Source organism: Arthrobacter sp. OV608 (assembly GCA_900110595.1).
GTDB lineage: Bacteria > Actinomycetota > Actinomycetes > Actinomycetales > Micrococcaceae > Arthrobacter.
Genome location: FOEZ01000001.1, coordinates 112220 through 342905 on the forward strand (window position 1 = coordinate 112220; position 230686 = coordinate 342905).

Genomic DNA, 230686 nt, shown 5'->3' on the forward strand with positions numbered 1-230686 from the left:
CCGGCGGTTGCGGCGCTCGATCATGTGGTTCATGGGCAGAACCACCACGAAGTAGATGGCGGCGGCGATCAGCACGAACGAAATGACCGCGGAAATGACCCTCCCATAGAGGAAGCCCTCCCACTGCATTTCCTCGATGCCCTTCGCCTGGAACAGGAGCCCGATCAGCGGGGTGAGCAGGCCTTCGACGATTGATGTGACAACGGCGCCGAACGCGGCGCCCATCACTACAGCGACGGCAAGGTCAACAACGTTGCCCTTCATAATGAAGTTCTTGAATCCAGTCAGCATAGGAACCAAGCTAGCCCAGCAACCGTAACCGCCGGTGAAGGAGGGGTGACTTTTCCGCGCGTGTTGGGAACTAAGTACACGTACTGGTCGTTCACGGATACCCGGGCGCAGCCTCCACGCCGAAGTACTCCTCCAGCGTGTTGATGCCGCGGTTCAACATGTCCATGGCCGCTTCCGCCCCGACATACCGCAGGTGCCACGGTTCGTAGTAGTACCCCGTGATCGGGTGGAACATCCACGGATACCGCACCACAAACCCGAACCGGTGGCCGTTGGCCTTCGCCCACACAGCCGCGGGCTGGTCCGCGAAGCACGGCTGGAAGCTGCATGCGCCCCCACCGTCACCGATGTCGAACGCCCAGCCGGTCTGGTGTTCCGAGTAGCCGGGCCGGGCGCTGGCCGTGTCGGCGTCGGCCTGGCCGCGCGAGGCGACATACCCGTTGTAAGTCGCCACCTGCGTCGTATAGGAGCGGTAGCCGCTCGCGAGGACCATCGCCATGCCATCCTGCGCCGCTGCCGCGAACATCGCTTCGGCGGCCGCCGCCGTCGTGCTGTTCAGCAGCGCCGCCTCACCGGACGCTGTGGTCGCGACGGCGGGCTGCACCAGGTCAGCCGGCACATAGTCGGGCGGAACCAGCGGCCGGTGCTTGTTGACCACCAGCCACGGACTCGCGGGGTCGGTGAGTGAGAACTGCCGCGGCAACGCAGAGGAGGGTGACGGCGTGGGGGACGCCTCCGAAGGCGGGGGAGCGGCTGTGGTGCCCTCCGCCGTCGTCATCGCGGCTGCCACGGAAGGCGACGGTGACGCAGTAGGGGAGGCCGACGACGGCGCCGCCGCCTCAGGTGCAGCCGGCGCGCAGGCTGCCAGGACAGTGAGCCCTGCGCCCGCCGCGAGGAAGCGGGCGAAGCTGCGCCGGCTGGTCGCCGTCCCGGCAGGTCCGGCAGTGGTAGCGCAGTCGTAGCACACCTGTGCTAGACCTTCCGGAGCAGCATACGGCGGATCGAGTGGTCCGCATCCTTGGTGAGCACCAGCTGGGCCCGGCCACGCGTGGGGAGGACGTTCTCCTCCAGGTTGGGCTCATTGATGCGCTTCCAGATGTCCCGCGCGGTGCTCTCGGCCTCGTCATCGGACAGGCTCGCATACCGGTGGAAGTAGGACTCCGGCTGGGCGAAGGCCGTGGTGCGGAGCTTGCGGAACCTGTCCACGTACCACTCTTCAATGTAGGAGGTCTTGGCGTCCACATAGATGGAGAAGTCGAAGAAATCGCTCAGCGCCAGCCCCTGCTTGCCGTCATGCCGCGGCCGGGCCGGCGCCAGGACGTTAAGCCCCTCCACGATCAGCACGTCCGGACGGCGGACCACCACTTCCTTGCCCGGAACAATGTCGTACGTGACGTGGGAGTACCAGGGCGCCCGCACTTCCTCGGCGCCGCTCTTGATTTCGCTCACAAAACGCAGCAGCGCCCGGCGGTCGTAGGACTCCGGAAAGCCCTTGCGCTCGAGCAGCTGCCGGCGTTTCAGCTCTGCCAGCGGGTACAGGAAACCGTCCGTGGTGATCAGTTCCACGTTCGGGGTGCCGGGCCAGCGCCGCAGCATTTCGCGCAGCACACGGGCAATGGTGGACTTTCCAACGGCCACCGAGCCCGCCACACCGATCACAAACGGCGTGCGCTGGGTCTGCTCGCCCAGGAAGGTGGTGGTTGCCGCGTGCAGTTGACCGGCGGCCTCAACATACAGGTGCAGGAGCCTGGAGAGCGGCAGGTAGACCTCCCGGACTTCCTTCAAATCCAGGGGGTCGCCAAGGCCGCGGAGACGGAAGATATCCTCCTCGTTAAGAGGCTGTTCCATCTCGTCTGCGAGCCGGGACCAAGTCTGCCGGTCCAGCTCGACGAACGGGGAGACACCCTCTCCGTTCGCTTCGTTGCGTTGCACAGTCACTTTAGAGATTCTGCCCCCAGCCCGGCTGAGAGCGAAATGCGTGTGCGCTGGAGCACAGTCTCCCGCGCAACAGAAGCGGCCGGTGCGCCGCGTCCCGGTTTAAGTCCCGGGCGCCCCTGCCGATAGTCTTGAGCCTATGTGTGGAATCGTAGGATACGTGGGCCGTTCTGGTAACGGCGGAAGTCACAGTGCGCTGGATGTGGTCCTTGAAGGACTGCGCCGCCTGGAGTACCGGGGCTACGACTCCGCAGGGGTCGCTGTTGTGTCCCAGGGTTTGATTGAGTCCCGGAAAAAGTCGGGCAAACTGAGCAACCTGATTGCCGAGCTGGAAGCCCGTCCGCTGCCGGAGACGGTCACCGGGATCGGCCACACCCGCTGGGCCACGCACGGCGGTCCCACCGACCGCAATGCACACCCGCACCTGGCCGATGACGGCAAGCTCGCCGTGATCCACAACGGCATCATCGAAAACTTTGCCGAGCTCAAGCTTGAGCTGCTGGACAAGGGCGTGACCTTCCTCTCCGAGACGGACACCGAGGTGGCCGCGGCCCTGCTGGGCGACATCTTCCGGAACAAGCTCGGCGGCGACGCTTCCGACGGCGGCCTGACCCGGGCCATGGAGCTGGCCTGCCAGCGCCTGGAGGGCGCCTTCACCCTGCTCGCCGTCCACGCCGACCAGCCCGACGTGGTGGTGGCAGCCCGCCGCAACTCCCCCCTGGTGGTGGGCCTGGGCGAGGGCGAGAACTTCCTCGGCTCGGACGTGTCCGGCTTCATCGATTACACCCGCCGCGCAGTGGAGCTGGGCCAGGACCAGATCGTCACCATCACCGCGGACACCGTGCAGATCACCGACTTCTATGGCAAGCCGGCCGAGGGCAAGGAATACCACGTGGACTGGGACCCGGCCTCCGCGGAAAAGGGCGGGTTCAGCTCGTTCATGGAGAAGGAAATCCATGACCAGCCTGACGCCGTGGCGCAGACCCTGCTGGGCCGCTCGGACATCAACGGCAAACTGACGCTGGATGAGCTGCGGATCGATGTTGAACGGCTGAAACAGGTCAACAAGATCATCGTGCTGGCCTGCGGCACCGCCGCCTACGCCGGCACCGTGGCCAAGTACGCCATCGAGAACTGGTGCCGCATCCCCACCGAGGTGGAGCTCGCGCACGAGTTCCGCTACCGGGACCCCATCCTGGACGAGAACACCCTGGTGGTGTCCATCAGCCAGTCCGGCGAGACCATGGACACCCTGATGGCCGTCCGCTACGCCCGCGAACAGGGCGCCAAGACCATCTCCATCTGCAACACCAACGGCTCCACCATCCCGCGTGAGTCCGACGCCGTGCTGTACACCCACGCAGGTCCGGAAATCGCTGTGGCCTCCACCAAGGCGTTCCTGGCCCAGATCACCGCCGCATACCTGCTGGGCCTGTACCTGGCGCAGCTGCGCGGGAACATCTTCTCCGGCCAGATCAAGGACGTCCTCGCGGACCTGAACAAGATCCCCGCGAAAATCCAGAAGATCCTGGACAACGCCGGCCCGCTGCGCGAGCTCGCCCGGAGCATGGCCAACGAGAAGTCGGTACTGTTCCTGGGCCGCCACGTCGGCTACCCGGTGGCGCTCGAGGGTGCTTTGAAGCTCAAGGAAATCGCGTACATCCACGCCGAAGGCTTCGCCGCCGGTGAGCTCAAGCACGGCCCCATTGCCCTTATCGACGAAGGCCAGCCGGTGTTCGTGGTGGTCCCGTCCCCCCGCGGCCGCGAATCGCTGCACGCCAAGGTGATCAGCAACATCCAGGAAGTCCGGGCCCGCGGCGCCCGCACCCTGGTGATCGCCGAGGAAGGCGACGAAGCCGTGAAGGCCTACGCCGAGCACGTCTTCTACGTCCCGGAAACGCCCACCCTCCTGATGCCCCTGCTGACCACCGTCCCACTGCAGATCTTCGCCGCGGAACTCGCCGCAGCCAAGGGCTACGACGTGGACCAGCCCCGCAACCTCGCCAAGAGCGTCACGGTGGAGTAGTTCGTCCGCGGACAGCGAAACCCCGGGTTCACCAACCCGGGGTTTCCGCTTTTAACCCCTCCTGCCGCAGCGCCGTGGTCCGGCCAGTAACATGCGTCACCGTAGAATAAGCCGCATGATTGTTGGCATTGGCGTAGACGTTGTAGACATCGAGCGGTTCGGCCGCCAGCTTGAGCGCACCCCGGGCCTCCGGGACCGTTTGTTCGTTCCCGCCGAGCGCGAGCTGAACACCAGGTCCCTCGCCGCACGGTTCGCCGCCAAGGAAGCTGTGGCCAAGGTCCTCGGCGCGCCCGCTGGCATGAACTGGCAGGACTGCTGGATCGGCCTGGACCACAACGGCCCCACCGTCCAGGTCAAGGGCACCGTGCTGGCCGTCGCCGAGGCCAAAGGCGTCAAGCGCTGGCACCTCTCCATCAGCCACGACGGCGGCATCGCCACCGCCACGGTCCTGGCCGAAGGCTGAACCGGCGGGCCACCGCCACTGACACCGTGATCAGCGCCTACACAGGAAAACAGGTCCGGCAGGCCGAGGAACCACTCCTCGCTGCCGGACTCGGTGATGTCCTGATGCAGCGCGCCGCGCACGGGTTGGCGAACGCCATCATCCGGGAGCTCAAAGTCCGCGGCCTCCGGACGTACGGTGCGCGCGTAGTAGTCCTCGCCGGAAAAGGAAACAACGGCGGCGACGGCCTGTATGCTGCAGCGTTCCTCGCCGCCCGCGGCATGCGTACGACGGCGATACTCACCGCAGATTCCGCCCATCCCCAGGCGTCGGCTGCTTTTGAGCGCGCAGGCGGGCGGGCCCGTCACCTTACTGATGAGGCACTCGGCGAGCTGGCAGCAGAAACGGCACGCGCCGACGTCGTCATTGATGCGGTGCTGGGAACCGGTGCCAAGGGTGGGCTGCGGGGGAGTGCCGCCAGCCTGGTCGACGCCATCAACGAGGCCCGCTCCCGACCTGGCACCGCGGGCTTTGTGGTCGCGTGCGACCTGCCCAGCGGCGTGGACGCGGATAGCGGCGGGGTCTCCGAGCCGGTTCTTTCAGCTGACCTCACGGTCACCTTCGGAGCAGCCAAAGTAGGCCTGCTGGCCGACCCCGGCGCTGACCATGCCGGGAGGGTGGAAGTGGTGGCCATTGGCATCGAGGAGCAGCTCGACAGGCCGGAGTTGCGCAGGCTCGAGGAGGCTGACATCGCCCGCCTCCTGCCGCATCCCGCGCGGCGGGCCCATAAATATTCACGCGGAGTGCTGGGCGTGGTGGCCGGCTCGGCAGACTATCCCGGCGCAGCAGTCCTCGCCTGCCGTGGCGCCCTGGCCGCTGGAGTGGGGATGGTCCGGTACCTGGGGCCGCCCGAGGTGGCTGATCTGGTGCGCCAGTCCTGCCCCGAGGTGGTCTGCAGTACCGGCGCTGTGGCGGAGAACCGGGTCCAGGCCTGGCTGGTGGGCTCCGGAATGGGGCCGGACGACCATGACCAGCTGCAGCGCGCCAGGGACGCCATCGCGTCAGGCCTGCCTGTGGTGGCCGATGCCGGCGCGCTGCCCGCCCTTCCCGAAGTCCTGGCGCCACATGTGGTCCTGACCCCGCACGCCGGGGAGCTCGCCGCACTGCTGAAGAGGCTGGGCGGCGACGAGGACCGTGCGGCCGTGGAAGCCGGAACCCTTGCTGCTGTCCGCCGGGCGGCTGCCCTGACCCGCGCCACGGTCCTGCTTAAGGGGGCCACCACGCTGGTGGCGGCCCCAAGCGGGGACGTTTTCAGCCAGGCCGACGGCACTCCGTGGCTCGCCACTGCAGGCAGCGGCGACGTCCTGGCCGGTGTTATCGGTGCACTGCTCGCCCAGTCGGGTGCCGACGTCGGACGCTACAGTGAGGTGGGCGTGGAACCGGACGTGCGCTGGGCTGCGGTGGCCGCGCTGGGAGCGGCGCTGCACGGTAAAGCCGGGAGGGCGGCGTCGGACGCTGTCAGCGGCGGCCCGATCGCTGCTGGCGGAATCGCGGCGGCCTTGCCTGGCGTATGGGGTAAAGTAAGCACGCTTAGTAACTCTGGGGTCCGGAAACGTAATAGTCACACCTTGCCGTTACGGTAGGCAATAGTTCGCACCTGCAGTAGGGGCCCTTGGTTTTTGCTGTGGAATCACAAAGAGGAGCATTATGGAAGTCTGGCCTGGATCGGCTTATCCCCTTGGCGCCACGTACAACGGAACCGGCACCAACTTTGCCCTGTTCAGCGAACGAGCAGAAAAAGTCGAGCTCTGCCTCTTCGACGACGACGGCAAGGAAACCCGCATTCCCCTGGACGAGGTGGACGGGTACGTCTGGCACTGCTACATCCCGCAGATCCAGCCGGGCCAGAAGTACGGCTACCGCGTCCACGGACCCTACGACCCCGCGTCCGGCAACCGTTTCAACCCCAACAAGCTCCTGTTGGACCCGTACGCCAAGGCCGTCCACGGCCAGGTGGACTGGGACCCGTCGCTGTTCACCTACAACCTGGGCGAGCCGGACTCCATCAACAACGAGGACTCCGCCAGCCACATGATGATGGGCGTGGTGATCAACCCGTTCTTCGACTGGGACGGTGACCAGAACCTCCGGATTCCCTACCACCAGTCGGTCATCTACGAAGCCCACGTCAAGGGCCTCACCCAGCTCCACCCGGAAATTCCCGAAGAGCAGCGCGGCACGTACGCCGGCGTGGCCCACCCGGCCGTCATCTCACACCTCCAGAAGCTCGGCGTCACTGCCATCGAGCTCATGCCGGTGCACCAGTTCGTCAATGACGGCACCCTGCAGGACAAGGGCCTGAACAACTACTGGGGCTACAACACCATCGGCTTCTTCGCACCGCAGAACACCTACAGCTCCACCGGCGATACCGGCCAGCAGGTCCAGGACTTCAAAGCGATGGTCCGTTCGCTGCACAAAGCCGGTATCGAGGTCATCCTGGACGTGGTGTACAACCACACTGCCGAAGGCAACCACCTAGGCCCCACGCTGTCCTTCAAGGGCATCGACAACGCCGCCTACTACCGGTTGATGGAGGGCGACGAAAAGCACTACATGGACTACACCGGCACCGGCAACTCCCTGAACGTCCGCCAGCCGCACTCCCTGCAGCTGCTGATGGACTCGCTGCGCTACTGGGTTTCCGAAATGCACGTGGACGGTTTCCGCTTCGACCTCGCCTCCACCCTGGCCCGCGAGTTCTACGATGTGGACAAGCTCTCCACCTTCTTCGAACTCATCCAGCAGGACCCGGTTGTCTCCCAGGTCAAGCTCATCGCCGAGCCCTGGGACGTGGGTCCCGGCGGTTACCAGGTGGGCAACTTCCCGCCGCAGTGGACAGAGTGGAACGGCAAGTACCGCGACACCGTGCGCGACTTCTGGCGTGGCGAGCCTGCAACCCTGGGCGAGTTTGCCTCCCGCATCACCGGTTCGGCGGACCTGTACGAGCACTCCGGCCGCCGCCCCGTGGCGTCTATCAACTTCGTCACCGCGCACGACGGCTTCACCCTTTCAGACCTGGTGTCCTACAACGAGAAGCACAACGACGCCAACGGCGAGGGCAACAACGACGGCGAATCCCACAACCGTTCGTGGAACTGCGGCGTGGAAGGCCCCACGGACGATCCCGAGGTCCTGTCGCTGCGGGCCCGCCAGCAGCGGAACTTCATCGCCTCGCTGCTGCTGTCCCAGGGCGTGCCCATGCTCCTGCACGGCGACGAGCTGGGACGCACCCAGCAGGGGAACAACAACGGCTACTGCCAGGACTCCGAGCTGACCTGGGTCAACTGGGAATCCATTGACCAGCCGCTGGTGGAGTTCACAGCCGCCGTGAACGCCTTGCGCGCCAAGCACCCCACGTTCCGCCGCAGCCGCTTCTTCGATGGCCGGCCGGTGCTGCGCGGCCAAGGCGAACGGCTGCCGGACATTGTATGGCTCGATCCCGACGGCGAAACCATGAAGCCCGAGGCCTGGGACAGCGGCTTTGGCCGCTCGGTGGGCGTCTTCCTGAACGGAGACGGCATCCAGGGCAAGGACGCGCGCGGGCGCAGGATTACCGACGTCAACTTCCTGCTGTACTTCAACGCCCACGACGACACCGTCAAGTTCACCCTGCCTTCGGACGAGTACGCGCCGGCCTGGGACATCATCATCGACACCGCCGGGCAAAACGCTGATACCGAACCCGTCAACGCCGGACAGCCGCTGCCCGTGGAGGCCAAGTCCCTGGTGGTCCTGCGCGCCCACACCATCGAGGAAGTTGAGCCGGACCACTCGGTGGCGGCGTCCTTGGCTGCCCTGACCCAGACCTCCACCAGCGAGACTGAATCCCTCAGCACCCCCATGGTGGCAGAGCCGGGGAAGACCACGAAGGTGGGCTCGCGAAAGGCTTCGAAGAAATGAGGGTCCCCGCCTCCACCTACCGGCTGCAGATCCGCCGCAGCTTCACCCTGTTCGATGCTGCGGAGCAGGTTCCGTACCTGAAATCGCTGGGCGTGGACTGGGTGTACCTTTCGCCGATCCTCACCGCGGAGCAGGGCTCGGACCACGGCTATGACGTGACCGACCCCTCCGCAGTGGATCCGGAACGCGGCGGCCCGGAAGGGCTGCTGGCCCTGTCCAAAGCTGCGCGCGAGCACGGCATGGGTGTCCTGGTGGACATCGTGCCCAACCACGTGGGCGTCGCGACTCCGGCGCAGAACCCCTGGTGGTGGTCCCTGCTCAAGGAAGGGCAGGGTTCGCCGTACGCCGAGGCGTTCGACGTCGAGTGGGAGCTGGCCGGTGGGAAGCTTCGGCTGCCCATGTTGGGTTCGGACGAGGACCTGGACAAGCTGGAGATCAAGGACGGCGAGCTCCGCTACTACGACCACCGCTTCCCGATCGCCGACGGCACGTACTCCGACGGCGATTCGCCGCAGGAGGTGCACAGCCGCCAGCACTATGAGCTGATCGGCTGGCGCCGAGCGGATGCCGAGCTGAACTATCGGCGTTTCTTCGCCGTCACCACGCTGGCCGGTATCCGGGTGGAAACCCCGCGCGTGTTCCAGGAAGCCCATGCCGAAGTGGGCCGCTGGTGCAAAGAGGGGCTGGTGGACGGGCTGCGGGTGGACCACCCGGACGGCCTGGCCGACCCCGCCGGCTACCTGCGCTGGCTGAAGGACCTCAGCGGCGGGGCCTACATCCTCGTGGAGAAGATCCTGGAGCCGGGCGAAACCCTGCCGCAGGACTTCGCCACCGAAGGAACCACCGGGTACGACGCCCTGGCTGACGTGGACCGGGTATTTGTTGACCCCGCAGGCGAGCAGCCCCTCAACGAGCTTGACGCCAAGCTCCGGGAGTCTGCCGCACCCGCGGACTACGCCGAAATGGTCCGTGGCACCAAGCGGATGATCGCTGACGGCATCCTCCGGTCCGAGGTGCTGCGCCTGGCCCGCCTGGTTCCCGAGTCCCACGGGCTTCCGGTGGAACAGGCCGCTGACGCCCTGGCGGAAATCATCGCCGCCTTCCCGGTGTACCGGACCTACCTGCCCACGGGGGCGGAGATCCTCAAGGAGGCCTGCGAGTCCGCCGCGGCCTACCGGCCAGAGTTGGAGGTTGCGGTGGGAACGCTGCTGCCGCTGCTCCTGGACCCGGCCAACCCCATCGCGGTCCGGTTCCAGCAGACCTCCGGGATGGTCATGGCCAAGGGCGTGGAGGACACCGCCTTCTACCGCTACACCCGGTTGGGCACGTTGACGGAGGTGGGCGCTGAACCTACCGAGTTCTCCGTGTCCACGGATGAGTTCCACCAGCGGATGCTGCGCCGGCAGGAACAGCTTCCGCTCTCCATGACCACGTTGTCCACGCACGATACCAAGCGCAGCGAGGACGCCCGGGCCCGGATCTCCGTCATCGCCGAACTGCCCCAGGAGTGGGCGGCCACCCTGAACACGCTCCGCGAACTGGCGCCGATTCCGGACGGCCCGTACGAGAACCTGCTGTGGCAGGCCATTATCGGAGCCTGGCCGGCAAGCAGGGAACGGCTCCAGGGCTATGCCGAAAAGGCTGCCCGGGAAGCCGGCAACTCCACCATGTGGACGGACCCCAACGAGGAGTTTGAGTCCAGCGTCAAGGCGGCTGTTGATGCCGTGTTCGACGAGCCTCGGGTCACCCAAGTGGTGGAGGACTTCGTTGCACGCATTGATTCTTACGCCGCGTCCAACTCCGTTTCCGCCAAACTGGTCCAGCTGACCATGCCCGGCGTCCCGGACGTGTACCAGGGCAGCGAGTTCTGGGAACGTTCGTTGACTGACCCGGACAACCGGCGGCCGGTGGACTTTACAGTCCGGCAGCAGGAGTTGGCAAAGCTCGACGGCGGTACGTTGCCTGAGGCGGGAACGGAAACCAGCAAGCTCCTGGTCACCTCCCGCGCACTCCGGCTGCGCCGCGATAGGCCCGAACTGTTCCAGGGCTACACCCCGGTGAACGCGTCCGGTGCTGCTGCCGGGCACCTGCTCGCGTTCCACCGCGGGGCATCGGATGCTCCGGGTGCGCTGACGCTGGCCACCCGGCTGCCTGCAGGACTCGGGACGGCCGGCGGCTGGCGGGACACCGTCGTCGAACTTCCGTCTGCCATGCGGGACGAGCTGACGGGGGCCGCTTACGGTCCCGGCAGCGTTTCGGTTGCGGATGTGCTGGGTACCTACCCGGTGGCTTTGCTGGCACCGGTGGATGGAGAACAGGCATGACCCTCGTCAACAGCGGCCCCGGACGTTTCGACGTCTGGGCGCCGGACGCGCATTCGGTGATCCTGCAGGCGGACGGCCGGCAGTATCCGATGCTGAAGAAGGAGACGGCGCCCGGGCACGACGGGTGGTGGACCGCACCGGACGCACCCGGTGAGGGCGAAGTGGATTATGGCTACCTGCTGGACGGCGACGGACACCCGCTGCCCGATCCGCGCTCGCGCCGGCTGCCCGCTGGAGTCCACGAGCTCTCCCGCACCTTTGACCCCGCCGCGCACAACTGGCAGGACGGCGGCTGGAAAGGCAAGGACCTGCAGGGCTCGGTCATCTACGAACTGCACGTGGGCACGTTCACTCCCGAGGGCACGCTGGACGCCGCCGCCGGAAAGCTTGGCTACCTGGCGGACCTCGGCGTCGACTTCGTGGAACTGCTCCCGGTCAACGGCTTCAACGGCACCCACAACTGGGGTTACGACGGCGTGCAGTGGTACGCGGTCCACGAGGGGTACGGCGGTCCGCAGGCCTACCAGCGGTTTGTGGACGCCGCCCATGCGGCCGGCATCGGCGTCATCCAGGACGTGGTGTACAACCACCTTGGCCCCAGCGGTAACTATTTGCCGAAGTTCGGACCCTATCTGAAGCAGGGGGACGCCAACACCTGGGGTGATTCGGTGAACCTGGATGGCCCCGGCTCGGACGTGGTGCGCGAGTACATCCTGGACAACCTCGCACTGTGGCTCCGGGACTACCACGTGGACGGGCTCCGGCTGGATGCCGTGCACGCCCTGCGCGATGAGCGGGCCGTGCACATCCTGGAGGAGTTCGGTGCCGTGGGCGATGCCATCTCGGCTGAAACCGGGCTGCCGAAAACCCTGATCGCTGAGTCGGACCTGAACAACCCGCGCCTGATCTACCCCCGCGACGCCAACGGCTACGGCCTGGACGGACAGTGGAGCGACGACTTCCACCACGCCGTGCACGTCAATGTCAGCGGCGAAACCACCGGGTACTACTCCGACTTTGCGTCCCTGGCGGTTCTGGCGAAGGTCCTGAAGGACGGGTTCCTGCATGACGGCAGTTACTCCAGCTTCCGCGGCCGGCACCACGGCCGTCCCATCAATGCGGCGCTGGCTCACCCTGCGGCACTGGTGGTGTGCAACCAGAACCACGACCAGATTGGCAACCGGGCCACCGGGGACCGGCTCTCACAGTCGCTGTCCTACGGGCAACTGGCCGTGGCCGCCGTGCTCACGCTCACGTCTCCTTTCACTCCGATGCTGTTTATGGGTGAAGAGTTCGCGGCGAGCACGCCCTGGCAGTTCTTCACCTCGCACCCGGAACCTGAGCTCGGCAAGGCTACGGCGGAAGGCCGGATCAAGGAGTTCGAGCGGATGGGGTGGGATCCCGCCGTCGTTCCCGATCCCCAGGATCCCGAGACCTTCCGCCGGTCCAAGCTCAACTGGGACGAAGCATCGGCCGGGGACCACGCGCGCCTCCTGGAGCTTTACCGCTCCCTCACGGCGCTGCGCCGCGAGTATTCCGAGCTTGCCGGCCTTGGCTTCGGCGAGACGGACGTCACGTTCGACGACGACGCCGGCTGGCTGCGGTTCCGCCGGGGAAGCGTCGAGGTGGTGCTGAACTTCTCCGACGCCAAGCTGCGGCTGGACGACGTTTCGGGGACAGCCCTGCTGACTACCGACGACGGAACAGGCCTTGACGGCGAAGCCCTCGCCCTGGCGCCGTGGAGCGCAGCAATCCTGAAATCCTGATTCCTGCTGGAAAGTTACGCCGCCGGCTGGGCTCTGTCAGCCCGCGGCGTAACTTTTCCCGCCACCCTCTGTAGCGCCGGTCACAACTGGCAGGATGGAACGTATGACTTATTCCGCGGCGGAAAACCGCTACGAGACCATGCCCTACCGCCGGGTGGGCCGCAGCGGCCTGAAGCTCCCGGCCATCTCGCTGGGCCTCTGGCACAACTTCGGCGACGACAAGCGCTTTGACGAACAGCGCGCCATCCTGCGGCGTGCCTTCGACCTGGGCGTCAACCACTTCGACCTCGCCAACAACTACGGCCCGCCGGACGGCTCAGCCGAAACCAACTTTGGCCGGCACCTCAAGGACGACTTCAAGCCGTACCGTGACGAGCTGGTCATCTCCACCAAGGCCGGCTACTACATGTGGCCCGGGCCTTATGGCGAGTGGGGCTCCCGCAAGTACCTGATCTCCAGCCTGGACCAGTCACTGCAGCGCATGGGCCTGGACTACGTGGACATTTTCTACAGCCACCGGCCGGATCCCGAAACACCGCTCGAAGAGACCATGGGTGCCCTGGATTACGCCGTGCGTTCGGGCAAGGCCCTGTACGCGGGGATCTCGTCCTACACCCCGGAACAGACCCTGGAGGCAGCCCGGATCCTGAAGGAACTCGGCACGCCGCTGCTGATCCACCAGCCCAGTTACTCCATGCTCAACAGGTGGACCGAGAACGGCAGCCCCAACCTGTACGAGGCATTGGACCAGGTGGGGGCCGGTTCCATCGCCTTTTCGCCGCTGGCCCAGGGCATGCTCACCAACCGCTACCTCAACGGCATCCCTGCTGACTCCCGGGCGGCCAAGGCCCGGTTCCTGTCCGAGGACGCCATCACGGACGAGAAGCTGGAGCGGATCCGAGGCCTGCATGCCATCGCCGAGGGCCGCGGCCAGACGCTGGCGCAGATGGCCATCGCCTGGATCCTGCGGGACCAGCCCAAGGGGTCGCCGGTAACTTCGGCACTGGTTGGCGCCTCCAGCGTTGCACAGCTGGAGGACACCCTGTCCGCCATCAACAACCTCGAATTCACCGCCGACGAGTTGACTGCCATCGACGAGTTTGCCGTGGAATCGGACATCAACCTCTGGAAACAGCCGGTCTGATTTCCGTCCTGCCATTCCAACAGGCGGGACGGGGGAACAAGCCTCCGTCCCGCTGTGTTGGGTAGTATGAAAAGGCGCCGCGCGGCGCCGAGCCTGCCGGCCGTCGTCGTACTTCCCTCGAAGCCGAACCGGCCGGCTGACGTTTGTCCTAAAGGAGTTCCGTGTCTTCACATCCGATTCGTGTTGCAATCGTCGGCGTAGGAAACTGCGCCGCTTCGCTGGTCCAGGGTGTCCACTACTACAAGGACGCCGACCCCAAGGCCACGATCCCGGGCCTGATGCACGTTGAGTTCGGCCAGTACCACGTGGGTGACGTTGAGTTCGTCGCCGCGTTTGATGTCGACGGCAAGAAGGTCGGCGTTGACCTGGCCGACGCCATCCTGGCGAGCGAAAACAACACCATCAAGATCGCCGACGTGCCGCCCACCGGTGTCACTGTCCAGCGCGGCCACACCCTCGACGGCCTCGGCAAGTACTACCTCGAGACCATCGAACAGTCCACCGAGGAGCCCGTGGACGTGGTCCAGGCCCTCAAGGACGCCGCCGTTGACGTTATGGTCTGCTACCTGCCCGTTGGCTCGCAGCAAGCTGCGGAGTTCTACGCCCAGGCAGCAATCGACGCCGGCGTGGCATTCGTCAACGCCCTGCCCGTCTTCATCGCGGGCACCAAGGAATGGGCTGACAAGTTCACCGCCGCCGGCGTGCCGATCGTCGGCGACGACATCAAGAGCCAGATCGGTGCCACCATCACGCACCGCGTGATGGCCAAGCTGTTCGAAGACCGTGGTGTCACCCTGGACCGGACGTACCAGCTGAACGTTGGCGGCAACATGGACTTCAAGAACATGCTCGAGCGCGACCGCCTCGAGTCCAAGAAGATCTCCAAGACCCAGGCCGTCACCTCCAACGTCGAAGCCGAACTGGCCGCGAAAGACGTCCACATCGGCCCGTCCGACTACGTCCAGTGGCTCGATGACCGCAAGTGGGCCTTCGTCCGCCTAGAGGGCCGCAACTTCGGTGACGCCCCTGTCTCGCTCGAGTACAAGCTGGAAGTCTGGGACTCACCCAACTCCGCCGGCGTGATCATCGACGCCATCCGCGCCGCCAAAATCGGCCTGGATCGCGGCATCGGCGGCCCGCTGCTCTCCGCATCGAGCTACTTCATGAAGTCCCCGCCGGAGCAGTTCAACGACGACCTCGCCCGCGAAAAGGTGGAAGCCTTCATCCGCGGCGACCTCGAGCGCTAACCCTTCGGACCCGCGCTCACTTGTGGCCGGGTTTCTTGGGACGCGCGCTCACTTGTGGCCGGGTTTCTTGGGACGCGCGCTCACTTGTGGCCGGGTTTCTTGGGACGCGCGCTCACTTGTGGCCGCGGGTTTCCGAACGCTTCTCCGTTTTGCACGGGGAGGCGTTCGGCGTTTAACCGTCAGTCCCCGGGGTGCAGTCGCCGGATGGCGTGGCTGGCTTGGGCCAAGGCGAGCAGCTTGAGCAATAGTTGGGAATGCATATGCATGCCGATGGCCGCTGTCAGAATGACGTCGTCCGTGTCGTTCCCGGCCGTCGTCAACTCAAGATCAAGTCCAGCGATGGCGTCAACGGCGCGACTGTATTGATCCAGAACTTCCAGTGGGAGAGTAATGCCCAGCCCTTCCATCATGGCAAGGTGCCGGTCCAGGGCGTCGCGTGCATCGCTTTGCGCGTCCGGCCAATCCCGCATCCTTACTACGGCGTCTGCGGCCTCGGTCCGGGCGACGTCGGCGGCGTCGGAGCCCAGGCCCAGCACCACGCGCTGGACGTGGGCCAGCAGCGTAAGGCGCGGAACGCCGTCGTCCGATAACCTCACAATGCTGCGCACCTGGTCGATGCTGAGGCCCACGATCCGGCGCAAAGCGTGGATGAGCTGCAGTCTCTTCATGTGTTTCCGCGAGTAGCTGGCACGCGTGGCGTGAACTGCCTCGCCGGGTGGTAGGAGGCCCTCACGAAGATAGAACTTGATGGTCGCCGGCGTGGTACCGGACGCCTCACTCAGTTCCTTGAGCTGCATCCCGGCCCTCCGGTGACGGGATAGCTGCTTGAGCGACAGCTATCTTGATGTACTTTGGTGGATAGTGGCTCTATCTTATTCGTATGGAGCACTGGACTGTACTGCTTGTCAGCCACGTAGTGGCCGCGCTTTTCGTACTGGCTGTTGGGCCTGTCCAGATTTTGCGACGGCGGCGCGATCGTATCCATCGCACTGTGGGATATCTGTGGGTGGCTGCCATGTACTACGTGTGCTTGAGCAGCTTTGGCATCGTCACCGAAGGGCACTTCACCTGGCTTCACGGACTGTCAGCGTTCACCATATTGACAGTGACACTCGGGCTCTTAAGTGCCGTCCGGCGCAATGTTCCTGCACATCGCGGAAACATGATCGGTAGTTATCTGGGCATTGCCATCGCTTTCGGTTTCGCCGTTGGCATCCCCGGCCGGAGCATTCCACGGCTCCTCGCGGCTGACCCTGCCACGGCACTGTATGTTGTCCTGCTCGTGGTGCTAAGCGTCGCGGTTGTCTACTTGTCCATGCTTCGTGGTGGCAAGGGGTTCGGCCCTGCGCATCTTGCCAGCAGTAAGCGCGACGAGGGACGGCGTGGTGCCGAGGTTCCGGAAATCACGTCGCAAGTGACTTAGGCCGTCGCGAACCCTGATGCAGCAGCAGGGTCCATCGCAGCGCTCCTTAGCGCTCGCTTGATTCTTCGGAGGGCAGTCGCGAAATCGTCGTCCAGGTCCAACCTGTCGAGGAGGATGACGGACCATCCCGCCGCTTCGAATGCTTTGTCCCTACGCCGATCGCTTAGCTGCTGGGGCTCCTGAAGGTGATGCCCGCCGTCGTACTGGATGGCGACCCGCCGCAGGCGGAAGCCGAGATCCGCCGACGGCGATCGAGTGTCCCCAGGGCGGAGACTCAGTTGAAGCTCCGGTTCTGGAAGGCCCGCATCGAGCATGGCCAGGCGCAGGAAGGTTTCGGGAGCGGAGTCCGCACCCACGCGCATCAGGTCCAGCGCTTGCCTGGCACGGACGACACCCTGGAGGTTTGGGTGCCGGGCGATCATGGCGCGCAGGCTGTCCACGCGCTCGTGCGGGTGCTCCCTGCCTTCGAGGCCGGGCCGGGGCAGCCTGATCAATTCGTCACCCATCGCCACCAAGTCGTTCAGGGGCAGGAGTCTTGCCATGTCCAGCCAGGTACGTGCCCCGGTGCTGAGCCAAATCCCGTCGACGAACTCCACCTCGCCGGGCCCAGCGAGGACCCTGTGCCCGCGGATGCCTTTCCTGCGTGGCCCGGGCAGAGCTTTAGGCTTGCTGAGATGGAGTTCTGTTGAGTCGGAGAGCCAGGCCGGCAGACACGAGTTTCGCAACCGTGCTGCCGTGACATGGGAAACCCAGGCCCCTGGCGTTGCCTCCGACAACGCGCGGGCGGCATCTTCAAGATCAAAATCCCACGTGGAGGGGCGGTAGAGGCCCCGGCCGATATGTTCCACGTCGGCGCGACGAAGACGGCCACGGGTCAGGCCTGCGCTCCGCGCTCTTTCGACGGTGAAGGGTTTGGTGGCCAGTTGGGTCGGCAGGGGATGGAGGGTTTGCATACTGCATTCTTATCCAAGCAGCCGACAAGGCGTCCGAGTTATCCACAGGCAGGCGTCCCGTCCTACAGAAGCGTTCCGGGAAAAAGAAAACAGGTGAGCGCGGGTTGGGGAAAAGGCGGCCGTTGGTGAGCGCGGGTTGGGGATCGGGCGGACGTAAGTGAGCGCGGGTGGGGGAAAAGGCGGCCGTAAGTGAGCGCGGGTAGGGGAAAAGGCGGCCGTAAGTGAGCGCGGGTTGGGATCAGGCGATGGTGTTAGGTGAGGCCGATGGGGTTGCCGGCGTCGTCCACGTCCATGCGCATCGCGGCCGGGGCGGGGGGCAGGCCGGGCATGGTCATGACCGCTCCGGTCAGCGCCACGATGAACCCTGCGCCGGTCTTGGGCAGCAGGTCCCGCACATGGATGGTGAAACCTTTGGGTGCGCCGAGGCGGGAAGCATCGTCGGTGAAGGAATACTGAGTCTTGGCCATGCATACCGGCAGGTGGGACCAGCCATTGCGTTCGATGTCGGCCAGCCGCTTCAGGGCCGGCACGGAAAACTCGACGCCGTCTGCGCCGTAAATCTCCTGTGCGATGGTCCGGATCTTCTCCTCCACAGGCATGTCCAGGGGGTAAAGGTGCCGGAATGAGTTGGGGCCCGCCACCACCTGCGCCACGAGCGCCGCGAGTTCGTCGCCGCCGTCGCCCCCGCCGCCGCGGCCCCACACATCGGCGACGGCGGCCCGGACGCCTTCAGCCGCGCACCAGGCCAGCAACCAGTCGAGCTCCTCCTGGGAGTCGGAGGCGAACTTGTTGATGGCCACCACCGGCGTCACCCCGAACTTCTCCACGTTCCGCACGTGCCGGCGCAGGTTCTCCACCCCGGCCTCCAAGGCTGCAAGGTCCGGGGCGGTGAGTTGGCCCTTGGCCACCCCGCCCTGCATCTTCAACGCGCGGACCGTCGCCACCACCACCACCGCTGACGGGGCCACCCCGGCGGACCGGGCCTTGATGTCCATAAACTTCTCCGCGCCGAGATCGGCCCCGAAACCGGCTTCCGTCACAACAATGTCCGCCAACCGTCTGGCCGTCTGCGTGGCAATCAGGGAGTTGCACCCATGGGCGATATTGGCGAACGGACCGCCGTGGACCAACGCCGGCGTGCCGGCGATGGTCTGGACCAGGTTGGGCTTGATGGCCTCCTTGAGGAGCAGGGTCAGCGCCCCCTGCACGCCGAGGTCGGCTACCGTCACGGGGGAGCGGTCATAGGTATAGCCGAACGTAATGCGGCCCAGGCGGTCGCGGAGGTCGGCCAGGTCCGTTGCCAGGCAGAAAACGGCCATGATCTCGGACGCCACCGTGATATCGAACCCGTCCTCGCGCGGGACCCCCTGGGACGGCCCGCCGAGGCCGATCACCACCTCACGCAAAGCCCTGTCATTCATGTCCAGAACCCGTTTGAAGGTCATCCGCCGGGGGTCGATGTTCAGCTCGTTGCCCTGGAAGATGTGGTTGTCCACCAGCGCCATCAGCGCGTTGTTGGCCGAGGTGATGGCATGGAAGTCGCCGGTGAAGTGCAGGTTGATCTCGTCCATCGGCAGCACCTGAGAGTACCCGCCGCCGGTGGCTCCGCCCTTCATCCCCAGGACCGGGCCCAGCGACGGCTCCCGCAGGGCGATCATCACCCGGTGCCCTGCCCGGGCGAGGGAATCGCCCAGCCCCACGGTGGTGGTGGACTTGCCTTCGCCGGCCGGCGTGGGGGACATGGCCGAGACCAGCACCACTTTCCCGTGCGGGGCCAGCGCGGCGAGGCCGGCCGGGTCGATCTTCGCCTTGTACCGCCCGTACCGCTCCAGCGCTTCCAGGTTGATCCCTGCAGCCGCGGCAATTTCGTCGATGGGCCGGATCCTGGCAGCCCTGGCTATTTCAAGATCAGTTGGAAGACGAGACATCATTGTCCTTTCCTGCACCGGCCCGCGCCGGACACCTGACCCTAAGCTAACAGCTGGAAGCCCCCAGGGCGGCAGGTTCAGGAAGCCGGAAGGGCAGTGGCCAGGTGGGGCCGCACAGAATTGTCGACGGCGGCATGGTAGCTTTCCAGCGTGATGGCCGCAGTGCGCTGCCATCCTGAGTTCTGCGCCCGGATTGCCGCGGCCCGGCCCATATCCTCCCGGGTCACGGGGTCGTCGTACAAAGCCTCCAGGGCATCGGCCCAGTCGGCCGCGTGGTGGCCGTCCACGAGCAGCCCGGTCCTGCCATGGAAGATGGCCCGCGACAGCCCGCCTACCCGGGTGGCCACAACAGGCGTACCGCAGGCCTGGGCCTCGAGCGCCACCAGCCCGAAGGACTCGCTGTAGGAGGGCATTACCACCACGTCGGCCGCGCGGAACCAGCCCGCAAGCTCAGGTGCCTTCACCGGCGGAAGCTGCGTGACGACGTCCTCCATTCCTGCCTCCGCCACCAGGCGCCGCAGGTTGAATTCCTTGTTGCCGCTCAGCGAGCCCAGGATGGTGAGCCGGAGGTCGATGTCCGGGCGCCGGCTGCGTAGCAGCGCGGCTGCCTTCACCAGCACCTGGGGCCCTTTCAGCCGCTGGATCCGCCCCGCGAAAACCAGGTGGAACGTGTCCGGGCTGATGCCGCGTTTAGTCCTTGACCGGGCGCGGAAGGCGGGCGTGAAGGTGCTCAGGTCCACCCCGGGTGGGGCAATGTCGATGCGGTCATATGAGGCCCCGTAATGCGACACCAGCTCGGCCGCCTCCGCACTCGTGTTGGCGATCAGCCGTGCGGCCCCGTCCACAATCCGGTGCTCACCCAGCTCGCGGCGGCGCGGCTCGGGCTGTTCCCCGGACTCGAGCAGGAGGTTCTTGACCTTGGCCATGGTGTGCATGGTGTGGACCAGCGGCACGCCCCACAGCCCGGACAGCTCCAGCCCCGCGATGCCGGACACCCAGTAGTGGGAGTGGATGACGTCGTAGTGCCCGTGCGGCTGCCGCTGCCGGATCTGCTCGATTTCCTCCACCATGTGGTGCAGCAGGCCGGGAAGCTCTTCTTTCGGGATCTTCGTGGGCGGACCGGCCAGGACATTGTGGACGCATACGCCGGGGTCCGGGTGCTCGACGGCGAGTTGGCCGGCGTACGTGGAACGCGTGAAGATCTCCACTTCCACGCCGGCTTCGGCCAGCGCGGAGGCCAGTTCACGGATGTAGACGTTCATGCCGCCAGCGTCGCCGGAACCGGGCTGTTCCATGGGGGAGGTGTGGAGGGACAGTAATGCCACCCTGCGGACAGGCGCCACGGGACCTCCTTCCGGCCGCCGGCGCGGATTAAGGGCCGGGTCAGTGCTGGGCATTCGATAAAACACTACTCCTGTGTCAACGCCAGCTGCTGCGCCACATCTTCCCCAAGTCAGGAAACGCCTTCTCGTACCCTGCCAGGAGGGCCGCGCCGAGCACGTCGGACCCCACCAGGGGGTGCCGGGCGAAGGCCTGGAGCGCCGCATCCCGGTCGCCGTCCACCACGGCCCGGACGGTCAGCCGCTCCACCTCCTTCACCCGCTGCAGCAGTCCGAGCTGATCCGCCGCGGGAGCCTGCTGGGGCACCGGCAGCGCGCCGTCGGCCGTTACCGTGCAGGGAAGTTCGACGACGGCGTCCGCCGGCAGTCCCGGAATGGCCGCTTCAGGGGTTGCGGCCGGAGCTGTGGCTTGCCGGGGAGCGGGCGTCGCCGCCGGCGAAGGCACGGTGTTGCGCATGTTGAGGATCAGTTGTGCCTCCCCGGAACCGGAGAGGGCCCGCATGGCTGCCAGTGCCACCCGCTCATAGCCTCCGCCGGCGAGGTCGTCCTCGTTCCGGTGCTCGTCCTTCCCCCGGGCTTCGGCCAGATACCCCTCCTCGCGCGAGCGGCGGGCAGCTTCCCACAACCCGAACGCCGCCGAACCCGCAGCGGCCAACCGGGGGTAGAGCTCCTGCTGCTGGCTGTGAATGGATTCGCCGCGGGTCTGGGCCATGGCCCGCATCGCCTCCCGGGCATGGTCCTGCTCGTAGTAGTAATACAGGTACTCGTTGGGGAGGGCGCCCAGGCGCTCAAGGAACGGTTGGGGGAACAGCCGGCCCTCTTCAAAGGACTGAAGGGCGCGCGGGTCAGACAGCAAGGCAGGCAGCATGTCACGCCCCCCGGACTCCAGCCGGTACAGCCAACCCAGGTGGTTCAGCCCGTAGTAGCCCACGCCGTCGAGCGTTCCCTCAGGCAGCCTCACGCCGGCTGCGCGTGCCGCGCGGTGCACCAGGCCGCCCGCTGAGTCGCAGATTCCAATGACGCGCCGGCCAAGCACGGGCAGGAGCGCCTCGGTGACCATTCCGGCGGGGTTGGTGAAGTTGATCAGCCATGCGTCCGGGCAGTGTTCCTTCATCAGGTGCGCGAGGTCCAGCATGTGCGGGATGGTCCGCAGGGCGTAGGAGATGCCGCCTGCCCCGGTGGTTTCCTGGCCCAGGACGCCCAGGTCCTGGGCAACCTTTTCGTCGGCCACCCGGCCGGCGGTGCCGCCGGGGCGGATGGCGGCAAACACCATCCGGGTACCCGTCAGCGCCTCGGCGAAATCAGTGGTGGGATGGATCTGCACGCGTGCGGCGGGGGCGGGCATGCTGCGCAGGACCGCCGTGACCGCGGCCAGCCGGGAGAGGTCCACGTCATACAGCACGAGTTCGCTGACCAGGCCGGAGAAGGGGCCGGAGGCCAGCGCACGGTAGATCAACGGAACCCGAAAACCCCCGCCGCCCACAATGAGAAGCCGCATAACCAGCAGTCTAGGTGCGGCTGTCCACAGCACCTACGGCCGCCCCTATCGCCTGTGCACGGCAGGGCGTAGTGTGCGGGCATGGACGCGATACCAGCACGCCCTTTTGATCCCCTGGCCGCCGTCCGGTCGCCCTCGGACCCGGGCTTTGACGTGCTGCTCGCCGGCACGGTGTTCCAGGACATTATCTTTACCGGCCTGCCCCACGGGCCGGAACCGGGTACGGAAATCTGGAGCGACGGCATGGGCAGCTGTCCCGGTGGCGTGGCCAACCAGGCGATTGCTGCGGCACGGCTTGGCTTGCGGACCGGCCTCGCGGCGGCGTTTGGCGACGACGGCTACGGGGACTTCAACTGGAAGATCCTTTCCGGCCAGGAGCACGTGGACCTCAGCCTGTCCAAGAAGGTCCCCGGCTGGCACTCGCCGGTCACGGTCTCGCTGTGCGTGGACAAGGACCGGTCGCTGGTGACTCACGGCCACGCCGCCCCCGTGACATCCTCGGAGCTCATTGGCGATCCGCCGCCTGCGCTCGCCGGGATCGCGGAAGTGGGACTGGAAGTGGAGCCGTGGGCCAAGGCGGCGCACCAGTCCGGGGTGAAGCTGTTCGGCGATGTTGGTTGGGATCCCAGCGGCGTCTGGGCGCCTGTCCGGCTGGAGAACCTGCAGTACTTCCACGCATTCCTGCCCAACCAGCGCGAGGCCATGGCCTTCACCGGCAAGGATGATCCCTGGACTGCCTTGTATGCGCTGGCCGACCGCGTTCCTGTGGCAGTCGTGACGCTGGGGCCGCAGGGTGCCATGGCCGTGGACTCGGAGACAGGGGAGGAAGAGTGGGTGCCCTCGCTGCCCGTGAAGGCTTTTGATCCCACCGGCGCCGGTGACTGTTTCGACGCCGCGTTCATCGTTGGGAGCCTGGCCGGCTGGCCGCTGGGGAACAGGCTGCGTTTCGCGAACCTTTGTGCCTCCCTGGCAGTGCAGGAAGTGGGCGGCTCTCTGGCCGCACCAGGGTGGGGTGACATCGCCGACTGGTGGAAGCGCGCCAACGCCCGGCCGGAACGGCAGACCAGCCAATGGCTGCGGCGGTTTTCGTTTTTGGCCGACATCGTTCACGACGTTCCCCTCGCCGCCCAGCGCAGGGCAGCAGCCACCATCGCACACCTCTCCGACGCGTGATTATTCGGCCCGAAGCGCCAGCACTAGAATCACTTAGGTGACTTACCCCGCTACAACCGGTGATTTCGACGCTGCGCCCGCACGGGACCACCGCCACGAAAGGTCCGCCGTGATCGACCTTGATGCCATCCGGCACAACGTCCGCCGGCTGGCCGCAGCAGCATCCCCGGCGAAGGTCATGGCCGTGGTGAAGGCTGACGCTTACGGCCACGGTGCAGTTCCGGTGGCCCGGGCGGCCCTCGAAGCCGGTGCATCGTGGCTGGGCGTCGCGCACATCTCCGAGGCACTGGCCCTGCGCGCCGCCGGTATCGACGCGCCGCTGCTCGCCTGGCTGCACACCACGGAAAGCAACTTCGGGGCGGCAGTGGCTGCCGGCGTCGACATCGGATGCTCAGGCTGGGAGCTGGACCGTATTGTGGCGGCGGCCCGCGAGCAGGAGCGCCCGGCCCGGATCCACCTCAAAGTCGATACCGGCCTGGGCCGTAACGGCGCCACCCTTGATACCTGGGACCACCTGGTGGGCGAAGCCATGGAATACCAGGACCAGGGGCTGCTGCGCGTGGTGGGGATCTTCTCGCACCTCGCCGTCGCTGACGAGCCGGAGCGGCCGGAGACCGACCAGCAGCTCGCCGCGTTCCGCGAAGTGCTGGCGGTTGCCGAGGACGCCGGAGTGGACCCGGAGGTACGGCACCTGGCCAATACCCCCGCCACGCTGTCCCGTCCCGACACCCACTTCGACCTGGTCCGCGTGGGACTGGGCATTTACGGGCTTTCGCCCTTTGACGGCCAGACCTCGGCCGAGCTGGGACTCCGCCCGGCCATGACGCTGCGGACCGTGGTGTCCCAGTGCAAGGAGGTGCCGGACGGTCAAGGCGTGTCCTACGGCCTCCGCTACCACACGAGCGGCCCCAGCACCCTGGGCCTGATCCCAATGGGCTACGCCGACGGGATTCCGCGTGTTGCCACCGGCGGCCCGGTCCGTGTGGCCGGCAGGACCTACCCCGTGGTGGGGCGGATCGCCATGGACCAGATGGTGATCGACCTCGGTGATGTTGGCCCCGGGGGTGCCGGCCTCCTGGGTGCCGAAGCCGAGCTTTTTGGCGACGGAGCCGACGGCGGCCCCACCGCTGACGATTGGGCCCGCGCCGCCGGAACCATCAACTACGAGATCGTGACCCGGATCAGCCCGCGGGTGCCTCGCCGTTTCGTCAACGAACAGTCCGCCGGCGCACATGTTGGGGAGGGGCCCGCGTGAGTGCAAGCCAGCCCGCAGAGGACAGCCCTGGCGTCGGGCCCAACTGGGAAAAAACGTTAACGGCGACGACGGCGGAACAGACCCACAACCTCGGCGTGCGCCTTGCGGGGGTCCTTGAAGCCGGGGACCTGCTGGTGCTTTCCGGCGAGCTGGGTGCCGGGAAAACCACCTTCACGCAGGGGCTGGGTGAGGGGCTGGGCGTCCGTTCCGGCGTCATTTCCCCCACGTTTGTCCTGGTTCGGATCCACCCCAACCTGCCGGACGGGCCGCGCCCCGGTGGACCGGACCTGGTGCACGTGGACGCATACCGCCTGGGTTCAGCAGCCGAAATTGACGACATCGATCTCGAGAACACGCTGGACTCGTCCGTAACAGTGGTCGAATGGGGACACGACCGGGTGGAGCACCTGAGCGAGAGCCGGCTTGAGATCGATCTTCACCGTGCAATCGGGCTGGCCGCCAGTGGGGGAGCCGCCTCGGCTGCCGGCCGCACCAGTGACGGCGAAACCCTCGACTTCGACAATGAGGACACCGACGAGCCCCGGATCATTGTGATGCGCGGCTATGGTCCGCGCTGGGCCTCCGTTCCGGAACCGGTGGCCGCCTTCGAAGGGACATCCTGATGCTGATCCTCGCCATCGACACCTCCGCCGTGGCCAGCGCTGCCCTGGTCTCGGACGACGCCCTTGAAGGCGTGGTGGCCAGCTTCTCCACGGAGGACACCCGGAGTCACGCGGAAGTCCTTGCACCGGAAATCCAGCAACTGCTGCTTGACGGCGGTATCAGCGGCAATGACATTGATGCCCTCGTGGTGGGCGTGGGGCCGGGCCCCTTCACCGGGCTGCGGTCCGGAATCGCCACCGCCCGTACCCTGTCGTTTGTCTGGGGCAAACCCTTGTACGGGATGATGAGCCTGGACGCCGTGGCCCTTGAAGTCGCGGAATCCACTACCGCCGCCCCGGAATTCCTGGTGGTCACGGACGCGCGGCGCAAGGAAGTCTACTGGGCGCGGTACGCCCTCACGGAAGGACAGCTTCCGGTGCTGGAAGACGGCCCGCACGTCAGTTTCGCCACAGACCTGCCGGATCTTCCCGCCTACGGTGCCGGCGCCGGGCTCTACGCCGACACTCTGAAGGCGAACGAAGAATTCGCCCATGAACAGCCGGACGCGCTTTACCTGGGCCAGTTCGCACTGGCCCGCCTCGCCGCCGGCGCTGACCTCCTCGATTCCACGCCCCTCTACCTGCGCGAATCCGACGCCCAGGTTCCCGGACCACGGAAGAGGGCCCTGTGAACCCCGCCCCGGACCCCAGCAACCATGGAATCTCCGTGCGGGAGATGACCACCCACGACGTGATCGCAGTCAGCGTTTTGGAGCAACGGCTTTTCCCGGTGGACGCCTGGCCGCTGCACATGTTTTACGACGAGCTGGCCCAGCCCGATACCCGCTGGTACCTGGCGGCCGAGGGCAGCGAAGGCATCGTGGGCTACGCCGGGCTGATGTGCATCGAACCCATCGCGGACGTGCAGACCATCGCCGTCGTGCCTGAATACGAAGGGCGGGGGATCGGCACCACGCTGCTGACGCGGCTCATCGAGGAGGCCCGACGCAGGTACGCAGCGGACCTCCTGCTGGAGGTCCGCGCCGACAATCCGCGCGCCCAGCAGCTCTACCTCCGTTTCGGCTTCGAGCAGATCCACGTGCGCCCCGGTTACTACCGCGATGGCGTGGACGCCCTCATCATGCGGCTCCAGCTCACCGGCGATGCCGCACAGGACAGCGGCAAGGAAACAAGCAAGGAAAAAGGGGACGAAGCATCAACGGAAGCAGGCCAGCCATGAACCGCTCGCAACCCTTGGTGCTCGGTATCGAATCCTCCTGCGACGAGACGGGAGTGGGCATTGTCCGGGGGACCACCCTCCTGACCAACACTGTCTCTTCCTCAATGGACGAGCATGTCCGGTTCGGCGGGGTCATCCCCGAAATCGCCTCGCGCGCCCACCTCGATGCCTTCGTCCCCACGCTCGAACAGGCGCTGTCCGAGGCTGGTGTCACCCTGGAGGAGGTGGACGCTATCGCCGTCACCTCAGGCCCGGGCCTGGCCGGCGCCCTCATGGTGGGGGTCTGCGCGGCCAAGGCCCTCGCTGTGGCCACGGGCAAACCGCTGTACGCCATCAACCATCTTGTGGCGCACGTCGGCGTCGGCCTGCTGGACGGCAAGGACGGACAAGCCCCGGAGCTGCCGGAAAACCTCGGCGCCCTGCTGGTCTCCGGCGGGCACACCGAAATCCTGAAAGTCAACAGCATCACCGAGGACGTTGTGCTCCTTGGGTTCACGATCGACGACGCCGCCGGCGAAGCCTACGACAAAGTGGCCCGCATCCTCGGCCTCGGCTACCCGGGCGGCCCTGCCATCGACAGGATGGCCCGCACCGGCAACGCGAAGGCCATCCGCTTCCCCCGCGGCCTCAGCCAGCCCAAGTACATGGGCACCGCCGAAGAACCCGGCCCGCACCGCTACGACTGGTCCTTCAGTGGACTCAAGACCGCGGTGGCCCGCTGCGTGGAGCAGTTCGAGGCGCGCGGCGAGGAAGTTCCGGTGGCGGACATTGCGGCGGCGTTCCAGGAAGCCGTGGTGGACATCATCTCGTCCAAGGCCGTGTTGGCATGCCGTGAGCACGGCATCAAGGATGTTCTGCTGGGCGGCGGCGTGGCGGCCAACTCACGGCTTCGGGAGCTGACCGGCCAGCGCTGCGCCTCGGCGGGGATCAGGCTGCACGTCCCACCGCTGGATCTGTGCACGGACAACGGTGCGATGGTGGCTGCACTGGGCGCGCAGCTGGTGATGGCAGGAGTGGCGCCGAGCGGAATCGGCTTCGCCCCGGACTCATCCATGCCGGTCACATCGGTATCGCTTCCTGCCTAAACCCCCAGCCTGGTCCATAAGGCCAACGCGAGCTCACTTATGGCCGCTTGCTGATCAACGCCCGCGCAGTTATGGCCGGTTCATGATCAACGCGGGCTCACTTGGGGCCGGTTCATGATCAACGCGCGCTCACCTGTGGCCGCTGCCCGCTCAGCATGGCTGCGCCAGTTTCCGAGGGAGGGCGGCCAAAGGTGAGCGCGCGTCGATGGGAGGGCGGCCAAAGGTGAGCGCGCGTCGGTGGGAGGGCGGGCACAAGTGAGCGCGCGTCGGTGGGAGGGCGGGCACAAGTGAGCGCGCGTCAGTGGGAGGGCGGGCACAAGTGAGCGCGCGTCGGTGGGAGGGCGGCCAAAGGTGAGCGCGCGTCGCAGAGAGATCAGGCGGTGGGGCCGTTCCGCATCTGCTTCACCAGGTCCAGGACCACGGCCTGGAGGTCCCCGCCGTGTTCTTCGGCCACCCGGCGCTGGCGCTGGTAGCCGGCGCCGCGGCGGATGATCTTTTCGACGTCGGCCAGCTCATCGGGGCAGCCCAGCTTGGCGGCCACCGGCTCAAGCCGGTTCAGGGTTTCCAACAGGTGGTCGGTGACCAGCTGTTCCTTGCCGGCTGCGTCCAGGATGATGATGGCGTCCATCCCATACCGTGCAGCCCGCCACTTGTTCTCCTGCACATGCCATGGCGGCATGGTGGGAATGGTCCCGCCGTTGTCCAGGGTGGTGGAGAACTCATCCACCAGGCACTGGGTGAGGGCGGCGATGGCGCCCACTTCCTCGAGCGTGGCCAGGCCGTCGCAGATGCGCATCTCGATGGTGCCCAGGTTCGGCACGGGCCGGATGTCCCAGCGGATTTCCGAAAGGGTATCGATCACCCCCGTGGTGAACATGTCCTGCACGTAGGACTCGTACTCTTCCCAGGAACCGAACTGGAAGGGCAGGCCGGCGGTGGGCAGCTGCTGGAACATCAGGGCCCGGTGCGACGCGTAACCGGTGTCCTCGCCGCCCCAGAACGGGCTCGACGCCGACAGCGCCTGGAAGTGCGGGAAGTAGTTGACCAGCCCGTCCAGCACGGGAAGTGCCTTCTCGCGGCGGTCCAGTCCCACATGCACGTGCACGCCGTAAATCACCATCTGGCGGCCCCACCACTGCGTGCGGTCGATGAGCTTGGCGTAACGCTCCTTGTCCGTCACCGGCTGCAGCTGCGGCGGGCTGAAGGGGTGGCTTCCGGCGCAAAACACTTCCACGCCCATGGGGTCGGTGATTTCCCGGACCGCAGCCAAGGACCGGCTGAGGTCCTCCTTGGCTTCGCCGGCGGTTTCGCAGATTCCAGTGACCAGCTCAACCGTATTCAGCAGCAGTTCCTGCTTGATGTGCGGGTGCTCGTCATCCTCGTTCAGCTCGGGGTGCCGGGAGGCCACGCCGCGCAGCACCTGGTTGGCAACGGAGGCGAGTTCGCCGGTCCGCCCGTCCACCAGCGCGAGCTCCCATTCCACACCGAGGGTCGATTGCCTCGATGAAGCGAAGTCAATCTTCACGCGTTTCCTCACTGTCCGGGTTGCCGCTGGGCACGCCGCTGACAGGCTGTTGCTGGCGGGCGCGCGGTGGTTCAAGTCTAGTGCAGGGGTAGCATCGTATTGATGGCCTCGTTCCAACACCTGCGTGACAGTTTTCACAAAACCTTCCCCATCCTGGCTGCAGCCTCCGCTGCGGTGGCACTCGCCTCCTGCTCTGCCGCCCCGCCGGCTGCCCCTTCACAGGCACCCTCCACGCCTGCCGCGCCTTCAGTAACACCGCGTACGACGCCGGCACCTGGCACTGCTTCCCCGTCACCTTCCGCGACGGCCGACCCTGCCCTGCGGCCACTGGGATGGGGACCCCAGCAACAGGACCAGGACGCCGCTGCCGCGGCGGTTGCCGCGATGTCGGCCGAACAGAAGGCGGGCCAGGTCCTCCTGCCCTTCTTTGCCGGCACGGACGCAGCCGCCCATGCCGCCGTCGTCGAACGCCTGCACCTGGCTGGTTCCATCATCATGGGTGACAACGTCCCGCTGGATCCTCAGGGAAGGGTGGACGTTGCCGCCATTGCCGCCATGAACCAGCGGCTCGCGCAGGCCTTCAGGGCTGACGGCAGGCCATGGCCGGGGATCATCGGTGTGGACCAGGAGGGCGGGATGGTGGCCCGGCTGGGGGCGCCGCTGACGGAGTGGCCGGTACCCATGAGCTACGGCGCCGCCGGCAGCGGCCCGCTGGCGCAAGAAGCCGGGCAGGGCCTGGCCGGCGAACTGGTGCCGCTGGGTTTCAACACGGATTTCGCCCCGGATACCGACGTGACCGTCGGGCCGAAGGATCCCACCATCGGTGCCCGTTCCATGTCCGGCGACCCGGACGCCGTGGGCAGTCTGGGTGCGGCGTTCTCCCAGGGCATGCTCGCCGCGGGCGTCCTCCCGGTCGTCAAGCATTTTCCCGGACATGGCTCCGTCACGGCTGATTCCCACCTGAATCTTCCCTCGCAGCCGGCCTCAGTGGCGGAACTACAGGCGCGCGACTGGAAGCCCTTCCAGGCTGCCATCGCCGCGGGTGCGCCCATGATCATGACGGGGCACATCGCCGTGCCTGCCCTGGAACCCGGCGTGCCGGCGTCGCTCTCCGCCCCTACCTATGCCGCGCTGCGGGGGCTCGGCTTCAAGGGTGTGGCCGTGACTGACGCCCTGAACATGGGGGCGGTGAGCAAGCAGTATCCGGCAGGCTCCGCCGCCGTGAAGGCGCTGGCCGCGGGCGCCGACCTGCTGCTGATGCCTGCGGATGTCCAGCAGGCCCACGCCGCCATTGTTCAGGCCGCAGCGTCCGGTGCCCTGCCTGCCGCCCGGCTCGACGAAGCCGCCCTACGGGTGGCCACCATGATGACCTGGCACGCCAGGACAGCAGCCGCGCCGGTAGGAACCCCTGCCGGCACCGGTGGCGCCCTGTCTGCCAAGGTTTCGGCTGCCGCGGTGACGGTTCTCACGGGCCAGTGTTCCGGCCCCCTCACGTCCGGCGGAGTCCAGGTGGCTGGCGGCAGCGCTGCGGACAGGGAACGGTTCGCGGCTGCTGCCGCCCGCGCCGGGATCACCGTCGGTTCCGGGCCTGTTGTCAGCCTCATCGGATACGGCGGCCGCCCCGCCGGAGGGGACATCGCCGTCGCCCTTGATGCCCCGTGGCCCCTGCAGGATGCCACCGCGCCCGTGAAGATGGCCGTGTATGGCCGCAGCCAGGGGGCGTTCGACGCGCTTGCTGCCGTCCTGGCCGGAAAGGCGACAGCCCCCGGGAAGCTGCCCGCCGCGGTCGGAAACTACCCGGCAGGCACCGGCTGCCCGTGAGAACGCGTTTAATGGTCTGGTGCCCATTCTGAATAAAGACATGACCCTCTGCATCTCGCTCTCGGCCCGGCCCAGCAACAACGGGACCCGGTTCCACAACCACCTCTACGAGCAGTTGGACCTGAATTGGATCTACAAGGCGTTCGCGCCCACCAATCTGGAACAGGCCATTGCCGGGGTTCGCGGGTTGGGCATCCGCGGCTGCGCCGTCTCCATGCCGTACAAAGAGGACGTGATCGCCCTCGTTGACGAGATGGACCCCTCTGCCCAGGCCATCGACTCCGTCAACACCATCGTGAACACGGACGGGCATCTCAAGGCTTACAACACCGACTACACCGCGATCGAACAGCTCCTCGCGTCCAACGAGGTCCCCGCGAGCTATTCCGTCCTGGTCCAGGGCGCCGGCGGCATGGCCAAAGCAACGGTGGCCGCGCTCCGGGACGCCGGGTTCACCGATGTCACCGTCCTCGCCCGGAACGAAACCACGGGCCACGCACTCGCCGACCAGTACGGGTTCCAGTGGCGTCCGGAGCTCGACGGCGGACCAGCAGACCTGATCATCAACGTGACACCACTGGGGATGGCCGGCGGACCCGACGTGGACACCCTGGCGTTCCCGCAGGAAACCATCGACGCCGCACGCGTGGTCTTCGACGTGGTGGCCCTGCCCGCCGAAACCCCGCTGATCAAGGCAGCCCGCGCTGCCGGAAAGCCGGTCATCACCGGCGCCGAAGTGGCCACCATCCAGGCGCTGGAGCAGTTTGTCCTCTACACCGGGGTGCGGCCCACCCCGGAACAGGTCCGTGCTGCCGAGGAGTTCATGCGCGCCCAGTAGGCAGCGCCGGGCAGAAAAGCTAGACCGGCTCCACCACGATGGCCACCCGGTCCTCCCCGATGCGGGTCAGGACCAGGGTGGCCGTTTTGTTGCCGGCCTTCTTCGCAGCGGCCTTCCCGCCGGGGAGCAACTGCTTGCGCAGTTCCTCGGGCGTCACGGCGGTGCCGCGCTTTTTGATGTCCAGCACGCCGATGCCCTCCGCCTTCACCCACGCCTTGAGCGCCTTGACGTTGTAGGGCATCACGTCAAGGATCTTGTAGGCCCGCGCGAAGGGAGTGTCCACCAACTGGGGTGCACAAATGTAGGCGATGTGCTCGTCCACCAGGTGCCCGCCCAGGTGAAGCGCGACGTCGGCCACCAGCCCTGCGCGGATCACCGCACCGTCGGGCTCATAGAGGTAGCCCTCCACCGGACCAACGGGAGCGGCGGGGCCGGCGCCGAAGTCCTCGGGGCTGGTCAGCTCGGCCGCGCCGGCCGCACCCAGGACCAGGGCAGCCCTGCGGATTCCGGGCCGCCGGACGGCGTTGAACCACAGCGCCACCTCGGTCACGTCCCCGGCCACGGAAACCCACTGGGCTTCACAGCCGGCCGGTACGGAGTCGTGCGGCATGCCCGGGCCCATCTTGACACCGACTGCCTTGCCGGCTGCTGCGAGGGACTCCACAAAGGACAGCGGCGGCGAAAAGGCCTCCGGGTCCCAGATGCGTTTGGTGCCGGACGTCGAGGTGACCCGGCGGGCAGGATCCAGCCAGACGCCGTCGATCCCGTCCAAGGGAACAGCTGTGGCATCGGCGTGGACCACCGTGGCATTGGGGAAGGGGATGAGGTTCACTGTGGCGCAGGCCGCCGTCGTCTCATCCATCTCCACCGCGGTGACGTTGATGTCCATGGATGCCAGTGCCATGGAGTCTGCGGCGAGGCCGCACCCCAGGTCGGCCACGTGACTGATGTTGGCCCCGGCGAACCTCTGGGCGTGGCGGGCGGCGACGTTAAACCGGGTGGCCTGCTCCAGGCCGGCCTGGGTGAACAGCATCTGGCGGGCGAACCCGCCGAACTTCGCCTCGGCCCTGGTGCGGAGCCGGGACTGGGTCAGGACGGCGGAAACCAGTTCGGGGGAGTGCCCGGCCTTGCGCAGCGCCGAGTTCAACTCAAAGGAAGTCTCCTCCTTGTAGGGGCCCAGGGACGCCAGCAGGTCCCAGCCTTCGGGAGTGAGCAGTGGCGCGATCTGGTCCTGGGGAGCGTGAGGCATGCGTTCCAGCCTAGTGGAGCAGGCCCGGGCGGGATGCGGGATAGTGTTGAAACCATGGAAGAGAGCGCAGGCCCCCCGCAGTCCGACGAACCAGCCAAGGACAAGGGGCCCGCCAGATATGCCCGGACAGCTCTGATTGCCGGCGCCCTCGTGGCTGTGGTGTGCATCGGGCTCCGGGTGGTGATCTTCTCCCTGGACACGTTCAATGCAACCGTCTATTCAGTGGGCGGCAACGACATCGCCGGTGACACGCAGGAAGCCCGGGACATCCGCGGGTTGTACGACGGCGCTCGCGCCGGAAGCATCGCCGTGCTGGTTGCCGCGCTGCTGGTGACTGCAGGGGCGGGGGCCCTTCTTTACCGCGAACGGAACTCCGGAGCGGGGGACGGCGAAGGCGGCGAAGACGTCGATTTCGAGGACCTCGGCCGCTGAGGCCCGCCGGCGCTGGTCAGCAGGACTCCGGAGATCACCAAAACGCCGCCCAGGATCTGCGGCAGTGTGATCGGCTGGCCCAGGGCGACGGTGATCAGGGCGGTGAAGACCGCAATGAGGTTCAGGTAGTTGCCCGCGTTCGCGGCCGTGGTGCGTTTCAGGGCAAGGTTCCAGAGCAGGTAGGAACCCAGTGACGGAAACAGGGCAATAAAGGCAAGGGACCAGCCCTCGGAGGGTGTCTGTGGCAGCCCGGCCCCCGTGATGAGGGCCAGCGGGCTGAGGACGACGGCGGCCATCGCCACCTGGAGCGCCGTGGACGTGATCGCCGGGATATCCACCCTCCGGGCAATGATGGTGTACAGGCCCCATACCGTGATGGCCGCGAGGATCAGCATTTCCCCTTTGTTGATGGAGAACGTCAGCAACCGGTTGATGTCGCCGCCGGTGAGGACCAGCAGGACACCTGCCAGGCCCAGGCCGATACCCGCCCAGCCCAGCGGACGCGGCCTGTCCCGGAGCAGGATCACGGCCAGCACCACGATCAGCGCAGGGTTGGCCGCCGTCACCAGCGAGGCATTCAGGGCGGAGGTGTGGCCGAGCGCGCTGTACAGCAGCAGGGTGTAGGCGCTCATGCCCAGGGAACTCAGGAGCAGCAGGATGGGCCAGCGGCGCAGGACGCCCCGCCAGTCCGGGCGCTCCACCAGCTGCGCGAGGACCAGCAGCGGCGCCGCTGCGAGGGTCCAGCGCCAGTAAGTGAGCTGCAGTGGCTGCATGGTCTCCATGGCGGCATGGCCCACGACGAAGTTTCCGGCCCAGAAGAGGGTGGCAAGGATCAGGTAGGCAGCGGCTCGCACCGGTCAAATGTACACATGGAGGGTTCGCAGATGACGAAACTCTGGCACTCGCCTTGACCGAGTGCTAACCCTTACATAGAGTCTTCATTAGCACTCTCCCTAGGAGGGTGCTAATACATGAAGAGCTGCCAGCCAGGCTGCTGCCGGCACCGCGACGACGGTTTGCCAGCCAGGGCGGGAAGCTTTCCAGTCCACGAATTTGCTGACGAAAAGGAGAGGTCCGAGTGTCGGTCTCTATTAAGCCTCTTGAGGATCGTATTGTTGTCCGCCCGCTCGAAGCCGAGCAGACCACGGCTTCCGGCCTGGTTATCCCGGACTCCGCGCAGGAGAAGCCCCAGGAAGGCGAAGTTGTTGCAGTAGGCCCCGGCCGCTTTGACGACAACGGCAACCGCGTCCCGCTGGACGTTGCCGAGGGCGACGTTGTTATCTACTCCAAGTACGGCGGAACCGAAGTCAAGCACAGCGGCACCGAGTACCTCGTGCTGTCCGCCCGCGACGTCCTGGCGATCGTCGTAAAGTAACTCTTTCGGATCCCCGTGCCGCTGGTCATGCCTACTGCTGGTCAGCTGCACGGGGTTCTGTCTTGAAAGGACTGAATCATGGCAAAGCAGCTTGCGTTTAACGACGCTGCACGCCGGTCTCTTGAAGCCGGCATCGACAAGCTCGCCAACACCGTCAAGGTGACGCTCGGCCCCCGCGGCCGCAACGTTGTCCTGGACAAGAAGTGGGGCGCGCCCACCATCACGAACGACGGCGTCACCATCGCCCGCGAAGTTGAGCTGGACGACCCGTACGAGAACCTTGGCGCCCAGCTGGCCAAGGAAGTTGCCACCAAGACCAACGATGTTGCCGGCGACGGCACCACCACCGCAACGGTCCTGGCCCAGGCACTGGTCAAGGAAGGCCTGCGCAACGTTGCAGCAGGTGCTGCCCCCGGCCAGATCAAGCGCGGCATCGAGGTTTCCGTTGAAGCCGTCGCCGCCCGCCTGCTGGAGAACGCCCGCCCCGTAGAAGGCACCCAGGTGGCCAGCGTTGCAGCCATCTCCGCCCAGAGCGATGAGGTTGGCGAGCTCCTGGCCGAGGCTTTCGGCAAGGTTGGCAAGGATGGTGTGATCACCATCGAGGAGTCCTCCACCACGCAGACCGAGCTGGTCCTCACCGAGGGCATGCAGTTCGACAAGGGCTACCTGTCCCCGTACTTCATCACGGATGCGGACCGCCAGGAGGCAGTCCTCGAAGACGCCCTCATCCTGATCAACCAGGGCAAGATCTCCTCGCTGCAGGACTTCCTGCCGCTGCTGGAGAAGGCACTTCAGGCCGGCAAGCCGCTGTTCATCATTGCTGAAGACGTCGACGGCGAGGCCCTGTCCACGCTGATCGTCAACCGCATCCGCGGCACCCTGAACGTGGTTGCCGTCAAGGCTCCTGGCTTCGGTGACCGCCGCAAGGCCATGCTGCAGGACATTGCCACCCTCACCGGTGCGCAGGTTGTGTCCCCGGAGCTGGGCCTGAGCCTGGACACCGTTGGCCTTGAGGTGCTGGGTACCGCCCGCCGCATCACGGTCACCAAGGACAACACGACCATCGTTGACGGCGCCGGAACGGCCGAGGACGTGGCAGCCCGCGTGGCACAGCTGCGTGCCGAGCTGACCCGCACCGACTCCGACTGGGACAAGGAGAAGCTCCAGGAGCGCCTGGCCAAGCTGGCCGGCGGCATCGGCGTGATCAAGGTCGGCGCAGCCACCGAGGTTGAGCTGAAGGAAAAGAAGCACCGCATCGAGGACGCCGTGTCCTCCACCCGCGCTGCCCTCGAAGAAGGCATCGTGGCCGGCGGCGGTTCGGCCCTGATCCACGCCCTCAAGGCACTGGATGAGGACCCCGCTGTCAAGGCCCTCGACGGCGATGCAGCAGCTGCTGTGGGCATCGTCCGCCGCGCCCTGGTCCAGCCGCTGCGCTGGATCGCCCAGAACGCCGGCTTCGACGGCTACGTCATCACGGCCAAGGTTGCCGAACTCGAAACCAACAACGGCTTCAACGCCAAGTCGGGCGAGTACGAGGACCTGATCGCCGCCGGTGTGATCGACCCCGTCAAGGTCACCCGCGCAGCCCTCCGCAACGCAGCCTCCATCGCTGCCCTGGTTCTCACCACCGAGACCCTTGTTGTAGAGAAGCCTGCCGACGAAGACGAGCACGCAGGCCACAGCCACAGCCACTAAGCCCCACCGTCGCAAAAAACCGGTCCAGCATCAGCTGGGCCGGTTTTTTGTACCCGGGAAACCCCGGGGGAGTTTACTTTTTCACGGCGTAGCGCACATGGGTGGCAAATGTGGAGCTGACGGTTTTGATGATTTCCAGGTCGATGTCCTGATCGAAGCTGTCGAACAGGCGCTTGCCCGCTCCCAGGATCACCGGTGCCGTGGACAGCACGAGCTCGTCCACCCGCCCGGCGGCCAGTGCCTGCCGGATCACGTCCGCACCGCCGCCGATCGACACGTCCTTGCCTCCGGCCTCCGCAACAGCCCGCGCCAGGGCTTCCTCAAGCCCGGACACAAACGTGAACCCGGACTCTGTCGCAGGCTGGTCCTGCACACGGTGGGTAAGCACCATCAGTGGGCCGGGGAACGGGTTGGTTCCTCCCCACGCTCCGGCAGCGTCGTACATCCCGCGGCCCACAATGCCGGCGCCCAGGCCGGCAACAAGTTCGTCGTAGAAGTCCTTGTCGGGGCCCTGCATCGCGAAGTCGTGTCCGCCGTCGTAGGTCCAGGGGCCGCCCATCACCCAGTGGTGCAGCCGTTCGCCGCCCTTGCCCAGGCCGTAGGCTGGCCCGTCGTCGGGGCCGGTAATAAAACCGTCAACCGAGGTGGTGATGGCCGCGATGACCCTGGCCAAGGTTGTCAGCCCATCTCACGGGTTTCGACGTCGCCTGCGCGCTCGTAGACCAGGGACACCGCCCCTTTCGGGAAGCTTCGTGCCGGCTCGGCGAGGCGGAAGGAAGCGGGGATGGTTCCGGCGTCGAAGAGGCGCTTGCCCTGCCCCAAGGTGACCGGGTAGAGCCAGATGTGGAGGCGGTCCAGCACGTTGGCCGCGAGCAGCGAGCGGATGAGGACGCCGCTGCCGAACATGTGCACCTCGCCGTACTCGCCGCGGAGCCTTCCCGCGGCGGTGGCATCCGGCAGCACCGTAGTGCCCTCCCAGCCTGGCGATGTAAGGCCCTTGGACACAACGAACTTGGGCACCCGGTTGAGCGTGCCCCCGATCTCGTCAGACTGGTGGGGCCAGTAGGCGGCAAAGATGTCATAGGTCTTCCGGCCCAGAAGCAGGGCGTCAATCTTGGCGATCTCCTCGCCGATGGCGGCCCCGGCCTCGTCATCGGACACCGGCGCCTGCCAGCCACCGAAGGCGAAATTGCCCTCGGTGTCCTCTTCGCGGCCGCCGGGCGCCTGGTACACGCCGTCAAGGGTAAGGAACAGGTTTGCAACGATGATTCCCACGCGTCCAGTGTGGAGCAGCCTCCGGGCGCTGTCCAGAGTCCGCGTGGAAGACTGATGCCATGCTGCTCGATGAGCTCGTGAAGACCACGGACGCCGTCGCGTCCACCCGCTCCAGGCTCGCGAAGGTGGACGCGCTGGCGGACCTGCTGCGCCGGCTGGACGCCGCGGAGATCACGACGGCGGTTGGCCTGCTCAGTGCCAGGCCGCGGCAAGGCAGGGTAGGGATCGGCTGGCGCGGCATGTCGGCGGCCATGGGGGAGCCCGCCGCTGCACCCAGCCTCACCGTGGCCGACCTCGACGCCGCATTGGACCGGCTGCTCGCCACTGCCGGTGCCGGATCAGCCGCGGAGCGCGCCGCCACCCTCCGGACACTGACCGCGGCAGCCACCGAACGCGAGCAGGCATTCATCGCCGGAGTGCTGCTAGGCGAGTTGCGGACCGGCGCGCTGGAGGGGGTACTGACTGATGCCGTGGCGCGTGCCGCCGACCGGCCGGTTGAGGCAGTTCGCCGCGCGGCCATGCTCTCCGGCAATCTCGGCGGTACGGCCCTGCTGGCGCTGACGGGCACGGCGGCCGAGCTGGATGAGGTGGGCCTCGTCGTCGGCCGTCCCGTGCAGCCCATGCTCGCCGCCACAGCGGCCAGCGTGGACGCGGCGCTTGAGGTCACGGGCGAGGCCTCCGTGGAATATAAGCTCGACGGCGCCCGCATCCAGGTGCACCGGGTTGGCGACGACGTGCGCATCTTTACCCGAACGCTCGCCGAGGTGACCCACCGCCTGCCCGAAGTGGTGGAGGTGGTGCGCGGTCTGCCGGTGCGCGACGTGATCCTCGATGGCGAGACCCTCGCCCTGGATGAGGACGGCGGGCCCCGGCCATTCCAGGAGACGATGTCGCGTTTCGGGGCGGAGGCGGCGCGGACCACCCTGCTGCACCCATGGTTTTTCGACGTGCTGCACCTTGACGGCCGCGACCTGTTGGACGAGCCGCTGGCCACGCGGCTCGCGGTGCTCGAACGCATCGCGCCCGGGCACAGAATCCCTGGAAAAATCACGGCTGATGCCGCTGTTGCCGGGCAAGTGTCCCGCGATGCGCTCGCCGCCGGCCACGAGGGCGTAATGGTGAAGGCCGTGGGATCGGCCTACGCGGCCGGCCGGCGTGGATCCAACTGGATCAAGGTGAAACCGGTGCTCACCTACGACCTGGTGGTGCTCGCCTGCGAGTGGGGGTCGGGGCGGCGCACCGGGCTGCTGTCCAACCTGCACCTGGGCGCGCTTGACCCCGATGGAGAGTTCGGCCCGCCGGGCGGGTACGTGATGGTGGGCAAAACCTTCAAAGGCCTCACCGACGCGTTGCTGCAATGGCAGACCGAAAGGTTCCAGGAGCTTGAGGTGCGCCGCACCGCCGGGACGGTGTGGGTGGAGCCCGTCACTGTCGTCGAGATCGCGATCGACGGCGTGCAGCAGTCCACGCGCTATCCGGGCGGGATTGCGCTCCGCTTCGCCCGGGTCAAGCGCTACCGCGACGACAAAACCGCGGCGGAGGCAGACACCATCCAAACGCTCCGCGGACTGCTCCGCTCCTAGCCGGTCAGGCTGTTGTCTCAGCTGCGCCGCGGGCGTACGGTGGCGCTTAAGTACGGCCGCCCGTGCATTGTAAAGAGGTCCTGAAAGCACCCGCATGGCGGGCCGGCAGGGTGGTATCCGAAAGGAGGCCAGGTGACAGCTGAGACAGGCCTGGACCAGGGCCGGTCAGCCTTTCGTGACCACCGGTGGACCGATGCGTTCGAAAACTTCCGCGATGCGGACCAGCGGGGTGGACTGCCGGCAGCGGACCTTGAACGGCTGGCCACGGCGGAGATCCTGACCGGCAACGCGGTGACCGGCCTGGAATCGCTCACCCGGGCCCACGAGGAGTACCTGGTCATGGGCGACATCGTGGGCGCCGCCAGGTGTGCTGGCTGGATGGCGATGCACTTAACGCATCTGGGGGAGGGGGCACGGGCCGGAGGTTGGCTGGCACGCGGCCGGAGGCTGGTGGATGAACTCGCCGAACCGGACGCGGTGCAGGGCTTCCTGCTCATCCCGCAGTGCCTGGGAATGCTGTACGGCGGCGACCCCGCAGGAGCCCTCAAGCTGTTTTCCCAGGCTGCGCAGATCGGCCAACGGTTCCAGGACAGGGACCTGTCCGCTCTCGCGCTGCTCGGTACGGGCCAGGCCACCCTGGAACTGGGCCGGCCCGAGGAGGGCCTGCGGATCTTCGATGAAGTGATGGTGGCAGTCACGGCGGGGGAACTCTCAGCAGTGCCGTCAGGGATTGCCTACTGCGCCGTGATCGGAAACTGCCACATTGCCTTCGACCTGGAACGGGCCTTGCAATGGACGGCCGCCCTCGACCGCTGGTGCCGGGACCGCCCCGACATGGTCGCCTTCAGCGGACAATGCCAGGCCCACAGGGCAGAACTGTTCCGGCTGCACGGAGCCTGGGCGGAAGCGCTCGAAGCAGCCACCGCGGCCCAGGATCGATCCGGCCGGGGTGATCCCCAGGCGATGTACGGGGGCCATTACCAGCAGGGCGAAGTAGAGCGGCTGACCGGGAAACTGGATCTGGCGGAAACTTCCTTCATGCAGGCGGCGCGCAGCGGTTATGAGCCGCAACCCGGACTGGCCCTGGTGTCCCTGGCGCGCGGCGAGGTGCAGCAGGCGCAGGCAATGATCCGGCGGGCCGCTGGCCTGGCTGACGCCGCTACGCGCCGGCATCTGTTGCCCGCGCTGGTGGACATCGAGCTGGCAGTGCCTGACCTGCCCGCAGCGGGCAAGGGTGCCGCGGAACTGGGCCGCTTCGCGCAGGAGTGCCCCCTGCCCATGGTGCGGGCGGTCGCGCGCCAGGCTGAAGGAGCGGTCCGGCTGGAGGAAGGTGATCCGGGCGGCGCGGCCCAATCCTTGCGCCAGGCCTGGCATCTCTGGCTTGAACTTGGCGTGCCGTACGAGGCTTCCCGCTGCCGGGTCCTGATCGGACGGGCCTGCCGGGATCTTGGCGATGAGGCGTCAGCACGGATGGAGTTCGAAGCGGCGCATGCGGAGTTCCTGGAGCTGGGAGCGGCGCCGGCGGCTGCCTGGGCGGCCTCGCTGATGCCAACGAACGACGGCGGGACTGCCGGGCCACTGACCCCCAGGGAAGCGGAGGTGCTGCGGCTCGTGGCCTCCGGCCAGGGCAACCGGGCCATTGCGGCGCTCCTTTTCCTCAGCGAAAAGACGGTGGCACGGCATATCAGCAACATCTTCCTGAAGCTGGGCCTGTCCTCGAGGGCCGCGGCCACCAGGTATGCCTTTGAACACGGGCTGGCCGGCTGAAGGGATCTGCACAGAATTACCCATCCAGTGCCCGCCGCGCATTTGCATAATTTCCCCGAAGCCGGGAAGAAGGCCCCGATCATAGCCTCGAAGCATGAACCTTCCAGTCCTTGCAGGCACCCTCTCGACGGTGCTCTTTGCCGTGGGAATGCTGCCAATGCTGGTGAAAGCCGCACGCACGCGGGACCTCGCTTCCTACAGCCTGGGGAACCTGGTCCTGAGCAATGTAGCCAACGCCGTGCACTGCGTTTACGTTTTCAACCTCCCGGCCGGGCCCATCTGGGTCCTCCACCTCGCCTACGTCCTCGCCTCCGCGCTGATGCTGGCGTGGTGGCTGCGCTACCGGGAAGCGGACAGCGACGGCCGGAGCACCCGGGCAGCAGGACACCAGGAACGTTCAACAGCAGGCATCCCCGTTAAAGAAGCAGGAGCACAGCCATGAACAACAACAACGTGACCGGCATGCTGGACACGATCATCATCGGCGGCGGCCAGGCAGGCCTCACGGTGGGCCATCACCTGAAGAAGCAGCAACAGAACTTCCTCATCCTGGACGCAAACCCGCGCACGGGAGACGCATGGCGCCAGCGCTGGGACTCGCTCCGGGTGTTCACCCCCGCCAAGTACGACGGCCTGCCGGGCGAGCCGTTCCCGGCAGACCCGCTGTCCTTCCCCACCAAGGATGAGGTGGCCGGATACCTGGAAGGATACGCCGAACGGAACGCCCTGCCCGTGCTGCACGGCACCCGGGTGGAACGCTTGTGGCGGGAAGGCGGGCACTTCATCGCAGCAGCAGCCGACGGACGCCGCTGGGAGGCGCGCAACGCCGTCGTCGCCACCGGAGTCAGCCAGACCCCCAAGGTTCCCGGCTTCGCCACGGATCTGGCACCTTCTACGGTCCAGCTCCATTCGGCCTCCTACCGGAATCCGGGGCAGCTGCAGGACGGCTCCGTCCTGGTGGTGGGGCTGGGAAACTCGGGCGCAGAGATCGCCTTCGAAGTGAGCAGGACGCATCCCACCACTGTCGCCGGAAAGCCCGGCGGCGAACTGCCGGTGAAGCACGGGCGGGCCGCCGCCCGCTATGTGCTGCCGGTGGTGCGCTTCCTCGGCCTGCACGTCCTGAACCTCAACACTCCGGTGGGACGCAAAGTGGCGCCCGCCTTCAAGGCACACGCCGCGCCCCTGATCCGGACTAAAACCAAGGACCTGGCCGCAGCAGGGGTGCGCTTGGTGCCACGGGTCACGGGTGTGGAGGACGGGAAGCCGGTCCTGGCGGACGGCACCCGGCTGGACGTTGCAAACGTGATCTGGTGCACCGGTTTCCGCGACGACTTCAGCTGGATCGATCCGGACCTGCTCGTGGACGGTGAGCTGCCGCGGCAGCACCGCGGCGTGGCGCTTGATACGCCGGGTTTGTTCTTCCTGGGGCAGGAATTTTTGTACGCTGCGGCATCGGCAACACTGCCGGGAGCGGGCCGCGACGCGCGGTACTTGGCCGGAAAAATACCCTCCCTGGGTAGAATCGATGTTTTGCCTATGCGCCAGTGAGGTCTATTAGTGTCCGTAGCGAGAACAGAGGCTGCAGCCAAACCGGTGCCCGGAGCCAGTACCAGAAGCCGGAAACCCACCTTCCGGCCCGAGGTCCAGGGGCTCCGGGCGCTCGCCGTGCTGATGGTAGTTGCCTACCATGTGTGGCTTGGCCGGGTGTCCGGCGGCGTGGATATTTTCCTGCTGATCTCGGCCTTCCTGCTCACACTGTCGTTCGTCCGGAAAGCCGAGGCCGGGCGTCCTTTCGGCCTCGTGGCGCACTGGCTGCACCTGTTCAAGCGGCTGTTGCCGGCCGCCGTCGTGGTGATCCTGGGCGTCCTTGCCGGAACCTGGCTGATCCTGCCGCAGAGCCGCTGGCCGCAGGTGCTGGACCAGGCCTGGGCCTCCCTCCTGTACAGCCAGAACTGGCTGCTCGCCGACACCGCCGTTGACTACTACGCCCAGGACCACGCCGGGGCCAGCCCCCTCCAGCACTTCTGGTCGCTCTCCATCCAGGGCCAGGTGTTCATCCTCTGGCCGCTGGTCTTCGCGGGAACTGCGGGGCTGCTGGTGCTCCTGCGCCGGGTTCCTGCCTGTGCCGGCATAACCTACCGCGGGCTGCTTGCGGTGGTCTTCGGCGCCGTCTTTGCCTGGTCGCTCGCCTACTCGGTGGAGCAGACCGCCACCAACCAGGCGTACGCCTACTTCGACACCCGCGCCCGCCTCTGGGAGTTCGCCCTCGGGTCCCTGCTGGCCCTCGCGCTGCCCTACCTCAAACCCGCACGGGGCCTGCGGGTAGTGCTGGGCTGGGCCGGGCTGGCTGCCATGGTCTCGTGCGGCCTGCTGCTGACCGTGGACCGTTCCTTCCCCGGATACGTCGCGCTGTGGCCCACGCTGGCCGGCGCCGCCATCATTACGGCCGGGCAGACCGGGAGCCGCTTCGGCGTGGACAGGTTCCTCAGCAGCAAGCCGCTGGTGGCACTGGGGGATAATTCCTACGCGCTGTACCTGTGGCACTGGCCGGTCCTTGTCCTTGCGCTCGCCGCCACCGGCGTGGAGGCACCCAACCTGGTCCAGGGCCTCGCCATCGTCGGGGCCTCCGTGGTCCTGGCCGTCCTCACCACCCGCTTCGTGGAGAAGCCGCTGCGGGACTGGCACTGGCCGAAACTGCGCGCGTGGCGCACCGCCGTCGTGATTGTTGCCTGCGGCGCCCTGCTGGCAGGTCCCGTGGCCGTTTGGCAGACCACGCTCACCGCTGAGGAAAGCGCGACGGCGGCACAGCCGCGGGAGCTCACGCCCGGGGCCGCGGCGCTAAGCCCCGGGAACGCCGCCGTACCCGCCCCTGACGCCAGGATCATTCCGGGCCCCGCCGCTCTGGACAACGACTGGGCCGGCATCCAGGACCCGTGCGTCGGTGCCAACGCCACCCTTGATCCCATCCTCGAAGGCTGCCGGCAGGCGGTTCCGGAGGGGGAGGTGACCAAGCGCATCGTGGTCCTGGGGGATTCGCACTCGCAGCAGTACCTGGGCGCCCTCGCGCCCATCGCGGCAGCACGCGGCTGGGAACTGGTAACGCTGCTGATGCCGGCATGCCGCTTCGGTGCAGAATCGGAGACCCGCAACGCTGAGTGCAACGCCTACAACCAGGCCAGCGCCGCCTACGTCCTGGAACACCGGCCGGACGCAGTGTTCACCGTGGCATCGCTGACCCATGAAGAAGCGCCGTTCGAGACCGAGGTGCCCGGCTACCTGGACGGCGTCCGGCAGTTCGCGGACGCGGGCATCGAGATCGTAGGGATCCGGGACAACCCGCGGTTCACTTTCAACATGCCCGAGTGCGTGCAGCGCAACGGCGCAGACGCCCACGAATGCAGCGTCCCTGTGGAGGAGTCCTTGGCGGACCCGTCCCCGCTGGAGGCCTACCGGGGCAAAGTCGAGGGGCTCCACCTGATGGACCTGAGCGACTTCATCTGCGCCCGCGGCATCTGCCCGGGCGTGGTGGGGAATGTGTATGTCTATAAGGATGACAACCACCTCACCCGGACTTATGTGGAGACCATGATCCCCATGTTCGATCAGCGCCTCCTCGCCGCCACAGGCTGGAGCTGAAGAGTTAGCCCGCGGCTGGGACGTTAGGGAGCGGGCGGGGCGTGCGGTTGCTCACATTGCCGGCTTGGAATAGGGGGATCGGCGCCAAGGTTCTAATATTTACTCAACACTTTCTGACCTCCGGACCGCCGCGCAGCGGTGATCTGCACAACTTCCTGCACAGGCCAGTCCCGTAATGACGGGCTGGTCATCGGCTGCAACCCCTACCCGCACGCAACCAAGGTAAGAGGCGCACTCATGACCGAGCCCGAACACAACCCCTTTGGCTTCATCGGCCTGACCTACGACGACGTCCTGCTCCTTCCGGGCCACACGGAGGTCATCCCCTCCGAAGCGGACACGTCCTCCCGGATTTCCAAGCGGATCACCGTGCAGACGCCGCTGCTGTCCGCGGCCATGGACACGGTGACAGAATCGCGGATGGCTATCGCCATGGCTCGCCAGGGCGGCCTGGGCGTGGTGCACCGCAACCTGTCCATCGCCGACCAGGCGGACCAGGTGGACCGCGTCAAGCGCAGCGAGTCGGGCATGATCACCAACCCGCTGACCATCCGGCCCGAGGCGACGCTGCGCGAACTCGATGACCTGTGCGCCCAGTACCGCGTGTCCGGCCTGCCGGTTGTTGACGAGGACAACCGCCTTTTGGGCATCGTCACCAACCGCGACACCCGCTTTGTGCCTGAGTCCGACTTCCCGCTGCGGCTCGTCAGCGACGTGATGACCAAGATGCCCCTGGTCACCGGGCATGTGGGCATCAGCCGCGAAGAGGCCTCGCACAAACTGGCCACCAACAAGATCGAAAAGCTGCCCCTGGTGGATGAGCAGGGCCGGCTGAAGGGCCTGATCACCACCAAGGACTTCACCAAGGCGGAGCAGTACCCGCTGGCCACGAAGGACGATGAAGGCCGCCTCCGCGTAGGCGCTGCCATCGGCTTCTTCGGGGACGGCTGGGAGCGCGCCATGGCACTGGTTGATGCCGGCGTCGACGCCCTGTTCGTGGACACGGCCAACGGCCACTCGCAGGGCGTGCTGGACATGATCCGCCGCCTGAAGTCCGATCCCGTGGCGGCGCATGTGGACGTCATCGGCGGCCAGGCGGCCACCCGTGAAGGCGCCCAGGCCCTGATCGACGCCGGTGCCGACGGCATCAAGGTGGGCGTGGGACCGGGCTCCATCTGCACTACCCGCGTGGTGGCCGGTGTGGGCGTTCCACAGATCACGGCCATCTACGAATCCGCCAAGGCAGCCATCCCCGCCGGCGTTCCCCTCATTGCCGACGGCGGCCTGCAGTACTCGGGCGACATCGGCAAGGCCCTGGTGGCCGGCGCCGACACCGTGATGCTCGGCTCCCTGCTGGCCGGCTGCGATGAATCACCGGGCGAACTGATCTTCGTCAACGGCAAGCAGTTCAAGTCCTACCGCGGCATGGGCTCCCTCGGCGCAATGCAGTCCCGGGGCAAGAACACGTCCTACTCCAAGGACCGCTACTTCCAGGCGGACGTTTCCGGTGATGACAAGCTCATTCCCGAAGGCATTGAAGGCCGTGTGGCGTACCGCGGGCCGCTGGCTTCCGTGGCCTACCAGCTGGTGGGCGGCCTGCGCCAGACCATGTTCTACACCGGCGCACCCACCGTCCCCGAGCTGAAGGCGCGCGGCAAGTTCGTCCGGATCACCCCGGCCGGGCTGAAGGAATCGCACCCGCATGACATCCAGATGACGGTCGAGGCGCCGAACTACGGCTCCCGCTAATCCCCGGCGCCTCCCTGACCTTGCTTCGCTGCGGCCAGGGAACCCTGGCGCCGTGGGCCCAACCGGCGCGTCCCTGACCTTGCTTCGCTGCGGCCAGGGAACCCTGGCGCCGTGGGCCCAACCGGCGCCTTCCGGGACCCGGTGGTTGGGGTTGTCGTAACCCGATTTCGGCACACTCAACCGCCGGGATCTGCCGCCACTAGGCTGATCTCATGCCCCCATCACGCCATCCGGCGGAACTGACCCCCAAGCGGGAACCCTCGCGGCGCCTGGCCCTTCGCCCTTACGCCCGGGCCGTAGCCCAGGTGTTGCGGGTCAGTTTCCGCGCCTCCCCGGGCGCCGTCATCATGAAGGTGCTCGGCTCTCTGATCTCGGCCGTGCTACCCCTGGTGACCACGTACTTCGCCGCGCTCACCACCACGGCCCTGGCAGCCGCTTACTCCGGTGACGCCGGGGCGGGCCAACTGGCAATTGTCTACGTCATCATCACCGCCGCGCTCGGCCTCTTCTGGGGCGCCTTCAACAGCGTGGACCGCTACATCCAGCAGCTGATGAGCTTCAAGGTGGGCGCCATCGTGGGCGACCAGATGTACGAGCGGTTCCTCGCGCTCGAGTTCTGGCGCTACGACGACAAAGAAACCGTTGACCTGTACGACCGCGCCAAACGCTTCTCCGACTCCTACGCCCGCGTGCTGGACCGGATTGCCGCCATCTTCACCCAGCTCGTTTCCGTGGTCCTCGCCGTGGGAGCCCTGCTGCTGGTCAGCTGGTGGATCGCGGTGATTGTCCTGGTGGCGATTGTGCCCAGCGTCTACCTGCAGTTCAAGCTGTCCCGGGAGCAGATCGCGCACTGGAACACGCAGGTGGACTCCCGGCGGCAGCGCCGGATGATCGAACAGAACCTGCTCCGGCCGCAGCACATCGCCGAGATGCGGCTGTACGGCATCGTGGGCTTCCTGATGGATCTCCGTTCCCGCCTGCGCGACGCCGACGAGCGCCGCCGTCTTGATTTCCAGCGCCGCTACATCCCCAAGCAGCTTGCCGCCGACGCCCTCCAGTACGGCGCAGAAGTGGTCTCGTTGATCTGGGTGGTGGGGCAAATCATCACCCGCGCACAGCCGGTGGGCCAGTTCCTGTACGTGCAGCAGATCGTCAGCCGAGCGCTGTCCACGGCCAACAACCTGGTCTCCTCCCTCAGCTCCATCGACGAGGACCTGGCAAACCTGAAGGATTATGAGCTGTTTATGGCATTGCCGGTGCACTCAGAGCACGCCCCGCCCCTGCTGGAGGCGCCGAAAACCGTTGAGCTCAAGGACATCCGGTTCACCTACACCGGCAGCGACATCGAGGTGATCCGCGGCATCAGCATGACCATCCGGGAAGGCCAGCACATCGCCATCGTGGGGGAGAACGGCGCCGGGAAGTCCACCCTGATCCGCATCCTCGCTGGCCTCTACCGGCCCGACTCCGGGCAGGTAATGCTCGACGGCGTGGACCTGGCCGCCGTCGACGTCACCTCCTGGCACCGCCACCTGGCCGTGCTGAGCCAGGAGTTCCTGAAATACGAGTTCGCCACGGCAGCGGAAAACATCTACTTCGGCGACGTCGACTCGCCCCGGGACGAGGTCCGCATCCGCAGGTCCGCCGCGGACGCCGAGGCACTGGACTTCATCAACAAGCTGCCGAACGGGCTGGACAACCACGTCAGCAACTGGATGGAGGACCCGCGCGGACGTAAGGGCAGCGGCCTTTCCGGCGGCCAGTGGCAGCGCCTGGCGATGGCCCGGAACTTCTACCGGGACGCCTCATTCATGGTGATGGACGAGCCGACGTCCGCCATCGACGCCCTGGCCGAGCATCGCATTTTCACCCGCCTTTTCGCGGACCGGAGCAGCACCATCATCGCCATCAGCCACCGCCTGGCCACCATCGAAAAAGCAGACATCGTGTACATGCTGGAGGACGGCAGGATCGTGGAGCAGGGCACGCACAAGGAACTGGTCTCCCTTCGGGGCCGCTACTTCAGGATGTTCGAATCCCAAATCCCCGTCGAGGAAGCCACCGGAACTTAAGTCTCCACAATGGTGGTGCGGACCTGGGCCAAGCTGGGACGGGGCGGGACGCTGCTGAAGCCAAAAGTCACGGCCGGTGCAATGGGCGCCAGCGGGCCGGCGTCGGCGCCCTTCCAGTGGACGACGGCGGACGCAACGGCATGGAGGTCGCTCACCCCGTAAAACTCCCGCCTGCCGCTACCCGCAGTACCGGCAGTCCGGGAGCCCCCGCTGAGCAAACCCGCTACCGGGCTGACAGCCCGCAGCCACCGGGGATGGACGGCGAGGGGGCGCGGGACTGCCCGCAATGTGCTGCCCAGGAGCGTCCGCCCGCCGAAGCGTGCGCTGATGGCCAGCGGGCCGGCGTCAACTGTCAAAGCCAGGTGCTCCAGCCGGGCTGAAACACCAACCACCCGGACTTCGTCAAAACTGTAGGTGCTTGAGATGAAGTCAGCCACGTCCTGCGTGGGCGCGAGCAGCAGCCTGTGCCCGGAGGGCTCCTGCACCATGACGTCGGCGAACGGACCAAACGGGGAGGAGTCCCAGATTCCCACCACTGCCCGCAGGCCCGATCCGGTGCCAATGCCGGCAATATGGCCGTCGAAGATCCAGCGGCTGCCCTCCCCACCGTCCCCCTAACCTCGCAAGCTCGGCCAGGGAACCCTGACGGCGTGGGCCCAGCCTTCAGACAGGGACAGCACTGCGGCTGGGATAACCTAGAGCAGTGACTTACGAGATCGAGATCGGCCGTGGCAAGCGTGGGCGTCGTGCCTACTCCCTGGATGACATTGCAATTGTCCCTAACCGTCGTACCCGCGACCCCAAGGACGTCTCCGTCTCGTGGCAGATCGACGCCTACCAGTTCGATATGCCCGTCATCGCGGCCCCGATGGACTCGGCCATGTCCCCGGCAACAGCCATTGCCCTGGGCAAGCTCGGCGGCCTGGGTGTGCTGGACCTTGAAGGGCTCTGGACCCGGTACGAGGACCCCGAGCCCGTCCTCGACGAGATCGGTGCGCTCGAAGACGAGGTCAACAGCCCCGCCGTGACCGGGCGGATGCAGGAGCTGTACAAGGCACCCATCCAGCCCGACCTGATTACATCCCGCCTGGCTGAAATGCGGGCCGCCGGCGTGACCGTGGCAGGCTCCCTCACCCCGCAGCGCACCCAGGAGCACTACAAGACCGTCCTGGCTGCCGGCGTCGACATCTTTGTGATACGCGGAACCACAGTGTCCGCCGAGCACGTGTCCAAGGACCACGAGCCGCTGAACCTCAAACAGTTCATCTACGAACTGGACGTCCCCGTCATCGTGGGCGGCGCGGCCGGGTACACCCCCGCCCTGCACCTCATGCGCACCGGCGCAGCCGGCGTCCTGGTGGGCTTCGGCGGCGGCGCCACTACCACCACCCGCCGCGCCCTGGGCATCCACTCGCCCATGGCATCAGCCATTTCCGACGTCGCCGCGGCCCGCCGCGACTACATGGACGAGTCCGGCGGCCGCTACGTCCACGTGATCGCCGACGGCGGCATGGGCACCTCCGGCGACATCGTCAAGGCGATCGCCATGGGAGCCGACGCCGTGATGCTCGGCAGCGCGCTGGCCCGTGCCGAAGAAGCACCCGGCAAGGGCTGGCACTGGGGCCAGGAGGCACACCACCTGGAACTGCCCCGAGGCGACCGCGTCAACGTCGGAACGGTCGGCCCCCTTGAAGAGGTCCTCTTCGGACCGGGCCACCACACCAACGGAACCGCAAACCTCATCGGTGCCCTCCGCCGCTCCATGGCCACCACCGGCTATTCGGACCTGAAGGAATTCCAGCGCGTCGACGTCGTGGTTTCCCCCTATTCCGGGAACTGACGCAGGGGGCAGGCCAATCCATGCCTGCCCTGCCCAAGCGTGCCGCGACAAAGTAGTGTGGTTCCACGACCGGGACTAGCGGCACTGGAGGCGTTCAATGAAGAGTTTTCCTGACAACGGCGGAGCCCTGGGGCCTGCGGCCAGGGAAGCTGCCATCGGGCGGCTGAGGGCGACGGCGGACCCTGGCCGGGAGCTGGACATCCTCATTGTTGGTGGCGGCATCGTGGGCACCGGAGCTGCCCTGGATGCCGTCACCCGGGGGCTGGACGTGGGCATCGTCGAGGCGAGCGACTGGGCGGCGGGAACCTCCTCCCGGTCCTCCAAGCTCATCCACGGTGGACTGCGCTACCTGGAAATGCTTGACTTCGCGCTCGTCAAGGAGGCGCTGCAGGAGCGCGGACTGCTGCTCTCCGAGCTCGCGCCACACCTGGCCCGGCCCGTGCCCTTCCTGTATCCGCTGACCAAACCCTTCCTCGAACGGCCCTACGTTGGCGCCGGCATTGCCCTGTACGACGCCATGTCCGTCTCCAGCGGCCACAGCAGGGGAGTACCGTTCCACAAGCACCTCACCAAACGGGGAACGCTGCGCGCGGCGCCAAGCCTGAAGGACGACGCTTTTGTGGGATCGATCCGGTACTACGACGGCCAGGTGGATGACGCCAAATACGTCGCCAACCTGGTGCGGACGGCCGCCTACTACGGCGCCCACGCCGTAAACCAGATGGCAGTGGTGGACTTCCTGCGCGAAGGCGAACGGGTGGTGGGCGCCAAGGTGGTCAACCATGAGGACGGGACGCAGTTCAACATCCGGGCCAAGCAGGTCATCAACGCCACCGGCGTCTGGACCGACGAAACCCAGGCCATGGTCACCGAACGCGGCCAGCTGAAGGTCCGCGCCTCCAAGGGAATCCACCTGGTGGTTCCCCGCGACCGTTTCCAGTCCACCGTGGGCCTGATCCTGCGCACCGAGAAGTCCGTGCTGTTCGTCATCCCCTGGGGCCGGCACTGGATCATCGGCACCACGGACACGGACTGGCACCTGGACAAAGCCCACCCCGCTGCGTCCAGCAAGGACATCGACTACATCCTGGAGCACGTCAACAAGGTCCTCAAGCGGCCCCTGACCCGCGAAGACGTGGAAGGGGTCTACGCCGGCCTGCGCCCGCTGCTGGCCGGGGAAAACGACTCCACTGCCAAGCTGTCCCGCGAGCATGTTGTGGCACACCCTGTTCCCGGCCTGGTGGTGGTGGCCGGCGGCAAATGGACCACGTACCGGGTGATGGCCAAGGACGCAGTGGACGAGGCAACCCGGACCATGGACGAACGGGTCCCGCCAAGCTGCACGGAAACCATCCCGCTGCTGGGCGCGAGCGGCTTCAAAGCGGCCTGGAACCGGCGGAACCGCACCGCTGAGGAATCCGGCGTGCATGTGGCCCGGATAGAGCACCTGCTCAACCGCTACGGGTCCATGACCCCCGAGGTGCTGGCCATCATCAAGGAAAACCCTGCCCTCGCCGAACCGATCCCCGGCGCGGATGACTACCTGCAGGCCGAGGCGGTCTACGCAGCCACGCATGAAGGCGCCCGCCACGTCCACGACGTCCTCACACGGCGGACCCGGATTTCGATCGAGGCGTGGGACCGCGGTGTGTCAGCCGTTCCCGTAGTCGCTAAACTGATGGGTGACGTCCTTGGCTGGAGCGAAGCCCAACGCGAAAACGAAATCAGGCACTACATCGCACGGGTGGAGGCGGAACGCCTGAGCCAGCAACAGCCGGACGACGAATCCGCAGACGCCGCCCGGCTGGGCGTGGAAGATATCGTGCCCTTGCGCTGAAGGGCCCGCGGCACCAGCTCCTCACTGAAGGGATACGCCTTGGCGGAACCACTTGACCGGTACGATGCCGATCTCACCACTCCCGACATGGTCATCCTGGAGCTTGAGGCAAAAGACAAGGCGGACGCCGCCACCCAGCTTGCGGAACGGCTCTTCGCCGCCGGCCGCGTGTCGGACCTGCCCGGATTCCTTGAACACGTGAACGCACGGGAGCACCAGCTGGCCACCGGTCTTCCCGGCGGCATCGGCCTGCCGCATGCCCGCAGCGAATACGTCTCGCGCACCTCGATCGCCGTCGGTATTGCCAAGTACGGCCATGCCCTGGACTTCGGCGCCGCGGACGGCCCGGCCACGGTGATCCTGCTGATCGCCACCCCAGCCAGTTCTTTCTCGGACCACCTCGAAGTCCTGGCCACACTGGCCCGTTCGCTGTCCAAGGAGTCCTTCCGCGAATCGCTCCGGCGTGCCTATGACCCCGAAGTTATTTCGGAGCTCATCAATTCCAGCCTGGTGTTTTTCGATCACTGACGCCCCGGCCAGGCCACCAGGCGTTTAGTTGTTCTACAGCGGGACGAAGTACGGTTAAGACGTGTGGAAAACTGCCCTCAAGCCCCGATGGATCGCAGGATTTGTCTTTGCGATCGTGATATCCGGGGTCTTCGTGCTGCTCAGCCAATGGCAGTTCGGACGCTCCACCCAGCCGGAAGCGCCCGTCAACCCGGCCACCGAGCAGGTGCAGCCCCTCACCCAGACGCTGGAGCCCGGCGACTTTTTCCACGGGACCGACGCCGACCAGATGGTCAGTGCGCAGGGCACCTACGATCCCGCCAAACAGGTCCTGGTGCCGGGCCGGCTGCACGACGGCAACACCGGCTACTGGGTAGTCTCCGCCTTCGCCGTCTCCGGCGCTCCCACCCTGAGCGGCGTGGGCGCCTCACCGCAGACGTGGATCCCGGTGGCCCGGGGATGGGTGGCCGATCCCGCTGATGCCGGCGACCCGCCGTCGGGCACTGTTGAACTCACCGGCCGGCTCCTGCCGTCCGAGGCGCCCTTGGCCGGCACGGCGGCCGCACCCGGGCAGGCCACCGCGGTGTCCGTGGCTGAACTGATCAACTACTGGGAAGTCAGCAGCTATCCCGGCTTCGTGGCCGCCACCGCCGAGGTGGCCAACGGTGCCGATGTCAGCGCCGCGGCGGTCCGGGGGGACCTCCTTCCCCTTGACATCGGGCCCCAGCCGCCCGCCCAGAAGATCAACTGGCTCAACCTTTTCTACTCCCTCGAGTGGGTTGTGTTCGCCGGCTTCGCACTCTTCATCTGGTGGCGGCTGGTCAAGGACGACTACCACCGGGACCTCGAAGAAGCCCTCGACGAAGCCGAGGACCACCATCCGCCAGCAGGGCAAAACCAGCACCAGCAACCAGACCAGAACCAGCAAAAGGTACAGCCATGATTGATCCGAAACCGGCCAACCCCGCCTCGGCCCCAAGCACCAACACCAGCGGCAAGCCATCGGGCAAGAAGCGCCGCTTCGGCGGCACCGAGGCGCAGATCCGGTCCGCCCTGAAGTTCTACAAGGTGCTGGCCTACCTGACCGGCACCATGCTCCTGCTGCTGTGCGCCGAGCTCATTGCGAGGTACGGGTTCGGGCAGTACCTGTTCGCCGGCGGCACGAACGCGGTCACGGGCCAGCCGTTCGGCTTCGGGTTCGCGGACGCGGAACCCCAGGGCGTGCTGGGCGGCGTCAACCTGTCCGTGACTGTCCTGATCGTGCATGGCTGGATGTACGTGGTGTACCTGATCTCCAACTTCCGGCTGTGGTCGCTGATGCGGTGGCCGTTCCTGAAGCTGGTCCTGCTGGCATTGGGCGGCGTTATCCCGTTCCTGTCCTTCATCGTGGAGAAGAAGTTCCATGCCGAGGTGGAGGCCGAACTCGCGGCCCACCCGCAGGCACCCCAGCGGTACTGATGTCCTGCAGCCGCGGCCGCCGGCTGCGGCTGTCGACGCAGGGGACGTTCGCTCCGTCACAGCAGGGCGTCCCAAGGTGCGCCGGTGCAACGGCGCAAAGTAGGCTATTACGGTGACTACTCCCACTGCATCCCAGACTTCCCAGAAGCCGGTGCTGGTTGTTGACTACGGTGCCCAGTACGCGCAGCTGATTGCCCGCCGCGTCCGGGAAGCAAATGTGTATTCGGAAGTGGTTCCGCATACCTACACAACCGAGCAGCTCCTGGCCAAGAACCCTGCCGCCATCATCCTTTCCGGCGGCCCGTCCAGCGTCTACGCTGATGGCGCCCCGAGTGTCGGAGCAGACCTGTTCGAAGCCGGGGTACCCGTCTTTGGCATCTGCTACGGCTTCCAGGCCATGGCCAACGCCCTGGGCGGCAAGGTGGACAAGACCGGGCTGCGGGAGTATGGCTCCACGGAGACAACCATCCTGGGCGAGGGACGCTCTGTCCTTGAGGGCATGCCGCAGCACCAGAAGACCTGGATGAGCCACGGCGACTCCGTCCATGAGGCGCCGGACGGCTTTGAAGTACTGGCGACGACGGCGGGAGCCGAAGTGGCTGCCTTCGCCAACGAGGAAAAGGGCCTCTTCGGTGTCCAGTGGCACCCCGAGGTCAAGCACTCCGCCTACGGCCAGCAGGTCCTGGAAAACTTCCTCTTCAAGGGCGCCAGGATCGAACCCAACTGGACCACGGGCAACATCCTTGAGGAGCAGGTGGAGCGGATCCGCAAGCAGATCGGCGATGCGCGGGTCATCTGCGGCCTCTCTGGCGGCGTGGACTCCGCGGTTGCCGCTGCCCTCGTCCAGCGCGCCGTTGGCGACCAGCTCACCTGTGTGTTCGTGGACCACGGCCTGTTGCGCGAAGGCGAAGCCGAGCAGGTGGAACGCGACTTTGTTGCTGCCACCGGCGTGAAGCTCTACGTTGCCAACGAGCAGGAACGCTTCCTGTCCGCACTGGCCGGGGTCAGCGATCCGGAAACCAAACGCAAGATCATCGGCCGGGAGTTCATCCGCGCCTTTGAGGAAGCGGAACTGGCCATCATCGCCGAGGCGGCCGCACACGGCGAGAAGATCAAATTCCTGGTCCAGGGCACCCTGTACCCGGACGTCGTCGAATCCGGCGGCGGCGAAGGTGCAGCGAACATCAAGAGCCACCACAACGTGGGCGGGCTCCCTGAGGACCTGCAGTTCGAGCTCGTGGAACCGTTGCGGGCCCTCTTCAAGGACGAGGTCCGCGCAGTCGGTGCCCAGTTGGGCCTGCCCCAGGAAATCGTTGGCCGCCAGCCCTTCCCGGGTCCCGGACTCGGTATCCGCATCGTTGGCGAAGTCAACAAAGAGCGGCTTGACCTGCTGCGCAAGGCCGATGCGATCGCCCGTGCCGAGCTCACCGCAGCCGGACTGGACAACGAAGTCTGGCAGATGCCGGTTGTGCTCCTGGCCGACGTCCGCAGCGTCGGCGTTATGGGCGACGGACGTACCTACGGACACCCCATCGTGCTCCGTCCGGTCTCCTCCGAGGACGCCATGACGGCGGACTGGTCACGGCTGCCGTACGAACTCCTCGCAAGGATCTCCAACCGCATCACCAATGAGGTGGAAGGCGTCAACCGCGTGGTGCTCGATGTCACCAGCAAGCCGCCGGGAACCATCGAGTGGGAGTAGCAGCATGAGTGGCCGGCCTCTGGTGAAGAGGCCGGCCACTGCTGTTTCTTCCCCGAAATCCTCGCCCAATTTAGCCCGCCCCAGTGTTGCGGTCGCTCAGTCCGGCGCCGGAGCGGCTACTCTCGAATCTATGCCGGTATGGTCCAGGGCGTCACGCGCAAGCGCAGAAAAGAAGGCAGTAGTGTCAGTTGGTCAAGGCCACCCGGAGGGCTCGGAGGAGCTCCGTAAATGGCTGTCCGGGCTTAAACCCGTCACCGGGGCGGACACCATGCTGCGCTTCACCAAGACGCCCGAAGGGTCCATCGATCTGACCCATGCACACCCGTCCGGCCTGGCCCAGCTCATGGCGGGGCGCCGGACCCGGCTCTCCACCCTCATCCGGGACCGCCAGCAGTACGTGGTGGCAGCCCGGGCGTCCCGGAACATCCGGTCCAAGATCTTTGAGCTTGCCAACGACCGCGGCATCGACGCCGGATACCTCTCGGCGGGCACGGTGGTGTGGACGTCCGCCGTGGGGGGCAAGCCGCAGCGCATTTCCGCGCCGGTGATGCTCACGGCGATTTCGCTCACCGTCCGTCCGGGCGAGGACGACTACGAACTGCAGCTCACCGAGCAGGCCCACATCAATCCCGCCCTGGTGCGGCATTTGAAGAACGTGCACGGCATCGTCTTTGACGTCAACGCGGTCACCCGGCTCGCCTACAGCACTGCCCGGTTTGATCCGCAGCCCGTCCTGGACCGCCTGGCAACGCTGATCAGGCCCATTCATGGCGCGGAAGCGCAGCACAACCTGCTGGTGTCCACCTTCGCGGACCTTTCCGGCAACCTGGACGATCCGTGGATCAACGACTCCAACCCCCTCGTCTCCGCCCTCGCCACTGCCGCCGGCGGCGAAGTAGTGGACGTCGAGGAGCCGGATCCATCCCGGTTCCCGCCGCTGGACAGCAGGCACCCGCGGGACGAGATGCTCCTGCTCGATGCCGACGTCGACCAGCAGTACGTCATCGACGCCGCCCGTGCCGGCGATTCGCTGGTGGTCAGCAGCCCTCCCGGAACAGGCCAGACACAAACTGCCATCAACACCATCGGTGCCCTCGTGGATGCCGGGAAGACCGTGCTGGTGGTGGGCGACCGGCGGGCCAGCCTCAACGAGGTGTCCGGCCAGCTGGAGGCCCTGGGGCTTGAATCCATCCTGTTCCAGCTGTCCGGGAACGTTACTCCGCAGCAGCTGAAGGGACAGCTGGTCCGGGCCATTGTCCGGAACGAGAAATCCCTCGAACCCCAGCTGGGGAACCTGCACAGCACACTGACCGAGCACCGCCATGCCTTGATGGACCATGTGGCGTCGCTGCACAACGTGCGCCAGCGGTGGGGCTGCTCGCCGTACCAGGCCATGCAGTCCCTGGCTGAGCTCACCTCGATCCACCCGTCACCGGCCACCACAGTCCGGTTGAAACGAAGCGTCCTGGACAGCATCCGGGACCGCAACGAGCTGGCGGAGCGGCTCCGCCGGGCGGCGGAGCTGGGAAGCTTCAGCAAGGCGTCCACCACCAGCCCCTGGCACGGTGCGCGGCTGCTTACCCGCAAGGAGACCGAAGAAGCGCAGGACCTGGTCCGGTCCGTTGAAAAAAGCCTTCCGGCGCTGCGTGAGCGAATGAACGCAGTGGCTGAGCACGCCGAGATCCGGCTGGGTGAGTCCTTTGCCGAATGGGGGGAGCAGCTCGAGCTCCTGATGGCTGTGCGCGGAAGCCTGGACAAGTTCACCCCGGACATTTTCGACCGGCCCGTCACGGACCTGATCTCCGCCACCGCGCCGTCAGCCTGGCGCCGCGAGCGGGGCATCGAAATGACCGCCATGCAGCGTTCGCGCCTGCGCAGGGTTGCCAAGGAATACGTCAGGCCGGGCGTGCATATCGCCGACCTGCACAGTTCGCTTGTCCTGGTGCAGGAACAGCGCGCGCTGTGGGCAGGCTATGCCACCACCCAGCGCCACCCCGCGGTTCCTTCCGGGCTCGCGGAAATCAGTGCCATGTACCGTGCCCTGGACCGCGAGCTGGCCCAGCTGGGCGAAGCGCTGCGGCACACCAGTGCCGGGGGAGACTTGTCCGCCGTCCGGTACGCGGAGCTTATGGAGCGGCTCGAGCGGCTCGTGGCGGACACCGATACGCTCAAGACCCTGCCCGAACGCACCCTCCTGGTAGAGAACATGCGCGAGCACGGGCTGGGGGAGCTCCTGGCTGACCTTGCCGAGCGCGAGGTGCCGGCCCACTCGGTGGCGGCAGAACTTGAACTGGCCTGGTGGCAGTCGGCGCTTGAGGCCATGATCAGCGGCGACGACTACCTGGCGATGTCCGACGGTGATGCCCTGCGGCAGCTTGAGGCCGAATACAGGCTGGCGGACAACGCCCATATTGCCAGCGGGGCGGCACGGCTTCGTTGGGACCTGGCCGAGAGGTGGCGGGCCGCTATTGCCGCCCATCCCCGCCAGGCCGATCTCCTGAAGAGCCTGCTCAAGGACGGCAGGGTGTCCCTGCCGGCACTGACTGCGCAGGCCCCGGACCTCATCGGCACCCTGGTACCGGTCTGGTCCGTCAGCCCCTACCTGATGACAGGCCTCCTGCCCGCCGAACAGCACTTCGACGCTGTGGTGATCCTCGATTCCGAGGCCACATCGCTCCAGGCCGTCCTTCCGTCCATCGCCCGCGCCCGCCAGGTCATCGCCTTCGGCGACGCCATGATCGCCAGCCCGCGGACCTTCACCGTGGGGGTGGAGCGGCTCGCGGCGGGGGAGACGGCCCACCAGAGGGTGGAGAGTGCTTTCAAGGCATTGTCCGCAGTGCTTCCTGTGTGGCGGCTCAACTTTGTGTACCGCGCGGTGGATGAGGACCTGGTCCTTCAGCTCAGCAAGAACTTTTACGACGGCGGCCTCCGCCGGCTGCCCGAAGGCCAGTCCGCGACGGGCCTGGACCGGGCCCTGCTGGTGGAGTACCTGCCGGATGGAACGGGACTGCCCAGTGCCGATCATGAGGGCGTGGAGTCTGTAGTGGCTGAGGTTAACCGCGTGGTGCAGCTGGTTTTCGAACACGCACGCACCCGTCCCCGTACGTCACTGGCAGTGGTCACCGCCAGCCTCCGCCATGCCGCGAGGATCGGCGAGTCCATCCGGCTGCAGCTGCCCAACCACCCCGGCCTGGCAAGTTTCTTCGGCGCCGGTCCTGAGTCCTTCCGCGTGGTGGACCTGGAACGCGCCCAGGGCCTGGTGCGCGACCACGTCATCTTCTCTCCCGGCTTCGGCCGCACCCCGCACGGGCGTGCGCTGCACAACTTCGGTCCGCTCTCCGCCGAGGGGGGCCGGGAGAAGTTCGCCCTGGCGATGACCCGTGCCCGCCGGTCCCTGCACGTGCTCACCTGTTTCCGGCCCGAGGACCTGGACCACACCCGGCTGACGCACGGTGCGGTGGACCTGTATTCGCTGCTGGACCGCGAAATTTCAGGCAATACGGACCTCGGAACTCCCGCGTCGCGCGCGGCCGCCAGCGAACAGGCCCTGGGGGCAGATCCTTTGGTGGCTGACCTCGGAGACAGGCTGCGGGCACGCGGAGCACGGGTCTGGCACCAGTACGACGGTGCCATCGACGTGGTGGCAGCTGCCGATCCTCTGGGCACCATGGGCCAGGAGGACGCTGACCTGCCATGGCCGGTGGCGATCGAATCCGACGGCACCGAACAATACCGGACCATGAGCGTGCGGGAGCGGAGCCGGCTGCGGCCGCAGCTGCTGGAGCGGCTGGGGTGGAGGTACATGCCGCTGTGGACCATCGAGGTGTTCACCGATCCGTCCACCTGTGCAGACCGTATCGCCGGCTACCTGGGCCTTGAGCGGGTGGTCCTGCCGGGCAGGGGAGATACGTCAGTTGGGTTCCTCGACGACGACGTGGACCAGGCGCTCAACGGCATCCAGGCCGGGGAGCAGCGGTCCCGACGCAGTGCCGGCGCGGAACAGAACGTGCCCGGCAGGGACCAGGGCCGCTTGCAGGTACAGCATCCGGACAGCAAGGAGGCGGTCCACGTGGCCACCGAAGACAAGAACAATCACCCTTCCCAGGAGCCATCCCTCGCGGCCGGTGCTGCGCCGGAGGACGGCGACGTCCAGGGCCGGGACCAAAACCAGGATCAAGGCCAGGACCAGGACCAAAGCCAGGATCAGGGCCAGGTACGGAGCCGGGGGAAGGGCAAAGACCAGGCCGGCGGCGGTGTCCTCCCCACCAAGGCCGCCGAGGATGACCCCCGGCGCTGGGGCGACGCGGACGAGGACCACGATGCCTGGCTGAAGGAACAGAAGCCCCCGCACTGGGGCTGAGAGCGGGGCGTCCGCGGCGGCCAGCTTTCCTTCGCAGCACCGCTTTACGTCGCGCTCCCGCTGCCTTTCGCGGCACTGGTTGAAACTCCCTTGGCCGGCGCAGCTTTCGTTACGGTCCCACCAGGACAAAGAAGAGTTTGCCCTGCGTTGAGGCGCCGGCCAGGCGCGCCGCCTGCTCGGCACTTGCTGCCACAACAATCAGGCCGTCCGTCTCGGACGTGCCCAGCCACTGCCCGCTCTGGCCACCCTTGCCGGACGTCCAAAGGACGGGTACTGCCGTTGCCAGGACTTCTGACGGCGCCTGCTGGTCGAAGCCGTTGGCAGCTGTCAGCACAACGTTGACCAGCTGCCCGGGCGAGACGAGCTGGATGGAGGACGGGTCCGCCATTCGAAGGGGCACGGCGGCTGATCCCGGGGGTGTTCCGGCGAGCAGCCCGGGACCGAGCAGCTGGGCGTCTGTCAGCAGCTGGCCTTTGCGGAGCGGAGCTGCCAGCTGTTTGCCGGCCAGTTCATTGTCCTGGTCCAGGAAACCCGCAGCCATCATGTCCGGCGGGACTTGCACGTGCGCCAGGTCGGCCGGCGCCAGTGCTGAACCGGCGGGGAGGTCCCTCGCGGCGGCAAGTCCTGTGACGGTGTGAACGGGTGCGGGGGTGAGTTGATGGACGCTGATCGCGGCAGCTGCGCACAACAGCAGGGCGATGGCCAGCCGGCGGTTCCGGCTCAGCCAGCCGCCGAGACGCAGAGCAGCGGGCCGCCGGCCGGAGCTGCGGGGATTGCGGGTGCCACGCTGATAGCGGGAAGCGGCCCCGCCGGAACGGAAAACGTTTGCAGGCATGCGCCAACGCTAAAGCCGGCCGGACTGCCCGCGACAGGCGCAAGGCGCCTTATGTGGACAAACCGGCCGGCCGGCGTCGAACGGTGCTGTTCAGGTGGCCTTAGCTGGCCGCGGCAGCCGGAGCGGACGCGGCGGGTGCCGCAGCCGGAGCCGGCGCTGAAGAGGCCGGAGCGGCGGCAGAGACCGTGCTGCCCTTGGCGTCGCGGGAGTCGGTGCGGTAGAAACCGGATCCCTTGAAGACAACACCGACGCTGTTGAACTTTTTGCGCAGCGTCCCCTGGCACTCGGGGCACGAGGTCAGAGTGCTGTCCGAAAACGACTGGACGATGTCGAAGGCATGGCCGCAATCCTTGCAGGCGTACGCATACGTTGGCACTGGTGCTCCTCCTCTTGGGCAAAACGAGAGGTCCCGTGCTGCCCGGCCGGATGGTCCGTCCGTTAGCAGTCGCAGGGCCTGAGTGCTAATTCTATCATCCCCGCAGAACCAGGGGAGTTGGATTCAGCCGTGGCCGTTGAGAACCCGGATTCCTGATGGCGACAGGATGGCCGGGACCGGACGGTCAAACTCCTCCTCCGGAATCTGCCCCGCGGGAAGCAGTTCCTCGTCGTACACAACGGCCGCCAGGGGAATATTCTTCCCGGCGGTGGCCAGATGGCCCAGGAACTTGTCGTAGTAGCCGCCGCCTTGTCCGATCCTGTTGCCGGCAGCGTCCACGGCCGTCGCCGGGATAAAGAGCGCGGCAGCCGTTCCCGCCACGTCCGGACCGTGCCGCTCACCTTTGGGCTCAAGGATCGGGGCGAACCGGCTCTGCTCCAAACCCGCGGCAGGGTCCCAGAAGACCCAGGCCAATTCCCGTCCCGGCTCGCAAACCGGGAGCAGGACGCTGTGACCGTTGTTGTAAAGCGCGGTGATCAGCGGAAGCGTTGGGGGCTCCATGCCCACCCCGAAGTAGACGCAGACCGTTGCCCGGGCTCCACCGGTCAATGTTTCGGCCCAGGCGGCGCCGTGGCGTGCCAGGGCAGCGCCTGCCGCCTCAATCTGCTGCGGGGTCAGCGTAGCCCGCCGTTGGCGGTGTGCCGTGCGGATTCTGTTCTTGACAGCCTTGGGGTCCTCCAACACTGCATTCCTCCATCACTCGCCGCTGCGGCGATTTCGCTGCGGCCGCACAACCGGCGGCCCTTCAACAATTATTGATTGCTTGACGCTGACGTTAGATTAGTCGGGTGAGTACCAGTAACCCCAGAGTTCGCAAAGCCGTTATACCCGCAGCCGGACTCGGCACAAGGTTCCTGCCTGCCACCAAGGCCATGCCCAAGGAAATGCTTCCTGTCGTGGACAAGCCGGCCATCCAGTATGTCGTTGAAGAAGCCGTTCACGTGGGCCTCAACGATGTCCTGATGATCACCGGACGGAACAAGCGTGCCCTGGAAGACCACTTTGATCGCGTTCCATCGCTGGAATCCACGCTCGAGGGCAAAGGCGACGCCGAAAAACTGGCCTCCGTACAGGCCGCGAGCAATCTCGGCGATATCCACTATGTCCGCCAGGGCGACCCCCACGGACTGGGCCATGCTGTCCTCCGCGCCAAGCAGCACGTGGGCAATGAAGCCTTCGCTGTCCTCCTGGGCGATGACCTCATTGACGCCCGTGACGAACTGCTCAGCACCATGATCGACGTGCAGGCCAAAACGGGCGGCTCCGTCGTGGCCCTCATTGAGGTGGAACCCTCACAGATCAGCGCCTACGGCTGCGCGGACATCGAGGAGATCGACGGCGAGGGCTATGTCCGCATCAACAGGCTGGTTGAAAAGCCTGCCGCCGGGGAAGCTCCGTCCAACCTGGCCATCATTGGCCGCTACGTGCTCCACCCTGCCGTCTTTGATGTGCTGGAACGTACCGGTCCTGGCCGCGGCGGCGAAATCCAGCTCACAGATGCCCTGCAGGAACTCGCGTCCGGAGAGGGCGACGGGCAGGGTGTCTACGGTGTTGTCTTCCGGGGACGCCGCTACGACACCGGTGACAAACTGAGCTACCTGAAGGCGTGCGTCCAGCTGGCCATAGACAGCGACGACCTTGGCCCCGGCCTGCGGGAATGGCTGCCGGGCTTCACCGCCGGCCTCTCCAAATAGCACAATGCGCGCCGGCCCCATCTGGCCCGTCACCCTGGAGTGCGGCGACCTGGTCCTGAGGCCCATCAGGTACCGGGACAAAAAAGAGTGGACAGAGGTCCGTGCCCGCAACAGCGAATGGCTGGCGCCGTGGGAGGCCTCGAACCCGGATCCGGCCGGAGGGCTGCCGGACTACCGGCAGATGGTGCGTTCCCTCAACGCCCAGGCCGCCCAGGCCACCGCGCTTCCCTTTGTGATTACCGAACGCGTTCCGACAGCCCGGAATCCTGTGATCGTGGGCCAGTTAACGGTCTCGTCGATCGTCTGGGGTTCAGCCATGATGGCCACCCTCGGCTACTGGGTGGACCGGGCCCGGGCGGGACACGGGATAGCGCCCACTGCCGTGGCGCTGGTGACAGACCACTGCTTCAGGAACCTGGGCCTGCACCGGATGGAGATCAACATCCGCCCGGAGAACGGGCCCAGCCTTCGGGTGGTGGAGAAGCTCGGATTCCGGGATGAGGGATACCGGCCCCGCTACCTGCACATCAACGGGGAATGGGCCGACCACCGCTCGTTTGCCCTGACCTCCGAAGAGGTCCCGGAAGGGCTGCTGAACCGCTGGCTGGGTTCCCGGGCCTCATAAATCCAATGATTTGCCAGCCGTGCCACGACACACCGTGGCCAATGCGGCTGCAGCCCCCGTATTGCTCATACGGTTTTGAGTGTGGACTTCCCCCTTAGCAGCTCCGTGATCCTTGTGGTTGCCGTTGTGCTCTGGATTGTATGGGTTGCCCCCTACGTCCTCCGGAACCGCCGGCACCAGTTCCAGCCCGCCGGCGATTTCCTGGCAGACACTCCTGCCGAGGACGTGCCGGACCCGCGAGCGGGTCTGGTTTTGAAGGTTGCCGCCCAGCAGGAGAAAGCCATGGACACCAGGAAGAGCACCGGATCCGCTACGGCAGCAGGCAGCACGGCCACAACAGGCCATTTCAAGATCCGGTACGGCCGCACGGCAATTGCCCTGGCAGGGCTGCTTTCCCTGCTGACCGCCTTCGTTTCCGCTGTCCTGCTGGCATTCGGGCTGGGAAGTCCCCTGCTTCCCTTGACCTGCGCCGCCCTGGCCGTGGCGTCCGTGGTCCTGCTCCGCAGGCTCGCGGTCCGTAACCGGAAAGCCAAGGTCAACGCTGCCTTTCGCTCAGCCATGGCGGCACCGGCCGTGAGGCCCGCGGCCGCCCAGCTCCCGCCGAAGCCCGAAGCCGCGCCGGTGCGCAGTGAAAGCCCCCTTTTTGACGCCGAGGCCCATCGGCCTGCGGTCAAGCCGCTGACTGCCATGGAACTTCGCGAGGCAGCACTGGCTGTCGCAGTGGCAGCCGGTGACACGAGTGCCGTGCAGGCGGCACCGAGCACCACCTGGGATCCGGTGGAGGTGCCCAAGCCGGTTTATGTCGAGGCGGCCAAGGCCGAACGCCCCGCTCCGGAACCCCTTGAACTGCCCGAGGCGCCCAAGGCCACCGGCAAGCCGTCCCTCAAGCAGGGCGCCGCCGGTGTGCCCGCTGCACCGGCCGCCGAGGCCCAGCAGCTCACCAAGGCGCAGAGCGCCCTCAGCAATCTCGACGACGTCCTGCAGCGCCGCCGCGCCTGACTCTTTGAAAAGGCGGCCGGGCATTCCGGCCGCCTTTTGCATGCCAGTTGGCATTGGCGGCGGAAAATTTGTAGCCTAGGGTCACCGGTGCCGCACAGCAGCTGCAGGGCGGCTCGTCCCGGGGTTATAGCTCAGTTGGTAGAGCGCTTCGTTCGCATCGAAGAGGTCAGGGGTTCGAATCCCCTTAGCTCCACAAAATCTCCCACGGCCAATCTCTGTTGGCCTGCGCCGTCAGCCGGTCACTGTGTCTCCGTGACGATGGGCGACCTTCCAGCCATCGTCTTCCCGGCGGTAAACCTGGGTAGCCCGGAGGACATAGCTGCGCGGCTCGCCGTCCACTGAAGCGGAGGTGTGTTCCAGGCCCGCCGTGTACGCCATGTCGCCCGCGACGTCGTATGAGACCAGCTCAAAACGGTAGGAAGTGCAGTTCGAGAACTGCTTGGCAAGGCTTGCGAACAATTCGTCCAGTTCCTGTTGGCCTGTGGCGTTGCGCCAGGCGCCCAGGACACTCACCGGTTCTTCGCGTGACCAGAGGGCCCGCCGTGGGCGGGCGTCGCCGTTGTGAATAGCCAGCTCCGCCTGGTACAGGGAGGTCCTCACCCAGTCCAGGAAATCACTGCGATCGCTCATGCCTCAGTATGCTCCCGGCGCCGCGGCTGTCGCGAGGGGCCCAGGGGCTCCGGCTAGTGGCCTGCCCAGGCTGTCCTGGATAAATGATGGGCTTTCCCGGCTGGCGACCTTCCTTCAGGCCTGCACCGGGCGTATCTTGATGCTCCAATGCGGCTCTTTCTTTAATTCGATGACAAGAGGCCATCATGGTCGTCAGGAAATTCAGTGCCCGGGAGCGGCGACGAGCCGCTTCGCACCGGCCGTACCGCCTTCGCCGTCCGCGACCTGTGGCATTACTCGTGGTGATCCTTCTGGCAGGAGTCCTCTCCGGTTGCACCTACGAGGATCCTGACGCGGCGCCTTCCTTTACCGCAACCTCCAGCCAACCTGAACCGACGTCGCTGACCTGTCCGGAAAGGGACAGAGGTGACTGCCTGGGCCCCCTCGATCCGGGCACCTACTCCACCACGTCCTTTGAACCGCCCTTGACCTACACAGTCCAGGAAGGCTGGGCCAACGGAGAGGACCTGCCAGGAAATATGCTGCTGAACCGGCTCGACGATCTCCAAGGGGGCGTATGGGGCGGCAGCTACATAGGTGTCTACCAGAATGTCCGGGCACCCGAGCTCTGCAGGGAATATCCAGAGCCAGGGATCGGCACCAGCTCGAAGGAACTTACAGAGTGGTACCGCACTGTACCGGGCCTCGAAATCCTGCGGGAGGCTCCGGCGTCGGTGGGCGGCTTGTCCGGGATCGCACTCGACTTCCGGGTGAGTGACGAGTGGAGAAGCGCATGCCCTATCGGTGGAGTCATCCATGCGGTCCCGGTGATCATCGGCGGCGGTGTTTCATACCTGCATCACGTGGTCGGTGCCCCGATCGAAATGCGCCTCTTCCTGCTCGACTGGAAGGGAGGAAATGTCGCGGTGGAGGTGACCGCCGTGAGCGGGCAGCACAGCCTCACCGACTACCTTGGGGAAGCCGGGGCGGAAGAAGTGATCGGATCCTTCAGGTTCAGGCCATAAGGGTCCGTCCCCGGGATCTCTGCGGGTTCCAGCAACACCTGGACGGGTAGTTGCAGTGGAACGCCGGTAGGCTTTGTGCAGCTGATCTTTTGGGGGAAAAGTGCGTCGTGGCGGCATCGTGGGCCTGGCAGGGCTGCTGATCCTGGCCATGTCCGTCGCCGCCTGCGTCAGGTTCGAGCTGGAGTCGGACTCGGTGATTGCGACACCTGTTGACTGCCCGGACGGACAGCCTTTCTCCGACTACACCGATGAGTGGGTGGTGGTGGCGTGACTGGACGCAGCCGGAAGGATGCCAGTCTGAACCCGTCAGCCTGCAGCAAACTACGCCCCTTCCGGCTGCTCGAAGACGGTCCCTAAAGCCAGCCCTTCTTCTTGAAGATGGCGTACATGACGGTTGCCGTTGCCGCCATCAAAACGATGGCCATCGGATAGCCCAGCGTCCAGTGCAGTTCGGGCATGTGGTCGAAGTTCATGCCGTAGACGCCGGCCACGAACGACGGCGCGAAGAAGATGGCGGCCCAGGACGAAATCTTCTTCACCTGTTCATTCTGTTCGGCGCTTGCCTCGTTCTGCCGGTTGGCCGTGAGCGTGCCGTCCAGGGTCAGTGCGTTCTGCAGCAGGTCCCGGAAGGAGTCCGCCCGGGAGATGACCCGCTCCACATGGTCCTCCACGTCCCGCAGGCTGTGCCGCAGGTCGCTCTCCACGTCGTATTTTTCGAAGCCGCGCTTGAGCTGGTGCATCATGTCGGGCAGCGGGTGGATGGCGCGCTGGAACTGGATAACCTCCCGCGCGAGTTCATAGATGCGCCGCGACACCGCAGTGTCCCCGCTGAAAAGCTGGTCCTCGATTTCGTCAATGTCGTTCTCCAGCCCGGCGACCACCGGGCCATAGTCATCCACCACCCGGTCCAGCAGTGCGTACAGTACGGCCTCGGGGCCATGCCGCAGCAGGTCCGGCCGGCCTTCCAGCCGCTGCCGCACCCGCGCCACACCTCCGGTCTCCGCGTGCCGGACCGTGACGACGAAGTTCTTCCCCGTGAAGACATGCAACTCGCCGAACTCCACCGTTTCGGTGGCGTCCAGATACCGGGCTGGCCGAAGCACGGTAAACAGATTGTCCTCGTACCGCTCAAGCTTTGGACGCTGGTGCGCCGAGATGGCATCCTCAACGGCAAGCGCGTGCAACCCGAACTCCGCAGCCACCGCCGCCATTTCTTCAGCGGTGGGCCGGTACAGGCCGATCCAGGCCATTCCGCCATGCTCCGCCAGCGTCTCGAAGGTCTGTTCCAAGTTCTCAGGCTCAGCGTGGCGGATGCCGTTGACGTACACGGCGTTGTCAATGATCGTCATTCCCAAAATCCTAGCCGTCCGCCCCTTCACCGCCTGTCCGCGGTGACTTGGCCTGGGCGTGTTGGCCGGCAGCCGACGCTTTGGCCAGGCCGCTGATCAACGGTTCGGTCCGGTAGGGGATATGGGTGTGCAGCGCCAGGACAGTTTCGGTCCGGATGACGCCTTTGATCCTGAGCACCTGCCGCAGGGCAGCCTGAAGGTTATGGGTATCGGTGGCCACCACACGGCACCACACATCGCCCCGTCCCGAAATTTCGTGCACTTCAAGGACTTGCGGAATCATCCGCAGGGCACCCACTACCCCGTCCAGCTCCCGGTGGGACACTTCGATGGTCACAAAGGCAACAACGTCGTAGCCCACCGCATCCAGGTCCACTTCCCGGCCGCCGGACCGGAGCACCCCTGCCCGGAGCAGCCGCCGGACGCGCGACTGGGCCGTGTTCCGGGCAACACCAAGGGAATCGCTGAGTTCCGCGATCTGGATCCTGGGATCCCTGATGAGCTCCAGGAGGATCTTCAGGTCGGTGGAGTCCAGGTTGTTCAAATGATCACTCTCCGTCATTCCGGCATGAATATTTTGACGCCAATGCTCAATTCTGACAGTCATCTCCGCCTAATAGAGCAATCCTGCCCCACTCTGGAGCTACCACTATCCATCCGCGCCGGGCTCCCACAAGGACCACCTGCCGCGGCAGCAGCAAAGGCGGCACCATGACGGTCTTCAGCGAGCTCCGGATGCGTCCGGCACCGGCCACCACCGCAGGCTGGGACGCGTCCACTACGGCGCGCCTGGTGCTGGCCGGCGCCGTCATCTTTACGCTCCTGGTGGGCGCCAACCTGGCCACGCCGCTGTATCCGCTGCTGCAGGTGCAGTTGGGGCTTTCCCCGCTCGATGTTTCGGCAGCATTCACAACCTACGTCCTGGCGCTGGTGGCCGTGCTTATGCTGGCAGGTCACTGGTCGGACCACATCGGCCGCAGGGCCGCCCTCATCCTGGCTGTTCTTGCCGGCCTTGCCGGCGGCTGGCTGTTCGCCGAAGCACACACCCTCGCTGCGCTGTGCGCTGCACGGGCGCTCCAGGGCACAGCGGTGGCCCTGGCCACCGGCGCCAGCGCCGCGGCCCTGCGTGAGCTGCTTCCCAGCCGGCCGGAATGGGCGTCCCGCTTCACCCTGCTGGCATCAGCCGGGGGAGTGGCCGCGGGCCCGGTCATCGGCGGACTGCTGTCGCTGCTTCCCGGGGCCACCTCGACCCCCTACTACATCCATTCCGCAGTCCTCGCCGTGCTCCTGGTCCCGCTCTACCTGCTTCGGGCCCGCCCCGCCATCGCACCTCCCGCAGGACCAAAACCGCTGCAGTTGCTGGCACCGCGGCGTCCGTCCGTCACGCGGGAGGCGCGGGGCGCATTCTGGCTTGCCTCCGGCGTCGGCTTCCTCAGCTTCGCTGTCTTTGGGTTCTGCCTCTCGCTGGCTCCGGGCTACTTCGCCCGGATCCTGGCGGTGGACAGCCGCCCGGTGATCGGTGTCCTCGCCTGCCTCACGCTGGCAGCATCGGCGCTGACGCAGCTGGTCAGCGTTCGCAGCCGCTTTGTGGTGCCCGGCGGGCTGGCGGTCCTGGGCGCTTCCGTCCTGCTGCTCGGCGCCGCAGGGGCCTGGAACAATGCGGCACTGCTGGTAGCGGCAAGCCTTGGCGCCGGCGTGGGACAAGGACTCGCTTTCCGCACCGTCTTCAACGATGTGGCCGGCCGTGTGGAGCCGGCCCGGCAGGCCCAGACCATCAGCTCGCTGTACGTCATCACCTACCTGGGCAGCGCCGTACCGGTACTGGGGCTCGGCTGGGCCTCGGGCGTCTTCGGCCTGGAGCAGTCCGTTGCGGGCTTTGTGGCGCTGTGCGGTTCGGCGGCCTTCATCATGGCAGCCCTCACGCTGCGCCAGGCTGTGCGGAGCGAGACGGCGCGAAGGTAGTGCGGCTTCGGGGCGGCCCTGACAAGGCTATTCCGGCAGCGGCCCGTGGTTGCCCTGGATATGTTCGAACACCAGCGTGGTTTCCGTGTGCCCCACCACGGGGTCGGTGGCCAGGTTGTCCAGCACCCAGTCCCGCAGGTCTTCAGTGGTGGCAACGGCGATGTGGAGCAGGTAATCCACCGAACCGGACGTGTGGAACGTGGACAGCACAGCCGGCAGTTGCGGGACACGGGCCGTGAAGCGGTCGATCTGGTCGCGGTCATGTGCCCGGAGCCGGACGGCAACCAGCGCCTGCACCGATCGGCCGATGGAGGAGAGGTTGAGCTTCGCCTCATAGCCCTGCACGATGCCCCGCTCCGAAAGGGCCCGGGTCCGCATCAGTGCAGTAGAAGGCGCTATGCCCACCAGTTCGGCGAGCTGTTTGTTGGAGATCCTTGCGTCCGCCACCAGGGCCGCCAGCAGGCGCTCGTCAATGGCATCCAGGGGCTCCAGGTGCACTCCCGGCCTGACATTCCTGGCATTCGTGCTCACGGCGGCTCCTCACAGTGTTCCTGCGTTTATCCTAGACGCCCGGCGGCGGCGTTCAGGCGGCGGCGCCTTTGCGGGGTACTGCTTCCCGGGGATGGACGACGGCGACAGTCACCGCGGTGAGGCAGGCAAGGACCATTACGGCGGCTGCCAGGGCGTTCCAGCCGTAGGACTGGAAGAGCAGGCCTCCAGCCCAGCCGATGATGCTGGACCCGAGGTAGTACGCAAGGTTGTAAAGCGATGCCGCCTGCGCGCGGCCGGTGCTGGCAATGGCGCCTGTCCAGCCGGCACCGATGCTGTGGGCCGCGAAAAAGCCGCCGGTGAATACCACCAGCCCGGCGAGGATCAGCACCAGTGCCGGGGCCAGGGTCAAGGCGAGGCCCGCCGTCGAAAGGCCAAGCCCGGTGAGCAGAACTGTGCGGCGTCCGAACCGCTGGGTCAGGCCTGCTGCCCAGCGCGACGTGAAGGTCCCGGAGAGATAGGCCAGGAACATGAGGCTGACCACGGTGGCGGGCAGCCCGAAGGGTGCGCCGGTCAGCCGGAACCCGAGGTAGTTGTACACCGCCACAAACCCGCCCATCATCAGGAAGGCCTGGATGTAAAGCGCGAGCAGGCGCACGTTTCGCACGTGCAGGCCGAGGGTGCGGGCAGCGCCGCGGAATCCTGCGGCCTGGGCGGCGGTAAACCCCCGGGCCCGCGGAACAAGCACCAGGAAAGCGACCGCCGCGAGCGTTGCGAGGACGGACACAGCCAGGGCCGCAGCGCGCCACCCCCACAGCTCACCGGTAGGGCCGGCCACCAGCCGCCCGGCGAGACCTCCGAGCGTGGTGCCGGCAACGTAGCTTCCCGCGGCGAGTGCCGCGTGCGCCTTGGTCACCTCTTCGTTGAGGTAGGCAATGGCGATGGCCGGGATGCCGCCCAAGGCCATGCCTTCGAGGAGCCGCAAGCCCAGGAGGAGGGGAAAGCTGGTGGCCAGGGGAACCAGCAGGCCCAGGACGGTGGCCACCGTGATACCCCAGGCCATCGCCTTGACCCTGCCGATCCGGTCCGCCAGGAAGGACCAGGGGATCACCGTGACCGCCAGCCCGACGGTCGCAAGCGAAATGGTCAGTGCTGCTTCGGCGGCGGTGACTTTCAGGTCCGAGGCCAGGATCGGCAGGACAGCCTGGGTGGAATACAGCTGGGCGAACGTTGCCACCCCGGCGAAGGCGAGGCCGAGGATGATCCGCCCATACGCCCGTGAACCCCTCGCATGCCCGTTCCAGCCCGGATCGGGAGCCTGGGAGCCGGGATGGGAGACACTGCGCTGCATCCGGCAAGCGTAGCTCTGGCCGGCCGGACCCTTCCAATGCATCTTTTATGCAAGACTCATAGCAATTCCGGAACGATAAGCCCTGCGAGGGCAGAGAGCCAGGAGGCCCCTTGGAGCCCGACCATAAGCAGTTGGTGCAGCTTCTTCCACTCCTGCCCCTGCTGGCGGAGCTGGGCCGGACGCAGCACATCACGGAAACGGCCGAACTCCTCGGAGTACCGCAGTCGACAGTGAGCAGGGCACTGTCGCGGGCCAGCGCCGTCGTCGGAACAGAGCTGCTGGTCAAAGACGGCAGGGGAGTCCGCCTTACACCCGCAGCCCGCTCCCTGTTGCCGTATATCGAGCGGGCGCTGGCGGAGTTCCAGGCCGGCCTGGACCTGGTCCGCAGCGAATCTGACGTTGTCCGCGGCAGGATCTCACTGTCCTTCCAGCACACCTTCGGCGAGTCCACCCTTCCACTCCTCATCAGCACCTTCCGCAGCCGCCACCCGGGCGCCGTCTTCACGCTGACCCAGGGAGCGCGGGATACCTGCCTGGCCGAGCTCGCCGCCGGTGAGTCGGACCTGGCACTGACTGCCCCCGTGGCCGCCGAAGGCCGCAACCTGTTGTCAGCCCTGCTGTACCGCGAGCCCCTGCGCCTGGTGGTCCATCACACCCACGCGCTCGCCGGGCGCACCATTGCCTCCGTCACCGACATCCGTTCGGACCCGTTCGTGGCGCTCGGTCCCGGCTACGGGATGCGCTCGCTGACTGATGCCTTGTTCCGGGAAGCCGGATTCAGGCCGCGCATAGCCTTTGAAAGCCAGGACACCCATACCGTCCGGGGCCTCGTTTCCGCCGGGCTCGGCGTCAGCATCCTGCCGCCGGGCGGGGATGCCCCCGGAAGGGACATGAGCGCAGAGACAGGCAACCTGGGCTGGGTTGAAGTGCCCCTCGACTCCGCCCTGGCCTTCCGCGACGTGGGCCTGAGCTGGCGGCAGCGCAACCGGGACATGGAACCGCTGGCAGCCCGGTTGTTCCGCGAAATGGTCATCACCGACGGGCCCGGGCTCCTGGCCGGGCTGGTCAAACGGCGCTCCCGCCTGCCTGGCGCCGGACCACGCGGCGGCGACCAGTAATCTTGTGACGTGACCAACACCGAAAACCCCAACGCCCTGCCCGCCCAACCGTCATCTCCTCCACTTAATGCGCCAGGTGGTGTGGTGATCGGCCTGGACATCGGCGGGACAAAGACCCGGGGTGTCCGGTTCGAGGACGGCGTCCCGGTAATGGACGAGTCCGCCGGCAGTTCGAACGTGCAGAACGTCACCCGTGATGAGGCGGCGCACAACCTTGCCAGCCTGTTCGCGCGGATCGGCAGCGGCGATGTCTCCCATGTGTACGCCGGGTCAGGCGGTATTGATACCGAGGAAGACGCCGCGGCCCTCGCAGCGCTCATTGAACCGCACGTGCCTGGAGCACAGATTACGGTGGTGCACGATTCCAGGCTGCTGCTCGCCGCCGGCCACGCCAGCACCGGAGTGGCCGTGATTGCCGGGACGGGCTCGGCGGCGTGGGGCCGGAATGCCGACGGCGGCGAGGCCAGGGCAGGCGGCTGGGGTTACCTTCTGGGGGATGAGGGCAGCGGTTACTGGCTGGGGCGCGAGGCGGTGCGGCACAGCCTGCGGCGGATGAACCAAGGCCTTCCGGTGGACCAGCTCACGGCCGCCCTGCTTCAGTCCTGCGGTATGGACCATCCCAACAAGCTGATTGCGCTGTTCCATTCCCCGGACACGGGCCGGCGGTTCTGGGCGCAGCAGGCCCGGTCCGTCGTTGAAGCGGCGGCCGCCGGCCACGCCGCAAGCCAGGAGATGCTGGACCAGGCGGGTAAGGACCTCGCTGCCCTGGCGCTGCAGGTGCTGCAGCAGCTGGGGATCCAGGGCCCGGTGATCCTGGGCAGCGGACTGGGGATGAACGTGGTGCCCCTGCAGGAGGCCTTCCGGCGGCACCTTGCCGAGGCCGGCGTGACCGATGTCCGGATCCTGGACCAGGACCCGGTGTTCGGCGTGCCGCAGCTGCTGGCGGAAATGGCCTGACGAACTACACCGCGCGCTTGCGGGGAGTGAGCCGGACGGCGGGCAGCGGCGGGGCGGGGATCCGGCCTGCCTCGGCGCCGGCATCGGGGCCGTGTCCAGGGACCAGCCCGTAGCGTGCTGCCGCTGCCTTGCCGTTGGACATGGCGGCCTGGGCTTCCCACTCATCCCGGGCCTGCTCCACTTCCTCGTGCGTGCGGCCCACAAAGTTCCACCACATGAGCAGCTCCTCCTGTAAGGGCTCGCCGCCGATCAGGAGGAAACGGGTGTCCGGTGCCGCCTCAATCCTGAGCTCCCGGCGCCCGATGCCCAGGTAGCCCAGCGGTCCCGGCGGGATGTCCTGCCCGTCCACCGCCAGGCCGCCGTCGAGCACCAGGATGCCGTGCTCAAAATGCTCATTCAGCGGAAGGACGCCGCTGCCCGCACAGGAAACCTCAGCTCCGACAATTGGCGAATACATGGTGGCAGGGGAAATCACCCCGCCCAGTTCCCCCGCCATCACGGTGGCGGTAAAACCCTCACCGGCCAGGGCAGGAAGGTCCCGGTGCTGCTCAAACGCCGGCTGCCGGTGCCGCTGCCCATCAGGAAGGGCCACCCACAGCTGGAGGCCGCGCTGCACCGGCAGTATGCCGTCGGTCGGAAGCACAGCGAATTCCGAATGCGACACCCCATGGCCGGCTGTCATGATGTTCAGCTCACCCGGACGGACCACCACGTCGCTGCCCACGCTGTCCCGGTGCCGGATGGTGCCGGCGAGCGGCCACGTCACCGTCTGCAGCCCTATGTGCGGGTGCGGGAGCACGGACATGGCGGTGCGGTCGGGGCCGAAACTGTCCAGGAAACACCATGCACCGATGGTGGGCAGGCCGCGCTGGGGAAGCGTCCGCTGCACATTCATGGCCCGCACGCCGCCCAGCGGCACTTCGCGCTCCGGCCATAGCTGCAGGCACGGGCCGGAACTCCCTTCCGGGCTCGCCGGCGGGCAGACTTCCTGCTGGGGGGATACTTCCAAATTGGTCACGTCCCCACTCTAAGCCGGGCGGCCATTCGGCGGTACGCCTGGCCCTCACCCGGCAGCGGCGCCATCCAAGGTGGCCGCCCATCCGCCGGTGCTGCGGCCCCGAATGATTACAGTAGGGATTCCTTTGCCGGAAATGGGGTGTGATGCAGGTGTTCACCGGTCCGGTTTGGGCTACCGTAACTATCAGTGTGCTGTGACAAATTTGCGTTGCTTTTTCGAAGCCGTCCAACAGAACAGGTAAGTCCGCACCATGGACCAGGCCATGATCGAGTTTAAGAGCGTCACCAAGCAGTACCAGGGCGGGCAGCCGGCCGTGGACCAGCTCACCATGTCCATCAGCCCGGGTTCCATCACCGTGTTTGTGGGGCCCTCCGGCTGCGGGAAAACCACCTCGCTGCGCATGATCAACCGCATGGTCGAACCCACCTCGGGTGTTATCACCGTTGGCGGCAAGGACGTCACCTCCGTTCCGGCGCCCGAGCTGCGCCGCTCCATGGGATACGTGATGCAGTCCTCTGGACTCCTGCCGCACCGCTCGGTGCTGGACAACATCGCCACGGTGCCCAGGCTCAACGGTGTCTCCAAGTCGGAGGCGCGCAAGCGCGCGGCAGAACTGCTCGACGTCGTTGGGCTGGCCAGCGCACTGGGCAAGCGCTACCCCTCGCAGCTTTCGGGCGGCCAGCAGCAGCGCGTGGGCGTGGCCCGCGCCCTGGCCGCCGATCCGCCGGTCCTGCTGATGGATGAACCCTTCAGCGCGGTGGACCCGGTGGTCCGGGACGAACTGCAGCAGGAACTCCTGCGGCTGCAAAAGGACCTGGCCAAAACCATCGTTTTTGTCACCCACGACATCGATGAGGCCACTGTCCTGGGCGACAAGGTGGCTGTCTTTGCCACCGGCGGAAAGCTGGCGCAATACGCCACGGCCGAGGAGATCCTGCGGGCTCCGGCGAACGATTTCGTGGCCTCCTTCGTGGGACGGGACCGGGGCTTCCGGCACCTTGGATTCACAGCGTCCGACGGCGTGGCGGTGCACCAGGTGCCCACGGTTGTCCGCTCGCCGGGTGGCGCATTTGAATCCGAGCCCGGCCGCGGCTGGCAGCTGGTGGTGGATGAGGCCGGGCGTCCGCTGGGGTGGACCGGCCCGGGTTCCGGAACGGGAATCATTCCCGGTGGGTCGCTTTTCAAGCCGGGCGAGAGCCTGCGCCGCGCACTGGATGCGGCCCTGTCCTCGCCGTCGGGCCTTGGTGTTGCTGTGGATTCCGAAGGCAGGGTGCTCGGCGTCGTCAGGGGCGGTGAAGTCCTGGCCCTCATCGAAGAGGCGCGCCAGGTCCGGCAGGCAGCGCTCTGATGGACTGGTTCCTGGCAAACAGCGGCATGGTCCTGGAACGGGCCGGCCAGCATATGGTGCTCGCCCTGGTGCCTATGGTCCTGGGGCTGGCGATTTCCATTCCGCTGGCGCAGCTGGCGCGCCGCCACCAGGTGCTCCGCTCGGTGGTGCTCACGGCCTCCTCGCTGCTCTACACCATTCCTTCGCTGGCCCTTTTCATCATCTTGCCCACCATCCTTGGCACCCGGATCCTTGATCCCCTCAATGTGGTGGTGGCCCTGACCATTTACGCCGTGGCACTTCTTGTCCGCGCAGCCCTGGACGCCTTCGACTCCGTGGATCAGGACGTCAGCCAGGCCGCCGTCGCCATGGGCTACAAACCCCTGGCCCGGTTCCTGCAGGTGGACCTGCCGCTGTCCCTCCCCGTCATGTTCGCCGGGCTCCGGGTGGTGTCGGTCAGCAACATCTCCCTGGTCAGCGTGGCGGCACTGCTGGGCGTGGGCAATCTGGGCATGCTCTTCACCGATGGCCTGCAGCGGGACTTTGTGACCGAGGTTGTGGTGGGCATTATTGCCATCCTGGTCCTGGCGCTGCTCATGGACGCCATCCTGGTCCTGCTCGAACGGATCCTCACCCCGTGGGAGCGGGCCGGGAAGCTGGGCGGCCGGCAGCCGCTGGCGCCGGACGCAACTGATGCAGCCTGGCTGTTGGCCGAGCCAAAGACCGGAGGGGGGAACGCGTGAGCAACGTCTTCACGGATACCTTCGCCTGGCTGGCGGACCCCCTGCACTGGACCGGCAGCGCCGGCATTCCCGCACGGCTGGCCGAACACCTGCAGTACACGGGACTCGTAATGCTGATCGCCTCGGCCATCGCCCTTCCTGTGGGCCTGTATGTGGGCCATACCGGCAGGGGCAGGGTGGCCGTCGTCGCCATCGCCGGCGCCCTGCGTGCCCTGCCCACGCTCGGCCTGCTGACACTGTTTGTGCTGCTGGCCGGAATTGGGCTGATGCCGCCCATCTGGGCGCTGGTGATCCTCACCGTACCGCCGCTCCTGGCCGGCACCTACGCCGGGATTTCCAGCGTGGACCGCAACGTGGTGGATGCTGCCCGTGCCATGGGGATGACCGAACTGCAGGTCCTGTTCCGGGCTGAACTGCCCAACGCGCTGACGGTGATGTTCGGCGGGTTCCGGACCGGCGTGCTGCAGGTTATCGCCACCGTTTCCGTGGTGGCGTACATCAACCTGGGTGGCCTGGGCCGCTACCTGTTCGACGGACTGGTCCTCAGCGACTTCCCGCGGATGCTGGGAGGCTCACTGCTCATCGCCGTCCTGGCCATCGCCGTGGACCTTGTCCTGTCCCTGTTCCAGAGAGTGGTCCTGACACCAGGGCCCTCACAGCAGTCCCACCGCGGCCACCAGGCCCCGGTTGATCGCTCAGACCCCGTCCTGGCGGAGGCTGTGGCACAAGGAGGTAAATCATGAAAGAAAGCCGACCACAAGGCCTTGGCAGGCGCACATTCGGCGGGCTGGCTGCCGGACTTGGCCTGGCCGTGGTGCTCTCCGCCTGCGGCGGATCTTCCGATCCTCTCAGCAACGCCCCGGCCAGCAGCGGCACTGCGTCCGGGGGCGCCACCTCACTGGTGATCGGTTCCGCAGACTTCCCCGAAAGCCAGATCATCGCCGAACTGTACGCCGGGGCATTGAACGCCGGCGGTGTCACGGCCACCACCAAGCCGAACATCGGGTCCCGGGAGGTGTACTTCAAGGCCGTCCAGGACGGTTCGGTGGACGTGGTTCCGGACTACACCGGCAACCTCCTGCTGCACGTGGACAAGGAAGCCACTGAAGTATCTGCGGACGAGATCGCCAAGGCCCTGCCGGGCAAGCTGCCCAACGGCCTGTCCGTCCTTGACGCAGCCAAGGCCGAAGACAAGGACGCCATGGTGGTCACCAAGGCGACGGCCGAGAAGTACCAGCTGAAGTCCATCGAGGACCTGGCGAAGGTTTGCAGCGAGATCGTGGTGGGCGCCCCTGCCACGTTCGCCGAGCGCGCCTACGGCCTGCCCGGGCTGAAGAAGAACTACAACTGCGAGCCCAAGAAGCTCGAGCCGTTCAGCGACGGCGGCGGTCCGGTGACGCTGAAGGCCCTGTTGGAGGACCAGGTACAGGTGGCCGACATCTACACCACCACCCCCTCCATCGCCGACAACGACCTTGTGGTCCTGGAGGACCCGGAGAACAACTTCATCGCCCAGCAGGTCGTCCCGCTGTACAACAAAGCCAAGATGACGGACAAGGCGAAGGACGCGATCAACTCGGTGTCCAGGATCCTCACCACCGATGACCTGATCAACCTCAACCGGGCCGTCAGCGGCAGCCAGAAACAGGGCGCCAAGGAAGCGGCTGAAGCCTGGCTCAAGGACAAGGGCATCGTCAAGTAGGAAGCAACGCCTGCTTGTGCCCCTACGACGGCGGCTGACGGACTTCGCGAGTCCGGCAGCCGCCGTCGTACTTTCTTTTTAGCGCGTGCCGCTAGCGCATTGCGCCGGACGCGCCACCGGCGTGTGTGGCTGAGGTCTCACTGGAAGTACATCCCTGCTGTGGCATATTTGAGGAATGGCAGAATTCAAGCAGTCCACGAAGCTTCACAACGTCCTTTACGACATCCGTGGACCGATTCTCCAGGCCGCCCAGCAGATGGAGGCGGAGGGCCACAGAATCCTCAAGCTGAACATCGGCAACCCCGCACCCTTCGGCTTCGAAGCGCCGGATGCCATCCTCGTGGACATGATCCGCCACCTCCCGCACGCCCAGGGTTACAGCGACTCCCGGGGCATTTTCTCCGCGCGCACCGCTGTCTCGCAGTACTACCAGACCCGCGGGATCCAGAACATCCACGTCGACGACATCTACCTGGGCAACGGGGTGAGCGAACTCATCACCATGTCCCTGATGGCCCTCCTGGATGACGGCGACGAAGTCCTCATCCCCACGCCGGACTACCCGCTGTGGACGGCATCAGTGGCGCTCGCCAGCGGCAAGCCCGTGCACTACCTCTGCGACGAGGAATCCGGCTGGCAGCCTGACCTTGAGGACATGGAAGCCAAGATCACCCCGCGCACCAAGGGGATTGTGGTCATCAACCCGAACAACCCCACCGGCGCGGTTTACCCCGAAGAGACGCTGCGGAAGATCGTGGCTTTGGCCGAGAAGCACGGCCTGGTCATCTTCGCCGACGAAATCTACGAAAAGATCCTCTACGAGGACGCCGTGCACGTGAACCTGGCCGGTCTGACCGGGGACCACGTCCTCTGCCTCACCTTCAGCGGCCTGTCCAAGGCGTACCGGGTGTGCGGCTACCGCGCCGGCTGGATGGCGATCTCCGGTCCCAAAAAGGACGCGGCAGACTATCTGGAAGGCATCAGCCTGCTGGCAAACATGCGCCTGTGTGCCAATGTCCCAGCCCAGCATGCCATCCAGACGGCGCTTGGCGGCTACCAGAGCATCAACGATCTGATCCTGCCCGGCGGACGGTTGCTGGAGCAGCGCAATAAGGCCTACGACATGCTCAACGCCATTCCGGGTGTCAGCACCCAGCAGGCCAGGGGCGCCCTCTACCTCTTCCCCCGGCTGGACCCGGAGGTCTACCACATTAGGGACGACGAGAAGTTTGTCCTCGACCTCCTTCGGGAGCAGAAGATCCTCGTCTCTCACGGCCGGGCCTTCAACTGGGTGCGCCCGGACCACTTCCGCATGGTCACCCTGCCCAACGTCAAGGACATTGAAGAGGCCGTGGGGCGGATGGGGGACTTCCTAAGCAGGTATCAGGGGAACTAGCCTGTGGTTCACGGGCGCTTCGGACCCGTGAACCTTCGCGGAAAGGATTCCCCATGGCCGGCGTCGTCCAGTTCGATCAGCACCCCTCCGAGACCCTTCGGGCCGGGGAGGGGTTTTCGCTCGCCGACGTGGATCCGGACTCCACCCCCGGCTACAGGGGCGGCAAACAGGACGGCAAGGCGCTCCTGGCTGACCTGGACGATGAGCTGACCGAGCTGCAGGAAAAGCTTTTCGCAGAGTCCCGTTTCGGCGGCCGCAAGCGGATCCTGCTGATCCTGCAGGCCATGGATACTGCGGGCAAGGGCGGAATCGTCAACCACGTCATGGCGGCCATGGACCCGCAGGGGGTGCAGTTCAAGGCGTTCAAGGCGCCCACAGACCAGGAAAAGTCCTACGACTTCCTGTGGCGCATCGAGAAGGAAGTGCCGGCCGCCGGTATGGTGGGCGTTTTTGACCGTTCCCATTATGAAGACGTCCTGATTCACCGCGTTCATGGCTGGGCCACGCCGGATGAGATCAAACGCCGGTACGTGGCCATCAACGAGTTCGAGGCACGGCTGACGGACTCGGGCACCAAGGTGGTCAAGGTGATGCTGCACATCAGCGGGGACGAGCAGAAGGCAAGGCTGCTGGCCAGGCTGGACAACCCCGCCAAACACTGGAAATACAACCGTGGCGACCTCGATGAACGGGCCCTCTGGCAGGACTACATGGATGCCTACCAGGCCGCCATCGACGCGACGAGCACCCCGGACGCACCTTGGCATGTGGTCCCGGCCAACAAGAAGTGGTACGCGCGCATCGCCGTCCAGCAGCTACTGCTGGGAGCGCTGTCCGGCTTGAACCTTGAGTGGCCCAAGGCGGAGTTCGACGTCGACACCGAGCGGGAGCTGATCCTTCAGTCCTGACGTTTGGACCGGCCAGCTGGCCTTCCATCCGCTGGCGGTACTTTGGCTGGCGCTACATTGGCTGGTCGCGGGCGGCCGCCAGCCGCTTTCGTGCACCCTCCAGCCATTCCTCGCAGCGCGCGGCCAGCGCCTCGCCCCGCTCCCAGAGTGCAAGGGATTCCTCCAGGCTTGCACCTCCCGCTTCCAGCCTGCCCACCACAGCGATGAGCTGCTCACGGGCTTCCTCATAGCTCAGCGCTGCGACGTCGTTTCCTGGCGTGGGTTCAGTCATTGGGTTCTCCGGTTTCGGGTTGGGGCTGATGAAGTGTTCCCACGGACTCAAGCGTCCCCGTGGACGCCGCGCCGAAGCGGCCTTCCGCCACACGCACGGACAACTGTGTTCCCGCCGGCGCCTCCGCCGGCCGGCGCACCACGGCGTGCCCCGCATTGCTGCGGCCGGCCGCCTGCGGGTTGGCGAGTTCGACGACGGCGTACCCCCGGTCGAGTGTTTTCTGCGGCGAGAGGGCGCGCACCTGGGCTTTCAGGTGTTCCAGCTGGTCCGCGGCACGGACCACGGTGGAACTCACCGCGGCGGAGGACCTGCGCAGGAGCCGTTCAATCTCTTCGGAACGATCCGTTACCAGGCGTTCGGGAGCTGCCAGCACCGGCCGAGAGTGCAACGACGCCAGGCGGTCGGCTTCCCGGTCCACCAGGCGCTCCATGCACCGGCGCAGCTGTTCCCTGGCCTGGCGCACCCCGGCCAGCTCTTCCGAAACCTCCGGCACGATCCGCTTGGCCGCGTCCGTGGGGGTGGACGCGCGAAGGTCGGCGACGTCGTCGAGGAGCGGCCGGTCCGCTTCATGGCCGATGGCGCTCACGACTGGAGTGGCGGCAGCAGCCACGGCGCGGACCAGTTCCTCGCTGTTGAACGGCAGGAGGTCTTCGAGTGCGCCTCCGCCACGGGCGATGACAATAACGTCCACTTCCGGGCGGCCGTCCAGGTCACGGAGTGCACGGATCACCTGGGCCACCGCAGTGTTGCCTTGGACGGCCACCTCCCGGATCTCGAATTCCACGGCGGGCCAGCGCAGGGCGGCGTTCCGGAGAATGTCCTTCTTCGCATCCGAGTCCCTGCCGGTGATCAAACCGATTCGGTGCGGCAGCAGGGGGAGCGGCTTCTTGCGGGAGTCGGCGAAAAGACCTTCGGCGGAGAGCGCCTGGCGGAGCCGCTCGATCCGGGCCAGGAGATCACCCAGGCCCACCGGCCGGATATCCCGGACCAGCATGTTGAGCCGGCCGGTCTTCAGCCAGAACTCAGGCTTCAGCAGGGCCACCACCCGGGACCCGCGCTCCAGGGGCAGGTTCTGGCGCTCCAGCACCTTGGTCCAGACGGAAGCGGGGAGGGAAACTTCGGCATCGACATCGCGCAGGGTGAGGTAGGCGTTGGTGCCGCGCCGGTTCAGTTCAATAACCTGCCCTTCCACCCAGGCTGACGGCGTGCGGTCGATGTGGGCTTTCAGTTTCTGCGACAGCAACTGGAGGGGCCAGGGGTTGTCCGGGCTGGTTTCCGCTGCAGTGGCCGGAAGGGTGGTGGGACCGGACACTTGCGGACCGGGCACCGGAAGCGAGGCCTGTTCAGACATGCGGACCCCCTTGCGGGGCTGGAGCTGAGGGCATGGGGTCCTTCGTCTGTTGTGCGGCGGTCATTCAACCATATCCATAAGCTCTACCATCCGGGACTGACAGTGTCCGGCCACCCGGCCCGCCTAGGATGGGTTGACCGCCATCGACCCGAAGGATCTGCTGTGCGCACTTTTGTTTCCGCCCTCGCCACCCTGTTGGCCATACTGCTTGCCGCGGTGGCGGTTCCTGCCATCTGGCTGGACCGCAACATCGTCCAGGAGCAGGGCTTTGTGGAACTGGCTGCCCCGCTGGGGAGGGACTCGGAGTTCCAGCAGGGCCTCGCCGCGGCGGCGGTCGGAACCATCGATACCAGTGCTGTTCCCGGCTTCCTCTCCGACCTGGTCCGGCCGGCACTTGAGGACGCCGCCGCGTCAATGACAGGTCTCCCCGGTTACCCGGCGGCCTGGGAAGAAACGCTGCGCAGGAGCCACCGGCTCAGTTTTGCCGAACCGCAGGCAGGAACCGCGGAATCGGCGTCCGCCTCGTCCCTCACACTGGATGTGGCGCCGCTGGTGGCGCTCGGGGCTGAAGAAATCTCGCGCGCCACCCGGCTCCCTCTCGACCCTCCGGACCAGACCCTGATTAATGTGGGACAGCCCCAGCAGAAGGAATGGACCGAGCGGTTGCGCACCTATGCACCTGCCGGCTACCTGCTGGCCGGGGGAGCGGTGGTGGCCCTGCTTCTGGCACTGGTAGCAGCGCGCCGCCGATGGGCTGTACTGGTCTGTGCCGGAGTGGGTGCGCTGGTGTTGTCCGCGGTCTGGACAGTGGGCTCGCAGCTGGGATCGGCCGCCGTGCTGGCAACGGACAGCGGCAGCGAAGTGGCCAACATGTTCAGGGACGGGTTTGTTCCTGCTGCCGTCCAGGACTTCGGGGGCTGGACGTTGGCCACGGCAATCACGGGCGGCGTGCTGCTGGTGGTGGGCATTGTGGCCGGGTTCATACCGCGGAAGCGGGCACGGGCAACCCGGTAGCATGGAGTAATGACCCCCTCAGCTGTTTCCCTTTCGATGCCCACCATTCCGCGTCGGCGCCGCTCTCCTGAGGAAGTAGCTGCTGCAGCCCCTGTGTCCGGAGCCAAGAGGGTGCTGCTCGCTGCTCCTCGTGGATACTGCGCCGGCGTGGACCGTGCCGTCATTGCCGTTGAGAAGGCCCTGGAACACTACGGCCCTCCGGTGTACGTGCGCAAGCAGATTGTGCACAACGTCCATGTGGTGAGCTCCCTGGAGGAAAAGGGCGCCATCTTCGTCGACGAAACGGATGAGGTGCCCGAAGGCGCCCTGGTGATTTTTTCAGCGCACGGTGTCTCACCCGCTGTGGTCCAGTCCGCCGAGGACCGTGGCCTGCGCACCATCGATGCCACCTGCCCGCTGGTCACCAAGGTCCACAAGGAAGCTGTCCGGTTCGCCAAGGACGATTTCGACATCCTGCTGATCGGCCACGACGGCCACGAGGAAGTCGAAGGAACGGCCGGCGAGGCTCCGGAACATATCCAGATCATCAACGGCCCGCACGAAGTGGATAAAGTGCAGGTCCGGGACCCGGAGAAGGTCATCTGGCTTTCCCAGACCACCCTCAGCGTTGACGAGACCATGGAAACCGTCCGCCTGTTGAAGGACCGGTTTCCCACGCTGCAGGATCCCCCCAGCGACGACATCTGCTACGCCACCACCAACCGGCAGGTGGCCATCAAGAAGATCTCGCCGCAGGCGGACCTGGTGATCGTGGTGGGCTCGGCCAACTCGTCCAACTCCGTGCGGCTGGTGGAGGTGGCCCTCGAATACGGGGCCAAAGCCTCCTACCGCGTTGACTTCGCCAATGAAGTTGATGAGGCCTGGTTTGAGGGCGTGGCCACCGTTGGCGTCACGTCCGGCGCGTCCGTACCCGAAGTGCTGGTGCAGGACGTGCTGCGGTTGCTGGCAGACTACGGCTACGGCACCGTGGAGGAAGTGGTTACGGCCGAAGAAGACCTCCTCTTCTCCCTGCCTAAGGAGCTCCGGGCAACGCTGAAGCAGGCTGGCGACGTCAGTCGCGCCCTGGGTGGCCGCAAGTCCCGCAGCTGACATCGGCAGCTGAGAGCCCGGGCTAAAAGACTCAGCTAAAAAAATATGGGAGTTCGGCCTGGCAGCTGTTGCTGCCAGGCCGAACCTGTAACTGAACGCTTTTCAGGCGGCTTCGTCCTCGCTTTGGAGTTCCGGGGCAGCCACTGCCCGCGGCGTCACCTCCACAACAGGCGGTGTGACCAGGCCGGATTCCTCCAGGCTGTTGAGCTTGCGTGCGGTCGGAAGGACGCGGGCTTCCAGCGTGCCCACCATCGAGTTGTAACGGTCCACGGAGGTCTTCAGCGATGACCCCAGCTTGGTGACGTTCTCGCCCAGGGTACCCATCCGGTCGTACAACTGCCGGGCCAAATCGAACAGTTCGCGGGCACTGTCCGTGAGGACGTCCTGCCGCCAGGTAAACGCAACGGATTTCAGCACAGCCAGCAGGGTGCTCGGGGAGGCCAGGACCACGTTCCGGGACAATGCGTGATCCAGGAGTTCCGCGTCGGAGGTCAGTGCGGCCGCGAGGATGGATTCGGCCGGGATAAAGCAGATCACCAGTTCCGGCGAGTTGCCGGGAATGTCCCAGTACTTCTTATTGCCCAATGCGTCCACATGGGCCCGCAGAGCCTTGGCATGCGCGGCCAGGAGCATCTGCTGCGAGCGGTGGCCGGTGGCGGAAACGGTCCCGGACGAGCCTGGCCTGGAATCATGTGCTCCGAGTTCCTGGGCCTCCAGGTATGCGGACAACGGGACCTTGGCGTCAACCACCAACTGCTTTTCGCCGGGGAGCTGGACCACCAGGTCGGGGCGAACGGATGATTCGTTGCCAGTGCTGTGAACCTGTTCGATGAAGTCCACATGGCGCAGCATTCCGGCGGCTTCCACCACGCGGCGCAGCTGGACTTCGCCCCACTGGCCACGGGCACTGTTTGACCGCAGTGCAGATTCCAGGGCATGCGTGGACCGGATCAACTGCTCGTCCGAGAGGCGCGCTTCCTGCAATTGCTGGGCAAGCTGGCCGTACTGTTCCAGCCGGTCCCGCTCCAGCAGGGCCACCTGCTGCTGCACTGCCGTCAGTTTCTCCGCCACGGGCGCAAGGGCACGAAGTACACTGCCGTCCTGGGACCGCGATTCGCCCAGCTCCCGGTTCTGTGCCGCCAGAAGCCGCCGTTCGGCGTCGGCCGCCGCGAACTGCGCGCTGACTTCCGAAAGCCGCGACGAGACGGCGTCGAAGTCCTCCTCCACCGCACGGTTGTTTTTCCGCAGCGCAAACCAGGTGGCCGCAGCGCCCGCCAGGGCGCCCAGTAACAGCATGAACAAAGCCAGAATCAACGCGAAAGCATCCATGTGCCCACTGTCGCATGGGGCTGTGACATTTTCCCGAAGCGACATTTCCGGCGGCCCCCGAGAACCGGCAGGATGTCCGCTGCGGGTAGAATCAATGCTCGTGGCTCTTACTATTGGCATCGTCGGACTGCCCAACGTCGGCAAATCAACCCTCTTCAACGCACTGACCCGCAATCAGGTGCTGGCAGCGAACTACCCGTTCGCCACCATCGAGCCCAACGTAGGCGTCGTCAGCCTGCCGGATCCGCGGCTCCAGCAGCTCGGCGAACTCTTTGGCTCCCAGCGCCTCCTGCCCGCAGCCGTGTCCTTTGTGGACATCGCCGGCATCGTCAAGGGCGCCAGCGAGGGCGAAGGCCTCGGAAACCAGTTCCTGGCGAACATCCGCGAAGCGGAAGCCATCGCCCAGGTGGTGCGTGTTTTCGATGACCCGGACGTCATCCACGTTGACGGCAAGGTGGATCCGCGCTCGGACATGGAGACCATCAACACCGAACTGATCCTCGCGGACCTGCAAACCATCGAAAAGGCCATTCCGCGGATCGAAAAAGAAGTCAAAATCAAGAAGCGCGAAGCCGCAGAGCTGAACGCCATCCTGGCCGCACAGAAGGTGCTTGAGCGCGGCGACACCATTTTCTCCTCCATCAAGAGCGACAAGCTGGAGATGGAACACCTCAAAGAGCTCAGCCTGCTGACGGCCAAGCCTTTTATCTACGTCTTCAATGCCGACGAGGGAATCCTCGGCAGTCCGGAGAAGCAGGAAGAACTGCGCGCCCTCGTTGCCCCGGCTGACTGCATCTTCCTCGATGCCAAGCTTGAGGCCGACCTTGTAGAACTGGACGAGGAAGAAGCCCGCGAGATGCTGGAGATGAACGGCCAGGACGAATCCGGGCTGGACCAGCTGGCGAGGGTCGGCTTCCACACCCTGGGACTCCAGACCTACCTCACCGCCGGTCCCAAGGAAGCCCGCGCCTGGACAATCCACCGCGGCGACACCGCACCCCAGGCTGCCGGTGTCATCCACAGCGACTTCCAGCGCGGATTCATCAAGGCCGAAGTGGTCTCTTTTGATGACCTCATCGAAGCCGGATCCATGGCCGAGGCCAAATCGCGGGGCAAGGTCAGGATCGAAGGCAAGGAATATGTGATGGCCGACGGCGACGTAGTGGAATTCCGCTTCAACGTCTAGGTGTTTCGCCACGATAGTGGCGGGTACATAAGATACGTTCGCTTCAATTGCTGGTGGGTTCGCCGGGGACCTTATCCTGACTACAGGGGCGTACTCCCGGCGCTTCCGGCTGGACCGCCTGGGAAAAGTAAAACAAGGAGGCGGCATGCCAGTCAGGCGTCTGATGCAGTTCATCACCGCGGCGGCAGCGTCTGCGCTGGTGCTTTCGGGCTGCTCAGGCGGCGGAGGCACCACCCCCGTTGTGGTGGGGGAGGCAAAGCGCGGCGGCAGCGTCACCGTCGCCGAAGTCAACGCGTTCTCGTCGTTTAATCCCTACAGCGCCGACGGCAACACGGACATCAACTCCAAGATTGGCTCGATCACGCACTCGGGCTTCTACTACCTCGACGATGCGTCCAAAGTGGTGCGGAACGAAAAGTTCGGGCGGTTCGAGAAGGTTTCCGACAATCCCCTGAAGGTCAAATACACCGTCAACGAGGGCGTGAAATGGTCCGACGGCGAGGCGATCGATTCGGGCGACCTCCTGCTGGCCTGGGCTGCGGGTTCAGGCTACTTCAACGATGCCGATCCCATGGCCGGAACAGGAACCACGTACTTCTCCACCGCCTCCGACACCAGCGGGCTGGCAGGAACGGTCCTCCCCGAGCTCGGGGAGGACGGACGCTCCATGACCCTGGAGTACTCCGTGCCGTACGCGGACTGGGAGGTGGCGTTCGACGTCGGTCTGCCGGCCCATGTGGTGGCCACAAAAAGCGGCCTGAACGATGAGGAAGACCTCATCGACCTGATCAAGGATTCACCCCGAGGAGACGTAGAGAAGCCCGCGCCCAACACTGCGCTGAAGCGGGTCAGCGACTTTTGGAACTCCGGATTCGATGCCAAGTCACTGCCCGCGGACCCCTCGGTCTACCTCTCCAGCGGGCCCTACATCGTCCGGGACATTGTCCCTGAATCGTCCATGAAGCTGGTCCGCAACCGGGACTACACCTGGGGCCAGGAGCCCTGGCTCGATGAGATCAACGTCCGGTTTACCGGAGCTTTGCCTGCCGCCGTGGATGCCCTGCGGAACGGCCAGGCGGACATCATCTCGCCGCAGCCCTCGGCCGAAACGGACAGTCTTTTCGCCGGCCTCGCCGAGCAGGGGAACACGGTGGACCGTTACAGCCAATCCGGCTACGACCATCTGGACCTGAATTTTTCCGGACCCTTTGCGGACGGGGACGTCCGGAAGGCATTCCTCAAGGCAGTGCCGCGCCAGGCCATTGTTGATGCCGTCGTCGGCGGCCTCCTGCCAGACCCCAAGCCCCTTGACTCACACGTGTTCCTGCCGGGACAGCCCAAGTACGCGGACACCGTAAAAAACAACGGCTCCGGCGACTACGCGGACGTGGACATCGATGCAGCGAAGGCGCTCCTGGATGGAGAAACCCCCACCGTCCGCATCCTGTACAACCGCGACAACCCCAACCGGGCCAAGGCTTTTGCCCTGATTCGCGATTCCGCAGCGCTGGCAGGCTTCCAGGTGGTGGACGCCGGCCAGGGCAGCGCGGACTGGGCGAAGGCCTTGGGTGGCGGCAGCTACGATGCTGCATTGCTCGGGTGGATCGGCACCGGCGTGGGCGTCAGCCGTGTTCCCCAGATTTTCCGCACCGGTGCCGGCAGCAACTTCAATGGATTTTCGGACGGCGAAGCGGACAAGGCGATGGAACAGCTCGCCGGCACCACCGACCTTGCCAAGCAGGACGAACTGCTGGCCGAAATCGACAAGCAGGTGTGGGAGAACGCCTACGGGCTGCCGCTCTACCAGACCGTCGGCACCACGGCCTACAGTGCCCGCGTCACCGGCCTCAAGCCAAGCCCGGGACCGCTCGGAGTCTGGTGGAACGTCTGGGACTGGCGTCTCACCAAGACCCCGTAACCGCTTTCGCCGCCGTCGTGGCGCGCTTCACACTTTCGATTCGCCGATAATCGTACCGGCGAGTAGCATGTGACTTGCACAACTTCCGTTTACCGGCTAGATCCCTGGAACGGCCCGGTCACGGTTTGGCAACGGAGTACCAGTATCTGGACTTCGTGCAGTTAGGCTACTCGTATATGTAGGTTGCGTCACAGTTCAACGCTGGGTCTCGCCTGCGGGGAAGCACAAAGATTCCCCTCGTTTCTCCCACAACTCATAGGAGGCGGAATGCGTTTTACGCGCACTTCCAAAGCACTGGGCATCGTGGCAATCGCCGCGCTTGCCCTGACCGGCTGCGGCGCTGGAGGCGGCAGCAATGACGGTGCCAGCGAATCTGCCGGCGACCCGAACAAGGTCATCACCGCTTACAGCAACGAACCACAAAACCCGTTGCTGCCGGCAAACACTGGTGAAGTTTACGGTGCACGCGCCGTCGAACTTCTTTTCGAGGGCCTTCGCACCTACGATCCGAATGGCAAGCCGGTCAATTCCCTTGCCGAATCTATTGAATCTTCTGACTCACAGAACTGGACCATCAAGGTCAAGCAGGGCACCAAATTCACCAACGGCGAACCCATCACCGCCAAGACTTTTGTGGACTCCTGGAACTTTGCCGCAAACTCCAAGAACCTGCAGCAGAACGGGTTCTTCTTCGAATCCATCGAGGGGTACGCCGAGGTGTCGGCAGTAACCACCGAGAAGTCGGCTGACGGCAAGACCACCACCACCCCGGCTCCCACGGCTGAGACCATGACCGGTTTGGCAGCCACCGACGACTCCACCATCACGGTGAAGCTGGCCCAGCCAGAGGCTGACTGGTCACTGCGCCTCGGTTACATTGCATTCGCACCGCTCCCGTCGGCCGCGCTGAAGGACCCGAAAGCGTTCGGCGAAAACCCGATCGGCAACGGCCCGTACAAGATGGAAAAAGAGGGGGCGTGGGTTCATGACCAGTCCATCTCGCTGGTGAAGAACGCTGACTACAGCGGACCGCGCGCAGCAAAGAACGGTGGCGTGACCTTCAAGTTCTACACCGATCCGGGCCCCGCCTACACGGACTTGCAGTCCGACAACCTGGACGTTACAGATGTTCTGCCCTCTAACGCTTTGAAGACCTACGTTTCGGACTTCCCGGACCGTAACGCCACCAAAGCCGTGGCTACGAACTCCACCCTGAACATCCCGGGCTACAACCCGAACTTCCAGGGCGAAGCCGGCAAGCTCCGCCGCCAGGCCCTGTCCTACGCCATCAACCGCGAGGAAATTGCCAAGGTGGTCTTCAATGGCACCCGTACGCCGGCCAAGGCATTCGCCCCGCCGGTCATCGACGGCTTCAAGGAAGGCCTTAAGGGCAGCGAGGTCCTCAAGTTCGACGCCGCCAAGGCGAAGGACCTGTGGGCGCAGGCTGAAAAGATCCAGCCGTACGACAACTCCAAGCCGCTCCAGATTGCCTCCAACACTGACGGCGGCAACAAGGAATGGATTGATGCGGTAACCAACGGGTTCAAGAACAACCTCGGCATCCAGGCTGAAATCCAGCCGTTCGCCAAGTTTGCTGAAGTCCTGAACCTGCGCAAGTCGCAGCAGCTGCCCGGCCTGACCCGGTCCGGCTGGCAGGGTGACTACCCGTCGCTGTACAACTTCCTGGGTCCTGTCTGGGCAACGGGCGCACCGTCGAACTACGAGAAATACTCCAATCCCGAGTTCGACAAGCTCCTCCAGGAGGGCCTCGCCTCCAAGACTCCTGACGAGGCAAACGCGAAGTTCAACCAGGCGCAGGAAGTCCTCTTCGAGGACCTTCCGGGCTTGCCGCTCTGGGATCAGGCACGGCCGATCGTGTGGAGCAATAACGTTGTGAAGGCCGAGACCGGCTGGAACGGCGGCATCCGCTACTTCGATATCACGGCAAAGTAGTCCCAGATCTAGCTTGCCGCCAGGCACATTGGGGGTCCGGTTACGGCCGGGCCCCCATTGGCTTGCAACGGCAGGAAGGCACCAATGACACTGTATTCTTCCCATCCGGAAGGCTGGTGATCCGGTGGTCCGCTTTATTCTGCGCCGACTCCTGCAAGTGATCCCTGTTTTCCTCGGCACCACCCTTTTGGTCTATTACATGGTGTTCGCCTTACCCGGCGATCCCATTGCGGCGCTGTTCGGCGATCGCCAGCCTCCGCAGGCCGTTATCGACACGCTGCGCAGCCAGTACCACCTCAACGAACCCTTTTGGGTCCAGTACGGGCTGTTCCTGAAGAACCTCTTCACCTTCAACCTCGGCAACGACTTCACCGGCCAGCCCATCGCGGCAAGCCTGGCACGCGTTTTCCCCGTGACCGCCATGCTGGCGATTGAGGCACTCGCCATCCAGGCCGTTTTCGGTGTGGCCTTTGGTGTTTTCGCCGGCCTGCGCCGTGGCGGCTGGTTCGACTCCACCGTTCTCGTGGCGTCCCTGGTGGTCATCGCGGTTCCCACCTTCGTCCTCGGCTTTGTGTTTCAGCTCGTCTTCGGCGTGCAGCTGGGCTGGGCGAAACCGACAGTAGGCGCCAACGCAGACTGGGGCAGCCTGCTGCTCCCGGCTGTGGTCCTGGGGCTGGTGTCCTTCGCCTATGTGCTCCGCCTGACCCGCACATCGGTCAGCGAAAACATGAACGCTGACTATGTCCGGACTGCCACCGCCAAGGGCCTTTCACGGCCTCGGGTGGTCCTGGCTCACATCCTGCGTAACTCGCTGATACCCGTGGTGACCTACCTTGGCGCCAACCTGGGCGGCCTGATGGGCGGCGCCATCGTCACCGAAGGCATCTTCAACGTTCCGGGCGTGGGCAACAAGCTGTACCAGGCAGTCCTCCGCAGCGAGGGACCCACCATCGTTTCCATCGTCAGCGTGCTGGTGCTGGTGTTTGTGGTGGCCAACCTGCTTGTAGATCTCCTGTATGCCTGGCTTGACCCGAGGATCCGCTATGACCAGTAATAATAGCCACTACGTGGCCCCCATCGAGGAAACCCCGCTGCTGGCCACGGATGCGGTCAAGACTGACCAGGCACCCCTCAGCCTGTGGTCGGACGCCTGGCGCAAGCTCCGCCGTCGTCCGCTGTTCATTATCTCGGCGCTGCTCATCCTGGCCCTGGCAGTGGTTGCGCTGTTCCCCGGCCTGTTCACGTCCGTTGCCCCCAATGAAGGCTGTGAACTGGCCAATTCGGAGGGCGGCCCCATGGCCGGGCACCCCTTCGGCTTCACGTTCCAGGGCTGCGACATCTACTCCCGCGTCATTCATGGCACCCAGGCGTCAATGTCCGTCGGTATCCTCTCGGTGCTGTGCGTGTTGGTCATCGGTGTCACCTTCGGTGCCCTCGCCGGCTACTACGGTGGCTGGATCGACGCCGTGCTGGCCCGACTGGGCGACATCTTCTTTGCGCTGCCGCTCATTCTCGGTGCGCTGGTCATCACCCAGCTGCCCTTTTTCCGCGAGAACAAAAGCGTCTGGACCGTGGTCTTTGTGATCTCGCTCCTGGCGTGGCCGCAGATGGCCCGCATCACCCGCGGTGCCGTCATTGAGGTGCGTAACGCGGACTTCGTCACGGCAGCCCAGGCTTTGGGCGTCTCCAGGTTCAGCGCACTGGTTCGGCATGTGTTGCCGAACGCCCTCGCTCCGATTATTGTCCTGGCCACCCTGGAACTCGGCGTCTTTATTGTCGCCGAAGCAACGCTGTCCTTCCTGGGGATCGGCCTGCCCCAGAGCATCATGTCCTGGGGTAACGATATCGCCGGCGCACAGGCATCGATCCGAACCAAGCCGGAAATCATGCTGTACCCGGCCGCGGCTCTTTCCATTACGGTACTGAGCTTCATCATGCTGGGCGACGCGGTACGTGACGCCCTTGATCCCAAGAGCCGCCAGCGATGAGAGACAAAGAGATGACAACTCCAGAAATACGCATCGCGGAGGCCGGCACCACGGGGACCAGGCCGCTGCTGGAGATCCGCGACCTCGCCATTACCTTCAAGACCAGCGGCGGGGAAGTCCAGGCGGTCCGCGATGCACACTTGACCATCATGCCCGGTGAGACAGTGGCCATTGTGGGGGAGTCCGGCTCCGGTAAGTCCACCACCGCGCTGGCTGCGATCGGCCTGCTTCCATCCAACGGCCGGGTTTCCGGCGGCCAGATCCTGCTCGACGGCGAAGACATCGCGCATGCACCCGAGAAGCGCATGATCGAGTTGCGCGGAAACACCATCGGCATGGTGCCGCAGGACCCGATGTCCAACCTGAACCCGGTGTGGAAGATCGGTTACCAGGTTCGCGAAACGCTCCGCGCAAATGGCCAGCCCAGCGGTCCGGATGACGTCGCCAAGGTACTCTCGGAGGCCGGCCTGCCGGACGCCCACCGACGTGCCAAACAGTACCCGCACGAGTTCTCCGGCGGCATGCGGCAGCGCGCCCTGATCGCTATCGGGCTCTCCTGCCAGCCCCGGCTGCTGATCGCTGACGAGCCCACCTCAGCCCTCGATGTCACAGTGCAGCGGCAGATCCTGGACCACCTGGACACGATGACTACCGACCTGGGCACCGCCGTGCTGCTCATCACCCATGACCTGGGGCTGGCAGCCGAACGGGCCGACAAGGTAGTGGTGATGTACCAGGGCCGCGTGGTGGAGGCAGGACCTTCCCTGGAACTGCTGCAAAACCCGCAGCATCCTTACACCAGGAGGCTCGTGGAGTCCGCACCGTCCCTGGCCAGCCGAAGGATCCAGGCTGCCAGGGAACAGGGCGTGGAGGCCGCGGACCTGCTTGCCCCGGCAGCCGAGCCCGCCGCGGCGGATAACGTCCTCCAGATCCAGGACTTGCGCAAGGTGTACAAGCTCCGGCAGGGACTGGGTAAGTCATCGGACTTCGCGGCCGTGGACGGCGTCAGCTTCGATGTGAAGCGGGGAACCACCACGGCGATCGTGGGGGAGTCGGGGTCCGGGAAGTCGACGGTGGCCAAGATGGTCCTCCAACTGGAGAAGCCCACCGAAGGCAGGATCCTGTTCGACGGCGTGGACACGTCAGCCCTCAAACCCGGGGACCTGTTCAAGTTCCGGCGCCGGGTACAGCCCATCTTCCAGGACCCCTACGGTTCGCTCGACCCGATGTACAACATCTTCCGGACGATCGAAGAACCGTTGCGGGTCCATAAGATCGGCAACAAGGAGAGCCGGGAGAAGAAGGTCCGGGAACTGCTGGACCAGGTGGCACTGCCGCAATCGGCCATGCAGCGGTACCCGAACGAACTCTCGGGCGGCCAGCGGCAGCGTGTTGCCATTGCCCGTGCGCTTGCCCTTGACCCGGAAGTCATCATCTGTGACGAAGCGGTGTCCGCCCTGGACGTGCTGGTGCAGGCACAGGTACTGAACCTGCTGGCTGACCTCCAGGCCAACCTGGGGCTGACGTACCTTTTCATCACCCATGACCTTGCTGTGGTCCGGCAGATCGCCGACCATGTCTGCGTGATGGAAAAGGGACGCCTGGTGGAGACCGGCTCTACGGATAACGTCTTCGAATCCCCCGAGCAGGACTACACGAAGGCGCTCCTCAATGCCATCCCAGGTGCGAAGCTGATGCTTCCGCCGGAAGTCGCCTAGCCGCCTTTCCTCCCGTTAAACGAGTGGAGCCGGAGCCTGTTGGCTCCGGCTCCATGCGTTTAAGCCCCGTCAGTCCTGGAAAGAATCAGTCCCGCTTCCGGCCGCCAAAGCCGGAGTTTGTTCCACGGTCAGCTTCCGCTCCAAACCCAGGTCCCGGAGCCGGCGCTCCAGCAGCGCCCCCAGTGCGCGGCGGCCATTGGGATTCATATGCACTGAGTCCGCGAGGTCCTTGGCCAGGCCGTACCTGGTGAGCCAGTCGCCCACCGAAACAAAGGGGAGGTTGTGGGCGGCGGCTACCGAGCCCAGCAACGTATCTACCTCCGTCCGGCGCCCGCCCCCGTTGCCTTCGCCGCGGGCCAGCGTCCCTATCATGGCAATGCGGGTTCCCGGGTAGCGGTTCCTGAGCTCAGTGATCAAACGCTCCGCGTTGCCGGTGATCCGGCTGTCCGACGCTCCGGTTGTAGCGTCGTTGCCGCCGCCTTGGACAACGATGAGCGCCGGTGTACCGGAAGGCAGGAGCCAGTCACCCCGCAGGAGGGCATCAATGTAATTGCCCGTTTTTCCGTTGGCGGACACGAACCCGGTGCCGCCCCGCCCGCAGTAGTACACCTGGTACCCCGCGGCCTCCAGGCCTTGGCGGGGCCAGCCATCGGTTGGTTCCGATTGCGAGTCCCCAATCAGGAGGACCGTCCTGCTGATGTTGGGGACCACGGCTTCAAGCCGCCCATTAGCCGGATTGAGGATTCGTGAACCGGCCGCAGCCTGATGTGTTGCGGCAGTCCCGGGCTGCCCCGCAGCGGCGGCCTGCGCTTGGGAAGAGGCAGAAGACCCGGCCGGCATTCCGCAGCCGGACAAGGCAAGAAGGCAGGACACCGCGATCACGGCAGCGGCTCCGGACGCCGCAGAACGGGTCCGGGCCTGGGCTTTTCGCATGTGGTGTCTTTCGGGCTTGCATGGAGTGTCAGAGCAATCATGTGGCATGGAGGCAGGTTTGGCCAGTGATTTTGGTCACTGATTTTTGCCGGCCGCGTTGACGCAGGGCGGCTGTGGGCGCTGTTGGCTGGCAGAAAATTTAGGCCTATTAATGCCGCAGACGCTAGACTGGGGGAAGCAGCCCTGTGCAAAGGGCATGATCCGTCGTGCGTTCCAGTTGGAAATGTCGCGATACAACAGCTGACTTTCACCACTGAATCGAGCCATTACGCATGTCTGAAACCACCACCAACACCGCGGTAGCCACTGCATCACGCAGTGACCTCCGCAACGTCGCGATTGTGGCCCACGTTGACCACGGCAAGACCACCCTGGTCGACGCCATGCTCAAGCAGACCAACTCCTTTGCCGAGCACAACCACCTCGAAGACCGCGTGATGGACTCCGGTGACCTTGAGCGCGAAAAGGGCATCACCATCCTGGCCAAGAACACCACCGTTGCCTACAACGGTCCGTCGTCCAACGGCGAGACCATCACCATCAACGTTATTGACACCCCGGGCCACGCCGACTTCGGCGGCGAGGTGGAGCGCGGACTGTCCATGGTTGATGGTGTTGTGCTGCTCGTTGACGCATCGGAAGGTCCGTTGCCGCAGACCCGCTTCGTGCTCCGCAAGGCCTTGGCCGCCCACCTGCCCGTGATCCTGCTGGTCAATAAGACCGACCGCCCCGACGCACGCATCGACGAAGTGGTCCACGAGTCCATGGACCTGCTCCTCGGCCTGGCGTCGGATCTTGCCGACGAAGTCCCGGATTTGGACCTGGACAAGGTTCTTGAGGTCCCGGTTGTTTACGCCGCCGCCAAGGTTGGCCGCGCCTCCCTGGAGCAGCCCGCTAACGGTGCCGCTCCGGACAATGAGGACCTTGAGCCGCTGTTCAAGACCATCATCGAGCACATCCCGGCGCCGACCTACAACCCGGAAGGTGTCCTGCAGGCGCACGTCACCAACCTGGACGCTTCACCGTTCCTGGGCCGCCTGGCGCTGCTCCGCATCTACAACGGCACGCTGCGCAAGGGCCAGACCGTTGCCTGGGCACGCGCCAACGGTGAGCTCAAAAACGTCAAGATCACCGAACTGCTGGCCACCAAGGCCCTGGACCGCGTTCCGGCTGAGTCTGCAGGCCCCGGCGAGATTGTCGCCGTCGCCGGCATCGAGGAAATCACCATCGGCGAGACTTTGACCGACGCCGAGAACCCGCAGCCGCTGCCGCTGATCACCGTGGACGATCCCGCGATCTCCATGACCATCGGTATCAACACCTCCCCGCTGGCCGGCAAGGTCAAGGGCGCCAAGGTCACCGCGCGCCAGGTGAAGGACCGCCTGGATAAGGAACTGATCGGTAACGTCTCCATCAAGGTGCTCCCCACCGAGCGTCCTGACGCCTGGGAAGTCCAGGGCCGTGGCGAGCTCGCCCTGGCCATCCTCGTGGAGCAGATGCGCCGCGAAGGCTTCGAACTGACCGTTGGCAAGCCGCAGGTTGTCACCAAGACCATCGACGGCAAGATCCACGAGCCGATGGAACACATGACTATCGACGTACCCGAAGAGTACCTCGGCGCTGTGACCCAGTTGATGGCAGCCCGCAAGGGCCGCATGACCAACATGGCCAACCACGGCACCGGCTGGTGCCGGATGGAATTCATTGTTCCCGCCCGTGGCCTGATCGGCTTCCGCACCAAGTTCCTCACGGACACCCGCGGCGCCGGCATCGCCGCCTCCATCTCCGAGGGCTACGAGCCCTGGGCCGGCCCCATCGAGTACCGCACCAACGGCTCCATGGTCGCAGACCGCGCCGGCGTGGTGACCCCGTTCGCCATGATCAACCTGCAGGAACGCGGTTCCTTCTTCGTCAAGCCCACCTCCGAGGTGTACGAGGGCATGATTGTTGGCGAGAACTCCCGCGCCGACGACATGGACGTCAACATCACGAAGGAAAAGAAGCTCACCAACATGCGTGCCGCTTCCTCGGACACCTTCGAGAACCTGACCCCGCCGCGCGACCTCACCCTCGAAGAGTCGCTGGAATTCGCCCGCGAAGACGAGTGCGTCGAGGTAACGCCGGAGTCCATCCGCATCCGGAAGGTCATCCTGGACACGAACGAGCGTGCAAAGGCCAACCGCGCCCGCGCCAAGGCCTAGCCAGCACCGTAGCTCCAAAGAAAGCCACCGGCACCCCGCCGGTGGCTTTCTTCGTACCGCCGTGCGCAGCGAAACCGCGGTTCAGTGCCCGAGGGCAGTCCCTGCGCCCTGAGGGTCGACTCAGGCGCGCGGCCTTCGCCGCTCCGGCGCCGGCGGAACCTCCTTGGCTGCCACAACAAGCTCAAGGGGAATCACGACGTCGGCCTGCCGGGTGCGGATGGTGCACGCACCGGCGTCGCACGCCACCAGGTGTCCCAGTGCATCAGTGAGCCCGCCCTCGATGCGGTACCGCACCACCACCCGTGTTCCGGAAGCGGCGGCAAGGAGGAACCCTGCGGGGGAGGGGACAGGTAGACTCACCACTTCATACTAAATGGCTTCACACAAGGAGCCCGGCTAGGTTCGCAGTAACGGGCTGGGAGATAATAGGCTCAGATGTCAAGAGTCCGGCCAGGTTGCCGGACGCAACAGCCGGCGGGACGCCGGAACCAACGTGGAGAGGCAAGGGACGTGACGTACGTAATCGCGCAGCCGTGTGTAGATGTCAAGGACAAGGCATGTATCGAAGAATGCCCGGTCGACTGCATCTATGAGGGTGAGCGTTCGCTGTACATCCATCCGGACGAATGCGTCGACTGCGGAGCCTGCGAACCGGTATGCCCGGTGGAGGCCATCTACTACGAGGACGACACCCCGGACGAGTGGGCCGACTACTACAAGGCCAACGTTGAGTTCTTCGACGACCTCGGCTCACCGGGCGGCGCAGCGAAGATCGGCAACACCGGCAAGGACCACCCGATGATCGCCGCACTGCCTCCGCAGAACCAAGACCACTGACGCAGGCTGGAACGGTGACCGCAGCAGTGAATACGTTTGGCCTTGACCTGCCCGACTACCCGTGGGAGGCCATGGCGCCGTATCTCGCGAAGGCCTCGGAGCATCCCGGGGGAGCCGTCAATCTGTCCATTGGTACTCCGGTGGATCCCACGCCCGCGCTCATTCAGGACGCCCTGAAGGCCGCCGCCGATGCCCCCGGTTACCCCACGGTCCATGGCACGCCTGCCCTGCGGGAAGCCATTGCCGCATGGTTCGAACGCCGCCGCGGAGTGGCCGGACTGGACCCCCGCAACATCATGCCCACGGTCGGCTCAAAGGAACTCGTGGCATGGCTCCCGCTCCTGCTCGGGCTTAAGCCGGGGGACGTCGTCGTACGCCCCAAGGTTGCCTACCCCACGTACGATATCGGCGCAACGCTCGCCGGCGTCACCTCCGTGGCCACGGACAACCTGGACGAGCTCGACGACGCCACCCGCTCGCGTGTCCGGCTGATCTGGGTCAATTCCCCCGGAAACCCCACGGGCAGCGTCCGCGGCGTCGAATCCCTGAAGGCGCTCGTACAGCAGGCCAGGGAACTGGGCGCCGTGGTGGCGTCCGACGAATGCTACGCAGAGCTGGGCTGGGGCGACTGGGATGTCCAGCGCGGCGGCCAGCCTGTACCGAGCATCCTGGACCCGCTGGTGGCCGGCGGATCCCACCAGGGTCTGCTTGCCGTGTACTCGCTGAGCAAGCAGTCCAATGTGGCCGGCTACCGGGCAGCATTTGTGGCCGGCGATCCGGACCTGATGCCCAACCTCGTCAACAGCCGCAAGCATGCGGGCATGATCGTTCCCTACCCGGTGCAGGAAGCCATGCGGGTGGCACTGGGCGACGACGCGCATGTCGAGGCACAGAAGGACCTGTACCGCGGCCGCCGGGAACGGCTGGTTCCGGCGCTGCTGGATTTCGGGCTGGAGATCAAGGAGTCCGACGCCGGTCTCTACCTTTGGTCGACGGCGGGAGAGAGTACCTGGGACACGGTAGCCCGGCTGGCGGAGCGCGGCATCGTAGTGGGTCCCGGCGTCTTTTACGGCGAGGCCGGCAACGGCTACGTCCGGGTTGCCCTTACGGGAAGCGACGAAAGGATCGACGCTGCCGTGGCCCGGCTGGCTTCGGCACCGTAATTGTCAGGGCGCCGCGCCAGGCGCAGCGTCGTAACATAGGTGTGACTCCGGACACATCCGCCGCATTTTAGGGCATTTTGGAACGTCGCGGATTAGTGACACCCGCTAAGGAGATGTACTTTTTAAGTGACTATCAATGGTGGCTTTCTACAAGAAGGCAGCCCGGGTGTTGGAACCTGTCTCTTCAGGCTTCGTGCGCGGCTCACCTGATGTTGGATCAAGCTTTCGACAGAGGCCCAGACGCCTCATGAAGGGGACTCCATGACTGAGACCAACAATGCTGCGACCCTGCTCCACTCCGGAGGCGAGCTCAAGCTGCCGCGCATCCAGGTTGTTGAAGGGAACGAAGGCTACGACGTTTCCAAACTGCTGAAGCAGACGGGCGCAGTCACCTTTGACCCCGGCTTCATGAACACAGCAGCGACGACTTCGGCTATCACCTACATCGACGGCGATGCTGGCATCCTGCGCTACCGCGGGTACCCCATCGAACAGCTGGCACAGCACTCCAGCTTCCTTGAGGTGTCCTACCTGCTGATCTACGGCAACCTGCCCACTCCCACGGAGCTGGAAGAATTCGACCAAAAGATCCGCCGGCACACCCTGCTGCACGAGGAGCTCAAGGGCTTCTTCGGCGGCTTCCCGCGGGACGCGCACCCCATGCCAGTCTTGTCCTCGGCCGTTTCGGCGCTGTCCACGTTCTACCAGGACTCGCTGGACCCGTTCAACGCCGAGCAGGTGGAAGTTTCCACCATCCGCCTCATGGCCAAGCTTCCGGTTATCGCGGCCTACGCCCACAAGAAGTCCATCGGCCAGCCCATGCTGTACCCGGACAACTCGAACAACCTCGTGGAGAACTTCCTGCGCCTCAGCTTCGGGCTTCCGGCTGAGCAGTACGAGGTGGACCCGATCGTGGCCAAGGCACTGGACCTGCTCCTGATCCTGCACGCGGACCACGAGCAGAACTGCTCCACGTCCACTGTGCGCCTCGTGGGCTCCTCTAACGCCAACCTCTTCGCCTCCGTCTCCGCAGGCATCAACGCCCTCTTCGGCCCGGCCCACGGCGGTGCCAACGAGGCTGTGCTGAAGATGCTCCGCCAGATCCAGGCCGAGGGCACCAAGCCCGAGGACTACATGGAGAAGGTCAAGAACAAGGAAGACGGCGTGCGCCTCATGGGCTTCGGCCACCGCGTCTACAAGAACTACGATCCGCGGGCCAAGATCGTCAAGGCTACCGCCCACGAGATCCTCAGCAAGCTGGGTGGCAACGACGAACTGATGGACATCGCCCTCCGCTTGGAAGAGAAGGCGCTCAGCGATGATTACTTCATCCAGCGCAAGCTCTACCCCAACGTGGACTTCTACACCGGCCTCATCTACAAGGCTATGGGCTTCCCCGAGAAGATGTTCACCGTGCTCTTTGCCATGGGGCGCCTCCCGGGCTGGATTGCCCAGTGGCGCGAGATGATCAGCGACCCGAACACCAAGATCGGCCGCCCGCGCCAGCTCTACATCGGCGAGCCGGAGCGCGAATACCCCGCCCGCTAAATCCCCACCTGGCCCCAGAAGACGAACGGCCGCCCACCTCATCGAGGTGGGCGGCCGTTCCTCGTTAATCGCCAGCAAAGCAAGGCGGGGTCACTAAAGGCCCAATATGGAGTCCCCGAAGGGCAAGTTGTGACTTCGCGTTGCTGTTTAGGAGTTGTATCCCTGGGGGTTGTTTTTTTGCCAGCGCCAGTGGTCTTCGCACATCTGGTCGATGGTTTTGGTGGTGGACCAGCTGAGGTCGGCGAGGGCTGAGGTGGCGTCGGCCCAGAAGGCAGGCAGGTCGCCGGCGCGGCGGCCGGTGATCTCGTAGGGGATGGGCTTGCCGACGGCTTTTTCGAAGGAGCGCAGGACCTCCAGGACTGACGATCCGGTGCCGGAGCCAAGGTTCCAGCGGAATACCCCGGTTCGGTCGGTGATGTGGTTCAGGGCGGCGAGATGGCCTTCGGCGAGGTCCACCACGTGGATGTAGTCGCGCAGGCAGGTCCCGTCCGGGGTGTCGTAGTCGCCACCGAAGACCATGAGTTTCTCGCGCCTGCCCACCGCGACCTGGGCGATGAAGGGGACCAGGTTGTTGGGGATGCCTTGCGGGTCTTCGCCAATCCGGCCCGAGGGGTGGGCCCCGACGGGGTTGAAGTAGCGCAGCAGGGCGATGTGCCAGCGGGTGTCGGCAGCCCCGAGGTCGGAGAGGATGTCCTCGATCTGTTCCTTGGTGCGGCCGTAAGGGTTGTTGGCGCCGATTTCCATTTTCTCGACGTACGGGATGGGATTGTGTTCGCCGTAGACGGTGGCGGAGGAACTGAAGACGATGGAGCGGACGTTGTGCTGGTCCATGACCCGGATCAGGTTCAGGGTTCCGACGAGGTTGTTGTAGTAGTAGTTCAGGGGTTCGCGGACGGATTCGCCGACTGCCTTGAGCCCGGCGAAGTGGATCACGGCATCGACATCGTTCTCAGCGAAAACCTTCTCGACGGCGGCCTCGTCCACGAGGTCCACGTGGTGGAACTGTGCTGTTTTGCCGGTGATCTCGGCAACCCGGCGGAGGGAATCCTCGCTGGAGTTGACCAGGTTGTCGACGACCAGCACGTCATGGCCGGCTTCCTGCAATGACAAAACAGTGTGGGACCCGATGTACCCGGTGCCCCCTGTAACCAGAATTTTCATGCTCTCAACGCTATCCCAAGTGGTGCCGGCCGCGCCGGTCGGGGCCAATTTCCAGGCAGGATGACGGTGCTTTACGGGCCAACCGGCCGACAGGCCTGTGACGAGGCACAAGTGTGCTAAATAGGAGGAGTGCCTAAAATCGTTCATGCCGGAGCCCGGCGCCAGGAAGTGGTGGAAGCAGTTTGGCGGATCATCGCCGTCGACGGACTGGAAAGGGCTTCGCTGCGGGAAGTGGCAGACGAGGCCGGGCTCGCGGTCGGCTCCGTTCGGCACTACTTTGCCGGTAGCGATGAACTGCTGGCCTTCTCCTTCGCGGCCGTGATTGACAGCATTGTGGCCAGGCTGGAGGCCGCATTGCCCGGGCTGCAGGACCACCCGCGGGCAAGCGCCGAAGGACGCGCCGCTGTTTTAACACTGCTGGGCGAACTCCTGCCATTGGATGAACAACGGGCAGTGGAGGCGTGCGTGTGGATGGCATTTCGCAACGCCGCCAGGATCAAGCCCTTTCTTGCCGCGGAGGCGGACCGGAGCCACCGCGAGGTGGCCGCCGTGATGGGCCGCGTGATCACTGCGTTGCTGCCCGGGGAATCCCAGGAAGTATTGGTGATGGAGGCGGAAAGACTCCTTGCCACGCTGGATGGCCTCTGCATGCATGCCCTCCTGCAGCCCGGCTGGATGACTGCCCGCATGTGCACCGATGTCCTGGAGTGGCACCTTGACGGGTTGGCGCCGTGAATTTCATTAACCTCGGCAACTCAGGGGAATAGACTGATAGCCGGGGGCGCAACACCGGATCACCAGACCCGGCAGGAGCGCGCCAGGGAAGGACCTCGGATGCAGCAAAAGACCGGTTCCGGGTGGCAGATCACCACCGACACGTCCGGGCCGATGATGATCGCCCTGTATATCCGCGATGCCGCCGGACTCGACGGCGCGGGCCACCCGGCGCTTTCCCATGCAGCTCCCAAGATCCGTCATGCCGACCATTCCCACCTGACTGCCGACGTCGGGGGCTTCAACGGGCTCAAGACAGAATGGGAGGCGTGGTGGGAACAGTTGCTGAAGGCGCATCCGCAGACGTCGCCGGAACTTTCCCCGCCGGAATTCGAGGCTTTCGGCAATTCGCCCGCCCTGCAGCGGGTACTCCAGGCGCACTTCGGCTCGGCCCTGACCTGGGCGCGGGAACGCAGGAGCGAGTATGCCGAGCTTGAAGCTGAAAGGGCCGCCAACGGTGCAGACCAGTTGCTGGAGGACATGGTGGATGACCGGCTGATGGAAGTGGGCCGCAACGCCCGCGACTTCAAGCTGACCATCATTGAACTGCCGTTGAACGAACAGCGGGCCTGGTACCTGGAGCCGGACAAAATCATTATGAGCCACCAGTTGATGGGCCAGCCGGAGCTGTTCCGCAGCTACGTCCAGCCTGTGGTGGAAATCCTCGTCTAGTAAAAGGCCGGACGGGCCTTAGGCCCCCGTGCCTGCCGGCGAGACCGTAATCCGCACCTCGCCGTCCGGGACCGCCGACTCCCGCCAGCCGTCACGCTCGTCGCGCTCCCAGGTCCGCCCGGCAACTTCCACCTGTGTGACCTCGAGGGTCTTGGCATTGGCTACGGCCCATTGCGCCACGGACCATGCCTGGCTGCCGTCAGCCTCCACCACCAGGGTTTGGCCGTCAACCGCGGAAGCAGAGAGTCCGTAAGCCTGGGAAAGCTGGTCAGAAACGGCCTGCGGATCTCCCGCGGCACCTGCCGAACGGAGGGTGCATCGAATCGCTTCGGGGGTCTGGCCGGACAGCCCGGAGGCAAAAAAGCGCCCCATCTGCTCGTGCTGGGCGTAGGCGGTGGGAAATGCAGATCGCTGCACCCGTTGCGCAGCTTCGGTGATCTCCATCGACTCGTAGCCGGGGATCTTTACCAGTGCGTCGTAAAAGGCGTTCGTCGCGTAAATGGGATCCATGATCTGCTCTTCGCTTCCCCAGCCCTGGGAAGGCCGCTGCTGGAACAGCCCCCGGGAATCCGGGCCCGCCTGATCGCCGTGTTCGATGTTGCGGAGCTTGGACTCCTGCATGGCGGTAGCCAGGGCTATGGTGGCCGCCCGGGGCGGGAGGCCGCGCTGGACTGCAACTGCGGTGATCAGGGAAGCGTTGACAGCCTGGTCCGGAGCCAGTTCCGCCGTCTTGCCGTTGACGACGGCGGTACAGCGCTCCGAAACGAGGGTCTCGGAGCGCTGCACAAAAAACACCGCTGCATAGACGCCGCCGGCCACGAGTGCGAGGGCAAGCAGCAGCACCAGCAGGCGGCGCAGGCCGCGTCTTCGTGCCATGAAGGGATCAGTTGGCGTGCAGGGCGTCGTTCAGTTCCACGGACTGGCCGGCACGGGGGAGTACCTCCACGGCGCCCGTGGTGGAGTTGCGGCGGAAGAGCAGGTTGGGGACACCGGAGAGTTCGGCAGCCTTGACGATCTTGGTGGTGTCCTCGCCCACTTCGTCCTTGGGGCCAGGCACGCGCACGCGGGTCCCCGCCGTCACGTAGAGGCCGGCTTCCACCACCGAATCATCGCCGATGCTGATGCCCACGCCGGAGTTGGCCCCGAGCAGGACCCGCTCGCCGATGGTGATCTTTTCCTTGCCCCCGCCGGACAGGGTGCCCATGATGGACGCGCCGCCGCCGACGTCGCTGCCGTCACCGGTGACCACGCCGGCGGAAATCCGGCCCTCAACCATGGAAGTGCCCAGGGTGCCGGCGTTGAAGTTGACGAAGCCTTCATGCATCACAGTGGTGCCCTCGGCGAGGTGCGCACCCAGGCGGACGCGGTCGGCGTCGGCAATCCTGACGCCGGTGGGCACAACGTAGTCCACCATGCGCGGGAACTTGTCGATGCCGTAAACGGTCACGGCGCCCCGGCGGCGCAGCCGCGCCCGGGTCAGTTCGAAGCCGTCCACAGCGGCGGGACCGAAGTTGGTCCAGACAACGTTGGGCAGCTTGCCGAAGATGCCATCCAGGTTGATGGTGTTCGGGCGGACCAGCCGGTGCGAGAGCAGGTGCAGGCGCAGGTAGGCGTCAGCGGTATCGGCCGGGGCCTCATCGAGGTTGATCTGGACGAAGACCACCTTCTGCTCGGTGCCGCGGTCCTCATCTGTACCGGCGTCGGCGATCCGGGTGAGTGCCTCATCCGCGTTTTCCACTGCCCGCAGGTGTTCGGCAGCGACGCCCAGCGAGGGTGCGGGGAACCAGACGTCCAGGACGGTGGCATCACCATTGGCAACGGCAATGGTGGCCACACCGAAGCCATAGGCGGAGCGTTCTTCAGTGGGGGCAGTCTGGGTTTCGGGCACGGCGGAGGAAGCAGTCTCAGTCATTGCCCCAGTCTATCGACGGGCGGGGACCTGCTCCGAACTAGACTGGCTTCGTGACTGCCGAAACCGCTCCGGAATCTTCAATCCTTCCCCTCGACCTCCGCCAGGACGTTGCGCTCCTGACGGCCGCGATCATGGACATCAACAGTGTGTCCGGCAATGAAACGGAACTGGCTGACGCGGTCGAAGCCGCCCTGCGCGCCATCCCGCAACTGCACATTGTGCGGGACGGGGATGCCATCATTGCCCGGACCGAGCTGGGAAACGCCGAACGCGTCATCCTGGCAGGACACCTGGATACCGTTCCGTTGCCCTTGGCCGAGGGGTCCCTGGGGACGGTTCCGTCCAGCTGGGAGTCCGGGGTCCCCGGCGTTGGTGTCCTGTACGGGCGCGGCGCCACCGACATGAAGGGCGGCGTTGCCGTACAGCTCGCGCTGGCTGCCAGGATGTTCGACGGCGGGACCGCGCCGAAGCGTGACGTCACCTTCGTTTTTTACGACCACGAGGAAGTGGAGGCCGTCAAGAGCGGCCTGGGCAGGCTGGTCCGGAACCACGGCGATCTGCTTGATGGCGACTTCGCCATCCTGCTCGAACCCACTGACGGCACGGTGGAGGGTGGCTGCAACGGCACCAGCAGGTTCGAAGCGACAACGGTGGGGGAGTCCGCCCATTCCGCCCGGGCCTGGATGGGCAGCAACGCCATCCACGCGGCGGCGCCGGTCCTGGCCCGGCTGGCTGCCTACGAACCCCTGACAGTGAACGTGGACGGCCTGGACTACCGCGAGAGCCTGAACGCCGTAAGAATCAACGGCGGAACTGCCGGAAATGTGATCCCGGACCGCTGCGTGGTGGAGATCAACTACCGGTTTGCCCCCGATAAAACGCCGGACCAGGCCGAATCAGTGGTGCGGCAACTCCTTGAAGGTTTTGACGTGGTCCGCACTGACGCCGCCGCCGGAGCACGGCCCGGGCTACAGCACCCCGCCGCCGCTTCCTTTGTTGCCGCGGTGGGTGCCGAACCCAAGCCCAAATACGGTTGGACCGACGTCGCGCGTTTCAGCGAGCTGGGAATCCCGGCGGTGAACTTCGGGCCGGGGGACGCCCTGCTGGCGCACAAAGACAACGAACACGTGGATGCGGATGCGATCCGGAAGTGTCTGCAGGCGCTGGAGGACTGGCTGGCTGGCTGACACTTAAGGGCCGTGGTCCCGGCTGCCCTAGACAGCAGGTTGCCTTAAACAGCAGTGGCCCGGACCGCGGGAACCCAAAAGGGGCGCGGTCCGGGCCATTGTTGTTTGACCTGTCAGGGAACGGGAGCTTCGGCCTTCTCGGGTTCGGCCTTGGCCACACCGCCGGCTGCCTTCTTTGAACCCCTGCGCTCAATCATGACCGCAATCCGGGATACGAGGATGTTGATGGCGATGTAGATCGCCGCGGCCACAAAGAAGATGGGGAACAGGAACTGGGTTCCCAGGAAGTCCGCCATCACCTGTACGGCACGCAGGAGCTCGCCGTACGCCACGATGTAGCCCAGGGACGTGTCCTTGAGGAGCACCACCATCTGCGCCACCAGCGAAGGCATCATGCGACGGATTGCCTGCGGCAGTTCGATCAGCATGCGGGACTTGAAGCTGGTCAGGCCGATGGCCAGGCCCGCTTCGCGCTGGCCCTTGGGCAATGACTGGATGCCGGCGCGGATGATCTCCGCGAAGACTGCCGAGTTGTAGAGGATCAGGCCGGTCACGACGGCGACGAACGCCGAGGTGCCAAAACCCAGCAGCACGAACAGCATCATCAGGACCACGGGCATACCGCGGAGGAATTCCAGAACCACCCGGGTGGGGATGCGGATGAACGCGACGTCCGAGATGCGCAGCAGGCACAGCGCCAATCCCAGTGGGAAGGCGATGACAGCGGCCAGGGCAGCGGCGCTGAGCGTGGCACCCAGGCCGTTGCCCAGCAGCGTCCAGACATCGCCGCGGGTGAAGATCTGCCACCGGCGGCCCTCAAGAATCCCCTGTTGGGCGAAGGTCATGATGATCCAGGCGAGCAAGCCCAGGATCAGCAGCGAACCGACAATTGAACCAATCAGGGAGATCCGGCGGGCTTTAGGGCCGGGGACGTCGTAGAGTACCGAGCTCATCGGGCAATCGCCACCTTTCGTTCCACCGTACTGGCCAGGATGCCCAGCGGAACGGTGAGGAGCAGATAGAAGAAGGCTACGCCGAGTAGGACGGGGATCACGGCGTCACCGTTGGCGTTGGCCAGTTGCCGGCCGTAGCCGAACAGTTCAAGGACAAAGAAGGCGCCGGCAACGGAGGAGTTCTTCACCAGGGCGATCAGGATATTGATCAGCGGCGGAATCACAGTCCGCAATGCCTGCGGAAGGATGATGAGGTTCAGGACCTGCCCGAAGTTCATGCCGATACTCCGGGCGGCCTCGGCCTGGCCCACCGGGACACTGTTGACACCTGAGCGGACAGCTTCGGCGATGAACGCTGCGGTGTAAGTACTGAGGGCGATAATTGCGGCTATTTCGAACTGCTCAAACTTCACTCCGAGCCGGGGGAGGACGATGGCTGCGAAGAAGAAAGCGATGGTCAGCGGAGTGTTCCGGAGAACTTCCACATAGACGGTGCTGAAGCCGCGGAGCGCTGCCACGGGGGAAACCCGGGCTGCCGCGAGCAGGGTCCCGAGCACCAGCGCGATGACCCCGGAAACTACGGAGAGGAAAAGCGTGCGGAGAAAACCGTTCCAGTACAAGGGCAGGTTTTCAAGAATGACGTCCATTGGATCCTTTGGCTGTGGGCGTGGACGGGTGTGAAGGCCGTGGTTGCCGGGGCGTGTATGCGGCCCCGGCAACCACTGCGTTACTTAGTAACGGTTGATTTCGGGCAGCTTGGGGGCAGTCTTGATGACTGAACCTGCGGTTGCTTCCCAGGCCTTCTTGTAGGAGCCGTCCTTCTCGAATGCCTCCAGCTGGTCGTTGATCCAGTTGCGGAACTCGGTATCGTCCTTCTTCAGGCCGATGCCGTAGGGCTCCTTGGTGAAGGTTTCGTCCGAGGCGAGCTTGAAGGCGTCCGGTTCCTTGTCCACGAAGCCGGCGAGGATCACGTTGTCCGTGGTGACAGCTTCAACCTGCTTGTTGCGCAGGGGCTCCAGGCAGGCGGAGTAGGTGGCTGCGGGAACAAGCTCGGCTCCGTACTTGTCCACGATGGTTGCAGCCGGGGTGGAACCGGTGACGGAGCAGACCTTCTTGCCCTTGACGTCTTCGGGCTTCTTGATGGAGTCGTTGTCCTTGTTCACCATCAGTGCCTGGCCGGCCTCGTAGTACGGTCCGGCGAAGCTGACAACCTGCTTGCGCTTGTCATTGATGGTGTACGTGGCGATGACCAGGTCAACCTTGCCCTGCTCAATAAACGGTTCGCGGTTGGCGGACACCGTTTCGGACCACTCGATCTTATCGGCCGGGATGCCCAGCTTGGCGGCGATCAGCTTGCCCATTTCAACGTCGAAGCCCACAGGCTTGCCGTCCAGGCCGACCTGGCCGAAGAGCGGCTGGTCATACTTGGTGCCGATCTTGATGGTGCCGGCCGAGGCGAGCTTTTCCATGGTGGTGCCCGCAGCGAACGTGGGCTTCGCCACCGGGCTGGGGTTGCTGGAGGATCCGGCGTCACCACCGCCGCAGGCGCTGAGGGACAGTGCGAGGGCAGCGGTAGCCGCCACGACAAATGACTTCCGCCGGGTCAAAAATGCCTTCATGACATTCCTTTCATTGGTGGCCGTGGGTCACGGCCAGGGTGCGAACTGGGAGTGTTTGTTCGTAGGTGTTTCAGTGCGTCAGGAGCTTGGAGAGGAAATCCTTGGCGCGGTCGCTCTTGGGATTGGTGAAGAACTCTTCAGGCGTGGCGTCCTCAACGATCTGGCCGTCGGCCATAAAGACCACGCGGTCTGCGGCCTTGCGGGCGAAGCCCATTTCGTGGGTGACCACGATCATGGTCATGCCCTCCTTGGCGAGCTGGACCATCACATCCAGGACCTCGTTGATCATTTCGGGGTCCAGCGCCGAGGTGGGTTCGTCGAACAGCATGACCTTGGGCTTCATGGCCAGGGCGCGGGCAATGGCGACGCGCTGCTGCTGGCCACCGGACAGCTGGGCGGGCAGCTTCGGAGCCTGGTGGCCGACGCCCACACGTTCAAGCAGCGCCATGGCGTCCTTGTCCGCGGTGCCCTTAGCAACGCCCTTGACCTTGATGGGGCCGAGCGTGACGTTCTCGAGGATGGTTTTATGCGCGAAAAGATTGAACGACTGGAAGACCATTCCGACGTCGGCACGGAGCTGCGCGAGCTCCTTGCCTTCCTCGGGGAGGACCTTTCCGTCGATGCTGATGGTGCCGCCTTCAATGGTTTCAAGACGGTTGATGGCGCGGCACAAGGTGGACTTACCGGAGCCCGAGGGCCCGATGACCACAACAACCTCGCCCTTGCGGACCTGCAGATTGATGTCCTTCAAAACGTGCAGCTGGCCGTAATGCTTGTTTACGGCGTTCAGGGAGACGAGGGCATCGCCGGGCACATGAGTAGTCATAGGAAGAATCTAGCGAACAACGGCACCTTATGACGGGAATCACCCCAGGTTCCTGCGGATCGTGATTCAAGAGATACCTCGCACGGGCAGGTTAGCCTAGGGGAATGAGCATCAGTGCAGATCCGGCCAAAAACATCCAGCCGCGCCGTAAGGGGCCCCTTGAGCTTCGCCGCAAGCAGGCGGCGGTGGAAATGTCCGACCAGCATCTGCTTGATACCAAAGGGCCCGGGCAGTTTGTGCACACCGATCCGTGGCGCGTCATGAGGATCCAAAGCGAGTTCGTGGAGGGTTTCGGAGCCTTGGCAGACCTCGGCCCGGCCGTGAGCGTCTTTGGATCTGCCCGGACAAAACCCGGCAGCCACTATTACGAGATGGGCGTGGAGGTGGGCCGGAAGCTGGCCGAAGCCGGTGTCGCCGTTATCACCGGCGGCGGACCTGGTTCGATGGAAGCGGCCAACCGCGGCACCGTTGAAGGCAACGGGGTGTCCGTGGGACTGGGCATCGAGCTTCCGTTCGAGCAGGGGCTGAACCAGTGGGTGGACCTTGGCATCAACTTCCGGTACTTTTTCGCACGCAAGACCATGTTCGTGAAATATGCCCAGGGATTCATCGTCCTGCCCGGCGGCCTTGGCACCCTGGACGAGCTCTTTGAAGCCATGGTCCTGGTGCAGACGCGCAAGGTGACCTCGTTCCCCATCGTGCTGCTTGGAGTGGACTTCTGGGGTCCCATGATTGAGTGGATCAAGGGAACCCTGGTGGCAGAAGGCATGGTCTCGGCAAAGGACCTGGACCTGATCCAGGTGGTGGATGATCCGGCTGAAGCAGTGAACCGCGTACTGGGCGTCGGAGTTACCCCTTCACTGAACGGCGAACAGCGGCCGGAGTAACCACAGCCGCCAGGTCTGGCACCATGGGGTAGTGAGCTTTTTCCTGGTCTTTCTTGCCGTGCTGCTGATCGGCGCCGTCATCTGGACAAGCGTGGGGGGCCGGGCTGGAAAGCAGGGCGGCCGCCAGCTGCCGTCCGTTCTGGTTGGCGGCCTGGAGGAGCCGCCGGCCAACTTGCCGCCGGTCCTTCTGCCTGCCAATGCTGCGCCCCAGGACGTGGACAGCGTCCGTTTCTCCCTGGGCCTGCGGGGCTACCGGATGGACCAGGTGGACCAGGTGCTTGACGAACTGCGGGACCAGTTGGCGGCCAGCCGGAATGAAGTGGAAACGTTGAAGGCCCGGCTGGCGGAGGTAGCCCGACAGGCCCCTGCCGCGGAGCCGGATGCACGGGAGGCGTTGCCGGGGGAAGCCGGCACGGAAGCATCTGAACCTGGAAACAACAGGCCCGGAACTTCTGGGCCCGGCACTCCTGTTACCGGCCCACGTGAACCCGCTGCAGGGCAGTCGTCAGCAGGGCAGCCGGCCGCAGGGGAGGGCCAAGCTTGAGTACTGCCACCGGCCGCCGAACGGGACTGTCGGCGTCGGTCCACTCATTAGCGCTCCGCTACCGCGCGGCCGTCCGGGGCTGGCCCTGGTGGCTGCAGGTCACCACCATCTATGTCATGGCCCGGCTCGTCAGTGCGGGCATCTTTATGGCAGCGGCCCTGCATCAGGGACCCAACCCCTGGTTCGCGCCGAAACCTGACTACTGGAATTTCATCAACATCTGGGACGCCCGGTGGTACGTCAGGGTCATCGAGGGCGGCTACCCCGCCACCCTTCCCGTGGACGCCGCAGGCAACGTCCAGGAGAACACCTGGGCGTTTTATCCGCTGTACCCGTCCCTGGCCGGCGGGCTGGGCAGCCTCACGGGGTTGAGCCCCGCCGCCTCGCTGACCGTTATCGCGATGCTGTCCGGCCTGGGCGCTGCGCTGGTGGTCTACATGCTGTTCCGGCATCTGGCGTCCCACGGGACGTCATTGTGGGGGGTGGCCTTCTTCGCCACGTTCCCTGTGTCAGCCGTGCTCCAGGTCCCCTACGGCGAGCCGCTCTCGCTGCTGCTGCTGGCCGGTGCTCTGCTGCTGGTGATCCGGCGGGAGTACCTGTGGGCCATCCCGGTGGTGGTCCTTCTGTGCCTTTCCCGCCCGGTGGGAGTTCCTTTCGCGGCGGCGCTGGGCATCCTGTTGATCTTCCGCCTTGTCCAGCGCCTTCGGCGCAGTGAAACGGCAGGGCATACAACGCCGGACCTCGTGGCCCTCACCACGCTGACGGCGGTAGCGGGCGCCTCGGCGCTGGCCTGGCCCGCCGCGGCCTGGGCTGCCACCGGGGACATCCAGGCCTATACCAAGACCGAAACCGTGTGGCGGGGCCACGACCTGGTTCCTTTCAAGCCCTGGTTCGATACCGGAGTGGACCTCTTCGGTCCCGTGCTGGGCATCCTGGCGCCGTTCGTTTTTGTTGCCCTCTTCGCCGCCATGCTGTACCTGCCCCCGGTGGTCCGTCTCGGCGTCGAACTCCGGCTGTGGTGCGCCTGCTACATGGGGTACCTGGTCATGTTCCTCCACCCGCAGACCAGTACTTTCCGGATGCTGCTTCCGCTTTTTCCGTTGGCGCTGGGGGCCGCGTTGCTGTCCCGGTCCAAGGCTTACCGGGGGACCGTTGTGGTGATGTTCCTGCTGCTGCAGATCGTGTGGATCGTGTGGCTGTGGGCTTGGGCCCAACTGCCGGGCGGAGGCGATTATCCGCCGTAGGATTTTCGACTTTTTTGCAGGTCAGGGTGCAAATTGCGCCCTGCCGGAAATGTCCATCGATTAGCTACGCGCGGGTAATTCCGCGATAATGGTAGGTAAGCAAGGACAAAAAGCATTTCAGAATACGCGCGGCCCTGGCGGTGTCCACCCACTCCGTCATGGCAGCTTGATCTACATGCGGACACAGCCCGCCCGGGCTGATCAGTCCTGGGACTAAATGGAGGGGAATTCCTCATGGCGGCTATGAAACCACGCACCGGCGACGGCCCAATGGAAGTCACCAAGGAGGGCCGCAGCCTGATCATGCGCGTCCCGCTCGAAGGCGGCGGGCGCCTGGTGGTCGAACTGAATGCTGCCGAAGCGGCCAACCTTAGGGAATGCCTGGTCGGCGTCACCGAATAATCATGCGGACAGGATCCGCAGCCTCGAAAGGCTGCGGATCCTGTCTTATTTTTTGACCGCTACGAGCAGGCCGTCGCCGGTGGGAAGCATGGCTGAAGCCAGCCGGTCGTCGTCGCGGATGCTTTTGCCCACCTGCCGCAGGACCACCGTGGTTGCTTCGCGGCCGGCAGGGTTGGCCACCTTGTCCTTGTCCAGGGCGTCGTTGATGACCAGCAGCCCGGCAGGCTTCAGGAGCCGGACGGCCTGCTCCACGTAGCCGGGCAGACCGGGTTTGTCTGCGTCGATGAAAACGAGGTCGTACGCGCTGTCAGTGAGCCGCGGCAGCACGTCGCCTGCGCGCCCGGAGATGGTGCGCGTCCGGTTGGCCGGGCTGCCTGCCTCGGAAAAGGCTTCGCGGGCGGCCTTTAGGTGTTCGACGTCAACATCGATGGTGGTCAGGACAGCCTGCGGACCGAGGCCCCGGAGCAGGCAGACGCCCGAAACCCCGGCTCCGGTTCCGATTTCGACGGCGGTCTGGGCTTTGGAGGCCGCTGCCAGTACGGTGAGGACGGCTCCCACGCCGGGCCCGATGGGGGTCACACCGAGTTCGAAGGAGCGCTCCCGGGCCCGAAGCATGACCTCATCCTCAGCGGGCAGATCTTCTGCATAGGACCAGCTGGTGGACTTGTCGGCGCTCATGGATGTTCGCTTTCTGGGCGGCAGGGGGGAGTATCCTCTACAGCCTACTGTGTCCGGTGCCGGCAACCGGGAAGGCGGGCTGTTGCGCCTACGGCTGAAGTTTTCCGGCAGTCAGGAAATTCCCAGCGAAGTTTGAAATGATTATTATCCGCTCATCCATAGGGTGGTCGGCGCCGAATCAGAGATGTCAACAGTATCCGGGCGTTAGCATTCCACGAGGGGAGTGGACGATGTCATCATCAGTTGTGGCACCTGTCCCTGCAGCACATCATGCCGAGGCTGAGTGGGTCCGTCCCACTTGGGAGGAAGTGGTGACCAACCACTCCGCCAAGGTGTACCGGCTGGCCTACCGCCTGACCGGAAACAAGTTCGACGCCGAAGACCTCACCCAGGAGGTTTTTGTCCGCGTCTTCCGCTCGCTGGAGAACTTCAAGCCCGGAACCCTGGACGGCTGGCTGCACCGCATCACCACCAACCTCTTCCTGGACCAGGCGCGCCGGAAAACCCGGATCCGCTTCGATGCCCTGGCCGAGGACGCCGAGTCGAGGATCGCCGGGCGTGAGCCCGGCCCGGAACAGAGCTTTGAGCTGAACAACCTCGACCTCGACGTCCAGGCGGCCCTTGAGGAACTTCCGCCGGACTTCCGTGCCGCCGTGGTGCTCTGCGACCTTGAAGGCTTGTCTTATGACGAGGTAGCGGAAGCCCTGGGCGTCAAGCTCGGTACAGTCCGCTCGCGGATCCACCGCGGCAGGACCATGCTCCGCGAGAAGCTCGCCCACCGCGATCCCCGTCCGCAGCAGTCCCGGCCCAAGCTGTCGCTGCCGCGCATCGCCGGCATCATCTGAACGGCGCATGAGGCCCCAGTTTCCGCTCGGCCGCAGGCATCAGCGCACCGCCAGCCACATCCAGTCATGCCACGAATGCGCCTCCGTCCTGCGCCGGGAACGCCAGTACCTGGAGCGGCTGCGGGAAGCCCCCATACCGCCGGCCAGCGATGACCTGACCGCCCGGCTCCTGGCAAGGACCCAGGAGTTGGCGGCGCAGCCCCCGCTTCCCCACACTCACCGCCAGGCCCCCCGGGCAGCCGTCCGTATCCTGGCGATGTCTGCCGGCGGAACAGTGGCGGCGGCCGGCGTCCTCGCGGCCGGTGCCTTTGCCGTCGCCGGTGACCCTGCCGGCCCCGGTGGAACGGTGGCGGCCGCCACTCTCGCCCACGTGTCCTCGCAGACACCGGCCGATGGCAGGCCATTGAGCCCTGAGCGGCTGTCCGCCCTGCGGACCGAGGGCTGGGTATGCCCGGACCTTGAGGCAATGGGATTCCACCTTGAGTCAGCTAAGGCAATGGTGCTGGAGGGCGGGCCCGCCGTCGAGCTGAAGCTTTCCGACGGGACGCACTATGCAACGATCACTGAACGCCATAGGGCAGGGCCGGAAACTGATCCGGCGGCTGAGGGGGACGTGGAGCCGCTGCAGGTCCTCGCGTCCTCGCCCTGGTCGGCGACCTACCGTGCTCCGGGACGGACGTTCACCTACCAGTCCAACCTGCCGGCCGAGCAAGCCGACGATGCCGTCCCCATCCTGCAGCAGCTGAGTGAGCGCGCGGCCGAAGGTGTTTTTGCCGAAGCCGTGGACCGGACGCCGTCGCAGGGCGGGGAGTCCGTGGCAACCCGGCTGCAGCGCGGATTGAACAAGATCGTGGCCCTTTTTATCCCGTAGTGGGGACGGATTCCGCCGGCTATGGACGGGAATCGTCACTGGCAGCCCGGAGAGGGTAATCTTCCTAAAGTGTTTGGAATCAACGGCCCGGAGTTCTTCCTTCTGCTGATCATTGGCGTCCTCGTGATCGGCCCCCAGCGGCTGCCCGAATACACGCAGAAACTGGCCAACCTGGTCAAGGAAGTGCGCCGGATGGCCTCGGGTGCGCGCGAACAGATCAAGGAAGAAGTGGGGATCGACATCGACGATGTCGACTGGAAGAAGTACGATCCCCGCCAGTACGACCCCCGGCGCATCATCAAGGAAGCGCTGCTCGACGACGACACCAAGCCCGTCAGCGCCGGTGCGCCCGCAGCCGTTGCCGCAGTCTCGGGTGCCGCTGCTGTCGCCGCAGCTGACACTGCCGCTCCCCAGCGGCCCGAGCGGGTGCTGCAGACGCTGCCGCCCGGCGAGGCCGCACCGTACGATACGGAAGCCACCTAGCCAACCTTCCGGGGAAGGTCAGCGCGGCTGCAGCCCCAGCTTCATTCCCGCCAGGCCGCGCGGCCTGGCAGCGAGCCGGCCGGCAATCGCCAAAAGCGCCTCAGCGGCGGGCGTCTCTGCCTGGCCCAGGACGATCGGCAACCCGGTGTCGCCGCCCTCCCGCAGCTTGATATCCAGCGGGATTTGTCCGAGCAGCGGAACGTCCTCGCCCACGGTGGCCGTCAGCCTCTCAGCAAGCACCGTCCCGCCGCCGCTTCCGAATAAATCCATCCGGCCGCCGTCGGGCATTTCCAGGTATGACATGTTCTCGATAACGCCCGCCACCTTCTGCCCGGTCTGGGTGGCGATGGCGCCGGCACGCTCGGCGACGTCCGCGGCAGCTGCCTGCGGTGTAGTGACCACCAGGATCTCCGCCTTCGGCAGCAGCTGGGCCACGGAGATGGCAATGTCTCCGGTGCCGGGCGGCAGGTCCAGGAACAGGGCGTCCAGGTCGCCGAAGTACACGTCGGTCAGGAACTGCTCCAGGGCGCGGTGCAGCATGGGACCCCGCCAGGCCACCGGCTGGTTGCCGCTGACGAACATCCCGATGGAAATGACCTTCACGCCGTAGGCAACGGGCGGAAGGATCATGTCGTCCACCCGGGTGGGCGCCTGGGTGATCCCCATCAGCGCGGGAACAGAGAAACCGTAGACGTCTGCGTCAACGATGCCTACCCGCAGCCCCTGGGCGGCCAGCGCGCAGGCCAGGTTGACGGTCACCGAGGACTTTCCCACGCCTCCCTTGCCGCTGGCCACGGCGTAGACCTTGGTCAGGGAATCGGGCTGGTTGAACGGGATGCCGCGCTGGCCTGCAGCCCCGCGGAGCAGCTCCTTGAGGGCGTCACGCTGTTCCTGGGTCATCACTTTGAGGTCCACGCCGACGGCCGTCACTCCGGGGACTGCCTGCAGCGCCTTGGTGGCGTCTGAGGTGATGGTGTCCCGCAGCGGGCACCCCGCGATGGTGAGCAGGACGGCGAGGGTGACCCGGCCGTCGTCGGCAATTTCCACTGATTCCACCATGCCAAGCTCGGTGATGGGACGGCGAAGCTCCGGATCGATGACTGTGGCCAGGGCGGCGTTGACAGCCTCCTGGGAGGGGCTCGCGGTAGGTGCGCTCAATTAACGTTCCTGGGTTGAATGGCCCGGTTTGACCCGGGGAATCTGCTGGGTGCGCGGGTTCCGCTGCCGCTCACGCTGTTCCTTGAGCTTTTCCCGGACCTTGTCCCGTGGAGACTCGTGCTGCCCCTGGCCGGTTGAATCGTGGGTGCGGAGCTCTTCCTGGGCTTCCAGCATGTCTTCCAGGAGCGAGCGCAGTTCGGCGCGGACGTAGTCGCGGGTTGCCACCTCACGCAGGGCGATGCGCAGCGAGGCCAGTTCGCGGGTCAGGTACTCGGTGTCGGACAGGTTGCGTTCGGCGCGCTGGCGGTCCTGCTGCAGCGAGACGCGGTCACGGTCGTCCTGGCGGTTTTGCGCGAGCAGCAGCAGCGGCGCAGCGTAGGACGCCTGCAGGGACAGCATCAGGGTCAGCAGCGTAAAACCGAGGTCTCGGGAGTCGAACTGCCATTCCAGCGGCGCCCAGGTATTCCAGGCAAGCCAGATGACCACAAACACTGTCATGTAGACCAGGAACTGCGGCGTGCCCATAAACCGGGCAAAACCTTCAGTGGCGTGCCCAAACGCGTCCGGGTCCGGGGAGAATTTGGGCAGGATCCGCTGGCGGCCGCTCAGCGGTGTATCGAGGCTCCCTGCGGGCACCGCCTTCGGTGAGGGCCTCTGGCCGGGGTTCTTTGGAACGCTGTTGTCAGCCAATACGGCCACCGAGCCTTCTTATCGGGGCTTCGCCATCGTGGGCGCGCCAGTCATCGGGCAACAGATGATCCAGAACGTCATCGACAGTCACCGCCCCCACAAGCCGGCCGGCATCGTTAACCACCGGGAGGGAGTTCAGGTTGTACGTGGCCAGGGTCCGGGCCACTTCGCTGATATGGGCCTGGTCGGACAACGGCTCCAGGTTCTTGTCCACGAGGTTGCCCAGCGACTCGAACGGCGGGAACCGGAGGAGCTGCTGGATGTGGACCACGCCCAGGAACCGGCCGGTGGGCGTCTCCAGTGGTGGCCGGGCGATGAAGATCGAGGAAGCCAGCGCGGGGGAGAGCTCCTCGCGCCGCACGTGCGCAAGGGCCTCGGCAACCGTGGCTTCGGGCGGCAGGATCACCGGCACGGGGGTCATCAGGCCGCCGGCAGTGTCCTCGTCGTATTCCAGGAGCCGCCGGACGTCCTCTGCGCCTTCGGGCTCCATCAGCTGGAGCAGTTCTTCTGCCTGCGCCGAGGGAAGCTCACCGAGGAGGTCGGCGGCGTCGTCGGGGTCCATTTCCTCCAGCACATCGGCGGCGCGCTGGACGTCCAGGGCGGAGAGGATCTCCACCTGGTCATCCTCCGGAAGCTCCTGCAGGACGTCGGCCAACCGTTCGTCCTGGAGTTCGCTGGCCACCTCGAAACGGCGTTTATCGCTCATTTCCTGCAGTGCTTCGGCGAAGTCGGCGGGTTTGAGGTCCTCATGGTTTGCCACGAACTGGGTGGCGGCCTGCGGCTCGGTGCGGGGGCCCTGCAGAGCGTCCGCCCAGTCGATGATCAGGGTTTCGTTGCGCCGCAGCCGGCTTAGCGGCGAGAGCGAATGGCCGCGGCGGACAAAGAGCTTGCTGACGAACCAGTCGCGTGAGCGGCTCTGGTCCATGGCGATGTCCTCGATGGTGGCGTCGCCGCTGCCGTCGCGGAGGGTGACGCGCCGGTCGAACATCTCGGCCACCACCAGTGTTTCGGCGCCGCGCTGTTCGAAGCGGCGCAGATTGACCAGGCCGGTGCAGATGATCTGTGTCTGGTCGATCGAGGTAATCCGCGTCATGGGCACAAAGACGCGCTTTTTGCCGGGTACTTCCACCACGATGCCCACCACGTGCGGGGCTCCCTGCGTCCCGCGGGAGAGCACAACAACATCGCGCAGCCGGCCCAGCCGGTCGCCCAGGGGGTCGAAGACGTCGAGTCCCAGCAGTCGCGCCACGAAGACGCGGGTAGGTGTTGTACTCACTCCTACAGGCTACCGAGTCTGCTCTCTTTTAGCGGAATTTACAGGCAGCACACATGCTGATGGGCAAGAATGGGACTATGGCAAACATATTTGGTGCTCCCAAGGCCGGCGGCCCCAACGGCATGGACGAAGCCAGGGCCGTTCCCACCGGCGACACCGTCGGCTCCTACACTTCCTACCTGGACGCCCAGAAGGCGGTGGACTACCTCGCGGACCAGCAGTTCCCCGTGCAGATGGTGTCCATCGTGGGCAATGAGCTGAAGATGGTGGAGCGGGTAACGGGGCGCCTGAGCTACCCGCGGGTGGCCTTGTCCGGTGCGCTGAGCGGCATGTGGTTCGGTTTGTTCGTTGGCGTGATGCTCTCCTTCTTCGCGCCGTCACCGGGGTACTTTTCCATCCTGACGTCCGTGCTGATGGGTGCTGCCTTCTTTATGCTCTTCGGCATTGTCACGTACGCGATGCAGCGGGGAAAGCGCGACTTCACGTCCACCAGCCAGGTGGTGGCCACCAACTATGACGTCATCGTGGCGCCCGAGGCTGCACACGAAGCACGGCGGCTCCTGCAGCAGCTGCCCATGACGCGCTCGGACGCCGCCGCAGGCAGCGGTCCCTATACCCAGCGCGACTACCAGAACCAGCCCTACCAGCAGCCGGGCCAGGGCCCCGCCCGCCCCAACGGCTGGAACGATCCTTATGGCCAGTCAACCGGTTCTTCTGTGCAGGCCCCTGGTTCAGCTGCGCAGGAAAGCCCGGCCTACGGCGCCTCTGCCGGGCAGCAGGACGACGGCGTCGCGCAGCCGGCTTCCCCGGCGCCCGCCAGGCGTTACCCGGACCTGCCCGACGGCCGGCCCCAGTACGGCGTCCGGCTGCCGCAGCCTGGTCCTTCCGCCGATGCGCAGGCCGCTCCCCAGCGCCCGGCCGGCGACCAGGGCCCCCTTGAGGAGCCTCGTCCCGTGGATGAGCAGCGCCCGTCGGGCGATTCGCGGCAGTAGCCGTTCCCACAACGCAAAAGCGGGGCCGCCGGAGGAATCCGGTGGCCCCGCTTTTGGGGTAATGCGGGGAGCTAGTGTGTCCCCTCGGCTTCGCGGTAGATGCCGGCCATCCAGTTCTCCACGTCCTCGGCCTTGCGGGGCAGGGCGGCACTGAGGTTGACGGGGCCTGCGGCGGTCATCAGGATGTCATCCTCGATGCGGACGCCAATGCCGCGGTACTCCTCCGGAATTGCGAGGTCCTCTTTCTTGAAGTACAGGCCGGGCTCGATGGTGAACACCATGCCTTCGGTGAGGATGCCGTCCAGGTAGAGCTCCCGCTTGGCCTGCGCGCAGTCGTGGACATCGAGGCCCAGGTGGTGGCTGGTGCCGTGCGGCATCCAGCGCCGGTGCTGCTGGCCCTCCGGGCTGATGGCCTCTTCCACGCTGACGGGAAGAAGGCCCCATTCGGCGAGCCGCTCGGCCAGTACGGTGGTGGCAGCGGTGTGGATGTCGCGGAATTTTGTGCCCGGCTGCGCCGCGGCGAATCCTGCGTCTGCGGCGTCGAGGACAGCCTCGTAGACCTTGCGCTGGACGTCGCTGAACACTCCGGTGGCGGGCAGGGTCCGGGTGATGTCCGCGGTGTACAGCGAGTCGGCTTCCACCCCGGCGTCCACCAGCAGGAGCTCGCCGGCGTTGATCTTGCCCGTGTTGCGGGTCCAGTGCAGGACGGTGGCGTTGTTGCCGGAGGCGGCGATGGTGTCGTAGCCGAGTTCGTTGCCCACCTCCCTGGCGCGGGCGAAGAAGGCGCCTTCCACCACCCGTTCACCCCGGGCGTGTGTCAGAGCGCGGGGGAGGGCCTTGACTACCTCTTCGAACCCTTCCACAGTGGCGGCGACGGCGAGTTTCATCTGCTCGACCTCCCACTCGTCCTTGAGCAGGCGCAGCTCGGAGAGGGCTTCGCTGAGCTTCTCATCCAGGGCATCCAGCACAGCGAGGTCCAGGTTGTCCGGGTCCTTGGCGGTGTTGTACCGGGCAGTGTCCACCAGGGCGTCGATGTTTTCGTCCACCTTGCGTACCAGGCGGATGGAGATGCCGCCGATCTCCGGGGCGCCCACATCCTTGGTGATGGCCGTCTCGAGCTGGTCGATATGGGCAGTGGCCAGGCCCAGGCGGGCCTCGAATTCGGCCAGCGTGGGGCGGGCTCCGATCCAGAACTCGCCGGAGCGCGAATCGGCGTAGAACTGTTCGGTATCGCGCCCGGCCAGGGGCCGGAAGTACAGCGTGGCACGGTGGTTCCCGCCGTCGTCGCCCTTTCCTTCCTCTACAGGCTCCAGGATCAGGACGGCGTCCGGCTCATGGTCGAGGCCGAGCCCGGTGAGGTGCGCGAAGCCGGAGTGGGGGCGGAAGCGGTAGTCGCAGTCGTTGGAGCGCACCTTCAGGGGGCCGGCAGGGATGACCAGGCGTTCGCCTTTGAACAGGCCGGAGATGGCCTTGCGCCGGGTCGCGGCGTGGCTGGCCACGGCGTCGCGCGCCGGGAGTTCCTGGCTGGACGGCGCCCAGTTGCTGGCCATAAAGGCTTTGAAAGCGTCGGAACTGGGCCGCTGGGAGCGGTTGTTGACGCGCTCGTCCAGGGGCTGGGAAGCAGAATCGGGGGTGTTATCGGCATCGTTCACGGCACCATCGTCTCACCAGCATGAAGGCTTGTGCGAATACCTGCATGATCTTGGGAGCCGGGGTCAACTAGGCTGGGCAGGTGAGGATTGACCTGCATGCCCACTCCAATGTTTCCGACGGCACGGAAAAACCGGCCGACGTCATGGCATCCGCTGCCCGTGCGGGGCTGGACGTGGTGGCGCTGACCGACCATGACTCCACCGCGGGCTGGGCCGAGGCTTCCGCTGCTGCCGTGGAGTACGGCGTTGCGCTGGTGCCTGGGATGGAGGTCTCGTGCCGCACTGAGCAGGGAATCAGTGTCCATCTCCTGAGCTACCTGCATGATCCGGACCATCCAGGGCTGCTGGAGGAAATCACCAAGGCCAAGGATGCCCGGCTGACCCGTGCTGAGCGGATGGTCACCCTGCTGGCGGAGGATTACCCGCTCACCTGGGACGACGTCATCCACCATGTGGCGCCGGGCGCCACCCTGGGCCGCCCGCACATCGCCGACGCGCTCGTGGCGGCCGGCGTGGTGGAGGACCGGTCCGAGGCGTTTGCGTCCATCCTCACCTCCCGGTCCCGCTACTTCATCCAGCACTATGCGCCGGACCCGGCCACCGCCGTCGAACTGGTCCGTGCAGCGGGAGGAGTTCCCGTGTTCGCCCACCCGGTAGCCTCCGCGCGTGGCCGGATCGTGGGGGAGCGCGTCTATCAGGAGATGATCGACGCCGGGCTGGCCGGCCTGGAAATCGACCACCGCGACAACCCTGAGGAAGGCCGCGGGTTCCTGCGCAGGCTCGCGGCAAAGCATGACCTGCTGATCACCGGGTCCTCGGACTATCACGGGACCGGCAAACCGAACCTGCTCGGCGAAAACGTCACCGCCCCTGAGGTCCTCGCCAGGATCGAGGAACTCGGAACCGGAACCACCGTCGTCCGCCCCTGACCCCATGCCCCAACTGGGTAGCGCTATGTGTCGTTTTGGAGCGTCAAAACGACACTTGGCGCTACTTACTTGGGCGGGAAGGACGTGAACTGGGCGTGCGCACCGAGGCGCTTGGCCATGATGTCGATGGCAGGCTGGTTCTGGTCCACGCACACAAACCTCCGGCCGAGCTTCGCGGAGACGGCCCCCAGTGTCCCGGAGCCGGCGAAAAAGTCCAGGCACCAGTCGCCGGGCCGGCTTGAGGCTGCCACCACGCGGCGGACCAGGCCTTCGGGCTTCTGCGTGGGGTAGCCGGTTTTTTCCTTGCCGGTGGGGGAGACGATGGTGTGCCACCAGACATCAGTGGGCAGCTTGCCCAGTTCACGCTTGGCAGGGGTCACCAGTCCCGGAGCCATGTACGGCTCGCGGTCCACCTCGGCGCTGTCGAAGTGGTACTTCGCCGGGTTCTTCACGTACACCAGGATGTTGTCGTGCTTTGTGGGCCACCGGTTTTTGGCCCGGGCGCCGTAGTCATAGGCCCAGATGATCTCGTTCAGGAAGCATTCCCGGCCGAAGATCGCATCCAGCATCACCTTGGCGTAGTGCACCTCGCGGTAGTCCAGGTGCAGGTACAGGGTGCCGTCGTCGGCCAGCAGGCGCCACGCCTCCACGAGCCGCGGCTCGAGGAAGGACCAGTAATCACTGAACGCGTCGTCGTAGCGGTGCAGCGCACCCTTGATCGTGTCGTAGGAGCGCCCCTTAAAGCCCAGCCGGTCGCCCGTGCCCTCAGCATTGGCCACCATGGTGGTCTGCTGGCGCTGCTGCGGCCGGCCGGTGTTAAACGGCGGATCCACATAAATCAGTGTGAAGGCGCCGTCCGGCAGCGAGGGGAGGAAGTCCGCGTTGTCCGCGTGAACCACCAGGCTGCTGCCGTCCGGCGCCCAGACAGTGTCAGTCATAAAGGGGTTTAGGCCTCGGTGCTGCCAGGCTGTGCGGCCTTGTCGCCGGCCACGACCTCACCGTTGCGGCGGCGGGTCCGCGTCCGCGGGCGGCGGGTACGCGAGGGCTGTTCCGTTTCGGTGGCGGCGGGGGCTTCACCGGCGGCGGCAGGGCTTTCGGCCGCATCGGACGTACGACGGCGGCGCTCACCGGAGCGGCCGGTGTCCCCACCAGTGCGGCCGCCTTCGCGGTTTCCGCTACGGCCCTCACGGCCGCGGTTGTCCCGGTCACGGCCGTCGCGGGTACGACCTGCGTCGCGGCCGCTGCGGCTGTTCTTCTTGCCAGTCTCGCCCAGGTCCTCCAGGACCTCTGCGTCGACGCCGGCCAGGGTGCGCTTATCGCGCGGCAGGCGGCCTTTGGTGCCCTCAGGGATGTCGAGGTCCGTGTACAGGTGCGGGGAGGACGAGTACGTTTCCACCGGCTCGGGCACACTCAGGCCCAAGGCCTTGTTGATCAGGCCCCAGCGAGGCATGTCGTCCCAGTCCACGAAAGTGACGGCAGTGCCCTTGTTGCCGGCGCGGCCGGTACGGCCCACGCGGTGCAGATAGATCTTTTCGTCTTCGACGCACTGGTAGTTGATGACATGGGTGACGTCCTCGACGTCGATGCCGCGGGCGGCCACGTCGGTTGCCACGAGGACGTCCACCTTGTTGTTGCGGAAGGCCCGGAGTGCCTGCTCGCGGGCGCCCTGGCCCAGGTCGCCGTGGATGGCGGCAGCGGCGAACCCGCGGTCCACCAGTTCCTCGGCCACCTTCGCGGCGGTGCGCTTGGTCTTGGTGAAGATGATGGTGCGCCCGCGGCCCTTGGCCTGGAGGATGCGGGCCACCACCTCGATTTTGTCCATGCTGTGGGCACGGTAGATCAGCTGGCGGATGTCGCGCTTGGTCAGGCCTTCATCCTCCGGGTCCGCAGCGCGGATGTGGGTGGGCTGCGTCATGTAGCGGCGGGCCATGGCGATGACCGGGCCGGGCATGGTGGCGGAGAACAGCAGGGTCTGGCGCACGGCCGGCGTTGCGGCGATAAGGGTTTCGACGTCGGGCAGGAAGCCGAGGTCCAGCATCTCGTCGGCCTCGTCCAGGATGACGATCTTAACGTTTTTCAGGCTCAGGTGCTTCTGCTTGAAGAGGTCGATGAGGCGGCCTGGCGTGCCCACCACAACCTCTACTCCCTGCTTCAGGGCTTCCACCTGGGGCTCATAGGCGCGGCCGCCGTAGATGGTCGCAATGCGGGCGTTGCGCTTCCGCGAGGCGGTCTGCAGGTCATTGGCCACCTGCACTGCGAGTTCGCGGGTAGGAACGATGACCAGGGCCTGCGGCGCACCGGGGACCGCGAGCTTGTCGTAACCGGGATCGTCCTGGCCCACCACGCGCTGCAGCGCGGGGATGCCGAAACCGAGGGTCTTGCCGGTACCGGTTTTGGCCTGGCCGATGATGTCGTGGCCGGACAGGGCCACCGGCAGGGTCATGGCCTGGATGGGGAACGGGTGTGTAATTCCGGCGTCGGCCAGGGATTCCACGATGTCGGCGCGCACGTTGTAGTCCGCGAAGGATTTTTCCGCGATTTCATGCGGCTTCTCATCCGAGATGATGGTTTCTTCGGGCTCGATGGTTTCGGTGCCGGACTCGTCGGTCAGAAGCTGGTGGGTATGCAATTCACTCACTGGGGAGTTTCCTTATTCATTTGGGCATTGGCGCTGCCTGCTCAACGGGCCTGCCGTAAGGCTGTTCCGGAGCACGCTCGGGCGCACAAGCAATTCCAGTGGAAGCCGATCGCGGGCTATCTAAATGCTGGCACTGGTGACCAGCGGGTAAATCTCAAGATCGCGTAGGGGCGGGCTTGTTGGTTTCAAATCAAGGAAATCAACGACCGGGCATCCATTTCTACTCCTTCAGTCTAGCGGCAGGGAGGCCAAATACCGGCTTTGGGCCTGCAACGCCGCCCCGGTACTGCTATTGGACCAGCTCGAAATGGACTTCCCGGGTGGCGATATCCGAGGAGACCAGGCGCACGCGGACCTTGGTTCCGGGCTCCAGCTCGCCGGCACAGCGGGCCGTCACCGCGGGATCGGCGATCTGGATGGTCCCCGAACCGCCGTTCCCGTTGCCGTTCCCGTTCTTGCCGTTGCCGTTTTTCCCGTTGTCCTTTTGGGGCTTCGACCCGGAAATGACGATCGCGTCGAACTCCTGGCCCACGTGGTTGACCAGCAGGGCCGCCTCCACAGTGTCCAGGGCCATTTTCTCCATCCGCGACGCCAGCTGGTCGGATCCGGCCATGATTTCCGGCAACGTTGGCAGGGCATCCCGGGCCCAGCCCGGTACCTTGCCGCCGTTGCTCAACGCCTCACAGATGACCAGGACAAAGCGGTCCACCAGGCGGCGCAGCGGGGCAGTGGTGTGCGCATAGGCGGCGCCGATGGCGGACTGGACGGCATCTTCGGGCACGGACCCGTCAAAGGCCGTGTAGGCAGCGCCGCGGAACAGCATCCCGGCGGAGTGCATGATGGCCAGCTGGCGGGGATCGGTGGGGTCCAGGCTCCGCAGGTACTCGCCGTAGCTGACCTCACCGTCCCAGGGCTTGCCCAGGGCTTCGGTCTGCAGCCGGAAATGGTTCAGCGAGCGCTCATCGGGCGATGGCATGGTGCGCAGGATGCCGACTTTTCCCGTGAGCATGAGGCGGGCCGCTGCCATTCCGGTCATCAGCGAGATCTGGGCGTTCCAGTCCTCCACGGGCAGCTGGGGAGCAGCAGCAATCCGGTAGCCGCCGTCGGGCAGTTGGACGATCTCCTGGTCGGGCATGTTCAGGCTGGCGCCGCCGCGGGCACGCTCCAGTTCCACGCGCTTGAGCCCCACCTCTTTAAGGAGCTTCAGCACCGGCGGGGCCGTTCCGGCGTCCAGTTCCGTCTGCGTGCCCTTGTAGCTGAGCTTGGCCCGGCTGCGGATACGGGCCCGCCTAACGGCGACGGACGTGACCTCGGCGGCACTGTCCAGGCGGAAATCCCAGACGAATGCAGAGCAGTCCTGGTCCGGAAGGAGGCTGCCGGCCTGTTCACTGATGATTTCCGGATGCAGCGGGATCCGCCCGTCGGGGGCGTAGAACGTCTGTCCGCGGCGCCTTGTTTCCGCGTCCAACGGTCCGCCGGGCGTGACGAATGCGGGCACGTCGGCGATGGCGTAGAGCACGTGGTACCCGTCGCCGTCGGGCTCGATGAACAGTGCCTGGTCCAGGTCGGTGGAGGAGGCGGGATCAATGGTGACGAACTCGACGGCGGTCAGGTCGTAGGCGGGCAGCTGCAGGGATTCGACGGCCGCTTTGGCATCCGCCACGGCGTCGTCAGGGTAGGCGCCGGGCAGCTCCAGTTCGGTCCGCAGCGCACTGAGCGCCGCCTCGAGCGCGTTGTTGTGCTGGTGGACGTTGGGAGCCAGCCGATGGTGTGACACGAAAATCAGCCTAACTCGAATTCCGGCGATAATGCAGGCATCGGGGCCGGGAAGGGCGCACGGTAAAAGCAGGGTAGCGGGCGTCAGCGGACCGGATGGTCAGTGAACCGTATCGCCGGAGACCGGACAGCCTCAGGAACCGGGGGCGTCCAAGGCCGCGAGGAGCGATGCGGCGGCGGCTGCCGGATCGTCGGCTTCCGTGATGGCCCGTACCACCACAATGCGGCGGGCGCCTGCTTCCACTACCTGCTCAACGTTGCTGTGGTCGATGCCGCCGATGGCGAACCAGGGGACACCGCCGTCGGCCTGTCCTTCCTGCGAAGCGGAACCCGCAGCCGCGGCAGCGTACTTCACCAGTTCAAGCCCGACGGCGGCCCGGCCTGGTTTGGTGGGCGTTGCCCATACGGGGCCCACGCAGAAGTAGTCCAGCCCCGCGGGTCCGGCCGCTGCCGCAAGGGCCGCGTCCACCTGCTCCGGTGCATGGCTGGACAGTCCGATGGCTGCGTTGCCGTTGAGCAGGGTGCGCGCGGCAGCGAGGGGAAGGTCCTTCTGGCCGATGTGGAACACCGGCGCGCCGGACAGCACTGCAATGTCAGCCCTGTCATTGACAGCCCACAGGCGGCCGTGGCGCTCCGCGGTTTCCTTCAGCACGGCCAGGAGTTCCAGTTCCTCCGCGGCCTCAATGGTCTTGTCCCGGAGCTGGATGATGTCCACGCCGCCGGCAAAAGCGGCATCCACGAACTGCCCGAAATCGCCGCGGTCCTTGCGGGCATCCGTGCAGAGATACAGGCGAGCGGAGCTGAGGCCGTTGCTGATTTTGGTGGTGCTGAGGACATCGGTGCCGGCGGCAGGAGTGTGGGACACATTCATGGGGGCAAGCCTAGTTCCTCTACACTTGCCTCGTACTGCGGGAGCCCGCGGCAGCTGTCACAAAGCGCCGGGCTGAGAGGGCGTCAGAGCCGACCGCTTGACCTGATCCGGCTAGTACCGGCGTAGGGAAGGAGACACATGGGCGCACCGTCCAATCCGGGCTTACTGGAAAAACCGTCCACACCTGCGGGCAGCACCATCCAGGCTGACGTCGCCGTCATAGGCGGCGGAGTGATCGGCCACGGTATCGCCTGGGAGGCGCAACGCTCCGGGCGTTCCGTGGTGCTCATCGACGACGCACCGGGTTCCGGGGCCAGCTGGGCAGCCGCCGGAATGCTCGCTCCCGTCAGCGAACTGCACTACCAGGAGGAGGGCCTCCTGGAGCTGATGCTGGACAGCTCGACGCGGTGGCCCGATTTTGTTGCCGGGCTCCGGGCAGCATCGGGGGCTGATCCGGGATACATCACGACGCCGACCCTCGCCGTGGGTGCCGACGCTGCCGACCGCCGCGCGCTGATGGACCTGCGCGCGGTGCAGCAGGCCAACGGACTCACCGTGGAACCGCTCACCGTCCGCGAAGCCCGTCAACGGGAGCCACTGCTCAGCCCGGCGATCGCGTGCGCGCTGGATACCCCGGCCGACCACCAGGTGGATCCAAGGCTGCTGGTGGACTGCCTCCGGCGCGCGCTCGCCGGCCAAGGCAGCTGCCGCGTGAAAGGAACCCGGGACGAAGGTGCCAACGGCAGGACCGGGGGCGGCAGCACAGCAGTAGCCGGCGCCGTCGACGGCTACTCGGTGCCGGACAAAGCACGAGGGCTGCTGTGGCAGGACGGGGCTGTTGCCGGCCTGCGGCTTGCCGGTGGCGGAACCGTGCTGGCACGCGAAACGGTGGTGGCCAATGGCCTGCACGCGGCAGAACTTGAGTCCCTTCCGGAGGGTCTGCACCTTCCGTTGCGGCCTGTCTACGGGGATATCCTGCGGCTTGCCGTGCCCCGGCACCTGCAGCCGTTGGTGACATCCACCGTCCGCGGACTGGTCCGCGGCGTTCCGGTGTACATCGTTCCCCGGCGGGACGGCACTGTGGTCATTGGGGCAACCCAGCGCGAAGACGCGCCGGCTACTGCGCATGCCGTTTCCGCCGGTGGCGTCTACCAACTCCTGCGCGACGCGCAGGTGCTGGTTCCCGCCGTCGCCGAACTCGAACTGCTGGAATGCACCGCCCGCGCCCGGCCCGGAACCCCGGACAATGCCCCGCTGCTGGGGCGCGTGCCCACAACGCACGGCATTGCGGGACAGGCCGGACACGTCCCCGGTCTCATCGTGGCCACCGGGTTCTTCCGCCACGGCGTCCACCTGACGCCGGCCGCAGCCGCCATCTGCCGGGACCTCCTGGACGGCCGCGAGGATCCCCGCTGGGCACCCTTTAACCCGGCCCGCTTCAATGCCACACCCGCCGCGACTACCCTCTTCCCAACCGGCCGCCTGAGCCACCAACCGCCCACAAAGGAATCAGTATGAACATCACCTTGAACGGAACCCCGCACCCCGTGCCGGATGGTGCTTCCATCACGCAGCTCGTCAGCCAGGTCACCGGCCGTCCCCTCGGTGCAGACGGGCAGGCCACGGATGGGCAGAAGCTCGGTGTGGCCGTGGCGCACAACGCCCAGGTAGTTCCGCGCAGCCAGTGGTTCGCTACTGCGCTCGCGGACGGCGACGAGGTCGAACTCGTCACGGCTGTGCAGGGAGGCTGACCCATGAGCGAAACCATCACTGCTGCGGCCTCTGCCGCGCTCCACGATCCGCTGGTCATTGACGGCGTCGAACTGGAATCCCGGCTCATCATGGGCACCGGGGGCGCACCCAGCATGGACGGCCTCGGCGCTGCGCTGCTCGCCTCAGGGACAAGCCTGACCACGGTTGCCATGCGCCGCTATTCGACGGCGGAGACAGGCTCTCTGTTCCAGCTGCTCGTGAACCACGGCATCCGCGTGCTGCCCAACACCGCCGGCTGCTTCACCGCCCGGGACGCCGTGCTCACGGCCGAGCTGGCCCGTGAGGCACTGGAAACCGACTGGGTGAAACTGGAAGTCATCGCGGACGAGCAGACGCTCCTGCCGGACGCCGTCGAACTGGTGGACGCCACGGAACAGCTGGTCCACCGGGGCTTCAAAGTGTTCGCCTACACCAACGATGATCCTGTCCTTGCCCTCCGGCTCGAGAACCTCGGGGCCACTGCGGTGATGCCGCTCGGCGCGCCCATCGGTACCGGCCTGGGCATCCTGAACCCGCACAACATCGAACTGATCGTGTCCCGGGCCTCGGTCCCGGTTGTCCTGGATGCGGGCATCGGCACTGCCTCGGATGCGGCCCTGGCCATGGAGCTGGGCTGCGACGCTGTCCTGCTGGCCACGGCGGTGACCCGGGCCCAGAATCCTGCCCTCATGGGGGAGGCCTTCAAACACGCGGTGATCGCCGGTAGGCTGGCGAAAGCGGCCGGCAGGATACCGCGCCGCGAACATGCACTGGCGTCGTCGGCCATGGAAGGCCGGGCCGAGTTCCTGTAGCCCTTCCAGCGATCGGGCTGCCGGCCAGCGCTACGGAACAAAGGAGCAGTCATGGCCGGCAACGACGTTCTTTCCCCCGAGCGGCTCGAGGACGCACTGGCCGTCCTGCCCGACTGGCGCTACCACAACGGCGCCCTCCTCACCGTGTACAAAGTGCCGACGTCGGCTGCGGCCCTTGAGCTGATTGCCGCCGTCGGACGCCTGGCCGAGGAACAAAACCACCACCCGGACCTGGACTGGCGGTACAACAGGGTGTTCCTCCGCTATACCTCCCATGACGCCGGGGGAGAGGTGACCGCGCGCGACGTCGGGGCGGCTGAGGCAGTCAGTGAGGCCGCTGCCGCGGTCCATGCCGTTGCCGAGCCCGCGAAGCATCCAGCAGCCGCCTGATCATGCCGCGCGCTTAAACGCCGGTGACCACTGCCCAGGGCAGTGGTCACAGGCGTTTACTTTGGGGTTCGGCCGGTCAGAGCCGCAGGATCGCGGTGAGCCGCTCCAGATCCCGCTTGGCCCGGACGCGGCCCAGGAAGATGACTGCAGCCACGGCCGCCGCTGCTCCGAGCACCATGGGCAGGACCCACGGCAACCAGGTCAGCCCCGGACGGTAGCCGAAACCGGCAGCCATCAAGATGATCCAGCTCAACGCTCCCACGCCAACTGCAACGCCGGCGGGCAGGCCAACGCCGTACTTAGTGTGGCGTTTGTCGTTGGCCCAGACGATGAAACCTGCGGCGGCTGTCACCAGCACCACGATGGTCAGCGAAAGCATGGCCCTCCTCGGAATAACCGCCCTGCCCGGACGGCAGCGGCTAGAACTGGCCGAAACCTACGCGGCGCTGTTCTTCGGCGCCGATTTCCACGTATGCCAGGGCCTTGCCGGGAACAATGATCAGGCGTCCCTTGTCATCCTTGAGGCGCAGGTCACCGCCGTTGCTGATGGCTTCCTCGACAACCTTGGCCACGGAGTCTGCGTCCTCGTTTGACTCGAGCACAATTTCGCGGCCAACGTTCTGAACGCCGATCTTTACTTCCACAGGGGGCCTCCCAGCCAGTTCACGTTTCTCGGTTATGTCTTATTTGTAGTCTAGGACTCTTTGGGGAAGCGAGAGATTCCGCGCCAAGCTAAACGGTAAATGAGGTCGCTGGCCACATCGAGGTCCAGGTTTCCATCCGTTTCGAGCCAGTAACGCGCACTAACCTGGGCCATGCCGGCAAGCCCCCGGCCCAGCAGTTCGGCTTCCAGATGCGGAAGTTTGGTGTCTTCGGCGATGACGCGGGCAATGGCATCGGCGAAGGTCCGGTTGAAGGTTTCGAGCCGCGAGCTGACATCGGGATCATTGATCAGGTCCGATTCGAACACCAGCCGGTGGGCCTGGTCATCATTGGCGATGAACTGGAAATAGGCCCGCATGACGGCCTGGACGCGCTCATCGTTGTCCGTGGTGGAGTTCAGGGCCCCCAGCATCAGCTCGGTCAGGGACGCCAGGTGGCTTTCCAGCAGGGCCAGGTACAGTTCACGCTTCGAAGGGAAGTGCTGGTAGAGGACGGGTTTGCTGACGTGGGCGGTCTCTGCGATCTCGTCCATGGCCGCTCCGTGGTAGCCATTGGCCACAAAAACTTCCTGTGCTGCGGAAAGGAGCTGTGCGCGTCTTTCGTCCCTGGGAAGCCGGGCGGACCGTTGCCCGGCGGGGCGCGGGGCGGTGTGCGGTTCGGCTGCGGACGGGCGGCCGGCCCGTGCTTCATGGACCACAGTTGTCCTTCTTTCCCTTGCTGTTACCCCCACTCTACTTCGGGGTAATATGACCCGGCGGTATCCCGGGGCATACATTGAAGTATGGCTTCGACATTCACCGCAAATGTTTCAACAGTTTCACTGGATCCGCTGGTTGAACCGGCCGGTGAGCTGACTGCTGCCGAGGTGGAACGCTACTCGCGGCACCTCATCATTCCCGAGATCGGCGCGCTGGGGCAGCGGCGGCTCAAGAATGCAAAGGTGCTGGTGATAGGTGCCGGCGGGCTGGGGTCACCGGCGCTGCTGTACCTCGCCGCGGCCGGAGTGGGGACCCTGGGCATCATCGACGACGACGCCGTTGACCTCAGCAACCTGCAGCGCCAGGTCATCCATGGCGTAGCGGACGTGGGCCGGCCCAAAATCGAGTCGGCACGGGATTCCATTGCCGCCCTCAACCCCCTGGTGGACGTCCGGCTGCACGATGTCCGGCTCGATGCCGCCAATGCCCTGGAGCTGTTCGCAGACTATGACCTGATCCTGGACGGCGCCGACAACTTCGCCACCCGCTACCTGGTCAACGATGCCGCCGCCATCCTGGGCAAGCCCTACGTCTGGGGTTCCATCTTCCGGTTCGACGGCCAGGTGAGTGTCTTCTGGGAGAAGCATGGTCCCACCTACCGCGACCTCTACCCGGAGGCGCCGCCGGCGGGCTCCGTGCCCTCGTGCGGCGAGGGTGGCGTGTTCGGCATGCTCTGCGCCGCCGTGGGATCGCTGATGGTGACGGAGGCAGTAAAGCTGATCACCGGCGTCGGACGTTCACTGCTGGGCCGCGTGGCACTCTTTGACGCCCTGGGCGGAAGCTGGCGCGAGATCCGAGTGTCCAAGGACCCCGCGGCCGCGCCCATCACGGAGCTGACGGATTACGAGGCCTTCTGCGGCATCACGCCGGCGGCCCCGTCGGATACCGAACACACCGTCACGGCCACGCAACTGGCCACCATGCTGGCGTCACGCAAGGCGGGGCTGAAGGACTTCGAACTGGTGGATGTGCGGGAATCGGGGGAGTACGACATCGTCCGGATCGACGGCGCCACGCTGATCCCACAGGGCCGGATCCTGGCCGGCGAGGCGTGGAATGACCTTCCGCAGGACAAAGAGATTGTGTTCCACTGCAAAGCCGGCACCCGGTCAGCTAACGTGCTGGCCGCGGCACAGAAGGCGGGCTACCAGCGGGTGAGCCATCTCGACGGCGGCATCCTCGCCTGGGTGCGCGACGTGGAACCCCACAAGCCCGTCTACTGAGGCCCCCAAACCAGCAACGCTCTCTCACTTAACGCTTGCTTTTTAGGAACGCCCTCTCACTTAAGGTGCCCTTTCGAGGGACGCTCTCTCACTTTCCTCAGGAAAGTGAGAGAGGATCGCTGAAGAGAGCGCATCAAGTGAGCGAGCGTTGGTAAAAAAGGCGCATTAGGTGAGAGAGGGTTACCCGGGGCGGGCGGGGCGGTCAGGCCGTTTCGCGGCCGATGTCACTGTGGTCCACCGGGCACTCCGCCTGGGGGACTGCGCGGGCCGCGGGCTGCTCAACGGTGATGCCGTAGAGCGCTTCCAGCGCGGCCACGTATTCGTCCTGCTGGCCGTTGGCGGCCAGTTCGCGGGCGCGGACGGTGGGGACGTGAAGCAGTTGCTTGACCATGCGGCGGAGGGCGAACTCCACTTCTTCGGCAGCTGCGGTGCAGCCGTGCCGGGCGCGGACTTTCTCCATTTCGGCGTCGAGCACGTTCATGGTGTGCCGCCGCAGGGCAACGATCGCGGAGTCGACGGACCGGGCCTCCCGCTCCTGCTCGAAGGCCTTGGCAGCGCCGCTGACGATGCCGCTTGCCTGGGCCAGGGACTCTGCCTGTTCCTGCGGCGCGGCAAGGCGCACAGACTCCAGGGTCAGCAGCTCCACGCCGTCCAACTCCCCGACGCCGGGGTCAAAGTCGTGGGTAAGGGCGAGGTCAATGGCGATCAGCGGCTGGGGCGAATCCGCACGGACCAGGGCCAGTTCGTCGGCCTCAACCCGGGTATCCGAACCGCTGCAGCCGATCATCACGTCCGCGGCGGCCACGGCAGGCCGCAGAGACTCTTCGTCCAGAGCGGTGCCCCCGCGGGTGGCCACAAAGCCTTCGGCGCGGCCGGATGAGGAGAAAACGGAGATGTCGGTGCAGCCGCGCTCACGCAGCAGCGCCATGGTGGCACCGGCATAGGCTCCGGTCCCGAAGACCACCACCTTTTTGGTGGTCCAGTCAGGGTTTTCGGAAAGATCGGTGGCGAGGTCCAGGGCCACCGAGACGATGGACAGGCCCCGGGATCCGAGGGCAGTCTGGGCGCCCACATCCTTGGCCGTCTTGGATGCGGCCTGGAACAGCCGGACGAGGCCCGAACTGGCGGTGCCTTCGTGCTGCGCTGTGATGAGGGCGCGCCGCACCTGGCCGGCGATCTCGCGTTCTCCGACGACGGCCGAGTCCAGTCCGGCGCTCACTGCGAAGAGGTGCTGGGTGACTTCGGGGCCCGTACGGGTACTGAAGGAGCGCGAGACGAGCGGTTCGCTCAGTCCACTGGCTTCGCTGATCTGGGCAACGAGGGCGGCGCGTGCGGCTTCCACATCGTCCGGATGGGGGGCCTCACCGTAGATTTCGTACCGGTTGCAGGTGGCAAGGACAACCGCACCCGTCACTGCCGGCGATCCGGAGAGGGCGGATGTGGCGATCTCCGAAGCACCGTTGCTCAACTGAGCAACGGTCTCAAGATCGATGTCGGCGTGTGTAGCCACCAATGAAAAAAGAACCACAGCAGGTCAATCATAGCTTTTTCGTTCCGCGGTAGAACAACTGTCCGGCCCGGGAGCGGCAGCCGGGGCCTGTGATTCCTGACACGGGGCGGGCAGTGGGCTTTAGCGTGACAGCCTGTCGTTATCTTTTGACGCCGTTATTGGGCACAATCGGAGGCATGACTTCCAGCCCTGCCATGTCCGCTGCCGGCGCGCTCGCCGCAGACCATCCGCTCATGGACGGCCGCACGGCTGACTCGCCGCTGATTACGGCCTACCGGGGCGGCAAGCCGTCCAGGCGCCCCGTCTGGTTCATGCGGCAGGCAGGGCGCTCCCTTCCGGAATACCTGAAGGTCCGCGAAGGCATCGCCATGCTGGACTCCTGCCTCCGCCCGGAACTGGCGTCGGAAATCACGCTCCAGCCGGTCCGCCGCCATGACGTCGATGCCGGCATCTTCTTCTCCGACATCGTTATTCCGCTCAAGCTGGCCGGCGTTGGCGTGGACATCGTTCCGGGTGTGGGACCGGTCCTGGACAAGCCGGTGCGGACAGCGGCGGACGTTGCCGCCCTGCCCCAGCTGACCTGGGAGGCACTGGAACCCATCCGGGAAGCTGTGCGTCTCACGGTGGCCGAACTCGGCAAGACACCACTGATCGGCTTCGCCGGGGCACCGTTCACGCTGGCGGCCTACATGGTGGAAGGCAAGCCCTCCCGGGACCACCTTGGCCCCCGGACCATGATGCATGCTGACCCCGAAGCCTGGAGCGCGCTGGCCAACTGGGCGGCTGACGCATCCGGCATGTTCCTCCGGGCCCAGCTCGAGGCGGGCGCCTCCGCCGGTCAGCTCTTCGACTCCTGGGCGGGCTCCCTGGGCCTGGCCGACTACACCAAGTACGTAGCCCCTGCATCCGCACGTGCCCTCGACCATGTGCGGCACCTTGGCGCGCCGCTGATCCACTTCGGCACCGGAACCTCCGAGCTCCTGGTGGCCATGCGCGATGTGGGCGTGGACGTGGTGGGGGTCGACTACCGCCTCCCCCTGGATGAGGCCAACCGGCGGCTGGGCGGGTCCGTACCCCTGCAGGGAAACATCGACCCCGCCCTGTTGTCCGCCCCGTGGGAGATCCTCGAGGCCCACGTGAGAGCTGTCATCAAGGCCGGCTCAGGGGCGCCGGGCCACGTCCTGAACCTTGGTCACGGCGTCCCTCCGGAAACCGACCCTGCCGTCCTGACCCGGGTTGTAGAGCTCATCCACTCCATCTCCCCGGAGTAAATCGTGGACGCCAACTCCGCCGGGACCGCGGACGCCCTGGTGCTGGGCGGGGGGATCTCGGGGCTGCTGTCCGCCCGGGAACTCGCCGCTGCCGGGCACCGGGTAACGGTTCTTGAAGCGGGCCGGGAGTGGGGTGGTTGCGTGGGCAGCCATATAGTGGCCGGCCTCACCCTGGACAGCGGGGCCGAATCCTTCGCCACCCGCTCCGACGCCGTCGCCGCCCTGGCCGGCGAACTCGGCCTTTCCAGCCGGATTGTCCAGCCCCGGCCCGGCGGCGCCTGGGTGCAGCTGCCGGATGGTCCCCGTGAACTTCCCAAAACAGGGGTCCTGGGCATCCCCGCCAACCCGTGGGATCCGGAAGTGCGCCGCAGCCTGGGACTGCTTGGTTCCCTGCGGGCGTCGCTGGACCGGATCCTTCCCGCCTCCGCAGGCGCGGCCGCGGAGGTTGTGAGCGTAGCCGCGCTGGTGAAGGCAAGGATGGGCGGGCGTGTCCTGGAACGACTCGTGGCGCCGGTAGTGGGAGGCGTCCACTCAGCCGATCCCGCCCTGCTCGACGTCGACATGGTGGCACCGGGACTCCGGGACGGACTCCGCAAGCACGGCTCGCTGGCCGCCGCCGTCGCCGCCCAACGGCGCAACAGTGCCGGACCCGCCAAGGCAGGTTCCGCCGTCGCCGGCCTGGAAGGCGGCATGCACACCTTGGTCACCGCGCTGGTCGGCGATCTCCGAGCCCGGGACGTCACGCTCCTGACCGGCACACGTGCTGTGTCCGTAGCCAGGACATCGGAAGGCTGGCGCGTGGAGGCCGCCGGAAAGACGTACGACGCCGGCCTGCTGGCAGTTGCCGTCGATGGTCCGGCCGCCGTCGGCCTGCTGGAGCCAGCAGTTCCCGCCATCGCGGGCAAGAAGCCGGGCTCGGGGCCAGACGTGCAGCTTGTCACGCTGGTACTGGACAAGCCTGACCTGGACAGCCGCCCGCGGGGTACCGGCATCCTCGTTGCGCCGCAGACCCCTGGCGTCCGGGCCAAGGCCCTGACGCACGCGACCGGCAAATGGGACTGGCTCGCGGAGGCTGCGGGACCCGGACGGCATGTCCTTCGGCTCTCCTATGGGCGCGTCGAGGGGACGGGGAACCAGGGCGCCGGCCTTGATACCGATGACGAGCTCCTGGCCGCATCGCTGATGGACGCTTCGGCGCTGCTGGGCGTTGGGATCAGCCGGCAGGACGTTGTGGACTGGGACGTTGTCCGGTGGCCCGGCTCCCTGCCGTTTGCCGCCGTCGGACACCGTGCGCGGGTGAACGCGATCCGGAAAGCCTGCACCGCAGCCGGCCGCCTGGCCCTGGTGGGTGGCTGGGTAGCGGGCAACGGACTCGCCGCAGTGGTGTCCGACACAAAAGACCAGATCCGGAAGCTCACTGCCTGAACGTTGTTACTGGTCAGCCCGGCGAGTCCCTTTCACGGACCTCCCGGTGGCCGCCGTGCCGGGCTTTCGCCGGCTTTCATTTCCCCTCGCGGCATCGTTAGGGTCGATGACTATGGTTCAACACAAGTCCGAGCTTTCAATGTCCCGGACTGGTATCCATGGGGGAATCCGGCGCGGCGCTGCAGCCGCTGCAATCGGAGCGGTACTGGTTCTGTCCACAGGCGTCCCGGCGTCCCAAGCCACGGAAGGAACAGGCGATCCCGGTGACCCTGCGGCTCCGGCCGTGGACACCGCATCCCTGCCTCTGGTGGTCCCGCTGACGGCGCAGTCTGCCGAGGCGCGAGGGGACGCAGCCGGGCGGAACCGCGACAAGAGCCGCAGCGCTCTTGGTCACGACACCCCTGATGCACCTCCGGCGGCCACTGCCTCCGCTTCGGTCTCGGCCGTTCCCTCGGCGCTCCTTCCGGCCATCACCGCCACACTGTCGCCCAATCTGAGGTCGGCGCCGGCTACTACCACTAAGCCCTCACCCGTCCCGACGGCGGACGCTTCAACGTCCAGCACTCCGACCGCCACCAGGCCTGCCACGTCCGCTCCTTCGGGCTCCGCCGCGCCGCAGGGACCTTCTGCGTCTCCCGCTTCCCCGGCCCAGACCTCCGCCCCGGCATCTTCCGCCGCCGGAACCACGGCACCAGGGACGCCGGCTGCTGCCACCCCGTCAGCGGCTGCCCCTGCCTTGCCGGCCGCCGGCGGGCAAGCTTCGGATGCACAGGAAACGCCGGCGGCTTCGGCGGGTGCCACGGCAGAGCAGCGCAGCCCGGCCGGATCGGGCCAGGCAGACCTTCCGGGGGCCTCCAACGGTCAGTCCGGAACCGAAGCACCCGCAGGAACTGCCTCCAGCGCGGCAACAGCCGCGCAGGCGCCGCTCTATGCAGTGCCGCAGCCCGATTCGAAGTGGACGCCGTCCTATGCTGGAGCCACCCAGGCCAGCAGCGTGCGGAGCAACGCAGAGCTGAATACTCAGGCCGAGCCCAAGAGTGCACTGGTTTGGCTCGGCTCGGGACTGGTGGGAGTGGCCGGGGCTGCGGGGCTGGTCTTTTTCCGCCTGCGGAATCCGTAGGACCGGCCCTCGGCCCGGAGGGAAACGGGCGGGCATGTGACTTTAAGCACTTCTACGCTGTGTAGAACTCGCTGGTTTCGACTTGGCGGGTACGAAGGGGCAAACTTGTAACCATGAGCCACACTTCTGCCGAATCTGTCACTAAAACCGAAGAATCAGCCGAGCAGTTCTTCACCCTCTGGACGGTCTTCAAGCGCTCCGAAACCCTGATCCGCAGCGCTGACGCTGCCGCCGACTTCGAAGTGCTGCTGGAACGGCTGGCCCAGGGCGGCGTGACACACCGCGGCAGCTACGACGTATCCGCAATGCGTGCAGACGCGGACGTGATGGTCTGGCTCCACGGTCCCAAGCCCGAAGCCCTTCAGCAGGCCATCCGGGACATCCGCCGCAGCACGCTCTTCGCCGGAACCGAGATCGTATGGTCCGCCATGGGCGTGCACCGCGAAGCCGAGTTTGCCAAGAACCACACACCGGCGTACTCCCGGGGCGTTGCGCCGGCCGAATGGCTCTGCGTCTACCCGTTCGTCCGGTCCTACGAGTGGTACATCCTGCCCGAGGCCGAGCGCGGCAAGATGCTCCGCGACCACGGGCTGCTGGGCCGCGACTTCCCGCAGGTCATCTCCAACACCGTTTCCTCCTTCGCCCTGGGCGACTGGGAGTGGATCCTGGGGCTGGAGGCGCCCGACCTGGTGGACCTGGTGGACCTGATGCGCCACCTGCGCGCCACCGAGGCACGCAACCATGTCCGCGAGGAAATCCCGTTCTACACCGGCCGCCGCATTTCCGCCGCCGAGGTCGCCGAGGTGCTGGCATGAGCCCGCTCGAGGCGCGTGAACCGGCCGAAGTTACGGCCGTGAACCCCGTCACCGAGGCAGGACGGATGGCGCCGAAGAACTACGACGCCGTCCTGCTGGCCTCCTTCGGCGGGCCCGAGGGCCAGGAGGACGTCATCCCGTTCCTCCGCAACGTCACCCGCGGCCGCGGCATCCCGGACGAGCGGCTCGAGGAAGTGTCACACCACTACCGCGCCAATGGCGGCATCAGCCCCATCAACCAGCAGAACCGTGAACTGAAGGCGGCCCTCGAGGCAGAATTGTCCGCCCGGGCAATCGACCTTCCCGTGCTGTGGGGCAACCGCAACTGGGCACCGTACATCCCGCAGACCCTCCAGGATGCGTACGACGCCGGGCACCGCCGCCTGCTGATGGTCACCACGAGTGCCTACTCCTGTTACTCCAGCTGCCGCCAATACCGCGAGGACATCGGCATGGCATTGACCGAAACCGGCCTGGACGGCAGGCTCGAGGTGGACAAGGTGCGCCAGTACTTCGACCACCCCGGCTTCGTGGAACCCTTCATCGAAGGCACCGCCGCCGGCCTGGCCTCCGTCCGCGAGCAGCTCGCCGCCGCCGGCACCCCGGACGCGCCGGTCCAGATCCTGTTTGCCACCCACTCCATCCCCACCCGGGACGCCGAGGCTGCAGGCCGGTCAGAGGGCGAACCGCGCGAATTCGACGAGGGTTCGGCCTACGTGGCCCAACATCTGGCCACCGGTGCCGCAGTAATGCAGCGTGTCGAAGCGGAATCCGGCCTCACTGCGCCGTGGTCCCTGGTGTACCAGTCCCGTTCCGGCGCCCCGCACGTGCCCTGGCTGGAGCCGGACATCAACGACGCCATCGAGGAATTGGCCGGGCAGGGCGTGAAGGGCATTGTTATTGTGCCGCTCGGGTTTGTCAGCGACCACATGGAAGTCGTCTGGGACCTGGATACCGAAGCCCTGGAAACCTGCGCCAACCTTGGCCTTGCCGCCACCCGCGTGCCCACACCCGGCACACACCGCAAGTTCGTCAACGGCCTCGTGGACCTGATTTCAGAGCGGACGGTGGCCAACAACATCAGTGAACGTCCTGCCGTCACGTCCCTCGGGCCCTGGTACGACGTCTGCCGGCCAGGCTGCTGCGCAAACTTCCGCGGCGAAAAGCCAACCATCGCCGGTGCGGACACCACCGTGGGGACGGGCCACGATCCGTACCCGGGTGAAGCCGCAGCCGGCCAGGCAGGCGCCGCCGCTTCCAATACTGCCGGGGGAGCGCCGCAGCAGTGACGGTCCGCATTGGAACCCGCGCCAGCAAACTTGCACTCACCCAGACGCAGCAGACGGCGGACCAGCTGGCCGCCGTCGGAGGCTTCCCGGTGGAGCTCGTCCACATCAGGACCGACGGCGATGTCCTCACCGGTTCCCTGTCGCAGATGGGCGGCACCGGCGTTTTCGTCGCCGCCCTGCGCGACGCGCTGCTGCGCAGCGAGTGCGATGTGGCGATCCACTCACTCAAGGACCTGCCCACCGGCGCCGCCGTGGGGCTCAGCCTGGCGGCCACCCCGAAGCGGGTGGACGTCCGCGATGTCCTGTGCGCCCGTGACGGGCTCAAGCTTGCCGATCTCCCGTCCGGAGCGACGGTAGGGACGGGTTCACCCCGCCGGGCCGCCCAGCTCCGCGCCGCCCGCCCGGACCTGGACATCAAGGACATCCGCGGCAACGTGGACACCCGCCTGGGCAGGGTCCCCGGGCTGCCGGGCAACGCCACTTCCGAGGTGGTTCCGGGAAAGTCCTGCGATCTCGATGCTGTAGTACTGGCCGCAGCCGGACTGGAACGCATCGGCCGGCTGGACGCCGTCAGCGAATTCCTCGAACCAGACGTCATGCTGCCCGCCGCCGGCCAGGGATCGCTTGCCATCGAGTGCCGCACCGCCGACGCCCCGCCCCGGCCGGGCTCTGCAGAAGGCTCCAAGGAAGTCCTGGCCCAGGCACTGGCCGCCTTGGATGATCCGGACACCCGGCTGGCTGTCACTGCCGAACGCGCACTGCTGGCCCGCCTCGAGGCAGGGTGCGCGGCACCTGTGGGCGCGTACGCCTACCGCAAGGGCAGCATGCTCCACCTCGAAGCCGTAGTGTGCGCCGTGGACGGCACTGCTTCGGTCAGGGACAAGCGGGCGACCGACGGCCTGACGGAAGTGGGCGCCACCTTGTTGGGCATCGAACTCGCCGAGGTCCTCCTGGCCGGCGGTGCCGCCGATATCGCAGACCTGCAGGCTTCCTGAGCCCGCCATGCGACTGCTTTTCCGCCCCGTCAGGAATCCCCTTCCAGAGGAGGCATGAGTATGCCCGCAAGCGCATCAGGCAGTGGTTCCGGTCCCGGCACGCCAGCTGGCAAGCCGCTTGATGGGGTGCGGGTCCTGATCACCCGCAGCCCGGAACGTTCGCTGCCTCTTGTGGCGGCCCTTCAGGAGGCCGGCGCGCAGGCGGTGCTGCTGCCGCTGATCGACTTCGAACGCGCCGCGGACCAGCATTCACTGGACGTGGCCTGCGATGCACTGGGCGCCGGTGCCTTCGACTGGCTGGTGGTCACCAGCGCCACCACAGTCCATGTCCTCCTGGCCAAGGCGGCCGAACGAGGCCTCAGCCTGCGGCAGTGGATTCCTGCCGGCACCCGGATCGCAGCCGTGGGGCCGGCGTCCCGGAACCTCCTGGAAAGTGCCGGCCTGCCGGTGGAACTGACGCCCAGGGACGAACAATCTGCGGCGGGGCTCCTTGAAGTATGGCCGGCCGGTGCCGGGAAGGTCCTGCTGCCCCAGGCGGACATCGCACCGGCCCGGCTCGCCGAAGGGCTGACGGCGGCAGGCTGCCTCGTCACGGCGGTTACCGCCTACCGGACTGTTGATTACCCGGCGGCAGCGGAGCGGAGGCTCGCCATCCCGGCGGAGGACGGGGGACCCGGCCAGGTGCCGCCGTCGTACTCCCTGCTGGCGCCGGAAGCAGCGGCCGCTGAAATCGAAGCCGGACAAATTCACGCCGTGGTGGCCGCCTCGCCCAGCGCGGTGCGGCGGATCCATGGGCTCTCGCCGCTGCACGGCTGCCGGCTGGTGGCCATTGGACGGTCGACGGCGGAACAGGCCGCCGCGCTTGGCCTTCCCGTGGCGGCCATCGCCGCAGAGCCCACGCCGCAGGGGCTGGTAGCCGCCGTCGAGACGGCGCTCGCCCCGGGATGACGGCGGGGTGAGCCGCAGGTTGCGGACATCCGCCAGCGGGTACAAACACTTTCCACAGACAACGTGAAGGACGTCGAACATGACATTTCCGAGCCAACGCCCCCGCCGCCTGCGCACTACTCCCGCCATGCGCCGGCTGACCGCTGAAACACGGCTGGCGCCGGCCGAGCTGATCCTTCCCGCGTTCATCCGTGAAGGCCTGGCTGAGCCCAACCCGATCACGTCCATGCCGGGCGTTGTGCAGCACACCACTGACACGCTGAAACGGGCCGCGGCGGAAGCCGTTGAGCTGGGCCTGGGCGGAATCATGCTGTTCGGCATCCCCGAAACCCGGGACGCGGAGGGGACCGCCTCCCTGGATCCTGAGGGGGTCCTGAACAAGGCCATCCGGGATGTCCGGGCGGAGGTCGGCGATGACCTGGTGATCATGAGCGACGTGTGCCTGGACGAGTTCACGGACCACGGGCACTGCGGGGTGCTGGACGCCGACGGCTACGTGGACAACGACCGTACCGTTGAAATTTACGCCCGGATGGCAGTGGCCCAGGCCGACGCCGGCGCCCACATGCTGGGCCCCTCCGGAATGATGGACGGCCAGGTGGCCGCCATCCGGTCAGCGCTGGACCAGGCCGGGCACACCAACACCTCGGTTGTTGCCTACGCCGCCAAGTACGCCTCGGCCTTCTACGGTCCGTTCCGGGAAGCTGTGGACTCGCAGCTCAAGGGTGACCGGCGGACCTATCAGATGGACGCCGGCAACCGGACCGAAGCCCTCCGGGAGGTGGAACTGGACCTCGCCGAGGGAGCGGACGTGGTGATGGTGAAGCCGGCCATGAGCTACCTGGACATCGTTGCCGACGTGGCCGCCATGAGCCCGGTCCCCGTGGCCGCCTACCAGATCTCGGGGGAGTACGCCATGATCGAAGCCGCCGCTGCCAACGGCTGGATCGACCGCCGCGCGGCCATCACCGAATCGGTGCTGGGCATCCGCCGCGCCGGGGCCCACATGGTCCTGACCTACTGGGCCGCTGAGCTCGCTGGCTGGCTGAAGGAGTCCTGATGACTGAAGTCCCGGCCAGCCCCACAGCGCCGGTGGGCCCGCAGCGGATCCTGCTGGGGTTGAACACCTTCGGCGACGTTGGCGAGAACCCGGACGGCAGCCCGCAGCCGCATGCCCGGGTGCTGCGCCAGTTGCTGGAACAGGTGGAACTGGCGGACGCCGTCGGACTTCACGCCTTTGGTGTGGGGGAGCACCACCGCAAGGACTACGCGGTATCAGCGCCCGAGGTCTTCCTGGCGGCAGCCGCGGCCCGGACCACCCGGATCCGCCTCGGATCGGCCGTTACGGTGCTGAGCTCGGACGATCCCATCCGGGTGTTCCAGCGCTTCTCCACCGTGGACGCGCTCTCCAACGGCCGGGCCGAGGTAATGCTGGGGCGGGGCTCATTCATCGAATCCTTCCCGCTGTTCGGACTGGACCTTGCCGACTACGAGGTCCTGTTCGAGGAGAAGCTCGAGCTGTTCGACAAGGTCCGGGCACAGCAGCCGGTGCACTGGGAAGGCCGCACCAGGCCCGCCCTCGCCGGCCTGAGCGTATACCCGCCCCTGGAACACCACCTGCTGCCCACCTGGATCGGCGTGGGCGGAACCCCTGAGTCCGTGCTCCGCTGCGCGCAGTACGGCTACCCAATTATCTTCGCGATCATCGGTGGGCAGCCGCGCGGCTTCCGGCCCCTGGTGGACCTGTACCGGGAAGCCATGGCCAAATACGGCCACCCCATGCAGCAAATAGCCACGCACTCCCCGGGGCATGTGGCTGAGACCGACGAACAGGCCCGGGAGGAACTCTTCCCGCACTGGCTGAAGCTGCGGAACAAACTCGGAGCCGAACGCGGCTGGGGACCCGCCGGACGGGGCGAGTTCGAGGCCCTGTGCGCTCCGGAGGGTGCCCTCTATGTCGGTTCGCCGGATACGGTGGCGCAAAAAATTGTCCAGCTCAAGCAGAACCTGGGCGTTGACCGCTTCGACTTCAAGTACAGCAACGGCCCCCTGCCGCACTCGGCGATGATGCGCTCCATCGAGCTGCTGGGTACGCAGGTGATGCCCCGGGTGGCTGAACTGCTGGCCGCCGATAACCAGCCGGCAAACTGAGAGAATAGGAACCATGACTTCCAGCAATCCTCGCAACGAGGCACTCTTCGACCGCGCCCGCCAGCTGATGCCGGGCGGGGTCAACTCCCCGGTCCGCGCCTTCGGGTCCGTTGGCGGAACGCCGCGCTTTATGGTTTCCGCCAAAGGCCCGTACCTGACCGACGCCGACGGCAAGGAATACGTGGACCTGGTCTGCTCGTGGGGCCCGGCGCTGCTCGGCCACGCGCACCCGGCAGTGCTGGAGGCCGTCCACGCCGCCGTGGACCGCGGGCTCTCCTTCGGCGCGTCAACGCCTGATGAGGCCAACCTGGCGGAAATCGTCAAAGAGCGCGTACCCGCCGTTGAACGCCTCCGGATGGTCTCCACCGGCACCGAAGCCACCATGACGGCTGTCCGGCTTGCCCGCGGCTTCACCGGCCGGAACCTCATCATCAAGTTTGCCGGCTGCTACCACGGCCACCTGGACGGCTTGCTCGCCGCTGCCGGCTCGGGCGTGGCAACCCTCGCCCTGCCCGGTTCCGCCGGTGTTACCGAAGCTACGGCCGCGGAAACCCTGGTGCTGCCGTACAACGACCTCGCGGCCGTCAAGGAAGCGTTCGCCACCCACGGGCCCAACATCGCTGCCGTGATCACCGAGGCCGCGCCGGCCAACATGGGCGTAGTAACACCTGAAGAAGGCTTCAACCTGGGCCTGTCCAGGATCACCCGGGAACACGGAGCGCTGCTCATCGTCGACGAGGTCCTCACTGGATTCCGCACCGGGTACTCGGGCTACTGGGGCCTCACGGGCGGGGCGTCGGACGCTGCCGAGCCGTGGACGCCGGACCTGCTTACCTTCGGCAAGGTCATCGGCGGAGGAATGCCGACGGCGGCCCTCGGCGGGCGTGCCGACGTGATGGACTACCTCGCCCCCACAGGCCCCGTGTACCAGGCAGGCACCCTGTCCGGAAACCCGGTGGCGATGGCCGCCGGCGTGGCCACGCTGACCCACGCCACGCGTGACGTTTACTCCTTCATTGACGTCCGCTCGCTGGAGCTGTCCTCGGCGCTGTCCAATGCCCTGGACGCCGCCGGTGTGGACCACTCCATCCAGTTCGCCGGAAACCTGTTCTCGGTGGCGTTCGGCACCTCCGCCCACGGCGTCCACAACTACGCCGACGCCCAGGCGCAGGAAGCCTTCCGGTACGCGCCGTTCTTCCACTCCATGCTGGAATCCGGCGTCTACCTGCCGCCGTCCGTCTTCGAAGCCTGGTTCCTGTCCGCCGCGCACGACGACGCCGCCATGAACCGGATCTTCGACGCCCTTCCCGCCGCGGCAAAGGCTGCCGCAGCCGCCCAGGGGTAGGGACCCCGGCGAGTCCCGCCGTCGTCCGCTTAAACTCCGCGAGATGGCACTTTACGGCAATGCCGGCACGTGGAACTGCCGTTAAATGCCATCTCGCGGAAATAAAAATCCCCGGTTGCATTCCGCGACCGGGGATTTTCCTTTGATGCTTAAGGAGTTACAGGACGTCCGAGAGGAAGCCCCTGAGGCGCTCGGTTTCCGGGGCGCTGAAGATCTTCTCGGGCGGACCGGACTCCACCACCACGCCGGCGTCCATAAATGTCACGGTGTCCGACACATTGCGGGAGAAGCCCATTTCGTGGGTCACCACCACCATGGTCATGCCGCCCTTCGCGAGGTCGGTCATCAGCGCCAGGACGCCCTTGACCAGTTCCGGGTCCAGCGCGGAGGTGGCCTCGTCAAAGAACATCACTTCCGGCTTCATGGCCAGTGCGCGGGCGATGGCAACGCGCTGCTGCTGGCCGCCGGAGAGGTTCGCCGGACGGGCTTCAGCCTTGTGCTTCAGGCCCACCAGGTCCAGCTGCTCCAGGGCTTCGGCGCGGGCCTGGTCCTTGGACAGCTTGCGCAGCTTCCGCAGCGCCAGGGACACGTTGTCCACCACCGTCTTGTGCGGGAACAGGTTGAACTGCTGGAACACCATGCCGATCCGCTGCCGGAGCTCATCCGGATTGTCCTTGAGGACCGAACGGCCATCGAGGAGGATATCGCCCTGGTCCGGCTCGATCAGCCGGTTCATCACCCGAAGGAGCGTGGATTTGCCGGAACCGGACGGGCCGATCACGGAGGCTGTGGTGCCCTTCTCCACGTGCAGGTCAATGCCGCGCAGGACGTGGTTGTGCCCGAACGAGAGGTGCAGGTTCTTGCCGGTCAGGGTTCCGGAAGCGAAGTCCGTCATGCCTGTGCCCCCTTGCCGATAGGTGCCGCCAGCTCATCCGGTTCCTTCTTTTCCGGCTTGCCGGTACGCAGCCGGTTGTCGATGAAGTTCACGAAGTGGGTGAGCGGGACGGTCAGGATCAGGTACAGCACACCGGCTGCCACCAGCGGTGAGAGGTTGCCCGTGTTGGCCATGGCGTCATTGCCGATCCGGAAGATTTCCCGGTCGGAAGCTGCGAGGCCGAGCATGAACACCAGCGAGGAATCCTTGAGCAGCGAGATGAACTGGTTCACCAGCGCGGGAAGGACCCGCCGGATGCCCTGCGGCACCACCACGAGGCGCATCGAACTGCCGTAGCTGAAACCCAGCGCCCGCGAGGCCTCCAACTGGCCTTTCTCCACGCTCTGGATGCCGGAGCGGAAGATCTCACCAATGTAGGCGGCGGCGATCAGCGTCAGGGCAAGGATGCCCAGCGGGTAAGGGTTCCGGGACCCGGTGATTTCCCGGGCAATGGGGCTAAGCCCGATCCCGATCACCAGGATCACCAGGATGGCCGGGAGGCCGCGGAAGATGTCGGTGTAGATGCGTGCCACCCAACGGGCTCCCGCATTGCGTGAGATACCCATCATGGCCAGCCCCAGCCCCAGCAGGGAGCCGAGGATGCCGGAGGCAACGGCCAGGATCAGGGTGTTGGGCAAGCCCACCATGAGCAGGGCGGGAATGACTTTGGCCATTTCCTCCCAGTTGAAGAAGGTGTCAGCCAGCTGGTCCAAGAGATCCATAAACGTCCCGGCTCAATCAGCTCTGGGGAACCGTGGCGGCCTTGCTGCCCGGCTTCCAGTCAGTCGGCATCTCGCGGTCCGGGTACCATTCCTTGGTCAGTTTGGTCCAGGTTCCGTCGGCGATGACAGCGTCCAGGCCGGAGTTCAGCGCGTCGATCAACGGCTGGTTGTCCTTGGCCACGGCGTAGGCGGTGAAGTTCTGGGTGTTGACGACGGATTCGACGATCGCGGTGCCGTCGCCTTCCTTGACCTGGCCGGTGGCCTGCTGCGACGGGGCCACCCAGGCGTCCACCTGGCCGTTGCGCACGTTGGCGTAAACAGTGGCGTAGTCCGGGAAACGGATCGGCTCAAGCTTGAGGGTGTTGGTGACGTAGTCATCCTGGACGGTGCCCTGGACCACACCGATGCGCAGATCGCCCTTCAGGTCCGCGAAACCCTTGATGCCGCTGTCGGTCTTGGCAACCACGGCCATGAAGCCGAAGTCATAGCCGTTGGTGAAGCCAACGTTCTGGCGGCGGGCGTCCGTGGTGGAGATGGAGGAGGACCCGACGTCGAACTGCTTGGTGGAAACCTGGGAGAGCAGGGCGGAGAAGTCCGTGGCAACGAATTCGACCTCAAGGCCGAGCTTGCCGGCGATGGCGCGCAGCAGTTCGTTGTCGTAGCCGGTGAACTTGCCGGAAGGGTCAATGAAGATGTTCGGCGGGGCGTCCGAGAGGGTGCCCACCTCGAGCTTGCCTTCGGTGTTCAGGCCCAGCTTGGACTTGTCGATCTGGTCCACCGGGGTAACGCTGGCGGTGGTGTATTTGTCCAGCGTCTGCTGGTCACTGCCGGCGAGGGCGTCCGTGGGGGTGCCGCTCGGCTGGGCGGATCCTGAGCCGCACGCTGCCAGGGAAACCGCCAGGGCGATTGCCACGGGAGCGGTTGTCAGCCACTTCATCGCTTTGATTTTCATCAGGTAGTCGCTTTCATTGAGTCATAAGTCAACCGGGCCGCAAGGCTGCGCTGGTGGCGCCTGGCACCTGCCCGGTGCTGGTCAAGCTGGGCCAGGGCAGGGGTGACCGCAAAACTAAATTGTCTCACTTCGCCCATTTGCGACCGTGAGCTGAATAATCAGGAGCCAGGAGCGCAGAAAGTCCGAATAAAGTTCGGATAAACTCTCCGAGCTGCTTGCAGCTGCTTTAAGAGCAGCCAGCCCAGCGAATCCTGAGGTGAAGAATTCCGCCCGGTTATGAAGCGATGTGACTGATATCTCTGTGGGAATCGGCCGGCCTGGCTAAAAACCGCCGGTGCTGGCGTCCTGCGGCGGGAGTACAGGCCAGTCGCCCTCAATAACGGCAGCGGGTTTGGTCTTGCGCAGGTAGCCCTGGAAGTCCTCGGCCTGGCTCACAGCCCAATCCACCTGAAGCTGGTGCAGCTGACTGGCCGGCATGCTGAGTTTGGGAAACTTGCCGGCCATGGCGTCCAGGACCCGCAGTGTTGCCAGGGCATCCGCAGCAGACGTGTGGGCATTGTCCAGGACCACACCGTACTCTTCGCACAACGCCGTGAGGGTGCGCTTGCCCTTGCGGTAGCGGTCCACGTGCTTGTTCATGATGTACGGGTCCAGGACCGGAAACCGGGTAAGTTGCGGCACCCCGTAGCGGGCTGATTCGGCCGCGAGCACGGTGAAGTCGTAGCTGGCGTTGAACGCGATGACGGGGACGCCGTCGTCGAACAGGGCCTGGAGTACGGCCGCAAGTTCCTGGGTCACCTCATGGGCCGGCCGGCCGTCGCGCCTGGCCTGCTCAGTGGTGATGCCGTGGACGTCACTGGCCTCGGTGGGAATGTCGACGCCCGGATCCGCCAGCCACTCATGCTCCGCGATGACGTCGCCCTTATGGTCCACCACTGTGACAGATGCGGTGACAATTCGGGCCGCACGCGAGTTGCGTCCGGTGGTTTCGAGGTCGAAGGCTGCGCGGGGGAGGGTGTTCCAGGTGCTCATGAATCCACGCTAAGGGGGACCGCCGACAATTCCCGGGAGCGCCACTGCCGATAGATTGGATCAATGCGGATTGAGTATGTGGAGGCGGTATTGGCCATCGTGCGGCTGGTACCGCCGGGGTCCGCAGTCTCGTATGGTGACGTCGCCGAACTCCTGGGATCGGGCGGGCCCAGGCAGGTTGGCTCGGTTATGAGCCACTACGGCAGTGGCGTTCCCTGGTGGCGGATCCTCAAAGCGAGCGGACACGCGCCCGAAGGCCATGGTGCGGAAGCGCTCCGCCAGTACCGGCAGGAGGGAACCCCCCTCCGCGGCGCTTATGACGCCTACCTGCGAACGGGGGAAGGCTCCTGGCGCGTGGACCTGGCAGCTGCGCGATGGGCCCCGAATGATGGAGACTTTGAGCACATCGACACAATTGCGGCCCAGCTTGAGCGCGCGCTCCGGCAATTGTCGGTGGCTGATGATGGAATGTCGGCGTGACAGTAACAGTTCCTTTTACAGATCCGCTTGACGAGTACCGTGAACCGGCAGATCCCGGCACCGGATTCGATGCCCTGGCTGGAGCAGCGCACGACGACGGCGCCCTGGCTGCGGATGCAGGGCGCCAGGGTGCGCCGGGCTTTGCGGGCCTCAGGTTGCTGCCGCCGCGGCACCTCCATGCCGAGGCGCCGTCGCTGACGCCCGATCAACAGGCGGCCGTTGACGTGGCCCAAGGGTCCGGGCCTGTGCTGGTTCCGGGAGCGCCCGGAACGGGTAAAACCACTGTCCTCATCGAAGCGGCAGTCACACGGGTCTTCCGCGACGGCCTGGATCCCGAACGGATACTGATCCTGGCCCCCAGCAGGCTCGCGGCCGATTCCATCCGGGACCGGTTCACGGCCCGGCTCAACAGAAGCCTCAGCACCACCCCCGCCCGGACGTGGGCGTCCTATGCCTTTGACGTGATCCGCCGGGCCAAGGCCGAGGGTGTGCTGCCGCTCGCAAGGCCGCCCCGGCTCCTTTCCGGACCGGAGCAGGACCTCATCATCAAGGAACTCCTTGAAGGCCACCGCCTGCCGGGACTGGAACTTCCCTGGCCTGACGATCTCGCAGGAGCGCTGGAAACACGCGGTTTCCGGCACGAGGTGCGCCAGCTCTTCGACCGCGTTATCGAATCGGGCCTGACCGCCGGTGACCTCGCGGACCTTGGCCGGCGGTGCGGCAGGCCGGACTGGTCGGCTGCCGCGGCTCTGTACGCCGAGTATCGGGACGTCCTTGACCTGCGGATGCCTGAGGCCTTTGATCCTGCCGGCATCATCACAGCTGCCCGCCAGGTCTTCCAGGATGCCCCGGATTTCCTTGCCGCCGAGCGTGCGCGCCTGCAGCTGATCGTGGTGGATGATGTCCAGGAAGCCAACCCCGCTGTCTTCGAGCTGCTGGCGGACATCGCCCGTGGGCAGGACTGCTATGTGGCCTCGTCGCCGGACACAGTAGTCCAGGGGTTCCGCGGAGCCCGGCCGGACCTGGTCGCGGAACTGCCGGGGCTGCTCGCACCGGGCATTCCGGTCCTGGAACGTCCGCTCCGATATGCGCACCGCCACGCCCCTGAACTGACCGAAGCGTGGCTGGGGGTTGCGGGCCGGATTTCCCAGCGGGCCGGAGGACAGTTGGCCAGGCAGCTCGAGCCGGTGCAGGGCCGGCCGCACGGAGCGGTGGAGGCCCACCTTGTGCCGTCCCCCGTGCACGAGCTCAGGTACGTTGCCCAGCGGATCCTTGACCAGCACATCAACCACGGCCGGGACCTGTCCGAGATGGCGGTGATCGTGCGGAACGGGGCGCAGGTCAGTGAACTGCAGCGGTATCTGTCCGGCCAGGGGATTCCCGTCCGTGTTCCGGTAGCGGAATCTGCCGTCCGGGATGAGGTCGCAGTGCGTCCGCTGCTGGATGCCTTCGCCGTCGCCCTCGATCCTGACCTCCTGACCCCCGAAACAGCTGTATCCCTTCTGACTTCGCGGGTGGGGGGCGCCACCTCCATCGAGTTGCGCCGGCTGCGGCAATCATTGAGGCGCGAAGAGCTGCTGGGGGGAGGCGGACGCGCCAGCGATACCTTGCTCGGTGAGGCCCTCCTGGAGCCCGGTGCCCTGTCCACCCTTGGCCTGGAGGGCCGGGCCGCACGCCGCACGGCACGCATGATCCAAGCCGGCCGCCAGGCCGCCGCCGAACCGGGCGCCAACGCCGAGTCAGTGCTGTGGGCATTGTGGAACTCCACCGGCCTGGCTGCCGCCTGGACCGAGACGGCGCTCGCGGGCGGACCGCACGGAGCCCGCGCCGACCGCGATCTCGATGCCATGATGGCGCTGTTCCACACAGCGGAGCGCTACGTCGACCAGGTGCCCGGTGCCGGACCGGAGCAGTTCCTGGAATACCTGCTGAACCAGGAACTCCCCATGGACACACTGGCTGCCAGGGCCCAGGTGGATGACGCCGTCGAGCTCATGACGCCCGCCAGCGCAGCCGGAAGGGAATGGCCGGTAGTCCTGGTGGCCGGCCTCCAGGAAGGTGTGTGGCCCAATACCCGGCTCCGCGGCGAGCTTCTGGGCAGCACCCTCTACGCCGATGCGGTGGAGCATGGAGTTGACTATGCGATGCAGCGGGACCCGCTGAGCCGGCTCCGGGATATCCGCTACGACGAACTGCGCAGCTTTTCCACGGCCGTGTCCCGGGCACGTGAACTCCTGATCTGCACCGCCGTCTCCTCCGAAGACGATCAGCCGTCTTCGTTCCTGGACTACGTGGCTCCGCTGGATCCGGGCCAGGAAGGCAGGGCATTCACACCGGTGGAACGTCCCATGACCCTGCGGGCACTCGTGGCCGAACTCCGGCAGTATGCCCAGCTGGACGGAAGGCATGAAGCTGAGGCTGCTGAAGCGGTGAAGGTCCTCGCGGGGCTGGCCGCTGCGGAGCCGCCGGTCCCCGGTGCGCATCCGGACAGCTGGTGGGCATTGCCGCCGCTGACGTCGTCCGCAGCTGTGGTTCCGGCCGGCGGAACGGTGTTTGTGTCGCCGTCGAAGGTGGAGACAGTCCGGAAGTCCCCGCTTGACTGGTTCGTGCAGGCCGCCGGAGGTGAGGCCGCCACCGACTTCGCCAGGAGCCTGGGCACGCTTGTCCATGCCATCGCCCAGGAACTTCCGGATGCATCGGGGGCAGAGTATGTGGCCGAGCTGGTCCGCCGCTGGCCGGCCCTGGGCATGAAGGACAACTGGGAGGGCCGGCTGGACTACCAGCGCGCGGAAGCGATGGTGCGGAAGCTTGCCCAGTACGTGCTGGTGATGAGGAGTGAGGGCCGGAGCCTGCTGGGCGTGGAACAGGACTTTGATGTGACCCTCCCGGAGGTGGCTGTTGATGATGGCCCGGCCCGGGCAGCGGTCCTTCGGGGGCAGGTTGACCGCCTGGAAATCGACCGTGAAGGCAGGCTGGTCATCGTGGACCTCAAAACCGGTAAGCGCCAGCCGGGCAAGGCGGAGCTGTCCGCTCATCCGCAGCTTGGCGCCTACCAGGCTGCGGTCCTCGCAGGGGGCTTCGACAACGGGGAGGGCAGTGCCCCAAATATTCCAGGCGGCGCAGTCCTTGCCCAGCTGGGGACCGGGGCCAAGAGTCCCGCCATCCAACAGCAGGATCCCTTGGATCCGCAGGAGAACTGGGCCATGGACATGGTGATGGAGGCCGCTGCCGTGATGGGCGGCAGCACATTCGAAGCCAGGCATGACCCCTCCAAGGGGAGCCATGGCGGCCATGGCTGCCGGCTGCCGGAAGTGTGTCCTTTGTGCGTGCGGGGAAGGCAGGTTACGGAATGAGCCCGGATCCAAACGTGGACAGGCCTGGTGTTCCCGAACCGCGGTTCACCCCGGAAGAGCTTTCCGGGCTGCTGGGGGAGAAAAACGTTCCCACGCCGGAGCAGTCCGCCATCATCAGCTCACCGCTGACGCCCCGGCTGGTCATCGCCGGCGCGGGGTCGGGCAAAACGGCCACGATGGCTGACCGCGTGGTCTGGCTGGTCGCCAACGGCTGGGTACGGCCGGAGGAAGTCCTGGGTGTGACGTTCACCCGGAAAGCCGCCGGCGAACTGGCCTCGCGGATACGTGCAAAGCTGGCATCCCTGCAACGGCTGGCCAACCAGGACGGCGGGTTCCGGTTGTTCCCCGAGCAGCCGGTCTCCAGCGATTCGCTGGAACCCAAGGTGTCCACCTACCATTCCTTCGCCAGCGGCATCGTGTCCGACTACGGGCTGCGGCTCGGCGTGGAACGGGACGTGGTCCTCCTCGGCGGCGCGCAGGCGTGGCAGCTGGCCAGCGAAGTGGTGGAAGCCTACGACGGCGAATACACCCACTTCCGCGCTGCGAAATCCACCCTGGTCAAGGCCGTTATCCAACTCGCCGGCGAATGCGCGGAGCACCTCCAGGAGCCCGAGGACGTCGAAGCCTGGCTGATGGCGCGGCTTTCGGAGTTTGAGTCCCTTCCGTATATGGCAGACAAAAAGAAGAACCCTCCCCAGTCGGCGGCCGAGCTTGCCGGGATGCTGCGCACCCGGGCCAGCGTGGCGGACATGGTGGGCCGCTACGCGGCGGCCAAGCGGGCGCGGGGAGCGCTGGACTTCGGCGACCTGGTGGCGCTCGCAGCCAAGGTGGCGCAGGATGTTCCCCTGGCCGCGCAGATGGAGCGGCAACGCTACAAAGTGGTGCTGCTCGACGAATTCCAGGACACCTCGTACGCGCAGCTGGTGCTGTTCTCGCGCCTCTTCGGCGGCGGCCATGCGGTGACTGCGGTGGGCGACCCGAACCAGTCCATCTATGGTTTCCGCGGGGCGTCGGCCGGGCAGCTCTTCCATTTCGTCCGAGAGTTCCCAGTGCGCACCGGACCTGCGGATGCACCCGGGAACTGGGCTCCGGCGCCCACGTCCTACCTGACCACAGCCTGGCGGAACGGGCGGTCCATCCTGTCGGCAGCAAACGTGATGTCCGAGTCCCTGGGCAAGGCAGCCGCAGCGCGCGGACCGGCCGGCGGGGGCAGCGCACCCGGCGGAGGCGGGACGGCAGCCGCTGACGTCCCGCCATTACAGCCCAGCCCGTACGCCGTCGACGGCACTGTGGTCCTGGGGCGGTTCGGCACCGATGTGGACGAAGCGGCCGCAGTGGCGGACGACGTCCTCAAGTACCGGGTAACGGACTTTGAGCTGAAGCCGGACGGTACGCCCGTGCCCCCGGCCATCGCCGTGCTGTGCCGCCGCCGCGCCCAGATGGAAACCGTCCGGCGCCAGTTTGAGGCACGTGGTATCCCTTACGAAATCGTGGGGCTTGGCGGACTCCTGGACACCCCGGAGATCGTAGACCTGGTGGCCACCCTGCGTGTCCTCGCAGACCCCGGCCGATCCGATTCCCTGATGCGGCTCCTTGCCGGTGCCCGCTGGCGCATCGGTCCGGCTGACCTGATGGCCCTGCGGGACTGGTCCAGCCAGTTGGCGCGCCGGCGCGGACAGCCGGCCGTGAAGACTGGTAACGACCGGTCCATGGACGAGCAGCCCGACGACGGCAGCGACACCGTCCTGGAGGGGGACCTGACGGACGGTGCCAGCCTGGTGGAAGCCCTGGACTGGCTGCCGCGGGAGGGGTGGACGTCTGCTCACGGTCGTTCGCTCAGCGGTGCCGCGCGCGGCCGGCTTGCCCGCCTGTCGGCCGAGCTCCGGCAACTCCGGGGCTATCTCGGCGATGACCTCACCACCCTTTTGGGTGAAGTGGAGCGCGCCATGCTGCTGGACATCGAGGTGGCGGCGCGGCCGGGCATCAGCATCCACCAGGCCCGCCGCAACCTCGATGCGTTCCAGGACGCAGCCGCCGGGTTCCTGCGGACGTCCCAGCGGGTGGATATCCTGGCTTTCCTGTCGTGGCTGGAAGCTGCGGCTGCGGAAGAAAACGGGCTGGAAGCGCCGGCCTCAGACGTCAACCGCGAAGCGGTGCAACTCCTCACGGTCCATGCATCCAAGGGCCTGGAATGGGACGTCGTTTTTGTTCCGGGGCTTAATGCAGGGGCCTTTCCCAGCGACAGGGACTCCCGCTGGAGCAGCGGCTCGGCCGCCCTGCCCTGGCCGCTCCGTGGCGACAGGGCAGATCTTCCGCAGTGGGACCTCGACCAGCCGGACCAGAAGGGCTGGCTGGACGCGGAAAAGGAATTCAAGGCCGCGGTCCAGGCCCACGGGGAATCGGAAGAACGCCGCCTTGCGTATGTGGCGTACACCAGGGCCAAGCACGTGCTGTGGGTATCGAGCGCCGCGTGGGTCGGATCCCGGGCAGGGCGGGCGGACATGTCGCCGTTCCTCGCCGAGCTCGAGCCGCTGGCAACTGTGGCTGGCGGCAAGGCTCCTGCCGCGGTAGTCCATCCGGCGTCGCAGGATGAAGCTTCCCTGCCGGAGTCCAGCCCGCTGACCCTGGAGACGGAAGTTGCCAGCTGGCCCTACGATCCCCTCGAGGGCCCGGTGGATCCGCGCACAGGGGACCGCCTGCGCCTGTCCTCCGGACGGCGCGAGGCCATGGAGGCCGCAGCAGCCAAGGTGCTCGCTGCACTGGAACACCACGGACAGGAGCCTTCTACGGCTCTCGGCGGGGCGGCGCAACAGGACGGTGACACATCCGAGAGCAAGCAGCTCAACGGGGTGGCGCGGGGATGGGCACGGGAAGCAGCGTTGCTGCTGGAACGCCGGTCCAGGAGGTCCGCCGGCCGCGATGTGCACCTTCCGGGCCACATCTCCGCCTCCACACTGGTGGAGCTGCGGGAGGACGCAACTGCAGTGCTGGGGAGGCTCCGCAGGCCCGTGCCGCGGGAACCCGGGATGTCAGCACGGAAGGGAACGGCCTTCCACTCATGGGTGGAGGAATACTTCGGCGCTGCAGGCATGCTCGACTTGGACGAAGCTCCCGGTTCCGATGACCACATCGATGCCGCCTATGACTTGGACGCCATGGTGGCAACCTTCAAGGCGTCCCCTTGGGCAAACCGGTCACCGGCCTTTGTCGAAGTGCCGGTGGAGACGCGTGTGGGAGATGTTGTGGTGCGCGGGCGGATTGATGCAGTGTTCCGCCATGCGGACGGCAGGTGGGACCTGGTGGACTGGAAAACCGGACGGCGGCCCTCCGCTGGCGCACTGAAGACGAAAGCCGTGCAGCTTGCCGTGTACCGGCTGGCCTGGGCGCGGCTGAAGGATGTACCGCTGGAGGAGGTGCGGGCCGCCTTTTTCTACGTTGCAGATAACGAGGTGGTAAGGCCACACGATCTCGGATCAGCCCGCGAGCTGGAGCGGATCGTCAGCGCTGCCCTTAGTTCTTAGGCGCCGCCCTAATTCCTGGTGGGATCGACGATGGAGATCGCGGCCGTGGACGTATCGTCCGGCCCTGCAGCGGCTTCAGCTGTGGTGCCAGGATCCTCCTGGCCCCGGTCGCCGTTGTCCTTCCCGGCCCCACCGTCAACGGCGGCGTCTGCGCTGGCAACCCCGGCCGCCGGCTCCACCGGAATAGGGGTGACGTGGACCGCCGGCTGGACCGGGGCGGGGACGGGCAGCGGCACCACCGTAACGGAGGGCACCGGACTGGCTGGACCGGCGTCGGCCGCCCTCACCACAGGCTCCGGCCCGGCAGCCGGGGCAGCGGTACCGCCGCCAACCGGGGCGGCCGCCGCGGGCTGCGGCTCAACACTGATGGGCTGCCCACCGAACTCTTCGATGTCCCGGGCCAGGGTTGAAAGCATGTCCTCAGCCTCAGCGATCATGCCGCTGTCATCCGAGGCGATGCCCTTCACGAGGTACTGGGCCAGGGCGAACTCGGCGGACAGCGCTGCGCGCCGAAGCAGATGGTTATCAGGGGTATCCCTGCGGCTGGAAGTGTAGGCATCCAGCACCGCATCAACAAAGTCCTGCTCATTGGAGGCAACGAGCCAGGCGAAGTCATCAGCCGGATCGCCAATCCTCAAGTCGGTCCAGCCGGTCACGGCGGTGACCCGCTGGCCTTCCACCAGGAGGTTGTCCTCGTGGAGGTCGCCGTGCACCACGCTGGGGTTGAAGCGCCACAGCGACACGTCTTCGAGGGCATGTTCCCAGCGGAGCAGCAGGGCCGGCGGGATTTTTCCGGTGGTGGCGGCCTGGTCCAGTTCATTGAGCCGGCGCTGGCGGAACTCGTTGGGGGTGTAGACGGGCAGGTCGGCATTGCTGACCAGCGAACGGGGAAGGTCATGGATGGCAGCAAGGGCCACACCGATTTCGCGGGCCAGGACATCCGGCCCGGCGGTGAGCTCCTCGACGCTGCGCGTGCTTCCGGCCAGGTGCGAATAGACAAACGTGCTCAGGGTCCCCAGCCGCACGCTGCCCGCCACAGTGGGCATCAGGAAGGGAAGTTCGGCACGGATGCCCGGAGCAAAGGCCCGCAGCACAAGAAATTCCGTTTCAAGCCTGGCGCTGGCCTCTGCATGCCGGGGCGAACGGACGCGCCAGCGCTTGCCCTCGGAATCGAGCAGCAGGGCGGAGTCGAAGTCGGCGGGATCATCCGGGGCAGAGCTAACGGCCGTCGGGGTCAGTCCGGGGACTGCCGCTGTTGCTACGGCTGCCAGTTCAATCGGTTTTCTTCTCACTGTTCCACGGTAGATTGTGCGCAGTCCAAGACCCCGGTCCGGGGACGGCGAGTCTTCAGATAGAGTCCAAATCCGGTCAGGCCAGGCAGCCTGGAGCAGCAGGCGGCCGCCCCCAAATATCCATTTGTCGGTCCCAGTCAGTACGGTGGACACATGAGCCACGCGGAGTCTGCCACACCGGTCCACCTCGGCAAAGCTGCCCGGCTGCCGGCGAACCACCTCATGGACACGGTCCTCCCGGTGCCGCCTGCGCTGGTGGACCGCGGATCGGTGGCCCGGGCACGGCCGGGAATGGTGGAGGAACTCCTTACCGGAACGGACACCAGGGCGGTGGTCCTTGCCGGCCGGCAGGGCCTGGTCCACGATGGTGGACTGTACCTGCCGAACGCCCGCGAACTGCACGCTGCCCTTGCCGCCGCAGATGCGGCCCCACAGTTGACGGTCTACCTGGGCTCAGCCCTGCCGGACTCGGAGCTTCCCCCTGGAACCGAGTTGCTGCTGTTTGTTCTGCCGGAGGCAGTGGAACCGGGGACGGCCGGGATTCCTCGAGATGCTGCCTGGGCAGGCTTCCGGGAGGTGGCCGCCGGCCTCACCCCCACAGACACGGCGCTTTTTGTCGAAGCCAGCGCCATCACCAACTGGCACGCCACCCATACGCACTGCCCGCGCTGTGGCACCCCCACAGGCGTCGAGGCGGGGGGATGGGTGCGGCGCTGCCCGGCGGATTCCTCCGAGCACTACCCGCGGACCGATCCTGCCATCATCGTCACCGTCGTGGGCCCGGACGGCCGCCTGCTCCTGGGCGGCGGCGGAGCACGTGATGCAAAGAACTTTTCCACGCTCGCAGGTTTTGTGGAACCGGGGGAGTCCCTGGAACAGGCCGTGGTCCGGGAGATCCACGAAGAAGTTGGGGTCAGGGTAACTGCGTGCCAGTACCTTGGCTCGCAGTCGTGGCCGTTCCCGGCCTCCCTTATGCTTGGATTTACCGCCGTCACCGAAGACGCCGTGGCAACGCCCGACGGCGTGGAGGTCACCAGGGCGCGCTGGTTCAGCCGGGAGGAACTCCAGGAAGCCGTGCTCGCCGGCGAGATCACCATCTCCAGCCGGTTGTCCATTGCCCGCTCCCTCATCGAGCATTGGTTCGGCGGACGCATTCAGGACCTGACAGGCGCCTGAAGCATATCTACCCATCAGACTCCAGCACGCGGTAGTCGAGACGAAAAAGCAGCAAAGTGACTACACAGAATTTTGACAGCGCAGCATCGCTGGAGGACCGTATCCTCGGCGGCCTGGACGCCGAACAGCGCGAGGTGGCCAGCACACTGAACGGGCCGCTGTGTGTCCTTGCCGGCGCCGGCACCGGCAAGACCCGCGCCATCACCCACCGCATCGCCTATGGTGTCCACTCGGGGGTGTACACGCCCCAGCGGCTGCTGGCCGTAACATTCACGGCTCGCGCAGCCGCAGAAATGCGCAGCCGGCTGCGCGACCTCGGGGCAGGCAACGTCCAGGCCCGCACGTTCCACGCCGCGGCACTGCGCCAACTGCAGTTCTTCTGGCCGCAGGCCGTTGGCGGGACACTTCCCAACCTGCTGGACCACAAGGCCCAGATGCTCGCCGAGGCTGCCCGGCGGCTGCGGCTGAGCACGGACAGGGCGTCCATCCGTGATCTTGCTTCGGAAATCGAATGGGCCAAGGTCTCCATGCTGACCCCCGCCAACTACCTCGAGAATGCGCAGGACAGGGGCACCCCCGGAGGGTTTGACCTCACCGCTGTGGCCCGGGTCTTCCAGTCCTATGAGGACGTCAAGACAGACCGCAATGTCATCGACTTCGAAGATGTCCTGCTGATCACCGTGGGCATCCTGCAGGAGGACGAGAAGGTTGCTGCCACCGTGCGCGAGCAGTACAGGCATTTTGTGGTGGATGAGTACCAGGACGTCTCCCCGCTGCAGCAGCGGCTCCTTGAGCTTTGGCTGGGCGGCCGGGACGAGCTGTGCGTGGTGGGGGACGCCAGCCAGACCATCTACTCCTTCACAGGTGCTTCGCCGAAGCACCTGCTGGACTTCAAGGCCCGTTATCCGCAGGCCAATGTAGTGAAGCTGATCAGGGACTACCGCTCCACTCCGCAGGTAGTGAAGCTCGCCAACGATCTCCTCGCCGGCAGGCGCAGCGGCGGCCCCGTGGCTGACGCCGCGTGGGCAGCCCCGCTGCAGCTCGTGGCCCAGCGTCCCGCCGGGCCTGCGCCGCAGTTCACCGAGTGCTCGGACGACGAAGCGGAAGCCGCCACTGTTGCGCAGAAGATCAAGGCATTGCTCGACGCCGGCACCCCGGCCAGCGAGGTGGCCGTCCTTTTCCGCACCAATGGACAGTCCGAGGCCTACGAACAGGCGCTCGCCGCTGCCGGCATTGGCTACCAGCTGCGCGGGGGAGAGCGCTTCTTTGCCCGCAAGGAAGTGCGCGACGCCATCCTGCAGCTGCGCGCGGCCACCCGCGCCGTCTCCGCTGAGGCTCCCGAACCCCTCGGCCAGCTGGTCCGCGATATCGTGGCCTCGCTCGGCTACACGGATTCACCGCCCCACAACGGCGGTGCGCTGCGGGAACGCTGGGAGTCCCTGGCGGCTCTGGTGGCTCTCGCCGATGAACTCGTCCAGTCGCGGGGTCCGGAGTTCGGGCTGGCTGAATTTGTGAACGAACTCCAGGAACGCTCGCTGGCCCAGCATGCGCCCACGGTGCAGGGCGTCACCCTGGCTTCCCTGCATGCCGCCAAAGGCCTGGAGTGGGACGCGGTATTCCTGGTGGGACTCAGCGAAGGGCTCATGCCCATCTCCTTCGCCGACTCGCCCGAAGCAGTGGATGAGGAACGCCGGCTTCTCTACGTGGGTATCACCCGGGCCCGCGAACACCTCTCCTTGTCCTGGTCCACGGCCCGCACCCCCGGCGGCCGGGCCAACCGCAAGCCCTCCCGGTTCCTTGACGGGCTGCGTCCCGATTCAGTCGCCAGCTCCAGTGCGCGCGGGAAAGGCCCGGCACCGCGCCGCAAGGCTGCTGCCCCGGCAGTCTGCAGGGTTTGCGGCAGCATGCTCAGCACGGGAGCCGAGCGGAAGGTGGGGCGCTGCAACTCCTGCCCCCCAAGCTACGAGGAACAGACCTTCGAGGCCCTGAGGACGTGGCGTCGTGAAACGGCCCTGTCCGCCGACGTACCCGCCTTTGTGGTGTTCACCGACGCCACGCTGACAGCAATTGCCGAAGCAAAGCCATCCTCACTGGAGGAACTCGCTGCACTTGCCGGTGTAGGACCGTCCAAGCTGGAACGCTACGGCGAAGACGTCCTCCGGGTCCTTATCGAAAGCACATCGCTGTGATCACCACAGCGGACGGCGCTCCCGTTGAAGTCCGCCGCTCTGCCCGCCGCACCAGGACGGTTGCCGCTTTCTGGGAAAACGGGACGGCAGTGGTGGCCATCCCGGCGCGGTTCACGGCCGCCCAGGAACGGGAATGGGTCCAGCGCATGCTGGCCAAGTTGCACAAGCAGGGGGAGCGCCGCGCAGCTTCCGGCCGGAAACGCCCGGCCTCGGATGCGGCCCTGGCCGCGCATGCCGCCCAGCTGTCCGAACGGTACCTCGGCGGGCGGTCGAAGCCGGCGTCGGTGCGGTGGGTCAGCAACCAGAACTCCCGCTGGGGGTCCGCCACCCCGGCTGAAGGCACCATCAGGCTTTCGGACAAACTGCGTCCCATGCCCCAGTGGGTCATCGACTACGTCCTGCTCCACGAGCTCGCCCACCTCCTGGTGGCAGGGCACAACTCGGCGTTCTGGAAGCTCCTCGAGGCCTATCCGGAGACGGCACGGGCGAAGGCCTTCCTGGAAGGTGTGTCCTTCGCCATGGCACGCGGGCTCAAGGACAGCGGAACGCCGGAGGTTGCCGGCGCCGCCGGACCCGGGCAGGCGCCCTGGTCCGGCGAAACGTGGTCCGGCGAAACCTTGTCCGGCGAAACGTGGACGGACGACGCCGACTAGGCCGGCTTAGTTTTTCGGCGCACCATCGGGGCCATCCTGGCCGCCCTGCCCACCTTCGGCTCCGCCCTGCCCACCTTCGGCGCCGCCGTCGGAGTCAACCTGACCGCCGCCGTCGGCCGCCCCGCCGTCGGGCTCTTCGGTGCCGTCGGCCGGGGTAGCGTCAAACCCGCCGCTCAGCAGTTTCTGCAGGGCGTCGTCCACTTCGCTGTCACTGGCCTCGGCCAGCTTGCGGCGGCCGCTGAAGCCCTTCGGATCGTCCAGGTCCTCAGCGGTGGGCAGGAGGTCGGGGTGGTGCCAGATCGCGTCCCGGCCTTCGATGCCGCGTTCTTCCTTCAAAGTGGCCCAGAGTGTTGCGGCCTCCCGCAACCGGCGGGGTCGGAGTTCCAGTCCCACCAAGGCGGCGAAAGCATGCTCTGCCGGCCCGCCCGTGGCCCGGCGGCGGCGTACGGTTTCGCGCAGCGCACCGGCGGACGGCAGCACCTTGTCCGTGGCTGCGGCGGTCAGTTCGTCCACCCAGCCTTCCACGAGGGCCAGCGCCGTCTCGAGCTTCTCCAGCGCCTGGTCCTGGGCAGGCGTCCGCTGTGGCATGAACACGCCTTGCGACAGGGCTTCCTGGATGCCCTCCGGATTGCTCGGGTCCAGGTCCCGGGCGAGTTCTTCAATCCGGGACGTGTCGATGTGGATGCCGCGGGCGTATGCCTCGATCGCGCCCAGCAGGTGTCCCCGGAGCCAGGGGACCTGGACGAAGAGCCGTGCGTGGGCAGCTTCCCTGACGGCGAGGAAGAGCCGGATGTCGTTTTCGGGCAGGGAGAGCCCTTCGCCGAAGGCGGCGATGTTCACTGGCAGGAGGGCCATTTCAAGGTCGGCAAGGGGTATGCCGATGTCGGTGGAACTGACCACGTCCTGGGAGAGGGCTCCGATGGCCTGTCCCAGCTGCATGCCGAAGATCGCGCCGCCCATGTTCTGGAGCATGGATGATGCCCCGCCCATCATGGATTTCATTTCCTCAGGCATCTGCTCCGTCATGGCGGAGGAGAGCGCGTTGGCGATGCTGTTTGCTACCGGCTCGGTGAGCCTCTTCCAGGTGCCCAGTGTGGCCTCGACCCATTCTGCGCGGGACCATGCCCGGCCGATCAGGCCGGTGGCGGGAAGATCGGTGACGGGGTCGAGCCACAGCTCCGCGAGCCGCAGCGCCTCGTCCACCTCACGGGACTGCTGTGTGGTCACGGACGGATCGGCACTGGATGCTGCCACCCGCCGGGCATTCTCATGGGCAAGCTGCCAGTTCACGGGCCCCTCGGACGGCGCGCTCATCATGGCCTGCACCTGGGAGAACATCTGGGCCAGGAGGTTGGGGTCGTTGGGAAGGCCGGCTGCCTTGGCCAGTTCGGCGGGGTCGAAATTCTCCATCCCCTTGCCGCCCATCAGGTTTTGCAGCATCTCGGTCAACGGGTCCTTGGGGGTATCGTCGCCGTTGGACGGATTAAGTGGGTTGGAGGTCATGATCCCGCCGATCGTCGGTGTGACTGGTGCTCAACCTTCACGGTACCCCGGTGCCGGTCGGCTGTCTGCCGCACCGCGTTACCGTTCGCTGTAGGCAAAGAACTGCCGCCGCCGGGCACCGCGTAGTGTTGGTTCAGTGACTACAACCCGTGGCGGCCACCCTTCAGAGGACCACGCTGCCGAGCTCCAGCCCGGCCCCTGGCAGGCGGAAAAAGATGAGTACGACGCCGGCAGCGCACCTGAGGGTGCGCTGTCAGCACCGTTTCCACCCGCCGAGGCAGGACTCGCTGCACCGGCCCGCCGGCATCCAAAGGTCTCCGCCATGATGGTGGCCGGCATGGCCGCCCTGGGCCTGGGCATAGCCGCAGGCACCCTGCCGGTGCCCTATGTCATTGAATCGCCCGGCCCCACATTCAACACACTGGGCCAGAACCAGGGAAGCCCGGTCATCAGCGTCACCGGCCGGGAAACCTATCCGGCGGCCGGAAACCTTGACCTGACCACCGTCTATGTCGACGGCGGTCCCAACGGGCCGGTGAGCATCCTGGGCGCTTTCTCCGCCTGGCTTGACCGTTCCAAAGCGGTGTATCCCGTGGAAATGATCTATCCCACGGGCACCACCAAGGAAGAGGCGCAAGAGCAGAGCTCGGTGGCCATGACCACGTCACAGGAGAACGCGGTGGCGTCCGCCCTTAATGAGCTGGACATTCCCTTCGGGCAGCAGCTGCAGGCGGCAGGGCTGTCCAATGACTCCGCCGCAGCCGGGAAGATTGAGCCGGGGGACATCCTCAAAACCATCAACGGCAAGGAGATCACCTCCCTGGCCGTCATCCAGGAGGAACTGGCGGCAGGAAAAGGCGCGCCCGCCACGGTGGTGGTGGAACGTGGCGGCCAGGAGGTCAGCCAGGCCATGACGCCCAAGGACAACGGCGAAGGCCGCTTCATCCTTGGCGTGATGCTCAAATACCTGTTCACCTTCCCCTTTGACGTGAAGATCTCGCTGGACAAAGTGGGAGGGCCCAGCGCGGGGCTCATGTTCTCGCTCGGCATCATCGACACCGTCACCCCGGGCGACCTGACCGGCGGCAAACACATTGCCGGGACCGGCACCATCACCCCGGACGGAACTGTGGGCCCCATCGGCGGTATCGGGCAGAAGATGCAAGGGGCACGGTCCGGGGGAGCCACGCTGTTCCTGGCCCCCGCCGCCAACTGCGGGGAAGTGGTGGGGCATGTTCCGGACGGCCTGCAGGTGATAAAGGTCGGGAACCTCGCAGAGGCGAGGCACGCCGTCGAACTCGCCGGGTCCGGCCAGGACACGTCCGGCCTTCCGGCGTGCACAACCAACTAGACTGGGCAGGAACTAAGCTCTACCGCCACTCGTGGCAATTATGACGGCTGAACCAGCGTTTGACCGGTAAGGACGTCGCTCGCACGCACGCTACGCATCATCTGACCGACCAGCTATGAGGTACCGAGTTTGTCCCGACCCGCCAGCACCATGTCCACAGGTAAACCCCCTTCAAGACGCGGCGCGCTGACGCCCACCCTGATCGTTGTTGCCCTGGTGGTTGTGGGCTTCATCTTCTTCGCAAACGTCTGGACCGACGTCCTCTGGTACCGCCAGCTCGGCTTCATCGAAGTGTTCGTCACCGAGAACCTGGCCAGGATCGGCATTTTCCTGGGCGGATTCGCCGTGATGTTCCTGGCAGTCTTCTTCGCCATCCGCATCGCATACCAGTCCCGTCCGGTGTACGCGCCGGACTCTGAAATCCGGGACAACCTCAACCGTTACCAGGCACAGCTGGAACCGGTCCGCCGCGTGGTGATGGTGGGCCTGCCCGTCCTCTTCGGCCTGTTCGCCGGCAGCGCCGCGGCCAGCCAGTGGCAAAAGGTCCTCCTCTTCTTCAACCAGGAGCCCTTCGGCGAGCAGGACCCGCAATTTCACCTGGACATCAGCTTCTACCTGATGACCCTGCCGTTCCTCGGCTTCATCACAGGATTCCTGATCAGCGTGGTGGTCATCGCCGGAATCGCCGGAATCCTCACCCACTACCTGTACGGCAGCATCAGGCTCATGGAGCGGGGCATCTTCACCAGCCGCGCCGCCCAGATCCACATCGCCGTCGCGGGTGCTTCTTTCCTGGTGCTCCTGGGCGTCAATTTCTGGCTGGACCGTTATTCAGCAGTGCAGAGTAACGGCGGCCGCTGGGCCGGTGCCCTCTACACCGACGTCAACGCCGTCATCCCCACCAAGGCCATCCTCGCCGTGGCAGCGGCGCTGGTTGCCATCCTGTTCATCGTCGCCGCGGTCATCGGCCGCTGGCGCCTGCCCGTCATCGGCACCGCGATGCTGGTCATCACGTCCATCCTGGCCGGCGGTGTCTACCCCTGGGTGATCCAGCAGTTCCAGGTGCGTCCGTCGGAAGAGACACTGGAAAAGGAATTCATCCAGCGCAACATCGACAACACGCGCAAGGCTTACGGCCTCGATGCCATCCAGGTGAACCGGTATGACGCCACCAACACCGCCAGCACCGGAGCCCTGGCACCGGACGCGCAGACCACGGCCAACATCCGCCTGCTGGACCCGAACCTGATCTCGGACGCTTTCTCGCAGCTGGAACAGTACCGGCCGTATTATCAGTTCCCCGACGCCCTCAACGTGGACCGTTACGAAGTGGACGGCAAGATCCAGGACACCGTGATCGCGGTCCGTGAACTGAACCCCACCAACGTGGCCACCAACCAGCAGGGCTGGCTGAACCAGCACGTAGTGTACACCCACGGCTACGGTGTGGTGGCAGCCAAGGGCAACAAATTCACCGTGGACGGCAAGCCGGACTTCCTGCAGTCGGGCATTCCCTCAACTGGTGTGCTCGGTGATGATTCGACCTACCAGCCCCGGATCTACTTCGGTGAGTCATCGCCGGAATACTCGATTGTGGGCGGCCCGGACGGTGCCCCGGCCCGTGAGCAGGACAGGCCCTCCGGCCGCGAGGGGGAGGGGGAGACCCAGTACACCTTCGAAGGCAACGGCGGCCCCAATGTTGGGACGTTCTTCAACCGGGTGCTTTACTCCATCAAGTTCCAGTCCTCGGACCTGCTGCTCTCGGACGGCGTCAATGCTGAGTCCCAGATCCTGTATGACCGCAATCCCCGTGAGCGCGTGGAGAAGGTGGCCCCCTACCTGACGGTGGACGGCAACGCCTACCCGGCCGTGGTGGACGGGCGCGTGAAGTGGATCGTGGACGGTTACACCACCAGCCAGTACTACCCGTACTCGCAGCAGGAGCAACTCTCCAACGCCACCGAGGATACGCAGACCACGTCGGGACGCGCCGTCGCGCTGCCCAACAGCACGGTCAACTACATCCGCAACTCGGTCAAGGCCACGGTGGATGCCTACGACGGCTCGGTCACCCTGTACGCCTGGGATGACCAGGACCCGCTGCTGAAGTCCTGGCAGAAAGTGTTCCCCTCGTCGCTGAAGCCGTATTCGGAGATGTCGGGCGACGTGATGAGCCACGTCCGGTACCCGGAGGACCTGTTCAAGGTCCAGCGCCAGCTCCTGGGGCAGTACCACGTCACTGATCCATCCAGCTTCTACAAGACCAATGACGCCTGGAGCGTGCCGGCGGATCCCACCGTGGACACCGACGTCAAGCAGCCGCCGTTCTACATGTCGCTGCAGATGCCGGACCAGGACAAGCCCGCTTTCCAGCTGACGTCGTCGTACATTCCACAGATCGTCAACGGAAACGCGCGCAACGTTCTTTACGGCTTCCTTGCTGCCGATTCTGATGCCGGCAACCAGGCCGGCGTGAAGGCCGACAGTTATGGCAAGCTGCGGCTGCTGCAGATCCCTCCGGAGATCCAGGTCCCTGGCCCCGGCCAGGCGCAGAACAAGTTCAACTCCGATCCAACGGTGTCCCAGGCCCTCAACCTGCTCCGCCAAGGCGCATCGGACGTGCTGAACGGCAACCTGCTGACGCTTCCTGTCGGCGGCGGCATCCTCTACGTCCAGCCCGTGTACCTGAAGTCCACAGGTGAGACGTCCTACCCCACGTTGCAGCGCGTCCTGGTGGCCTTCGGCGACAAGGTGGGTTTTGCCCCCACCCTGGATGAGGCGCTGAAGCAGCTCTTCGGTGGCGATTCCGGAGCAGCCGCAGGCGACTCGGACAACAACGGCCAGACGCCCGCCGAACCTGGAGCACCTCCGGCTCCGGCAGGAGCGGACGCCAAAGCTGAGCTGAAGGCAGCACTGGACGAAGCGAACGCTGCGATCAAGGCCGGCCAGTCGGCGCTGGCCGGTGGCGACTTCGCCGGCTACGGCGAGGCACAGAAGCGGCTTTCGGCGGCCCTGGACAAGGCCGTGCAGGCTGAGGCGAAGATCCCCGTGGCCGCGCCTGAGGCCACCCCGGCCCCGGCGTCCTCCGCGACCCCGGAAGCCACTCCGTCGCCTTCGCCGGGCAGCTGATGGGCGGGTACTGATTCCGACGACGGCAGCCGGTACCCGCTCCTTTCGGAGCGGGTGCCGGGCCGGCGAGACGGAGATCACGCCCTCCCGATTTGGCCTGCTGTTCACCTCCCGGTAAAGTAGTTCTTGCGACGCGGGGTGGAGCAGTTCGGTAGCTCGCTGGGCTCATAACCCAGAGGTCACAGGTTCAAATCCTGTCCCCGCAACTGGAGAAAAGGTCCGGACACTGGAAACAGTGTCCGGACCTTTTGTTGTTAACCTTTGCGCCGCAGGACCGGCGGACGGACATCATGATGGAGTGATTGGGCCGATGCGCTGGGAGCCGCAGAAGCTGATGGAGCGTTGTCCGGAAAGCGGCAGAAGGTGATGGCGCGTCGGGATGGGGCCCTGAAAGGCCGGTGGCAAAACCCGCCGCAAAAGTAGGGTAGTGTTGATTCTGCGACGCGGGGTGGAGCAGTTCGGTAGCTCGCTGGGCTCATAACCCAGAGGTCACAGGTTCAAATCCTGTCCCCGCAACTTATGTGAAGACCCCGACCGGCAGACAAGCCGGACGGGGTCTTCTTTTTTCCTTGAAAGCCGGCAGTTCCTAGTATTCTCTTTCGCAGAGCCTCACAGATCGTGAGCACCACGTCATTCTCGAGAGGAATGTTGCTCGATGTCCACACCCACGAAGAAGCCCGGCACTGTCGCGGGCAAGCGGTCCCGTCTCTACTGGGGTGTGCCCGCCGTCCTCGTGGCGCTGGTCCTGGTGGTGCTGATCGCCAAGTGGCTGGTGGGGCTGCCTGCCGTCGCTTCCTTCGTCACCGATTACCCCGGGCATTCGGAACTTCCGGCAGGGGCGCCTGAAGGATTCCCCGCCTGGTTGGCGTGGCAGCACTTCCTGAACGCGTTCTTCCTGTTGCTCATTATCCGCACCGGCTGGCAGGTGCGGACCACCACGCGCCCCAGCGGCCACTGGATCCGGAACAACAAGGGCCTCATCAAGACCAAGAACCCGCCTACCAAGATCAGCCTTGAGCTGTGGTTCCACCTCACCCTGGACGCCCTGTGGATCCTGAACGGACTGGTCTTCGGCGTCCTGCTGTTCGCCACCGGTCAGTGGATGCGGATCGTACCCACCAGCTGGGACGTGTTCCCCAACGCGCTCTCCGCGGCCCTGCAGTACGCGTCGCTGGACTGGCCCACGGAGAACGGCTGGATCAACTACAACGCCCTCCAACTGCTGGCGTACTTCGTTACGGTGTTCATCGCCGCGCCGCTGTCCTTCATCACCGGCCTGCGGATGTCCTCGGCGTGGCCCAAGAAGGCGGCCGGCCTCAACAAGGCTTTCCCTATCGAATGGGCGCGGGCGGTCCACTTCCCGGTGATGATCTACTTCGTGGCCTTTATCGTGGTGCACGTCTTCCTGGTGCTGGCCACCGGTGCCCTGCGCAACCTGAACCACATGTACGGCGTCCAGGACGGTGACGGCTGGTTTGGGTTCTGGGTGTTCCTCGCCTCGGTGGTGGTCATGGCAGCCGCGTGGTTCCTGGCCCGCCCCATCTTCCTGCGTCCTATTGCGTCCCTGATGGGCAAGGTCAGCCGCTAAGGGTGGCCGCCCGCGCGGCGGCCTGGGTGAACCGCCGGACCGGTCAGTCCTTGAGCTTGGAGTAAGCTTCCAGGGCCCGCTCCCGTGACTCCGGCAGCCCCACCAACGGTCCGGGGTAGCCGGGTACGTCTCCGGCTTTCCACGGTTCGTGGATGGCCTTCCCGTCGAGGTCTGCCAGTTCCGGAATGAAGCGGCGCAGGTAGTGGCCCGCGGAATCAAACTTCTTGCTCTGCGTCACCGGGTTAAAGATCCGGTAGTAGGGCGAGGCGTCCGCTCCCGATCCCGCCACCCACTGCCAGTTTGCCGGGTTGCTGGCCGCGTCTGCGTCCACGAGCGTGTCCCAGAACCACTCCTCGCCGATGCGCCAGTCAGCCAGGAGATTCTTGACCAGGAATGACGCAGCCGCCATCCGCACCCGGTTGTGCATCCAGCCCGTTTGCCATAGCTGGCGCATCCCGGCATCAACGAACGGGTATCCGGTGCGGCCCTGCTGCCAGGCCCGCAGCTCGCTTCTGTTCAGTGACTGCCATTCAAACCGGTCAAACTCGGGGCGGTAGTTCCGGGTGGCCAGTTCGGGGTTGGTGTACAGGAGGTGCCAGCAGAATTCCCGCCAGCCGAGCTCGGAACGGAAGATCCCGACGTCGGCCGGTACCTTGTGCGGCAACATGCGCCTGATCTCCCGCCACACCCGAAAGGGACTGACTTCGCCGAAGCGCAGGTGCGGCGACAGGCGGCTGGTTCCCTCCACACCCGGCACGTTGCGGCCCTTCCCATAGTCCTCGGCCGGCCCTTCCAGGAAGTCCTCGAGGCGGTGCCTGGCACCTTCCTCTCCGGGCTCCCAGGTTTCGGCCAGGCCGCTGCTCCAGTCGGGGGAGTGCGGCAGGAGGTTCCAGCTGTGCAGGTCTTTGCTGATTGGCAGCGCCCCGCCCGTCGCAGTGGCAGGCGGCGGCAGCTGCCGGGGCGGTTCGAGGGGCTCGCGGACATTGGCGCCCGCAAGGCAGGCACGCCAGAAGGGCGTAAAGACCTTGTAGGGGCCACCGGCTCCGGTGCGCACCGTCCAGGGCTCGAACAGAAGATTCGCCTGGAAGCTGGAAGCTTCCACGCCGTTCTTGCCGGCCCACTCCTTGATCGCGGCATCCACCGTCCGCTCCGGCAGTCCGTAACGCCGGTTCCAGAACAGATGGGCCGCACCGGTCTCGCCCGCAAGGCCCTGAATCACATCTGCCGCAGGTCCCCGGCGAAGGAGCAGGCGGGAGCCCTTGGCTTCCAATGATGCGGCCATTGCTTCCAGGGAATAGTGCAGCCACCAGCGTGTTGCTCCACCGAGCGGCCGGATGCCGTCAGACTCCTCGTCCAGGACATAGACCACCGTCAGGGGCAGGCCAAGCGATGCCGCCTCGGACAGTGCGGGGTTGTCGTCCAGGCGGAGGTCGTCGCGCAGCCAGACGAGGGAGGTGGGGTGGGAGGAAGCCATGACCCCACGCTACACATACGGGCAACAGAAAGGCCGGGGCGGCGGCCCCGGCCTTTCATCAGCCCACAGCGTCCCGGCTATCCTCAGCGAGGACGCTCACAAGGACTATTAGAGCTTGTCGAAATCGGCTTCGTTCACAGTGGATTCAGCGCCTGCAGCGCTGCCTGAGCCGATGGCCGGCTTTGAGGTCCCGCCGGATTTGAGGGCCGCAAGGCGTGCCTCGATCTCCACCTGCTCGCCGAGGTCCTCCAGCTGGTTGAACTGCGCGTCCAGGCTGGAGTCGGTCAGTTCCTGCTGGCCACGGACCCGGGCCTCTTCGCGGCGGATCTTTTCTTCGAAGCGGCCCACCTCGCTGGTGGGGTCCATGATGTCGATGCTCTTGATGGCATCGTGCACCTGTGACTGTGCCGCGGCGGTCTTGGAACGGGCCACCAGTTCGTTGCGCTTGCTGGTCAGCTGGTTCAGCTTGCCCTTCATCTGGTCCAGGCCGGTCTTCAGCTTGTCCACCACTTCGCGCTGGGAGGCGATGGAAGGCTCGGCTCCCTTGGCTTCGTTCTCGGCCGACATCTGGCGCTGCAGTGCCACCTTGGCCAGGTTGTCAAACTTCTCGGCGTCGGACACGTTGCCGCTGGCGCGGTACTCGTCCGCCTTGCGGGATGCGGCCAGGGCCTTGTTGCCCCAGTCGCGGGAGTTCTTGACGTCCTCGTTGTAGTCGTCCTCGAGCATCCGAAGGTTGCCGATGGTCTGTGCCACGGCGGACTCCGCCTCAGCGATGTTGTTGGTGTAGTCCCGGACCATCTGGTCCAGCATTTTCTGCGGGTCCTCAGCGTTGTCCAGCAAGGTGTTGATGTTCGCCTTTGCCAGCTGCGCGATACGGCCGAAAATGGACTGCTTAACCATGGTGCTACCTTTCGTCCTGCTCTGTGATGACCACTGAAATCAGTGAACAGTTGTGTGTTGCATCTGTCGTTCTCAAGCCGTTGTGGTTCGGCCGGGCAAAGCCAGGGGAGAGCTTCAGGGGATTAGAAGTCTCCGCCGCCGCCGGAGTCTCCACCCCAGCCGCCGCCCATGTCTCCGCCCCCGAAGTCGCCCCCGCCGCCCCAACCGCCGCCGTCGCCGTGGCCGCCGCCCCAGCCGCCGCCACCGCCGCCGTTAAGGATGGAGTTGATCAGGATGCCGCCAAGGATGGCGCCGCCGAGTCCGCCGCCGCCACCTCCGCCGAACATCCCACCGCGGCCGTAGCCCTGGTTGGCGTAGCCGTCGAAGTGGTCAACGTCAGCCTGGGCCAGCTGGGCTGCCTGGGCGGCGAGAGCGTGTGCCTGCTGCGCGTAAGTCAGGGCGGTCACGGGATCGGTCCGTGCAATGGACAGCGCGTAGTCCAGGTTCCGCTGCGACTCCGCCAGGCGGGTACGGGCCTCGGTTCCCACGCCGCCGCGCCGGGCGGTGATGTAGTCGGAGGTGGCACTGATTTGGGCCTGGGCAGACATGATGGTCTGCTGCAGTGATGCTTGCGCCCGGCGTGCCTGCTCCTGCTGGTCGCGGATTCCGCTTAACGCCTGGTCCAGGGACTGGTGGGCGGTCTCCACCCTTTGCAGGGTAGCGATCGGATCGATCTTCCCGCCCTGGATGTCTGATTTGACCTGGGCCAGCGTCGCTTCCACGCCAGCGACGGGGCCAGCCAGCTCCGGATGGGCGCCGGACTGGATGATTGCACGTGCCTGGGCAAGGTCCTGCGAGGTGTCCACTACCGCTGACTCCAGGCCGTTCCGGGCCTCGTCAAGGCTCGACGAGACTTTCGAGATGGCGTCCAGGAGCACGTTCGTCTGGTGGAGGCTCTCCTCGGCTGCCCGGACGGCCACTGCAGCCATGCTTCCTTCACCCTCACCCAGTTTCTGCTCGGCAGTCGCTGTTGCGTTCTGGACGAAAGCAAGGCGCTCCTTGGCCTGCAGGATGTTGTCCGAGACCTGCGCAAGCGCGCTCTCGGCATACTTGGCCCGCAGGGCGGTGAGGGACTGTTCCGCGCTGGAGATCTTGGCGTCTGCTTCGCGCGCGCCGGCGTTGACTCGTGCCAGGGCCTGCGGTGCGTTCTTCTCCAGTTCACGCAGGGAATCGAAGTCGGCTTTCTGCTCCTGCAGCGATGCCAGCGCAGCCTCCGAGCGGCGGATGATTTCGCCCAGCCAGGTGCGCTGCTGCTCTTCAGTATCGGGAATATGATCGTCCAGCTGCTGCTGCAGCTTGAACGACTCCGTCATGTGGGCTTTGGCTTCATCCAGCGCCTTGGTGAAGTTGCCGACGGCGGAATCGCCGTACTGTGCCTGGGCGAACATCAGTTCCTGCTCGCTGGACTTGATGGCGTCGTCCGCCTCGATGAGCAGCGAACCGCTCTTGCGGCGCAGTTCCTCCACGCTGAGGGACGCCAGCGGGTCCACCTGGCCACCCTGCGGACCGTAGCTTGCGCTGGACGACTGGGCTTCGGCAGCCTTCTTCCGCCGGTTCCGGAAGTAGACGTAGGCACCTGCACCACCAGCGGCTACTACGCCGGTCCCCACCAAAACAGCGGCGCCGGCACTTCCATCAGAAGGGACGTTGCCGCTTCCCCCTCCCGCAGCGTCACCGATGGCACCTGCAGCGTTAATGGCAGCCTGGGCATAGTTGTCGTTTGCCAGCTGGGGCCCGATGGCCTTGCTCTTGATGTTCTCGACCTGGGCGTTGGTGATCTTGCTGCCGCCCTTGTTCAGGATGTACTGCCGGGTATCGGTAGCCACCGCGAGGATCAGGGCATTCGAACCAAGGTTTGCCTTTTTGGCCACCTCGTCTGTCCAGGCCTCCCGGTCGGCAGGGTTTTCGAATTTCTTGACGGTGACGACGTGAAGCACCATGGCGTGGTCGGTGCCCAGCTTCTTGATGGCTTCCTGCACCTCAGCCGTTTTTCCGCCCAGGACCCCGGCTGAATCCACAACCTTGGTTGAGGGATTCAGAGTGACCGGATCCTCCGCCCAGGCCGCACCGGCGGGTACCGCCAGCAGCCCGGTAAGGCCGATCACGGCGAGAATACGTTTGAACTTTGACCGCATGTGCAACCCTTCAGCACGCCTGACACCGATTCGGGACGAACCGGTCGTCTCAGAATGCAGCAGCGCCCCCACGCATGGTGTAAAGCCGCAGGTCGCTGTGGCAATCATCTTGATTCTATGGTGCACCCCACAGCCCGTCCATTGAGGTGAATATGCCACCAGCGAAACGATGCATGGCCAGCGAAATCCAGTCCATGACCGGATTCAGCAAGCTCTCAGCAAACATCCGAACTTGTTACAGGCAGGGAGTCCATAGTTAATTCAGACGAGGATGAAAGGAAGTCCCATGACTGAGAACCAAACCCCCGGTGACCCTTCCGGAAACCGCGGTCCGGGCCGGCAGGATCCGTGGCAGCAGCAGTCCGCACAGCCCGGTAACAACCCGGATCATCAGGACGGTGAGGGCATGGGAGCCTCGAACCCTGCGGCGGCCAACGAAGCTGCGGCGCCACGTCAGCAGGACACTGAACGGCTTGACCCGGAGAACCCAACCCGGGAACTGCCCGGAGCACACCCGGCGTACCCGCAGCGCCAGCCGTACCCGCAGCGCCAGCCGTTCTATGGACAAAGCGCCCCGGACGGCCAGGGAGGCGAGCCGGTCCATGGCCAGTCGCAGGGATATGCCGGACCGCAGGCCGCCCAGGGCCACTATGGCTACTACGGCCAAGGCCAGGAGAACAGCCAGCACGCAGCGGCCGGCGCTCCTGTTGGCCTGGCCCCGAACCCTAAGGACGCCCCACGCAAAAAGGCCTCGTTCGGCGTCGGCACCCTGGTAGCCAGCATCCTCGCCGCCGGCCTGGTGGGCGGGGGAGTGGCCACCGTTGGCTCCGGGGGACTGTTTGATAACGACGGCTCCACCGCCATCACCAGCAGCAACAGCCAGCCCGGCACGGTCATCGTCAACAACAAGGACAACGTCAACGCGATCACCGCAGCTGCCGTCAAGGCCTCGCCCAGCGTGGTGACCATCAGCGCCACGAGCGGCGGCTCCGGCGGGACGGGTTCCGGCATCGTCCTTGACGACCAGGGGCACATCCTGACCAACACCCACGTGGTCACGCTGGACGGCCAGACAGCCAATGCGTCCCTTGAAGTCCGGACCAGCGAGGGCAAGGTGCTCAGTGCCAAGCTCGTGGGCACGGATCCGTTGTCCGATCTCGCAGTCATCAAAGTGGACAACACGTCCGGCCTCACGCCGGCCACGCTGGGCGACTCCGGCAAGCTCAACGTAGGCGATACCGCGATTGCCATCGGCTCCCCCCTCGGCCTCACCGGCACCGTCACGGATGGCATCGTCTCCACGCTGAACAGGACCATCAGCGTGGCTTCCGCGGCGGCCCCGAAAGAGGGCGACAACGCGGAGGGTAATGACGGAGGCGGATTCCAGTTCGCCCCACCGGGTGGCGGACAGAGCCAGCAGACCACCGGGCAGGGCGAGATTTCCATCAACGTCATCCAGACCGATGCCGCCATCAACCCCGGCAACTCCGGCGGCGCCCTGGTGAACAGCAGCGGTGAGATCATCGGGGTCAACGTGGCGATTGCCTCTGCCGGATCAGGGTCCTCGTCCTCGTCCAGCGGCAACATCGGTGTGGGCTTCAGCATCCCCATCAACCACGCCAAGCGGGTGGCCAAGGAAATCATCGACACGGGCAAGGCCTCGCATGGCCAGCTCGGTGTCAGCGTCAAGAAGAAGGCCGCCTCCAGCGCCGCCTCTGAATTCTCGGTGGGAGCGGAGGTCGCCACAGTGGAAGCAAGCTCGGCTGCCGGCAAGGCAGGGATCAAGGTGGGCGACGTCATCACCAAATTCAACGACCTCGCCATCGGTGAGCCCGAGCAGCTGACGGCCGCGGTCCGGGAACAGCCCGCGGGTTCCAGCGTAAAGATCACTGTGCTGCGCAACGGGTCAGAACAAACCCTCGACGTCGCCCTCGGCACCGCAAGCTAGGAGCGGCACCCCGGCACCGGCCATACGGTGCGGCGGCACCTTTAGGAGTGTTCGACGGCGGTGATTCCCACCCCAGGTGGGGGCGCCGCCGTCGAACCTTCCCGCCGTCGTCGTAAAAGTGCTGACACTGGCGTAATGGAAGAGGGCGGCGCCCAACGTCGATATGGTTAGCTAGGAGCTACCCGTACGCCGGGCATCCCGCGGCCATGACCTTACCCGGCTGGCTGTCCACAAGCATGGAAGGCTGCTGTCGATACAGTGGAGAAGACATTGAAGATCATCGTCCTGGTCAAGCATGTACCGGACGCCCAGTTCGACCGTCACCTCAACGGGGAGCGCTACACGACGGACCGTGACGAAAGCATCCTGTCCGAGCTGGACGAGTACGCGCTGGAGGCTGCACTGCAGCTGGCCGAGGCGCGGGGCGGCAGCAAGGCAGGCAACCAGGTCATCGCCCTGAGCATGGGGCCTGCCGGTGCCGTCAACGCCGTGAAGAAATCCCTCCAGATGGGTGCCACCGAAGGCGTACACCTGACGGACGACGCATTGGCGGGCTCGGACGCCGCGGCCACTTCCCTTGCTCTGGCGGCTGCCGTCCAGCGGCTCGGCCAGGACGGCCCCGTGGACCTCATCATCACCGGCATGGCCTCCACCGACGGCGAAACCTCCCTGGTGCCGGCGCAGCTGGCCGAGCGCCTTGGCCTTCCCCAGGTCACGTTCGCGTCCTCCCTGGACGTGGAGGGCGGACGGCTTGTGGCACGCCGGGATGCGGACACCACCTCCGAAACGGTGGAAGCCACCCTTCCGGCAGTGGTGTCTGTGACCGACCAGATCAACGAGCCCCGGTACCCCAACTTCAAGGGCATCATTGCCGCCAAGCGCAAGAGCATCACCACCTTGTCCCTTGCGGACATCGGGGTGGATGCTGCCCAGGTGGGACACTCCGGTTCCTGGACCACCGTGGCCAACGCTGAAGAGCGGCCGCCGCGCACCGCCGGCACCATCATCACCGACGAAGGCGACGCCGGCATCCGGCTGGTTGACTTCCTGGCCGCCCAGAAGCTGCTCTAAGAGGGAACACCGACATGGCAAAAGTACTCGTTTTTATTGACAACCCCGGCGCTGCGCTGAAGAAGAGCAGCCTCGAGCTGCTGACCCTGGCCCGCACCCTCGGTGAGAGCGTGGTGGCCCTCAACGGCGAACTGCACAGCGGCGTCTCCTCCACTTTCGCGGAGTACGGCGTCAGCACCATCCTGCGCCCCTCGGCACAGGACCTGGACGACTACCTGGTGGCGCCCAAGGCTGCCTACCTCGCGGCTGCAGCAGAGAACACCGGGGCGGCCATCGTCCTGCTCGACAACTCACCGGAGGGCAAGGAAATCGCTGCCCGGCTCGGTATCCGCCTCAACGCCGGCGTCATCACCGACGTTGTGGCCGTGGAAGCGGACGGCACGGCACACAAGTCCGTGCTCGCCGGCTCCTACAACACGGCCTGCAAGGCTAGCACCCCCGTCTCGGTGCTGACGGTCAAGGCCAACAACGTGGTGCCCGAGCCGGCTGCCGCACCCGGCTCGCCCGAAACCGTCACGGTGGAGGTTCCCGCCGGCAGCACTGCGGCGGCGGCACGGATCACGGCCCGCGAGCAGAAGGTGGCCAGCGGCCGCCCGGACCTTACCGACGCCCGCATCGTGGTAGCCGGCGGCCGCGGCGTGGACGGCGACTTCGGACCTGTGGAGGAGCTTGCCGATGCCCTGGGAGCGGCGGTGGGAGCATCACGTGCGGCTACCGACGCAGGCTGGATCAGCCACGATGCCCAGGTGGGCCAGACGGGCAAGACCGTGTCCCCGCAGCTCTACATCTCTGCCGGTATTTCCGGCGCCATCCAGCAAAAGGCCGGCATGCAGACCGCAAAGGTCATCGTGGCGGTCAACAAGGATGCCGAATCGCCCGTCTTCGAGATTGCGGACTTCGGCATCGTCGGGGACCTCTTCGACGTCCTGCCGCAGGCCACGGCCGAGATCAAGAAGCGCAAAGGCTGATTATTGACTGCCTCAGCCAGCCAGGCACAGAGCCCGTTCAACCCGGCCACGCACCGGATTGGGCGGGTGCTCTGTTTTGCGGCCCACCCTGACGACATCGACTTCGGCGCTGCAGGAACCATTGCCGCCTGGACGGCGGCCGGTGTCCAGGTCAGCTACTGCATCATGACCGACGGCGATGCCGGCGGCTTCGATCCCGCCCACCGGGCCAACATCATCGCCATGCGCGACGCCGAACAGCGCCGCGCCGCCGAACTGGTCGGGGTCTCGGACATCCACTACCTCCATCAGCGCGACGGCTACCTCGAGCCCTCGCATGAGGTGATGCGCGGGGTGGTGAAGCTCATCCGCGAACTGCGCCCCGACGTCGTACTGGCCATGCATCCGGAACGGAACTGGCGGCGGATCCAGAAGAGCCATCCGGACCATCTCGCAGTGGGGGAGGCTGTCACGCGGGCCGTCTACCCTGCGGTGGAAAATCCTTTCGCCTACCCGGAACTGGCAGAAGCCGGGCTGGCGGCTTACAAGCTTCCGTGGCTATGGCTGTATGCAGGCCCTGAAGAGCGGGAAAACCATTTTGTTGACGTGACTGAGCACGTGGAGGCCAAACTGCAGGCCATCCACGTCCACGTCAGCCAGCATCCCGACGTGGAGGCCATGGAAGCCGCGGTCCGCCAGGGCATGCACGTCAATGCCGAACGCGCCGGGCTGGCGGCAGGACACAGCGCCGAAGCGTTCCACGTAGTAGCCGTCAACGGGCCGGGAACCATCGCCGGTTTCTGAGCCGGACGCCATAAAAAACGCCCCGTGACCATCCTTCAGGATGATCACGGGGCATTCCCATGTTCAGCGTGGGCGAAGCTGCTACGCGCCGAGCGGAGCCGCAGCCACCGTGGGCAACGTGGGGGACTTGGATCCACCGACGGGCTCAACCGTGATTCCGAGCGCCGCGGCGGAGGCGATGCCCTCCACTACAGCGGGCTTGGATAAGGCGGCCTCATCCATCAGGCCCTGGGACACCGGCGCCGACCCGTCCTTTGGAATCAGCCACATCTGGTAGACCTTGCCTTCTGGCGGGGCAGGAACACCATTCATCTTGACCACCAAGGCGTCTTTGGAAGACGAGACCAGAACCGTTGCGGTTCCACCCGCGGCCACGGGTACAGAGGCTTCGCGGACGTCATCAGCCCGGACCACCTGGTTCAGGGGGTCGTTCTGGTCCGCGATATAGGACCCGACGCCGACGCCGCCCAGGGCAATGGCCGCCGCGGCCGCAATGCCCGCCAGCCAGCGGCGGGTTCCGGCCGGACGCCGCCGTTCCTCCCGGCGTTGCCGGGCTTTGGCGAGCTCATCGGTGGGACCTTCAGGGCCGTTGCCCTCCTGCTCTGGCGCCGGGGACGGCCCCGGAGTCGGCAACTGCGCGGGCAGCCGGGCCGGAAGTTGGGCGACGATCCGGTCGAAGAGATCTGCGGGCGGCTCTTCCTCAGCCTTGAACGTGCGGGTGAGGGTTTCCCGGGACTGGCGGACGCGTTCGAAGAATGACGTCCGCTCGGCAGCAGGAGCGGCTGAAATGTACTCTTCGATCGCGCGGCGTTCATCGTCCGTTACGGCATCGAGGGCATACAGCTCGGCCAGGTCAATGACGCGGCCCGAGGCGAGGTCAGCTGCGACGGTATCGCCGAAGCCGCCTGAACGGCCGGCCGGTCCATGGTTCATTTCTGTCATTTCAACTCACCCCCAAACAGGTCTTCAAGCGGATCAGTCCGTCGCGGATGCGGGACTTTATGGTGGGAACTGCAGCGTTCAGCCGCTCGGCGACTTCCCGGTAGGTCAGGCCGCCGTAGTAGGCAAGGCGGACAGATTCCTGTTGCGTTTCGGTCAGCGTTCCCAGGCACCGCACCACGGCTTCGGCTTCGAGTCTGCTGCCCACTTCGTCCGACACGGTGTCGTGGTCTATGTCCTGGCTGCTGGCACCGTAACGGGCCTCCCGGTCCGTGGCGGACTGCGCGGATCTGACCCTGTCCACGGCACGACGGTGGGAAATCGTCATGAGCCAGGAGAGCGGGCTGCCTGCGGCGGGATCGAATCTGCCCGCGTTTTGCCAGACCTGGAGGAAGACCTCCTGGGTGGTGTCCTCGCTGAGCTCGGCATCAATCAGGACCCTGCGCGCCATACCGTAAACCCGGCGCGAGGTCAGCCGGTAGAACTCCGCAAAGGCAGCGCGGTCACCCTGGGAGATCTGTCCCAGCAGGACTGTGAGCCGTTGGCTGAGCTCGGCCGGCGTGTCCGTGACCGCGGGAGCATCGGGAGTATCCATCACTACCAAGCATAAGTCTCCAGGTGGTGAATCCTGGTCAGTGGTGCCGGGGATGCCCCGGCTGGTTCTGGAACCTGCCCGGAGAAGTGTCACCTGCCGCTCCTTGATCGCTAATGGACTGTTCTCAGGAGGGATTCGGTGCACGGCCGCGTGCGGATGGGGCAGGGCGGGAAATTGTTTCGTCAGCTTGAGGGCCGCGCGGGTTTCGAGGCCCCGGGCGGTTGCCGGCGGATTGCACCGCTCACGGGCGGGCCATAACGGGCGGGCCTTAGATGCGGGCGCCGGCGAAACCCTGTTGCCGCCAGGCCTCGTAGACGGCGATGGAAGCCGCATTGGCCAGGTTAAGCGAGCGCAGTGCCGGCAGCATGGGCAGCCGTACGGTGGCGGTCACGTGCGGATCCGTCTTCATTTCCGGCGGCAGGCCCACCGATTCCCGTCCGAACATCAGGACGTCACCGGGCTGGTAGGCGATGTCCGTGTAACTGGCTGCCCCGTCGGAGGTGAAGGCGTAGACACGCTCGGGCTGCAGATGCTGCCAGGCGTCCTCGATGTTGCGGTGCACGGTGACGACGGCGAGGTCATGGTAATCCAGGCCGGCGCGGCGGAGCTTCGCGTCCGAGAAGTCGAACCCCAGGGGTTCCACCAGATGCAGTTCAGCGCCCGTGATGGCCGCCAGCCTGATGGCGTTGCCGGTGTTGCCGGGGATTTCGGGTTCATGGAAGAGGATGCGGAACACCATCCCATCCTAGTCACCACTGGTCAGTGCAATGCCGCTCAGTGCATGCGGCTCAGTGCATGCCCCGCAGCAGCCGGGCCAGTATCGGGACATTGACAGTGTTGGGAGCCGGTCCTGCCGCCAGGAACTCCTTGACGCCCCGGACCATCCCGGCAGCGTTGACGATCCGAACCGGCTCGAGTTCGCCCGGAGACCGGCGGTGGTTGTCGATCACCGGTTCATGCAGGTTGCCGCCCGGGCTCAGCACCACCGTCCAGCCCGTGACGTTCAGCTCGGGGAAGATGTCCTGCATGGCCCGGACTACGTGCGCCAGCTGCGGAGGGGCAATCGAACGGCCGCCGTGGTTCAGGGTCCTGCCGTCCCAGGCGTAGGCGCCCTTGGGCAGCAGCATGGAGCCGATGAGCGCCAGGCGGTATCCGGACAGCACTGCGTGGTCGATGTGGCTGTTGTCGGCTGGGGACTGGAGCCCGTTGATCAGGCGCGCCGCCGGAATGGCCGGCAGTACCTGCCGGGTCAGGAGCTGGACCGTACGCATCTCCCGCTGGATCCGCGCTTCGGCCCCAAAAATCCCGCGCTTCCGAGGCATGCCATGGACCTGCTGGCTGGCCTGTGCCAACGGAACCAGGGGCACGTCCTCCACCCCCGGGCCGTAGGGCGGGACGTAAACCGGCGGATCACCCGCGGTGTTCCGGGCGCCGCCGGCCTGGTGCACGGTGGCCGAGGCCCTGCTGCCCGCCGCCGGTGCATCAAAGTGGGGTTCGGCGTCGGCTTTGTTGGCGGTACCTGCTGCGTAGGAGCGGTCGTACGCTTTCCTGCGCTGTGGGTCGATCAACGTTTCGTAGGCGCTGGTGACCCGGCGGAAAGCGGCAGGATCCCCGCCGTGGTCGGGGTGGGCCTTGCGGGCGGCACGGCGGTACGCAACCTTAATTTCCTTTTCGGTGGCGGTAACTGCCACGCGAAGCACCTGGTAGTGGGAGCTGCTCTCGGTCAAGCACTCATCCTTCGTGTTGGTACGGCCGGTCCGCGGCGGGCAGCCCTGTGGGGCCAGCTTATCGGCCCCTGATCTGTCAACGTCCGTGCCTGGGCTTCGGGTTCCCGGCACGGGCGGGATCCGGCGGAGTTTAGACTCGACAAGGATGGCTGCCGCGGCAGCAGGCAAGGAATGCAGGCAGCAGCTGCAGGTCAGGAACCACAGTGGGGGCAGACATGGAAAAGCCGACGACGGCGGCACCGGCCGGCATGCCCGGGCCCGGACGGTTGACGCTGGCGGCAGCAGTCCTCGCCTGCATCACGACGGCCGGCTGCAGCGTTGGCATTCCGGACCCCTCGGCCCCGCGGCCAGTGGAAACTGCCCCAGTACTTGCCACCCCCACCATCACGCCGGGCCACGACGCTGAGGCGGTGGCCGCGCAGGATTTGCCTTTCGCGTCCGGCGGCATCCTTGCACCGGGAGTGCCCGTGGGCATTTCGGAGGGGCTGAAGGACGCCCCTGGCTGGAAGATGGTGAAGGACAGCGTGGCGGGCGAAAGCCAGTACCTCAAGGCCGACGGGTGCGTTGTTGCTGCCAAAGTCCGGACCAACCAGGCGGTGCTGGCACGCGGTGACGACCGGGAATCGACGGTCGCACTCTTTCAATATCTTGATCCCACCATCCTGCCCGGGTACCTGAAACCCGCCACGCTGCGGTGGGGTGGTGACGAGTCCCATCCTGGCCGGACGCTTGAAGTGCTGGCCCTGGAAGAGGCGGCGCCGCAAGGGGGCAAGGCCACAGCAGTCCTGGCCAGGCTCTTCGGCACGTCCGGATCGTCCGTCTACCTTTCTGTTGCCTGCCCGGATGCCTCTGCCCTGGCCGCGGCCAGGGCAGACGCCGTCCGGTTCCTGCCGGTCCTGCCTCCGTCGGCCTAAATCCCGGACTGCAGGGCAGCCCGCTGGGAGAGCCGGTTCAGTGCGAGGGCGGCAACGAGCAATCCAAAGTCCCGCAGTGCCACATCGAAGAAGCTTCCGAGCAACAGCAGGTTGACGATGATTCCGGCCAGCCACGCAGCCACCAGGAGCGAGCCGAACCTGGGCCGGACGGCAACCGCAATGCCCGCGAGGATCTCCACGACTCCCACCACGTACATGATGGTCTGGGCAGGCAAGGGCACCAGCGCCGTGGCCTGCGGCGCAAGGTAGACGGTCCAGTCGGCAAGGATGTTTGTGAACTTATCGAGCCCGAAGATGATGGGCGCAACCGTAAAAACAGTCCGCAGCAACAGGAAGGCCTGCCGGGCGGGATCCATCGTGGTGCTGGTGTTGGCACGCAATGCTGATGTGGTTTTCACAACTGACTCCTTCTAAAAGTAGGTTCTCCTATTTTAGAAACGGTGAGGGTCTATAATCAATACATCTTGACTTTGGATTGGTGGAGCAATGGCCAGACTTCCCTGGGCGAACCGCATGGCTGCGCTCGCTTCCCTCGGTGATGAAAAGCGGCGCCAGCTTTTTGAACTCGTGGCGTCGTCCCCCGGCGCACTGGGCCGCGACGACGTCGCGCAGCGGACGGGAATTCCCCGCAGTACGGTGTCCTTCCGCCTGGACCGCCTGGTGCAGGACGGCCTGCTGGCGGTCGAGTTCCACAAGCCGGCCGGGAAAACGGGCCCCGGCTCGGGCCGTCCGGCCAAGATGTACCGTCCTGTGGCCGGCGAAATCGGGGCCTCCGTGCCGGACCGGAACTACGATCTCGCCGGGGAGCTGATGGCCGCGGCCATCGAAAAATCCACCACCGCGGGGGAGCCCATCGAACAGACCCTGCCTGCGGAGTCGTACCGCAGGGGCAATGCGATGGCGGAGGCATCCGCGACCCTCCAGGAATTCCTGGTCCAGGCGGGCTACCGGCCCCAACCGGACGGCGACGGCGGCTTCGTCCTGCCCAACTGCCCTTTCCACCGACTCTCGGATAAGCATCCGGGGGTCGTGTGCGCCATGAACGGGGCGTTCCTGCAGGGGGCGGCGGCCTGCCTGGAAGAATCCGGCGGCAGGGTGGTGCCCTCCGATCTGCCCGGCCACTGCTGCGCCAGGATCACGCCCGCCCCTGAACCGCCGGGGCATGACGGCTAGAATTACAGGGTGCCCGTTTACCTTGACCATGCCGCCACCACCCCTCTTTCTCCAGAGGCGCTGGCTGCCCTGACGCGTGAACTCGCCCGCACCGGCAACCCGTCATCCCTGCATGGTTCGGGCCGGCGCGCCCGGAGGGCGGTGGAAGACGCCCGCGAGGCACTCGCCGCAGCGGCAGGGGCGCATCCTTCGGAAGTGATCTTTACCTCCGGCGGCACTGAGTCGGACAACCTCGCGGTCAAGGGACTGTACTGGGCCCGCGCGGGCGAAAAGCCGGAGCGGCGGCGCATCCTGTGCTCCGCCGTCGAGCATCATGCAGTGATGGACACTGTGGAGTGGCTGGAACGCCACGAAGGGGCCGATGTCACCTGGCTCCCGGTGGACAGTGACGGGGCGGTGGACCTCGCGGTTCTGGAAGCGGAACTTGCCCGCGATCCGGACTCCATCGCTCTGGTCACCGTGATGTGGGCCAATAATGAGGTGGGGACCATCCAGCCCATCCACCGCGTTGTGGAACTCGCGCACGCGGCTGGTGTCCCGGTCCACTCCGACGCCGTGCAGGCCTTTGGTTCGCTGCCGGTGGACTTCAAAGCGTCCGGTCTTGACGCCATGTCAATTTCCGGACACAAGATCGGCGGGCCCGTGGGAGTGGGTGCCCTGCTGTTGGGCAGGTCGGTAAAACTTACTCCGGTCCAGCACGGTGGCGGGCAGGAGCGCGACGTCCGCTCGGGCACCCTGGATACCGCTTCGATTGCCGCGTTTGCTGCGGCGGCAGAGAATGCCGCAGTCCACCTGGGCACGGAGTCTGCCCGGATCGCTGCCCTCCGCGACCGGTTGATCGACGGCGTCCGGGACCGGGTGCCCGAAGCCGTCCTGCGCGGGGCGCCAAGGAACGGGCGGCTTCCGGGCAACGCGCACTTCACCTTCCCCGGCTGCGAGGGGGACTCCCTGCTGTTCCTGCTGGATCTGGCCGGTGTGGAATCATCCACTGGATCAGCGTGCACCGCTGGTGTTCCGCGGCCTTCGCATGTGCTCCTCGCCATGGGCCTGGACGAGGAAACTGCGCGCGGAGCCCAGCGCTTCACCCTGGGGCACTCCTCCAAGGATGCGGACGTCGACGCTTTGCTCGCTGCCCTTCCGGATGCTTACGCCCGGGCCCGGCAGGCCGGCATGGCCGGCCACGAGTCCTCCATCCAGACTGCCGGTACGGTAGCGCGGCAGGGCTTGGGCGGCCGCTAAGACTGCCTTTGCGGCAGGTGCGTAGAATAGATAGGCGAAGATCGTTTCGACGGAGGCAGCATGCCTCCAGCGAGGCACCGTCAGCCAGCACCGGCCAGGGGCCGGAACCACCAACAGAAAGCAACCATGCGAGTTCTTGCAGCCATGAGCGGCGGCGTTGATTCCGCCGTTGCCGCCGCCCGCGCCGTCGAGGCGGGTCACGACGTCGTCGGCGTCCACCTGGCGCTGTCCCGCATGCCCGGCACCCTCCGCACCGGAAGCCGGGGCTGTTGCACCATCGAGGACTCCCGCGATGCGTGGCGCGCCTGCGACGTCCTGGGCATTCCCTACTACGTGTGGGACTTCTCCGAGCGCTTCAAGGAAGACGTCGTCCAGGACTTCATCGACGAATATGCCGCCGGCCGGACACCCAACCCCTGTATGCGCTGCAATGAGCGGATCAAGTTTGCCGCACTGCTGGAAAAGGCCATTGCGCTGGGCTTCGACGCCGTCTGCACGGGGCACTATGCCAAGGTCATCGAGGACGCAGACGGCAACCGCGAACTCCACCGGGCCGCTGACTGGGCGAAGGACCAAAGCTACGTCCTGGGCGTCCTGACCCACGAGCAGCTCAAGCACTCCATGTTCCCGCTGGCTGACACGCCCTCCAAAGCCGAAGTGCGGGCAGAAGCTGAGCGGCGCGGCCTCTCCGTGGCCAACAAGCCGGACAGCCACGACATCTGCTTCATCCCCGACGGCGACACCGCCGGCTGGCTCGCCGAGAAAATTGATATGGCCACCGGCGACATCGTGGATGAGACCGGAGCGAAAGTGGGCGAGCATCCTGGCGCCAACGCCTTCACAGTGGGGCAGCGGCGCGGGCTGAAGCTCGGCACGCCGGCCGCCGACGGTAAGCCGCGTTTCGTCCTGGAAATCCGGCCCAAGGAAAACAAAGTGGTGGTAGGGCCAGAAGCCCTGCTCGCGATTGATGAAATCCGCGGCATCAAGGTGTCCTGGGCGGGCCTGCCCATCGCCGAAGTGGATACCGGCGAGGAGTTCGATTGCTACGCGCAGGTCCGTGCACACGGCGACCCCGTTCCTGCCACTGCCCGGATGGAACGCGGCGAATCCGATGGCGCAGCCCAGCTGGTGGTCACCTTGACCAACCCGCTGCGCGGCGTTGCGCCCGGGCAGACTGTTGTCCTCTACCAGGGCAGCAGAGTGCTGGGCCAGGCAACCATCGACGCCGCCCGTTCCCTGCAGCGCGCCGCGCTCTAATCTCCCGAATTTCCATCACCGCCCCGGTCCTGCCGGGGCGGTTTTGTTTGTGCTGCCGCCGGTGCGGGGGAGTCCCTCAGCGATCAGGTAAATTTTGTGTCTCAACTCACTAAATGGTCCGCCGTGAGGGTTCACTCTCTGATTGAATCTAGGCATCAGCACAGCGTGCTCCCGCCTGTCCACAGATATCCAGCAGCGGCCGGCGGGCACGTACTCATCGAACAGAAAGTTCACAGATGACCAAGAGCAACAAAGCACTGCACGGCGCTATCGCGCTGGCAGGCATATCCGCGCTCGCACTGACTGCCTGCACGGGCCCGTCGGGCGGTGGCGGAGGCAGCACGGCATCCGGGAATGCGGGAAGCACTATCGCGTACGGCACCACTGACAAGGTGACCGCTCTTGACCCCGCGGGCTCGTACGACAACGGCTCGTTTATGGTGATGAACCAGATCTACTCCTTCCTGATGAACTCCAAGCCCGGCGGGGCGGAACCCGCCCCGGACCTCGCTGAATCGGCATCGTTCACCAAACCCACCGAGTTCACGGTCAAGATGAAGAGCGATCTCAAATGGGCCAATGGGCACGTGCTGGACTCCAAGGACGTGAAGTTCTCGTTTGACCGTCAGACCAAGATTGCCGATCCCAACGGCCCTGCGTCGCTGCTGACCAACATCGAGTCCATTGCCACGCCGGATGCCACTACAGTGGTCTTCACGCTGAAGCAGGCCAACGACCAAACCTTCGCGCAGATCCTCCAAAGCCCGGCGGCCCCCATCGTCGACGATGAGGTTTTCCCGGCGGACAAACTCCTCAGCGACGAGGAAATCGTCAAGGCCAAGCCGTTCTACGGCCAGTACGTTATCGATTCCTATAACAAGAACACGCTCATCAGCCTGACGGCCTGGCCGGACTACAAAGGTGTCCTGGGCAAGCCGGCAAACGGCGGGGCCACCATCAAGTACTACACCGACCAGACCAACATGAAGCTGGAAGTCAAGGGCGGGCAGATTGACGTGGCCAACCGCAGCCTGAGCGCCACGGACATCGACGACCTCAAGAAGGACTCCAACGTCACGGTCAATGTTGGACCCGGCGGCGAGATGCGGTACATCGTTTTCAACTTCGACACCATGCCGTTTGGCGCGAAGACTCCGGAAGCAGATCCGAAGAAGGCGCTGGCGGTCCGCCAGGCCGCTGCCAACCTGATTGACCGCCAGGCCATTTCTGACCAGGTCTACAAGGGCACCTACCTGCCCATGTGGTCCAACGTTCCGTCCGGCTTCCTCGGCGCCAACGAATCCTTCAAGGAGGCCTACGGCGATGGCTCGGGCAAGCCCAGCCTGGATAAGGCCAAGAAGGCTCTGTCCGACGCCGGCATCAGCGGCCCCGTGAACATCAAGCTGCAGTACAACCCGGACCACTACGGCAAGTCCTCCGGGGACGAGTACGCCATGGTCAAGGACCAGCTGGAAAAGAGCGGCCTGTTCACGGTGGACCTGCAGTCCACCGAGTGGGTCACGTACAACGCGGCGTCGAAGAAGGACAGCTACCCGGTCTTCCAGCTCGGCTGGTTCCCGGACTTCAGTGACGCGGACAACTACCTGACGCCGATGTTCCCGAAGGGCGGTTTCTTCAAGAACCACTACTCCAACCCTGACGTCGAAGCGCTGATCGCAAAGCAGCTTGTCACCCCGGACAAAGCCGAGCGTGAGAAGACCATCAAGGACATCCAGAACCAGCTGGCCAAGGACATCTCCACCCTGCCGTTGCTCCAAGGAGCGCAGGTTGCTGTTTCCGGGAAGAGTGTCAAGGGCGTGGATTCCACCCTGGATGCATCGTTCAAGTTCCGGCTGGGACAAGTTTCCAAGTAATTCCCGGTATGCCAGCTTAGGAGGCGGGGCCCTGGCGGTCCTGCCTCCTAACTGTTGGCCCACCCACCCGTCGTTTTTTATACCAAGCAGGGACAGCATGGCCACAATGATCGATGCGCCGCCGCCAACGGTTGCGCCGCCCAAATCCAAATCCGCGGGAGGTGGCCTCGGGAGATACATCCTGATCCGCTTCCTGCTCATCTTCCCGACGATCTTCATCCTCGTCACCCTGGTCTTCTTCTTGATGCGGATCACCGGCGATCCCATCACCGCAGCCCAGGGCGGACGCCTGCCCCAGGAGCAGATTGACGCGCTGATTCACCAGGCCGGTTACGACCGGAACCTTTTCATCCAGTACATCGAGTACCTCGGCAACATCGCCACAGGCAACTTCGGCCGGACCATTTCAGATGGACGGCCAGTCATTGAGATGCTCACCACCTTCGGCGCCGCCACGCTGGAACTGAGCATCAACGCCCTGCTGGTGGCTTTGCTCGTGGGGATTCCCCTTGGAATGTTCGCCGCCCACAAACGCGACAAGGTCCCGGACGCTTTCCTGCGCTTGTTCGCCATCCTTTGTTATGCCACCCCGGTCTTCTTTGCAGGCCTCCTGCTGAAGCTGGTTTTTTCGGTCGGCCTGGGCTGGTTTCCGGTCGCCGGCCGTGCCTCCACCACAACGGAGCTGGCGATGGGAAGGCTCGGAGCACCCACCGGTATCTACTGGCTGGACGCCCTGCGCAGCAGCGATCTGGCAGCTTTTGGCGACATCGTCCATCACGCCGTCCTGCCCGCCGTCGCCCTGGGCCTGCTGACAGCCGGCGTCTTCCTCCGCCTGGTCCGCACTAACGTGATCGGCACCCTCGGCAAGGATTATGTTGAGGCCGGCCGTTCCCGCGGGGTCAGCGAATACCGGCTGGTGACGAAGCACGCCTACAAGCCGGCCCTGATCCCCATCATCACGGTCATGGGTCTGCAGATCGCCCTGATGCTCGGCGGCGCAGTGCTGACGGAGACAACTTTTGAGTGGAAGGGCCTCGGATACCAGCTGGCGCAGTACCTTACGGCGCGTGATTTCGTCGCCGTCCAGGGCATCGTTATGCTCCTGGCTGTCATTGTGGCGGTCACCAACTTTGTGGTGGACATTGCCGCCGCCCTGATCGATCCGCGGGTGAGGTACTGATGAGCATCGACGGCTTGCCCCATCCCAAGAAACCGATACTTGACCGCATTCCCGTCGCATCCCACATCCGCCAAAGCGTTGGCCTGCAGCGCACGATGCTGCTCATCGGCGTTGTGCTTTGTGCCGCTTTTGTGCTGACGGCCGTTTTTGCGCCGCTGCTGGCGCCCTTCGGATTTTCGCAGATTTCCGATGATGCCGGCTCTTTCCCGGCCCAGGCCGCACCCGGCGGCAAGCATCTCCTGGGAACAACAGTGGGCGGCTACGACGTCCTGTCCCGCGTTATCTGGGGATCGCAGACAGCAGCAGCAGTACTTGTCGCTGCCGTGTTGATGTCCATCTTCCTGGGAGTGTTTCTTGGACTCGTCAGCGGCTACGTCGGCGGCTGGCTGGACCGTGTCCTGGTGGTCATCGCCGACGCCATCTACGCTTTCCCCACCCTCCTTGTGGCGATCGTTATGTCCATTGCGATCAACAAGGGGCAGTCCGGATTCTGGGGCGGAATCCTCGCCTGCGGGTTAGCGATCACGGCAGTGTTCGTCCCGCAGTATTTCCGGGTGATCCGTGCCGAAACCATCCGGCTCAAGGCTGAACCGTTCGTTGAATCGGCCCAGGTGGTGGGTGCATCCAGTGCAAGGATCATCGGCCGGCACATTTTGGCCAATGCCACCAGGACCCTGCCCCTGATCTTCACCCTCAACGCCTCCGAGGCTATCCTCACCCTGGCCGGCCTGGGCTTCCTGGGCTTCGGCATCGAGCCGAGCTCCGCTGCCGAATGGGGATTCGACCTCAACAAGGCACTTGCTGATGCATCTTCAGGTATCTGGTGGACGGGCGTATTCCCCGGCCTGGCCATCGTGCTGACAGTGGTGGGACTGACCTTGGTGGGTGAGAGCATCAACGACCTGAACGATCCGCGGCTCCGGGGCCGTAAACGCGCCAGCGGCACCTCCTCGGTGACCGGAGCGAATGCCGCCCTCGCGGCAGAAGTGAGGAGCTCATGACCATCAACATCGATCCGTCCCCGGGCCATCAGGCCGGCGCCGGCCATCCCGTTCTCGACATCGACCACCTTAAAGTCACCTTCGCCACCGATGCCGGCGATGTCCAGGCAGTCAAGGACGTCAGCCTCGAAGTCAGGAAGGGCGAAGTGCTGGCGATTGTGGGGGAGTCGGGCTCCGGCAAAACGGTCACCGCTAAAACCATCCTGGGCCTGCTCCCCGAGACCGCCATCAGCTCCGGCACGGTGCTCATCAACGGGGCCAACGTGATCAGCGTCAGCGCGGCGCGCCTGCGCCAGATCCGCGGCCGCGACGTTGCCATGGTGTTCCAGGAGCCGTCCACCGCACTGAATCCGGTGTTCACGGTGGGCTGGCAGATCGCCGAAGGCATCAGGGCCCATGCGGGCAGCGGCGGCGGAAAGCGGGTTTCGGCCAAGGACGCGAAGGCCCGCGCCATCGACGCCCTGCGCAAGGTGGGTATCCCGGATCCCGAGCACCGGGTGAACTACTACCCCCACCAGTTCTCCGGTGGGCAGAAGCAGCGGGTGGTCATCGCGGCGGCACTGGCATTGAACCCTGGCCTGATCGTGGCTGATGAACCCACCACTGCCCTGGATGTCACGGTCCAGGCCGAGATCCTGGAGCTCCTGCGGGACCTGCGCGACAAGTACGGTACATCCATCGTGCTGATCACGCACAACATGGGAGTGGTGGCGGACCTGGCCGACCGTGTGGTGGTCATGTACCAGGGTGACGTGGTTGAGGAAGCTCCGGCCCGCACCCTGTTTGCCAAACCCCGGGAGGATTACACGCGGAAGCTCCTGGCGGCGGTGCCGCACCTGGGGCACAATTCGGCGTCGGAGGGACTGTCCACCCGGGCCCACCAGGATGAGGAAATCCTCGTGGAAGCCACCGACCTGACCATCGAGTATCCGGGCCGGTTGGGAACACCGGCATTCAAGGCCGTGGATGGTGTCAGCTTCACCCTGTCCCGGGGCGAGGTTTTCGGGCTGGTGGGGGAATCCGGCTCCGGAAAAACCACCATCGGCCGGGCCATTGCCGGGCTGAACCGGACCACGGGCGGCAGCCTGAAAGTTCTCGGATACGAAATGCTCAACCTCCGGGAGCGGACCTTTAAACCGCTCCGCAAGGACATCGGCTTCGTGTTCCAGGACCCCGCCGCATCGTTCAACCCGCAACTGACTATCGGCGAATGCATCGCAGAACCAATGGTCATCCACACCAGGCCAAGCCCGGCGCAGGCGCGCAAACGCGTTGGCGAGCTGCTGGAATCAGTCCAGTTGCCGGCGTCGTACGCGGGACGGTATCCGCACGAACTCTCGGGCGGCCAACGCCAGCGGGCATCACTGGCGCGGGCGCTGAGCCTCAACCCGCGGCTGCTCATCGCTGATGAGCCGACGTCGGCCCTGGACGTTTCGGTGCAGGCGAAGGTTCTGGAGCTGTTCCGGGACATCCAGCAGGAGTTCGGCTTTGCCTGCCTGTTCATCAGCCACGACCTGGCGGTAGTGGACATCCTGTCCCAGTGGGTGGGCGTGCTGTATAAGGGCAGGCTGGTGGAACAGGGCATCGGCAGCCAGGTGATGGGGAACCCGCAGCACGACTACACGCGGCGGCTCATCGCATCCCTGCCGGTTCCCGACCCCCAGGAACAGGCGAAGCGGCGCGAAGAAAACAGGGCGCTGCTCGGCATCTGAGACCTCATCAGCTGAAAGTGCCGGTGCCGGCGCAATGCCGGCACCGGCGCCACCCGGTTGATTGCTTCGGCTGCCCATAGACTTGAACCATGACGCAGCACAACCCTCACGCTCCTGACTCCGACGACTACGATCCCTCAGCCAGCTCATTGGCCGGCCAGGTGGACAAGTCGGTGATGGCTGAACTGCTGTCCATCCGTTCCAGCATCGACAATATCGACGCCACGCTGGTCTACCTGCTGGCCGAGCGCTTTAAGGCAACCCAGAAGGTGGGTTTCCTGAAGGCTGCCCACCGGCTCCCCGCCGGTGATCCCGGCCGCGAGGCGGCGCAGATCGCCAGGCTGCGCCGGCTGGCCGAAGACGCGCACCTGGACCCCGCGTTTGCGGAAAAGTTCCTGAACTTCATCATCGGTGAGGTCATCCGGCATCACGAGGCGATCGCCGAAGACCACGAGGCCGCCTCCGGACAGCACCCGCAGGCATCAGCGCTCGCGTGACCGGGCAACGGCACGAATCCGGCACGTTGACCGGATCGGATGCGGCACCGCCGCGGGAGGTGACGGCCACCGGGCTGGGCCCCTGGCCGGGCGAGGACCCGGTGGAAGCAGCCAAGATCATCCGCGGTGAACTGGGCAGCCCGCACCTTCCCTTCCTCGCCGAACTCCCGGACCGGGGTGTCGGATCAGATGCCTTGGGACGGACGGCCACCCTGCTGGAAGAACTCGCTGTCGACGTCCAGCCGTACGGTTGGCGCCTCGTGGACCGGCCCGGCAAGGACTTCCGCCGCGCCGCCTCTGCCCTCGCCACCGATATCAACGTCCTCGCCGATGTGGCCGGTGCTGAGGACAAGGCGGCTGCCGAGATCAAAGTGCAGCTGGTAGGGCCGCTCAGCCTGGCGGCCGGACTTCACCTGCATAACGGCGAGCGCGCCCTTATCGACTATGGTGCCCGGCGTGATCTTGCCGCCTCACTTGCGGCCGGCGTTGGACAATACCTCTCCCGCGTGGCGGCGGCTGTTCCCGGTGCGCGGGTGGTGGTCCAGATCGATGAGCCGGATATCGCGGCGGTACTGGCCGGCACCATTCCCACCTCCAGCGGCTACCGCACATTGCGGGCGGTTCCGTCCTCCGAGGCCCGGGAATCCTGGCGGGTGGTGCTGGACGCGTTGCGGGATGCCGGCGCCGCGGAGGTGGTGATATCCGTGCCCGAGGTCGAGGCCCCGTTCGAACAGATCCTGGCCGCCGGAGCAGACGGCATCGCCGTTCCGCTAAGGGCACTGACGTCGCGCCAGTGGGAGCAGCTTGCCGGAGCGGCAGAAGCAGGCAAGCGTTTGTGGATCGGGGCATTGGACGTCTCCGGGAAGTCCCTGCCCCGGGTGGCTGACTGTGTTGATGCAGTGTGGCGCCCGTGGCGGCAGCTCGGTCTGTCCCCTGCGGGGATCAGCACCCTCCGCGTTACGCCCTCGTCGGGACTTGCCAGCCGGAGTCCGGCCGACGCGACATCGGTGCTCGGCCGGCTGACCCAGGTGGCGGACGGGCTGAACCAGCTGGCGCAGGGCTAGGGCGTCAGACCCGGTTTTCCCACCGGTCCGGCTGTGCATAGCGCGGCAGAAAGCTTTGCGCGGAGCTTCCGCCCGTGTAGGGGCGAAGCCTGTAGTCGAAGCTGCCGGCGTAGACCAGGACCAGTCCGATCTGTGGCTGGATCACCTTGACCTGGATGCGGTGCTTGCCGCTGCTGCCTTCTGCCGGGTCCCACCACTGCTCCGCGTAGGCCTTGGCATCCAGTGCAGCGGGAAGGGGAATGCGCAGGGGGCCAAGAAACAGCCGCGAGGATTCCGACACACCCCGCAGCCGTCCCTCCGGCGTGACGCTCAGGTTCAGGTCGGTCACCAGGCGCCGGAGCCGGCCCACATAGTCAACCAGCTGGGGCGCGCCGGCCCGGCGGGTCACGCTGGTGGTGTCCTGGAAGATCCGCTTGCGCCCGGGAAACCGGATTTCCCGGCGGGCCGTCAGGCTGGAGCGGCCAAAGGGGTCCTGATGGGCGTGGTTTTCGATCCTGAAGGGGATGCCCTCTCCGTACTCCGGGAAGAATGCTTCCTCACTGCCGGTGAGCCGCAGCAGCGGGCGCAGCCAGTCCTGCCGGCAGCCCACCACATCGAAAATCCCTTCGCCCACGCCGTACTGGCCGGAGCCCGGCGCGAGCGCAAAGTACTCCTGGAGTTCGGGCTGCAGCCGGCCGTAGTCCGCACCGAGGGCCTGCTGGTAAATGGGAACGCTCATAGAGGGACCTCCTCGTGACGGGGCCGGACAACGGCCTGCTGGATTTTCACAATCTACCTGCCGCCTTAAGCCTGATGTACATGTCGGCCAGCCGGGGCGGCAGCTCCAGCGGCTCTGCGTCCACCACCTCCACGCCGTGCTGGCGAAGCTCGGCCGTGACTGCTGCCCGCTGCAGGAGCGACCGTTCGGCGGCGGCCGCCCGGAAGACACCGGCGGCATTGTCACGCTCCTGCAGCATCAGGCCGAGCTGCGGGTCCCGCACCGCTGCCACCACCACAACATGCTGACGGGAGAGTTGCATCGCGGTGGGGATCAGGCCTTCTTCAGGTGCGCCGCCTTCCAGCGACGTCAGCAGCACCACCAGGGACCGGTGCGCTGACACGGCCCGGACCTGCGCCGGGATTGCCTGCCAGTCCAGCTCGATGAGCTCAGCCTCCAGCGGGGCCATGGCCTGGACCAGTTGGCCCAGGAGGTTCCCCTGCCCCGCTGATCCGGCCCGTGCCCGAGTCCGCCGGTCGAAGGCCAGGAAGTCCACGCGGTCTCCGCCCCGCTCGGCGAGGACACCCAGCAGGAGGGCTGCTTCCATGCCGGTGTCCAGCCGGGGCTCATCGCCGATCCGGGCCGCCGACGTCCGGGAGGTATCCAGCACCATCACCACGCGGCGGTCGCGTTCAGGCCGCCAAGTGCGCACCACCACGGCAGACCGACGGGCTGTTGCACGCCAGTCGATGGACCGCACATCATCGCCGCGCACATAATCGCGGAGGGAATCGAACTCCGTGCCCGCGCCCCTGATCTGCACGGCAGCCTTGCCGTCCAGTTCGCGCAACTTCCGCAGCTTGGAGGGCAGGTGCCGCCGTGAATGGAAGGGCGGCAGGACCCGCAACAGACCCGGGCATTCGATGGTCCGCTGGCGGGCTGCGAGCAGCAGCGGCCCGAAGCTGCGGACGGTGACATGAGGGGCTTTGAGGTCTCCGCGACGGACCGGCCGCAGGCGTACCGTAACCTGTCGGCTCTCACCCGCCGGAACATCAAGACCCTGCAACGGATTTTGGGCCCCTGCCGATGGCTGCCAGGCATCCCGGAGGCTCCCGCGCAGCCGGCGCCCGCCGTCGTTCGAGACAGTAAGTACCGAGTCTGCCGTCCCATGCAACGTCACATTGCCAGGGTCCCGGCGAACAATGCGGGTCCGGCGCGGCGAACCGGCCAGGACCAGGTCTATGGCGGCCAGGGCTAAAAGGCTGCCGGCCACTAGTAGAAACGTTCCCCAGCCGGGAAGCAGCAGGACCGGCACCAGTCCCACCAGCACCAGGAGGACAAAGCGTCCGGAGATGGCCATCAGCGGGGGACGGGAACGGAAGCCAGGATGCTGCCCAGCACGTCGTCCACGCGGACCCCGTCCATCTGCGCTTCCGGCTGCAGTGCAACCCGGTGGCGCAGGCAGGGCAAGGCCAGGGCCTTGACGTCATCCGGGGTGACGTAGCTCCGTCCGGAGAGCCAGGCCCAGGCGCGGGAGGTGTTCAGCAGCGCCGTGGCACCCCGGGGCGAAACGCCAAGCTGGAACGAGGGCGCGGAACGGGTGGCCCGGACCAGGTCCACGATGTAGCCGATGATTTCGGGTTCCACTGCCACGGTGGCCACGGCCTGCCGGGCCCGCTCCAGATCCGCGGCGCCCGCCACGGCACGGACGCCGGCGGCCGCCAGATCGCGGGGATCAAAGCCCGCTGCATGCCGCCGGATGACCTCCATCTCGTCGCGGCGCTCCGGAAGCGGCATGGTGAGCTTGAGCAGGAACCGGTCCAGTTGGGCCTCGGGGAGCGGATAGGTTCCCTCGTATTCCACCGGATTTTGGGTGGCTGCCACCAGGAACGGTGCGGGCAGCGGGCGGGCGGCACCGTCCACGGAGACCTGCCGCTCCTCCATGGCCTCGAGCAGTGACGCTTGCGTTTTAGGCGGCGTACGGTTGATTTCGTCGGCGAGCAGGAGGTTGGTGAACACCGGACCCTCGCGGAACGAGAACTCTGAGGTGTGCGAGTCGTAGACCAGGGACCCGGTGACGTCGCCGGGCATGAGATCGGGGGTGAACTGTACCCTCTTGGTGTCCAGGCTCAGCGCTGCGGACAATGCACGGACCAACAGGGTCTTGGCCACGCCGGGCACACCCTCCAACAGCACGTGCCCCTGTGACAGCAGGGCGATCAGCAGGCCCGTCACGGTGGCGTCCTGCCCCACCACAGCCTTTGCCACCTCATGGCGTACGTCCAGGAGGGCCTGCCGGGCTGGATCCTGCCCAGCCGAGGCAGGCCCGGCTGAAGCATGCCGGGCTGAATCGTTTCCAGCAGAATCCTGCCCGGTGGAATCAAGGACCCGGGGCCCGATGCCTTGTTCGCTCATCGGTCACTGACCTCTTTCTCTAGGGTGTTCAGTTCCTGCGCCCAGGCCACAAGCCGTGCCTCGGTGCGCGGAAGTTCATTCAGGAGCTCCTTGATGCCGGGGGAGGGCCGGGACAGGAACCGGGCCACCGCCTCCGCGGCCTCATCAGCGGTGGCTTCCGGACCCAGGCGGACCTTCCTGGCCAACCGCACCAGTGTGCCGGCACGGAGGTTATCCCTGGCCTGCTCGATGGCGCGTGCATCCTGGTAAAGCCGGGCCCTTCCTTCGGCTGTTTCCACTGCCTTGACCACCACGGGCAGCGGTTCGAATACCAGCGGTCCGTGCCGCCGGCCCCGCCACACGATGGCCGCCAGTGCCACCAGGGCAAGCCACAGCCCGATGAAGCGCGACCAGTCCGGAGCGAGTTCACTGAGTGTCTGCGGCGAACCCGTGGTGTCCAGATCCTCAAGGGACGGAAGATACCACACCAGGTCCGCGGAGCTGCCGAGCGTGCGGAGAGCCAGGGCGGCGTTGCCCAGTTCGTCGAGCTTCTCGTTGCTGAGGATAGCCGTACTGCCCAGGACGGTGACGCGGCCATCGCCGCTGACCGCCAGTAGCCCGGCGCTGGTGCCGGCGGGCCGGTAACAGGACGTCCCGCCGTCGTACACGAAGCCCGATGCTGCGGTGACCTGGCCGGCGGCCCCGGCATCAGGCAGGGAACAATCCGGCTCAAGTACCGGTGCCGATTCGGGCACAACACCGGCCTGCCTGATGCCGCTGTCCAGCGCGCCCAGCGTCTGGAGGCGGGGTGAAATCACCACCACACGCCGGGCGGCGCCGGTCAGCTCAGAGAGCCGCTGGTCATCCAGGTACCCGTTCCTGTCGTAGAGCAGGAGGGTGGGGAAGTCGCTGTCCTCCAACGCCGCCATGGCCTCTTCGAAGCGGTCGACGTCGTTGACGTTCACGCCGTGCCGGTCGAGGATCTCGCTGACGGCACGCGCCCCCGACGGTCCCGGGTTATGGACGGAGAGGGAAACACCGTCCCCCTTTGGCGCAAGCTGCCCCCAGATCACCATGCCCAGTGCAGCAGCCACAACGGCTGCCAGGGCGGCCAGGCCGCGGTGCTGCCGGAGCCAGCGGAATGGGTTCTTGCGCACCGCTGACCGGGAATCCTGGCTGGTGCTTCGATCTACAGCGTGTTGTTGTCCGCCGACGTCCTGCAGCGCTTCGGTCATGGCAGCGCCGCCGTGTCCTGCGCTGCGTCGCGTGCAGGCCGGGCTGCCTGCAGATCTGTGTCCAGTCTTGTCATTGCCTCGTAATCAGGACTGCCCGGTGGCCAGTTTCCGTAGCGGACTGCGTCGAAGATCCTGGCGGCCTGGTCCAGGCGCGCGGCCTCCGCCGGGAAGGGCCGGGACAGGGCGAAGGCGGCTTCATCCGCGGTCCGGCCCGGCTGGGGTTCCAGCAGCACGCGGTCTTCCGCTGAGCGCACCACTGCACGGAAGCGGTCGACGACGGCGTCCCCCCAGTTTCCTGCCGCGGCCTCGGCGTCAGCGCGCTGCCGGTAGTCCGCGGCAGTGAGTGCGCTGTCCGGCTCGAAGACTTCCTTGGCCTGCCGGGCCTTGGGGTTCAGGCGGGGCCGGGCGAGGATCACGGCGACGGCGATGACCGCGGCGATCACAATCCCAATAACGGGGCTGGGCACGGGTGCATCGGCACCCGCCGGTCCGTCCAGGGACTGCAACCAGTCCAGGAAGCTGCGCCACAGCGAGTCGAGCCAGCCGGGCTCGGCTTCCCGATATTCGGATTTGGCCAGTTCCTCCGCGGCCCAGCGGCGGGCTTCCTCCGCCGAGGGCAGGACAGGAGGTTCAGCGGACATCCGGCCAAACCCCGGGCTGTCCGGTTCCGGGAACCGGTCCCGGCCTGATGGCATGGATTCCGCGGCCCGGTATGCCGTCCGGATCTGCTCCGGTTTCCAACTGCCGGAGCAGCGCGATGTCCAGGCCGTCCTTGCGCATCCGCAGATCCATGTAGAGCAAGGCCATCACGGACGTCTGGAAGGCATACCCCACAGCCCCCACCAGGGCGCCCACGACGGCGGTGGCCACCCCTACGGCGACTGCAATAGTAATCTCCTGCTCGCTGCCGGCATGCGGGGACAGGAAGCCGGAGAGCATCGAGGGCAGCAGGCTCACCGGGATCATGACCACCTGCCCGATGACGCCCACCATGATGCCCACCACCAGGGTGATACCCAGGATCCGCCACCAGTTGGCGCGGGTCAGCGACCAGGAACGCCGCAGGGCATCCAGGGCGCCCAGCTCTTCGATGACGACGGCGGCGGGCGCCACCATCAGCTTGATATAGATCCACAGAAGCAAGGCAAAAACAGCAGGAATCATGGGAATGAGGAGGAAAATCCCGGCCCGTTCCCCGCTGGCGATCATCGCCACCATTAGGGCTGCGGGCAGCAGCAGCGCCAGCATGCCGGCCAGCATCATCAGTGCCGCGAGGCGGATCAGGGCCCAGGCCCGCGAACGTGCCAGGACCCACATTTGCCGGAAACCCGTGGGGCGGTTAAGGATGGACCGTGCCACCGGAACCACCATGGCCCCCTGGAGGACAGCCGAGATAAACATGGTCAGGACAGACACCAGCAGGACGGCGGCCAGGAACCCCAGGCCCAACGAGGCGACGTCGGCGGGGCTGGCGCTCTCCGCCCATGCTTCGATGGAGACAATGGACGTTGCGGTGACGGCAGTAATCACCGCGGCAAGGATCGCAGCGAACGACTGGGCAATGAGGGAAGCGCCGAGCATGGCCTTGGCGTTCCGTCTGATCGTCTGGAATGAGCCATCCAGGATCTCACCGAACATCAGGGGGCGGAGCGGGACGATCCCCGGTTTGGGCGGCGCCACGTAGCGGGGCTGGCCGTAGGGGTTGGCGGGAGGCTGGCTGAAAGCAGAGTGGCCGTAAGGGGTCTGGCCATAAGCAGGTTGGCCGTAGGCGGAGCCAGGGTAGGGCGGCCGGGGCGAACCCCAGTGCTGCTGCCCCTGCGGCTGTCCCCAGGCCGGCGGCGCGCCCCAGCCCGGTTGCTGGCCCCACTGGGGCTGCTGACCCTGTCCGGGCGGCTGCCCCCCTGCGGGCTGCTGCCCGCCGGAGCCCTGCGGCCGCTCCGCGCCCGGATCCTGTTCTGACACCCGTGTTCCTTCCCCCTGTAGCAGTGCCTGAAGCAGCCAGGCCCGGTCCGCGACAGAACGGTGGGCACCGGGAACCTCCGGCAATGCTCCCAGCCTATAGTTCCGTGGGCACGGCTACCTAGCATTCCGCCATGCCGCAACGCCCTGAACAGGACAAAGCCTGTCTGATAAGGGAATATATAACTATGAAGGCACGCATTCTGGTGGTAGACGACGACGAAGCACTGGCCGAGATGATTGGAATTGTTCTTCGCAATGACGGCTTCGAACCAGTCTTCTGCGCTGACGGGGCCAAAGCACTCGACGTTTTCCGTTCATCCAGGCCTGACCTTGTCCTTCTGGACCTGATGCTTCCCGGCGTCGACGGTATCGAGGTCTGCCGGCAGATCCGCTCGGAGTCGGACGTGCCCATCGTGATGCTGACCGCCAAATCGGACACCTCCGACGTCGTCCGCGGGCTTGAATCAGGCGCCGACGACTACGTGCCCAAGCCCTTCAAACCGGCCGAACTCGTGGCGCGCGTCCGCGCCCGGCTGCGTCCAGGCGACCAGAAGGCCCCGGAAACCCTCAAAATCGCCGACATCACCATCGACGTCGCAGGTCACACCGTCAGCCGGGGCAATGAGCGGATTTCCCTGACGCCCCTGGAGTTCGACCTCCTGGTGGCCCTCGCCCGCAAACCGTGGCAGGTGTTCACCCGCGAGCTGCTGCTTGAGCAGGTCTGGGGCTACCGCCACGCCGCCGACACGCGGCTGGTCAATGTCCATGTCCAGCGCCTCCGGTCCAAAATCGAGCAGGATCCGGAAGCTCCGGAAGTTGTGTTAACGGTGCGTGGTGTCGGCTACAAAGCAGGGGCCTGACCCCGCAGTTCCCCCCGGGGGACCTGCACACGAACCCGCCACGGAAAGTTTTCCCGAACAGCCTGGCGGGAACCACCGCCCTGAGCACCACAACGCTCCGGAACACACCGATGCCCGCACCGCAGGCTTCCAGCGGCTGTCCTTCCTGGCCAGGATCTGGCAGCGCCGTGCCCTGATTGTCAGCCTGCGCGTCGCCCGGCTGGTGCGGACCGGATTCCGGAAGTTCCTCCCGGCCCTGAGGTATATGGGGCGCGCACTGCACCGGCGCTGGCGCCGGTCGCTGCAGTTCCGCACGGTCCTGACCACCCTGCTCCTGGCCATCACGTCCTTTGCCGTGGTGGGCGCTTATCTTTCGAACCAGATCGCCAACAACCTCTTCCAGGAGCGGCTGACCCAAGCGGAGTCCGAGACGCGCTACAACGTCAAGCAGGTGCAGGACACGTTCGACGGCGCCCAGGTCACCGACCAGTCCAGCGTGATCACCCTGGTGTACGACACACTGAACGCCGTGGAGGGCCGGGGCTCGGTGATCCAGCGGAGGTACGTGTTCGAGGCCATGCCCGAACAGACCAAGCCGCGGAACCGCTGGGTGGAATCACGGGCATCGGACCAGCTGACCGTCAGCGTCATCCCGCCGGAACTGCGCAAGGCCGTCCAGGAATCCGGGAAAGACCAGTACTGGGCCTCAACCGTTATCCCGGTAGGCACCGAGGACCGCCCCGGCATCGCCGTGGGAAACAAGGTGACCTTTAATGGCACCGTCTACGAGCTGTACCTGATCTACGACCTCAACACCGCCCAGCAGACCCTGAACGAAATCCAGAGCGTACTATGGGCCGGCGGGGCGGTGCTGGTCCTGATGATCGGCGCCATCGCCTGGTATGTGACACGCAATGTGGTCAGCCCGGTCAGCCATGCCGCGATGGTCTCCGAAAAACTCGCCGCCGGCCAGCTGCAGGAACGGATGGTGGTCCGGGGCGAGGACGAGGTGGCACGCCTTGGTGCCTCCTTCAACCACATGGCTGCCAGCCTCCAGGAACAGATCACCCAGCTGGCTACCCTGTCCCAGATGCAGCAGCGCTTCGTCTCCGACGTTTCGCATGAACTGAGGACACCGCTGACCACTGTCCGGATGGCCGCGGAAGTGCTCTACGACGCACGGGACGATTTCGACCCCATCAACAAGCGCTCGGCGGAACTCCTGTACAACCAGGTGGAGCGGTTCCAGTCCCTCCTTTCGGACCTGCTGGAAATTTCCCGCTTCGACGCCGGCGTGGCCATGCTCGATGCCGAGCCGGAAGACATCCTGCAGGTGGTGGCCCACGTGATTGAAGGTGCAACCCCCGTCGCGGCCGAATATGGCTCCAAGATCATCCTCAGCGCCCCGGCAGGCGCGATCATCGTCGAAATGGACGCCCGCCGGATCGACCGCATCCTGCGAAACCTCATACTCAACGCCGTGGAACACGGAGAAGGGAAGCCGGTGACGGTCTCAGTGGGAGCCAGCCAGACCGCCGTCGGCATCGCCGTACGCGACCACGGGATCGGCATGGCGCCCGCGGAAGCCGCGCGCGTTTTTGACAGGTTCTGGCGCGCAGACCCTGCCCGTGCCCGCACCACCGGCGGCAGCGGCCTTGGGCTTTCCATCGCGATGGAGGACACCAAGCTCCATAACGGGTGGCTGCAGGCATGGGGCAAGAAGGGGAGCGGTGCGAACTTCAGGCTGACACTGCCGTTGCGCCAGGGGGAAGAAATCGACAAGTCGCCCGTGCAGCTGGAACCGGAGGACATCACCATCCCTGGCGAAACAGACAACAGGAACATGCTGGTCCTTGAGGCCGGCACTCCGCTTGCGCCGGCGGCCTCAAAGGACACTCCATGACGGGCCGTACCCCGCCCAGTGCCAGGCTGGCCGCTTCGCTGCTGGTGGTCCTATTGGCACTGTTGGCCGGTTGCGCGCGGATTCCCACATCCGGCCCGGTAGGCAAAAGCAGCGAGGGCAGCGCCGGGAACCTCAGTGCACCGGTGTTCCTGCCGGCAGCGCCGCAACCCGGCGCGTCACCGGAGACCATCATTGACTACTTTTACCGTGCCGGCAGCGGCTACGAGGACGACTACGCGGTCGCGCGCCAGTATCTGACCCAGGCTTCCTCCGTCTCGTGGAAGCCGGACCAGCGCGCCCTCGTTTACCGCGAAGCGAAGGTAGTGCCGGGCGAGGCGGAAAACGTCTACAACTACGAGCTGGACGTCGCTTACACCGTGGATTCCGATGGGATAGCAACGCAGTCACCGGAAGGAACCATCGAAAAAATCCCCGTCACCGTCACCCAGGTGGACGGGCAGTGGCGGATTTCGGCACTGCCGGACGGGACAGCCATCGCCGAAGAAACCTTTAAAGTGATCTACGGCGCGTATCCCATCTACTTCTATGACCCCACGTTCACGTATGCGGTACCGGACGTGCGCTGGTTTATCAAGAACAAGACCGTCAAAGCGATGACCAGTGCGCTGCTCGCGGGGCCGGCGCCGTACCTGCGGGGCGCCGTGGCCAGCGCCTTCCCCTCAGGGATCAAGCTGGCCCGGGAATCAGTCCCCGTTGTCTCCGGTGCAGCCCAGGTGGACCTGACGGCCAAGGAACTGACGGAAACCTCGCCCGAGGACCGGCTGCGGATGCAGATGCAGCTGACATTGACCTTCCGCAGCCAGCCGGACGTAGTCAACGTTGAGCTCCGCGCAAACCAGGACCTGGTCCGCGTGGAGGACAACGGCTCGGTCCTGCCGCCGGTAGTGGATAAGAGTGTGCCGTCACGCCAGATTGCGGTCAGCGGTAACGAGCTGGTCCGCTACGAAAACAACAGAATATCGCCGCTGCCGGATATCCAGCCGGTGTCCTCCCTTACTCCGCGGTTCCCCGCCGAGTCGCCCGCATCGCAGATGGCGGCCTTCCTCAACGAGAGCCGCACCACCCTGTACAGCATCAGTCCCGGCCAGCCTGCAAGGGCGCTGACCACGCGAAGCACACTGACCCGGCCGTCCTTCGGGCTGAACGACTGGCTGTGGTCGGCAGGACCGGGCGCCTCGGGGGAAACGGAAATTGTGGCGTTCCGGCCTACAGGAGTGGCTGAGGGCGCCAGCGTGCCCTCAGTCACGCTGACGCCGGCCTGGCTGGCAGGGCGGACGGTCAAGGACGTCCGGATTTCGCGCGAGGGGGTCCGGGCGCTGGTGATTTCCGAACAGAACGGCAAGACCCGGGTGCAGGTTGCCGGCATCATCCGGGGCGGTGACGGGGCGCCCCGGGAGCTGACGCCACCTGTTACTTTGGCCACCGAAAGCGGGCCGGACCAGGGCGTCTGGGTCACCGATACCACCGTTGCCGTGATGAAGGGGGCTCCCGGCTCGAACGTTACGCCGGAACTGCTCTCGCTGACGTCGGGGCAGCCGCAGCAGCTGGCACCATGGCCGGGGCTGGTTGCCCTCAGTGCCGGAAACGGCCCGGAGGAAATCTACGCCCAGTCCGCAGAGGGCGTTTTCCAGCGGCTGGGCAACGGCTGGTCGCCGCAGATCAAGGGCCCGGTGGATCCAGCGTTCCCCGGCTGATCCCCGCGTTCCTTCCCGCCCTGTCCACATAGCCTGTTAACCGTGTGGTGCTGCAGGGGCCTTGCGTCAGATGCTTGGCGGGTGAGCCGCAAAATCACGGGCCCAGCCTGCGCACCATGGAACGTCCGCACCGATCCGGACCTCATGCCGTCCGCCGAGCGGCCCGCCAGGCACCGGTCGGATCACCGGAGCGCGTTGCTGCGCCTGGTGGACCAGGCTGAAGGCGCTTTTGGCGATCTCCTGGCGCTGTTGGTTCCGGTGGACTGTGTGTGCTGCGGAGCCGAAGACCGTGCGCTGTGTGTTCCGTGCGACCGCAACATCCGCCGGCTGACGCGCCAGCCTTTCCGCGCTGAACAAGGAGCTCCCGCCCTGATGGACGTCGGCGGGACGGTGCTGCTGCCGGTGGTGGCTGCCGGCGTGTACAGGGAGGAGCTGGCGCAGGCTCTCCTGTCTTTCAAACGGCACGGCCAGCATGGGCTTGGGAACAGCCTGGGCCGGGCGCTCGGCGGGGCTGTCCGGACAGCTGCGGCTGGTATGCAGGAGACCTGCCTGGTGCCAGTGCCCACCAGCAACGCAGCCTTCATGAAGCGTGGCTTCAGCCCGGTCCACCTGCTCCTGCAGAAGGTGCCACGGCAGCTCCCGGAGCTTCCCGTGCTGAACGTGCTGGAAAAAAGCGGTGCCGGAATTTTTCAGCTGCCCGGAGGCCAAAAAGGCCTGGACCGCGGCGGCCGTGCCAGGCGGGTGCGGGGGTCCATGCGTGTCCGCCGGCGCGCCCTGGCGCAGCTGGCCGGACGCCGCTGCATCATTGTCGACGACGTCCTGACCACAGGTGCAACCCTTTCGGAAGCTGCGCGGGCGCTGCACTCTGCAGGCGCCGTAGTGGCAGGCGCGGTGGTCCTCGCCGCGACACGCCCGCCGGACTCCGCAGCACCTGGCGCCGCATCCGCTGAACCCCGCAGGGAGGGGCATGACTTAGAAAAAAATAAACCACGAAAGGATGAATAACCGATGGCTATGAACTAACGTCGGTGGTGGGTACCAAGAACAGAATGTACCTGTCGATGGCGGCTCGGAAAGGGGCTCGACTGTCAATCAGATCGGCCCAGCGAAGTGCTGCCGTCGTGTCACCGAAGTCATTTGGAGGGCACCATGGAGTTTATGATCAGCGGACGAAATCTGACAGTCTCAGACCGGTTCCGCGAATATGCCGGAGAGAAGATCTCAAAGATCGAGTCGCTGGGTGACAAGGTCCAGCGGGTTGATGCAAAAGTTTCAAAGGAGACCAGCTCGCGGCAGACCGGCGACCAGCTGACTGTTGAAGTGACAGTATTGGGCAGGGGGCCGGTGATCCGTGCCGAAGCAAGTGCCGCTGATAAATTCGCTGCATTCGACCTCGCATACAACAAGCTGCTTGAGCGGCTCCGCCGCGCCAAGGACCGCAAGAAGGTCCACCACGGACGCCACACCCCCAAAGCGGTCCGTGAAGCCACCGCCACGCTGGAACCCGCCAGCGCCCACGAACCGATTTATGTCGAGGCGAGCCACCGGACCGAAACCGCGCCGGCCCCCGCAGAGAAATCTCCCTACGATGTCGATAACGACATTCCGGCCGGCGATTCCCCGGTCCTGATCAGGCGCAAGGTTTTCCCTGCCGCGTCGCTTTCGCTCGATGATGCCGTGGACAACATGGAACTTGTGGGCCACGATTTCTACCTTTTCGTGGATAAGGCCACGAATACACCCTCTGTTGTGTACCGGCGCCGCGGCTGGACTTACGGGGTTATCACCCTGGACCACGAATGCGAACCGGGCGACACCGTGGTTGAGGAAAAAATCCTCGCGTACCGTTCTGACGACGCAGCAGCCAACGCCTAGGGTGGTAATCAACATCCACAGAGAGGACTGATGTGCCGACGCTGAGCCTGGACCAGGCCCGGCGGATCGCATTGGCAGCACAGGGACTCGACAAAGGACGGCCCGCCGGCCCCGTGACATCACGGACGGTGGGCCGGACTTTTGCCCGGCTCCAGCTGGTCCAGATCGATTCCGTCAATGTCCTTGCCCGGAGCCACTTCCTTCCTTTCTTCTCCCGGCTGGGGAATTACGACCGCACCATCCTCCAGCGGATGTCAGCCACACATCCGCGGCGCATGGTGGAGTACTGGGCACACGAAGCCAGCTACATCCGGCCGGAGCACTTCGCCGACCTGCGACTGTGGCAGAAACGTTCCTGGGTGGGGGCCCACAGCATGGATCCGGCCCTGCTCGCCACTATCTCCGGCAGGATCCTGGAAACGCTCGCAACGGCAAGGCCCCTGACTGCCGCCCAGATCGCCGACCGCATCGGCCACGTGGAGGAGAAACAGAACGCCAACTGGGGCTGGAACTGGAGCGCGGTCAAGAGGGTACTGGAGCACCTGTTTGAGGAGGGCGTTGTTTCAGCCGCCTCCAGGACGGAGCAATTCGAGCGGAGGTACACGCTCACTGCGAAGGTGCTGCCGGATCTTCCTTGCAGGGAACCGGGGGAACGCGACCTCGAGCCGGCCCTGCACCGGCTGATCGATGCGGCCGCGCAAGCCCACGGCATCGGCACCGTGAGGTGTTTCGCTGATTATTTCCGCACGCCGGTCAAGGCCGCAGCGGCAGCCGTAAACCATCTCGTGGACTCGGGCAGGCTGGTGCCTGTGACGGTGGCCGGCTGGAACCGTGAAGTGTTCCTTCACACCGAAGCCAGGCTGCCGCGGCGTGCGACAGGCCGGGCACTGTTGAGCCCGTTCGATTCCCTGGTCTTTGAACGGCGCCGGCTCGAGGAGCTGTTCGGCTTCCACTACCGCATAGAGATCTACACTCCAGAACCTAAAAGGCGGTATGGATACTACGTCCTGCCCTTCCTCCTGCGCGACAGGATCGTGGCACGGGTGGACCTCAAGGCTGTCCGCGCAGGCGGCAAACTGCTGGTTCGATCCGCTTATGCCGAGCCTGGTGCCCCGCCGGATACCGCCGTCGAACTCGCTGCAGAGCTTTGCTTGATGGCGGACTGGCTGGGACTGCCGGGCATGGAGATCTGCCCGCGGGGCGACCTTGCCGGCGAACTCGCCGACGCGGTGGCAGGCGGATTGGTTGCTCCGCTCTGAGGGAAAACACCCAGCGGTCCGGTGTCTCTCCCGTAGACTAAAAACGCCAGAATTCGGCGGCAACGACTGGGAGCATCTTCACGTGGCATCACTTATCGAAAAACTTCTCCGCACGGGTGACAAAAAAACCCTGCGGCAACTGCGGAACTATGCCGACTCCATCAATGCCCTGGAAGACTCATTCAAGACGTTCACAGATGCCGAACTCCGCGAGGAAACGGACCGCCTGCGCGAACGCCACCAGGACGGCGAGAAGCTTGACGACCTGCTTCCGGAGGCCTTCGCCGCGGTCCGGGAAGCGTCCTCACGAACCTTGGGCATGCGCCACTTCGATGTCCAGCTGATGGGCGGCGCCGCGCTGCACCTGGGCAACATCGCGGAAATGAAAACCGGTGAAGGCAAGACCCTGGTGGCAACTGCTCCCGCCTACCTCAATGCGCTCACCGGCAAGGGTGTCCACGTGGTCACTGTGAACGACTACCTGGCCGAATACCAGTCCGACCTTATGGGCCGCGTGTACCGTTTCCTCGGCCTCACCAGCGGCTGCATCCTGTCGAACCAGGATCCCTCGGTCCGGCGCCAGCAGTACGCCGCCGACATCACGTACGGCACCAACAACGAATTCGGCTTCGACTACCTCCGCGACAACATGGCGTGGGACAAAGCCGAACTGGTCCAGCGCGGGCACCATTTCGCCATCGTTGACGAAGTGGACTCCATCCTCATTGACGAGGCCAGGACACCGCTGATCATCTCCGGTCCGGCGCAGGGCGACACCAACCGCTGGTACAGCGAATTCGCCAAGGTGGTCCTGCGGCTGCAGCCGGAGAAGGACTACGAGGTCGACGAAAAGAAGCGCACGGTCGGCGTCCTGGAAAGCGGCATCGAGAAAGTCGAGGACTACCTCGGGGTCGAGAACCTCTACGAGTCCGCCAACACGCCCCTGATCGGGTTCCTCAACAACGCCATCAAGGCAAAGGAACTGTTCAAGCGGGACAAGGATTACGTCATCCTCGACGGCGAGGTCCTGATCGTGGACGAGCACACCGGCCGTATCCTTGCCGGCCGCCGCTACAACGAGGGCATGCACCAGGCCATCGAGGCCAAAGAAGGTGTCGAGATCAAGGCCGAAAACCAGACCCTGGCGACGGTGACGCTGCAGAACTACTTCCGTATGTACCACAAGCTCTCGGGCATGACCGGTACTGCCGAGACCGAGGCCGCGGAATTCATGGGCACCTACAAGCTTGGCGTGGTGCCCATCCCCACCAACCGGGACATGCAGCGGATCGACCAGCCGGACCTGGTATTCAAGAACGAGACCGTCAAGTTCGACGCCGTCGTTAAGGACATCGCGGAGAGGCACGAAAAGGGCCAGCCTGTGCTCGTGGGAACCACCAGCGTCGAGAAGAGCGAATATCTGTCCCGGCTCCTCGGCAAGGAAGGCATCCGCCACGAGGTCCTGAACGCGAAGAACCACGCACGCGAAGCTGCCATCGTGGCCCAGGCCGGACGCAAAGGCGCCGTCACCGTGGCAACGAACATGGCCGGCCGCGGTACCGACATCATGCTCGGCGGCAACGCCGAATTCACTGCAGTGGCCGAGTTGGCGAAGCGCGGGCTTGATCCGGAAGAGAACTCTGAGGACTACGAGTCCGCCTGGCCAGAGGCATTGGAAGCTGCAAAGCAGTCCGTCAAGGACGAACACGAGGAAGTGCTGAACCTCGGCGGCCTGTACGTTCTGGGTACCGAGCGCCACGAATCACGCCGCATCGACAACCAGCTCCGCGGCCGTTCCGGCCGCCAGGGTGACCCCGGCGAGTCCAGGTTCTACCTCTCGCTGACGGACGACCTGATGCGCCTGTTCAACTCCGGCGCTGCGGAACGGCTGATGAACAGCTCGGTGCCGGACGACGTCGCCCTGGAATCCAAGCTTGTCTCGCGGGCCATCGCCTCCGCGCAGGGCCAGGTGGAGGGCCGCAATGCTGAGCAGCGCAAAAACGTCCTGAAGTACGACGACGTCCTCAACCGCCAGCGCGAGGCCATCTACGGCGACCGCCGCCGCATCCTTGAAGGCGATGATCTGCACGAAAAGGTGCAGTACTTCGTGGAGGACACCATCACGGCGCTCATTGACGCTGCGACTGCCGAAGGCAACGGCGACGACTGGGATTTCCACCAGCTCTGGACCAACCTCAAGACGCTCTACCCGGTCAGTGTCACCCCGGAGGAGATCATCGAGGAAGCCGGCGGAAAGTCCAGGCTCACTGTTGAGATGCTGAAGGAAGAGCTGCTGTCCGACGCTCGCCTGGTCTACCAGGCCCGGGAAGAGGCGATTGGCTCCGAAAGCATGCGCGAGCTGGAGCGCCGGGTTGTGCTGTCAGTTATCGGCCGTAAGTGGCAGGAACACCTTTATGAGATGGACTACCTCAAGGAGGGAATCGGACTGCGGGCCATGGCCCAGCGCGATCCGCTCGTTGAGTACCAGCGTGAGGGCTTCGCCATGTTCCAGAGCATGATGGAGGCCATCCGCGAGGAAAGCGTGGGTTTCCTGTTCAACCTGGAAGTGGAAGTCACCCCCGCCCAGGATGTGGTGGTTGCCGACGCCGAGGGCGGGCACACCGAGCACGTCGAGCCGCAGGTGCGCGCCGCCGGCCTGGAAGCGCCGGCGCAGCCGGCCCAGCTGCAGTACACCGCACCCAGCGAAAGCGGCGGAACGCAGACCCGCGTGGAGACGCGGCAGTCCGGCCGTTCTGGAAACCCGGCCAAGGCAGCTGCGCAGGATGCAGCCAAGCGTCCCGCAAAGAAGAAGAAGCGTTAGCCGCGGGCTGAGTGAGCCGGCGGGCAATGAGGAATACGGAGCAGGGCCGGGAATGCGATACCCGGCCCTGCTCCAGTTCCAGCCCAGTTCGGTTTCGCTCAGAGGCATGGTGCCCTCAGCCAATGACAAGCTCAGTGACCCGCCATATCTGCTTGCTCCGTTCCAGGCGGACAGCGACAGCCCGGGCACGGACGTCGTCCACCACCACGGCGCTCGCTTCATAAATCCCCTCAGCCACTTCGCAAACGCGTACCGAACGGACCACGGAATTTCTGTGCAGCCGCGCCAACGCAGGATTGTTCGTCCGGGCGACTTCGCGTCTTATCAGGCAGGCACGGTGTTGCAGCGCTGACATGCACCGCGGATCGAGGCGACGGGCCAGCTGGTGTATGGGGCGGATTCCCGCCAGCACTTCCATGGCTGCCTGCACCGTGCCGCGGGTGACTGCGCGGACCTCGGACAGGTCATCAACGGCCCGCAATCCGGAAGGAGCTCCGGCTTGGTTTGGCGTTAAGTCCCGAGTGCGGCCCGGGATATTCTCAGCCCTTCCAGATTGCTGGCCGGCTCTGATCGGAGTCACTGCAGTCATTGCTTTCCCCTTAATTGGCGGCCGGGATCCTTCAGAGCCCAGCCCGTAGTTATGCCGCGGTTGGCGGCTGAAGGATTTGTCCCGGAAGCAGCACATCCGGATTCAGGCCGATAACTGAACGGTTGGCCTCGTACCATCGGGGCCATGCCATGGCGATCTCCACGTCGGTTGCCTCCGGCCCCATCGCGAATGCGGCGATGTCCCACAGGGTGTCGCCAGCCAGCACTGTCACGGTCTCCGTACCGGCATCACTGGAGTTGCGCGCAGCCGGCGCCGCCAGCAACCCTGGGCTGACCACAGGGGCTGCAGGCTGCCAGCCCGGCTCGAAATCGGACGGAGGAAATGCCTTGTCCGTCACAGCTTCTTCAAGCGGCGCAAGCTCCAGAGCCCCGTCGGCTCCGCTTCCGGCAAAGGTTGACGGGTCAGTGACGTTTCCGGGACCCGCCGGAGCGGACGAAACGCGGTCCTGTGTGGGAGCCCATTCCGGTCCCGGAACCGTCGCAGCTGCGTTCGCCGATGGGCCAGCCACCAGCTGGACGGACAGCGCAGCAAGTACAAGCCGTTGCATAAACGCAGGCGACAGCCGGCGCGTGACCGCAGCAGCGCGGATTTTTCCGCCCCGGTCAAGGACCGCAGTGGCTCCGGCCAGGAGCAGGGACAGAATCCACCAACCCACAAGAATGGCTCCGCCGGCAGCTGCCGCCGCGCCCAGCAGGTCCTCCGCGTGGAGTTCCTGGCGCTGTGCCGAGGAATCCTGCCAGTGCTCCAGCAGGCCGGCCCCCACCAAGCACAGCAGGCCACCCAGCAGGAGTATTGCTGCCGCGCAAAGGCTATCCGTCCAGGTAGTAGCTTCTGCTTGCTTTGGCATGTCTGTCCTTGTTTGATGCAGTTTGGTGTTGTTTGATGCAACAAGCCTTAGTTTGCCCCGGGTATTCTTCCTTTGTCCAGACGTTGGAGAGAAAAAAGTTCCTGCGTTGACCGGGCGGTGGAGCGGCCCTACGCTTGCCGAATGCGCTGGGATGCACTCTTCAATGACCTGGAAAGCCAATTCACCGAGGCGGACAGGCTGGCGCTCGACGCGGAAATTAATGAGCGGGCCAGGGCAGAGATGGTCAGCCTGGAACTCGCGGACCGTCTGCGCGGGGTGTTGGGTTGCCGGCTTACGGTTTGCCTGGCGTCAGGGGAGTCTTTTTCAGGCATGCTCGTGCACGCTGGTGGCGATGCCCTGGTTCTTAATGAAGGACAGCACCAAACTCTTATTCCGTACGCAGCGGCTGCACGGTACATGGGGCTGGGCAGGTTCTCGACCACGGAGACGTCATCGGTGCGGCGAAAATTGGGGCTTTCCCATGCCCTGCGCAGCATGGCCAGGGACCGTGCGGTACTCTCGGTCCTTGTCGGGAGTACTTCAGGGTCTGCGCGGCTGGCTGGGGTTATCGACCGTGTCGGCAAGGACTATCTCGACCTTGCCGTTGTTAACCCCGGTGAGGTGCGGCGCAGCCATCAGGTCAGCCACGTTGCCACCATTCCCTTTGCTGCCCTGGCGGCCATTACGTCGCCCCGTACAGGCGAGTGAGCGCCAGGTGTCCCGGACGGCACCGGCCGCCGGCCACGTCAAACCGACTTGGACTTGGACTCCCGGATCATGCGGCTCGCCTCGGCATAGCGTTCCTCGATGTACTGCTCAAGCATTTTTTCCTCGACGCGCCACTGGCCGCGGCCGCCCACCTGGATGGCTTTGAGCTCGCCGCTGCGCACCAGGGCGTACGCAGCCGGGGAATTGATCTGGAGCTGTTCCGCGACATCTGCGAGCGTAAGAAACCTGGGCATGGACCCTATTTTGCCACCGCAAGGTGCATTTTGCTGGTGTTATCCACAATTTGATCTTGTTTGAATATATGACTTTCGTTCCCGGGCCCCTGCGGTAACAATGGGGAGTCCGGGCACACCGCGCAGTCCCGGTGCACATTGGGGGGAGAAAAAGGTAATGGTTCCTGAGTCATCTGCTGCGGCTGCCAGGCTGAAACGACCTTCCTGGAAGGACCCCCGCCTGCTGGCAGGTGTCCTCCTGGTGCTGGCGTCCGTGGCAGGCGTCGTTTTCCTCGTGGACAGCGCGGACCGGACCACGGAGGTCTACGCTGCCAGGGATGGCATTGCCGTGGGTGAAAAGCTGACGTCGGAGAATGTCGTCCGGGCCAAGGTGAGGCTTGGTGAGACCGAATCCCAGTACATCACCGCCGAGTCGGGGTTGCCGGAAGGCGTCGTTGCCGTCCAACGGATCGGAAAGGACCAACTTGTGCCCAGGGCCAGCCTGGGCGCAGTGGATGAGCTTGACCGCAAGCCGGTTGCCCTCACCATTGAAGAAACGTTGCCCGCCCAGGCGGTCCCGGGCGCCAGGGTGGATGTCTGGGTGGCCCAGCCTGATGCGCGGAATGGGTTCAGTGAGCCGAAGCTTTTGTTGCCTGGCGCTGAGATTGCTGAGGTCACGGAGGGCACTACAACCCTGGGATCCTCCCGGACCACGGTGTTGATGGTTCTCGTCGAAGACACCCAGATGCCCGCCCTGCTCGGGGCGCAGGCCAACGAAGCGAAAATTTCCGTTGTCTGGAATCCAGGGGGCGGCACTCGATGAGCATTCCTGTCGTCACTGTTGGCCAGAGCCGCGAGGACCTGGTCGGCGGACTGGAACGCCTGCATGGACCCGTGACGGTAGTGCGCAGGTGTACTGAACTCACCGAACTGCTGGCAGCCTGCCAGAGCGGACTGGCGCGCGCTGCGGTAGTAGCGGACGGCTCGGAGGATCTCACCGCCTCTCTCGTGGACCGGCTGGGCGCTGTGGGCGTAGCCGTCATTGCCCTGACCGACTCGGCCGAGGAAGCCGCCAGGCTGCGGGGGATAGGAGTGGCCTCAGCCCTGACCGGGGTGGAATCGGCGGTGCTGTCGGAAAGGATCGCCGAGGCGGTGGCGCTGCTGACCGGGGGCGGGCGGGTTGGAGCCTACCGCAGCGCCGCTGCCGATCCTGGTGCTGCCCTCGCCCCCGTTGAGCTGGACACGCAAAGGAGTCCCGATGAGCCGGGGCCCGGCGAGATCATCGCGGTCTGGGGCCCGGCAGGATCGCCCGGCCGGACAACCCTTGCCGCAAACATTGCCGGTGAACTGGCCGCTGAGGGAAAATCGGTCCTCCTCGTGGACGCTGACAGTTATGGGGCGAGCGTTGCCGCGGTGCTGGGCCTGATGGATGAATCGGCCGGCCTGGCCCAGGCCTGCCGGCTGGCCGACCAAGGCTTGCTGGACAGCCAGGCCTTGAAGAAGGTGGCCACTCCCGTTGCCACGAAACTGGGCTCTTTTCGCGTACTGACCGGCATTACCCGCGCGGACCGATGGACAGAGCTGCGGGCACCGGCCCTTGCCTTGGTGCTGGAGCGTGCCAGGCAGATCGCAGAGGTTGTTGTGGTGGACACTGGCTTCTGCCTGGAAGCCGATGAGGAATTGAGTTTCGACACCATGGCTCCCCGGCGGAACGCAGCCACCCTGCGTTCGCTTGAGCTCGCAGACACCGTCTATGCGGTCGGTGCAGCGGATCCTGTGGGTGTGCCACGGCTTGTGCGCGGCCTTGCCGAGCTTGAGGAGGCGGTGCCGCAGTCCGCGCCCATCGTCGTGATGAATAAAGTCCGATCCTCCTCGGTGGGCCGGGGCCCTGAGCGCCAACTGCGGGACGCCTGGGCACGCTACGGCCCGGCGTCGGAACTCAAGGCCTTCCTGCCCCACGACGCCGCGGCGGCCGATTCCGCGCTGCTTGGTGGTTCGCTGTTGCTGGAGGTGGCGCCGGATTCTCCGCTTCGTCGCGCCATCGCCGAACTCGTTTGTGCATCTGTCCAGCAAAAAACGAAAACCTCTGTATTTTCTTCCACAGCACGGCGGAAACTAAAGGACTAGGCTCGCCGTAAGAGCTGCGACGATGCAGCGAAGACTTGTGATGGAGGCGTTTGTCGATGTCGTCTGGATCCAGCGTGGAGGATCAGCCCCTTTCCATTGAAGGCCATGAAGGCTTTCTCGGGGACTACTATGAGCACCTGGCTGACGAGGACGCCCGGAGCTACACCGGGGATCTCCTGACCGCCAGGGCGGAGGGGCACCGCAACGTGGCTTCCATCAGGAAGCCGGGCCAGGCGAACATCGCCATCCACGATGAGGAAGACAGCAGCGTGGTCTTCGTAGTCACCGATGACATGCCGTTCCTCGTCGATTCCGTCAACGCGGAACTCGTCCGCCAGCACGCGGCCATCAGGCTGGTGGTACACCCGCTGTTCGTTGCGGCCCGCAACAGGGAAACCGGCGCGCTGGTGAAGGTCAACAAAGTCCCCTCCCATATCGGCATTTCCAGCGGTGACACCGCCGCCATGCCCAGCCTGTCCCATCTCATTGCACAGGGTGAGAGCGCCTCTTATATGGAGTCGTGGATCGCCGTCGAGATCAACCGTGTCTCCGATGAAGTCAAAGCCTCACTCCTGGAAGGCTTGCAGCGTGTACTGAACGACGTCCGGGCCGCGGTTGAAGACTGGCCCAAGATGCGCCAGAAGGCGCTGGAGATCGCAGAGAACCTGGACAAGGTGGCCAACCCGGCCCAGATCGCCGAGCTGCGCCAGGCCCAGGACCTCCTGCACTGGCTCGATGACGGCAACTTTACTTTCCTCGGCTACCGGGAATACGACCTCGTCAACGTGGACGGGGAAGATGTGCTGGAACTGCGCGAAGACAGCGGCCTGGGGCTGTTGCGCGCATCCGCTGACTCACCGCACATCCAGCACCTGACCGACACCGGCAGGAAAAAGGCACGTGAAAAGCGTGCCCTTGTCATCACAAAGGCCAATTCGCGTTCCACGGTCCACCGGTCGGCATACCTTGACTACATCGGAATTAAGAGTTTTGATGCCGCGGGCAATGTTAATGGGGAGCAGCGCTTCATCGGCCTCTTCGCTACCAGTGCCTACACGGGGTCCGTCCGCAACATTCCCATCGTCCGGGAAAAGGTCGACGACGTCCTAAGCAGTGCCGGCTTCCCGCCGGACTCGCACTCCGGCAAAGACCTCCTGGGCATCCTGGAAACATACCCGAGGGACGAACTCTTCCAGATCGAAGTTCCGGACCTCGCTGCCACGGCCCTGGGCATCCAGAAACTGCAGGAACGCCGGCGCACCCGGCTCTTCCTGCGTCCCGACATCTATGGCCGCTTCATGTCCGCGGTCGTCTACCTTCCCCGGGACAGGTACACCACCAACGTCCGGCTCCGGATCGAGCAGGAACTGCGCGAAACCTTCCAGGCCGTCTCCATTGACTACGAGGCGCGTATGACGGAGTCCGCCCTCGCCCGGCTCTTCTTCCGCATCCGCCTGCCCAAGGGTGCAGACGTCAGCCATGTCAACACGGAGGAACTGGAAAAGCGGCTCGTGCTGGCCGCCCGCTCCTGGAGCGAAGGCATCGCTGAAGTCCTGCGCGAAGGCCGGGACGTCGGTGAGGCCAAGGAGCTGGCGGCCATCTGGTCGGAAGCCTTTCCTGCGAGCTACCGGGTGGACTATGAAGTTGAGGACGCCCTCGAGGACATCGCCCGTTTCGAAAAATACGGTGCGGCCGCGGAACGTACGGCAGGCGCCAAGCAGGAACGCCCCGGCGTCCATGTCTACCTTCCCGAAGGGGCAGGGGCAACGCTTGAGGAGGACGCCCGGGTCAAGCTCTACATGCTGGAGCCAAAGAGTTTGAGCCAGATCCTGCCCTTCTTCCACAACCTTGGCCTGGAGGTGCTCGACGAGCGCCCGTTCGAGATCGAAACCGCGGACCGGCGGGACTTCTTCCTGTACGACCTCGGCCTGAAATACCCGGCGGGTGTGGATCCGGTGGCCACCAATGAACTTCTTGCCGATTCCTTCGGTGCCGCGGTGACCGGCGCTGCCGAGTCTGACGCGTTTGACAGGCTGGTCCTCCGGGAGGGACTGCAGTGGCGCCAGATCACTGTGCTGCGCGCTTACGCCCGGTACATGCGCCAGATGGGCAACAGCAATTCCTTCGGATTCATGGCTGACACGCTGCTCGCCAACCCGGACGTCACCAGGGGCCTCAGCGCGCTCTTCGCCGCCCGCTTCGATCCATCGCTAAGCGAAGAGGAGCGGGTTGAGGCCCAGGCATCCGTGCGTACAGAACTGGCGGAGGCCATCGAAAAGGTGGCCACGCTGGATGCGGACCGCGTCCTGCGGACCTTCCTCAACCTGATCGAATCGACGCTCCGGACCAACTTCTACCAGTACAAGCCGCACCTTAGCTTCAAGCTTGATCCCTCACAGATCAAGGGGCTGCCCTTCCCGCGCCCCATGTTCGAAATCTGGGTCTACGCCCCCCGCGTCGAGGGCGTCCACCTTCGATTCGGCAAGGTGGCCCGCGGCGGCCTGCGCTGGTCCGACCGGCGCGAGGACTTCCGCACCGAAGTCCTTGGCCTGGTGAAAGCGCAGACGGTCAAGAACGCCGTCATCGTGCCTACCGGGGCCAAGGGCGGTTTCTTCGCGAAGCAGCTCCCGGATCCCACGGTGGACCGCTCCGCGTGGATGGCCGAAGGCATCGAAAGCTACAAGACGTTCATCCGCGGCCTGCTCGACCTCACTGACAACCTCCTGACGGAGGGCGGCGACGAGCGGCTCGTGCCGCCGTCGGACCTTGTACGGCACGACGGCGACGATTCCTACCTCGTGGTGGCGGCGGACAAGGGAACCGCGACCTTCTCGGACATCGCGAACGGGCTGGCCGCCGAATACGGCTTCTGGCTCGGAGACGCTTTTGCCTCCGGCGGCTCGGTGGGCTATGACCACAAGGCTATGGGCATTACCGCCCGCGGGGCCTGGGAATCAGTGAAGCGCCACTTCAGCGAGCTGGACCTGGACACGCAGACCCAGCCGTTCAGCGTGGTGGGTGTAGGAGATATGTCCGGTGACGTGTTCGGTAACGGCATGCTCCTCTCAAGGCACATCAGGCTCATCGCGGCATTTGACCACCGCCACGTCTTCCTCGACCCCAATCCGGATGAGGAGACCTCGTTCGTGGAGCGGCAGCGGTTGTTCGAGCTGCCCAGGTCTTCGTGGGATGACTACAACAAGTCCCTCATCAGCGAAGGCGGCGGGGTGTTCCCGCGCCAGGCGAAGTCGATTCCGGTGTCGGCGCAGGTGCGGGCTGCCCTGGGACTTCCCGCGGACACCACTGAACTCAGCCCGCCCGAACTCCTCCGCGCCATCCTGCTGGCACCTGCCGACCTGCTGTACAACGGCGGAATCGGAACCTACGTCAAGGCGAGCACCGAATCCAACGCCGCGGTGGGGGACAAAGCCAACGACGCCATCCGGGTGGACGGCAAGGACCTGCGCGTCAAGGTGGTGGGTGAAGGCGGAAACCTCGGCATGACGCAGCGCGGCCGAATTGAGGCCGCACTGCAGGGAGTTATCCTCAACACCGATGCCATCGACAACTCCGCCGGCGTTGACTGCTCGGACCACGAGGTCAACATCAAGATCTTCGTGGACCGCATGGTCGCTGCAGGGAAGCTGTCCGCCGAAGAGCGCGCCGGTTTCCTTGCATCGATGACCGATGAGGTGGGCCGCCTCGTCCTTGAGGACAACATCGACCAGAACATCCTGCTGCTGAACGACCGTACCCGGGTGGCCGAGTGGAGCCCGAGCTACGAGCGCCTGATGGACTGGCTGGAGAAGAAGGCCGACCTGAACCGGGAACTGGAGGCGCTGCCCACCACAGCGGAGCTGCATGAACGGCTGCAGCAGGGCCAGGGCCTGACCTCTCCGGAACTGTCGGTGCTGGCCGCGTACGCCAAAATCGAGCTGGCCTCAGCGCTGCGGGACAGCGACCTGGCCGACGACCCGTGGTTCCGGAAGACGCTGCGGGCCTACTTCCCGGAGCAGCTGCGGGACCGCTTCGATGCGGAGCTGGATACCCATCCGCTGCGCCGCGAGATCATCGCCACGATAGTGGCCAACGACATGATCAACCTTGGCGGCATCACGTTCGCGTTCCGGACCATGGAAGAAACATCGGCCTCTGAAGTTGCGGTAGCCAAGGCCTTCGTTGCCCTGCGTGAGGTCTACGAGCTCGATGCGATGGTGGAGGAGCTGAACAGCCTGCCGGCGTCGTTCCCCACCGAGCACTGGAGCGCAGTCCACCTGGACATCCGGCGGCTGCTGGACCGGGCAGTGCGGTGGTTGCTGGGACAAGGCAGCGTGTCCAGGCCTATCGCCGACGTTGTGGAGGAATTCAAGCCCCTTGTCGACCCGATGCGGGCCCGCCTGCTGGATTACCTGCGCGGGGACGACCGGGACAGGGTGGCCGGCTGGCTTTCCACGGCCCGCGAGTGGGAGCTTCCCGAGGGGCTGGCACTGCGCTGGGCGGAGCTGTTCGAGAGCTTTGTGCTGCTGGACATCGCGAAGATCGCGAGGGTTCGCAGGAATCCTGTGGAGGAGATCGCGGCGGTCTACTACACCGTTTTCAACCGGTTCCGCGCTGACTCGCTCCTGGAGCGGATCAGCAGCCTGCCGCGGCAGGACCGGTGGCAGGCGCTGGCCAGGGCTGCCTTGCGTGATGATTTGTATTCCACCGTCTCGGACATGACGACGGCGGTGCTGGACGCCACCGCTGCGGCCGATTCACCGGAGGCGCGGCTCAAGGACTGGGAGGCACAGAACGCCGAGCAGTTGGGCCGCGCGAAGAGCATGTTCGATGAGGTCAATGCCCTCGAGGCCGACGATATGGCCTCACTGTCGGTAGCATTGAGGCTCTTGAGGTCAATCGTCCGACGCTAGCCGGTGCTGCGTCGCAAATGGAGGTGCAGTGGCAATCTTTACGGACCCTATCAGGGAACATGCTGATTTCGGGCCGGGCGATGCCGAATGGCTGCACCTCCTGGTGGGGGACTGGCAGATGGTCGCGGACCTGGCGTTCGCCGACCTGGCGCTCTGGTTCCCCCACCCTGACCACGGGTATGTGGCGCTGGCTCACGTCCGGCCTTCCACCACACATACGGTGTTCCATGGCGACTTCGTGGGCGAACCCATCCGCTCGGACCTCCAGCCGCTGGTGGACAAGGCATGGAACAGCCGCTCCATCGAGCGCTCCAGCGAAACCAACTGGAGCAGCGAAATGGCGCTCCGGGTGGAAGCCGTTCCCATGGTCCGGAACGGGCGGACCCTGGCCGTTGTCACCACGCACATGGACCTTTCCAGTTCGCGCATGCCCTCCAGGCTTGAACTGACCTACAGGCAGTGCGCCTACGACCTGCTGCGGATGGGGACCTTGGGGCTGTGGCCGGACTTCGCCTCGCCCACGGGTTCCCGCCGCGGCGCACCACGGGTTGGAGACGGGCTCATCAGGCTGGACGCCGAGGGCATGGTGCAGTACGCCAGCCCGAACGGCGTGTCCGCTTTCCGGCGTCTCGGTGACGGGGAGTCCCTGGAGGGGCGCTCCCTGGCCGAGGTCACCGCCAGCCTGCTCAAGGACCGCCGCATGGTGGACGAAACCTTGCCCCTGGTAGTAACCGGACGGATGCCGTGGCGCAGCGAGATCGAGTCCCGCGGCGTAAGCCTGTCACTGCGGGCCATCCCGCTGCGTGATGAGCAGCAGCGCTTCGGCGCGCTGGTCCTCTGCCGCGACGTTTCCGAGCTTCGGCGGCGCGAGATGGAGCTGGTGACAAAGGACGCCACCATCCGCGAAATCCACCACCGGGTCAAGAACAACCTGCAGACGGTGGCCGCGCTGTTGCGCATGCAGTCCCGCCGGATGGTGAGCGATGAGGCGAAGCAGGGGCTCGAACAGGCGATGCGCCGGGTAGCAACTATCGCCCTGGTTCACGAAACCCTGTCCCAGGGCCTGACGCAGAGTGTCGACTTTGACGAGCTGATCGGGCGGCAGTTCAGGCTTTCCGCGGAAGTGGCGTCGCCGTCCCAGCAGGTCCGGACCGAGCGTTCGGGCATGTTCGGTGAACTGCCGAGTGATTTTGCCACGCCGCTGGCGCTGGTGATCAATGAACTCGTCACCAATGCTGTGGAGCATGGCCTGGAGGGGCGGACCGGGACTGTCTGGCTGCTGGCCGACCGTTCCGAAGGCGACGACGGCGAGGAACTCACCGTGACCATTGCCGACGACGGAGTGGGACTTCCTGATACTCCTCATGTTGAGGGCCTCGGTTTGCAGATCGTGCGGACGCTGGTCACCAGCGAGCTGGGCGGGAGCATCCAGTGGCTTCCCCGTGAAGGCGGCGGCACCGCCGTGCAGATCCGGCTGATCCTTCCGGCCAAGTAGCAGGAGACAGCAGAAGGCCCTGGCGGCAACCTTTGCGGGTTGCGGCCAGGGCCTTCTTGTTAAGCTTTTTCAGCCAGCCGTTGTGCCTGGAGGGATCAGGAGGCGCGGCGGGCGCGTGCTGCACGGCGCTTCAGGGCCCGGCGCTCGTCTTCGCTCATGCCGCCCCATACACCGGCATCCTGGCCCGACTCGAGAGCCCACTGCAGGCATGTGTCCACTACGGGACACCGGCGGCAGACGCTCTTGGCTTCCTCGATTTGCAGGAGTGCCGGGCCTGTGTTTCCAACGGGGAAAAACAGTTCCGGGTCCTTTTCGAGGCACGCTGCGCGGTTACGCCAATCCATGCTGATCAGTTGCTCCATTTCTGGGAAGTGCCCTTTGTGAAATTATTCACTAGTAGCTACAAAGGAAAGGGGCCCGGCAGGGCCCCGTTGGTCATCTGAATCAAGCCTGTCATGTTAACGCTGTGTAAACAAGGGGTAATAAGGCTTGAGATCCCCGGAACGCTGAGCGATACATCACAGTGGCGGTACTGGGCCTCACCACTGTCCGACTATGTCCGGTAGGGTGCCAGTGTGTCAAGACCTCCGGAAAACCCCGCAGACCCGCAGGCTCCAACAGGGGGGTCCGGGCCAGAACAGCCCAGTGGCGGGGCCCGTCCGCCTGCGGTGCTCGTGGTGGCAGTGATTGTCGCTGCCGAAGCAACCGCCCTGTTGGCCGCGGCCGCCTGGTACGGCTACCAGCTTGCAGCGGGCAGCCCCGTGCTGTCGTTCTGGGGTGCCGTCTTTACGCTGGGGCTGTTGCTGGCGTTCTCGACCTGGCTGTACGCGGTGGCACTTTTTCTCTACCGCGGATACCGGTGGACCAGGGCTGCTGCCCTGGTGGCCCAGTTGTTTGTCCTCACCATCGGCTTCCCAACAATGAGCGCCGGCCTTCCCGTGGCTGGACTGGCGATGCTGATTCCGGCCGTCACTGCCGTTGTGCTGTTGTTCCAGAACAAGCTCATCACCTTCGCTTCCCGCACGGGCGGTTCCACGCCGGCCCTCTGACTGGCTCGACTCCTTGTGTGGGCTGCATGCCACGTTCGTGCGCTGGCGTTCGGCACTACCCATGGGTCTGGTTCCAGCCGGACCAGCCGACTTGGACGTTCCGTGCCCCGTCGCGGGAGATCAACACTCCTCTCCCGGGAACTGGGTGGGCCTCCACTTCAAACCTGGTTCCAAAGAGGTCACCATCCAGTAGTGAACGGGGTGCCAATAGCACGCCGGTGCCGGACGCGCGGGACTTCATGACCAGCGGCACACGCTGCAGGAGCAGCGGGCTGTAGTTGGCCGTCAGCACCACCGCGCAGCCCAATGCGTTCAGTTCCGACAGGTACTGCAGGGTTTCGGCGGATAAGAGATCGGCATCGTCCACCAGCGCCAAGGTTCCTGGTTGTGCACGGCCCGCCGCTGCCGTCGCCAGCGACTGCTGCCAGTACTCAGCGGCGTCGCTACCTGCCTCGCAGCAAAGCCATGGCCCGCGTGCCGGATTCATCAGAGGCAGCGCGCGCAGGAGGTTCGTTTTCCCCGATCCGGGTCCGCCCAGGACTGTGAGCACGCCTCCGTACGGCAGGCTGATGGATGCTGGCTCGAGCTCATCCCCGCCGATACCAATCACCAGGGGTTGGCCCAAGCTGCCTGCCCCGTTGTTGTTGCCTGCCGCACTATTGGCCGGCTTTGGAGACTCCGGGGTGCTGCTCAGATTGCTCGTTGCGCTGGAACTGATCTTGGTGGCCTGCACCAGCGCAGGAAGTGGTTCGATGCGGAAGGGACGTTTTGTGGGCGCCTTTCCTGGGGCCATGCCCCACTTGCTCAAGGTTTCCAGGTCCGGGTTGTACAGCTGGCTCACTACAGGGCCGCCGCCGGCGATGGCGCCGAACGCCACGGCCCGTCCTTTATTCTCGGCTGTAGCGGGCATGCGCGGCCACGCTATCCGGCTGTCCGGATTGGATCCGGTGGGGAAATATAGCCGGTTCGCAAGCAAAGCGAACGTCCGGGAACTGACAAGTTCCCTGTCGCCCTCAAGCATCACCACAATGTCCGCCCGGCTGCCGTCCCGGGCCAGATCCTGTACGAGGTCTTCGGCCCAGGCCAGGGGTCCTGCCCGCAGGGCCGATATCCATGATCCCCATCCGGAAATAGCCAGTACCAATGGCACCTCGCTCTTCATCCCACCGTCGCTTAACCGCCGGGCCATCTCCTGTTTCAGGCGCTCCAGCACACGGACCGCCCGCCGGAGCTCGTGCGGGCCTACGTGCGCTCCAATTCGACCGGAGCCGGCAAGGCCACGGAAAGCGCCGCCTGCGCCCAGCAGGTAGCAGTGTGCTTCCACCGGATGGAGGACAATCCGGGAGACGGCGAATCCAAGGGCCTCCAGCGCACCTGAAGACGGGCCGCCGACCAGCGCCAGATGACTGTGCTCCGGGGGCTTCCACACGAGGGGAACCACCTTCTGGTCTTCCGGCAGATCCATCAGTCCGAGTTCGATTGCCCATCCTGCGTTTTTCCCGCTGCCGGGGTGGCCTGCAGACTGTCTGCTGCCAGGAACCGGCAGATTCGAAGGCAGGGGAGCGGCCACCGGAAGCCGGGGTGCCGGTCCGTTCCGGCCGTGCCACAGGTCCTGCACCATCGCCACCAACGGTTGGGCAGCTTGGGCGGGTGTCTGTTGCCCGGGCGGCTGGTCCCCGCTGCTTTCTCCGTCTGCATCACTGGTTCCATCCCGTATGAAACAGTCCACGGCGTGTTGCACCTTGATAGCGTCTGCCCAGCCAGGCCCGGCACGGGCTGTCCCGATTGTCGCGGTCTGGAATTCCTGCGGCGCTTCAGTACCCCGCGCCATAAAAGCCCGTCCCGGCGTACCCACGCTGATACCTGCTGCATCCTTGGTGTTGATGATGTCGCAGGACTCCATATCGGATTGCACTCGAAGGGCGATGCTGGAGGTGACATTGGCCCGGATGTCCGCTGTGACGGCTCCCTGCGGCCGCTGGGTAGCCATTACCAGGTGGATCCCCAGCGACCGCCCGATCGCTGCGATCCGCATCAATTCCCGCAGCACCTCCGGCGCATCATCAACCAGCATCCTGAATTCATCGATCACAATCACCAGGTGGGGGAGTGGAAAGCTGGGGGAAGCCCCGGTGGAACGGTACGAGGCGAGATCCGGCACCTGGGCGGCAGCCAGAGCTTCCTCCCGCAACCTGATCTCAGCCCTGAGCGAGGCCATGGTCCGTTCGAGCTCGTAGGTGGACAGGTCGGTCAGCATCCCGACGCAGTGGACGAGTTCCGTTAAAGGGCCAAGCCCGGACCCGCCCTTGAAATCAACAAAGAGAAAATTCACGCGGTCTGGCGGATGGCTGAGGGCCAATGCCAGGGCGAACGTGCGGAGCAGTTCTGACTTGCCCGAGCCCGTGGTTCCCCCGACCAGCAGATGCGGGCCGTCTGAGACGAGGTCCAAGCCACGCGTTCCAGCGGCGCTGATTCCCATAGCCACAGGCAATCCATCGGCCTGCGCGCTCTGATTCCACTGGGCCGCGACCCCGGCTGGGGAAAGCGGCAGGAGATCACTGAGCGCGCAGGAGCCCGGGACAGTCTTGGATCCTTTGTCCGGCGGGGCCGGTTGCCCAGCGAGGTTCCGGCAGAAATCGGTGAACACTGACTCCGGGGCGAGATCCGGGACGAAGGCAACCTCACCTGCCGGGCCCCGAAGGATGGATGTCCGCTCAGAAATTTCCACCTCCCAAGTGCGGTCACCTCCCCCGGCAGCAGGGAGGAACTGAAGGACCTGCCAGCCAAGCCCTGCCGCCATGGCGGATGTCGCGTCGTCGTCCTGTGCATTCGAAGTTCCGAGCATGATGAGGACACCACGCTGATGGGCGGGACCAAAGCCCTCCGCCAAAATTCTGCGTGCGCCATGAGAGGAAGCGGTGAGAGTGCTGCCGGGCAGGTACCGGGCGGCCAGAGGAAGGCGCTCCGCGTCCCCCACGATGAGAACGCGTGTGCTGCGGGCCCTGGGGTAGCCGGAGAGTTGCATGACGAGTGAACGGACCAGGCCGTCGGCTACGGCCTTCGGTCCCCGGAAGGTGGTCCTGGCGATGTCCGGATCCAAAGCGACGGGAACAATGCCCGCGGATGGAACGCCGGCGGAAGGGTCCCCCCGCTCCACTTTCACGTTCGCCGGTTGGGAAGCCTCGCCAAGCCGCAGCCACACACCGCCCTCCTCAGCGCCATCGTCGGAGGAGGCAGTCTGTGTCTCGCCGACCTGTTTTTGGCCGCCCTGTTTCGGGCTGCCTTGCTTCTGGCGGGCGGCCAGCATCAGGCATGCAAGCGACGGACCCGCCAGCCGCCGTCGTTTCCGGTCTTCGTCCACGGCAGCCGCAATAGAAGTGGCGAGGTCCCGGCGCTGGCGGCGCCCGGCGGCGAGGGGAACGAGGACGGATACTGCTGAAGCGGCCGAAAAGGCGAGGAACATCCACATTCCCGTTACTACGGCAAGTCCCACCCCGATCAGCAGCGGAAGGGCTGCGGTCAGGACGAGCACTGTCCGGTTGCTTGTCTCCGTTCGGCCGGTGACGGTGAGGGGTTCCTGGGTCGAGGTCCCCGCGTGGTCGAGTGCTCTTTCCGGCGGGTCCAGCAGAACCAGCGACATTGTTGTGTTCCCGCAGCGGATGACCGAGTCCGTGGAAATGACTGCATTCCTGACCCTCACGCCGTCGACGTCGATGCCGTTCGCGCTGTCCAAATCGATGATCATGATGTCTGTTTCGGTCACATCGAGGCGGGCGTGTTCACGGGAGAGTTCGGGATCGGCGATCTCGATCCGGGTACCGCTCCTGCCGAGGGTGTACGAGCCGCGGCGTAACGGTACGACGATGCCGGCGCCCACACCGCTGTGAACGGCCAGGGCGAGGTACGCCTCATCAGCGGGCGCCCGCCGTCGTAATTTACGCGCGCCAGCAAGGGCGGCCCCCTCGACCAGAACTGCGCCATTAACTAAGGGCGCCTCACCCACCGTGAGTGACTGAAGCGCCTTGCTGCTGACCGAGACGCCCCCTGTGCCGAACTGGCGCGTCAGTTCGCCTTGGATGGAGGCACCGGCAGTGCCTTCGGGAGCCTGGATGGTCAGTTCCAGGGGTGTGCCCGGCAGCCCGGACTCCTGGCTGCGGACGAGGGTGCAATGGAATTTCATGCGTACAGATCCTTACGGCCTTTGAATCCACGCTAGCCAGCAGACGGCCACAGCCGCCCCTGCGAGTTGCTGTATGTGGACAAACTCTGTCGGGGCTCGGTTAGGATCGCTACAGACACGACCGCACTCGCGGTCCCGGCTATGAAGGAGGCACTGTGAGCACTGTTGCAGACAGCGCTGATGTGTCCGAGGAAGCCATCATCGGGGCCGGAACAAAAGTGTGGCATTTGGCACAGGTCCGGGAGTCCGCGCAGGTGGGGGAGAACTGTGTGATCGGCCGCGGGGCCTATATAGGTCCAGGTGCCGTGCTGGGCGACAACTGCAAGGTCCAGAACTATGCCCTGGTGTACGAGCCGGCGGTGCTGGAAGCCGGCGTATTTATTGGCCCTGCGGTGGTGCTGACCAACGATGTTTTCCCCCGTGCAGTGACTCCCGACGGCGGGCTGAAGACAGAGGACGACTGGGACAAAGTCGGCGTCACTATCCGCGAAGGTGCGGCTATCGGGGCCCGGGCAGTGTGCATCGCGCCGGTGACTATCGGTGCTTGGGCAACAGTCGCCGCTGGTGCTGTTGTCACCAAAAATGTGCCCGACTTCGCCCTTGTGGCGGGCGTACCCGCCCGGCGTGTTGGCTGGGTTGGGAAGGCGGGCCACCCGCTGCAGCACGAGGGCGGGGAATGGGTGTGCCCCCGGACCGGAGCCCGGTACGTTGAGCAGGATGGCATCCTGGCGGAGGGGTAAAACAACCCGTTTCCCTGGGGTACAGGGGTGCCGGATTCGACGTGCGCTGTAGTGCCTCGGGTAGGCTAGAGCAGCAGACAATGCGCACCATTGCGCTGCCCGCATTCAAACCAGGAGATTTTGTGACCGCTGACCTTGTCATCGTAGGGTCCGGCTTTTTTGGCCTGACAATCGCAGAACAGGCCGCTACTGAGCTCGACTTGAAGGTGGTTGTCCTCGACCGCCGCCACCACATCGGCGGTAATGCCTACAGCGAAAAGGAAGAGCAAACCGGTATTGAAATCCACCGGTACGGCGCCCACCTTTTCCACACATCCAATGAGCGGGTGTGGGAGTACGTCAACAGGTTCACCACCTTCACCGACTACGTGCACAAGGTCTACGGCGTGCACAAGGGCGAGGTCTATTCCCTGCCGATCAACCTCGCGACGATCAACCAGTTCTTCCGCGCCAACCTCACCCCTGGCCAGGCGAGGGACCTTATCCAGGAGCAGGCGGGCGAGCTTGCAGGAACTGATCCCCAGAACCTCAATGACAAGGGCATCCAGCTGATCGGCCGACCCCTGTACGAGGCCTTCATCAAGCACTACACCGGGAAGCAGTGGCAGACGGACCCCAAGGACCTGCCGGCGGGCATCATCTCGCGGCTCCCGGTGCGGTACAACTACGACAACCGGTACTTCAACGATAAGTACGAAGGCCTGCCCACCAACGGCTACACCGCCTGGATCGAAAAGATGGCAGAGCACCCCAACATCGAGGTGCGGCTGAATACCGACTTCTTCGACGAGTCGCATGAATACAGCAAAAACAAGGTTGTCGGGAACATCCCGGTGGTCTACACGGGCCCCGTGGACCGCTACTTCGACTACGCCGAAGGCGACCTCTCCTGGCGCACCATCGATTTTGAGGAAGAGGTCCTCGACGTTGGTGACTTCCAGGGCACGTCCGTGGTGAACTACAACGACGCCGACATCCCCTACACCCGCGTGATCGAACCACGCCATTTCCACCCCGAGCGTGACTATCAGACCGAGAAGACGGTCATCATGCGCGAATTCTCCCGGTTCGCCGAGAAGGGGGACGAGCCCTACTACCCGGTGAACACCTCCGCCGACCGGGAGCGCCTGCTCAAGTACCGGGACCTTGCCGCCGCAGAGAAAGCCGTCCTGTTCGGCGGACGCCTGGGCACCTACAAGTACCTGGACATGCACATGGCCATCGGGGCTGCGCTGAGCATGTTCGACAACAAGATCCGGCCGCACTATGAAAGCGGCGTACAGCTGGAAAGTGGAGGCGTGGACGCATGAGCGTGGCCCAGCAGAATAACGAGATGCAAGCCGCAGAAGTTCAGGACGCTGCCGCTTGGACCACCATCCAGCGCGTGATTTTGCCTGGCGAACGGGGGATGGAGACCCTGCCGCTTTATATGGACTCTGGTGTGGTGGCCAGCGCCGTTGAAGTTGCTGCCGGAACACTCCCACAGGTGGACGACCCGGGGCTGAACCGGACTGTTCATGCCGATGACGTGCTGTCCAGGACCACTGCATCGGTCAGGGCCGGTGAGCGGATTTCGTTCGGAACCTACTTCAACGCCTTTGCGGCGTCCTACTGGAAACGCTGGACGACCGTCCGCGAGGTCCGCTTGAACGTCCGTACGTCCGGCCGCGGTACGGTCAGCGTCTACAAATCGAACGCCCGCGGCTCCCTCCAGCATGTCGAGACTGTCAGGGTTCAGGGTGATGCCGAAACCACTTTCGACCTTTCCCTCGTTCCGTTCGGGGACGGTGGCTGGT

At 65.7% G+C, this 230686-nt stretch carries 199 protein-coding genes, 3 tRNA genes and 1 riboswitch (2 of these 203 cut by a window edge); of the genes, 129 read left to right on the forward strand and 73 right to left on the reverse strand.

Annotation, left to right across the window (positions count from 1 at the left end):
- From mscL to coaA, 3 genes are all read right to left on the reverse strand, one after another.
- Positions 1 to 291, reverse strand: the 5' portion of a protein-coding gene (gene mscL / locus BMX78_RS00615) for a large conductance mechanosensitive channel protein MscL (RefSeq protein WP_091415140.1). Its footprint begins 99 nt before the window's first position; the window shows 291 of its 390 coding nt (coding positions 1-291); the start codon lies at positions 289 to 291; its stop codon lies off the left edge, out of view.
- 91 nt (positions 292 to 382) lie between these two features.
- Complete coding sequence (locus BMX78_RS00620) at positions 383 to 1258, reverse strand: M15 family metallopeptidase (protein WP_091415142.1); 876 nt, start codon at positions 1256 to 1258, stop codon at positions 383 to 385.
- A gap of 5 nt (positions 1259 to 1263) precedes the next feature.
- The gene (coaA, locus tag BMX78_RS00625) at positions 1264 to 2229 is read right to left on the reverse strand and encodes a type I pantothenate kinase (RefSeq protein WP_091415145.1); all 966 of its coding nucleotides are present in this window, start codon (positions 2227 to 2229) and stop codon (positions 1264 to 1266) included.
- A gap of 136 nt (positions 2230 to 2365) precedes the next feature.
- Here coaA and glmS point away from each other — a divergent pair, with 136 nt between their 5' ends.
- From glmS to BMX78_RS00665, 8 genes are all read left to right on the forward strand, one after another.
- On the forward strand, positions 2366 to 4252 hold the full coding sequence (gene glmS / locus BMX78_RS00630) for a glutamine--fructose-6-phosphate transaminase (isomerizing) (RefSeq protein WP_091415148.1): 1887 nt from the start codon (positions 2366 to 2368) through the stop codon (positions 4250 to 4252).
- Positions 4253 to 4367: 115 nt separating this feature from the next.
- Positions 4368 to 4715, forward strand: coding sequence for a holo-ACP synthase (locus tag BMX78_RS00635; protein ID WP_013601780.1), 348 nt, complete (start codon positions 4368 to 4370; stop codon positions 4713 to 4715).
- 26 nt (positions 4716 to 4741) lie between these two features.
- The gene (locus BMX78_RS00640; RefSeq protein WP_091415150.1) at positions 4742 to 6337 is read left to right on the forward strand and encodes an NAD(P)H-hydrate dehydratase; all 1596 of its coding nucleotides are present in this window, start codon (positions 4742 to 4744) and stop codon (positions 6335 to 6337) included.
- Positions 6338 to 6401: 64 nt separating this feature from the next.
- A complete protein-coding gene (gene glgX, locus BMX78_RS00645; protein WP_091415153.1) occupies positions 6402 to 8657 on the forward strand; it encodes a glycogen debranching protein GlgX in 2256 nt (751 codons plus the stop codon).
- Complete coding sequence (gene treY / locus BMX78_RS00650) at positions 8654 to 10981, forward strand: malto-oligosyltrehalose synthase (protein WP_091415155.1); 2328 nt, start codon at positions 8654 to 8656, stop codon at positions 10979 to 10981. The genes glgX and treY overlap by 4 nt, the downstream gene beginning before the upstream one ends.
- Entirely contained in the window at positions 10978 to 12747 is a 1770-nt protein-coding gene (gene treZ, locus BMX78_RS00655) for a malto-oligosyltrehalose trehalohydrolase (protein ID WP_091415157.1), read from the forward strand. Before treY ends, treZ begins: the two co-directional genes overlap by 4 nt.
- 103 nt (positions 12748 to 12850) lie before the next feature.
- Positions 12851 to 13891 (forward strand): L-glyceraldehyde 3-phosphate reductase, encoded by a 1041-nt coding sequence (gene mgrA / locus BMX78_RS00660; RefSeq protein WP_091415159.1) that lies wholly within the window; start codon positions 12851 to 12853, stop codon positions 13889 to 13891.
- Positions 13892 to 14052: 161 nt separating this feature from the next.
- Positions 14053 to 15138: an inositol-3-phosphate synthase gene (locus BMX78_RS00665; RefSeq protein ID WP_091415162.1), complete on the forward strand. Its 1086-nt coding sequence runs from the start codon at positions 14053 to 14055 to the stop codon at positions 15136 to 15138.
- A 179-nt stretch (positions 15139 to 15317) separates the two neighbouring features.
- Here the strand turns inward: BMX78_RS00665 and BMX78_RS00670 are convergent, their stop codons facing one another.
- The gene (locus BMX78_RS00670) at positions 15318 to 15935 is read right to left on the reverse strand and encodes a MerR family transcriptional regulator (protein WP_091415165.1); all 618 of its coding nucleotides are present in this window, start codon (positions 15933 to 15935) and stop codon (positions 15318 to 15320) included.
- A gap of 83 nt (positions 15936 to 16018) precedes the next feature.
- On the opposite strand from BMX78_RS00670, the gene BMX78_RS00675 reads away from it, so the two are divergent.
- Positions 16019 to 16561 carry a DUF2306 domain-containing protein gene (locus BMX78_RS00675; RefSeq protein WP_091415167.1) on the forward strand — a complete coding sequence of 181 codons (543 nt, stop codon included), beginning with the start codon at positions 16019 to 16021 and terminating at the stop codon, positions 16559 to 16561.
- Here the strand turns inward: BMX78_RS00675 and BMX78_RS00680 are convergent.
- From BMX78_RS00680 to BMX78_RS00695, 4 genes are all read right to left on the reverse strand, one after another.
- Positions 16558 to 17514, reverse strand: a complete 957-nt coding sequence (locus tag BMX78_RS00680) for a PDDEXK family nuclease (protein ID WP_091415169.1) — start codon at positions 17512 to 17514, stop codon at positions 16558 to 16560. The two genes, BMX78_RS00675 and BMX78_RS00680, sit on opposite strands and share 4 nt — an antisense overlap.
- Positions 17515 to 17765: 251 nt before the next feature.
- Entirely contained in the window at positions 17766 to 19442 is a 1677-nt protein-coding gene (locus BMX78_RS00685) for a formate--tetrahydrofolate ligase (protein ID WP_091415986.1), read from the reverse strand.
- A gap of 77 nt (positions 19443 to 19519) precedes the next feature.
- Positions 19520 to 20785 carry a D-inositol-3-phosphate glycosyltransferase gene (gene mshA, locus BMX78_RS00690; RefSeq protein WP_091415171.1) on the reverse strand — a complete coding sequence of 422 codons (1266 nt, stop codon included), beginning with the start codon at positions 20783 to 20785 and terminating at the stop codon, positions 19520 to 19522.
- A 76-nt stretch (positions 20786 to 20861) separates the two neighbouring features.
- Positions 20862 to 22280 (reverse strand): family 4 glycosyl hydrolase, encoded by a 1419-nt coding sequence (locus BMX78_RS00695; protein ID WP_091415173.1) that lies wholly within the window; start codon positions 22278 to 22280, stop codon positions 20862 to 20864.
- Between the two features lie 81 nt (positions 22281 to 22361).
- On the opposite strand from BMX78_RS00695, the gene BMX78_RS00700 reads away from it, so the two are divergent.
- From BMX78_RS00700 to tsaD, 6 genes are read left to right on the forward strand one after another with little or no spacing between them, the layout of a single operon-like run.
- Positions 22362 to 23453, forward strand: a complete 1092-nt coding sequence (locus tag BMX78_RS00700; RefSeq protein ID WP_091415175.1) for a carbohydrate kinase family protein — start codon at positions 22362 to 22364, stop codon at positions 23451 to 23453.
- A 37-nt stretch (positions 23454 to 23490) separates the two neighbouring features.
- Positions 23491 to 24708 (forward strand): alanine racemase, encoded by a 1218-nt coding sequence (alr, locus tag BMX78_RS00705; RefSeq protein WP_091415178.1) that lies wholly within the window; start codon positions 23491 to 23493, stop codon positions 24706 to 24708.
- Complete coding sequence (gene tsaE / locus BMX78_RS00710; protein ID WP_091415180.1) at positions 24705 to 25331, forward strand: tRNA (adenosine(37)-N6)-threonylcarbamoyltransferase complex ATPase subunit type 1 TsaE; 627 nt, start codon at positions 24705 to 24707, stop codon at positions 25329 to 25331. Before alr ends, tsaE begins: the two co-directional genes overlap by 4 nt.
- Positions 25331 to 26002, forward strand: coding sequence for a tRNA (adenosine(37)-N6)-threonylcarbamoyltransferase complex dimerization subunit type 1 TsaB (gene tsaB, locus BMX78_RS00715; RefSeq protein WP_091415183.1), 672 nt, complete (start codon positions 25331 to 25333; stop codon positions 26000 to 26002). The genes tsaE and tsaB overlap by 1 nt, the downstream gene beginning before the upstream one ends.
- Before the next feature lie 44 nt (positions 26003 to 26046).
- Entirely contained in the window at positions 26047 to 26550 is a 504-nt protein-coding gene (gene rimI, locus BMX78_RS00720; RefSeq protein WP_091415987.1) for a ribosomal protein S18-alanine N-acetyltransferase, read from the forward strand.
- Positions 26547 to 27635 (forward strand): tRNA (adenosine(37)-N6)-threonylcarbamoyltransferase complex transferase subunit TsaD, encoded by a 1089-nt coding sequence (tsaD, locus tag BMX78_RS00725; RefSeq protein WP_091415185.1) that lies wholly within the window; start codon positions 26547 to 26549, stop codon positions 27633 to 27635. Before rimI ends, tsaD begins: the two co-directional genes overlap by 4 nt.
- A gap of 373 nt (positions 27636 to 28008) precedes the next feature.
- On the opposite strand, the gene BMX78_RS00730 is transcribed toward tsaD, so the two are convergent.
- Positions 28009 to 29160: a glutamate--cysteine ligase gene (locus BMX78_RS00730; RefSeq protein ID WP_091415187.1), complete on the reverse strand. Its 1152-nt coding sequence runs from the start codon at positions 29158 to 29160 to the stop codon at positions 28009 to 28011.
- Positions 29161 to 29544: 384 nt separating this feature from the next.
- On the opposite strand from BMX78_RS00730, the gene BMX78_RS00740 reads away from it, so the two are divergent.
- A complete protein-coding gene (locus BMX78_RS00740) occupies positions 29545 to 30981 on the forward strand; it encodes a glycoside hydrolase family 3 N-terminal domain-containing protein (protein WP_091415189.1) in 1437 nt (478 codons plus the stop codon).
- A gap of 19 nt (positions 30982 to 31000) precedes the next feature.
- Positions 31001 to 31819, forward strand: a complete 819-nt coding sequence (locus BMX78_RS00745; RefSeq protein WP_286138734.1) for a shikimate 5-dehydrogenase — start codon at positions 31001 to 31003, stop codon at positions 31817 to 31819.
- Positions 31820 to 31838: 19 nt separating this feature from the next.
- On the opposite strand, the gene BMX78_RS00750 is transcribed toward BMX78_RS00745, so the two are convergent.
- Positions 31839 to 33068, reverse strand: coding sequence for a class I SAM-dependent methyltransferase (locus BMX78_RS00750; protein ID WP_091415193.1), 1230 nt, complete (start codon positions 33066 to 33068; stop codon positions 31839 to 31841).
- Between the two features lie 54 nt (positions 33069 to 33122).
- Between BMX78_RS00750 and BMX78_RS00755 the strand changes: the two genes are divergently transcribed.
- A complete protein-coding gene (locus tag BMX78_RS00755; RefSeq protein ID WP_091415993.1) occupies positions 33123 to 33500 on the forward strand; it encodes a hypothetical protein in 378 nt (125 codons plus the stop codon).
- Here BMX78_RS00755 and BMX78_RS00760 read toward each other — a convergent pair.
- On the reverse strand, positions 33425 to 34354 hold the full coding sequence (locus tag BMX78_RS00760) for a DMT family transporter (protein ID WP_091415195.1): 930 nt from the start codon (positions 34352 to 34354) through the stop codon (positions 33425 to 33427). The genes BMX78_RS00755 and BMX78_RS00760 overlap by 76 nt on opposite strands.
- Before the next feature lie 224 nt (positions 34355 to 34578).
- On the opposite strand from BMX78_RS00760, the gene groES reads away from it, so the two are divergent.
- Complete coding sequence (gene groES, locus BMX78_RS00765) at positions 34579 to 34875, forward strand: co-chaperone GroES (protein ID WP_050054380.1); 297 nt, start codon at positions 34579 to 34581, stop codon at positions 34873 to 34875.
- A 78-nt stretch (positions 34876 to 34953) separates the two neighbouring features.
- Positions 34954 to 36570 (forward strand): chaperonin GroEL, encoded by a 1617-nt coding sequence (gene groL, locus BMX78_RS00770; protein WP_091415198.1) that lies wholly within the window; start codon positions 34954 to 34956, stop codon positions 36568 to 36570.
- A gap of 73 nt (positions 36571 to 36643) precedes the next feature.
- On the opposite strand, the gene BMX78_RS00775 is transcribed toward groL, so the two are convergent.
- On the reverse strand, positions 36644 to 37243 hold the full coding sequence (locus tag BMX78_RS00775) for a dihydrofolate reductase family protein (protein WP_091415200.1): 600 nt from the start codon (positions 37241 to 37243) through the stop codon (positions 36644 to 36646).
- Between the two features lie 5 nt (positions 37244 to 37248).
- On the reverse strand, positions 37249 to 37845 hold the full coding sequence (locus BMX78_RS00780; protein ID WP_091415203.1) for a dihydrofolate reductase family protein: 597 nt from the start codon (positions 37843 to 37845) through the stop codon (positions 37249 to 37251).
- 59 nt (positions 37846 to 37904) lie between these two features.
- Between BMX78_RS00780 and BMX78_RS00785 the strand changes: the two genes are divergently transcribed.
- From BMX78_RS00785 to BMX78_RS00815, 7 genes are all read left to right on the forward strand, one after another.
- The gene (locus BMX78_RS00785) at positions 37905 to 39428 is read left to right on the forward strand and encodes an ATP-dependent DNA ligase (protein WP_091415206.1); all 1524 of its coding nucleotides are present in this window, start codon (positions 37905 to 37907) and stop codon (positions 39426 to 39428) included.
- 132 nt (positions 39429 to 39560) lie between these two features.
- The gene (locus BMX78_RS00790) at positions 39561 to 41195 is read left to right on the forward strand and encodes a helix-turn-helix transcriptional regulator (protein ID WP_091415209.1); all 1635 of its coding nucleotides are present in this window, start codon (positions 39561 to 39563) and stop codon (positions 41193 to 41195) included.
- Positions 41196 to 41289: 94 nt separating this feature from the next.
- Positions 41290 to 41637 (forward strand): hypothetical protein, encoded by a 348-nt coding sequence (locus tag BMX78_RS00795; RefSeq protein ID WP_091415211.1) that lies wholly within the window; start codon positions 41290 to 41292, stop codon positions 41635 to 41637.
- Positions 41634 to 42743 carry a flavin-containing monooxygenase gene (locus BMX78_RS00800; protein ID WP_091415214.1) on the forward strand — a complete coding sequence of 370 codons (1110 nt, stop codon included), beginning with the start codon at positions 41634 to 41636 and terminating at the stop codon, positions 42741 to 42743. Before BMX78_RS00795 ends, BMX78_RS00800 begins: the two co-directional genes overlap by 4 nt.
- Positions 42744 to 42752: 9 nt before the next feature.
- Positions 42753 to 44831 carry an acyltransferase family protein gene (locus BMX78_RS00805; protein WP_211482540.1) on the forward strand — a complete coding sequence of 693 codons (2079 nt, stop codon included), beginning with the start codon at positions 42753 to 42755 and terminating at the stop codon, positions 44829 to 44831.
- A 237-nt stretch (positions 44832 to 45068) separates the two neighbouring features.
- Positions 45069 to 46580, forward strand: coding sequence for an IMP dehydrogenase (gene guaB, locus BMX78_RS00810; RefSeq protein WP_050054391.1), 1512 nt, complete (start codon positions 45069 to 45071; stop codon positions 46578 to 46580).
- Between the two features lie 212 nt (positions 46581 to 46792).
- The gene (locus BMX78_RS00815) at positions 46793 to 48652 is read left to right on the forward strand and encodes an ABC transporter ATP-binding protein (RefSeq protein WP_091415221.1); all 1860 of its coding nucleotides are present in this window, start codon (positions 46793 to 46795) and stop codon (positions 48650 to 48652) included.
- On the opposite strand, the gene BMX78_RS00820 is transcribed toward BMX78_RS00815, so the two are convergent.
- The gene (locus BMX78_RS00820) at positions 48649 to 49188 is read right to left on the reverse strand and encodes a hypothetical protein (protein WP_286138735.1); all 540 of its coding nucleotides are present in this window, start codon (positions 49186 to 49188) and stop codon (positions 48649 to 48651) included. The genes BMX78_RS00815 and BMX78_RS00820 overlap by 4 nt on opposite strands.
- 167 nt (positions 49189 to 49355) lie before the next feature.
- On the opposite strand from BMX78_RS00820, the gene BMX78_RS00825 reads away from it, so the two are divergent.
- From BMX78_RS00825 to BMX78_RS00855, 7 genes are all read left to right on the forward strand, one after another.
- Positions 49356 to 50492, forward strand: a complete 1137-nt coding sequence (locus BMX78_RS00825; RefSeq protein ID WP_091415226.1) for a GuaB3 family IMP dehydrogenase-related protein — start codon at positions 49356 to 49358, stop codon at positions 50490 to 50492.
- A gap of 97 nt (positions 50493 to 50589) precedes the next feature.
- The gene (locus BMX78_RS00830) at positions 50590 to 52329 is read left to right on the forward strand and encodes a glycerol-3-phosphate dehydrogenase/oxidase (RefSeq protein ID WP_091415229.1); all 1740 of its coding nucleotides are present in this window, start codon (positions 50590 to 50592) and stop codon (positions 52327 to 52329) included.
- Between the two features lie 39 nt (positions 52330 to 52368).
- On the forward strand, positions 52369 to 52857 hold the full coding sequence (locus tag BMX78_RS00835; RefSeq protein WP_091415232.1) for a PTS sugar transporter subunit IIA: 489 nt from the start codon (positions 52369 to 52371) through the stop codon (positions 52855 to 52857).
- Between the two features lie 61 nt (positions 52858 to 52918).
- Positions 52919 to 53779, forward strand: coding sequence for an SURF1 family protein (locus BMX78_RS00840; RefSeq protein ID WP_091415234.1), 861 nt, complete (start codon positions 52919 to 52921; stop codon positions 53777 to 53779).
- Positions 53776 to 54294 carry a DUF3817 domain-containing protein gene (locus tag BMX78_RS00845; protein WP_091415237.1) on the forward strand — a complete coding sequence of 173 codons (519 nt, stop codon included), beginning with the start codon at positions 53776 to 53778 and terminating at the stop codon, positions 54292 to 54294. Before BMX78_RS00840 ends, BMX78_RS00845 begins: the two co-directional genes overlap by 4 nt.
- 112 nt (positions 54295 to 54406) lie before the next feature.
- Positions 54407 to 55996, forward strand: a complete 1590-nt coding sequence (guaA, locus tag BMX78_RS00850) for a glutamine-hydrolyzing GMP synthase (RefSeq protein ID WP_091415239.1) — start codon at positions 54407 to 54409, stop codon at positions 55994 to 55996.
- Positions 55997 to 56126: 130 nt separating this feature from the next.
- Entirely contained in the window at positions 56127 to 60356 is a 4230-nt protein-coding gene (locus BMX78_RS00855) for a DUF4011 domain-containing protein (protein WP_091415242.1), read from the forward strand.
- Between the two features lie 109 nt (positions 60357 to 60465).
- Here the strand turns inward: BMX78_RS00855 and cpaB are convergent, their stop codons facing one another.
- The 3 genes from cpaB to BMX78_RS00870 form a co-directional block, all read right to left on the reverse strand.
- Positions 60466 to 61191 (reverse strand): Flp pilus assembly protein CpaB, encoded by a 726-nt coding sequence (gene cpaB / locus BMX78_RS00860; protein WP_091415244.1) that lies wholly within the window; start codon positions 61189 to 61191, stop codon positions 60466 to 60468.
- Between the two features lie 100 nt (positions 61192 to 61291).
- Positions 61292 to 61567, reverse strand: a complete 276-nt coding sequence (locus tag BMX78_RS00865) for an FmdB family zinc ribbon protein (RefSeq protein ID WP_091415247.1) — start codon at positions 61565 to 61567, stop codon at positions 61292 to 61294.
- Between the two features lie 123 nt (positions 61568 to 61690).
- A complete protein-coding gene (locus BMX78_RS00870; RefSeq protein ID WP_091415249.1) occupies positions 61691 to 62311 on the reverse strand; it encodes a 5-formyltetrahydrofolate cyclo-ligase in 621 nt (206 codons plus the stop codon).
- A 104-nt stretch (positions 62312 to 62415) separates the two neighbouring features.
- Here BMX78_RS00870 and galU point away from each other — a divergent pair, with 104 nt between their 5' ends.
- The 4 genes from galU to BMX78_RS00890 all read left to right on the forward strand — a co-directional run bounded on the left by galU (position 62416) and on the right by BMX78_RS00890 (position 65138).
- A complete protein-coding gene (gene galU / locus BMX78_RS00875; protein ID WP_091415252.1) occupies positions 62416 to 63321 on the forward strand; it encodes a UTP--glucose-1-phosphate uridylyltransferase GalU in 906 nt (301 codons plus the stop codon).
- A gap of 4 nt (positions 63322 to 63325) precedes the next feature.
- On the forward strand, positions 63326 to 63946 hold the full coding sequence (locus tag BMX78_RS00880; protein ID WP_091415253.1) for a GNAT family N-acetyltransferase: 621 nt from the start codon (positions 63326 to 63328) through the stop codon (positions 63944 to 63946).
- An 81-nt stretch (positions 63947 to 64027) separates the two neighbouring features.
- Positions 64028 to 64945: a hypothetical protein gene (locus tag BMX78_RS00885; RefSeq protein ID WP_286138736.1), complete on the forward strand. Its 918-nt coding sequence runs from the start codon at positions 64028 to 64030 to the stop codon at positions 64943 to 64945.
- Positions 64946 to 65065: 120 nt separating this feature from the next.
- Positions 65066 to 65138 (forward strand) — tRNA-Ala (locus BMX78_RS00890).
- Between the two features lie 38 nt (positions 65139 to 65176).
- Here BMX78_RS00890 and BMX78_RS00895 read toward each other — a convergent pair.
- Entirely contained in the window at positions 65177 to 65575 is a 399-nt protein-coding gene (locus BMX78_RS00895; protein ID WP_091415256.1) for a nuclear transport factor 2 family protein, read from the reverse strand.
- A gap of 278 nt (positions 65576 to 65853) precedes the next feature.
- On the opposite strand from BMX78_RS00895, the gene BMX78_RS00900 reads away from it, so the two are divergent.
- Together BMX78_RS00900 and BMX78_RS22975 are read left to right on the forward strand one after the other, a co-directional pair.
- Positions 65854 to 66579, forward strand: a complete 726-nt coding sequence (locus BMX78_RS00900) for a hypothetical protein (protein ID WP_091415258.1) — start codon at positions 65854 to 65856, stop codon at positions 66577 to 66579.
- Between the two features lie 100 nt (positions 66580 to 66679).
- A complete protein-coding gene (locus tag BMX78_RS22975) occupies positions 66680 to 66850 on the forward strand; it encodes a hypothetical protein (RefSeq protein WP_170850649.1) in 171 nt (56 codons plus the stop codon).
- A gap of 82 nt (positions 66851 to 66932) precedes the next feature.
- Here BMX78_RS22975 and corA read toward each other — a convergent pair whose 3' ends face one another.
- A complete protein-coding gene (corA, locus tag BMX78_RS00905) occupies positions 66933 to 67928 on the reverse strand; it encodes a magnesium/cobalt transporter CorA (RefSeq protein ID WP_091415260.1) in 996 nt (331 codons plus the stop codon).
- 10 nt (positions 67929 to 67938) lie between these two features.
- Positions 67939 to 68490: an Lrp/AsnC family transcriptional regulator gene (locus tag BMX78_RS00910; protein WP_091415263.1), complete on the reverse strand. Its 552-nt coding sequence runs from the start codon at positions 68488 to 68490 to the stop codon at positions 67939 to 67941.
- A 149-nt stretch (positions 68491 to 68639) separates the two neighbouring features.
- Here BMX78_RS00910 and BMX78_RS00915 point away from each other — a divergent pair, with 149 nt between their 5' ends.
- Positions 68640 to 69890, forward strand: a complete 1251-nt coding sequence (locus BMX78_RS00915; RefSeq protein ID WP_091415266.1) for an MFS transporter — start codon at positions 68640 to 68642, stop codon at positions 69888 to 69890.
- Positions 69891 to 69917: 27 nt separating this feature from the next.
- On the opposite strand, the gene BMX78_RS00920 is transcribed toward BMX78_RS00915, so the two are convergent.
- Positions 69918 to 70421 carry an Lrp/AsnC family transcriptional regulator gene (locus tag BMX78_RS00920; RefSeq protein WP_091415270.1) on the reverse strand — a complete coding sequence of 168 codons (504 nt, stop codon included), beginning with the start codon at positions 70419 to 70421 and terminating at the stop codon, positions 69918 to 69920.
- 52 nt (positions 70422 to 70473) lie between these two features.
- Positions 70474 to 71730 carry an MFS transporter gene (locus BMX78_RS00925; protein ID WP_286138737.1) on the reverse strand — a complete coding sequence of 419 codons (1257 nt, stop codon included), beginning with the start codon at positions 71728 to 71730 and terminating at the stop codon, positions 70474 to 70476.
- A gap of 110 nt (positions 71731 to 71840) precedes the next feature.
- On the opposite strand from BMX78_RS00925, the gene BMX78_RS00930 reads away from it, so the two are divergent.
- Both BMX78_RS00930 and BMX78_RS00935 read left to right on the forward strand, forming a co-directional pair.
- Positions 71841 to 72848, forward strand: a complete 1008-nt coding sequence (locus BMX78_RS00930) for a LysR family transcriptional regulator (protein WP_091415275.1) — start codon at positions 71841 to 71843, stop codon at positions 72846 to 72848.
- 9 nt (positions 72849 to 72857) lie between these two features.
- Positions 72858 to 73805 carry a BadF/BadG/BcrA/BcrD ATPase family protein gene (locus BMX78_RS00935; protein WP_091415278.1) on the forward strand — a complete coding sequence of 316 codons (948 nt, stop codon included), beginning with the start codon at positions 72858 to 72860 and terminating at the stop codon, positions 73803 to 73805.
- 4 nt (positions 73806 to 73809) lie between these two features.
- Here the strand turns inward: BMX78_RS00935 and BMX78_RS00940 are convergent, their stop codons facing one another.
- Positions 73810 to 74823 carry a pirin family protein gene (locus tag BMX78_RS00940; RefSeq protein ID WP_091415280.1) on the reverse strand — a complete coding sequence of 338 codons (1014 nt, stop codon included), beginning with the start codon at positions 74821 to 74823 and terminating at the stop codon, positions 73810 to 73812.
- Between the two features lie 250 nt (positions 74824 to 75073).
- Here BMX78_RS00940 and BMX78_RS00945 point away from each other — a divergent pair, with 250 nt between their 5' ends.
- The 6 genes from BMX78_RS00945 to BMX78_RS00970 all read left to right on the forward strand — a co-directional run bounded on the left by BMX78_RS00945 (position 75074) and on the right by BMX78_RS00970 (position 80899).
- Positions 75074 to 76171: an ABC transporter ATP-binding protein gene (locus BMX78_RS00945; RefSeq protein ID WP_091415283.1), complete on the forward strand. Its 1098-nt coding sequence runs from the start codon at positions 75074 to 75076 to the stop codon at positions 76169 to 76171.
- On the forward strand, positions 76171 to 76893 hold the full coding sequence (locus BMX78_RS00950; RefSeq protein WP_091415284.1) for an ABC transporter permease: 723 nt from the start codon (positions 76171 to 76173) through the stop codon (positions 76891 to 76893). The genes BMX78_RS00945 and BMX78_RS00950 overlap by 1 nt, the downstream gene beginning before the upstream one ends.
- Positions 76890 to 77636 (forward strand): ABC transporter permease, encoded by a 747-nt coding sequence (locus BMX78_RS00955; protein WP_091415287.1) that lies wholly within the window; start codon positions 76890 to 76892, stop codon positions 77634 to 77636. The genes BMX78_RS00950 and BMX78_RS00955 overlap by 4 nt, the downstream gene beginning before the upstream one ends.
- A complete protein-coding gene (locus tag BMX78_RS00960) occupies positions 77633 to 78595 on the forward strand; it encodes an ABC transporter substrate-binding protein (RefSeq protein ID WP_091415289.1) in 963 nt (320 codons plus the stop codon). The genes BMX78_RS00955 and BMX78_RS00960 overlap by 4 nt, the downstream gene beginning before the upstream one ends.
- A 175-nt stretch (positions 78596 to 78770) precedes the next feature.
- A complete protein-coding gene (locus BMX78_RS00965) occupies positions 78771 to 79991 on the forward strand; it encodes a pyridoxal phosphate-dependent aminotransferase (protein ID WP_091415292.1) in 1221 nt (406 codons plus the stop codon).
- A 53-nt stretch (positions 79992 to 80044) separates the two neighbouring features.
- A complete protein-coding gene (locus BMX78_RS00970) occupies positions 80045 to 80899 on the forward strand; it encodes a polyphosphate kinase 2 family protein (RefSeq protein WP_091415295.1) in 855 nt (284 codons plus the stop codon).
- 52 nt (positions 80900 to 80951) lie between these two features.
- Here the strand turns inward: BMX78_RS00970 and BMX78_RS00975 are convergent, their stop codons facing one another.
- Positions 80952 to 81170, reverse strand: a complete 219-nt coding sequence (locus BMX78_RS00975; protein WP_091415297.1) for an exodeoxyribonuclease VII small subunit — start codon at positions 81168 to 81170, stop codon at positions 80952 to 80954.
- On the reverse strand, positions 81163 to 82521 hold the full coding sequence (gene xseA, locus BMX78_RS00980; protein ID WP_091415300.1) for an exodeoxyribonuclease VII large subunit: 1359 nt from the start codon (positions 82519 to 82521) through the stop codon (positions 81163 to 81165). The genes BMX78_RS00975 and xseA overlap by 8 nt, the downstream gene beginning before the upstream one ends.
- Positions 82522 to 82683: 162 nt before the next feature.
- Here xseA and BMX78_RS00985 point away from each other — a divergent pair, with 162 nt between their 5' ends.
- Both BMX78_RS00985 and BMX78_RS00990 read left to right on the forward strand, forming a co-directional pair.
- On the forward strand, positions 82684 to 83535 hold the full coding sequence (locus BMX78_RS00985; protein WP_091415301.1) for a hypothetical protein: 852 nt from the start codon (positions 82684 to 82686) through the stop codon (positions 83533 to 83535).
- A gap of 9 nt (positions 83536 to 83544) precedes the next feature.
- The gene (locus tag BMX78_RS00990; protein WP_091415304.1) at positions 83545 to 84624 is read left to right on the forward strand and encodes a 4-hydroxy-3-methylbut-2-enyl diphosphate reductase; all 1080 of its coding nucleotides are present in this window, start codon (positions 83545 to 83547) and stop codon (positions 84622 to 84624) included.
- 102 nt (positions 84625 to 84726) lie between these two features.
- Here the strand turns inward: BMX78_RS00990 and BMX78_RS00995 are convergent, their stop codons facing one another.
- The gene (locus BMX78_RS00995; RefSeq protein WP_091415307.1) at positions 84727 to 85953 is read right to left on the reverse strand and encodes a DNA recombination protein RmuC; all 1227 of its coding nucleotides are present in this window, start codon (positions 85951 to 85953) and stop codon (positions 84727 to 84729) included.
- 100 nt (positions 85954 to 86053) lie between these two features.
- Between BMX78_RS00995 and ychF the strand changes: the two genes are divergently transcribed.
- The 6 genes from ychF (at position 86054) to BMX78_RS01025 (ending at position 94716) form a co-directional block, all read left to right on the forward strand.
- Positions 86054 to 87139, forward strand: coding sequence for a redox-regulated ATPase YchF (gene ychF / locus BMX78_RS01000; protein WP_091415997.1), 1086 nt, complete (start codon positions 86054 to 86056; stop codon positions 87137 to 87139).
- A gap of 145 nt (positions 87140 to 87284) precedes the next feature.
- Positions 87285 to 89057, forward strand: coding sequence for an ABC transporter family substrate-binding protein (locus tag BMX78_RS01005; RefSeq protein ID WP_091415309.1), 1773 nt, complete (start codon positions 87285 to 87287; stop codon positions 89055 to 89057).
- A gap of 267 nt (positions 89058 to 89324) precedes the next feature.
- Positions 89325 to 91010, forward strand: a complete 1686-nt coding sequence (locus tag BMX78_RS01010) for a peptide ABC transporter substrate-binding protein (RefSeq protein WP_091415311.1) — start codon at positions 89325 to 89327, stop codon at positions 91008 to 91010.
- Between the two features lie 124 nt (positions 91011 to 91134).
- Positions 91135 to 92064: an ABC transporter permease gene (locus BMX78_RS01015; RefSeq protein WP_091415314.1), complete on the forward strand. Its 930-nt coding sequence runs from the start codon at positions 91135 to 91137 to the stop codon at positions 92062 to 92064.
- Positions 92054 to 92998 carry an ABC transporter permease gene (locus BMX78_RS01020; RefSeq protein ID WP_091415317.1) on the forward strand — a complete coding sequence of 315 codons (945 nt, stop codon included), beginning with the start codon at positions 92054 to 92056 and terminating at the stop codon, positions 92996 to 92998. The genes BMX78_RS01015 and BMX78_RS01020 overlap by 11 nt, the downstream gene beginning before the upstream one ends.
- An 11-nt stretch (positions 92999 to 93009) precedes the next feature.
- Positions 93010 to 94716, forward strand: coding sequence for a dipeptide ABC transporter ATP-binding protein (locus tag BMX78_RS01025; protein WP_091415320.1), 1707 nt, complete (start codon positions 93010 to 93012; stop codon positions 94714 to 94716).
- Between the two features lie 69 nt (positions 94717 to 94785).
- Here the strand turns inward: BMX78_RS01025 and BMX78_RS01030 are convergent, their stop codons facing one another.
- Positions 94786 to 95649, reverse strand: coding sequence for an SGNH/GDSL hydrolase family protein (locus BMX78_RS01030; protein WP_091415323.1), 864 nt, complete (start codon positions 95647 to 95649; stop codon positions 94786 to 94788).
- A 272-nt stretch (positions 95650 to 95921) separates the two neighbouring features.
- Between BMX78_RS01030 and typA the strand changes: the two genes are divergently transcribed.
- The gene (typA, locus tag BMX78_RS01035) at positions 95922 to 97850 is read left to right on the forward strand and encodes a translational GTPase TypA (RefSeq protein WP_091415324.1); all 1929 of its coding nucleotides are present in this window, start codon (positions 95922 to 95924) and stop codon (positions 97848 to 97850) included.
- 120 nt (positions 97851 to 97970) lie between these two features.
- Here typA and BMX78_RS01040 read toward each other — a convergent pair whose 3' ends face one another.
- The gene (locus BMX78_RS01040; RefSeq protein WP_091415327.1) at positions 97971 to 98210 is read right to left on the reverse strand and encodes a putative acetyltransferase; all 240 of its coding nucleotides are present in this window, start codon (positions 98208 to 98210) and stop codon (positions 97971 to 97973) included.
- Between the two features lie 150 nt (positions 98211 to 98360).
- Here BMX78_RS01040 and fdxA point away from each other — a divergent pair, with 150 nt between their 5' ends.
- The 3 genes from fdxA to BMX78_RS01055 all read left to right on the forward strand — a co-directional run bounded on the left by fdxA (position 98361) and on the right by BMX78_RS01055 (position 101398).
- Positions 98361 to 98687, forward strand: coding sequence for a ferredoxin (gene fdxA, locus BMX78_RS01045; RefSeq protein ID WP_009356972.1), 327 nt, complete (start codon positions 98361 to 98363; stop codon positions 98685 to 98687).
- Positions 98688 to 98701: 14 nt separating this feature from the next.
- Complete coding sequence (gene dapC / locus BMX78_RS01050) at positions 98702 to 99850, forward strand: succinyldiaminopimelate transaminase (RefSeq protein WP_091415329.1); 1149 nt, start codon at positions 98702 to 98704, stop codon at positions 99848 to 99850.
- A 261-nt stretch (positions 99851 to 100111) separates the two neighbouring features.
- Positions 100112 to 101398 carry a citrate synthase gene (locus tag BMX78_RS01055; RefSeq protein WP_091415331.1) on the forward strand — a complete coding sequence of 429 codons (1287 nt, stop codon included), beginning with the start codon at positions 100112 to 100114 and terminating at the stop codon, positions 101396 to 101398.
- 147 nt (positions 101399 to 101545) lie between these two features.
- Here the strand turns inward: BMX78_RS01055 and galE are convergent, their stop codons facing one another.
- Positions 101546 to 102559 carry a UDP-glucose 4-epimerase GalE gene (gene galE / locus BMX78_RS01060; protein WP_091415999.1) on the reverse strand — a complete coding sequence of 338 codons (1014 nt, stop codon included), beginning with the start codon at positions 102557 to 102559 and terminating at the stop codon, positions 101546 to 101548.
- Between the two features lie 129 nt (positions 102560 to 102688).
- On the opposite strand from galE, the gene BMX78_RS01065 reads away from it, so the two are divergent.
- Positions 102689 to 103294: a TetR/AcrR family transcriptional regulator gene (locus BMX78_RS01065; protein WP_091415334.1), complete on the forward strand. Its 606-nt coding sequence runs from the start codon at positions 102689 to 102691 to the stop codon at positions 103292 to 103294.
- Between the two features lie 99 nt (positions 103295 to 103393).
- Positions 103394 to 104005 (forward strand): hypothetical protein, encoded by a 612-nt coding sequence (locus BMX78_RS01070; protein WP_091415335.1) that lies wholly within the window; start codon positions 103394 to 103396, stop codon positions 104003 to 104005.
- Positions 104006 to 104023: 18 nt separating this feature from the next.
- Here the strand turns inward: BMX78_RS01070 and BMX78_RS01075 are convergent, their stop codons facing one another.
- Positions 104024 to 104881 (reverse strand): transglycosylase SLT domain-containing protein, encoded by an 858-nt coding sequence (locus BMX78_RS01075; RefSeq protein WP_091415338.1) that lies wholly within the window; start codon positions 104879 to 104881, stop codon positions 104024 to 104026.
- A gap of 7 nt (positions 104882 to 104888) precedes the next feature.
- Positions 104889 to 105917, reverse strand: a complete 1029-nt coding sequence (gene dapD / locus BMX78_RS01080; protein WP_091415341.1) for a 2,3,4,5-tetrahydropyridine-2,6-dicarboxylate N-succinyltransferase — start codon at positions 105915 to 105917, stop codon at positions 104889 to 104891.
- Positions 105918 to 105967: 50 nt separating this feature from the next.
- Here dapD and dapE point away from each other — a divergent pair, with 50 nt between their 5' ends.
- Positions 105968 to 107104 carry a succinyl-diaminopimelate desuccinylase gene (gene dapE / locus BMX78_RS01085; protein ID WP_091415344.1) on the forward strand — a complete coding sequence of 379 codons (1137 nt, stop codon included), beginning with the start codon at positions 105968 to 105970 and terminating at the stop codon, positions 107102 to 107104.
- A 113-nt stretch (positions 107105 to 107217) separates the two neighbouring features.
- On the opposite strand, the gene BMX78_RS01090 is transcribed toward dapE, so the two are convergent.
- The 4 genes from BMX78_RS01090 to BMX78_RS01105 form a co-directional block, all read right to left on the reverse strand.
- On the reverse strand, positions 107218 to 108057 hold the full coding sequence (locus tag BMX78_RS01090) for an amino acid ABC transporter permease (RefSeq protein WP_091415345.1): 840 nt from the start codon (positions 108055 to 108057) through the stop codon (positions 107218 to 107220).
- Complete coding sequence (locus BMX78_RS01095) at positions 108054 to 108704, reverse strand: amino acid ABC transporter permease (RefSeq protein WP_091415348.1); 651 nt, start codon at positions 108702 to 108704, stop codon at positions 108054 to 108056. The genes BMX78_RS01090 and BMX78_RS01095 overlap by 4 nt, the downstream gene beginning before the upstream one ends.
- Before the next feature lie 84 nt (positions 108705 to 108788).
- Positions 108789 to 109676, reverse strand: a complete 888-nt coding sequence (locus BMX78_RS01100) for a glutamate ABC transporter substrate-binding protein (protein ID WP_091415351.1) — start codon at positions 109674 to 109676, stop codon at positions 108789 to 108791.
- A 70-nt stretch (positions 109677 to 109746) separates the two neighbouring features.
- Positions 109747 to 110502 carry an amino acid ABC transporter ATP-binding protein gene (locus BMX78_RS01105; RefSeq protein ID WP_091415353.1) on the reverse strand — a complete coding sequence of 252 codons (756 nt, stop codon included), beginning with the start codon at positions 110500 to 110502 and terminating at the stop codon, positions 109747 to 109749.
- 104 nt (positions 110503 to 110606) lie between these two features.
- On the opposite strand from BMX78_RS01105, the gene BMX78_RS01110 reads away from it, so the two are divergent.
- From BMX78_RS01110 to BMX78_RS01125, 4 genes are all read left to right on the forward strand, one after another.
- Positions 110607 to 111389 carry an LOG family protein gene (locus BMX78_RS01110; protein ID WP_091415355.1) on the forward strand — a complete coding sequence of 261 codons (783 nt, stop codon included), beginning with the start codon at positions 110607 to 110609 and terminating at the stop codon, positions 111387 to 111389.
- A 31-nt stretch (positions 111390 to 111420) separates the two neighbouring features.
- On the forward strand, positions 111421 to 111933 hold the full coding sequence (locus tag BMX78_RS01115; protein ID WP_091415358.1) for a DivIVA domain-containing protein: 513 nt from the start codon (positions 111421 to 111423) through the stop codon (positions 111931 to 111933).
- Complete coding sequence (locus BMX78_RS01120) at positions 111930 to 113177, forward strand: putative hexosyltransferase (protein ID WP_091415360.1); 1248 nt, start codon at positions 111930 to 111932, stop codon at positions 113175 to 113177. Before BMX78_RS01115 ends, BMX78_RS01120 begins: the two co-directional genes overlap by 4 nt.
- Positions 113178 to 113411: 234 nt before the next feature.
- A complete protein-coding gene (locus tag BMX78_RS01125; RefSeq protein ID WP_083435355.1) occupies positions 113412 to 113579 on the forward strand; it encodes a DUF3117 domain-containing protein in 168 nt (55 codons plus the stop codon).
- 45 nt (positions 113580 to 113624) lie between these two features.
- Here the strand turns inward: BMX78_RS01125 and BMX78_RS01130 are convergent, their stop codons facing one another.
- Positions 113625 to 114257 carry an O-methyltransferase gene (locus BMX78_RS01130; protein ID WP_091415363.1) on the reverse strand — a complete coding sequence of 211 codons (633 nt, stop codon included), beginning with the start codon at positions 114255 to 114257 and terminating at the stop codon, positions 113625 to 113627.
- Positions 114258 to 114487: 230 nt separating this feature from the next.
- Between BMX78_RS01130 and sigE the strand changes: the two genes are divergently transcribed.
- The 3 genes from sigE (at position 114488) to BMX78_RS01145 (ending at position 116456) form a co-directional block, all read left to right on the forward strand.
- The gene (gene sigE, locus BMX78_RS01135) at positions 114488 to 115102 is read left to right on the forward strand and encodes an RNA polymerase sigma factor SigE (RefSeq protein ID WP_091415365.1); all 615 of its coding nucleotides are present in this window, start codon (positions 114488 to 114490) and stop codon (positions 115100 to 115102) included.
- Positions 115103 to 115109: 7 nt separating this feature from the next.
- Positions 115110 to 115973 carry an anti-sigma factor gene (locus BMX78_RS01140; protein WP_286138738.1) on the forward strand — a complete coding sequence of 288 codons (864 nt, stop codon included), beginning with the start codon at positions 115110 to 115112 and terminating at the stop codon, positions 115971 to 115973.
- 69 nt (positions 115974 to 116042) lie between these two features.
- Positions 116043 to 116456: a twin-arginine translocase TatA/TatE family subunit gene (locus tag BMX78_RS01145; RefSeq protein ID WP_091415368.1), complete on the forward strand. Its 414-nt coding sequence runs from the start codon at positions 116043 to 116045 to the stop codon at positions 116454 to 116456.
- Positions 116457 to 116474: 18 nt separating this feature from the next.
- Here BMX78_RS01145 and BMX78_RS01150 read toward each other — a convergent pair whose 3' ends face one another.
- From BMX78_RS01150 to BMX78_RS01160, 3 genes are read right to left on the reverse strand one after another with little or no spacing between them, the layout of a single operon-like run.
- Complete coding sequence (locus tag BMX78_RS01150; RefSeq protein WP_091415371.1) at positions 116475 to 117614, reverse strand: Mrp/NBP35 family ATP-binding protein; 1140 nt, start codon at positions 117612 to 117614, stop codon at positions 116475 to 116477.
- Positions 117615 to 118313 (reverse strand): DUF1003 domain-containing protein, encoded by a 699-nt coding sequence (locus tag BMX78_RS01155; protein ID WP_091415373.1) that lies wholly within the window; start codon positions 118311 to 118313, stop codon positions 117615 to 117617.
- Positions 118297 to 119580: a magnesium transporter MgtE N-terminal domain-containing protein gene (locus BMX78_RS01160; RefSeq protein WP_091415376.1), complete on the reverse strand. Its 1284-nt coding sequence runs from the start codon at positions 119578 to 119580 to the stop codon at positions 118297 to 118299. Before BMX78_RS01160 ends, BMX78_RS01155 begins: the two co-directional genes overlap by 17 nt.
- Positions 119581 to 119657: 77 nt before the next feature.
- On the opposite strand from BMX78_RS01160, the gene BMX78_RS01165 reads away from it, so the two are divergent.
- Positions 119658 to 120572: a YflT domain-containing protein gene (locus tag BMX78_RS01165; RefSeq protein ID WP_286138739.1), complete on the forward strand. Its 915-nt coding sequence runs from the start codon at positions 119658 to 119660 to the stop codon at positions 120570 to 120572.
- A gap of 71 nt (positions 120573 to 120643) precedes the next feature.
- Here BMX78_RS01165 and BMX78_RS01170 read toward each other — a convergent pair whose 3' ends face one another.
- The gene (locus BMX78_RS01170) at positions 120644 to 122224 is read right to left on the reverse strand and encodes an aminopeptidase P family protein (protein ID WP_091415379.1); all 1581 of its coding nucleotides are present in this window, start codon (positions 122222 to 122224) and stop codon (positions 120644 to 120646) included.
- Positions 122225 to 122304: 80 nt separating this feature from the next.
- Between BMX78_RS01170 and BMX78_RS01175 the strand changes: the two genes are divergently transcribed.
- Positions 122305 to 123153, forward strand: a complete 849-nt coding sequence (locus BMX78_RS01175; RefSeq protein ID WP_091415382.1) for a PHP domain-containing protein — start codon at positions 122305 to 122307, stop codon at positions 123151 to 123153.
- Between the two features lie 65 nt (positions 123154 to 123218).
- Here BMX78_RS01175 and BMX78_RS01180 read toward each other — a convergent pair whose 3' ends face one another.
- The 4 genes from BMX78_RS01180 to thiE form a co-directional block, all read right to left on the reverse strand.
- Complete coding sequence (locus tag BMX78_RS01180) at positions 123219 to 124091, reverse strand: DNA-methyltransferase (protein WP_091415384.1); 873 nt, start codon at positions 124089 to 124091, stop codon at positions 123219 to 123221.
- 8 nt (positions 124092 to 124099) lie between these two features.
- Positions 124100 to 125791 carry a DEAD/DEAH box helicase gene (locus tag BMX78_RS01185; RefSeq protein ID WP_091415387.1) on the reverse strand — a complete coding sequence of 564 codons (1692 nt, stop codon included), beginning with the start codon at positions 125789 to 125791 and terminating at the stop codon, positions 124100 to 124102.
- Between the two features lie 289 nt (positions 125792 to 126080).
- Complete coding sequence (locus BMX78_RS01190; RefSeq protein WP_091415388.1) at positions 126081 to 127568, reverse strand: RNB domain-containing ribonuclease; 1488 nt, start codon at positions 127566 to 127568, stop codon at positions 126081 to 126083.
- A gap of 132 nt (positions 127569 to 127700) precedes the next feature.
- Positions 127701 to 128438, reverse strand: a complete 738-nt coding sequence (gene thiE / locus BMX78_RS01195) for a thiamine phosphate synthase (RefSeq protein WP_091415391.1) — start codon at positions 128436 to 128438, stop codon at positions 127701 to 127703.
- 27 nt (positions 128439 to 128465) lie between these two features.
- Positions 128466 to 128584, forward strand: a riboswitch (TPP riboswitch).
- Between thiE and BMX78_RS01200 the strand changes: the two genes are divergently transcribed.
- The 4 genes from BMX78_RS01200 to BMX78_RS01215 all read left to right on the forward strand — a co-directional run bounded on the left by BMX78_RS01200 (position 128577) and on the right by BMX78_RS01215 (position 131392).
- Positions 128577 to 129956, forward strand: coding sequence for an FAD-dependent oxidoreductase (locus BMX78_RS01200; RefSeq protein WP_091415393.1), 1380 nt, complete (start codon positions 128577 to 128579; stop codon positions 129954 to 129956). (Overlaps the previous riboswitch by 8 nt.)
- The gene (gene thiS / locus BMX78_RS01205) at positions 129953 to 130189 is read left to right on the forward strand and encodes a sulfur carrier protein ThiS (RefSeq protein WP_091415395.1); all 237 of its coding nucleotides are present in this window, start codon (positions 129953 to 129955) and stop codon (positions 130187 to 130189) included. The genes BMX78_RS01200 and thiS overlap by 4 nt, the downstream gene beginning before the upstream one ends.
- A gap of 3 nt (positions 130190 to 130192) precedes the next feature.
- On the forward strand, positions 130193 to 131002 hold the full coding sequence (locus BMX78_RS01210; protein ID WP_091415398.1) for a thiazole synthase: 810 nt from the start codon (positions 130193 to 130195) through the stop codon (positions 131000 to 131002).
- Positions 131003 to 131053: 51 nt separating this feature from the next.
- Entirely contained in the window at positions 131054 to 131392 is a 339-nt protein-coding gene (locus BMX78_RS01215; RefSeq protein ID WP_091415400.1) for a 4a-hydroxytetrahydrobiopterin dehydratase, read from the forward strand.
- A 76-nt stretch (positions 131393 to 131468) separates the two neighbouring features.
- Here the strand turns inward: BMX78_RS01215 and BMX78_RS01220 are convergent, their stop codons facing one another.
- The 3 genes from BMX78_RS01220 to BMX78_RS01230 are packed head-to-tail and all read right to left on the reverse strand — an operon-like array spanning position 131469 to position 132752.
- Positions 131469 to 131771, reverse strand: coding sequence for a hypothetical protein (locus BMX78_RS01220; RefSeq protein ID WP_091415403.1), 303 nt, complete (start codon positions 131769 to 131771; stop codon positions 131469 to 131471).
- Between the two features lie 40 nt (positions 131772 to 131811).
- Positions 131812 to 132036, reverse strand: coding sequence for a DUF3107 domain-containing protein (locus tag BMX78_RS01225; protein ID WP_091415405.1), 225 nt, complete (start codon positions 132034 to 132036; stop codon positions 131812 to 131814).
- Between the two features lie 50 nt (positions 132037 to 132086).
- Positions 132087 to 132752 (reverse strand): TetR/AcrR family transcriptional regulator, encoded by a 666-nt coding sequence (locus BMX78_RS01230; protein ID WP_091415407.1) that lies wholly within the window; start codon positions 132750 to 132752, stop codon positions 132087 to 132089.
- An 84-nt stretch (positions 132753 to 132836) separates the two neighbouring features.
- Between BMX78_RS01230 and moeB the strand changes: the two genes are divergently transcribed.
- A complete protein-coding gene (moeB, locus tag BMX78_RS01235) occupies positions 132837 to 134036 on the forward strand; it encodes a molybdopterin-synthase adenylyltransferase MoeB (protein ID WP_091415410.1) in 1200 nt (399 codons plus the stop codon).
- Positions 134037 to 134238: 202 nt separating this feature from the next.
- Here the strand turns inward: moeB and BMX78_RS01240 are convergent, their stop codons facing one another.
- Positions 134239 to 135564, reverse strand: a complete 1326-nt coding sequence (locus tag BMX78_RS01240) for a glutamyl-tRNA reductase (RefSeq protein WP_091415413.1) — start codon at positions 135562 to 135564, stop codon at positions 134239 to 134241.
- A 158-nt stretch (positions 135565 to 135722) separates the two neighbouring features.
- On the opposite strand from BMX78_RS01240, the gene hemE reads away from it, so the two are divergent.
- The 10 genes from hemE (at position 135723) to hemL (ending at position 146905) form a co-directional block, all read left to right on the forward strand.
- On the forward strand, positions 135723 to 136817 hold the full coding sequence (hemE, locus tag BMX78_RS01245) for a uroporphyrinogen decarboxylase (RefSeq protein WP_091415416.1): 1095 nt from the start codon (positions 135723 to 135725) through the stop codon (positions 136815 to 136817).
- Positions 136818 to 136820: 3 nt separating this feature from the next.
- The gene (gene hemG / locus BMX78_RS01250) at positions 136821 to 138242 is read left to right on the forward strand and encodes a protoporphyrinogen oxidase (protein WP_091415418.1); all 1422 of its coding nucleotides are present in this window, start codon (positions 136821 to 136823) and stop codon (positions 138240 to 138242) included.
- Positions 138243 to 138348: 106 nt separating this feature from the next.
- A complete protein-coding gene (locus tag BMX78_RS22670) occupies positions 138349 to 139362 on the forward strand; it encodes a hypothetical protein (protein WP_139204855.1) in 1014 nt (337 codons plus the stop codon).
- Positions 139363 to 139475: 113 nt separating this feature from the next.
- Entirely contained in the window at positions 139476 to 140177 is a 702-nt protein-coding gene (gene hemQ, locus BMX78_RS01265) for a hydrogen peroxide-dependent heme synthase (RefSeq protein WP_091415425.1), read from the forward strand.
- On the forward strand, positions 140174 to 141466 hold the full coding sequence (locus tag BMX78_RS01270) for a ferrochelatase (protein WP_091415426.1): 1293 nt from the start codon (positions 140174 to 140176) through the stop codon (positions 141464 to 141466). The genes hemQ and BMX78_RS01270 overlap by 4 nt, the downstream gene beginning before the upstream one ends.
- Positions 141463 to 142461 (forward strand): hydroxymethylbilane synthase, encoded by a 999-nt coding sequence (gene hemC / locus BMX78_RS01275; protein WP_091415429.1) that lies wholly within the window; start codon positions 141463 to 141465, stop codon positions 142459 to 142461. Before BMX78_RS01270 ends, hemC begins: the two co-directional genes overlap by 4 nt.
- Before the next feature lie 60 nt (positions 142462 to 142521).
- Positions 142522 to 143409, forward strand: a complete 888-nt coding sequence (locus tag BMX78_RS01280) for a uroporphyrinogen-III synthase (protein ID WP_091415431.1) — start codon at positions 142522 to 142524, stop codon at positions 143407 to 143409.
- A gap of 79 nt (positions 143410 to 143488) precedes the next feature.
- Positions 143489 to 144469: a porphobilinogen synthase gene (gene hemB / locus BMX78_RS01285; RefSeq protein ID WP_091415433.1), complete on the forward strand. Its 981-nt coding sequence runs from the start codon at positions 143489 to 143491 to the stop codon at positions 144467 to 144469.
- A complete protein-coding gene (locus BMX78_RS01290) occupies positions 144469 to 145560 on the forward strand; it encodes an LLM class flavin-dependent oxidoreductase (RefSeq protein WP_091415435.1) in 1092 nt (363 codons plus the stop codon). Before hemB ends, BMX78_RS01290 begins: the two co-directional genes overlap by 1 nt.
- Before the next feature lie 13 nt (positions 145561 to 145573).
- Positions 145574 to 146905, forward strand: a complete 1332-nt coding sequence (hemL, locus tag BMX78_RS01295) for a glutamate-1-semialdehyde 2,1-aminomutase (RefSeq protein ID WP_091415437.1) — start codon at positions 145574 to 145576, stop codon at positions 146903 to 146905.
- Positions 146906 to 147062: 157 nt separating this feature from the next.
- On the opposite strand, the gene BMX78_RS01300 is transcribed toward hemL, so the two are convergent.
- From BMX78_RS01300 to BMX78_RS01315, 4 genes are all read right to left on the reverse strand, one after another.
- Complete coding sequence (locus BMX78_RS01300) at positions 147063 to 147800, reverse strand: amino acid ABC transporter ATP-binding protein (RefSeq protein WP_091415438.1); 738 nt, start codon at positions 147798 to 147800, stop codon at positions 147063 to 147065.
- Positions 147797 to 148561, reverse strand: coding sequence for an amino acid ABC transporter permease (locus BMX78_RS01305; protein WP_091415441.1), 765 nt, complete (start codon positions 148559 to 148561; stop codon positions 147797 to 147799). Before BMX78_RS01305 ends, BMX78_RS01300 begins: the two co-directional genes overlap by 4 nt.
- A gap of 16 nt (positions 148562 to 148577) precedes the next feature.
- Complete coding sequence (locus BMX78_RS01310; protein WP_091415443.1) at positions 148578 to 149513, reverse strand: substrate-binding periplasmic protein; 936 nt, start codon at positions 149511 to 149513, stop codon at positions 148578 to 148580.
- Positions 149514 to 149834: 321 nt separating this feature from the next.
- Entirely contained in the window at positions 149835 to 150545 is a 711-nt protein-coding gene (locus tag BMX78_RS01315) for a 3'-5' exonuclease (protein WP_091415445.1), read from the reverse strand.
- Positions 150546 to 150608: 63 nt separating this feature from the next.
- Here BMX78_RS01315 and BMX78_RS01320 point away from each other — a divergent pair, with 63 nt between their 5' ends.
- The 3 genes from BMX78_RS01320 to BMX78_RS01330 all read left to right on the forward strand — a co-directional run bounded on the left by BMX78_RS01320 (position 150609) and on the right by BMX78_RS01330 (position 157899).
- Positions 150609 to 151025: an MGMT family protein gene (locus tag BMX78_RS01320; protein ID WP_091415448.1), complete on the forward strand. Its 417-nt coding sequence runs from the start codon at positions 150609 to 150611 to the stop codon at positions 151023 to 151025.
- A 104-nt stretch (positions 151026 to 151129) separates the two neighbouring features.
- Complete coding sequence (locus BMX78_RS01325) at positions 151130 to 154378, forward strand: ATP-dependent helicase (protein ID WP_502686263.1); 3249 nt, start codon at positions 151130 to 151132, stop codon at positions 154376 to 154378.
- Complete coding sequence (locus BMX78_RS01330; RefSeq protein ID WP_091415453.1) at positions 154375 to 157899, forward strand: ATP-dependent helicase; 3525 nt, start codon at positions 154375 to 154377, stop codon at positions 157897 to 157899. Before BMX78_RS01325 ends, BMX78_RS01330 begins: the two co-directional genes overlap by 4 nt.
- 8 nt (positions 157900 to 157907) lie before the next feature.
- Here the strand turns inward: BMX78_RS01330 and BMX78_RS01335 are convergent, their stop codons facing one another.
- Positions 157908 to 159191, reverse strand: a complete 1284-nt coding sequence (locus tag BMX78_RS01335) for a macrolide 2'-phosphotransferase (RefSeq protein ID WP_091415455.1) — start codon at positions 159189 to 159191, stop codon at positions 157908 to 157910.
- 153 nt (positions 159192 to 159344) lie between these two features.
- Between BMX78_RS01335 and nudC the strand changes: the two genes are divergently transcribed.
- From nudC to BMX78_RS01350, 3 genes are read left to right on the forward strand one after another with little or no spacing between them, the layout of a single operon-like run.
- Positions 159345 to 160367, forward strand: coding sequence for an NAD(+) diphosphatase (nudC, locus tag BMX78_RS01340; RefSeq protein WP_091415457.1), 1023 nt, complete (start codon positions 159345 to 159347; stop codon positions 160365 to 160367).
- Positions 160368 to 160423: 56 nt separating this feature from the next.
- Positions 160424 to 162556, forward strand: coding sequence for an ATP-dependent DNA helicase UvrD2 (locus BMX78_RS01345; RefSeq protein ID WP_091415459.1), 2133 nt, complete (start codon positions 160424 to 160426; stop codon positions 162554 to 162556).
- Complete coding sequence (locus BMX78_RS01350; RefSeq protein ID WP_502686256.1) at positions 162553 to 163209, forward strand: M48 family metallopeptidase; 657 nt, start codon at positions 162553 to 162555, stop codon at positions 163207 to 163209. Before BMX78_RS01345 ends, BMX78_RS01350 begins: the two co-directional genes overlap by 4 nt.
- Positions 163210 to 163215: 6 nt before the next feature.
- On the opposite strand, the gene BMX78_RS01355 is transcribed toward BMX78_RS01350, so the two are convergent.
- Complete coding sequence (locus BMX78_RS01355) at positions 163216 to 164712, reverse strand: zinc-dependent metalloprotease (protein ID WP_091415465.1); 1497 nt, start codon at positions 164710 to 164712, stop codon at positions 163216 to 163218.
- A gap of 136 nt (positions 164713 to 164848) precedes the next feature.
- Here BMX78_RS01355 and BMX78_RS01360 point away from each other — a divergent pair, with 136 nt between their 5' ends.
- From BMX78_RS01360 to BMX78_RS01380, 5 genes are all read left to right on the forward strand, one after another.
- Positions 164849 to 166063, forward strand: a complete 1215-nt coding sequence (locus tag BMX78_RS01360; protein ID WP_502686257.1) for a YlbL family protein — start codon at positions 164849 to 164851, stop codon at positions 166061 to 166063.
- A gap of 150 nt (positions 166064 to 166213) precedes the next feature.
- Positions 166214 to 169192: a UPF0182 family membrane protein gene (locus tag BMX78_RS01365; RefSeq protein WP_091415468.1), complete on the forward strand. Its 2979-nt coding sequence runs from the start codon at positions 166214 to 166216 to the stop codon at positions 169190 to 169192.
- Between the two features lie 132 nt (positions 169193 to 169324).
- Positions 169325 to 169398, forward strand: a tRNA-Met gene (locus tag BMX78_RS01370).
- Positions 169399 to 169634: 236 nt separating this feature from the next.
- A tRNA-Met gene (locus BMX78_RS01375) sits at positions 169635 to 169708 on the forward strand.
- A gap of 139 nt (positions 169709 to 169847) precedes the next feature.
- Positions 169848 to 170780 carry a cytochrome b/b6 domain-containing protein gene (locus BMX78_RS01380; RefSeq protein WP_091415470.1) on the forward strand — a complete coding sequence of 311 codons (933 nt, stop codon included), beginning with the start codon at positions 169848 to 169850 and terminating at the stop codon, positions 170778 to 170780.
- 43 nt (positions 170781 to 170823) lie between these two features.
- Here BMX78_RS01380 and BMX78_RS01385 read toward each other — a convergent pair whose 3' ends face one another.
- The 3 genes from BMX78_RS01385 to BMX78_RS01395 form a co-directional block, all read right to left on the reverse strand.
- Positions 170824 to 172254, reverse strand: coding sequence for a cryptochrome/photolyase family protein (locus BMX78_RS01385; protein ID WP_091415473.1), 1431 nt, complete (start codon positions 172252 to 172254; stop codon positions 170824 to 170826).
- A gap of 108 nt (positions 172255 to 172362) precedes the next feature.
- A complete protein-coding gene (locus tag BMX78_RS01390; RefSeq protein ID WP_091415476.1) occupies positions 172363 to 173154 on the reverse strand; it encodes a PspA/IM30 family protein in 792 nt (263 codons plus the stop codon).
- Between the two features lie 122 nt (positions 173155 to 173276).
- A complete protein-coding gene (locus BMX78_RS01395) occupies positions 173277 to 175328 on the reverse strand; it encodes a TPM domain-containing protein (protein WP_091415477.1) in 2052 nt (683 codons plus the stop codon).
- Between the two features lie 286 nt (positions 175329 to 175614).
- On the opposite strand from BMX78_RS01395, the gene BMX78_RS01400 reads away from it, so the two are divergent.
- The 4 genes from BMX78_RS01400 to BMX78_RS01415 all read left to right on the forward strand — a co-directional run bounded on the left by BMX78_RS01400 (position 175615) and on the right by BMX78_RS01415 (position 180098).
- A complete protein-coding gene (locus tag BMX78_RS01400; protein WP_091415480.1) occupies positions 175615 to 177276 on the forward strand; it encodes a trypsin-like peptidase domain-containing protein in 1662 nt (553 codons plus the stop codon).
- A 270-nt stretch (positions 177277 to 177546) separates the two neighbouring features.
- Positions 177547 to 178347 carry an electron transfer flavoprotein subunit beta/FixA family protein gene (locus tag BMX78_RS01405; protein WP_091416007.1) on the forward strand — a complete coding sequence of 267 codons (801 nt, stop codon included), beginning with the start codon at positions 177547 to 177549 and terminating at the stop codon, positions 178345 to 178347.
- 14 nt (positions 178348 to 178361) lie between these two features.
- Positions 178362 to 179315, forward strand: coding sequence for an electron transfer flavoprotein subunit alpha/FixB family protein (locus BMX78_RS01410; protein WP_091415482.1), 954 nt, complete (start codon positions 178362 to 178364; stop codon positions 179313 to 179315).
- 3 nt (positions 179316 to 179318) lie between these two features.
- A complete protein-coding gene (locus BMX78_RS01415) occupies positions 179319 to 180098 on the forward strand; it encodes a PIG-L deacetylase family protein (RefSeq protein WP_091415484.1) in 780 nt (259 codons plus the stop codon).
- Between the two features lie 81 nt (positions 180099 to 180179).
- Here the strand turns inward: BMX78_RS01415 and BMX78_RS01420 are convergent, their stop codons facing one another.
- The 4 genes from BMX78_RS01420 to BMX78_RS01435 all read right to left on the reverse strand — a co-directional run bounded on the left by BMX78_RS01420 (position 180180) and on the right by BMX78_RS01435 (position 183359).
- On the reverse strand, positions 180180 to 181031 hold the full coding sequence (locus tag BMX78_RS01420; protein WP_091416010.1) for an anti-sigma factor: 852 nt from the start codon (positions 181029 to 181031) through the stop codon (positions 180180 to 180182).
- 10 nt (positions 181032 to 181041) lie between these two features.
- Positions 181042 to 181632, reverse strand: a complete 591-nt coding sequence (gene sigK, locus BMX78_RS01425; RefSeq protein ID WP_091415486.1) for an ECF RNA polymerase sigma factor SigK — start codon at positions 181630 to 181632, stop codon at positions 181042 to 181044.
- A 268-nt stretch (positions 181633 to 181900) separates the two neighbouring features.
- Positions 181901 to 182368: a tRNA (cytidine(34)-2'-O)-methyltransferase gene (locus BMX78_RS01430; RefSeq protein WP_091416013.1), complete on the reverse strand. Its 468-nt coding sequence runs from the start codon at positions 182366 to 182368 to the stop codon at positions 181901 to 181903.
- A 52-nt stretch (positions 182369 to 182420) separates the two neighbouring features.
- Positions 182421 to 183359 (reverse strand): J domain-containing protein, encoded by a 939-nt coding sequence (locus BMX78_RS01435; protein ID WP_091415488.1) that lies wholly within the window; start codon positions 183357 to 183359, stop codon positions 182421 to 182423.
- A 203-nt stretch (positions 183360 to 183562) separates the two neighbouring features.
- Here BMX78_RS01435 and BMX78_RS01440 point away from each other — a divergent pair, with 203 nt between their 5' ends.
- Positions 183563 to 184273 (forward strand): hypothetical protein, encoded by a 711-nt coding sequence (locus tag BMX78_RS01440; RefSeq protein WP_353615416.1) that lies wholly within the window; start codon positions 183563 to 183565, stop codon positions 184271 to 184273.
- Here the strand turns inward: BMX78_RS01440 and BMX78_RS01445 are convergent.
- Positions 184270 to 184650, reverse strand: a complete 381-nt coding sequence (locus BMX78_RS01445) for a hypothetical protein (RefSeq protein WP_091416019.1) — start codon at positions 184648 to 184650, stop codon at positions 184270 to 184272. The two genes, BMX78_RS01440 and BMX78_RS01445, sit on opposite strands and share 4 nt — an antisense overlap.
- A 130-nt stretch (positions 184651 to 184780) precedes the next feature.
- Here BMX78_RS01445 and BMX78_RS01450 point away from each other — a divergent pair, with 130 nt between their 5' ends.
- The 9 genes from BMX78_RS01450 to BMX78_RS01490 all read left to right on the forward strand — a co-directional run bounded on the left by BMX78_RS01450 (position 184781) and on the right by BMX78_RS01490 (position 195291).
- Positions 184781 to 185467, forward strand: coding sequence for a helix-turn-helix transcriptional regulator (locus tag BMX78_RS01450; protein ID WP_091415491.1), 687 nt, complete (start codon positions 184781 to 184783; stop codon positions 185465 to 185467).
- A 9-nt stretch (positions 185468 to 185476) separates the two neighbouring features.
- Positions 185477 to 186706, forward strand: coding sequence for a cysteine desulfurase family protein (locus tag BMX78_RS01455; protein ID WP_091415493.1), 1230 nt, complete (start codon positions 185477 to 185479; stop codon positions 186704 to 186706).
- Positions 186707 to 186832: 126 nt separating this feature from the next.
- Positions 186833 to 187963 carry a tRNA 2-thiouridine(34) synthase MnmA gene (gene mnmA / locus BMX78_RS01460; RefSeq protein WP_091415495.1) on the forward strand — a complete coding sequence of 377 codons (1131 nt, stop codon included), beginning with the start codon at positions 186833 to 186835 and terminating at the stop codon, positions 187961 to 187963.
- Between the two features lie 236 nt (positions 187964 to 188199).
- Positions 188200 to 189837 carry an ABC transporter substrate-binding protein gene (locus BMX78_RS01465; protein ID WP_091415498.1) on the forward strand — a complete coding sequence of 546 codons (1638 nt, stop codon included), beginning with the start codon at positions 188200 to 188202 and terminating at the stop codon, positions 189835 to 189837.
- Between the two features lie 97 nt (positions 189838 to 189934).
- On the forward strand, positions 189935 to 191017 hold the full coding sequence (locus tag BMX78_RS01470; protein WP_091415501.1) for an ABC transporter permease: 1083 nt from the start codon (positions 189935 to 189937) through the stop codon (positions 191015 to 191017).
- Positions 191017 to 192018, forward strand: a complete 1002-nt coding sequence (locus BMX78_RS01475) for an ABC transporter permease (RefSeq protein WP_091415504.1) — start codon at positions 191017 to 191019, stop codon at positions 192016 to 192018. The genes BMX78_RS01470 and BMX78_RS01475 overlap by 1 nt, the downstream gene beginning before the upstream one ends.
- A complete protein-coding gene (locus tag BMX78_RS01480; protein ID WP_091415507.1) occupies positions 192015 to 193730 on the forward strand; it encodes an ABC transporter ATP-binding protein in 1716 nt (571 codons plus the stop codon). Before BMX78_RS01475 ends, BMX78_RS01480 begins: the two co-directional genes overlap by 4 nt.
- 89 nt (positions 193731 to 193819) lie before the next feature.
- Complete coding sequence (locus tag BMX78_RS01485) at positions 193820 to 194227, forward strand: chorismate mutase (RefSeq protein WP_091415510.1); 408 nt, start codon at positions 193820 to 193822, stop codon at positions 194225 to 194227.
- Positions 194228 to 194253: 26 nt separating this feature from the next.
- Positions 194254 to 195291, forward strand: coding sequence for a uroporphyrinogen decarboxylase/cobalamine-independent methonine synthase family protein (locus tag BMX78_RS01490; RefSeq protein ID WP_091416021.1), 1038 nt, complete (start codon positions 194254 to 194256; stop codon positions 195289 to 195291).
- Positions 195292 to 195295: 4 nt separating this feature from the next.
- On the opposite strand, the gene BMX78_RS01495 is transcribed toward BMX78_RS01490, so the two are convergent.
- Genes BMX78_RS01495 through BMX78_RS01520 form a run of 6 tightly spaced genes read right to left on the reverse strand, consistent with a single transcriptional unit; the run spans position 195296 to position 201579 of the window.
- Positions 195296 to 196009 (reverse strand): DUF4166 domain-containing protein, encoded by a 714-nt coding sequence (locus tag BMX78_RS01495; RefSeq protein WP_091415513.1) that lies wholly within the window; start codon positions 196007 to 196009, stop codon positions 195296 to 195298.
- Between the two features lie 46 nt (positions 196010 to 196055).
- A complete protein-coding gene (locus tag BMX78_RS01500; protein ID WP_091415515.1) occupies positions 196056 to 197348 on the reverse strand; it encodes a DUF58 domain-containing protein in 1293 nt (430 codons plus the stop codon).
- The gene (locus BMX78_RS01505) at positions 197348 to 198403 is read right to left on the reverse strand and encodes an AAA family ATPase (protein ID WP_091415518.1); all 1056 of its coding nucleotides are present in this window, start codon (positions 198401 to 198403) and stop codon (positions 197348 to 197350) included. The genes BMX78_RS01500 and BMX78_RS01505 overlap by 1 nt, the downstream gene beginning before the upstream one ends.
- On the reverse strand, positions 198400 to 199617 hold the full coding sequence (locus BMX78_RS01510; RefSeq protein WP_139204856.1) for a DUF4350 domain-containing protein: 1218 nt from the start codon (positions 199615 to 199617) through the stop codon (positions 198400 to 198402). Before BMX78_RS01510 ends, BMX78_RS01505 begins: the two co-directional genes overlap by 4 nt.
- Positions 199614 to 200258, reverse strand: coding sequence for a DUF4129 domain-containing protein (locus tag BMX78_RS01515; protein WP_091415520.1), 645 nt, complete (start codon positions 200256 to 200258; stop codon positions 199614 to 199616). Before BMX78_RS01515 ends, BMX78_RS01510 begins: the two co-directional genes overlap by 4 nt.
- Positions 200248 to 201579 (reverse strand): DUF7847 domain-containing protein, encoded by a 1332-nt coding sequence (locus BMX78_RS01520; RefSeq protein ID WP_286138740.1) that lies wholly within the window; start codon positions 201577 to 201579, stop codon positions 200248 to 200250. The genes BMX78_RS01515 and BMX78_RS01520 overlap by 11 nt, the downstream gene beginning before the upstream one ends.
- 185 nt (positions 201580 to 201764) lie before the next feature.
- Here BMX78_RS01520 and mtrA point away from each other — a divergent pair, with 185 nt between their 5' ends.
- From mtrA to secA, 7 genes are all read left to right on the forward strand, one after another.
- On the forward strand, positions 201765 to 202439 hold the full coding sequence (mtrA, locus tag BMX78_RS01525) for an MtrAB system response regulator MtrA (protein ID WP_091415523.1): 675 nt from the start codon (positions 201765 to 201767) through the stop codon (positions 202437 to 202439).
- A gap of 244 nt (positions 202440 to 202683) precedes the next feature.
- Positions 202684 to 204321, forward strand: coding sequence for an MtrAB system histidine kinase MtrB (gene mtrB / locus BMX78_RS01530; RefSeq protein ID WP_370455805.1), 1638 nt, complete (start codon positions 202684 to 202686; stop codon positions 204319 to 204321).
- Positions 204318 to 206036 (forward strand): LpqB family beta-propeller domain-containing protein, encoded by a 1719-nt coding sequence (locus BMX78_RS01535; RefSeq protein ID WP_091415525.1) that lies wholly within the window; start codon positions 204318 to 204320, stop codon positions 206034 to 206036. Before mtrB ends, BMX78_RS01535 begins: the two co-directional genes overlap by 4 nt.
- 81 nt (positions 206037 to 206117) lie before the next feature.
- Positions 206118 to 207041 (forward strand): ComF family protein, encoded by a 924-nt coding sequence (locus tag BMX78_RS01540; RefSeq protein ID WP_353615417.1) that lies wholly within the window; start codon positions 206118 to 206120, stop codon positions 207039 to 207041.
- Between the two features lie 144 nt (positions 207042 to 207185).
- Entirely contained in the window at positions 207186 to 207911 is a 726-nt protein-coding gene (hpf, locus tag BMX78_RS01545) for a ribosome hibernation-promoting factor, HPF/YfiA family (protein WP_091415531.1), read from the forward strand.
- Between the two features lie 32 nt (positions 207912 to 207943).
- Entirely contained in the window at positions 207944 to 209170 is a 1227-nt protein-coding gene (locus BMX78_RS01550) for a winged helix-turn-helix domain-containing protein (protein ID WP_091415534.1), read from the forward strand.
- 82 nt (positions 209171 to 209252) lie between these two features.
- Positions 209253 to 211991, forward strand: coding sequence for a preprotein translocase subunit SecA (secA, locus tag BMX78_RS01555; RefSeq protein WP_091415537.1), 2739 nt, complete (start codon positions 209253 to 209255; stop codon positions 211989 to 211991).
- A gap of 115 nt (positions 211992 to 212106) precedes the next feature.
- Here the strand turns inward: secA and BMX78_RS01560 are convergent, their stop codons facing one another.
- Both BMX78_RS01560 and BMX78_RS01565 read right to left on the reverse strand, forming a co-directional pair.
- Positions 212107 to 212472 carry an Rv3235 family protein gene (locus BMX78_RS01560; protein ID WP_286138741.1) on the reverse strand — a complete coding sequence of 122 codons (366 nt, stop codon included), beginning with the start codon at positions 212470 to 212472 and terminating at the stop codon, positions 212107 to 212109.
- 157 nt (positions 212473 to 212629) lie between these two features.
- Entirely contained in the window at positions 212630 to 213448 is an 819-nt protein-coding gene (locus BMX78_RS01565; RefSeq protein WP_139204857.1) for a LysM peptidoglycan-binding domain-containing protein, read from the reverse strand.
- 141 nt (positions 213449 to 213589) lie between these two features.
- Between BMX78_RS01565 and BMX78_RS01570 the strand changes: the two genes are divergently transcribed.
- The gene (locus BMX78_RS01570) at positions 213590 to 214156 is read left to right on the forward strand and encodes a hypothetical protein (protein ID WP_091415542.1); all 567 of its coding nucleotides are present in this window, start codon (positions 213590 to 213592) and stop codon (positions 214154 to 214156) included.
- A 38-nt stretch (positions 214157 to 214194) separates the two neighbouring features.
- Here the strand turns inward: BMX78_RS01570 and BMX78_RS01575 are convergent, their stop codons facing one another.
- The gene (locus BMX78_RS01575) at positions 214195 to 214410 is read right to left on the reverse strand and encodes a helix-turn-helix domain-containing protein (RefSeq protein WP_091415545.1); all 216 of its coding nucleotides are present in this window, start codon (positions 214408 to 214410) and stop codon (positions 214195 to 214197) included.
- Positions 214411 to 214567: 157 nt separating this feature from the next.
- On the opposite strand from BMX78_RS01575, the gene BMX78_RS01580 reads away from it, so the two are divergent.
- Genes BMX78_RS01580 through BMX78_RS01595 form a run of 4 tightly spaced genes read left to right on the forward strand, consistent with a single transcriptional unit; the run spans position 214568 to position 222921 of the window.
- Positions 214568 to 215212, forward strand: coding sequence for a hypothetical protein (locus tag BMX78_RS01580; protein ID WP_091415548.1), 645 nt, complete (start codon positions 214568 to 214570; stop codon positions 215210 to 215212).
- Positions 215209 to 216516 carry a CpaE/TadZ family protein gene (locus tag BMX78_RS01585; protein ID WP_091415550.1) on the forward strand — a complete coding sequence of 436 codons (1308 nt, stop codon included), beginning with the start codon at positions 215209 to 215211 and terminating at the stop codon, positions 216514 to 216516. Before BMX78_RS01580 ends, BMX78_RS01585 begins: the two co-directional genes overlap by 4 nt.
- 56 nt (positions 216517 to 216572) lie before the next feature.
- Positions 216573 to 221426 (forward strand): NAD-glutamate dehydrogenase, encoded by a 4854-nt coding sequence (locus BMX78_RS01590; RefSeq protein ID WP_091415553.1) that lies wholly within the window; start codon positions 216573 to 216575, stop codon positions 221424 to 221426.
- A 28-nt stretch (positions 221427 to 221454) separates the two neighbouring features.
- Positions 221455 to 222921, forward strand: a complete 1467-nt coding sequence (locus BMX78_RS01595) for a sensor histidine kinase (protein WP_091415555.1) — start codon at positions 221455 to 221457, stop codon at positions 222919 to 222921.
- 95 nt (positions 222922 to 223016) lie between these two features.
- Here the strand turns inward: BMX78_RS01595 and BMX78_RS01600 are convergent, their stop codons facing one another.
- Positions 223017 to 223265: a WhiB family transcriptional regulator gene (locus BMX78_RS01600; RefSeq protein WP_015937605.1), complete on the reverse strand. Its 249-nt coding sequence runs from the start codon at positions 223263 to 223265 to the stop codon at positions 223017 to 223019.
- A gap of 231 nt (positions 223266 to 223496) precedes the next feature.
- Here BMX78_RS01600 and BMX78_RS01605 point away from each other — a divergent pair, with 231 nt between their 5' ends.
- On the forward strand, positions 223497 to 223970 hold the full coding sequence (locus tag BMX78_RS01605; protein WP_502686258.1) for a hypothetical protein: 474 nt from the start codon (positions 223497 to 223499) through the stop codon (positions 223968 to 223970).
- Between the two features lie 55 nt (positions 223971 to 224025).
- Here BMX78_RS01605 and BMX78_RS01610 read toward each other — a convergent pair whose 3' ends face one another.
- Positions 224026 to 228150, reverse strand: a complete 4125-nt coding sequence (locus BMX78_RS01610) for an FtsK/SpoIIIE domain-containing protein (protein ID WP_091415560.1) — start codon at positions 228148 to 228150, stop codon at positions 224026 to 224028.
- A 155-nt stretch (positions 228151 to 228305) separates the two neighbouring features.
- Here BMX78_RS01610 and BMX78_RS01615 point away from each other — a divergent pair, with 155 nt between their 5' ends.
- From BMX78_RS01615 to BMX78_RS01625, 3 genes are all read left to right on the forward strand, one after another.
- The gene (locus BMX78_RS01615; protein ID WP_091415562.1) at positions 228306 to 228890 is read left to right on the forward strand and encodes an acyltransferase; all 585 of its coding nucleotides are present in this window, start codon (positions 228306 to 228308) and stop codon (positions 228888 to 228890) included.
- A gap of 122 nt (positions 228891 to 229012) precedes the next feature.
- Positions 229013 to 230200 carry a UDP-galactopyranose mutase gene (gene glf, locus BMX78_RS01620; RefSeq protein ID WP_091416034.1) on the forward strand — a complete coding sequence of 396 codons (1188 nt, stop codon included), beginning with the start codon at positions 229013 to 229015 and terminating at the stop codon, positions 230198 to 230200.
- Positions 230197 to 230686, forward strand: partial view of a glycosyltransferase gene (locus BMX78_RS01625; RefSeq protein ID WP_091415565.1) — the 5' portion only. The gene runs 1511 nt beyond the window's last position; 490 of the gene's 2001 nt are visible here — the first part of the coding sequence; the start codon lies at positions 230197 to 230199; the stop codon falls past the right edge of the window. The genes glf and BMX78_RS01625 overlap by 4 nt, the downstream gene beginning before the upstream one ends.

Coding starts and splice junctions, on each gene's coding strand:
- glmS (WP_091415148.1), top strand. CDS start 2,366: ATGTGTGGAATCGTAGGATACGTGGGCCGTTCTGGTAACGGCGGAAGT.
- BMX78_RS00635 (WP_013601780.1), top strand. CDS start 4,368: ATGATTGTTGGCATTGGCGTAGACGTTGTAGACATCGAGCGGTTCGGC.
- glgX (WP_091415153.1), top strand. CDS start 6,402: ATGGAAGTCTGGCCTGGATCGGCTTATCCCCTTGGCGCCACGTACAAC.
- treY (WP_091415155.1), top strand. CDS start 8,654: ATGAGGGTCCCCGCCTCCACCTACCGGCTGCAGATCCGCCGCAGCTTC.
- treZ (WP_091415157.1), top strand. CDS start 10,978: ATGACCCTCGTCAACAGCGGCCCCGGACGTTTCGACGTCTGGGCGCCG.
- mgrA (WP_091415159.1), top strand. CDS start 12,851: ATGACTTATTCCGCGGCGGAAAACCGCTACGAGACCATGCCCTACCGC.
- BMX78_RS00670 (WP_091415165.1), bottom strand. CDS start 15,935: ATGCAGCTCAAGGAACTGAGTGAGGCGTCCGGTACCACGCCGGCGACC.
- BMX78_RS00675 (WP_091415167.1), top strand. CDS start 16,019: ATGGAGCACTGGACTGTACTGCTTGTCAGCCACGTAGTGGCCGCGCTT.
- BMX78_RS00680 (WP_091415169.1), bottom strand. CDS start 17,514: ATGCAAACCCTCCATCCCCTGCCGACCCAACTGGCCACCAAACCCTTC.
- BMX78_RS00685 (WP_091415986.1), bottom strand. CDS start 19,442: ATGTCTCGTCTTCCAACTGATCTTGAAATAGCCAGGGCTGCCAGGATC.
- BMX78_RS00695 (WP_091415173.1), bottom strand. CDS start 22,280: ATGCGGCTTCTCATTGTGGGCGGCGGGGGTTTTCGGGTTCCGTTGATC.
- BMX78_RS00700 (WP_091415175.1), top strand. CDS start 22,362: ATGGACGCGATACCAGCACGCCCTTTTGATCCCCTGGCCGCCGTCCGG.
- tsaB (WP_091415183.1), top strand. CDS start 25,331: ATGCTGATCCTCGCCATCGACACCTCCGCCGTGGCCAGCGCTGCCCTG.
- rimI (WP_091415987.1), top strand. CDS start 26,047: ATGACCACCCACGACGTGATCGCAGTCAGCGTTTTGGAGCAACGGCTT.
- tsaD (WP_091415185.1), top strand. CDS start 26,547: ATGAACCGCTCGCAACCCTTGGTGCTCGGTATCGAATCCTCCTGCGAC.
- BMX78_RS00740 (WP_091415189.1), top strand. CDS start 29,545: ATGTCGGCCGAACAGAAGGCGGGCCAGGTCCTCCTGCCCTTCTTTGCC.
- BMX78_RS00750 (WP_091415193.1), bottom strand. CDS start 33,068: ATGCCTCACGCTCCCCAGGACCAGATCGCGCCACTGCTCACTCCCGAA.
- BMX78_RS00755 (WP_091415993.1), top strand. CDS start 33,123: ATGGAAGAGAGCGCAGGCCCCCCGCAGTCCGACGAACCAGCCAAGGAC.
- groL (WP_091415198.1), top strand. CDS start 34,954: ATGGCAAAGCAGCTTGCGTTTAACGACGCTGCACGCCGGTCTCTTGAA.
- BMX78_RS00785 (WP_091415206.1), top strand. CDS start 37,905: ATGCTGCTCGATGAGCTCGTGAAGACCACGGACGCCGTCGCGTCCACC.
- BMX78_RS00795 (WP_091415211.1), top strand. CDS start 41,290: ATGAACCTTCCAGTCCTTGCAGGCACCCTCTCGACGGTGCTCTTTGCC.
- BMX78_RS00800 (WP_091415214.1), top strand. CDS start 41,634: ATGAACAACAACAACGTGACCGGCATGCTGGACACGATCATCATCGGC.
- guaB (WP_050054391.1), top strand. CDS start 45,069: ATGACCGAGCCCGAACACAACCCCTTTGGCTTCATCGGCCTGACCTAC.
- BMX78_RS00815 (WP_091415221.1), top strand. CDS start 46,793: ATGCCCCCATCACGCCATCCGGCGGAACTGACCCCCAAGCGGGAACCC.
- BMX78_RS00830 (WP_091415229.1), top strand. CDS start 50,590: ATGAAGAGTTTTCCTGACAACGGCGGAGCCCTGGGGCCTGCGGCCAGG.
- BMX78_RS00845 (WP_091415237.1), top strand. CDS start 53,776: ATGATTGATCCGAAACCGGCCAACCCCGCCTCGGCCCCAAGCACCAAC.
- BMX78_RS00855 (WP_091415242.1), top strand. CDS start 56,127: ATGCCGGTATGGTCCAGGGCGTCACGCGCAAGCGCAGAAAAGAAGGCA.
- cpaB (WP_091415244.1), bottom strand. CDS start 61,191: ATGCCTGCAAACGTTTTCCGTTCCGGCGGGGCCGCTTCCCGCTATCAG.
- BMX78_RS00880 (WP_091415253.1), top strand. CDS start 63,326: ATGCGCGCCGGCCCCATCTGGCCCGTCACCCTGGAGTGCGGCGACCTG.
- BMX78_RS00895 (WP_091415256.1), bottom strand. CDS start 65,575: ATGAGCGATCGCAGTGATTTCCTGGACTGGGTGAGGACCTCCCTGTAC.
- corA (WP_091415260.1), bottom strand. CDS start 67,928: ATGACGATCATTGACAACGCCGTGTACGTCAACGGCATCCGCCACGCT.
- BMX78_RS00910 (WP_091415263.1), bottom strand. CDS start 68,490: ATGACGGAGAGTGATCATTTGAACAACCTGGACTCCACCGACCTGAAG.
- BMX78_RS00915 (WP_091415266.1), top strand. CDS start 68,640: ATGACGGTCTTCAGCGAGCTCCGGATGCGTCCGGCACCGGCCACCACC.
- BMX78_RS00925 (WP_286138737.1), bottom strand. CDS start 71,730: ATGCAGCGCAGTGTCTCCCATCCCGGCTCCCAGGCTCCCGATCCGGGC.
- BMX78_RS00945 (WP_091415283.1), top strand. CDS start 75,074: ATGGACCAGGCCATGATCGAGTTTAAGAGCGTCACCAAGCAGTACCAG.
- BMX78_RS00950 (WP_091415284.1), top strand. CDS start 76,171: ATGGACTGGTTCCTGGCAAACAGCGGCATGGTCCTGGAACGGGCCGGC.
- BMX78_RS00960 (WP_091415289.1), top strand. CDS start 77,633: ATGAAAGAAAGCCGACCACAAGGCCTTGGCAGGCGCACATTCGGCGGG.
- BMX78_RS00965 (WP_091415292.1), top strand. CDS start 78,771: ATGGCAGAATTCAAGCAGTCCACGAAGCTTCACAACGTCCTTTACGAC.
- BMX78_RS00970 (WP_091415295.1), top strand. CDS start 80,045: ATGGCCGGCGTCGTCCAGTTCGATCAGCACCCCTCCGAGACCCTTCGG.
- BMX78_RS00975 (WP_091415297.1), bottom strand. CDS start 81,170: ATGACTGAACCCACGCCAGGAAACGACGTCGCAGCGCTGAGCTATGAG.
- xseA (WP_091415300.1), bottom strand. CDS start 82,521: ATGTCTGAACAGGCCTCGCTTCCGGTGCCCGGTCCGCAAGTGTCCGGT.
- BMX78_RS00990 (WP_091415304.1), top strand. CDS start 83,545: ATGACCCCCTCAGCTGTTTCCCTTTCGATGCCCACCATTCCGCGTCGG.
- BMX78_RS00995 (WP_091415307.1), bottom strand. CDS start 85,953: ATGGATGCTTTCGCGTTGATTCTGGCTTTGTTCATGCTGTTACTGGGC.
- BMX78_RS01005 (WP_091415309.1), top strand. CDS start 87,285: ATGCCAGTCAGGCGTCTGATGCAGTTCATCACCGCGGCGGCAGCGTCT.
- BMX78_RS01010 (WP_091415311.1), top strand. CDS start 89,325: ATGCGTTTTACGCGCACTTCCAAAGCACTGGGCATCGTGGCAATCGCC.
- BMX78_RS01020 (WP_091415317.1), top strand. CDS start 92,054: ATGACCAGTAATAATAGCCACTACGTGGCCCCCATCGAGGAAACCCCG.
- BMX78_RS01025 (WP_091415320.1), top strand. CDS start 93,010: ATGACAACTCCAGAAATACGCATCGCGGAGGCCGGCACCACGGGGACC.
- BMX78_RS01030 (WP_091415323.1), bottom strand. CDS start 95,649: ATGCGAAAAGCCCAGGCCCGGACCCGTTCTGCGGCGTCCGGAGCCGCT.
- typA (WP_091415324.1), top strand. CDS start 95,922: ATGTCTGAAACCACCACCAACACCGCGGTAGCCACTGCATCACGCAGT.
- BMX78_RS01055 (WP_091415331.1), top strand. CDS start 100,112: ATGACTGAGACCAACAATGCTGCGACCCTGCTCCACTCCGGAGGCGAG.
- galE (WP_091415999.1), bottom strand. CDS start 102,559: ATGAAAATTCTGGTTACAGGGGGCACCGGGTACATCGGGTCCCACACT.
- BMX78_RS01070 (WP_091415335.1), top strand. CDS start 103,394: ATGCAGCAAAAGACCGGTTCCGGGTGGCAGATCACCACCGACACGTCC.
- BMX78_RS01075 (WP_091415338.1), bottom strand. CDS start 104,881: ATGGCACGAAGACGCGGCCTGCGCCGCCTGCTGGTGCTGCTGCTTGCC.
- dapD (WP_091415341.1), bottom strand. CDS start 105,917: ATGACTGAGACTGCTTCCTCCGCCGTGCCCGAAACCCAGACTGCCCCC.
- BMX78_RS01090 (WP_091415345.1), bottom strand. CDS start 108,057: ATGAGCTCGGTACTCTACGACGTCCCCGGCCCTAAAGCCCGCCGGATC.
- BMX78_RS01095 (WP_091415348.1), bottom strand. CDS start 108,704: ATGGACGTCATTCTTGAAAACCTGCCCTTGTACTGGAACGGTTTTCTC.
- BMX78_RS01100 (WP_091415351.1), bottom strand. CDS start 109,676: ATGAAGGCATTTTTGACCCGGCGGAAGTCATTTGTCGTGGCGGCTACC.
- BMX78_RS01105 (WP_091415353.1), bottom strand. CDS start 110,502: ATGACTACTCATGTGCCCGGCGATGCCCTCGTCTCCCTGAACGCCGTA.
- BMX78_RS01110 (WP_091415355.1), top strand. CDS start 110,607: ATGAGCATCAGTGCAGATCCGGCCAAAAACATCCAGCCGCGCCGTAAG.
- BMX78_RS01125 (WP_083435355.1), top strand. CDS start 113,412: ATGGCGGCTATGAAACCACGCACCGGCGACGGCCCAATGGAAGTCACC.
- BMX78_RS01130 (WP_091415363.1), bottom strand. CDS start 114,257: ATGAGCGCCGACAAGTCCACCAGCTGGTCCTATGCAGAAGATCTGCCC.
- sigE (WP_091415365.1), top strand. CDS start 114,488: ATGTCATCATCAGTTGTGGCACCTGTCCCTGCAGCACATCATGCCGAG.
- BMX78_RS01140 (WP_286138738.1), top strand. CDS start 115,110: ATGAGGCCCCAGTTTCCGCTCGGCCGCAGGCATCAGCGCACCGCCAGC.
- BMX78_RS01165 (WP_286138739.1), top strand. CDS start 119,658: ATGGCAAACATATTTGGTGCTCCCAAGGCCGGCGGCCCCAACGGCATG.
- BMX78_RS01180 (WP_091415384.1), bottom strand. CDS start 124,091: ATGACTGACACTGTCTGGGCGCCGGACGGCAGCAGCCTGGTGGTTCAC.
- thiE (WP_091415391.1), bottom strand. CDS start 128,438: ATGAATGTGTCCCACACTCCTGCCGCCGGCACCGATGTCCTCAGCACC.
- BMX78_RS01200 (WP_091415393.1), top strand. CDS start 128,577: ATGGGCGCACCGTCCAATCCGGGCTTACTGGAAAAACCGTCCACACCT.
- thiS (WP_091415395.1), top strand. CDS start 129,953: ATGAACATCACCTTGAACGGAACCCCGCACCCCGTGCCGGATGGTGCT.
- BMX78_RS01210 (WP_091415398.1), top strand. CDS start 130,193: ATGAGCGAAACCATCACTGCTGCGGCCTCTGCCGCGCTCCACGATCCG.
- BMX78_RS01215 (WP_091415400.1), top strand. CDS start 131,054: ATGGCCGGCAACGACGTTCTTTCCCCCGAGCGGCTCGAGGACGCACTG.
- BMX78_RS01220 (WP_091415403.1), bottom strand. CDS start 131,771: ATGCTTTCGCTGACCATCGTGGTGCTGGTGACAGCCGCCGCAGGTTTC.
- moeB (WP_091415410.1), top strand. CDS start 132,837: ATGGCTTCGACATTCACCGCAAATGTTTCAACAGTTTCACTGGATCCG.
- hemE (WP_091415416.1), top strand. CDS start 135,723: ATGACTTCCAGCCCTGCCATGTCCGCTGCCGGCGCGCTCGCCGCAGAC.
- BMX78_RS22670 (WP_139204855.1), top strand. CDS start 138,349: ATGACTATGGTTCAACACAAGTCCGAGCTTTCAATGTCCCGGACTGGT.
- hemQ (WP_091415425.1), top strand. CDS start 139,476: ATGAGCCACACTTCTGCCGAATCTGTCACTAAAACCGAAGAATCAGCC.
- BMX78_RS01270 (WP_091415426.1), top strand. CDS start 140,174: ATGAGCCCGCTCGAGGCGCGTGAACCGGCCGAAGTTACGGCCGTGAAC.
- BMX78_RS01280 (WP_091415431.1), top strand. CDS start 142,522: ATGCCCGCAAGCGCATCAGGCAGTGGTTCCGGTCCCGGCACGCCAGCT.
- hemB (WP_091415433.1), top strand. CDS start 143,489: ATGACATTTCCGAGCCAACGCCCCCGCCGCCTGCGCACTACTCCCGCC.
- BMX78_RS01290 (WP_091415435.1), top strand. CDS start 144,469: ATGACTGAAGTCCCGGCCAGCCCCACAGCGCCGGTGGGCCCGCAGCGG.
- hemL (WP_091415437.1), top strand. CDS start 145,574: ATGACTTCCAGCAATCCTCGCAACGAGGCACTCTTCGACCGCGCCCGC.
- BMX78_RS01300 (WP_091415438.1), bottom strand. CDS start 147,800: ATGACGGACTTCGCTTCCGGAACCCTGACCGGCAAGAACCTGCACCTC.
- BMX78_RS01305 (WP_091415441.1), bottom strand. CDS start 148,561: ATGGATCTCTTGGACCAGCTGGCTGACACCTTCTTCAACTGGGAGGAA.
- BMX78_RS01310 (WP_091415443.1), bottom strand. CDS start 149,513: ATGAAAATCAAAGCGATGAAGTGGCTGACAACCGCTCCCGTGGCAATC.
- BMX78_RS01315 (WP_091415445.1), bottom strand. CDS start 150,545: ATGAGCACCTGGAACACCCTCCCCCGCGCAGCCTTCGACCTCGAAACC.
- BMX78_RS01320 (WP_091415448.1), top strand. CDS start 150,609: ATGCGGATTGAGTATGTGGAGGCGGTATTGGCCATCGTGCGGCTGGTA.
- BMX78_RS01330 (WP_091415453.1), top strand. CDS start 154,375: ATGAGCCCGGATCCAAACGTGGACAGGCCTGGTGTTCCCGAACCGCGG.
- nudC (WP_091415457.1), top strand. CDS start 159,345: ATGAGCCACGCGGAGTCTGCCACACCGGTCCACCTCGGCAAAGCTGCC.
- BMX78_RS01355 (WP_091415465.1), bottom strand. CDS start 164,712: ATGACCTCCAACCCACTTAATCCGTCCAACGGCGACGATACCCCCAAG.
- BMX78_RS01365 (WP_091415468.1), top strand. CDS start 166,214: ATGTCCACAGGTAAACCCCCTTCAAGACGCGGCGCGCTGACGCCCACC.
- BMX78_RS01380 (WP_091415470.1), top strand. CDS start 169,848: ATGTCCACACCCACGAAGAAGCCCGGCACTGTCGCGGGCAAGCGGTCC.
- BMX78_RS01385 (WP_091415473.1), bottom strand. CDS start 172,254: ATGGCTTCCTCCCACCCCACCTCCCTCGTCTGGCTGCGCGACGACCTC.
- BMX78_RS01390 (WP_091415476.1), bottom strand. CDS start 173,154: ATGGTTAAGCAGTCCATTTTCGGCCGTATCGCGCAGCTGGCAAAGGCG.
- BMX78_RS01395 (WP_091415477.1), bottom strand. CDS start 175,328: ATGCGGTCAAAGTTCAAACGTATTCTCGCCGTGATCGGCCTTACCGGG.
- BMX78_RS01400 (WP_091415480.1), top strand. CDS start 175,615: ATGACTGAGAACCAAACCCCCGGTGACCCTTCCGGAAACCGCGGTCCG.
- BMX78_RS01410 (WP_091415482.1), top strand. CDS start 178,362: ATGGCAAAAGTACTCGTTTTTATTGACAACCCCGGCGCTGCGCTGAAG.
- BMX78_RS01420 (WP_091416010.1), bottom strand. CDS start 181,031: ATGAACCATGGACCGGCCGGCCGTTCAGGCGGCTTCGGCGATACCGTC.
- sigK (WP_091415486.1), bottom strand. CDS start 181,632: ATGGATACTCCCGATGCTCCCGCGGTCACGGACACGCCGGCCGAGCTC.
- BMX78_RS01445 (WP_091416019.1), bottom strand. CDS start 184,650: ATGGATCCCGCCCGGCAGGCCTTCCTGTTGCTGCGGACTGTTTTTACG.
- BMX78_RS01450 (WP_091415491.1), top strand. CDS start 184,781: ATGGCCAGACTTCCCTGGGCGAACCGCATGGCTGCGCTCGCTTCCCTC.
- mnmA (WP_091415495.1), top strand. CDS start 186,833: ATGCGAGTTCTTGCAGCCATGAGCGGCGGCGTTGATTCCGCCGTTGCC.
- BMX78_RS01465 (WP_091415498.1), top strand. CDS start 188,200: ATGACCAAGAGCAACAAAGCACTGCACGGCGCTATCGCGCTGGCAGGC.
- BMX78_RS01470 (WP_091415501.1), top strand. CDS start 189,935: ATGGCCACAATGATCGATGCGCCGCCGCCAACGGTTGCGCCGCCCAAA.
- BMX78_RS01475 (WP_091415504.1), top strand. CDS start 191,017: ATGAGCATCGACGGCTTGCCCCATCCCAAGAAACCGATACTTGACCGC.
- BMX78_RS01480 (WP_091415507.1), top strand. CDS start 192,015: ATGACCATCAACATCGATCCGTCCCCGGGCCATCAGGCCGGCGCCGGC.
- BMX78_RS01485 (WP_091415510.1), top strand. CDS start 193,820: ATGACGCAGCACAACCCTCACGCTCCTGACTCCGACGACTACGATCCC.
- BMX78_RS01495 (WP_091415513.1), bottom strand. CDS start 196,009: ATGAGCGTTCCCATTTACCAGCAGGCCCTCGGTGCGGACTACGGCCGG.
- BMX78_RS01500 (WP_091415515.1), bottom strand. CDS start 197,348: ATGGCCATCTCCGGACGCTTTGTCCTCCTGGTGCTGGTGGGACTGGTG.
- BMX78_RS01505 (WP_091415518.1), bottom strand. CDS start 198,403: ATGAGCGAACAAGGCATCGGGCCCCGGGTCCTTGATTCCACCGGGCAG.
- BMX78_RS01510 (WP_139204856.1), bottom strand. CDS start 199,617: ATGACCGAAGCGCTGCAGGACGTCGGCGGACAACAACACGCTGTAGAT.
- BMX78_RS01515 (WP_091415520.1), bottom strand. CDS start 200,258: ATGTCCGCTGAACCTCCTGTCCTGCCCTCGGCGGAGGAAGCCCGCCGC.
- mtrA (WP_091415523.1), top strand. CDS start 201,765: ATGAAGGCACGCATTCTGGTGGTAGACGACGACGAAGCACTGGCCGAG.
- mtrB (WP_370455805.1), top strand. CDS start 202,684: ATGGGGCGCGCACTGCACCGGCGCTGGCGCCGGTCGCTGCAGTTCCGC.
- BMX78_RS01535 (WP_091415525.1), top strand. CDS start 204,318: ATGACGGGCCGTACCCCGCCCAGTGCCAGGCTGGCCGCTTCGCTGCTG.
- hpf (WP_091415531.1), top strand. CDS start 207,186: ATGGAGTTTATGATCAGCGGACGAAATCTGACAGTCTCAGACCGGTTC.
- BMX78_RS01565 (WP_139204857.1), bottom strand. CDS start 213,448: ATGCCAAAGCAAGCAGAAGCTACTACCTGGACGGATAGCCTTTGCGCG.
- BMX78_RS01570 (WP_091415542.1), top strand. CDS start 213,590: ATGCGCTGGGATGCACTCTTCAATGACCTGGAAAGCCAATTCACCGAG.
- BMX78_RS01575 (WP_091415545.1), bottom strand. CDS start 214,410: ATGCCCAGGTTTCTTACGCTCGCAGATGTCGCGGAACAGCTCCAGATC.
- BMX78_RS01580 (WP_091415548.1), top strand. CDS start 214,568: ATGGTTCCTGAGTCATCTGCTGCGGCTGCCAGGCTGAAACGACCTTCC.
- BMX78_RS01585 (WP_091415550.1), top strand. CDS start 215,209: ATGAGCATTCCTGTCGTCACTGTTGGCCAGAGCCGCGAGGACCTGGTC.
- BMX78_RS01590 (WP_091415553.1), top strand. CDS start 216,573: ATGTCGTCTGGATCCAGCGTGGAGGATCAGCCCCTTTCCATTGAAGGC.
- BMX78_RS01600 (WP_015937605.1), bottom strand. CDS start 223,265: ATGGATTGGCGTAACCGCGCAGCGTGCCTCGAAAAGGACCCGGAACTG.
- BMX78_RS01610 (WP_091415560.1), bottom strand. CDS start 228,150: ATGAAATTCCATTGCACCCTCGTCCGCAGCCAGGAGTCCGGGCTGCCG.